This is a genomic window from Leifsonia sp. EB34, from assembly GCF_041260585.1.
In the GTDB taxonomy this organism is placed as follows: Bacteria; Actinomycetota; Actinomycetes; order Actinomycetales; family Microbacteriaceae; genus Leifsonia.
In genome coordinates this window covers 1-220,768 of the sequence record NZ_JBGCCV010000002.1, presented here as the reverse complement: position 1 = coordinate 220,768, position 220,768 = coordinate 1, and the positions used below count along the sequence as shown (strand labels likewise).

Here is a 220,768-nt window from a genome sequence, read left to right as displayed (position 1 = left end):
GTGCTGCCGATCGCCGCCAGCCTGATCCTGCCCCTCTTCGTGACGACCTACGCGCAGGGCTGGATCACGATCCTGACCATGAGCGTGGTCGTGGTCGCCTCGGCGTGGCTGGCCCGCGCGGGCGCGATCGCAGTCGATTCATGGCAAGCTGTCAGAACTCTCAGAAACCAACCCGATAGATTGGGCGGACCGAGACCGTAAGCGGTCCCCGACAAAGCGAGGAACCCATGGCAACCTCCAACCCCGCCTTCTCCCAGAGCCCGGCGTTCCAAAACGCCGCGACGGGCTCCGCGAGCGCGCAGCAACTGGAAGAGCTCTTCAACGCCCCATCCGCCACGTCGGTGGACACCGACCGCATGACGGTCGAGGACACCATCCGCAAGACTGCGGTCAGCTTCGGCGTCCTGCTCGTCGGCGCCGTGCTCGGCTGGTGGGTGCCCGGCTTGTGGGTAGTCGGAGCGCTCGCCGGCCTCGTCCTGGCCTTCGTCAACATCTTCCACAACCGCAAGAAGCTCCCCTCCCCCGCGCTCACACTGGCCTATGCCGGCGCCCAGGGGCTCTTCATCGGCGGCATCTCCAAGTTCTACGAGGACCTCTGGAGCGGCGTCGTCATCCAGGCGGTCATCGGCACCATCGTGGTCGTGGGCGTCACACTCGCCCTTTTCGCCAGCGGCAAGATCCGCGCCTCGGCGAAGGCGACGAAGATCTTCCTGATCGCGATGGTGGGCTACCTGGTGTTCTCCCTTGTGAACATCGTTCTGGTCTGGACCGGCGCGGTGAACGACCCGTGGGGCCTCCGCGGCACGGTCCACATCTTCGGCATCCCGCTCGGGCTGGTGATCGGCGTCCTCGTCGTCATCATGTGCGCATATTCGCTGGTGCTCGACTTCGACGCCATCCAGCAGGGCGTCAAGAACCGGGCGCCGCGCGCGTTCGGCTGGGCCGGAGCCTTCGGCATCATGGTCACCGTCGTCTGGCTGTACCTGGAGCTCCTGCGCATCTTCGCGATCTCGCGCAACTAGGCGCACACGCAGAAGGGCCGGGATGCATCAGCATCCCGGCCCTTCTCACGTCTACGGGAGACTCACTCCCACTCGATGGTCCCCGGCGGCTTCGACGTGACGTCGAGAACCACGCGGTTGACCCCGTCCACCTCGTTGGTGATCCGGTTGGAGATCGTGGCCAGCAGGTCGTACGGCAGCCGCGTCCAGTCGGCGGTCATCGCGTCCTCGCTGGAGACCGGGCGCAGCACGATGGGGTGGCCGTAGGTGCGGCCGTCGCCCATCACGCCGACCGAGCGGACGTCCGCCAGCAGCACCACCGGGCACTGCCAGATCTCGGCGTCGAGGCCCGCCGCGGTCAGCTCGGCGCGGACGATCGCGTCCGCGTCGCGGAGCAGGTCGAGACGCTCCTGCGTCACCTCGCCGACGATGCGGATGCCGAGGCCGGGGCCGGGGAACGGCTGGCGGCCGACGATAACCTCCGGCAGCCCCAGCTCGCGGCCGATCGCGCGCACCTCGTCCTTGAACAGGGTGCGCAGCGGCTCCACGAGCTCGAACTGGAGGTCCTCCGGCAGGCCGCCGACGTTGTGGTGGCTCTTGATGTTGGCTGTTCCCGTGCCGCCGCCCGACTCCACCACGTCCGGGTAGAGCGTGCCCTGCACCAGGAAGCGGATCGGGTCGCCGTCGTGCTCTGCCTCGGCGATCAGGTCGGCCTGGGCCTTCTCGAACACCCGGATGAACTCGCGGCCGATGATCTTGCGCTTGGTCTCTGGGTCGGAGACGCCCGCGAGCGCGGACAGGAACTGCTCCTGCGCGTTCACGGTGACGAGCCGGACGCCCGTCGCGGCGACGTAGTCCTCCTCGACCTGGCGGGCCTCGTCCTTGCGGAGCAGGCCGTGGTCCACGAACACGCAGACGAGCTGGTCGCCGACCGCCTTGTGCACGAGCGCGGCCGCGACAGCGGAGTCGACGCCGCCGGACAGCGCGCACAGCACGCGGCCGCTGCCCACCTGGGCGCGGATCGCGGCGACCTGGTCGGCGATGACGTTGCCGCTGTTCCAGTCGGCGGGGATGCCGGCGGCGCGGTGCAGGAAGTTCTCCAGCACGGCCTGCCCGTACTGCGAGTGCTTGACCTCGGGGTGCCACTGCACGCCGTACAGCCGACGCTCCTCGTTCGCGAACGCCGCGACCGGGGTGTCCTCGGTCGAGGCGAGCACCTCGAAGCCCTCGGGGGCCTTGGAGACCGAGTCGCCGTGGCTCATCCACGCGGTCTGCTCGGCGGGCTGGCCGTCGAGGAGGCTGCCCGAGCCGTCCGAAGCGGCGCCGGTGACGCGCACGGCGGTGGAGCCGTACTCGCGGCGGCCGGTCCGCGCGACCTCGCCGCCGAGAGCGGTGGCCATGACCTGGAAGCCGTAGCAGATGCCGAGCACGGGGACGCCGAGCTCGAAGATCGCCTCGTCGAGGTGCGGTGCGCCCTCCTCGTACACGCTGGAGGGACCGCCCGAGAGCACGATGCCGGCGGGACGCTTGGCCGCGACCTCCGACGCCGTCACGGTGTGCGGCACGATCTCGGAGTAGACGTTCGCCTCGCGCACGCGGCGAGCGATCAGCTGCGCGTACTGGGCGCCGAAGTCGACCACCAGGACGGGACCGGCCGGCGCAGCCGAGTCGGCTCCTCCGAGGATGTCCGAGAACACTGCGTCGGTGCTAATTTGCTGCCTCCACGTACGTCGCTGCCTCGGCCTCGCGGCCGGCCAGATAGCTCTTGACCTGCTTGCTGATCCTGGCCTCCACGAAGAAGGACAGGAAGGGGATGACGCCACCGAGGGCGATGGTGATGAACTTCGAGAACGGCCAGCGCATCAGGCTCCACAGCCGGAAGTCCGAGAACAGGTAGATCACATACAGCCAGCCGTGGGCGATGAGGATGCCCGTGCTCAGGTCGAGCCCGGTCGGGGCGACCGCGGTCTTGACGGGCACGAGGGTGAGGGCGCCGTAGTTGCTGAAGGCGAAGAGCTGGTAGCCGAGGCCGTACTTCACGATCATCTCCACGCAGAGCAGCAGGAGCATGATTCCGGTGATGTACGCGAACACCGCGTAGAACTTGAGCGCCCCGCGGATCTTCGGGAAGTCTTCGGGTTTGGGAGCGAGGGGCATGGGGCTATTCTACGTTCCCGGCATGAGCCCTCGCGCCGCCGTCCGCTGCTGCTGCGGCCTCCTCCGCCGCCAGTTCGCGCTCCTCGTCCTCCCGCTGCTTCGCGTCGCGTACCAGCCGGTACCAGAGGAAGATCGCGAACCCGGCGAAGATGATCCACTCGGCCGCATAGAAGACGTTGAGCCAGTTGAGCTCGGTCTGCTGGATGGGCGGGGGCGAGTCGATCTTGTCGAGCCCGGCGGGCGGTGTGCGGTCGACCACGTACGCGTTGTAGACGTCCATGCCGTCCACGCCGGTCCACAGGTTGTAGAGCTGGCCGACGCCGAGGGTCTTCATCGCGGTCGGGTTCTTCTTGTCGTCCGGCACCTGCGGCTGCTCGTCGGGGAGGATCCGCCCGACGATCTTCTGCGGCGTCTCGGGCTGCTCGGCGAGCCGGGCCACGACCGACTTCGCCGCCGCCTCGTCCGGCGCCCAGCCGCGGGCCACGGCGAGCGCGATCCGGTGGCCGTCGCCGGCGTCCACGTCCACATGGGAGACGACCCACCAGCCGGTCTTGCCGAAATTGATCCGGTCGTACAGGAGCTGGTCGTCGCCGGCGACGAACGTGCCGGTGAACTCCACCAGCTGCCCCACCGACGTGTCGGTCATCGGGCCGTTCGGCTTCGCGACCTTCGCGAGCGGCAGCACCGTCTCGGTCGGCGCCACGACGGCCTTGCCGGACTCGATCGCGCGCTCGAGCTGCCACTGGCCCAGCCCGGCGAAGCCGGCGGCGAGCGCGAGCGCGAACACCAGCGCGCCGATCCAGCGCGGGCGGAGCATCATCTGCAGCATGGTGCTGCCGCCCGCCTGCGCCTGCGCGCCGGCCGGGCTGCCGGGGGTGGTGTCGATGGCTCAGTCCCGCTTTCGTTCGACGGTCGTGTCCTGCTGCTGCATGGCCTGCTCGACGATCCGGTCCACAGCCGGGCGCGTGTGGTCCGCGCCCCTGTCGTCGCGGCGCGTGTCGGAGTCGAGGTCGGCGGTGGCCGCCTCCACGAGGGCGATCTCCTCGTCGAGCATGGGATCGCGCTGCTTCCGCCGGTCGCGCCGCTTGGACGATCCGGTCCGGAGAATCATCGCACCGATCTTCTCGGAGTTCGCTGCGAGGACCGGCCCGAGCACGGACATGATGAGCACGTAGAGGCCGGCGAACGGCGCGATCCGGGGGTCGAGTCCGGCGCTGAGCGACAGCGTCGCCAGGATGAGCGCGAACTCGCCGCGGTTCTGCAGGATGACGGCGGTGTTGATCCCGGCCTGCGGGCCGAAGCCGTTCAGCCACGCGACGAACTGCCCGGCCAGGATGTTCAGCACGATCGTCATCCCGACCGCGATGAGCACCGGTCCGAGCACCGCCGGGAACTTCGCCGGGTCGAGCGCGAGCCCGAAGTTGAGGAAGAAGAACGCCGCGAACACGTCGCGCAGCGGGAGGGCGATGTGCTCGATCTTGTTGCGGTACTTCGTCGCTCCCAGCACGAGCCCGATCAGGAACGCCCCGATCGCGTCGGTGACGCCGAGGAGCTCGCCGATCCCCGCGAACAGCACCGCCAGCCCGAAGAACAGGATGGTGAAGAGCTCGTCGTCCTTCGTGCGGAACAGCCGGGAGACGTACCTCCCGCCGAACCGGGCGAGCGTGAACATCACGACCAGGAAGAGGAACGCCACGGTCAGCTTGCCGACCACCGGCCAGACCGCGGTCTCGCCGCTCAGCACGACCGACACGATCGCGAGGTAGATCGCGATGAAGATGTCCTCCACGACCGTCACGCCGAGGATCATCGGCGTCTCGGCGTTCGGGAGGCGGCGCAGCTCGATCAGCAGCTTCGTCACGATCGCGGACGACGACGTGGCCGTCATCCCGGCGATGATGAGCGCCTCCCGGGTGCCCCAGCCCACCCAGAAGCCGAACGCGAGGCCGACACCCATGTTGATCAGGATGTAGGAGCCGCCGGAGACGACCAGTTTGCCGAAGTTGCCGAAGAACTCGTCCTGGTCGAACTCCAGCCCCAGGTTGAACAGCAGCAGGATGAGCCCGAAGATCGCGATGAGCTCGATGTAGTTGCTCTCGAAGTCGAGCGGGAACCAACCGGTGTGCGGGCTCGCCAGCAGGCCGACGAGCATATAGATGGGGATCGCGGGGAGCCCCACCAGCTTGCCGAGCCGTCCGAGCACGTACGCGACGAGCAGCAGGATGCCGAGGATGATGAGGTCTTCTCCGAGATGCATGGATCAGCCTCCCGGCGGAGCGTCGGACGTGGCCCGCGCGGTCTGACCGGTGCGGAAGAACGCGAAGGCCTTCGCGACCTTCTCGGGGGTGCCCGCGACGACGAGGGTGTCGCCGGGGAAGACCTTGAAGTCGGGAGCGGGCGCCGGATTCGCGGAGTCCCCGCGCACGACGGCGACGACGGTGAGCCCGACGAAGCCGCGGTCGCCGGGCGCCCCGAGCTGCTGGCCGGCGATGTAGTCCTCGTAGTCGACGGAGAACCAGTCGATGCTGAGCCCGGGGATCTGGTCGAGCGCGGTCAAAGACTCGGTGATCTGCGTGCCGCCCAGGAGTTCGGCGAGCGTGTGCGCTTCGTCCTCGTTGAGCCGCAGCGAGACCTTGGTCACGTCCGAGCCGTCTTCGTGGTCGGAGAAGGTGATCAGGTCGCTGTGCCCGGAACGGTGCGCGATGACGCCGACCTTGCCCCCGTCGTCCGTCACGAAGGTGTGCAACACCCCGACGCCGGGCAGTTTGACCCGTCGAACGTCAACCATTTATCCGTCTCCATCCGTCGCGGGCACTGGAGTCCAGTTTATGGGACGGAGGTTTCGGGCTCTTTTCGCCGGAGGCGGCTCACTCCTCCTTCGGGGGCGCGTCCGCTTCGGCCACCGGGGTCGCCGCCGTCGTGTTCGCAGCCGCCGGGGCAGCCTCCCCCGCGCCCGCTTTCGCCGCCGCGGCCTTCCCCGCCGACGCCTTCGCCGTGCGCGTGACCGAGCCCGCCTTCGCGGCGGCCGCGTCCACGTCCACGATGTCCGGCGCCTCCAGCCGCACGCGATCCGCCGACTCGTCGTCCGGCTGCTGCTGGCTGGCCCGCTCCGCCGCGACGCGCTTGAGATACGTCTGCACCTCGCGCTCCTCGCGGCCGGTGTCCCAGCCCAGCACGCCCGCCATCAGCGACGCCGCCACCGGCGCCGCCGAGACGCCGCGGTCCCAGGCCTCGATCGAGATGCGGGTGCGGCGGGCAAGCACGTCCTCCAGGTGGAGGGCGCCCTCATGGCTGGCCGCGTAGACCACCTCCGCGCCGATGTAATCGTCCGCACCGGGCAGCGGGTGGGCGAGCGACGGGTCCTCGCGGATCAGCGCGAGGATGTCCTCCGCCATCGTTCCGTAGCGGTTCAGCAGGTGCTCGACCCGAGCCGGGTGGAGGCCGGACTCGCTCGCGATGCGGCTGCGGCGGTTCCACGCGGCCTGGTAGCCCTCGGCTCCGATGAGCGGGATCTCCATCGTGGTGCTCGCCGGGATCTTGCCGTCCAGCGCGTCCACCGCGGCGTCGATCGCGTCCTTCGCCATCACCCGGTACGTCGTCCACTTGCCGCCGGCGATCACGACCAGACCGGGCACCGAGTGCGCGACCAGGTGCTCGCGCGACAGCTTGGAGGTCTCCTCCGACTCGCCCGCGAGCAGCGGGCGGAGGCCCGCGTAGACGCCCTCCACGTCCTCCCGGGTGAGCGGGACGTTCAGCACCTGGTTGACGTGCGCGAGCAGGTAGTCGATGTCGGCCGCCGTCGCCGCCGGGTGCGCCTTGTCGAGATGCCAGTCGGTGTCGGTCGTGCCGATCAGCCAGTGCCGTCCCCACGGGATGACGAAGAGCACGCTCTTCTCGGTGCGGAGGATGAGGCCCATCTTGGACTGGAAGCGGTCGCGTGGCACCACGAGGTGGATGCCCTTGGAGGCGCGCACCTTGAATTGGCCGCGCTCGCCCACCATCGACTGGGTGTCGTCCGTCCAGACGCCGGTCGCGTTGACGACCTGCTTGGCACGGATCTCGAAGCGCTCACCGCTCTCCAGGTCGTGCGCCTGCACGCCGACCACGCGCTCGCCGACCTTGAGGAAGCCCTCCACCCTGACCCGCGTGGCCATGTGCGCGCCGTAGTGCGCCGCCGTGCGCGCGAGGGTGGCGGTGTACCGGGCGTCGTCGACTTGCGCGTCGTAGTACGTGATCCCGCCGACGAGGGCGTTCGGTGCCATGCTCGGGATCGCCCGCAGCACCTGCCGCTTGCTGAGGTGGCGGTGGTGCGGCACCCCCGGCGGGCGCAGGCCGCTGTAGGAGAAGATGTCGTACAGCATCATGCCGGCGCCGATGTAGAAGCGCTCCCACACCCGCTTGTGCAGCGGGTAGAGGAAGCGGACCGGCTTGACCAGGTGCGGGGCGATGCGCTGCAGCAGCAGGCCGCGCTCGATCAGCGCCTCCCGCACGAGCCCGAAGTCGAGCTGCTCCAGGTAGCGGATGCCGCCGTGGACCAGCTTGGACGACCGGCTGGAGGTGCCGGAGGCGAAGTCGCGGGCCTCCACCAGGCCGACGCTCAGCCCGCGGGTGACCGCGTCGACCGCGCTGCCCACGCCGACGATGCCGCCGCCGACCACGAGGATGTCGAGCTCGGTGCTCTTCAGCGCCTCGATCGCGGCGGCGCGCTCGGCCGGGCCGAGGCGTGAAGGGTAGGCCACCGCCGTTGACCGCGCGGTGGTGCCGGACGGGGATGTTGTCGCCATCGTTTCCTCCTCCCCGGCCGCCTTCGGCCAGGACCTAGTGCGATTGGTAGGGCGCCACCACGACTTCTACGCGCTGGAACTCCTTCAGGTCCGAGTATCCCGTCGTTGCCATGCTCCTGCGCAAGGCCCCCACCAGATTCGCAGTTCCCTCGGCGACCGGCGCCGGCCCGTACAGGATCTCCTCCAGTGGCGCGACCTGGCCCACGGCGACCCGGTTGCCGCGCGGGAGCTGCGCGTGGTGCGCCTCCGCGCCCCAGTGCCAGCCGCCGCCCGGCGCGTCGGTCGCGCGGGCGAGCGTCGTGCCCAGCATGACCGCGTCGGCGCCGCAGGCGATGGCCTTGACGATGTCGCCCGAGCTGCCGAGGCCGCCGTCGGCGATGACGTGCACGTAGCGGCCGCCCGACTCGTCCATGTAGTCGCGGCGGGCGCCGGCGACGTCCGCGACGGCGGTGGCCATCGGGGCGTGGATGCCGAGCGTGGAGCGGGTGGTCGAGGCCGCGCCGCCGCCGAAGCCGACGAGCACGCCGGCCGCGCCCGTGCGCATGAGGTGCAGCGCCGCCGTGTACGTCGCGGCGCCGCCGACGATCACGGGGACGTCGAGCTCGTAGATGAACTTCTTGAGGTTGAGCGGCTCGACGCTCTTGGAGACGTGCTCGGCCGAGACGGTAGTGCCGCGGATGACGAAGAGGTCGACCCCGGCCTCCACGACGGTCTGGTAGAGCTCCTGGGTGCGCTGCGGCGAGAGCGCGCCGGCGACGGTGACCCCGCCCTCCCGGATCTCGGCGAGACGCCGGGTGACCAGCTCGGGCTTGATCGGCGCGGAGTAGATCTCCTGCATGCGCCGGGTCGCCGTCTCGGCGGGAAGCTCGCGGATCTCGGCGAGCATCGGCTCCGGGTCCTCGTAGCGGGTCCAGACGCCCTCCAGGTCGAGCACGCCCAGGCCGCCGAGCTGGCCCATCATGATCGCGGTGGTCGGCGAGACCACGGAGTCCATCGGCGCCGCCAGGAACGGGACGTCGAACTGGTAGGCGTCGATGGTCCAGGAGACCGAGACGTCCTCGGGGTCGCGGGTGCGCCGGCTGGGCACCACCGCGACGTCATCGAAGGCGTACACGCGGCGGGCACGCTTGGCCCGCCCGATCTCAATCTCCATACTCACAGGTTCAGTCTATGGCGCGGCACTGGCAGAGTAGGCAGGTGACCGTCGACGCCGAGCCCCTCGCCCGCCTCCGCCAGCGCACGAGCGAGAAGTGGTCGCTGTATCCGGACGACGTGCTCCCGCTGTTCGTGGCCGAGACGGACTACCCGCTGGCCCCGCCGATCGCCGCCGCGCTGCACGCCGCGATCGATCGGAACGACACCGGCTACATCGGCGAGGACGACCGCGCGAAGACCGCCTTCGCCCGCTTCGCGCACGACACCTGGGGCTGGGAGGTCGACCCGGGGTCCGTCCTGACGACGACCGATGTCAGCGTCGTCATCGTGGAGGCGCTGCGCATGCTGATCGCGCCCGGCGACCGGGTGGTCATCACCCCGCCCGTCTACCCGCCGTTCTACGAGTTCATCCCGGAGGCGGGCGGCGTGGTCGAGGAGGTCCCGCTGCTGGACGACGGCACGAGCTGGTCCCTCGACCTGGACGGCCTGGAGCGCGCCTTCGCCGGCGGCGCCCGCGCGTTCCTGCTCTGCCACCCCCACAACCCGCTCGGCCTCGTGCACCCGCGGCCCGTGCTGGAGGCGGTGGCCGTGCTGGCCGCCCGCTACGACGTCGCCGTGGTGAGCGACGAGATCCACGCGCCGCTGACCCACTCGGACGAGACCTTCACGCCGTTCCTCTCGGTGTCTTCCTCGGCGCGTCAGGTCGGCGTGGCCGCCCACTCAGCGAGTAAGGCGTGGAACCTGGCCGGAGTGAAGTGCGCGCTGATGGTCGCCGCGTCGCCGGTGCGCTCCGCTCAGCTCCACGCCCTCCCGGTGGAAGTGGAGGTGCGGACGAGCCTGCTCGGCCGGATCGCGACGGAGGCGGCGTTCGACGACAGCAGGGAATGGTTGGCGGGGACGCTGGAATCGATCGAGGCGAACCGGGTCTTGTTCGGGCAGCTGCTGGCCACCCACCTTCCCGAAGCGGGCTATCGCGAGCCGCACGCCGGCTACCTCGCCTGGGTCGACTTCCGCGGCCTCGGCTGGGGCGATGAGCCGGCGGCGCGCATCCTCTCGGAGGCGCGGGTGGCGCTGGTGCGCGGGCTCGACTTCGGGCGGGAGGGGGCCGGGTTCGCGCGGGTGAACCTGGCGTGCTCGCCGGAGGTGCTGACGGAGGCGGTGGAGCGGATCGCGCGGCTGCGCTGACGGTCAGACCTCGACGGTGTACCCCAGGGCGAGGTCGGCGCCGTTGACGCCGCGGATGCCCCAGTTGACCTTGGGAGTCTCGAAGAAGGTGACCTCGACGCTGTGCGGGGCGATGCCGGTGGCCGCCTCGATCCGGCCGAACAGCTCTGCGATCAGCGCGCGCTTGGAATCCACCGTCCGCCCTTCGAACAGGGACACCTCGACGATCGTGTAGTCGTCGCCACGGTCGGGCGGATAGACGAAGTCGGCGGGGTCCAGACCGATGAAGCGGTGGAACCGCTTCTCGGGCGGATAGGCGAGCGCCGCCATCACCGCCCCGTGGATCGCGTCGGACAGCGCCTCTCGGTGCCGGTCGATCGTGGCGCGACAGGCGAAGACGGTTACTTGGGCCATGTGTTCCTCACTCCCGACTCCCTGCCTCGCAGTACTTGGTCATCTTCCGGGACAAATCGCACTCGTCAGCGGTGATCAGCGCTCCCACGGCGCGTACTCTGCGCGGAACTCACCCCTGAACTCGCTCACCGCACGCGCCCCACGGTCGCCCCAACCTCATCCACGTAGACAAAGTCACCCAGCTTAGGGGAAACCCACCGCCCACCCAACGCTGCCGCCGTCGAGCCGCCAACGGAGGACATCCAAGCCGCACGCACCCCGAAAAGCAGACAACGGAGGAGATCCGGACCCGCAGGGGGGTGGATCTCGTCCGTTGTCGGAAGAGGGGTGCGTCAGCGGCGGTAGTTGGGCGCCTCGACGACCATCTGGATGTCGTGCGGGTGCGACTCCTTGAGGCCGGCCGCGGTGATCCGGACGAACCGGCCGCGCTCCTTCAGCTCCGGGATGGTGCGCGCACCGACGTAGAACATCGACTGGCGGAGGCCGCCGACGAGCTGGTAGGCCACCGCGGACAGCGGGCCGCGGTACGGCACCTGGCCCTCGATGCCTTCGGCGATGAGCTGCTCGTCGCTGGGGACGTCCGCCTGGAAGTAGCGGTCCCGCGAGTACGAGGTCTTCTTGCCGCGGGTCTGCAGGGCGCCGAGGGAGCCCATGCCGCGGTAGTTCTTGAACTGCTTGCCGTTGACGAACACGAGGTCGCCGGGCGACTCGGCCGTGCCGGCCAGGAGCGAGCCGAGCATCACGCTCTCCGCTCCCGCGACCAGCGCCTTGGCGATGTCACCGGAGTACTGGAGGCCGCCGTCCGCGATGAGCGGGACGTCCGCCGCGCGGGCGGCGAGCGAGGCCTCGTACACCGCGGTCACCTGCGGCACGCCGACGCCGGCGACGACGCGGGTGGTGCAGATGGAGCCCGGGCCGACGCCGACCTTGATGGCGTCGGCGCCCGCGTCGATGAGCGCCTGCGCGCCGGAGCGGGTCGCGACGTTGCCGCCGATGACGTCGACGTGCGAGGCGCGCGGCTCGTGCTTGAGGCGGTGGATGATGTCGAGCACGCCGGCGGAGTCGCCGTTGGCGGTGTCCACCACGATGACGTCCACCCCGGCGTCGACCAGGGTCATCGCGCGGTCCCAGGCGTCGCCGAAGAAGCCGATCGCGGCGCCGACGCGCAGGCGGCCCTCGTCGTCCTTGGTGGCGTTCGGGTACTTCTCGCTCTTGTCGAAGTCCTTGACGGTGATGAGCCCGCGCAGGCGCCCGTCCGCGTCCACGAGCGGGAGCTTCTCGATCTTGTGCTCGGCGAAGATCGCGACCGCGGAGTCGGGGTCGATGCCGACCGGGGCGGTGATGAGCGGCATGCGGGTCATGACGTCGCGCACCAGGGTGGTGGAGCGCTCGAACGGGGAGACGAAGCGCATGTCGCGGTTGGTGATGATGCCGACGAGCTTGCCGTCGCCCTCCACGACCGGAAGGCCGGAGACGCGGAACTGCCCGCAGAGGAGGTCGACCTCCTCGACGGTGGCGTCCGGCGTGGTGGTCACCGGGTTGGTGATCATGCCCGACTCGGACCGCTTCACCTTGTCGACGTTGGTCGCCTGGTCCTCGATGGAGAGGTTGCGGTGGATGATGCCGATACCGCCGTGACGGGCCATGGCGACGGCCATGCGCGACTCGGTCACGGTGTCCATGGCGCTGGACAGGAGCGGGGTCGCCATGCTGATCCGCTTGGTCAGGCGAGTCGAGGTGTCCGCCTCACTCGGGATGACGTCGGTGTGCCCGGGAAGGAGCATGACGTCGTCGTAGGTCAAACCGATGAATCCGAACGGATCCGCCTGGTCCATTTCACCCCTATCAAGGTCGCGCGAGTGGTTGATGTCCAATGCTAACGGCTCAACCTGGGCGGATATTCCGGCCCCCTTACTCCACCGTTGCGAGATCCAGCTCCGCCTGCTTCTTTCCCTGTCGGGCCGCCACGATCATGTCGACGCTGAGGATGGCGAGCGCCAGCCAGACGATCGCGAAGCCGACCCAGCGCTCCGGCGGCATCGCCTCGTGCAGCAGCGCGACGCCGACCAGGAACTGGATGAACGGAGCGAAGTACTGGATGAAGCCCATGTAGACCAGGGGCAAGCGGCGGGAGGCCGCGGCGAAGAACAGCAGGGGCACCGCCGTGATGACGCCCGCGCCGATCATGGCGACGGTGTGCCAGGGGCTCACCGTGCCGATCGTGAGGCCGACGGTGAGGCTCACGACGACGAGCTGCACGGTCGCGACCGGGGTCAGCCACATCGTCTCCAGGGTCAGCCCCGAGACGGCGTCGACCCGACCGCCGACGCGCTTCTTGATGAGGCCGTAGAAGCCGAACGAGAACGCGAGGATGAGCGCGATCCACGGGACCTGCCCGTAGCCGATCGCGAGCACGACGACGGCGACGATGCTGACGCCGACCGCGACCCACTGGGCGATGCGGAGGCGCTCGCGCTGGACGAGGACGCCGAGGAAGACGGTCACGATCGGGTTGATGAAGTAGCCGAGGGCGGCCTCCACCACGTGGCCGCTGACCGTGGCCAGCACGTAGGTCTGCCAGTTGACGTAGATCAGCGCGCCGGCGAGGCCCATCGTGAACAGGACCCTGCGGTCTTTCAGCAGGGCGCCGAACGTGCGCCACGCACGCGTGACGGTGAGCGCGATCGCGCAGAACACCAGCGAGAACAGCACGCGCCAGGCGACGATCTCCCAGGCGCTGGCCGGCGCGAGCGCCAGGAAGTAGATGGGGAGGATGCCCCAGAGGACGTAGGCGCTGACCGCGTAGGTGAGACCGGACCTGCGGTGTTCGGAGAGGGGCTGCGGCACTCCCACGACACTACTCCGAACCGGCGACACGGACGGACGCGGAGGCGAGCGCGACGGCGGCCGCGCTCGCCGGCCCGCAGGGACGACGAAGGCCCGGGCGCAGCAGCGCCCGGGCCCCGGTCGAAAGAAGGTGCGTCAGCGGACGACGACCGCGAGGACGTCGCGAGCCGAGAGGACCAGGTAGTCCTCGCCGCCGAACTTGACCTCGGTGCCGCCGTACTTGGAGTAGATCACCTTGTCGCCGACGGCGACGTCGAGCGGCACGCGGTTGCCGTTGTCGTCGATGCGGCCCGGTCCGACGGCGACGACCTCGCCCTCCTGGGGCTTCTCCTTGGCGGTGTCGGGGATGACCAGACCGGAAGCAGTGGTCTGCTCAGCCTCGACCTGCTTGATGACGATGCGATCTTCGAGCGGCTTGATGGAGACCGACACGGTTGACCTCTTTCTTTGGTGAACTCAGTCTTTGCGAACTCAATGCGTCTGCGCGGCTTGCGTTAGCAAACTCGCACGGAGAGTGCTAACACGAGTCTAGGGGGTGCGTTAGCAGTCCCGCAACGTGAGTGCCAGAAGGTACCGTGGTGCACATGGACCGGTCCGAACTCGTCGAGCTGCTGAGCCCCGAAGGGCTGCGCCTGCTCGACTCGCTGCCCCCGTACCGGTCCGAGAAGGACGTGCTCGCGATGGTCACGGACCTCCGCAAGCAGGGCCACTCGCCCGGGCTGGTCGCGGCGGTCCTGACGCAGGCGAAGCTGCGCAAGAAGGCGGTCGGCAAGTTCGGCGAGTTCGCCTCCCGGATGCTGTTCACCGAGGCGGGACTGGAGCAGGCGACGCGGCTGTCGGTGGCGGCGCGGCATGCTGCCCGGTTCCGGGCGGCGGGGCTCACCCGCATCGCGGACCTCGGCTGCGGCATCGGCGGCGACGCGCTCGCCCTCGCGGCCCTCGACCTGGAGGTCACGGCGGTGGACGCCGATGAGGTCACTGCTGCCATCGCCGCCTTCAACCTCGCGCCGTTCCCCTCCGCGACCGTCGAGCACCGCCGTGCGGAGGACGTGAGCCTGCGCGCCATCGACGGCGTCTTCCTCGACCCGGCCCGGCGCACGGCCGGGCACACGGACACCGACCGGCTGACCGATCCCGACGACTACACGCCGTCGCTCGGCTTCGCCTACGAGCTGGCGACCGGCCGCTCGGTGGGGCTGAAGCTCGGTCCCGGCTTCGATCGGGACCTCATCCCGTCGACCGCGGAAGCCCAGTGGGTGTCCGCGGACGGGCAGGTCGTCGAGCTCGGGCTGTGGTTCGGCGCGCTCGCCCGGTCGGGCATCCGGCGCGCCGCCCTGGTGCTGCGCGGCGACGAGGCGAACGAACTCACCTCCGAGACGGACAGCGAGGACGCCGAGACCGGCGAGCTCGGCGAGTACCTCTACGAGCCGGACGGCGCTGTCATCCGAGCGCGCCTGATCGGGGACCTCGCCCGGCGGCTCGACGGGCGGATGCTCGGCGACGGGATCGCCTACATCACCGCGGACCAGCCGGTGTCGACGCCGTTCGCCGCAGGCTTCCGCATCCTCGAGACCTTGCCGTTCGCAGAGAAGGACCTCAAGAAGGCGTTGCGGGCGCGCGGGATTGGCACGCTGGAGATCAAGAAGCGCGGCGTGGACGTCGACCCCGCCGCACTCCGGACACGCCTCAAGCTCTCGGGCGACCGGCCGGCGACACTGATCCTCACCCGGGTCGCGGGGCGTCACACCGCCTTGCTCGCCGAGCGCGTCTGACCGGCTCGGATCGTCTGGGCGCCGCGGATCGTCCGACCGCTCCGGCTCAGTGCCCGGCGCCGGTCAGTACCGGTAGGTGTTCGACAGGTTGGCCAGGATGATGCCCCACACGATCCAGAAGACGATCGCGATGACGATCGCGACGAATCCCAGGATGATGCCGGTGAGCCAGAAGCCCCTGGCCTGCGGCTCCTTGGTGCGGCCGATGAAGCCGAGGACGATCGCGGCCACGGCGAACAGCGCGCCGATCCCGAACGCGAAGTTCAGGATGATGCCGGCGATGCCGCCGACGAGCGACAGGATGCTGAGGATGGGCGATTTGGTGGCGGGACCCGTGGCGTAGGGCTGGGCATAGCCGGGCGCGGGCTGACCGTACGCCGGCTGACCGTAACCGGGTTGACCGGGCTGCTGGCCGTAGGGCTGCTGGCCGTACGGCTGCTGCGGCTGCCCGTACGGCTGCTGCGGCTGACCATACGGCTGCTGCGGCTGCCCGTACGGCTGCTGCGGCTGGCCATACGGCTGCTGCGGCTGCCCGTACGGCTGCTGCGGCGCGCCGTACCCGGGGGCGGCCGGCTGCGCGGGAGGGGCGACCGGGGGCGTCGGCGGGACGCCGTCGGGCGCCGTCGCGGGCGGGATGTCGGAGGACGGAGGAACCGGCTGGCCCGGCGTGCTGCCGTCCATCCCTTCGGGCTCCGGTGCGCCGGATGGGGTGGTCGGATCGGACATGCTGCCCCTCTCCCTCTCTGGTGAATTCCTGAGAATTGTCCGTACTGAATCCATGGTCTCAGCGGGGGATCGGCGTGTCAACGCATGCATTTCTCCGCCGGATCAGGCCTCCGCGACCTGGATGTCCGTGACCGGCAGCGTGGAGTCCGCACCGAAGTCCAGCCGGCTCGGCGCGTGGCCGGCCAGGATGAGCTGCGCGCCGAGCGCCGCGATCATCGCCCCGTTGTCCGTGCAGAGCGAGAGCGCCGGGATGCGCAGGGCCACGCCGGCCTCCGCCGCGCGCTGCACGGCGAGCTGGCGCACACGCGCGTTCGCGACCACGCCGCCGCCGAGCAGCAGGCGCGGCACGTCGTGGTCGAGGCACGCGGCGATCGCCTTGGTGATCAGCACGTCCGCCACGGCCTCCCGGAAGGAGGCGGCGACGTCCGCGATCGGCACCTCCTCGCCGGCGTCCTGGCGCTGCTCCACCCAGCGCGCGACCGCGGTCTTCAGCCCAGAGAAGGAGAAGTCGTAGCGGTGCCGCTCCAGGTCTTTCGGCTTGGTCAGCCCGCGCGGGAACCGGATGGCGCGCGGGTCGCCGTCCGCGCCGACGCGGTCGATCTGCGGGCCGCCCGGGTACGGGAGGCCGAGAACGCGGGCCACCTTGTCGAACGCCTCGCCCGCGGCGTCGTCGATCGTCTCGCCCAGCAGCTCCACGTCGGAGACCAGGTCGCGCACGAGCAGCAGCGAGGTGTGGCCGCCGGACACCAGCAGCGCGACGGTCGGCACCTCGACGGGATGACCGGGGCCTCCGGCCGCGTCCAGGACGTCCGCGCCGACGTGCCCGACCAGGTGGTTGACGGCGTACAGCGGCTTGCCGAGCGAGAGCGCGAGCGCCTTCGCGGCGCCCACACCGACCATGAGCGCGCCCGACAGGCCGGGACCGCTCGTCACCGCGATGGCGTCGATGTCCGCGAGCTCGATCCCCGCGTCCGCGACGGCGGTGCGGAGGGTCGGGGTGAGCGCCTCCAGGTGGGCGCGCGCCGCGACCTCCGGGACGACGCCGCCGTACCGGGCGTGCTCCTCCATCGAGGAGGCGATCGTGTTGGAGAGCAGGGTCGTGCCGCGCACGATGCCGACGCCGGTCTCGTCGCAGGAGGTCTCGATGCCGAGCACGAGCGGCCCGTCGCCGTGCGATCCGTGCTGAGCGTCGTTCATGCGATCGTGGTCTCCGGGGTCGGGACGGTCAGACGCATGACGATCGCATCCACCCCGTCGGGCTGGTAGTAGCGCGGGCGCACGCCGATCTCCTCGAAGCCGAGCGTGCGGTACAGGGTCTGGGCGCCGGGGTTGTCGGCGCGCACCTCGAGGAACACCTCGCGGGCGCCGCGGTTGCGCGCCTCGCCGATCAGGGCGAGCATGAGCACGCGCCCGAGACCGTGGCGGCGGGCGCGTGGCGCGACGGCGATGGTCTGGATGTCGCCCTCGCCCGCGCCGCGCGGGGCGAGCAGGCCGGCGTACCCGTCGATGCGGTCCGGGTCGTCGAGACCGACGGCGACCAGGTAGTACCCGTGCGCTCCGGTCACCTCGGAGCGCATCGACTGCTCCGACCAGGCGTCCGTGACGAACGTCGCGCGCTCCAGCAGCATGATCGCGTCGACGTCCGCCTCGGTGGCGCGACGGAGCTGCCACGACGGAGCGGCGGTCGGCTCGCTCACGCGCTCACCCGCTTCGGGCCGGCGGAGAGCGTGACATCCGGCGAGCGCAGGTACAGCGGCTCGTCACGGTCGAAGGGGAGGCCGGCGGCGAAGCGCAGCTCGGCGATCATCCCGAGCAGTCCCGCGGAGACGGTCGCGGCCTCCTCGCGCGGCAGGTCGGGGTGCGGCAGCGCGTCCGGCTTGTCGAGGCCCGGGCCGTCGAGACGGACGGGGAGGCCGTGCTCGTCCACACCCGAGTACGCCGTCCAGTAGCGCTCGCGGCGGCGCGCGTCCGTTACTACCAAAAGCGGCCCGGTGTGCCCGGCCAGGTAGCGTTCGTACGCCACCGCGTCATGGCTGACGACGGGGACGAGCGGGCGCCCGGCGCCGAACGCGAAGGCGGTCGCGGCGGCGATACCGACCCGCAGCCCGGTGAAGGGGCCCGGGCCCATCCCGGCGACGACGCCCGAGAGCTCGCCGACGAGTGTGCCGGAGGCGTCGAGCGCCGTGGCGATGAGGTCGCCGATCACCTCCGCGTGCCGCATGGTGTCCGGCTCCGTCACTTCGGCGAGGATTCCGCCGTCACGGTCGACCACGGCGACACTCGTGCCCGCGGAGGTGTCGATGGCGAGGAGCATGCCTCCAGCCTAGGCGGGATGCGCGCCCGCTGCGGAGTCGGCCGGCCTCCCGTGTGCGAAGCTGTCGGCATGGCGTCCTCCCCGTCCGGCTCCCTCGCCTCGGTCGACGTGCGCCGCCACAACCTGGCGCTTGTCGCGCACCGGCTCGCGCAGCAGGGGCCGCTGTCGCGCAGCCAGCTCGCGGAGGCCACGGGGCTCGCCCGCGGCTCGGTGACGGCGCTCGTCGCCGCCCTGGTGGAGGCCGGGGTCGTCCGCGAGTCACAGGAGCCCGAGACCGCGCCGCGCGGGTCGGCCTCCCGTGGCCGGCCGCTCACGCTGCTGCGGCTGGCGGCCGACGACGTCGCCCTCCTCGTCCTCCAGCTCGACGCCGACCAGGCGACGGCTGTGCTCACGGCGCTGGACGGCCACGTGTTGTTCCGGGTCGCCGAGCACCACGGCCGGCCGATGGGCGACCCCGGGCGCGTGCTCGACGTGCTCGCCCGCGTGCTGTCCCGCACCCTCGACGCCGCCGCAGGACTCGGCAGGCGTGTGGTCGACCTGACCGTCGTGGTGTTCGCGCCGATCGGCGGCACGCCTCCCGTGGTCGTGGCCGACACCGACTTCGAGTGGGGCGTGGTGGATGTGCTCGGCGAACTCCGGAAGCGTGTCCAGGGGCTGCCTCCCGCCACGCTGGCGAGCGACGGCACCGTCGCCGCGCTGGCCGAGCTCGCGGAGTTGGAGGCCGTCGGCGCGGGCGTTCGCGACATGGTCTACGCCAAGAGCAACTCGGGCATCGGCGGCGCGGTGGTCGTGGACGGCGCCGTCGTCGCGGGCGCGCACGGCTTCGCGGGCGCGTTCGGCCACATCTCGGTGGACCCGCACGGTGCGCGCTGCCTGTGCGGCCAGCGCGGCTGCCTGGTCACGGTCGCCGGCCCGGACATCGTGCTGGCCGAGGCCGGCCTGGCGACGGAGGTCGCCGAGCGCGGGTTGACGGAGGCGCTGCGCGAGCTGGTCGCCCGCATCCGGGCGGGCGAGACTCGCGCGAGCGCCGCGTGGCAGGCCGCGTTGCCGTGGATCGCGCACGCCCTCCGCATCGTGACGATGACCGTCGACCCGGAGGTGGTCGTGCTGGGCGGGTACTGGGCCGAGCTGGCGGAGCCGATCGCGGACGCGTTCGCTCAGAACGGCCCCGCGGTGGCCGCGACCGCGACACCGGTCGCCGTGGTCCCGGGGCGACTGGGCGACGATGCCGCCCTGGTCGGCGCTGCGCGGGTCGCCCGCGACGCCCTCCTCGACGACCCGCTCGCAGTGAAGACAACCGGGCAGCCTGCCCCCGTCATTTGATTCGAGGCTTGAATTAATGGGCGGAATGCGCAATGCTTACGCGGGTAACCATTCTCTCGCCTTCCCCACGGCACCCGTCCGCTGACAAGGAGAACCCCGTGACAGACAGCACCATCGACCGACCCGAGGTCGCCACGACGGCAGGTCGTGTGCGCGGCCGGTGGCGCGACGACTCGGCCGCCTTCCTCGGCATCCCGTTCGCCGAGCCGCCCGTCGGCGCCCTCCGCTTCGCCGCGCCCGCCCCGCACCGCCCGTGGGAGGGCGTGCTCGACGCGGGCGAGCACGGCGCGACCCCGCAGCGCAAGGCGCTCGCGGAGATCACGCTCATCCCCGAGCCGTCGTACCCGGGCGAGTCGACGCTCAATGTCGACGTCTTCACCCCGCGACCCGGCGACACCGACGCGAAGCTGCCCGTGCTGGTCTACATCCACGGCGGCGGCTATGTCGCCGGCTCGCCGGCCAGCCCGTGGTACGACGGCGCCCCCTTCAACCGCGCCGGGATCGTGACGGTCAACGTCTCGTACCGCCTCGGCTTCGACGGCTTCGGCTGGATCGAGGACGCCCCGGCGAACCGCGCCGTGCTCGACTGGATCCTGGCGCTGGAGTGGGTGCGCGACAACATCGCGGCGTTCGGCGGCGACCCGGCACAGGTCACGATCGCGGGCCAGTCGGCCGGCGGCGGCGCGGTGCTCACCCTCCTGACAGTTCCGCGCGCGGCGAGCCTGTTCCAGCGCGTCTACTCCATTTCGGGCACCACGGGGAGCGTGACTCTGGCGGACGCCGAGCGTTACGGTCGCGCTCTGGCCGCCGCAGCGGGAGTCGAGCCGACGCGCGCCGGACTGTCCACGCTGACCGAGGAGCGCATCCTGGCGCTGCAGGGCGAGCACGACGCGGTCACCTCCCCCGAGGCGCCGGCGGACCCGCTGGCCCCGCTGCGCGCGCTGGCCTCCGGGTCGGCACTGCGCTGGGCCCCGGTCGTGGACGGCGACCTCGTGCCCGCGCCCATCGGCGAGGCTGTCGCGGACGGCGTCGGAGCCGACAAGGCGCTGGTGCTCGGCGCGACCGACAACGAGTTCAACATGGCCGTGGCCGACCTCCGCGAGACGCTGGCGCACGCCGACGCGGCCGGGCTGCTGAGAGCGGTCGGCGTCCCGGAGGAGGTCGCAGACGCCTACGCCGCCGCCCACGCCGACCTCGACACCGCCGGGACGCTCGGGCAGTTCGTCACGGACGCGATGTTCCGCGCGCCCGCGCGGGCGATCGCGGAATCCCGTGCCGCAGCCGACGCCCCCGCCTGGCTCTACCGGTTCGCGTGGACCTCGCCTACGTTCGGCGCGGCCGTCCACTGCCTCGACGTGCCGTTCTTCTTCGACTGCCTCGACAGTGAGCGGGTGGGCTACATCGCGGGCGAGCAGCCGCCGGCCTCCCTCGCCGCCGACGTGCACGCCGCCGCGGTGCGGTTCGTCCTGACCGGCGACCCGGGCTGGCCCGCGTACGCGCTGCCCGAGCGCGACGTGCAGGTGTTCGACCTCCCGACCCGCGTCGTGGCCGACGGCGTGGCCGACGTCGGCGCGCTCCAGCACACGCGCTGACCGCCGCCGCAGAGGGGTCGCAACACGCCGTTATCCAGCAGCGGTAGCGGCGTGTCGCGACCCCGCTTCCGGGTGGAGGAGGGTCAGGCGGCCCAGCGCGGGCCGAAGCCGGTCACGGTGAGGGTGCGGGGCTCGTCGGCGTCCAGGTCCGCATCTCCCGGGTCGACCCCGCCGAGGTCGCCGTCCGCGGCATCGGCGGCGCCGGTAGGCCGCACGATGTCGACCTCCAGCCAGGACTCCGCGACGCCGTCGAGCATCCCGCTGCCCCACTCGACGACGACGACCGAGCGGGCGAAGTCGATGTCGAGGTCGTCCAGCTCCACCGCGCTGCCGAGCCGGTAGGCGTCCACGTGCACGAGGGGCGCGCCGTCCACGAGGCTCGGGTGCGTGCGCGCCAGCACGAAGGTCGGGCTCGTGACCGGACCGCGCACGCCGAGGCCCTCGCCGATCCCGCGGGTGAGGGTCGTCTTGCCTGCGCCGAGCGGTCCGGTCAGCACCACGAGGTCGCCGGCGACCAGCATCCCGGCCAGTTCCCGGCCGAGCGCATGCATATCGTCGGCGGTGCCGACCGTGCGCTCGCTGAGGACGCGGCCGCTCACGCCGCTCCCCCGCGGTAGGTGCGCCGCAGCCGGCCGCCGAGTCGTGTGACGATCTCGTAGTTGATCGTGTCCGCGGCCTCCGCCCAGTCGTCCGCGCCCGGCACACCGGTGGCGGGATCGCCGAACAGGACGACCTCGTCGCCGACCGCGACCTCGGCGTCGCCCACGTCCACCACGAACTGGTCCATCGCGACCCGGCCGGAGACCCGGTACCGCTTGCCGGCGATGGACACCGGGCCTCGGCCTGACGCGTGCCGCGGGATGCCCTCCGCGTACCCGAGCGGGACGAGCGCGAGCGTGGTCTCGGCCTCCGTGCGATACGTGTAGTCGTAGGAGACGCCCGTGCCCGCGGCCACGCGCCGCACCGCCGCGACCCGGCCGCGCAGCGTCATCGCCGGGCGGAGTCCCAGCTCTGCCGCCGACGCGGCGCCGAACGGGCTGAGCCCGTAGACGGCCAGCCCGAACCGCACCAGGTTGAACCGCGACTCGGGGAGGCTGAGCGCGGCAGCGCTGGCGGCGATGTGCCGCAGCTCGGGACGCAGGCCCGCGGCCTCCGCCCGCTCGACACCCCAGGCGAACCGGGCGATCGCCGCCCGGTCGTCCTCGGCCGACGCGTTCGACAGGTGGCTGAACAGGCCGCGCACCACGAGCACGCCCGACCGCTCGAGCTCGGACGCCCGCGCGACGACGGCCTCCCACTCAGAGGCGGGGATGCCGTTGCGGCTGAGCCCGGTCTCCAGCTTGAGCTGCACGAACGCGGGGCGGTCGGCCGTGCCTGCGGCGGCCGCGGCCTCGAGTTGCGCGCGCGACGAGATGCCGACGTCGAGCCCGGCCGCGACGGCGGCAGCGAAGTCCTCGTCCGGGTCGTGCAGCCAGGCGAGCACCGGGGCGTCGATCCCCGCCTCCCGCAGCGCGAGCCCCTCCGAGACGTCCGCGACGCCGAGCCAGTCCGCCCCGCCGGCGAGCGCCGCGCGGGCGCACTCGATCGCGCCGTGCCCGTACGCGTTCGCCTTCACCACGGCCATCACGTGCTCGGTGCCGACGACCTCGCGCAGCCGTGCGACGTTCGCGCTCACCGCGTCCAGGTCGACGACGGCCTCACGGAAGCCGCTCACGCGTCGCGCTCCAGCACCACGAACGCCGAGGCGATCCCGGCGTCGTGCGACATCGACACGTGGATGTGCGCGATGCCGCGCTCGGCGACCTGACGTCCGACCACGTTGTGCAGCACGAAACCCGGGTTCCTCTCTTCGTCGGGCACGATCTCCATGTCGTGCCAGCGCACGCCCTCCGAACCGCCCAGCGCTTTGATCAGCGCCTCCTTGGCGGCGAAGCGTGCGGCGAGGGAGTGCACCCCCAGCCCACGTTCGGCCTCCGTGAAGAGGCGCTCGCGCAGCTTCGGGGTGCGCTCCAGCGATCGAGCGAAGCGCGCCAGATCGACGACGTCGATCCCGATGCCGGCGATCACGGCGACCTACTCCACGGTGACGGACTTGGCCAGGTTGCGCGGCTGGTCCACGTCCAGGCCCTTGGCCGCGGACAGCTCCATGGCGAAGATCTGCAGCGGCACCACCGACAGCAGCGGCTCGAACAGCGGCGCGGCCAGCGGGATGCGGATGACCTCGTCGGCGAACGGCAGCACGGCGGCGTCCCCGGCCTCGGCGATCGCGATCACGCGGGCGCCGCGGGCGCGGATCTCCTGGATGTTGGAGACGACCTTCTTGTGCAGCTCGTCCGACCAGCGAGGGCTGGGCACCACGACGAACACGGGCTGGCCGGGCTCGATGAGCGCGATCGGGCCGTGCTTGAGCTCGCCGGCGGCGAAGCCCTCGGCGTGGATGTACGCGAGCTCCTTGAGCTTGAGCGCACCCTCCAGCGCGATCGGGTAGCCGACGTGACGGCCGAGGAAGAGCACCGAGCGGGTGTCCGACATCCAGTGCGCGAGCTGGGCGATCGAGTCGTGCGCCTCGAGCACGGTGGCGATCTTCTCCGGCACGGCCAGGAGTTCGGCGACGGCGTCGCGCTGCTGCGCGGCGGACAGCGTGCCGCGCACCCGGCCGAGGTGCAGGCCGAAGAGATAGAGCGCGGTGATCTGGGCGACGAACGCCTTGGTCGACGCGACGGCGACCTCCGGGCCGGCGTGCGTGTACAGCGCGGCGTCCGACTCGCGGGGGATGGTGGCGCCCTGGGTGTTGCAGACCGAGATGGCCTTCGCTCCGGCCTCGCGGGCGTACTTGACCGCCATTAGCGTGTCCATCGTCTCGCCGGACTGGCTGATCGAGATGACCAGCGTGCCGTCGGTGATGACCGGCTCGCGGTAGCGGAACTCGTGGCTGAGCTCGACCGTGACCGGGACGCGCGCCCACTTCTCGATGGCGTAGCTGCCGACCAGGCCGGCGTACGCGGCGGTGCCGCAGGCGACGATGGTGATGCGGTCGATGCCCTCCAGGAAGGCGTCGCCCACCGCGTCCAGCTCGGGGATGTGCACGGCGTCGTCGACGATGCGGCCGCGCACCGTGTTCGCGACGGCGTCCGGCTCCTCGGAGATCTCCTTGGCCATGAACGACGACCAGCCGCCCTTCTCGGCGGCGGAGGCGTCCCAGGCGACCTCGAACGGCTCCACCTCGACCGGCGCGCCGGCGAAGTCGGTGACGGTGACGGAGTCGGGGGTGATCGTGACGATCTGGTCCTGGCCGATCGCGAGCGCACGACGGGTGTGCTCGACGAATGCGGCGACATCGGAGCCGAGGAAGTTCTCGCCCTCGCCGAGGCCGATCACCAGCGGGGAGTTGCGGCGGGCGCCGACGACGACGTGCGGCTGGTCCTGGTGCAGGGCGAGCAGCGTGAACGCGCCCTCCAGGCGGGAGACGACGCGCTGGAACGCCTCGCTCAGGTCGCCGGTGGCGCGGTACTCGCGGCCGAGCAGCACGGCAGCGACCTCGGTGTCGGTCTCGGACTCGAAGGCGAAACCGTCGGCGAGCAGCTCGTCCTTGAGGGTCGCGAAGTTCTCGATGATGCCGTTGTGGATGACGGCGAGGCGGCCGTCGTCGCCCAGGTGCGGGTGCGCGTTGCGATCGGTCGGGCCGCCGTGCGTCGCCCAGCGCGTGTGGCCGATGCCGGTGCCGCCGTTGGGAATCGGGTTGGCCTTCAGGTCGCCGGCGAGCACGGACAGCTTGCCCGCCTTCTTGGCCGTCCCGAGGCGGCCATCAGCGTCGATGACAGCGACGCCGGCCGAGTCGTAGCCGCGATACTCGAGGCGCTTCAGGCCGCCGAGCAGCACCTCCAGGCTCTTGTCGGCACCGACGTACCCCACGATTCCACACATGCACCCGAGTCTATCCTGGGCGCACCTTAGACTTGTCGCCTATGGCTGAGAACGGCGCCGCTCGCGGCGGATCCACGGCGAACGGTGAGTCCAGCACCCCCTTCGTGGAGCTGAGCCGTTCGGACTGGGCCGAGCTGGCGCAGAACACTCCGCTGCCGCTGAAGGAGACCGAGGTGGTCCAACTGCGCGGCCTCGGCGACCCGCTGGACCTGCGGGAGGTCGAGGAGGTCTACCTCCCGCTCAGCCGGCTGCTCAACCTGTACGTCGGCGGCACCAAGCAGCTCCACCGGGTCACCAGCGACTTCCTCGGCGAGCGCGCCCAGCCGACCCCGTTCGTGATCGGCGTCGCGGGCTCCGTGGCCGTCGGCAAGTCGAGCATCGCGCGCCTGCTGCGCGAACTGCTCTCCCGCTGGGACGACACTCCGCGCGTCGAGCTGGTGACCACCGACGGCTTCCTGCTGCCGAACGCCGAGCTGGAGCGGCGCGGCCTGATGGAGCGCAAGGGCTTCCCCGAGTCGTACGACCGCCGTGCGCTGCTGCGCTTCGTCACGGCGGTCAAGAGCGGCGCGCCCGAGGTGCGTGCGCCGTTCTACTCGCACCTCAGCTACGACATCGTGCCGGACGCGGAGATCGTGGTGCGCCGGCCGGACGTGCTCATCGTGGAGGGGCTGAACGTGCTGCAGCCCGCGGGAGGCGGCAACCGGCTCGCGGTGAGCGACCTCTTCGACTTCAGCGTCTACGTGGACGCCCGCACGCGCGACATCGCGCACTGGTACGAGGAGCGTTTCCTCAAACTTCAGCGCGGGGCGTTCGCCAACCCCAAGTCGTACTTCCACCGCTACTCCCAGCTCACCGAGGAGCAGGCCAGGGCGCGCGCCGCGTCGATCTGGACGGCGATCAACGAGCCCAACCTCATCCAGAACATCCGGCCGACCCGGTCGCGGGCGAAGCTCGTGCTGCGCAAGGAGGCCGACCACACGGTCAGCTCGGTGCTGCTCCGCAAGCTCTGAGCGGGGTCCGGACGCATCACGCCCCCAGGAGGCGAGCACAGACGACGCGTGCTCGAAGACTCTGGCCCGCCCCTCCGGCATCCCGTAGGCATGAGGCATGGCTTCACCTCGATCGCACGCCGCCCTCCTCTTCGGCCAGCGGGTGCGCCTGGCCCGGACGGCGCTGGGCGTCAGTCAGGAGGAGATCGCCCAGCTCGCGGACATGCACGTGACCAACTACGGGCGCGTGGAGCGGGGTGAGGCCAACTCGGAGCTCCACACCATCGTCCGCCTCGCGACGGCGCTCGGCGTCGATCCCGGGGAGCTGCTGGCGGGGCTCTCCGGCGACGGGATGCTCCCCGATCGCGAGCACGCCTATACCGTCGCCGACTTCATCGCGGCGAAGCGTGGGCAGGAAGCGACCTGATTGAGGTATATATGCACTATGGATAAGTGCGTATAGCGTTCATCCTCTGGGAAAAGACCACGCAGGAAAACAGAGTAGACGCATGCCGTCCCCGCGCTTTGAAGCAGCCCGTATCCTTGGCGGCCGTCTTCGGAAGCGCCGCATGGAGCTGGGCCTCTCCCAGTACGAGGTGGCCAACCTCAGCCAGGTCGACGTCGCCAACTACGGCAAAGTCGAGCGCGGCGCCGGCAACCCGACGCTGTTGACACTGTTGCAGCTCGCCGTCACGCTCGAGACCGAGCCCGGCGCACTGCTCGAGGGCCTCGCGGAGGTCACCCTCCTGCCGGAGCGCACGCGGCCGTTCTCGGTGTCCGACTTCGTCCGCGAGCAGAACGCGCGCCTCGACCGCGAAGCCGCCGAGGACTGACCCGCGGGAGGCTCAGGCCTCCCGCGGCAGCCGGACGTTCAGACGCCCCGAGGCTCAGACGCCCCGAAGCTCAGACGCCCCGAGGCTCAGACACTCAGCCGCTCCCGCACGACATCGGCCAGCTCGTTGGCGAGCCGCTCGGCCGTGTGCTGGTCGGCGGCCTCCACCATGACGCGCACCAGCGGCTCGGTCCCGGACGGGCGCAGCAGCACCCGGCCGGTGTCGCCCAGCGCCGCCTCGGCGGTCTGGACGGCGAGCTTGAGCGGCTCGTCGGTGTGGACGGCATGGTGGTCCACGCCCTTCACGTTGATCATCACCTGCGGGTAGACGGTCATCACCTTGGCCAGCTCGGACAACGGCTTGCGCTGGCGCGCCATCTCGCTGAGCAGGTGCAGGCCGGTGAGGATGCCGTCGCCGGTGGTCGCGAACTCGCGCATGATGACGTGACCCGACTGCTCGCCGCCGAGGGCGTAGTCGTTCTGGTTCATCTCTTCGAGCACGTAGCGGTCACCGACCGCTGTCTCCACGATCCGGATGCCGTGCTCGCGCATGGCGATCTTGAGGCCGAGGTTGCTCATCACGGTGGCGACGAGCGTGTCGTCGGTGAGCTTGCCGCGCTCCTTCATGCCGACCGCGAGGATCGCCATGATCTGGTCGCCGTCGACGACGTTGCCGTCGGCGTCGATCGCGAGGCAGCGGTCGGCGTCGCCGTCGTGGGCGATGCCCACGTCAGCGCCGGCCGCCAGGACGGCCTTCGCCAGGTTGTCGAGGTGCGTCGATCCCACGCCGTCGTTGATGTTCATGCCGTCGGGCGCGTCGCCGATGACGGTGACGCGGGCTCCCGCGTCGGTGAACACCTCGGGTGAGATGCCGGCCGCCGCGCCGTGGGCGCAGTCGAGCACCACGTGGATGCCGTCGAGCCGGTGCGGCAGGCTCGCCAGCAGGTGGACCACATAGCGGTCCTCCGCGTCCGCGAACCGGCGGATGCGGCCGACGTCCGCGCCGGTCGGAGTCAGCTTCTCCATGTCGAGGTGCTGCTCGATGCGGTCCTCGACGATGTCGGGGAGCTTGGTGCCGCCGCGGGCGAAGATCTTGATCCCGTTGTCGGGGGCGGGGTTGTGCGACGCCGAGACCATCACGCCGAAGTCGGCGTCGAAGTCGGCGATCAGGAAGGCCGCAGCCGGCGTCGGGATGACACCGGCGTCGTACACGTCGACACCGGAGCTGGCGAGCCCGGCGGCCACGGCCGCTGAAATGAATTCGCCGGAGACGCGGGGGTCACGGGCGACGATCGCCTTCGGGCGCTTGCCCGCGGCACGCCGCGCCTCCGCGCTGCGGCCTTGCGTCAGGACAGCAGCAGCTGCCTGAGCAAGGCCGAGCGCGAGGTCGGCGGTGAGACTACCGTTCGCGAGTCCGCGAACTCCGTCGGTTCCGAAGAGGCGTGGCATGGACCGAAGCCTAAGCGCTCTCGACGCTTAGCGCTTGGAGAACTGCGAAGCCTTACGGGCCTTCTTGAGACCGGCCTTCTTGCGCTCGGTGACGCGGGCGTCGCGGGTGAGGAAGCCGGCCTTCTTGAGCGTCGGACGGTTGTTCTCGCGGTCGATCTCGTTCAGCGCGCGGGCGATGGCGAGGCGCAGGGCGCCGGCCTGACCCGACGGGCCGCCGCCGGTGATGCGGGCGACGACGTCGTACGAGCCGAGGAGGTCGAGGACCTTGAACGGGTCGGTGATGAGCTGCTGGTGCAGCTTGTTCGGGAAGTAGTCCGCGAATTCACGCCCGTTGACCGTGATGGTGCCGGAGCCGGGGACCAGGCGCGCACGCGCGATGGCCTCCTTGCGGCGGCCGACGGCTGCGCCGGGCACGGAGAGGACGGGACGGGGCGCGGCCGGGGCCGCGCTCTCGGGGGTCTCGGTCGAGTAGGACTCGACGTTCTCGGCCTGGGCCGAGTCGATGCTGTCTGCGATCTTCGCCACGGTGGTGATAATCCTTTGTCTTTAAGTCAGTCGTGAAGGTCTGGATCGCTTACTGGGCGACCTGGCCGAGCGTGTACTGCTTCGGCTGCTGGGCGGCGTGCGGGTGCTCGCTTCCGGTGTAGACCTTCAGCTTGCGGAGCTGGGCGCGGCCCAGGGAGGTCTTCGGCAGCATGCCGCGGACGGCCTTCTCGACGGCGCGGACCGGGTTCTTCTCGAGGAGTTCCGAGTAGGTGGTGGCCTTGAGGCCGCCCGGGTAACCGGAGTGGCGGTAGGCCTTCTTCTGCGCCGCCTTCTGGCCGGTGAGGGCCACCTTGTCGGCGTTCACGATGATGACGAAGTCGCCCAGGTCCATGTGGGGGGCGAAGGTCGCCTTGTGCTTGCCGCGCAGGAGCGCGGCGGTGTGGCTGGCGAGACGGCCGAGCACGACGTCGGTCGCGTCGATGACGACCCAGTCGCGCTGGATCTCGTCTGCCTTCGGGGAGTAAGTGCGCGTCACAGTAGTGGCTGCTTTCTGTATCGAACGGAGGAGTTCGTGAATCCCACTCCGATGGGGGTTGCCGTCTCGATGAGACGGGAACCGAAGCCGGTGGAGGGCTCACGTTCGTGTGTCGCACCGCAGTGAGGCGCGGACACCAAGGTTCAATACTACGCGACACGCCCGGAGGGGGTCAAACCGAGGCGTGGAGGCTGCCCGCCGGCCTCCGACGGGCAGCCCGAGCGCTACCTCTACTTGAGGAGCGCGATGGAGTTGATCGGGGTCAAGTTGATGTCGGCGTAGTGGCCGGCGCCGACGCCCGTCGACGGCGTAACCCCGTTGTAGCCCAAGTAGAGGCGAAGCATCGCCCCGCCCGTCTGGTTGTTGAACACGCGGTGCATGCCGAGCTGGTTCGAGAGGTTGTACGTGCCGTACTTGTAGTACGTGTGCGAGGGCTTGTCCCCGTTCCAGCCCGCGCCGGGGTAGATGCAGACGTAGCCGGACGCACAGCCGTGGCTGGTGGCGGCACTGGCGGGGGTGGCGATACCGAGGGCCCCCACCACCGCAGCGGTGACGGACAGCGCGGCCAGGGCGAACTTTCTCTTCATGATCATTCCTTTCGGCCCGGGCGCCGATGCTCGGACCCTTTCAGGAATATCAGTCTGGCATGTAATCCGCAAGACCTCAGAGCGATCGCATCCCGCGCGTCTGCTCGGCCCGCAGCGCGAGCTCCGCGTCGTCCGGGTAGCCGACCTCCATCAGCGTCAGCCCGCGCGCCGGCATCACCTTGAAGGCGCTGGTGCGGACCCGCTCGTCGCGGAGCTCCACGAGGTCTCCCGGCGTCAGCGAGCCCTCCCCCACCTCCACGCACGCGCCCACCAGCGCGCGGACCATGCTGTGGCAGAACGCGTCGGCGACGACCTCCCCCACCAGCACGCCGTCGTCGTCGCGCCGCCAGGAGAAGTCGAGCAGCGTGCGGATGGTGGTGGCGCCGTCGCGCGCCTTGCAGTAGCTGGCGAAGTCGTGGAGGCCGAGCAATCCGTGTGCGCCGAGGTCCATCGCGTCGGCGTCGAGGTCCGCCGAGACCCAGGCCGTGCGGTGCCGCTGCAGGGGGTCGCGCAGCGCCAGGCGATCGGCCACCCGGTACTCATAGCGCCGCCAGACCGCGGAGAATCGTGCATCGAAGCCGGGCGGCGCCTCGCTCGCGCGCAGCACGACCACGTCGGCGACCGGGCCGAGCACGCCGTTCAGCCGCCGGGCCAGCGCCTCGTCCGCCGACAGCGCCGGCCGCTTGCCGTGCGGCTTCCGCAGCACCGCGACCTGCTCGGGCGAGAGGTCGACGTGCGCGACCTGCCCGCGCGCGTGGACGCCGGCGTCGGTGCGTCCGGCCACGGTCAGCAGCGGCGGGTCGCCCGCGCGCCGGAAAATCGTGGCGAGCGCACCCTCCAGCTCGCCCTGGACGGTCCGGAGGTCGGGCTGGCGCCCCCAGCCGCTGAAGTCGGTGCCCTGGTAGGCGATGTCGAGCCGGAATCGCGTCGCCTGGTCGGTCATCCCTCGATTCTAGAGAAAGGTGTCAGTACTCCCGGACGAGCGCGGTCTCGCCGAACGTCGTGACGAAACCCATCCCCGTGTAGAGGGTGTCGGCGCCGGTCGGACTCGCGGCGTCCACATCGAGGACGGCCTTCTGCCAGCCGCGACGCCGGCTCTCGGCGAGCACCGCGCCCAGCAGTGCGGGCGCGATCCGGCGTCCCCGGTGCGCGCGGGTGACCGCGACGGTCGAGATGTACGGCCCGGTGAAGCCCTGGCCGGCCCAGTCGTCCTCGTTCACGTCGCAGAGGACGACGCCGGCGACCCCATCGGCCGCCAGCGCGACGAACGACACGTCGGGAGCGAAGGTGCCCCCGATCAGGGACTCCCATTGCTCGTCGCTCAGCGGCTGGCTGCCCCAGTGGTCGGCGAAGGCCTCGTCGCGCGCCGCGTGCACCGCGTCGGCGAGGTCGCTCGTGTACGGCACGATCCGCACGTCCTCCGTCGGTGTCACCTCGGGGATCGGTTGCGCCAGGTCGCGCTCCATCGTGTGGAACCAGCGGACCGCGGCGAAGCCCGCCGAGGTCAGCAGTCGCTCGCGATCCGGCGCGCGGCGGTCGGCGTAGCCCACCAGCCAGCCCGGCAGCGTCGTGTCGAGCGCGGCCAGTTTCTGCTCGCCGCGCGCCCGCTGCCAGGCGAGCAGCTCGCGGCCGATGCCCTTCCCGCGATGCGCCGGGTGCACGGTGCCATTCATGAACTCGCGCACCAGGCTGACCTGCCGCGGCGGCTCCAGGACCGAGCCGACCGCCAGGACCGCGCCGTCGTGACCGACCGCGAGGAGCGTGTCGCGCTCCCGGTCGAGGAAGGTGAAGGCGAGCTCGTGCTCCAGCTCCTCCCGCGTGGTCAGGTAGTTCGGGTGGTCGGCGGCGTCGCTCGCCCGCAGCACCGCGAGCACCGCGTCGGTGTCGGCCTCCGCGATCGGACGCCACTCGGCGACGAGGGGATGCCGCGGCACGTACGTCGGCGGCGCCTCCACACGCTCGCTCAGCGGTCGGAGGTCCTCGTCGATCGTCTCTGTCCCCGGCATCCCGCCAGCCTAGCGACGACGCAGCCTCACGACGACGCGCCCCTAGCGGCGGCCCAGGTCGGCCGTCGGGGTCTTCGCGGTCTCCCGCGCCGTCAGCGCCGCCAACGTCACGACCACCGCGATCACCGCAGTGAACACGGAGATGACGATCCAGCCGTCCGGCCCGGTGCCGCCCATCGCCGTGACGATGGTGGGCGCGAAGCCGGCCATCAGGAAGCCGAGCTGCGTGCCGATCGCGACGCCGGAGAAGCGCACCTCGCGGGGGAACATCTCGTTGTAGAAGGACGGCCACACCGCGTTCGCCGCGGCGTACCCGCAGGAGAACACCGCCACCGCGAGCAGGAACGTCACCCACACCTCCGAGCCCGACATCGACCGCAGGTAGAACGGCATCAGCACCGCGCTGGCGAGGGCGCCGTAGACGAACACGGGCTTGCGGCCGATCCGGTCGGCCAGCATCCCGAACAGCGGCTGGGTGACGAGCGCCACGAGGTTCGCGACGACCACCAGCCAGAGCGTCACCGACGCTTCGAGTCCGGCGTCCGTCCCGTAGGCGATGGCGAGGTTGCCGAACACGGTGGAGACCGCGGCGATCATCGCGAGCACCACCACGCGCAGCACGTCGCGCCAGTGCGAGCGCAGCAGGCCGACCAGCGGCAGCTTCTCGATCTCGCCGCCCTCCGCCGCGCTGACGAACTCCGGCGACTCCGCCAGCGACCGGCGCACGACGAACGCGACGACGACCACGACGGCCGACAGCCAGAACGGGATGCGCCAGCCGACGGAGTACAGCACGTCCTCCGGCAGCTGCATGATCGGGATGAACGCGATGGCCGCCAGCACCTGACCGCCCTGCGTACCGGTCAGCGTCCACGAGGTGAAGAAGGCGCGGCGCCGCTCTGGCGCGTGCTCCAGCGTCATGGAGCTCGCGCCGGCCTGCTCGCCCGCGGCGGACAGCCCCTGCAGCAGCCGGCAGAACACCAGCAGCACAGGAGCGAGCCAGCCGACCGTCGAGAACGTCGGCAGGCAGCCGATCGCGAAGGTGGAGAAGCCCATCAGCGCGAGCGTGAACACCAGCACCTTCCTGCGACCGATCCGGTCGCCGAAATGCCCGAGGATCACCGCGCCGACCGGGCGCGCCACGTAGGCGAAGCCGAACGTCGCGAACGACATCACCCGCGCGGTGGTGTCGGCGTCCGGGAAGAAGACGTGCGGGAAGATCAGCGCGGCGGCCGACCCGAAGATGAAGAAGTCGTAGTACTCGACGGCCGAGCCGAGGAATCCGGCGAAGGCCGCACGCACCGGGGTGCGCGTGGGCGTGGGGGAAGGAGCGACGGTGGTCATCGTCGACACTCGTTTCTTTCGTAGCTATTCGATCCGCCGGGGAGCACCCCGGCACGATCAACGGTCCGCGGTCAGGAGCGCGACGATCATGTCGCCGAGCATCCGCCGGTAATGCGGGGCACGCGCCTGGTTCAGCAGATCGCGGCCGAAGAGGTACCCGAACGTGTGGCGGTTGGCCACCGGGAAGACGCAGAAGGAGCTGATCGCCAGGTGCACGTCCGTGGCGTCGAGGTCGTCGCGGAACAGGCCGGCGGCCCGGCCGCGGCGCAGCACCTCGTCGATCAGCTCAAGGGCCGGGAGCGCGAGGCTCTCCGGCTCCCCCACCTCGCGCAGGAAAGCGGCGCGGTGGATGTTCTCGATCGCCACGAGCCGGACGAAGTCCTGCCGGCTGGTGTGGTGGTCGAAGGTGCGCTCGGCGATGGCGCGGATGGCCTCCACCGGCTCGAGACCGGAGACGTCGAGCTGCTGCTCGTAGCCGCGCATCTCGGCGTAGGCGGCCTCCAGCACGCTCACGTAGAGCTGCTCCTTGCCGCCGAAGTAGTAGTAGATCATCCGCTTGGTGGTGCTCATCCGGCGCGCGATCTCGTCCACGCGGGCGCCGGAGTAGCCACGGTCGGCGAACTCTCGGGTCGCGACGGCGAGGATCTCGGCCCGCGTACGCTCCGCGTCGCGAATCCGCTCGTGATCCAGCCGGGCCATCCCGCCTCCTCGCTAATGAACTATCTGGTACGTTAAGAAACCTCGTGGCGCTTGTCAAGCGGCGCGATTCCGCACGGTGGTCGAGGAGGACGCATGAGCGTGGTCGGAGAGTCGTACCTGGTCGGGCTGCTGGGCGAAGGCGTCCTGCCCTCCCTGACTCCTCCCCTGCACGAGCGGGAGGCCGACGAGCAGGGGCTGCGCTATCTCTACCGGCCCATCGATCTGCTCGGAATCGATCACGCCGACGACCTCGACGCGACCATCGCCCGGGTCCTGGACGCCGCCGCGCTGCTCGGATTCGACGCCCTCAATATCACCCACCCCTGCAAGCAGCGCGTCCTCGCCCACCTCGACGAGGTGACGGCCTCAGCGACGGCGATCGGCTCGGTCAACACCGTGCTGCTCGCGGACGGCCAGCGCGTCGGCCACAACACCGACGTCACCGGTTTCGCCTCCGCGCTCCGCGACGGCCTCCCCGGCGCCGACCTCGGCCACGTCGTCGTCATCGGCGCAGGCGGGGCCGGGGCCGCCGTCTGCGCCGCGCTGCTGGAGGCCGGGGCCGCCCGGCTGACCGTCGCGGACCTCGACGCCGCGCGGGCCGGGGCGCTGGCCGCGTCCCTCGCACCGCGGTTCCCGGCCGCGTCGGCCTCCGGCGTCTCCCCGGACGCCCTGCCCGAGCTGCTGGCCGAGGGGGCGAGCGCCGTGAGCGGCCTGGTCAACGCCAGCTTCGTCGGCATGCACACCCATCCCGGCATCCCGCTCGACGCCGGGCTGCTGCGACCGGACCTCTGGGTGGCGGACGTCGTCTACCGGCCGGTCGAGACCGAGCTGCTCCGCGCGGCACGCGAGGCCGGCTGCCGCACACTCGACGGCGGCGGCATGGCCGTCGGGCAGGCGGCCGACGCCTTCCGGCTCATCACCGGAGCCGAGCCCGACCGGGAGCGGATGCGCGCGCACTTCGCTGCGATGATCCGGGAGGGCCGCTGATGCGCACCTCGATCGCGATTGTCTGCCTCTCCGGAACGCTCGTCGACAAGCTGCACGCCATCGCCGACGCCGGATTCGACGCCGTCGAGGTCTTCGAGCCCGACCTGATCGCCGCGCCCCAGTCGCCGGAGGAGGTGCGCGCGCTCTGCGACCGGCTCGGCCTGGAGATCGCGCTCTACCAGCCGTTCCGCGACGCGGAGGGCGTCACCGAGACCGAGTTCGCGCAGGTGCTGCGCCGGGCGGAGGCGAAGTTCGTGCTCATGGACCGGCTCGGCGTCGACACGGTCCTGGTGTGCAGTAACGTCGCCACCGCCTCGGTCGACGATGATGCGGTCTCGGCCGAGCAGCTCGGCCGCCTCGCCGACCGCGCCGACGCGCACGGCAAGCGTCTCGCCTTCGAGGCCCTGGCCTGGGGGCGGTACATCGACGACTACCGGCGGGCCTGGCGCATCGTGGAACGCGCGGACCATCCGGCCCTCGGCGTGTGCCTGGACAGCTTCCACATCCTCTCCCGCGGCCACGACCCCGCCGACATCGAGCGGATCCCGGGCGAGAAGATCTTCTTCGTCCAGCTCGCGGACGCCCCGCTGCTGTCGATGGACGTGCTCTCCTTGAGCCGGCACCACCGGCTGTTCCCAGGCGAGGGCGGCTTCGACCTCCCGGCGTTCGTCGGCCACACCCTCCGTGCCGGTTACACGGGTCCGCTCTCGCTGGAGGTCTTCAACGACGTCTTCCGGCAGACCGATCCGGCCCGGACCGCCCGGCACGCCCTCCGGTCGCTGACGGTCCTGGAGGACGCCCTCGAGACCGGCACCGCCCGTCCGGCCGCCGAGCCCCGCGGACTCGACCAGGTGGAGGTCAAGGCGCAGGACACCGATCCCATCGCGGCCGTGCTGGAGCGGATCGGCTTCGCGCCGCGCGGTCGCCACGTCACGAAACCGGCCTGGCTCTACGCCGCCGGCGAGGCCCGGATCGTCCTCAACGAGCACAACGCCGCGGGCGCGAGCCCGCACGTCGCCGGCTTCGGCATCCGCACCGACCGCCCTGAGGAGGCCGCCGCCCGGACCGAGCGCCTCGGGGCGAAGCGCGCGCACCGCCGCGTGCTGTCCGGGGAGGCCGACCTCCCGGCCGTGCTCGCGCCCGACGGCACGGAGATCTTGATCAGCGGCCCGGAGAGCGGCTCGGCGTGGCCTGGCGAGTTCGCCGGCGGCCGGGGCACGCCCGATCCGGCGATCCGCGGCATCGACCACGTGAACCTCACCGAGCCGGCCGCCGACATCGAGGAGGCGGTGCTGTTCTACGGCACGGCCCTCGGTCTCACGCGCGAGTCGTCGGCGGAGCTGGCCGGCCCGGCCGGCCTCGTGCGCAGCCAGGTGCTCCGCTCGCGCGACGGTGCCGTGCGGCTCGCGCTGAACGTCGTCCCGCCGCTCGCAGAGCGCGCGACGACCGCGGCGCAGCGGCACGCCCAGCACGTGGCGATCGCGTGCGACGACCTCCACGGACTGGTCGAGCGTGCACGAGCCCGGGGGCTCCGGACGGTCCCGGTCTCGGCGAACTACTACGACGACCTCGCCGCCCGATTCGAGCTGGCGCCGGGCGAGCTGGAGCGGCTCAAGGACTCCGGCCTGCTCTACGACCGCGACGCCTCGGGCGAGTACCTGCACTGCTACACCGAGACGGTGGGCGCCGTGTTCTTCGAGCTGGTGGAGCGGCGCGGCCGCTACGACGGCTTCGGCGCCGCAAACACGCCGGTGCGGCTCACCGCGCAGCACAGCGCCGCCTGACCAGCTGTTAACGGCGAAACGCCCCGCATCCGAACGGATGCGGGGCGTTTCGACGGGATGCGGAAGGCTCAGGCCTTCTCGGCCTCCGCCTCGGCGGTGGTCTCCTCGGCGGCCTCGGCGTCGCCGGTGGCCTCCTCGACGACCTCGGCCTCAGCGGCGGCGGTCTCCTCGGACGTGGTGTCCTCGGCGGTCTCGTCCTCGACGACCGGCTCCTCGACCGGAGCGGCCTTCGGGGCGGCGGCCTTCTTGGTCGACTTCACCTTCGGGGCGACGGGCTCGAGCACGAGCTCGATCTGCGCCATCGGCGCGTTGTCACCCTTGCGGTAGCCGAGCTTGGTGATGCGGGTGTAGCCGCCCTCACGCTCGGCGACCAGCGGCGCGATCTCGGTGAAGAGCTCGTGCACGACGGACTTGTCGCCGATGAGCGCGAGCACGCGACGGCGGGCGTGCAGGTCGCCGCGCTTCGCGAACGTGATCAGACGCTCGGCGTAGGGACGCAGGCGCTTGGCCTTGGTCTCCGTGGTCTTGATGCTCTTGTGCGTGAACAGCGCGGCGGCCAGGTTGGCGAGCATGAGGCGCTCGTGCGCGGGACCGCCTCCGAGGCGGGGGCCCTTCGTGGGCTTAGGCATGATCGGTTATCTCCAGATAGTGAAAAGTCGAAGGCTTCGCTGACGCGGCCTCAGATGGTGGTCTCGTCTTCTTCGTACCCGCTGTAGAAGTGGGCGCCGTCGAATCCGGGGACCGAGTCCTTGAGCGAGAGCCCCATCTCGGTCAGCTTGTCCTTGACCTCGTCCACCGACTTCTGACCGAAGTTGCGGATGTTCATGAGCTGCGTCTCCGACAGCGAGACGAGCTCGCTGACGGTGTTGATGCCCTCACGCTTGAGGCAGTTGTACGAACGGACCGACAGGTCGAGGTCCTCGATCGGCATCGACAGCTCGGAGCTGAGCACCTGGTCGACCGGCGCGGGGCCGATCTCGATGCCCTCGGCCGCGCTGTTGAGCTCGCGGGCCAGACCGAACAGCTCGGTGAGCGTGCGGCCGGCGGACGCGATGGCGTCGCGCGGGCTGATCGCCGGCTTGGTCTCGACGTCGACCACGAGGCGGTCGAAGTCGGTGCGCTCGCCGGCACGGGTGGCCTCGACGCGGTAGGTGACCTTGAGGACCGGGGAGTAGATCGAGTCGATCGGGATCTGGCCCGCCTCGGAGTACTCGTTGCGGTTCTGCTGGGCCGAGACGTAGCCGCGGCCGCGCTCGATGGTCAGCTCGACCTCGAACTTCGCCTTGTCGTTCAGGGTGGCGATGACGAGCTCGGGGTTGTGGATCTCCACGCCCGCCGGGGCCGAGATGTCGGCCGCGGTGACCTGGCCGGAGCCGGTCTTGCGGAGGTAGGCGGTGATCGGCTCGTCGTGCTCGCTGGAGACGACGAGGCCCTTGATGTTCAGGATGATCTCGGTGACATCCTCCTTGACACCGGGAACCGTGCTGAACTCGTGCAGCACGCCGTCGATGCGGATGCTGGTGACCGCTGCGCCCGGGATGGAGGAGAGCAGGGTGCGACGCAGGGAGTTGCCGAGGGTGTAGCCGAAGCCCGGCTCGAGCGGCTCGATGACGAACCGCGAGCGGAACTCGGAGATGTTCTCTTCGGTGAGCGTAGGACGCTGTGCAATGAGCACTATTGATTCCTTTCGGCTGAGTGTCCGCTATATGACACTCGCGTGAGTGAGGTGGGGTTCGTCACGCCGTCAGGCGGCGGCCCGGGTGGACCGCCGCCTGGGCGGACGTGGAAGAGAACTAGACGCGGCGACGCTTCGGCGGGCGGCAGCCGTTGTGCGCCTGCGGGGTGACGTCGTTGATCGAGCCCACCTCGAGGCCGGCGGCCTGCAGCGAGCGGATCGCGGTCTCGCGGCCCGAGCCCGGGCCCTTGACGAAGACGTCGACCTTCTTCATCCCGTGCTCCTGCGCCTGGCGGGCGGCCGACTCGGCTGCGAGCTGGGCGGCGAACGGGGTGGACTTGCGCGAGCCCTTGAAGCCAACTCCACCGGAGGACGCCCACGAGATGACCGCACCGGTGGTGTCGGTGATCGAGACGATGGTGTTGTTGAAGGTGCTCTTGATGTGGGCCTGGCCCACAGCGATGTTCTTCTTTTCCTTCTTGCGCGGCTTGCGAGCGGCCGACTTGGGTGCTGCCATTGTGTTTCTCCTTCAGTCCTGTTGTCGGCCTAGCGAGCCTTCTTCTTACCGGCGACGGTCCGCTTCGGACCCTTGCGGGTACGCGCGTTCGTCTTGGTTCGCTGGCCGCGGACCGGGAGGCCCTTGCGGTGGCGGATGCCCTCGTAGCTGCCGATCTCGACCTTGCGGCGGATGTCGGCGGCGACCTCGCGGCGGAGGTCGCCCTCGACTTTGAAGTTGCCTTCGATGAAGTCGCGCAGTGCGACGAGCTGGTCGTCGGTCAGGTCCTTGACGCGGATGTCGCCGGAGATCCCGGTCTCGCGAAGGGTCTGCAGCGCACGCGTGCGCCCGACGCCGTAGATGTAGGTGAGTGCGACCTCCACGCGCTTCTCGCGCGGGATGTCGACGCCTGCTAGACGTGCCATGGTGTGGCTTCTCCTGTGATGAGTGGAGGTCTTCAGCGATCCCGGTGCCCCGGCCTCCTCCGAGGGTGTCCCCCGCATCCGCGCTAGACGGATGCGGGTTCTGGGATCGCTTCGCTATTCAATTGATGTGTACTGCCAGTCGAGTGGTGCTGCGATCAGCCCTGGCGCTGCTTGTGGCGCGGGTTCTCGCAGATGACCATGACCCGTCCGTTGCGGCGGATGACCTTGCACTTGTCGCAGATCTTCTTGACGGAAGGCTTGACCTTCATAGTGTTGTTACCTTTGTTCGCTGTCCTCGTACCTCGCCAGGGGCTACCCGGTGGCGTGGCCGTTACTTACAGCAGCCCATTACTTGTAGCGATAGACGATCCGGCCGCGGGTCAGATCGTAGGGGCTCAGCTCCACGATCACGCGGTCCTCGGGGAGGATGCGGATGTAGTGCTGGCGCATCTTGCCGGAGATGTGGGCAAGAACCTTGTGACCGTTGGTGAGCTCGACGCGGAACATCGCGTTGGGGAGCGCCTCGATCACAGATCCTTCGATCTCGATGACACCGTCTTTTTTGGCCATAGCCTCACTGTCGCTAGTCGTAGTGGTTTGCTGGTCGTGCGTTGACTGGTGCCGGACGCGCAGAAAGCGCGCCTAAGACACCAAGGATCAATCTTATGGGATACCGGCCCATTTCGCCAATTCTGGTCTATCAACTGCGCCCGCTGTGAGCGAACAGGACCCGGAAGGCGTCCTCACGGGATGGGCGTCGGGGTGATCCCGAACGGCGCGAGCCCCGCGGCACCGCCGTCGAGCGCCGTCAGCACCCAGATGCCGTCGGCGTGCACCGCCACACTGTGCTCCCAGTGCGCCGCGGCCGAGCCGTCCTCGGTGGCGACGGTCCAGCCGTCGTCCTTCACGTAGGTGTCCTGGTCGCCCAGCACCACCATCGGCTCGATCGCGACCACGAGCCCGGGCCGGACCTCCGGCCCCTTGGAGCGCACCCGGTAGTTGAACACCGGCGGCTCCTCGTGCATGCGGCGACCGATCCCGTGGCCGATGTAGTCGGTGAGGATGCCGTAGTCGCCCTGCGACATGATGTGGTCCTCGATCGCCTCGCCCACCTCGTTGAGGTGACGGGCGCGCGCCAGGCGGGCGATGCCATGCCACAGCGACTGCTCGGTGACGTCGGAGAGCTTCTGCCGCTCGGCGACGCGCTCCGGGTGCGCCGGATCGGGCAGCACGAACGTGCGCGCGGCGTCGCCGTTCCAGCCCTCCTGGATGGCGCCGCTGTCGATGGACAGGATGTCACCCGGCTGCAGGATCCGCGGGCCGGGGATGCCGTGCACGACCTCGTCGTTGACCGACGCGCAGATCGTGTGGTGGTAGCCGGCCTCCAGCTTGAAGTTCGATTTGCCGCCGGCCGCCTCGATCGCGGACTCGGCGATCCGGTCGAGCTCGAGCGTCGAGACGCCAGCCGCTACCGCCGCCGCGACCGCGTCCAACGACGCAGCCGTCGCCCGTCCCGGCGCGACCATCAGGCGGAGCTGGGCGGGCGACTTGTAGAACGACCGTCGAAAAGCCATGGAGCGCTTCAGGCGACCGGCTCGCCGGCGCCCTCCAGCGGGAGGATGCCGCGCTCGGCGAGAGCCGAGCGGATGCGCGCAGCGACGTCGTCCATATCGCCCAGGCCGTCCACCGGCACGAGCAGACCGCGGTCGCGGTACACGTCGATCAGCGGCGACGTTTCGCGGACGTACACATCCTGGCGGTGCCGGATGGCCTCCTCGGAGTCGTCGGCGCGACCCTGCTCCTGCGCGCGCTTGGTGAGGCGCGAGACGATCTCGTCCTGGTCGGCGACGAGCTGGATCACCGCCGCGAGCTCCTGGCCCTTGGAGGCCAGCAGGTCGTCGAGGTACTTGACCTGCTCGAGCGTGCGCGGGTAGCCGTCGAGGAGGAAGCCGTCCTTCGCGTCGTCCTCCGCCAGCCGGTCGGTGACGAGCTGGTTGGTGAGGCTGTCCGGAACGTAGTCGCCCGCGTCGACGATCGCCTTGACCTGCTGGCCGAGCGGGGTCTCGTTCTTGATGTTGGCCCGGAAGATGTCGCCCGTGGAGATGTCGGGGATCCCGTACGTGGAGGTGATGCGGGAGGCCTGAGTGCCCTTGCCCGCTCCGGGAGGTCCGACGATCAGCATACGGGTCAACGCAGAAGCCCTTCGTAGTGCCGCTGCTGGAGCTGGGAGTCGATCTGCTTGACCGTCTCGAGTCCCACACCGACGATGATGAGGATGGACGTGCCGCCGAACATGAAGTTCTGGCTGGCGCCGAGCAATGCGAACGCTATCAGCGGGATCAGGGCGATGATGCCGAGGTAGATCGAGCCGGGCAGCGTCACGCGCGTCAGCACGTAGTCGAGGTACTCGGCGGTCGGGCGGCCCGCGCGGATCCCGGGGATGAAGCCGCCGTACTTCTTCATGTTGTCGGCGACCTCCTCCGGGTTGAACGTGATGGCCACGTAGAAGTACGTGAAGCCCACGATCAGCAGGAAGTAGAGCAGCATGTAGAGCGGGTGGTCGCCCTTGGTCAGGTAGTTCGTGATCCAGGTCACCCAGGGCGCCGGGGCCTTGCCCGCCGCGGGCTGGTTGAACTGCGCGATCAGGGCCGGCAGGTAGAGCAGCGACGACGCGAAGATGACCGGCACGACACCCGCCATGTTCACCTTGATCGGGATGTACGTGTTGTTGCCGCCGTAGGTGCGGCGGCCGACCATCCGCTTGGCGTACTGCACCGGGATGCGACGCTGCGACTGCTCGACGAACACGACGGCGGCGACGATCAGCAGACCGATCGCGATCACCACCAACATCACCTCGATGCTCTGCGACTGGCCGATCGCCCAGAGGGAGCTCGGGAACTGCGCGGCGATGGAGGTGAAGATCAGGAGGGACATGCCGTTGCCGATGCCGCGCTCGGTGACGAGCTCGCCCATCCACATGATGAGGCCGGTGCCGGCGGTCATCGTGATGACCATCAGCATGATGGCGTACCAGGAGTCGTCCGTGATGAGCTGCGTGCACTGCGAGACGGCTGTGGTGCCGAAGAGGGCGCCCGAACGGGCGACGGTGATGAGGGTCGTCGACTGGAGGACGCCCAGCGCGATCGTGAGATAGCGCGTGTACTGCGTGAGCTTCGCCTGGCCGGCCTGGCCCTCCTTGTAGAGGGTCTCGAAGCGCGGGATGACCACGCGGAGGAGCTGCACGATGATCGACGCGGTGATGTACGGCATAATGCCGAGCGCGAAGATCGAGAGTTTGAGGAGAGCGCCACCGGAGAACAGGTTGACCAGGGAGTAGAGCCCCGACGTGTCCTGGTTGGCGTTCAGACAGGTCTGCACATTCGGGAAGTCGACGAACGGCGCAGGGATGAAGGAGCCCAGCCGGAACAGGGCGATGATCCCCAGCGTGAAGAAGATCTTCCGGCGGAGGTCCGGGGTGCGGAAGATCCGCGCGACGGCGCTAAACAAAAGTGCGTCCTGCTTTCCTGTAAGAGTCAGTCGGGTGACCGGGAGTCCCGGCCACCCGACTGCGCTGCTTTACGGGCGGCTACTTGACGGAGCCACCAGCGGCGACGATCTTCTGCTCGGCGGAGCCGGAGACCTTGTCGACCGCAACGTTCAGCTTAACCGCAATGTCCCCGTTACCGAGAACCTTGACCTTCTCGTTCTTGCGAACGGCTCCCTTGGAGACGAGGTCGGCGATGGTGACATCGCCGCCGGCCGGGTACAGCTCGGCCAGCTTCTCGAGGTTGACCACCTGGTACTCGACGCGGAACGGGTTCTTGAACCCGCGCAGCTTCGGCGAACGCATGTGGAACGGGAGCTGACCGCCCTGGAAGCCCGGGCGGACCTGGTAGCGGGCCTTGGTGCCCTTCGTGCCACGGCCCGCGGTCTTGCCCTTGGAACCCTCACCGCGTCCGACGCGGGTCTTGTCCTTCTTGGCGCCCGCGGCGGGACGGAGGTGGTGCACCTTGAGGACCTGCTCGCGGGGCTCCGCGACGTCCTTCTTGGCCGGGGCCTTCTTCGCCGGGGCGGAGACGGTCTCGCCCGTGCTGGAGGCGGCGGCCTTGTCGGCAGCGGCCTTCGCCGGAGCCTTCTTGGCCGGAGCCTTCTTCGCGGCAGCCGGCTTGTCGGCGGCGGCCTTGGTGGTGGTGCTCTTCTTGGCGGCCGGCTTCTCGGCAGCGGCCTCAGTGGTCGGCTTGTCGTCAGCCATTAGTCGATCTCCTCAACCTTCACCAGGTGAGCGACGGTGTTGACGTACCCGCGGTTCTGCGGGGTGTCCTCGCGGACGGTGACGTCACCGATTCGCTTCAGTCCCAGACTGCGCAGCGTGTCGCGCTGGTACTGCTTCTCGCTCACTTTCGACTTGATCTGCGTGATCTTCAGGCGCGCGGCCATCAGGCACCTACCTTCTCTGCCTTCTTGGCGGCAGCAGCGGCCTCGGCCGCCTCCGCCTCGGCACGCAGCAGGCGCGCGGGCGCGACCTGGTCGTAGTCGAGACCACGGCGAGCTGCGACGGCACGGGGCTCCTCGAGCTGCTGCAGCGCCTCGACGGTCGCGTGCACGATGTTGATCGTGTTGGACGAGCCGAGCGACTTGCTCAGTACGTCGTGGATTCCGGCGCACTCCAGGACGGCGCGCACCGGGCCACCGGCGATAACACCGGTACCGGCGGCGGCCGGACGCAGGAGGACGACGCCGGCGGCGGCCTCACCCTGCACCGGGTGCGGGATGGTGTTGCCGACGCGCGGGACGCGGAAGAAGTTCTTCTTCGCCTCCTCGACGCCCTTCGAGATCGCCAGCGGCACCTCGCGGGCCTTGCCGTAGCCGACGCCCACCAGACCGTTGCCGTCGCCGACGACCACGAGAGCGGTGAAGCTGAAGCGACGACCGCCCTTCACGACCTTGGAGACGCGGTTGATGGTGACGACGCGCTCCAGGAACTGGCTCTTGTCGGCGTCCCGGCTGCCGCGGTCGCGGTTGGGGTTGCGCTCCCGGCCACCGCGGCGCGGCTCGCGCTCGCGGTTGTTGTCGGTCGACGCAGCGGTCTCGACCGGCTGTGCGGTCTCCGTTACCTCAGCGGCCACGGTCTGCTCCTTGTTAGTCTCGTCGCTCACAGGTTCAGCCCACCTTCACGAGCGCCTTCGGCGACGGCCGCAACGCGACCGGCGTACTTGCTGCCGCCACGGTCGAAGACCACGGCCTCGACACCGGCGCTCTTCGCGCGCTCGGCGACGAGCTCGCCCACCTTGCGGGCCTTGGCGGTCTTGTCACCGTCGAAGCCGCGCAGGTCGGTCTCCATGGTCGACGCGGAGGCCAGCGTGTGGCCCTTGGCGTCGTCGACGATCTGGACGAAGACGTGACGGGCCGAACGGGTCACGACCAGGCGAGGACGGACCTCGGTGCCCACGACCTTCTTGCGGAGGCGGGTGTGACGACGGTCGCGAGCGGCCGCCTTGCTCTTTCCTCTGGTACCCAGAGCCATGATTACTTACCAGCCTTTCCGGCCTTGCGACGGACGACCTCGCCGGCGTAACGCACGCCCTTGCCCTTGTACGGCTCGGGCTTGCGGATCTTGCGGATGTTCGCGGCGACCTCGCCTACAGCCTGCTTGTCGATCCCGCTCACGGTGAGCTTGTTGTTGCCCTCCACCGTGAAGGTGATGCCGGCCGGCGGCTCGACGTTGACCGGGTGCGAGAAGCCGAGCGCGAACTCGACGCCCGCGCCCTTCTGCGCCACGCGGTATCCGGTGCCGACGATCTCCAGGCCCTTGGAGTAGCCCTGGGTGACGCCGATGATGTTGTTGTTGATGAGCGTGCGGGTGAGGCCGTGGAGCGAGCGCGACGCGCGCTCGTCGTCCGGACGGGTGACCAGGACCTGGCCCTCCTCCAGCTTCGCCTCGATCGGGCTCGCGACGGTGAGCGTGAGCTCGCCCTTCGGGCCCTTGACAGTGACGGTCTGGCCGTCGATCTTCACATCGACCCCAGCGGGGACGTCGATGGGCAGTCTTCCAATACGCGACATGGCAGGGTCACCACACGTAGGCGAGGACTTCCCCACCCACGCCCTTCTTCTCAGCCTGGCGGTCCGTGAGGAGCCCCGAGGAGGTGGACAGGATGGCGACACCGAGGCCGCCGAGGACCTTGGGGAGCTCCGTGGACTTCGCGTATACGCGGAGGCCGGGCTTGGAGACGCGCTTGATGCCGGCGATGGAGCGCTCACGGTTCGGACCGAACTTGAGGTTGAGCGTCAGGGTCTGGCCGACACGGGCGTCCGAGACCTCCCAGCCGGAGATGTAGCCCTCGTTGGTGAGGATCTCCGCGATGTGGGCCTTGAGCTTGGAGTGCGGCATCGACACGGTGTCGTGGTGCGCCGAGTTCGCGTTGCGCAGTCTGGTCAGCATGTCTGCGACCGGATCTGTCATCGTCATTGCGGTTTTCCTTCGTTCACCAGGTTTCGTACAGCCGTTACACGACTGACGACCTGTGGTGGAAGTGGGCCGGCCGGGCGGCCGGCCCACAAAGAGACAAGACTACTAGAGTCAGTTGCTCGTCTCGTTCGAGCGGAACGGGAACCCGAGCTGCTTGAGCAGCGCGCGGCCCTCGTCGTCGTTCTTGGCGGTGGTGACGACCGTGATGTCCATACCGCGGACACGGTCGATCCGGTCCTGGTTGATCTCGTGGAACATCGACTGCTCCGTAAGACCGAACGTGTAGTTGCCGTTGCCGTCGAACTGCTTGTCGCTCAGGCCGCGGAAGTCCCGGATACGGGGCAGCGCGAGCGAGAGCAGCCGGTCGAGGAACTCCCACATGCGGTCGCCGCGCAGCGTGACGTGCGCGCCGATCGGCTGGCCCTCGCGCAGCTTGAACTGCGCGATGGACTTGCGGGCCTTCGTGACCTGCGGCTTCTGGCCGGTGATCAGGGTGAGGTCGTTGATCGCACCGTCGATCACCTTGCCGTCACGAGCAGCCTCGCCGACGCCCATGTTGACGACGATCTTCACGAGACCGGGCACCTGGTGCACGTTCGTGAAACCGAAGTCGCCCTTGAGCTGAGCGGAGATCTCGTTCTTGTACTTCTGCTTCAGGCGAGGCTGGATTTTGCCAGCACTCGTTGCAGTGTCCGTCATTACAGGTCCTTACCAGACTTCTTGGCGTAACGAACGCGGACCGTCTTGGCGACGCCGTCCTTCGTAACGGTCTCGGTGCGGAAGCCGACGCGGGTCGGCTTCTTGGTCTCGGGGTCGACGAGCGCCACGTTGGACACGTGGATCGGAGCCTCGTGGGTCTCGATGCCGCCGGTCTTCGTGCCACGCTGCGTCTGACCGACGCGCACGTGCTTGGTCACGAAGTTGACGCCCTCGACGATCACGCGGTTCTTCTCCACGAGGACCTCGATGACACGACCCTGCTTGCCACGGTCGCCACCGCGGGCCTGCGAGCGGCCCGAGATGACCTGGACCAGGTCGCCCTTCTTGATGTTCGCCATGGTTACAGCACCTCCGGGGCCAGCGAGATGATCTTCATGAACTTCTTGTCGCGAAGCTCACGGCCGACCGGGCCGAAGATGCGGGTGCCACGGGGGTCACCGTCGTTCTTCAGGATCACGGCGGCGTTCTCGTCGAACTTGATGTAGGAGCCGTCCGGGCGGCGGGTGTTCTTCCGCACGCGGACGACGACTGCCTTGACGACATCGCCCTTCTTGACGTTGCCGCCGGGGATGGCGTCCTTGACCGTGGCGACGATGACGTCACCCAGGCCGGCGTAGCGACGGCTGGAGCCGCCGAGGACGCGGATGGTGAGAAGCTCCTTGGCGCCGGTGTTGTCGGCGACCTTGAGTCGGGATTCCTGCTGAATCACTTGGCCTTCTCCAGAATCTCAACCAGGCGCCACCGCTTGGAGGCGCTCAGCGGACGGGTCTCGTTGATGAGAACGAGGTCGCCGATGCCGGCGGTGTTGTTCTCGTCGTGCGCCTTCACCTTGGAGGTGCGGCGGAGGACCTTGCCGTACAGGGGGTGCTTCACGCGGTCCTCGACCTCGACGACGATGGTCTTGTCCATCTTGTCGCTGACGACGTACCCGCGACGGGCCTTGCGGTAACCGCGGACGATGGCCTCGTCGGCCGCCGACTCCGCGGCCGCAGCCTTGGTGGTCTCAGCCATTACTTGGCCTCCTCAGTCTCGGTCTCGGCGACCTCGGCGGCCGCGGGGGCCGACTCCTTCGCCTTGCTCTTCGCTGCGTTCTTAGCAGTCTTGGCCTTAGCCGGCGCGACCTCGGCCGGAGCCGGGGTCGCCCGGATCCCGAGCTCGCGCTCGCGGATCACGGTGTAGATACGAGCGATGTCGCGCTTGACCGCACGCAGGCGGCCGTGGCTCTCGAGCTGACCGGTGGCCGACTGGAAGCGCAGGTTGAACAGCTCTTCCTTGGCCTTCTTCAGCTCGTCGATCAGACGCTCGTCTTCAAAGGTGTCGAGCTCGCTGGGAGCGAGCTCCTTGGTGCCGATCGCCATTACGCGTCGCCCTCCTCGCGCTTGATGATGCGTGCCTTGAGGGGCAGCTTGTGGATTGCACGGGTCATGGCCTCACGAGCGAGTTCCTCGGAGACGCCGGAGACCTCGAAGAGGACCCGACCCGGCTTGACGTTCGCGACCCACCACTCGGGGGAACCCTTACCGGAACCCATGCGGGTTTCGGCCGGCTTCTTCGTGAGCGGACGGTCCGGGTAGATGTTGATCCACACCTTGCCGCCACGCTTGATGTGACGCGTCATGGCGATACGAGCGGACTCGATCTGACGGTTGGTCACGTAAGCGGGGGTCAGGGCCTGGATGCCGAACTCGCCGAAGGAGACCTTCGTGCCACCGGTCGCCTGGCCGCTACGGCCGGGGTGGTGCTGCTTGCGGTGCTTGACTCTGCGTGGGATCAACATGGTTATGCCTCAACTCCTGCTGCGGCGGGCGCGGCCTCGGCGGCGGGAGCGTTGCTCCGGCCACCGCCGCGACGCGGACGGTCGCGGTCGTTGCGCTCGCGCGACGGCTTCTGGTTGGCCTGCTCGCGGGCAAGCTCCTTGTTCGTGATGTCGCCCTTGTAGATCCACACCTTGACACCGATGCGACCGAAGGTGGTCTTGGCCTCGTAGAAGCCGTAGTCGATGTTGGCGCGGAGCGTGTGCAGGGGCACACGACCCTCGCGGTAGAACTCCGAGCGGCTCATCTCGGCGCCGCCGAGACGGCCCGACACCTGGATGCGGACACCCTTGGCGCCGGCGCGCTGCGCGCCCTGCAGGCCCTTGCGCATCGCGCGGCGGAAGGCCACGCGGGCGGCGAGCTGCTCGGCGATGCCCTGAGCGACGAGCTGGGCGTCGGCCTCGGGGTTCTTGACCTCGAGGATGTTGAGCTGGATCTGCTTGCCCGAGAGCTTCTCGAGGTCGGAGCGGATGCGCTCGGCCTCGGCGCCACGACGACCGATCACGATGCCCGGACGGGCGGTGTGGATGTCGACGCGGACGCGGTCGCGGGTGCGCTCGATCTCGATGCGGGACACGCCCGCGCGGTCGAGCGACGTCTTCAGCAGGGTGCGGATCTTGACGTCCTCAGCGAGGTAGTCGCTGTAACGCTGACCCTTCTTCGTGCTGTCCGAGAACCAGCGCGACACGTGGTCGGTGGTGATGCCCAGACGGAAGCCGTACGGGTTGACTTTCTGACCCATTAGTTGCTCGCCTTCTTCGTAGCCGTGGCGTCCTGAACCTCATCGGGCGTCGCGAGGACGATCGTGATGTGGCTGGTGCGCTTGTTGATCCGGAAGGCGCGACCCTGTGCACGGGGCTGGAACCGCTTGAGGGTCGTGCCCTCGTCCACGAAGGCGCGGCTCACGTACAGGTCCTGCTCGTCCAGGTAGGTGTTGCTCTGGTCGGCCTTGACGCGCGCGTTGGCGATCGCCGACGCGACGAGCTTGTAGACCGGCTCGCTCGCGCTCTGCGGGGCGAACTTCAGGATGGCCAGGGCCTCCTGGGCCTGCTTGCCGCGGATCAGGTTGACGACGCGGCGGGCCTTCATGGGGGTGACGCGGATGTGACGCACGCGTGCGATCGACTCCACCATTTCTCTCCTCCTTACGCCACCGCGTTAGCGGCGGCGACCCTTCTTGTCGTCCTTCACGTGACCACGGAAGGTGCGGGTCGGCGCGAACTCGCCGAGCTTGTGACCGACCATGGTCTCGGTGACGAACACCGGGATGTGCTTGCGACCGTCGTGCACCGCGATGGTGTGACCCAGCATGGCCGGGACGATCATCGAGCGGCGCGACCAGGTCTTGATCACGTTCTTGCTGTTGGCCTCGTTCGCGGCGACCACCTTGCGAAACAGGTGCTCGTCGACGAAGGGGCCCTTCTTGAGACTGCGTGGCATCTTCTCGAACTCCTACTTACGCTTCTTGCCGGCGTTACGGCGGCGGACGATGAGCTTGTCGCTTTCCTTGTTGGGGTGGCGCGTGCGGCCTTCCTTCTGACCCCACGGGCTGACCGGGTGGCGACCACCGGAGGTCTTGCCCTCACCACCACCGTGCGGGTGGTCGATCGGGTTCATCGCGACACCGCGGACGGTCGGGCGGACGCCCTTCCAGCGCATACGGCCGGCCTTGCCCCAGTTGATGTTCGACTGCTCGGCGTTGCCGACCTCGCCGATCGTGGCGCGGCAGCGCACGTCGACGTTGCGGACCTCGCCCGAGGGGAGGCGCAGCTGGGCGTAGGGGCCGTCCTTCGCGACGAGACGCACCGAGGCGCCGGCGGAGCGGGCCATCTTGGCGCCACCGCCCGGCTTCAGCTCGATCGCGTGCACGACGGTACCGGTCGGGATGTTGCGCAGCGGCAGGTTGTTGCCCGGCTTGATGTCGGAGCCTGCGCCCGACTCGACCACGTCGCCCTGCTTCAGCCCGGCCGGAGCCAGGATGTAGCGCTTGGTGCCGTCCACGAAGTGGAGCAGCGCGATGCGGGCGGTGCGGTTGGGGTCGTACTCGATGTGCGCGACCTTGGCGTTGACGCCGTCCTTGTCGTTGCGACGGAAGTCGATCACGCGGTACTGGCGCTTGTGGCCACCACCGATGTGACGGGTCGTGATGCGGCCCTGGTTGTTGCGGCCACCGGTCTTCGACAGCGGACGGAGAAGGGACTTCTCCGGCGTCGAGCGGGTGATCTCGGCGAAGTCGGCGACCGAGGAGCCGCGACGACCGGGGGTCGTGGGCTTGTAGTTACGAATAGCCATGTCTGTCTTCCTCTAGTCTCAGCCGACGGCCGTGAAGATGTCGATGGATCCGGACTTCAGCGTGACGATGGCACGCTTGGTGTCCTTGCGCTTGCCGAGGCCGAACTTGGTGCGGCGGGTCTTGCCCTGACGGTTCAGGGTGTTCACCGACGCGACCTCGACCTTGAAGATCGACTCGATGGCGAGCTTGATCTCGGTCTTGTTGGAACGCGTGTCGACGAGGAAGGTGTACTTGCCCTCGTCGATCAGGCCGTAGCTCTTCTCGGAGACGACCGGAGCGATGATGATGTCGCGCGGGTCCTTGTTGACGGCGGCCATTACGCGTTCACCTCTTCCTTCTTGGTCTTGGACGCGATGAAGCCCTCGAGCGCGGCCTGCGAGAAGACGATGTCGTCGCTCACCAGGACGTCGTAGGCGTTCAGCTGGTCGTAGGTCAGCACGTGCACGGACGGGACGTTGCGCACGCTCTTGAAAGCGAGCTCGTCGTCGCGCTCCAGCACCACGAGGACGTGGCGGGAGGTCGCGACGCCGTTGAGCAGCTCCACGACGGCCTTGGTCGAGGGAGCCTCGCCGACCGTGAACGCCTGCACGGCGTGGATGCGGCTGCCGCGGGCGCGGTCCGAGAGGGCGCCGAGCAGAGCAGCGGCGATCATCTTCTTCGGGGTGCGCTGCGAGTAGTCGCGCGGGTTCGGTCCGTGGACCACGCCACCGCCGGTCATCTGAGGAGCGCGGATCGAGCCCTGACGAGCGCGACCGGTGCCCTTCTGCTTGAACGGCTTGCGGCCGGCGCCGGAGACCTCGCCACGACCCTTGGTCTTGTGCGTGCCCTGGCGCGCTGCGGCGAGCTGGGCGGTCACGACCTGGTGGATCAGCGGGATGTTGGTCTGAACGTCGAACAGGGAGTCCGGAAGCTCGATGGAGCCGGCCTTCTTGCCCTTGAGGTCGACGACGTCAATCGAGGTAGCCATTTACTCAGGCCCCCTTCACTGCGTTGCGGACGAAAACGATGCGGCCACGAGCGCCGGGAACGGCGCCCTTGACGAGCAGCAGGCCCTTCTCGGCGTCGACGGCCTGGACCTTGAGGTTCAGGACGGTCACGCGCTCGCCACCCATGCGACCGGCCATGCGCATGCCCTTGAAGACACGGCTTGGGGTCGAGGAGGCGCCGATGGAACCCGGCTTGCGGTGGTTGCGGTGCGCACCGTGCGAAGCGGAGACACCCTTGAAGTTGTGGCGCTTCATGACACCGGCGAAGCCCTTGCCCTTGGAGGTGCCGACGACGTCGACGAGCTGGCCCGCCTCGAACGTGGCGTCCACGGTGAGCTCCTGGCCGGCCGAGTACTCGGCGGCGTCGGCGGTGCGGACCTCGGTGAGGTGACGGCGCGGCGTGACGCCCGCCTTGTCGAAGTGGCCACCGGCCGGCTTGTTGACCTTGCGCGGGTCGATCTGGCCGTAGGCGATCTGGACGGCGTTGTAGCCGTCGACCTCGGGGGTGCGGACCTGGGTCACGACGTTCGGCGTGATCTCGATGACCGTGACGGGGATGAGCTTGTTGTTCTCGTCCCAGACCTGGGTCATGCCGAGCTTCTTGCCGAGGAGGCCACGCGAAGTCTTGGTCTCGTTGTTGGACATAGCGGCACTCCCCCTTAGAGCTTGATCTCGATGTTGACGTCCGCCGGCAGGTCGAGACGCATGAGCGAGTCGACGGCCTTCGGGGTCGGGTCGATGATGTCGATCAGCCGCTTGTGCGTGCGCATCTCGAAGTGCTCGCGGCTGTCCTTGTACTTGTGGGGCGAGCGGATGACGCACACCACGTTCTTCTCGGTGGGAAGCGGCACCGGGCCGACGACGGTCGCGCCTGCACGGGTCACCGTGTCGACGATCTTGCGCGCCGAGGTGTCGATGACCTCGTGGTCATACGACTTAAGCCGAATGCGGATCTTCTGTCCCGCCATGTCTGACTCTCTCTCTTGTTATGGCGTCGTACGAGACGGCTCTTACGAACCGCGCTCGCATTGGACGCAGTGCGACGTACGCGTGGGAAACGCCACTATTCTTCTGTCAACTCGCACGCACGCCTCGAGGCACAGAGAAATCCCTGCTTTTCGAAGGTGTCGATGTGAGCGTGTCCTGCTACCTGCGGCCTAACCCTCGACCACGGGCCCGAAGGCTCCCGCGGTGGGCTATGCACTGCCTGGCAGTGATCCGTTCGGAGCGCACATGAGCGCACTCGTTCCGAAATGTTGAACCAGACAAGTTTGCCAGATTCAGGGCGATGCTGCAACCCGGGCGTGTCGCGTCGGCGCGTCGCTCGATGGGAAGGTCTCCACAGGCGCGTTTCGCGCCAGGGTTATCCCCAGATTTCCAGCGATCCGCCCGCGGCCTTGCCCGTCTCGGCAGGCTGGACGGCATGACAGCGATCCACGACTCCTCCCCGCCCCAGCTGCTCCATCGACTGCACCTGCGCGCCGTCGAGCCGGCCCGCCATGCGACCCTGCAACAGATCGGACGACAGCGCTCTGCGCGTCAGCAGAGAGAGCGGCTGCGGTTGTTCGCGATGACGCGGGCGAGGCCGCCCGTGTTCGCGTACTGGTCGGCGGCGCTCATCCATGGGCTGCCACTGCTCAACGCGCCCCCGGCGACCATCCATGTCCTCGCCGCAGCAGCGACCGAGGGCGCCGCCCACGGCGTCGTAGCCCACCGTCGGACGCCGGGGACCGCACCCGTGCGCAGGCGCGACCTCCTGGCGACCACGGCCGGGGAGACCGTGGCAGCCCTCGCCGGACGGACATCGTTCCTGGAAGGCGTCGTCCTTGCCGATCACGCCTTGCACACGGGAGCATTCGGCGAGCGGGAACCGCTCACTACGCGAGCGGAGCTCGTCGGCGCAGCCGAGCTGCTGGCCGACCCGGCGGAACGGCGGCGGGCGCTCGCGGTCGCGCGGTTCGCAGACGGGCGAGCCGAGTCGCCGCTCGAATCGGTGAGCCGGGCGACGATGGCCCTCGCGGGGGCTCCGCCGCCCGAATTGCAACTCCAGGTGTGCGACCTGTTCGGCGTCGTCGCCCGGCTCGACTTCTGCTGGCCGGGGCTCGCGATCGCCGGCGAGGCGGACGGGGCGCAGAAGCTGCAGCATCCGGCGTTCCGGCGGTTCCCGGAGGTGCGGCAGGAGCTCGCCGCGCGGGCGGAGCGAGACCGACGGATCGAGCAGACCGGGCTGCGGGTCGTCCGCTGGCGCTGGGCCACCGGGCGCCGCCTCGATCTCATGCGGGAGTTTCTGCTGCGCGAGGGCGTGCCGCTCGATCCACGGACGCGGCTCGAGGAACTCGGGCTGACCCCGTGAGACCGGAAGCCCGTGAAACGGAAAGCGGGACCGGCGTTCGCCGGTCCCGCTCCGAGCGGCGCCTCGCGCCGCCGCTCTCGTGGTTCCAAGGCCGCCTAGGCGGTATCCGAACTCTTCGTCCGTGCTCCGGTCAGCGGCTTGGTCTGGTTTGCGAGGTCCTTGCTCACCATAGGCACTCTCCCTTCGTCGACGGACCCGTTCGGTTGAAACGGTGCACCAATTCTGCGCCCCACCCGGCGAGAGGTAAACCCCTGGTGACGAACCGTCAGAAAACAGCCCCAGGAACGCCGAAGAGGGCCGGGCCCGAAGGCCCGACCCTCTCACAAGGAAGTCGCGGGGACTTACTTGTTGATCTTGGTCACCGTACCGGCGCCCACGGTGCGGCCACCCTCACGGATGGCGAAGCCGAGGCCCTCCTCCATGGCGATCGGCTGGATCAGCTCGACCGACATGTCGGTGGTGTCGCCGGGCATGACCATCTCGGTGCCCTCGGGCAGCGAGATGACGCCGGTGACGTCGGTGGTACGGAAGTAGAACTGCGGGCGGTAGTTCGTGTAGAAGGGGTTGTGACGGCCACCCTCCTCCTTCGAGAGGATGTAGGCAGTGCCCTCGAAGTTGGTGTGCGGCGTGACCGAACCCGGCTTCACGACGACCTGGCCGCGCTCCACGTCCTCGCGCTTGGTGCCGCGGAGGAGCAGACCACAGTTCTCGCCGGCCCAGGCCTCGTCGAGCTGCTTGTGGAACATCTCGATACCCGTGACCGTGGTCTTCTGCGTCGGGCGGATGCCGACGATCTCGACCTCGGAGTTGATGGCGAGGGTGCCACGCTCGGCGCGACCGGTGACGACGGTGCCACGACCGGTGATCGTGAAGACGTCCTCGATCGGCATCAGGAACGGCTTGTCCTTGTCGCGCACCGGGTCCGGGATGGACTCGTCGACGGCGTCCATGAGGTCGAGGACCGACTGGACCCACTTCTCGTCGCCCTCGAGAGCCTTGAGGCCCGAGACGCGCACGACCGGGGCGTTGTCGCCGTCGAAGTCCTGGCTGGAGAGCAGCTCGCGGACCTCGAGCTCGACGAGCTCCAGGATCTCCTCGTCGTCGACCATGTCGGACTTGTTCAGCGCGACGAGCAGGTACGGAACGCCGACCTGCTTGGCCAGCAGCACGTGCTCGCGGGTCTGAGCCATCGGACCGTCGGTGGCGGCGACCACGAGGATCGCGCCGTCCATCTGAGCGGCACCGGTGATCATGTTCTTGATGTAGTCGGCGTGACCCGGGGCGTCGACGTGCGCGTAGTGGCGCTTCGGGGTCTCGTACTCGACGTGGGAGATGTTGATCGTGATACCACGCTGACGCTCTTCCGGAGCCGAGTCGATCGACGCGAAGTCGCGCTGCACGTTGGTCGCCGACGGGTACTTGTCAGCAAGCACCTTGGAGATCGCCGCGGTGAGCGTCGTCTTGCCGTGGTCGACGTGACCGATGGTTCCGATGTTCACGTGCGGCTTAGTCCGCTCGAACTTGGCCTTAGCCACTGTGGTCCTCCTCAGGACTCTCGTGCAGACACCCCGGTCGATGGATTTCGACCGGGAGGCCTACGGGATTGGTTTCTTATGTTACGGGATGTTGCCTGGGAGCAGCGACCGAGGTCACTCGCCCTTGCTCTTCTGGACGATCTCGTCGGCAACAGCCTTCGGGACCTCCGCGTAGCTGTCGAACTGCATCGAGTACACCGCGCGGCCCGAGGTCTTGGACCGCAGGTCACCGATGTAGCCGAACATCTCGGACAGCGGGACGTTGGCACGAACGACCTTGACGCCGCTCGCGTCCTCCATGGACTGGATCTGTCCACGGCGGGAGTTGAGGTCGCCGATGACGTCGCCCATGTACTCCTCCGGCGTACGCACCTCGACCGCCATGAGCGGCTCGAGGAGCACCGGGTTCGCCTTGCGCGCAGCCTCCTTGTAGGCCATCGAGCCGGCGATCTTGAACGCCATCTCCGAGGAGTCGACGTCGTGCGACGCACCGTCGACGAGGATCGCCTTGACACCCACCGTCGGGAAGCCGGCGAGCACGCCGACCTGCATCGCGTCCTGGATGCCCGCGTCGACCGAGGGGATGTACTCGCGCGGGACGCGACCGCCGGTGACGGCGTTCACGAACTCGTACGAGGTCTCCGGGGTCACCTCGAGCGGCTCCAGGGTGATCTGCACCTTAGCGAACTGACCGGAACCACCGGTCTGCTTCTTGTGGGTGTAGTCGTACTTCTCCACCGTGCGGCGGAGGGTCTCGCGGTAGGCCACCTGCGGCTTGCCGACGTTGGCCTCGACGTTGAACTCGCGCTTCATGCGGTCGACGAGGATGTCGAGGTGCAGCTCGCCCATGCCCTTGATGACCGTCTGACCGGTCTCCTGGTTCTGCTCGGTGCGGAACGTCGGGTCTTCCTCGGCCAGCTTCTGGATGGCCGTGCCGAGCTTCTCCTGGTCGGCCTTGGTCTTCGGCTCGATGGCGACCTCGATCACGGGCTCCGGGAAGGTCATCGACTCGAGCACGACCTGGTGGTCCGGGTCGCTCAGGGTGTCACCGGTGGTGGTGTCCTTGAGGCCGATCACCGCGTAGATGTTGCCGGCGGTGACGTAGTCGACCGGGTTCTCCTTGTTGGCGTGCATCTGGAAGATCTTGCCGATGCGCTCCTTCTTGCCCTTGGTCGAGTTCACGACCGCGGCGCCCGAGTCGACACGACCCGAGTAGACGCGGACGTAGGTGAGGCGACCGAAGAACGGGTGGACCGCGACCTTGAACGCGAGGGCCGAGAACGGCTCGGTGGCGTCGGCGTGGCGCAGGATGACCTGCTCCTCGTCGCGCGGGTTGTGCGCCTCGATGGCGGGCACGTCGAGCGGCGACGGGAGGTAGTCGATCACGGCGTCGAGCATCGGCTGGACACCGCGGTTCTTGAACGCCGAGCCGCAGAGGACCGGGTAGATCTCGTTGTTCACGGTGAGCTTGCGGATGGCGGCCTTGATCTCCGGGATGGTGATCTCCTCGCCACCGAAGAACTTCTCCAGCAGAGCGTCGTCGGTCTCGGCGACGGTCTCGAGGAGACGGTTGCGGTACTCCTCGGCCTTCTCCTGCAGATCGGCGGGGATCTCCTGGACCTCGTACTTGGCGCCCATGGTCACATCGCCCTTGGCGTCGCCCGGCCAGACCAGCGCACGCATCTCGACCAGGTCGACGACGCCGACGAAGTCGGACTCGGCGCCGATCGGGAGCTGCATCACCAGCGGCTTGGCGCCGAGGCGGGAGACGATGGTGTCGACGGTGAAGTAGAAGTCGGCGCCCAGCTTGTCCATCTTGTTGACGAAGCAGATGCGCGGGACCACGTACTTGTCGGCCTGACGCCAGACGGTCTCCGACTGGGGCTCGACGCCCTCCTTCGCGTCGAAGACGGCGACGGCACCGTCGAGGACGCGGAGCGAGCGCTCCACCTCGACCGTGAAGTCGACGTGACCCGGGGTGTCGATGATGTTGATCTGGTTCTTGTTCCAGAAGCAGGTGACCGCGGCGGACGTGATGGTGATGCCGCGCTCCTTCTCCTGCTCCATCCAGTCGGTGGTCGAGGCGCCGTCGTGCGTCTCACCGATCTTGTGGTTGACGCCCGTGTAGAACAGGATGCGCTCGGTCGTGGTGGTCTTGCCGGCATCGATGTGGGCCATGATGCCGATGTTGCGGACCTTATGCAGGTCGGTGAGCACGTCCTGTGCCACAGGGTTCCTCCGAAAAGTAGAGAGTGGAAGGGGTGCCGCCCGGGCGCAGCACTCCTCAGGAGTGCAACGCCCGGACAGCGAAAAGTGTTACCAGCGGTAGTGCGCGAAGGCCTTGTTCGACTCGGCCATCTTGTGCGTGTCCTCGCGGCGCTTGACCGCGGCGCCCAGACCGTTCGACGCGTCGAGGATCTCGTTGGTGAGACGCTCGGTCATCGTCTTCTCGCGACGGCCCTTGGCGTAGCTGGTGAGCCAGCGCAGCGCGAGGGTGTTCGCGCGGTGCGGCTTGACCTCGACCGGCACCTGGTAGGTCGAGCCACCGACGCGGCGGCTGCGGACCTCGAGGGTCGGGCGGATGTTGTCGAGCGCCTTCTTGAGCGTGGCGACCGCGTCCTGGCCGGACTTGGTGGAGACGCCCTCGAGCGCGTCGTAGACGATGCGCTCGGCGAGGCCCTTCTTGCCGTCGAGGAGGATCTTGTTGACGAGCTGGCTGACGACCGGCGAGCCGTAGACCGGGTCGGCGACGACGGGGCGCTTCGGAGCGGGACCCTTGCGAGGCATTACTTCTTCTCCATCTTCGCGCCGTAGCGGCTGCGAGCCTGCTTGCGGTTCTTGACGGCCTGGGTGTCCAGGGCGCCGCGGACGATCTTGTAACGAACGCCGGGCAGGTCCTTCACACGGCCGCCGCGGACGAGCACCATCGAGTGCTCCTGCAGGTTGTGGCCCTCACCGGGGATGTACGCGGTGACCTCGGTCCCGTTCGAGAGCTTGACGCGCGCGACCTTGCGGAGCGCGGAGTTCGGCTTCTTGGGGGTGGTGGTGTAGACACGGGTGCACACGCCGCGCTGCTGGGGGTTGGACTTCAGGGCGGGGGCCTTGGTCTTGGTGACCTTCGGCGTCCGGCCCTTCCGAACCAACTGCTGAATGGTTGGCACTGAACTTCTCCTTTTATGGACTGCACGGTGACAGTTGTTGCTTTTTCCCCGCACCCCGAGCGACCCGCTTCGCGGGCGATCAGGAGTTGGGGAGTATCGGACCGATGGCCGATATGCCGTGGGGGCGGTGATTCCGTGCGGTCTCTCCGCCCATCGGATGAGTACGTGCCAGCCCGCTCGGTGTCGGCTCTCGCGAGCACACAACAAGCGCGCGACAGAGCGCACACCCGATAAATACTATCGTCCGCGCGGTGGGCGGTCAAATGAACGAGGGCGTGCTAGCGGGCTGTCCGCGCACAGCGAAAGGGTGGGCTGGTGAAGTCCGGGGTGATCGCCGCCCGAAGCTCGGGCGGCGGGCTCTGCCATGCGCGCGCAGTGGTGTCTGGCATCCACTATACATATGCCACTCTGTCGTGGTGCAGACCTTCGAACGCGCCGTCCTGGGCGGCCTCCAGCTCGACCGGGCCGACCTCGACGAGTCCAGCCGGCACGTCATCGACCTCGCCCGCGGGGCCGGCGGGATCGTCGTCACCTCGAACGTCTCGATCTCGCGCCACCTGCGCACTGTCGGCCTTCCCGAGCTCGAGGAGCAGACCTCCTTCTGGACCGTCGACGGCGTCCCGCTCACCTGGCTGCTGCGGATCGCGGGCAAGGGCCGCTTCCCCCGCGTCACCGGCACGGACCTGATGAACGCCGTCATCGAGCACCCGACCGCGACCGGGCTGCGCGTCGGCATCGTCGGTGCGGCCGCGGCCGAGGCGGAGACGTTCTACCGTTCGCGCGGACATGCGCACGTCCACGGGGCCGCCCTCCCGTTCGCCGAGCCGGGAAGCCCGGCACTGATCGACGCCGCGAGCGCGTTCATCGAGCGCGTCCGGCCGGACGTCCTGTTCGTCTGCCTGGGCTTCCCGAAACAGGAGCGCGTGATCCTCGAGCTGCGGAAACGGCACTCCGACGGCATCGTCTACATCGGGGCCGGGGCCGCCGCGCAGATGAACACCGGGCACTTCGCGCGCGCGCCGCACCTGATGCGCCGGCTCGGGCTGGAGTGGGTGTGGCGGATGGGGCAGGACCCGTCCCGGTTGGTCAAGCGCTACCTGCTGCAGGACCTGCCGTGGCTCGTCGGGATGATCCCGGTGGCCCTGATCGAACGGGTGCGGAGCCGCAGCGGCCGTCCGGCCACGGTGCCCCGCTCGCTCGCCGAGGCCTCCGGAGCGGCCGGGAGTCCCGCGGCCGAGCGCGCCGACGAGGCCGCGTAACCGGCGACTGCCTCACGCCCCCGCCTGCGCTGCCGGCCCGTCGCCCGCGATCAGCGGCGTGAAGAGCGGCCCGCGGCCGTCGAAGGTCAGGATGCCGCGGAAGTCGAAGCTCCACGGGTCGGTGTAGCCCTCGCCGGTCCCGCCGTCGGACGTGCGGGTCAGCGTGGCCTGCGCCGAGATGCTGCCCGTCGTGCTCTCCACGACCCAACCGCCCGTCGTCCACACCGGGTCGATCGTCACGTCCGGCCGGGTGTGAAGCTGCCAGCGGACGTTGCTGACCACATCGGAGGCATTGTCCGGGAAGGTGCCGAACGGACAGTGGGCCGGCACGGCGTCGTGCGACGCGACGCAGCCGTCCAGCCAAGTGTCGATCGCGGTCCGCGCCGCCGCCTGGCCGGCGTCGGTGAGCCGGGCGGTGAACACGGTGGGCGAGGCGGCGGCGCCGGCCGGGGTGGTGGCGACGGCGCTCACGGGGACGTCGAAGTTCGCGCTCGTCGAGACGAGCTCGACCGGGTACGTGCCGGGGAGGGCGCGGAGGATGACGTCCGTGGCGAGCGGCATGTTCTGCGGCTTCACCCCGGCGACCGTGTACTGGATGCCCGCCGGGCCCTGGACCATGAGGTCGACCGTGTCGGGCTCGATGCGGCCGAGGCGCCAGAACGGCAGCCAGGGGAGGCCTCCCGCCTGCTCCACGACGAACGAGCGATCATACGTGCGTTCACCCTGCGTGATCCGCGCTTGAACGGTCGTGGTGTCGCCGCGGGTGACCGGCGACTGCACGGTGAAGGAGCTGATGCGGTCGGTGATCTTCCCGTAGGCGGCGTCGTTGAGCAGCACGTCCCCGCTGTTCGCGCGGATCCCGGCCAGCTTCATCGCCGCCTCCGCCCGGCCGTGCTGGAGCTCGCCCAGGTACTGGGCGACCAGCGTGCGCGGAAGGTTCTGCAGCGCGACGACAGCCGACACCGAGACGGTCACGCCCGCGGCGGTGACCAGAAGGGTGACGGCCGCGACCAGGGCGAGGATCCAGCGGCGCGCGTGCGAGCGCGGCGGCCCAGCGGGAGGAGGAGCGTCGGTCGACAGGCCGGCGTCGGTCGAGGGGTCGGCGTCATCCGGCAGGGCGCGGACTGGAGCGTCGGACATCGGAACCTCTCGATCGGGTTCCCGCAGTGTATCGGCCGGGGTGGACCGCCGCGTCCACCCGTTCGGGTCACCAGGAGGTCACTCGTCGTCCGGCTGCTCCCACGGCCAGCGCGGCCTCCCGCGCTGCCGGAAGCGGCCGACCAGGACGAGCTGGTAGAGCAGCGTGACCAGGACGGCCGCGGCGCCGACGGCGATGGCATACAGACTGGCGAGCTGCCCGGCGGCGAACAGCACGAAGCGGAGGACGTCGCCGGTCGCGAGCGAGCCGGCCACTCCCCCGGCCAGGCAGTAGGCGACGTAGCACGCGACACCGGTGCCGAGGGCGCTCAGCGGTGCGATGCGCTGCTGGTCGCCCGGCACGCGGATCCCGGTGCGGATCAGGAGGACCAGGAGCACCGCGACCGCGACGCCCGTCATGATCGGCCCGACCAGCGGCCCGGCGGACGGGTCGGGGATCACCTCGGTGTCCGTCGCCAGCGAGATCAGGCCGAACGCGGCGACCAGCACGGCCAGGTAGAGGCCAGCGGCGAAGCAGGCGACGACGATGGCGTAGGAACGCTCCTCACGCATGGGAGCCCCCTCGGAAGCGGTGCGGTCGGTCAGTACCCCTGAGCGTACGCGTTGGCTGCCTGGTTCTGGGCGTCGGCGAGCTGCTGCTCGTAGTCGGCCTGGGCCTCCGCGTTGCGGGCCTTCAGCTTGCGGCCGCGCGCGGCGAGCCAGGCTCCCGTCCACACGGACATCTCGCGTGCGATGACGCCGGCGAGGACCGCGAACGGGTTGACCCAGACGCGGCTGAGGATGAGTGCCTGCTCCTCGGCGTTGCGCGACAGGTAGTGCGCGTCCGAGAGCTCGGCGCCGACGTAGACGAGGTAGACGAAGACCGCGACGAACAGGCCGCCGAGGATGTACGCCCACCAGCGCGCCCGGTTGATGATCTGGATGAGCACGACCATCCCGACGAAGAACGCCACGATCGGCGCCCAGCCCGAGAGCTGCGTGGTGAAGTACTGCGTGAGCACGGGCAGGAACTCGCTGCTCGGCGTCAGCATCGCACCGACGACCACCACGGCGACGGCCCAGAGCACGGCGAACGCGACGGTGCCGACGAGGGCGATGAGGATGCCGACGCCGCGGTTGCTCTTGCGCTTCGGCGGCTCGGGACGCTGCAGGAAGATCGGCGCGACCGGCTGCGGGAGGTACGGCGGCGGGGTCTGCGCCACCGGCGCGGCGGCGGTGGCCTCGCCCTGCGGGGCGACCGGCGGCTGCTGGGCCTGCTGCTGCGGGGTCTCCGGGTGGGCGGTCGCCTGCCGGGCGGCCTCACCCGCGATGATGACCGGCGCGGCAGACTGCGCCGGAGACGCGGTGTCCACGGTCGCGTCACCCGCGGCGGTGGCGCCGGGCTCGGTGGAGGAGCGCGCGACGGCCGCGGCGACGTCGTCGGGCGACGAGGTCACGGGCTCAGGCTCGATCGCGGCGGCGGGCGGCGTGGCGGCCGGGGCGGCGGGGACCTCGGCGGCTGCCTCGTCGGCCGGACGGTTGAGGTGACCGCGAGCGGACACCGGCGCCGACGGCGGCACGCTCATCTCCTGGTCCGTGTCGTGCGGCTCGTCCGCGGGAGCCGGGGCCGGCTCGGCCGAGGCGGGCTCGGCGTGCGGCGCGGGCTCTGCGGCGGGCTCGACGACCGGGGCCGGCTCGGCGGCGGCCGACTCGGCCGGTGCGGTGGCAGGCGGGGTGGCAGGTTCGACCGACCCCGCTTCATCCCGCTTGTCGGCGGGTTCCGGTGTCGTGTCGCTCATGCTGGCACTCCTCGCTGCGCCCCGGGTGGGCGCCTCTCGCTGTGCTGCCCACTGTAGCAACGGGGGGCGGCGGGACGAGGGAGGGCGGGCCGGGATGGCCGCACCGCGCCTTGGCTCTGCCTACTTCGAGCCTGTGGCGGCCGCGTGCGTCGCCGCCAGGACGTACACATATCCGGAGATCACGTAGGTGTCCGCCGCCACGGCGCCCTTCGCCGCACCGGCGGCGCCGCCGCTCGCGCCGCCCGAGATTCCGTTCACGACGAACAGACGAGGGCCGTTCTGGAGGGCATGGACGAAACCGATCGTCGCCGGCAGAGGGCCCGCTACGCCCACCTTCACCGAGACGGCGAGAAAGTTCGCCGCCGTGATCGCGGGGTCGGTGTGCGGCACGGGAGCCTGGGCGGCGCCCCCGGTCGCGGGGGCGGTCGCCGCCGTGGCCGACGGCGAGGGAGTCGGGGTCGGCGACGGGGTCGCTGTGGACGAGGAGGCCGAGCCGCTCGCCGCCGCAGACGTTGCTCCCTGGGGCGCGTAGGCCACCTCGTCGCCCGGCGTCACGCTCTGGACGATGAGACCTTGGGCCGCGGCCGCCTCGCGGACCGTGTCGACGAACTGACTGAGGTTCTCCTGCGACGGGATCGACTGACGCAGCGTGCCGACCTCGTCGGTGAGTTCGCCGATCTTCTTGTTCTGCTGGGCAAGGCTGTTCAGGAGGACCTGATTGGCCTGGTTGGAGGCCGCCGCCTGCTCGCGCGCCTGCTCGGCCGCCGCTGCGGTCTCCAACGAAGGACGCACGCCGAGCAGGAAGCCCCCCGCCAGCACCGCCGCCATGGCGACGCCCAGCAGGAGCATGAAGAGCCGGTTCTTGTCCATCATTTGCCTCCCGTCGTCGGCAGGAACTTGCCATCCCATGCCTTGACTCCGTAGTGGATCGTCGCGATCGCCTGGTATCCCGTGGCCTGCACGGTGATCGTGCCCGCCGACGAGTCGACGACGTTCGGCAGGCTCCCGACCGTCGAGAGCCATTGCGTCACCGCGTTGAGGTCCGGGGCGTTGATCGTCACCGTCGCGGTCGCCACCCTGATCGGGGTGCCGGGCACGAGTGACTGCTGGTAGGGCGCCAGCGGCGAGGCTGCGTCGATCGACACGTTCGTGATCGTCGCCCCGGCGGGCAGCGATTTCAGCAGCGCGTCGCCGAGCGCGGACCAGTCGATGTCGGTGGCGCCGCCGACCGCCTGGGCGGCCTTGACGAGAGCGGCCTCGGACTGCGCCGCACGCAGCGGCGCGTACTGAGCCTGCTGCTTGAGCAGCGAGTCGCTGCGGGCCTGCTCAGCGGTGGCGGCGACGCCCGCCGTCAGGGCGTACGCGGCGGCTCCGAGGACGGCGGCGACCACGACGGCGACTGTGACGACGAGCCCCACGACCATGCGGCGGACGATTCTCTCGTGCTTGCGTGCGGTCCTGATCTCGGCCGGGAGCAGATCGACCCGGGGCTCGACGCCCACCCGGATGTCGACCGCCGGCCCACTCTGGCGTGGCGTCTTCTCCGGCTTCGCGGTCTTCTCCTTTGTGACGGTCTCCGCGGCCGCCTTCCGCCCGGTAGAGCGGGTCGACGCGATCGCATCCGATGCTGCGCTCATGCTGCAACACTCCCCATCGCCAGTCCGAGCGCGACCGTGATCTCGCGCTGATCGATTCGAAGGTTCTCCGCTCGCAGCCCCCGCGCGATCGCGATGGTGCTGAACGGGTCGCCGTCCTCCACGGGCAACCGGGTGAACTCCGCGAGAGCCGATCCGAAGCCGGGAAGCTGCGCGGCCCCACCGGCGAGCACGATGCGCTGCACGGGCGTGGCCTCCCGCGTGTTGGAGAAGTACGCGATCGTGTTGCGGAGGCTCCCGAGCAACTCGTTGACCACCTCGTAGATCACCGTGGCCTGGGAGTGCTCCTCCGCGGTGGACACGTTCGGCGCTAGTCCGAGCGTGCGCTTGACCGACTCGGCCTGCGGGGAGCTGAGGGAGAGCCGCGTCGACAGCGCCGTGGTCAGGTCGTCTCCACCGGTCGGGATGATGCGCACGAACTCGGGCACCCCGTTGATCGCGACGATCACGGTCGTCGTGTTCGCCCCGACGTCGATCAGAGCGACGGTCCCCGGCACGCGCGGCCGCGTGACCAGCGCTCGCTGCAGGGCGAACGGGACGAGGTCGACCTCGACCGGGGTGAGGCCGGCCGCCTGCACGGCCTTGACGTTCGCCAGGATGGCATCCTTCACCGCCGCGATGAGCAGCCCGTTCACGGTCGGTCCGTGCTCGCCCATTCCCTCGCTCGTCGGGTAGAAGTCGAGAATGGTCTCGGAGACCGGCAGCGGCAGCATCTCCTGGACGAGGAACGGCAGCGACTCGCGGATCCGCGGCAGCGGCGCTCTCGGTACGGTGAGGTCCCGGGCGAAGACCCGCTGGTTGCCCATGCCGAGCACCACCCGCTTGGTTTTGAACCCGCTGTTCGACCAGAGGCGCCTCAGCAGCCCTGTGACCGTGTCGGCTTCGATCACCTCGCCACGCTTGACCGCACCCGCCGGCACCTCGATCCGGCCGTAGCGGACCAGCGTCGGCTTGGGCTTCTCGGCGTCGGCCAGCTCGACGGCGCGGATGCTCGCGCTGCCGATGTCGATTCCCACCACGGTGTTCGCCATGTCATTTCCTTCTCTCGCGGCCGATCAGGCCAGGCCGACCAATCGCAGATACGCGTTCCAGATGGTGTGGCCGGCCACCAGTCCGAGCCAGGCGCCGGCGAGCATGGACGGGCCGAACGGGAGGCCGCCGCGCCGGGTCACCCGGCGGGCTGCGAGCAGGATCACCGCGACGATCCCGCCGACCACGAAGCCGCCGAAGACTCCGACGGCGAGGGCACTCCACCCGGCCCAGCCGAGGTACAGCCCGAGCAGGCCGGCGAGCTTGATGTCGCCGAAACCCATCGCGCCCGGCTTGGTGAGGCCGAGCAGCAGGTACAGCAGGTAGGCGGCCGCGCCCCCGATCACCATGCGCAGCACGGACCAGCCGTCACCTTCCAGCGCTCCGGCCAGGGCGAGCAGACCGCCGCCGACCGCGTAGGCCGGAAGCACGATTATGTCGGGCAGGCGGTGGGTGTCCAGGTCGATCAGGGCGAGCGCGACGGAGACCGCCATGAGGTACAGGTAGGCGACGAGTTCGAGTGCCGCCGCGGCGATCCGCGTCCCGGAACCGCTCGCTACGGCGTCCAGGAGTGACGGCAGCCGCCACAGCGTCACGCCGGCGAACCCGAGCGCCGTGCCCAGCTCGACCGCCGGGTAGCGGATCGAGATGGCGGCCCCGCAATCGCGGCAGCGCCCACGCAGGACGAGCCAGGACACGACCGGGATGTTGTCCACTGCGCGGATCCGTGCTCCACAGGACGGGCACGCACTCGGCGGCGCGACGATCGACCGGCCGGCCGGGACCCGGAAGACGACGACGTTGAGGAACGAGCCGATCATCGACCCGAAGACTCCTGCGAGCGCGGCGAACACGATCACGACCCGGTGTAGTTGCGGTTGGAGACGACGGAGCGCGTCGTGGACGAGGAACCGCTGCCGCTGCTGGAGCCCGTCGACAGGTCGACGCCCGGGAGGCCGATGGCGACATAGCCGATCGAGGCGCCACCGTTGATCGTGGCGGAGCCCGCGAACACCTGGCCCTGGAAGTTGACACCCGTGCTGACGTTGATGTCGCACGGGGAGTACATCATCACCGCGTCCTGGATCGTCCCCGCCGTGTTCTTGAAGACCGGCGCCCCCGAGACGGAGAAGCTTTCACCGGAGGCGCAGGTGGGGACGCCGTCCGCGGTGGCGTCGGGGTTGATGAGCCACACCCGCGCCGGCGCGGACGGCACGATCCCGCCGCTGTTGCCGATCGTGATGGTGTTGGCGAAGATCGCGATGTCGTTGGAGATGGTGAGTTGGTCGCTTCCGGTGAGGGTCAGGCCGTTCGTGCACTTGCGGGCGTCGATCAGGCCCTTGCCTCCCGCGATGGTCGTCACGGCGGCGCGCAGCGTGGTGATCGAGCAGCTCCCGGCGGGGAGCACGACGGGGGTGAAGCCTGTCCACGCCGTCGGGTCGTAGTTGTAGTCCACCCAGTTCGGCACGCCCGGCGTGGCCGGCTGAGCGTACGGCGATGGCCCGGGGCCGGCCGCGATCTGCGTGTACGACCCGAGCGTGCTCGGCCGGTTGGTGTACAGGAGGGACTGACCGGTCGCGTTCCCGATCACCTTCGAACCCCAATCGAACGTGACGGTGCCGTAGTTCCAGACGTTGCCGCCGATCACGCCTCCCGAGTTGAAGGTCGTCGTCGTGGAGGTGAGGTTCCCGTTGATGTTGCTCGAACCGCCGGAGAGGCTCGTCGTCGAGGCCGACCAGGCGCTGCCCTTGATGGTGCCGCTCGAGATCGAGATCGAGTTCGCGACGGCGTTACCGCCGACGGAGACGCCGCCGCTCAGCGTCAGGGAGCCGCTCGCCCAGACGTTTCCCGTAGCGCTGCAGGACCCGGACATGTTCAGATTGCCGTTCTTGACCACCAGGTCGGAGGCACCGCTCGATGCTCCGCTGCAGTTGACGTCGCCTGTGCTGATCATCACCTTGGGGCTCGAGCCGTTGACGGAGACGAGTGTTCCGGAGCCGCCGAAGTTGCTGGACGAGTAGGCGTAGACAGCCGGCCCGGTGGCGCTGATCTGGGTGGGCTGCGTCGACGGGCCGAGGATGCTCTCGACGGTCTTCGAGTCGTTGCCTCGTTGTCCTCCATCGCCCCCGTTCGCCGCAGTGCCGTTGGACACGATGCGGACGTTCGTGTTGCCTGCGGCCGGACAGCCCTGCACCCATCCCGCGCCGCCGGGGACGTAGACGACGGCACGGTAGACGGGGGTCTGACCCGCTGCGCTCTGATAGACGCCGCCGACTGCCGAGCACGTGCCGTTCTCCAATCCCACGGTGGCGACCGCGATTCCCGCCTGCGCGGCGCCCTGTGCCTGCACTCCGGCACGCGTTGCGGTGCTGAAGCTCACGGCGTAGATCACCGAACTGCTCATCAATGCGATCAGCAGGATGGACACGGCCATCAGCGCGACGACCGCAGCCATCGCGAAGCCGTCGTCGCCGGCGGAGAGGGTGGCGCGCATCCTGGCGCGCAGTCTGATCAGTAGCATGTGCCGCTCGCCGCCACTCCGGTCTGCTGAAGGATGTTGGTCTTCATCGTCACCGATTGGCCCGCGGCCACCGACGACACGAAGTCGACCTGGAGGTTCTGCCCGGCCGCTTGGAAGATCGGCACGGCTCCGTCCGTCGCGACACCACCGGCGAGGTACGTCCAGGTGGCGAGCTGTGCAGCCGTCGGCAGGAGGATCTTGGTGCCGTCCGCCGTCGTGGTGGTCCGGAACGTGCTCGTCGACGCCTGGTAGTACCAGGCGCGGCAATTCCACGTGAGAGTCGTGCCCGATCCGGCCGTGCGCGCTACGAGCATCAGATCGGAACCGCTCGTCTGGATGCTGAACTCGGACGCGTTCTCGATCCCCTGGGTCAGGCTCCGCATCGTCAACTGGGCGCTCGTGGAGGCCGCTGTCCGGCTGGAGATGGTGTTCTGGGATTTGGCCGCCGAGGCGAACAGCCCCACGGCGATCCCCATGACGAGGATCGACAGCGCGGCGGCGATGCTGAGCTCGATGAGGGTTATTCCGGCATCGTCGCGGTGCCCCCGCAGCGGCCGGTTCACGACGCGCTCCGGACGATCACGAGGGTGGAGCCGGTGGCTACGGCCTGCAGGCTGTTGCTGCTCATGACGGTCACGCTTACCTTGACGGTTCCCGGATAGGTCGCGGGGCACGGGCCGACGCTCCGGGTCGTGGAGAAAGTGACGCCGCGGTTGTCCGTCAGGGGGCCGATGATGGCGGAGCCGAAGTTCTGGATGCCCGTACACGTGGTGCCGGCCGTCTGCGCTTGGACGAGATTGTTGTTCACGAACTGCGTGGCGGTCGCGACGCTGACGTTGCGGACGGAGGTCTTGAGGATGCCGATGAGGGACGGCAGGAGGGCGAGCGAGAGGATCGCGAGAAGCAGCATGGCGATGAGGACCTCGATGAGGGTGAAGCCCTCGTCCTCCGATCGCTGTTCCGTTCGGATCATGTCTCACTCCCTGGTGCTAGGTCGGGTGGGGAGTAGTGGCCGGCGTTCGGTCGCCGGTGGTTCGTACCGCGAAAACGGCTGTGGTGGGAGGACCGGGCGAGTACCGGTCCTCCCACCGAGCGGGGCCTACGGGCAGACGCCGCTGGCGACGCCGGTCGAGTCGCTGATGTGGAAGGTCTTGCCGGTGTCGGGGCTGGTGGCCGCGATGCAGAAGGTCGTCCACGTGCTGTTCGCCTTGAGGGTCGGGCCGGCGCCGGCGGCGTAGTTCGTGACGCTGGCGGTCGCCCCGAGAGCACCGAAGGTCGTGGTGCCGACGGTGGTCGACGGGGTGATGGCGCCGCTCGGTACCGTAACGGTGGAGTCGCTGCCGAACTGCGTGTACGCAGCCACGTAAGCGGTCTTGGCGTTCGTCAGGTCCGACTTGACGGCGCTCTCCTTGGCGCCGTTCTGGACACCGATGAAGATCGGGATCGCGATCGCGGCGAGGATGCCGATGATGATCACGACGACGAGGAGCTCGATGAGGGTGAAGCCCTTCTCGGACTGCTCGGTGAGCGAGTTGCGGCGAGCATTCAGCTTGCCCATGAGGCGGAAGTACATTGCGGTGTCCATTCGGTCGGGCGGTCGGGAGTCGATCTGAATGGAGCCCGTTGGGTCCATCCGATGGCCGATGCTATTTGCCAAGGAATTCTCAGCAGAATCCCGCGATCGGGGGGTTTAAGGCGGAATTCCGGCCCCAGTGCGGGGGCCGCGCCCGTCAATGAATAAGAGATGTGATCTGGAAGATGGGCAGATAGAGGCACACGATCATGCCTCCCACGACCACACCGAGGAACGCGATCAGGAGCGGCTCGATGAGCGACGTCAGCGCCTCCGTCGTCGCTTCGACATCGTCGTCGTAGAAAGACGCGACCTTTTCGAGCATGACCTCCATCGAGCCGGCGTCCTCGCCGACGGCGATCATCTGCGTGACCATCGCGGGGAAGAACGGTTCGGCCAGCAACGGCTTGGCAATGGACTCGCCTCTGCGCACCGACTCGGCGACGCGCGAAAGCGCATCCTCCAGCACCCAGTTGCCGGAGGTCTCGCCCACGATGCGCAAAGCATGCAGGATCGGTACGCCTGCGCCGATCATGCTCGAGAAGTTGCGGGCGAAGCGCGCGATGGCGATCTTCTTGAAGAGCGGGCCGAACACCGGCAGCCGGAGCTTCAGCCGGTCGACCTGCTTCCTGACCCTCTCGGTGTTCTTGTTGTTGCGCCACCAGAGCCAGAACAGGATGCCGGCGACGAGCAGGAGCGGGCCCAGCCAGACCATCGACTGCGAGACGACGACGAGGATCTGCGTCGGCAGCGGGAGCTGCCCGCCGAAGCCCTCGAACATCTTCTTGAAGATCGGGACGATGAACACCAGCATGACCACGACCGCGACCAGCGACATGATCAGAACGACGACCGGGTAGGTCATCGCCGACTTGATCGTCGAGCGGAGCTTGACCTCCTTCTCGAAGTTCGTCGCCACCGATTCGAGCGCATGGTCGAGGAAGCCGCCCGCCTCGCCCGCCCGGATCATGTTGATCATCAGTGGAGGGAAGTCCTCGGAGTGCTGCGCCATCGCAGTCGACAGCGCTGTGCCCTCCTCGACGTCCTCGCGGACCTTGTTCATGATCTCCGGCAGTCGCTTGCCTTCCGCCTGGTCGGCGAGGATCGTGAGCGTCCGAAGGATCGAGATGCCCGAACCGATCATCGTGGCCATCTGCCGGCTGAGGATCGCGAGCTCCTTGAGCTTCACCCGGTGCTTGAAACCGGGGATGGTGATCTCCCGCTGGAGACCCGTCCCCGTTCCTGCCTCGTTGATCGCGACGGGCGAGAGCCCCATCGACTGCAGGCGGGACACCACGGCCCCCTCGCTCGGCGCGTCGAGGCGGCCCTTGATCAGCTTCCCGGCCGAGTTGCGGCCGGTGTACGCGTACGCGGTCACGCCGGCCATCAGCGCACTGTCCCCGAGTACGAGTCGCCGAAGTCGATGTCGGATGCGGCGATGGCGCGTGCGGAGGCCTCGGTGGGCGACTCGACGCGCTGGACGAGCCGGCCGAAGCCGGACGGGTCGTGCGCCTTCTCCAGGCCGGTGCGGTGGGAGATGACGCCGCGGTTGACCAGGTCGGCGAGCTGCTGGTCCATCGTGTGCATGCCGAGGTCGCGGCCGGCCTGCATCATCGACGCGATCTGGTAGGTCTTGCCCTCGCGGATGAGGTTCGCGATGGCGGGCGTCATCTTCAGCACCTCCGTGGCGACAGCACGACCCTTGCCGTTGGAGCGCTTGACCAGCGTCTGGCAGACGACGCCCTGGAGCGTCGCGGCAAGCTGTGCGCGCACCTGATCCTGCTGGTGGGGCGGGAAGACATCGATGACACGGTCGATGGTCTGCGGAGCGTCCTGCGTGTGCAGCGTCGCGAAGACGAGGTGGCCCGTCTCGGCAGCCGTGAGCGCGACCGAGATGGTCTCCAGGTCGCGGAGCTCGCCGATCAGGATGACGTCGGGGTCCTGACGGAGGACGTGCTTCAGCGCGTTGCCGAAGCTGTGGGTGTCGTGGCCGACCTCCCGCTGGTTCACAATCGAGTTCTTGTGCGAGTGCATGAACTCGATCGGGTCCTCCACCGTCACGATGTGGTCGCTGCGCGTGGCGTTCACGAGGTCGATGAGCGCGGCGAGCGTCGTCGACTTGCCGGAGCCCGTCGGGCCGGTGACGAGGACGAGTCCGCGCGGGAGCCCGGCGAAATCGCCGACCTGCGTGGGGATCCCCAGCTCGGCGAGCTGTTTGATCTCCGTGGGGATGAGACGGAATGCCGCACCGTATGCTCCGCGCTGCTGGTAGAGGTTCACGCGGAAGCGGGCGTTCGCTGAGATGGTGAAGGCGAAGTCCAGTTCCAGCTCGCGCCGGAAGACCTCGGCCTGATGCTCGGTCAGGAGGCTGAACAGCGCGCGCTCGACGCGTGGACGGTCCCACGCCGCGCCCTCGCCGACCGGGCGCAGGCCGCCATCGACGCGGATCGTGGGGGGCGCCCCGACGGTGACGTGAAGGTCGGAGCCGCGCTGCTCGATGATCTGGCGCAATGCGGCGATCAGGTCGGGGTCGGCCTTCGCGAGCGCTTCGCGCTCAGCCTCGGTCAGCGTCTCGACGACCGCCGGCGCCGGGACCTCATGCACCACCGGCACGGTCGCAGGGACCGGGACGGCCGGGATCGCCGCGGCCGGGGTCGCCGTGCCCGGGTTCGACGGGATCGGGTAGGGCGTGTATGACGGTGGCGCGGGCGGCTCAGGCGGCAGCGTCGCGAACCAATCGCGCGTCGCCCCGTAGTCCGACACCACCGGGATCTCGTAGATCGGCTTGTCCACTCCCTGCTCCCATTCGTTCATGCGACCACCCGGAGAATCTCCTCGATCGAGGTGACACCGAGTTTGACCTTCTCCCAGCCGTCTTCGCGCAGCGTCAGCATCCCCTGCGCACGGGCGACGCGCTCGATCTCGGCGCTGGATGCCCGGCTGACGGCGAGCCGCTCGATCTCCTCGGTCACCGTCATCACCTCGTGCAGCGCCAGGCGTCCGCGGAAGCCGGTGTTCGAGCAGAAAGTGCAGCCGACCGGCTGGAAGACGGTGGGGACCTGGTCGACGCCGTCCGGCTGCACGTTGAGCCGGAGGAGGTCCTCCTCCGACAGCTCCTTGCGGGCCTTGCAGCGCTCGCAGAGCCGCCGCGCCAGACGTTGCGCGACGACGCAGTCCAGGGCGGACCCGACGAGGAACGGCTCGATGTCCATCTCCACGAGCCGCGTGACGGCGCTCGGTGCGTCGTTCGTGTGCAGGGTCGAGAGCACCAGGTGGCCGGTCAGCGCCGCCTCGATGGCGATCTGTGCGGTCTCGTGGTCACGGATCTCGCCGAGCAGCACCACGTCGGGGTCGCTGCGCAGGATGCTGCGCAGCGCGCTCGCGAAGGTGAGGCCGGCCTTGGGGTTCACCTGCACCTGGTTGATCCCCGGCATCCGGTACTCGACGGGGTCCTCGACGGTGATGACGTTGATTTCCGGCCGGGAGACGGCGTTGAGCGTGGTGTAGAGCGTGGTCGACTTGCCCGAACCGGTCGGTCCGGTCACCAGGATCATCCCGTACGGCTTGGAGTACGCGGTCTCGAAGGCCTTGGCGTTGCGCTCAAGCAGGTTGAGGTCGCGGAGCGTCATGCTCGTGTTGCTGTTGTCCAGGATCCGCATGACGACTTTCTCGCCCCACACGGTCGGGAGGGTCGCCACCCGCAGGTCGATCTGCCGGCCCCCGTGGACGACCGACATGCGGCCGTCCTGCGGCTTCCGGCGTTCGGCGATGTCGATATCGCTCATGATCTTGAGCCGGCTCGTGACGCCGTTCTGAATGCTCTTGGGAGCACTCTGCATTTCGTGCAGGACGCCGTCGATCCGGTAGCGGACCCGGAGCTCGTGCTCCCCCGGCTCGATGTGGATGTCGGAGGCGTGATCCTGGATCGCCTGGCTCACGAGCAGGTTGACGAACCGCACGATGGGCGCGTCCTCCTCGCCTGCGTCCGAGAGCGCGAGCGTGGCCTGCTGCTCGGCCGCGTTCTCCTCCTCCAGGGTGTTCGAGAGGTCGTTGAGCTCATCGTCGGCGCGCAGGTAGCGATCGATCGCGCCGGCGAGGTCGCTCGCCTCGGCCACGAACAGCCGAACGGGCGTGTGGGCGGCGGCCCGGAGGTCGTCGATGGCGATCACGTCGCCGGGGTCGCTGGTCGCGACGAGGAGGGTGTCGCCGTCCCAGCCGATGGGCAGCACCATGTGCCGACGGCAGATGGCGGCCGCGACCACGGCGATGGCGGAGCGGTCGACCGGGTAGTCGACGAGCTCGACGAAGGGGACGCCCGACATCGCGGCGCGTGCCTGTGCGAGCTGCACAGCGTTGATGGCGCCGCGCGCGAGCAGTTCGCGTGCGATCGCCTCGTCGGCGGCGGGGTCGCTGGAGACGCGGTCGAGGTACTCGATCGGTAGCAGGCCGTGCAGGATGAGGATCTCGGTCATGGACGCCACGGGGACCTCCTCGGATAGGGGTCCTGCCGGCCTCGGGTAGACGGCAGAGCGTCGCCGTCCCCCGGGCGAGCCTCCGGGCGGGGCGAAGCCCTGTCACACTAACTTCCGCCGAGGCCCGCTCGACAGTCCCGCTTGCGGGTGCCCCATTAAAGGGGGCCAGCCGCACGGAGGGGCGTCGTCAGTCGGCGAAACGCTCCACGCCGGCGAGATAGCCGTCCGGGACGCCGTTGTCCATCCACAGGGTCTGGACCAGAATCGTGCGGCCGACGACGACCGACGAATGTTCGCTGCGTTCGCGCAGAGCGGCCGCCAGGGCTTCGCGCGACGCCCGCTCCGTCGGATCGAAGCGCGCGAAAGTCGTGATGACCCCGCCATCGCTCGGTCCACGCGGGCTGACCCACGCGCACACCAGCGTCGCTTCGACGTCGGCCAGGAGCGCGTCGTCTCTGGAGTAGTCCCTCCACGCGGGGTTGAGCTCGAAACTGGACTCGAGTTCCGCGCGACTGGCGGGGTCGACCGTCTCGGAGCAGTCGCCCGGCAGAGCGGCGACGGCCTCCGGCGTCGCCTCGGGCGTCGTCGGGGCGTCGGCTGCCGGAGTGCGGGTGGCGGACGGCGGCGACGGCTCTACGGCGGTGCAGCCCGTGAGAGCGAAGGCGCCCGCCAGTGCGAGCGCGACGATACCGTGTGATTTCTTGATGGTGTCCCCCGGATGTGAAATGTTGCACCTAGCCTAGCGCAACATCCAGGTTCACCGCCGCCGGAGGTCGCCCCGCCGGCTCGCGAGGTAGACGAGGACGCCGGCCAGCACGGCGCAACCCATCGTCGTCGCCCAGAACGGGAGGGTGCTCGCGGCGTGCCCGGAGACGGACTGCACGATGCCGACGACGAAGCTCACCACGGCGACGACGAGCGCCACGGCCGCGAAGCCGACCATCGAGCGGCCGACGGTGTCGGTGTACTCCAGAAGCTGTCTCCACACCCCTCCATTGTCCCGTACCCGAGCGCTGGGGAACGACGAAGGCCCCCGGCAAGCGCCGGGGGCCTTCGCCAATCCCTGAAGGGACAGCCGGGCTACCTGCTTAGTTGTAGGTGCCCGGGGTGTAGTCGTCCGAGCTGAAGCTGTCGAAGTCGACGAAGCTCAGGTCGTTCTCGCTGAACGCGGAGTCGTCGGTGAAGATGCGGTTGGGGTACCGCTCCGCCTTCGCCTCCTCCGTCGCCTCCACCGAGACGTTCCGGTAGCGGGACAGGCCCGTGCCGGCCGGGATGAGCTTACCGATGATGACGTTCTCCTTGAGACCGATCAGCGGGTCGGACTTGCCCTCCATGGCCGCCTGCGTCAGGACGCGGGTGGTCTCCTGGAAGGACGCGGCCGACAGCCACGACTCGGTCGCCAGCGAGGCCTTGGTGATACCCATGACCTCCTGACGGGCGGACGCCGTCTTCTTGCCCTCGGTCAGCGCAGCGCGGTTGATCTCGTTGTACCGCGAACGGTCGACGAGCTCACCCGGCAGCAGGTCGGTGTCGCCGTGGTCGACGACGGTGACCTTGCGGAGCATCTGACGGACGATGACCTCGATGTGCTTGTCGTGGATCGGCACGCCCTGCGAGCGGTAGACGCCCTGGACGCCGCCCACCAGGTGCTTCTGCACCTCGCGGACGCCCTTGACCCGGAGGACTTCCTTCGGGTCGACGGTGCCGACGATCAGCTGCTGGCCGAGCTCGACGCGCTGGCCGTCCTCGACGAGCAGGGTCGAACGCTTGAGCACCGGGTAGACGTGCGGCTCGTCGCCGTTGTCCGGGGTCAGGATGACCTTGCGGGACTTGTCCGTCTCCTCGATGACGATGCGGCCGGCGGCCTCGGCGATCGGGGACGCACCCTTGGGGGTACGCGCCTCGAACAGCTCCTGCACGCGCGGCAGACCCTGGGTGATGTCGTCCGCGGAGGCCGAACCACCGGTGTGGAAGGTACGCATCGTGAGCTGCGTTCCGGGCTCACCGATCGACTGGGCGGCGATGATGCCGACCGCCTCGCCGATGTCCACCAGCTTGCCGGTCGCGAGCGAACGGCCGTAGCAGGCGGCGCAGACGCCGACCGCCGACTCGCAGGTGAGCACCGAGCGGACCTTGATGTCGGTCACGCCGGCGGCCACCAGCTTGTCGATGAGCACGTCGCCCACGTCCTCGCCGGCCTTCGCCACGACGTCGCCGTTCGAGCCGACCGCGTCGGCCGCGAGGGTGCGGGCGAACACGGAGTTCTCGACGTTCGGGTCGCGGGTGAGGACGCCGTCGGCGCCCACGGTCGCGATCGGGAGGTCGAGGCCCTTGGTCGTGCCGCAGTCGTCCTCGCGGATGATGACATCCTGCGAGACGTCCACCAGACGACGGGTCAGGTAGCCCGAGTCGGCCGTACGGAGGGCCGTGTCGGCCAGACCCTTACGGGCACCGTGCGTCGCGATGAAGTACTCCGCCACCGACAGCCCCTCGCGGTACGAGGAGATGATCGGACGAGGGATGATCTCACCCTTCGGGTTGTTCACCAGACCACGCATACCGGCGATGTTGCGCACCTGCAGCCAGTTACCACGGGCACCGGAGGTGACCATGCGGTTGATGGTGTTGTCGACCGGGAAGTTGGCGCGCATGGCCTCGGCCACCTCGTTGGTCGCCTCGGTCCAGATCTTCACCAGCTCCTGGCGACGCTCGAGGTCGGTCGTGAGACCCTTCTCGAACTCCGCCGTGATCTTCGCGGCCTTCTTCTCGTAGCCGGCCACGATCTGCGCCTTGTTCGGCGGGGTCAGGATGTCGCTCAGCGACACCGTGACGCCCGAGCGGGTGCCCCAGTAGAAGCCGGCGTCCTTGATCCGGTCGAGCGCCGCGGCGACCTCCACCTTGGGGTAGCGCTCGGCGAGGGCGTTGACGATCGACGAGATCTGGCCCTTGTCGGCGACCTCCTCCACGTACGGGTAGTCCGCCGGCAGCGCCTCGTTGAAGAGGGCGCGGCCGAGGGTGGTCTCCACGATCGCGGTGGTGGGCTGGGTGCCGGTGTCGGCCGCGTCGGACGGCACGTAGTCGTTCAGACGGATCTTCACCTTGGCGTTGAGGTGCAGCGTGCCCTGGTCCTTCGCGAGGATCGCCTCGGAGACCGAGGAGAACGCGCGACCCTCGCCCACGGCGCCCTCGCGGACGGTGGTGAGGTGGTGCAGACCGATGATCATGTCCTGCGAGGGCAGGGTGACCGGGCGGCCGTCGGACGGCTTCAGGATGTTGTTCGAGGCGAGCATTAGGATGCGGGCCTCGGCCTGGGCCTCCACCGACAGGGGAAGGTGCACGGCCATCTGGTCGCCGTCGAAGTCCGCGTTGAAGGCGGCGCACACCAGCGGGTGGAGCTGGATGGCCTTGCCCTCGACGAGCTGCGGCTCGAAGGCCTGGATGCCGAGACGGTGCAGGGTGGGCGCGCGGTTCAGGAGGACAGGGCGCTCGCGGATGATCTCCTCGAGCACGTCCCAGACCTGCGGGCGCGAACGCTCCACCATGCGCTTGGCGGCCTTGATGTTCTGAGCGTGGCTCAGGTCGATCAGGCGCTTGATCACGAACGGCTTGAACAGCTCCAGCGCCATCTGCTTGGGCAGACCGCACTGGTGCAGCTTGAGCTGCGGACCCACGATGATGACCGAACGGCCCGAGTAGTCCACGCGCTTGCCGAGCAGGTTCTGGCGGAACCGGCCCTGCTTGCCCTTCAGCATGTCGCTGAGGGACTTGAGCGCGCGGTTGCCGGTGCCCGTGACCGGGCGGCCGCGGCGACCGTTGTCGAACAGCGCGTCGACGGCCTCCTGAAGCATGCGCTTCTCGTTGTTCACGATGATCTCGGGGGCACCGAGGTCGAGCAGGCGGCGGAGACGGTTGTTGCGGTTGATCACACGGCGGTACAGGTCGTTCAGGTCGGAGGTCGCGAAGCGGCCACCGTCGAGCTGGACCATCGGGCGCAGCTCCGGCGGGATGACCGGGACGACGTCCAGGACCATCGCGGCCGGCGAGTTGCCGGTCGCCAGGAACGACGACACCACGCGCAGGCGCTTGATGGCGCGGATCTTCTTCTGGCCCTTGCCGTTGGCGATCTGCTCGCGGAGCAGCTCGGCCTCGGCGGCCAGGTCGAAGGCCAGCAGGCGACGCTTGATCGCCTCGGCGCCCATGAACGCCTCGAAGTACAGGCCGTAGCGGTCGACGAGCTCGTTGAAGTCCGCGTCCTCCGGCTTGAGGTCGCCGACCTTGAGGGTGCGGAACGACTCCCACACGCGCTCCAGGCGGGCGATGTCCTCGTCGTAGGACTTGCGGATCTGGCCCATCTCCTTCTCGGAGGTGTCCTTGACGCGACGCTTCTGGTCGGCCTTGGCACCTTCCTCCTCGAGGGCGGCGAGATCGGTCTCCAGGCGCTGCAGACGCTCGGCGACGCGGGCGTCGCGCTGGTCGGCCAGGGTCTTGATCTCCAGGCGCAGCTCGTTCTCCAGGCCGGGGAGGTCGGCGTGACGGCCGTCCTCATCCACCTGGATCACCATGTAGGCGGCGAAGTAGATGACCTTCTCGAGGTCCTTCGGCGCCATGTCGAGCAGGTAGCCGAGACGGCTGGGCACACCCTTGAAGTACCAGATGTGCGTGACCGGCGCGGCGAGCTCGATGTGGCCCATGCGCTCGCGGCGGACGGAGGACTTGGTGACCTCCACGCCGCAGCGCTCGCACACGATGCCCTTGAAGCGGACGCGCTTGTACTTGCCGCACGAGCACTCCCAGTCGCGGGACGGGCCGAAGATCTGCTCTCCGAAGAGGCCGTCCTTCTCGGGCTTCAGCGTGCGGTAGTTGATGGTCTCCGGCTTCTTGACCTCACCGTAGCTCCAGCGACGGATGTCGTCAGCGGTGGCCAGGCCGATACGCAGCTCATCGAAAGTTGTTGCGTCGAGCAATGTTCACTCTCTCCTAATGGAAATTCGTCAGTTGGGTCTGGCTACCGGGTCAGATCTCGTCGATCGACGAGGACTCGAACCGGGAGGAGATGTTGATGCCGAGTTCCTCCGCAGCGCGGAAGGCCTCGTCGTCGGCGTCGCGCAGACTGACCGTCTGCCCGTCGGCCGAGAGGACCTCCACGTTCAGGCAGAGGGACTGCATCTCCTTGATGAGGACCTTGAAGGACTCGGGGATGCCCGGCTCCTGGATGTTCTCACCCTTGACGATGGCCTCGTAGACCTTGACGCGGCCGAGGATGTCGTCCGACTTGATGGTCAGGAGCTCCTGGAGCGCGTACGCGGCTCCATAGGCCTCGAGGGCCCACACCTCCATCTCACCGAAGCGCTGGCCACCGAACTGCGCCTTACCACCGAGCGGCTGCTGGGTGATCATCGAGTACGGGCCGGTCGAACGCGCGTGGATCTTGTCGTCGACCAGGTGGTGCAGCTTCAGGATGTACATGTAGCCGACCGACACCGGGTCCGGGTAGGGCTCGCCGGAACGGCCGTCGAAGAGCTGCGTCTTGCCGGAGGAACCGATCAGGCGGTCGCCGTCGCGGGTCGGGAGGGTGGCGTCGAGCAGGCCGGCGATCTCCTCCTCCTTCGCACCGTCGAACACCGGGGTCGCGACCTTGGTGCCGGGGGCGGCGCTGAACGCGGCCTCGGGGAGCTCGGCGGCCCACTTGGGCTTGCCCTTGATCTCCCAGCCGTTCTTGGCGATCCAGCCGAGGTGGATCTCCAGGACCTGACCGAAGTTCATTCGTCCGGGGACACCCAGCGGGTTGAGGATGACGTCGACCGGCGTCCCGTCCGCGAGGAACGGCATGTCCTCGACCGGAAGGATCTTGGAGATGACGCCCTTGTTGCCGTGACGGCCGGCGAGCTTGTCGCCCGCGGTGATCTTGCGCTTCTGGGCGATGTAGACCACCACGCGCTGGTTGACGCCGGAGCCGAGCTCGTCGTCGCCGTCCTGCGCGTCGAAGACCTTGACACCGATGATCGTGCCCTCTTCACCGTGGGGAACCTTGAGCGAGGTGTCGCGCACCTCGCGGCTCTTCTCGTTGAAGATCGCGCGGAGCAGACGCTCCTCGGCCGACAGCTCGGTCTCGCCCTTCGGCGTGACCTTGCCGACCAGGATGTCGCCGGGGCGCACCTCGGCGCCGATGCGGATGATGCCGCGCTCGTCGAGGTCGGCCAGGAGGTCCGGGCTGACGTTCGGGAGGTCGCGGGTGATCTCCTCCTTGCCGAGCTTGGTGTCGCGGGCGTCGACCTCGTACTCCTCGATGTGGATCGAGGAGAGGGTGTCGTCCTTCACCAGGTTCTGGCTGAGGATGATCGCGTCCTCGAAGTTGTGACCCTCCCACGGCATGAACGCCACGAGCAGGTTCTTGCCGAGCGCGAGCTCGCCGTTCTCGGTCGCGGGGCCGTCTGCGACGACCTCCCCGGCCTCGATGCGGTCGCCCTCGTCCACGACCACGCGGTGGTTGTAGGACGTGCCCTGGTTGGAGCGGTCGAACTTGCGCAGGTAGTAGGACTTGACCGTGCCGTCGTCCGCCTGGACGGTGACAGCGTCGGCCGAGACCTCGGTGACCACGCCGGACTTCTCGGCGGTGACCACGTCACCGGCGTCGATGGCCGCGTAGCCCTCCATACCGGTTCCGACGACCGGGCTCTCCGAGCGGAGCAGCGGCACCGCCTGGCGCTGCATGTTCGCACCCATGAGGGCTCGGTTGGCGTCGTCGTGCTCGAGGAACGGGATGAGCGAGGTGCCCACCGAGACCATCTGGCGCGGGGAGACGTCCATGTAGCCGATCTCGTCGGCGGGGATCAGGTCGACCTCGCCGCCCTTCTGACGGGCGAGGACGCGCTCCTCGGTGAAGTGGCCGCTCGGGTCGAGCGGGGCGTTGGCCTGCGCGATGACGAAGTCGTCCTCTTCGGAGGCGGTCAGATAGTCGATCTTGTCGGTGACCCGGCCCTCGACGACCTTGCGGTACGGCGTCTCGATGAAGCCGAACGAGTTGATCCGGGCGAACGACGCGAGCGAGCCGATCAGACCGATGTTCGGGCCTTCCGGGGTCTCGATCGGGCACATGCGGCCATAGTGCGAGGGGTGCACGTCGCGGACCTCGACGCCCGCGCGCTCACGGCTCAGACCACCCGGGCCCAGCGCCGACAGGCGGCGCTTGTGGGTCAGACCCGCGAGCGGGTTGTTCTGGTCCATGAACTGCGAGAGCTGCGAGGTGCCGAAGAACTCCTTGATCGCGGCGACGACGGGTCGCACGTTGATCAGGGTCTGCGGGGTGATCGCCTCGATGTCCTGCGTGGTCATGCGCTCGCGGACGACGCGCTCCATGCGGGAGAGACCGGTGCGGACCTGGTTCTGGATGAGCTCGCCGACGGCGCGGATGCGACGGTTGCCGAAGTGGTCGATGTCGTCCGTGTCGAGACGGATGTCGGTCTCGACGCCGCCCCGCAGGCCCTTGAACGTGGTCTGGCCGTCGTGCAGGGAGACCAGGTACTTGATCGTTGCGATGATGTCCTGGACGGTCAGCACCGAGTCCGACAGCGGGGCCTCGAGGCCGAGCTTGCGGTTGATCTTGTAACGGCCGACCTTGGCGAGGTCGTAGCGCTTCGGGTTGAAGTAGAAGTTGTCCAGCAGCGCACGCGCGGCCTCGGCGGCGACCTGCTCGCCCGGACGCAGCTTGCGGTAGATGTCCTTCAGCGCCTCCTCCTTGGTGAGGATGGCGTCCTTCTCGAGGGTCAGCTCGATCGACTGGAAGCCGGCGAACTCGGCGAGGATCTCCTCGCTGGTGAGCCCGAGGGCCTTCAGGAACACGGTGACCGACTGCTTGCGCTTGCGGTCGATGCGGACACCGACCTGGTCGCGCTTGTCGATCTCGAACTCGAGCCACGCACCGCGGCTCGGGATGATGCGCGCCGAGTAGATGTCCTTGTCGGAGGTCTTGTCGGCGGCGGCCTCGAAGTAGACGCCCGGCGAGCGGACGAGCTGGGAGACGACGACACGCTCGGTGCCGTTGATGATGAAGGTGCCCTTCTCGGTCATGAGCGGGAAGTCGCCCATGAAGACCGTCTGGGTCTTGATCTCACCGGTGAGGTGGTTCATGAACTCGGCCTCGACGTAGAGCGGGGCGGAGTAGGTCTTGCCCTTCTCCTTGCACTCGTCGATCGAGTACTTCTTCTCCTCCAGGAACGGGTTCGTGAAGGAGAGCTGCATGGTCTCGCCGAGGTCCTCGATGGGAGAGATCTCCTCGAAGATCTCCTCGAGGCCCGTGTTGGCGGGCAGATCCTGACGACCCTGTGCCTCGGCTTCGGCGACGCGTGCATTCCACGCGTCGTTTCCGACCAGCCAGTCGAAGCTCTCCGTCTGCAGTGCGAGCAGATCGGGGACGGTGAGGGTGTCCGTGATCTTGGCGAACGAAAGACGAGATGCGGCTCGTCCGTTCTTGGGTGTCTTGTCAGTGTTGGTTGCGTTGCGCGCAGCAGCCAAGGAAATAACCTCCGTGTGCCCCGTCGGGCCAGTTACTGTCGGTCGAGATGTGGTGTTGTGAGGGACGAGGGCTCCCAGACACGTCTCGCGACGCCGTATTTGACCCGGATAACCGGGCCCAGACGCGCGCGGGGGAAGTCAGAGCCGACCGCAATATGAAGGCAAGAGTGTGCGTGGGAGCGCAAAGAACCACTATATGTCAAACAGACGCGCCGTGTCCAGTCTTTTCTTGACCGGAGGCGCAGTCTCGGTGTATAACCACGCGGCCGGCCAGGTATTCCCGGCTATTTCAGCCGCGGCGGGAGGGAGTCCACCGTCGCGATGACGGCCTCCTCGCGGGACCGCGGCCGCCAGCCGAGCAGGGTCCGCGCCTTCGCGGACGACCCGTTGCGGTAGACGCCGATGTCGGGCAGCGACCCGCGCACCCGCCGGCTGAACGGGGCCGCCGCCTTGAGCACCCACGAGGGCATGACCCGGGTGCTCACCCGGTCGCCCGCCGGCGAGCCGAGGTGGCCGCGGATGATGAGCGCCAGCTCCGGTGCGCCGAGGGCGTCGCCCGCGGTGGCGAGGAAGCGCTCGCCCGCGGCCTCCGGCTTGGTCATGGCGAGCAGGTGCAGGCCGGCGACGTCGCGCACGTCCACGACGCCGAAGTACACGTCGGGCAAGCGCGGGAGGCGGCCCTCCTTCACGAGCTTCACCAGCTCGACCGAGCTGGAGTAGTCGGGGCCGAGGACCGGGCCGAGGACGCCGACCGGGTTGACGGTGGCGAGCTGGAGGGAGCCGCCCTCCTTGGCGATGAAATCCCAGGCGGCGTGCTCGGCGAGGGTCTTGGAGCGGACGTACGCGCTGATCGGGCGGCCGCTGTCCAGCTCGGTCCAGTCCGCCTCGGTGAACGGCTGCCGGGTCGGCGCGTGGCCGTAGCCGATCGCAGCGAAGGAGGAGGTGAGAACGACGCGCTCCACGCCGGCGTCGCGCGCCGCGCGCAGCACGCGCAGGGCGCCCTCCCGGGCCGGGCGCACCAGCTCGTCGGGGTCCTTGGGCTCGGTCATCGGGAACGGGGAGGCCACGTGCAGGACGAAGCGGCAGCCTTCGACGGCCTCGGCCCAGCCGGCGTCGTCGAGGAGGTCGGCGACGGCGAACTCCAGCCGGTCCCCGGCGTCCTCACTGTTCCCATCGCCCAGGTTGGCTCCCGCCGCCAACTGCGACCGCACGTCGGCGGCGCGCTGCGGCGAGCGAATGGTCGTCCGCACGTCGTACCCCGCGTTCAGCAGGGCGAGCACGCAATGCGCACCCACGAATCCGGAACCGCCCGTGACGAGTACGCGATCGCTCATGCGCCCCATCCTCCCCCACCGGAGTCGATGACGCGACCGGCGGTCACCGGCGCACCAGAGCGATGGCCTGGGCGCGGGAGGAGACGCCGAGCTTGGCGAAGATCGCGTTGATGTGGGTCTTCACCGTCGAGCCGCCGACGAAGAGGGCGGAGGCGATCTCGCCGTTGCTGAGGCCGTCGGCGACGAGTGCGAGCACCTCCGCCTCCCGGCGGGTGAGCGTGGGGAACCGCTCGACCAGCGCGCCGGCGGGGTCGACCGGCCGGGCGGGCGCGGCGGAGGTGAGCGAGCCGATGATGCGGGCGCCGACCTCCGGGGCGAAGGTCGCCTGGCCGCGGGCGACGGCCCGCACGGCGGAGGCCAGCTCGGCGCGCCCGGCGTCCTTGGTGAGGTAGCCGCGGGCGCCGGCGCGCAGTGCGGTCAGGATCGAGTCATCGTCGGCGAAGGTCGTCAGCACGAGCACGGCGGACTCCGGCGCTTCGCGAACGATCCGCTCGGTGGCGCCGACGCCGTCGAGGACGGGCATCCGGAGGTCCATCAGCACGACGTCGGGATGCTCGGCCACGGCGAGCGCCACCGCCTCGGCGCCGTCGGCCGCGGAGCCGACGACCTCCACGTCGGGCAGCAGCCCGAGGACGGTGACCAGGCCGTCGCGGATGATCGCCTGATCGTCGGCGACGACGACGCGGATGCGGTCACCGGAGGTCGGGTCGGGGGTCACGTCCGCGCTCATGCCAGCCTCGCCTCGGCCGTCACGGTGAAGCGGCCGCCGTCCGTGGTCGCCGCCACGGAGCCGCCGAGCGGGAGGGCGGAGAAGCGTTCGCGCATCCCCTCCAGGCCGTGCCCGCCTCCCGAGGTCGCGAGCCCGGCGGCGCGCGCCGAGGCGGCCGGGGACGGGATCAGCGGGGAGGAGACGGTGAGGAGCACGCGTTCATCCTGCCAGTCGAGCGCGGCGTCGACGGGAGCGCCCGGTGCGTGCTTGCGCGCGTTGCTCAGCGCCTCCTGGAGGGCGCGCTGCAGGGCGGTCGCCTGGGCTGCGTCGAGCGTGCGAGGCGCTCCCGACTCGTGCAGGGCGGCGATGCCGCCGAGGGTGCGGTGCGCGGCGACCAGGTCGTCGAGCGTCGCGCGGAAGTCGGCGGCGGTCACGGTCGTCTTCGCGGCCCCGTCCGGGTCGCGCAGGGCGGCGACCGCGCGCCGCGCCTCGGCGAGACCGGCCGCCGCGAGCCCGCGCGCCGCCACGACGCGCTCCCGGGCGGATCCGGCGTCGCCGGCCTCCAGCAGCGCGTCCACGGCGTCGAGCTGGATGACCAGGCCGCCGAGGCTGTGCGCGAGCACGTCGTGGAGGTCGCGGGCGATCGCGACGCGGGCGGCCTCCTCGCGCATGGCGAGGTCGCGCTCGCGCAGCAGCGTCGCCTGCTGTTCGGTGAGCCGGAACTGCCGCCGGCTGAGCCCCGCGAAGCCGGCGAGCACGATCCCGGCCATCTCGCCGAGCACCGCCGCGACGGGCGAACCGAACGGGAGGGCGCCCACCGCGATCAGCGCAGCCGAGACCGCGGCGACGGCACCGCCGAGCGGCAGCGGCCACTCCGGATCCCCGACGAGATAGAGGACGGCCACAGCCGCGGGCACGATCGCGATGCCGTCGGTGGCCGGCGCGACGAACGCTCCGGTCGCCGCAGACAGCAGGCACAGCACGAGAGCCGTGCGCCGCCACCCGGCGAAGGTGAGGATCGACCGCACCAGCCATGCCGCGACCGAGAACAGCGCGAGCGCGAGCACCCACGCCGGACGGTCCGAGCCGTGGGCGCGCACCAGCGACCAGCCCACGGCGCCCGCACCGAGGATGTTCAGTGCGAGCGCCAGCAGGCCCGGTCTCCTCCAGAAGTCCACGAGACCATCATGCGGCGAGCGCGGCGTGCCGATCGAGACGCGCCGCGAAGACGGCCGTCCGGGCGGCGCGGTTGGCGGCGAAGACCAGGAAGATGACGCCGGTCGCGGTGGCCAGGTGCGCTCCGGCCATCGACGCAAGCACATCCACGCCGATGCGGACGCCGATCACGAGCACCCACAGCACGATCCCGAGCACGCCGGTGCGCGACTCGTACGTCGCGATGTAGCGGGCGTCCCTGCCGACCCGGATGGGCGACTCCAGCGGGCGGAAGTGCGCGATCCCGCCCATCCACGCGCCGACCGCGAGGGACAGCACGAGCTCGCCGGCCACCACGGCCAGGTCGAGCGGGGTGAGCGACGACGGCTTCACCTGCTGCCCGATCAGCACGAGCCCGACCACCGACATGATCGCCGGGAAGCGCCACATCTGGGCGATGGACACCGGGCGCCACACCATCTGGCGGTAGCCCACCCAGCCGATCAGCACCAGGATGAGGATCGCGTTGGTCAGCGTCTGCATGTTCATGGGTCCGAGTCCTTCCGGCCGGGGCGTCCGGCACCCCTCAAGCGTCGCGTCAGGGCTGCTGTGGCGGGACCGCCCGGCGGCGGAGACCGGGTGGAGATCGGGTGGAGAACACGGTGGAGATCGGGTGGAGGCCGCGGACTACGCTGGACGCCGTGCCCCAGAACCCGCCGCTCCCCTCGGTCGTCCTTTCCGAGAGCGGCTACCTCGCCACCATCGAGCCGGACCGGTTCGTGCCGGGCGCGTACCAGCTCGTCGTGGACGGCACGCCGCAGTCGCACGTCGACCTGGACGATCCCAGCCGGCTGTTCTTCGAGTACATCCAGCGGATGGGCAACGTCATCGACCTCATCGGCGAGCCCGGGCAGCCGATCACGGCCGTGCACCTCGGCGCCGGCGCGCTGACCCTGCCGCGCTACGTCGCGCACACGCGGCCGGGCTCGCGGCAGCAGGTGGTGGAGTTGGAGAGCCGGCTCGTGGACCTGGTGCGCGAGAACCTGCCGCTCCCCCGCTACGCGCAGATCCGCATCCGGCACGGCGACGCCCGGGAGGTCGTCGGCAAGCTGCCCGCCGGCCTGCGCGGCGAGGTCGACCTGCTGGTGATCGACATCTTCAGCGGCTCGCGGACGCCGGCGCACGTGACGAGCGTGGAGTTCTACCGCGCGGCGACGTCGCTGCTGAAGCCGGACGGCATCGTGCTCGTGAACGTGGCCGACGGGCCGCCGCTGACGTTCGCGCGCAGCCAGGTGTCGACGCTCGGCGCGGTCGTGGAGAACGTGGCGGCGCTGGCGGAGACGCAGGTGCTGAAGGGGCGCCGGTTCGGCAACGTCGTGCTGGTCGGGTCGAACTCGCCGCTGCCGTTGGAGTGGCTGCCCCGGCTGCTCGCGAGCGGGCCCCATCCCGCCAAGGCCGTGGCCGGGGAGGAGCTGCGCATGTTCGCCGCGAACGCACCCATCGTGACGGACGCGACGAGCGTGCCGTCTCCCCCGCCGGCGCGCAGCATCTTCCAGAGCGGCACGCGCCGCGACTGACCGCCGAGGGCCTCGCGGCGGGCTGGCTCTGCGGGTCAGGCGTGGCGGAAGTGGAGGGGCTGGCCGGGGCGGAGCTGCGCGAAGGCGTCGAGGGAGCGGGCGGCGACCACGGCGATCACCGGGTAGCCCCCGGTCACCGGATGGTCGGCCAGCAGCACGGTGGGGCGGGCGTCCGGGGAGACCTGCACCGCGCCCACGACCATCGGCTCGCTCGGGAGTTCGTCGTGCACGGCGCGTTCGAGCAGCAGCGGCGGCGCCGGGTCCACGCCGCGCGCGTGCGCCGGGACACGCGGAGGGTCGAGCCGCACGCCCACGCGGTCGCCCTCGGCGCTCGCCCGCCACTCGACGGAGAAGAAGGCGTCGACGGCGGCGGGCGTGAACCAGTCGGCGCGCGGCCCGCGGTGGGCGCGGACCTCCACCGTGCCGTCGCCGAGGTCGGCGACCGGGACGAAGTCCACGGCGGGAACCGGGCGGGAGGGCTCGGCGCCGAACAGCAGGAGGTCGCCCTCGGCGAGCGGCGCCGGCCCGAGACCGGACAGGGTGTCGCGCGAGCGGGAGCCGAGCACGGCCTCCACGGCGAAGCCACCGCGCACCGCGAGGTAGCTGCGGACTCCGGCGACCGGGGGCGCGATCCGGAGCTCGGCGCCGGCGGCCGCGTGCACCACCGTGTCCGGGTCGATCGGGTGACCGTCGAGCGTGATGCGGGTGGCGGCGCCCGTCACGGCGAACCACGCCGCCGACTCGAACCGCGCGGCGAAGCCGCCGAGCAGCAGTTCCAGCCCGGCGGCGTCCACGGCGTTGCCGACGAGCCGGTTGGCGAGGCCGAGCGCGCCACGGTCGAGCGCGCCGGACGGGCTCACGCCGACCGCGGCGAGACCCGGCCGGCCGAGGTCCTCGACCAGGGCGAGCGGGCCGGGGCGGAGGATGCGGAGGCCGGTCACGCGGTCACCGCCGTGAACCGCACCACGACGCCCGTCCGCAGCAGCGCGGGCGGGTCGGCCGCCGCGTCCCAGAGCGTCGCGTCGGTGCGGCCGATGAGCTGCCAGCCGCCCGGGCTGGACCGCGGGTAGACCCCGCTGAACTCCCCGGCGAGGCCGACCGAGCCGGCGGGCACCGCGGTGCGCGGGGTCGCCCGGCGCGGGACCACGAGGCCGTCGTGGTCGGTGACGAGGTACGCGAAGCCCGGGGCGAAGCCGCCGAACGCGACGCGCCAGCGCGAAGCGGTGTGCCGCTTCACGACCTCGGCAGGATCGACGCCGAGGAGGGCGGCCACCTCGGCGAGGTCGTCGCCGTCGTAGCGGACGGGGAGCTCCACGACCTCCTCGTCCGCGGCCTCGGCCGGCTCCGGGGCGGTGCGCTCGATCCAGCCGCGGGCGGAGGCGGGGCTCAGCACGTGCGGGTCGAGCAGGACCGCGATGGTGCGGGCGGCGGGCACCAGGTCGAGCACGCCCGCCGGGCGCGTGCGCTGGAGGGCCGGGAGCATCCCGAGCACCTCGTCCAGCGAGCCGAACTCCACGAGCAGGGCGCTGTCGCCGTACGGGATCACGTGGCCGGTCACACGAACGGCCTGACCGCGATGCCGGCCTCGTCCAGGCCCCGGCGCACAGCCTCCGCCATCCGCACCGCGCCCGGGGTGTCGCCGTGCACGCAGAGCGAGTCGGCGGCGACGGCCACCGGTGTGCCGTCGGCGGCCTCCACCACGCCGTCGCGCGCCATCCGCACCGCGCGGGCGGCGATGGCCGACACCTCGGAGAGCACTGCGCCGGGCTCGGTGCGCGGCACGAGGGCGCCGTCCGCCCGGTAGGCCCGGTCGACGAAGGCCTCGCGGACGAACCGCAGGCCGCGCGCACCGGCCGCGCGCTCGACGGCCGAGCCCGGGAGGCCGAGCAGCGGCAGCGTCGGGTCGAACGCGGCCACAGCCTCCACCACCGCCGCGGCCTGCGCCTCGTCGTGGACGATCCGGTTGTAGAGCGCGCCGTGCGGCTTGACGTAGCGAACGGAGGTCCCGGCGACGCGCGCCATCCCGGCGAGGGCGCCGAGCTGGTAGAGCACTTCGTCGCGCAACTCGGCGGCGGGGACGTCCATGCTGCGCCGGCCGAAGCCGGCGAGGTCGCGGTAGGAGACGTGCGCGCCGACGGCGACGTCGTTCTCGGCGGCCAGGCGGCAGGTGGCGAGCATCGTGGACGGGTCGCCGCCGTGGAAACCGCATGCGACGTTGGCGCTGGTCACCAGCCGCAGCATCGCGACGTCGTCGCCCATGCTCCAGGCGCCGAAGGACTCGCCGAGGTCGCTGTTGAGGTCGACGCTGACGCGCGGGGCGACGGTCGGATCGGCGCTGGGCTCCATCCGCCTATTCTGCCCGTCTATTCTGCGATCTCGGCGGCGCCTGCACGCCTGCCGGCCGCGCGTGCCCGGTGCGCCCGGACCTTCGCGCGGTTGCCGCAGCGCTGCATCGAGCACCAGCGCCGGTTGCCGCTGCGTGAGGTGTCCAGGTAGACCAGCCCGCAGTCGTCGGCGGAGCACTCGCGGATGCGGCCGTCGGCGTCCGGGCCGAACAGTCGCACCGCGTCGCGCGCGACCGTGCCGAGCGCCTGATGCGGGCGCGCGAGGGTGCGTCCGGCCTGGCGGCCTCCACCGGAGAGCACCGGGGGGATGTCGGGAGTCGCGGCGAACAGGTTCACCACGTCCACGTCCGCCGGGCCGAGGGTCTCGCCGCGGCTGGCCTGGCGTGCGAGGCGGCCGATCGCCGCGCGCAGCATCTCGGCGTCGCGGAACTCGCGGTCGCCTGTCGTCGCGGCCACCTCGGGGAAGCGGGACTGCAGCCACGCGCCGAGCTGCTCGGCGTCGTCCACCGAGCGCCACTGCGTGCCGTGGTCCGCCGTGTCGCCGTCCGCCGTGTCGTGGTCCGCGCCGTCGTGGTCCGTCCCCTCGACGCCGCCCAGGACCTCCGCCCCGCCGGTGTAGGCGAAGTCGAGAGCGAGCGCGCCGGAGTCGAACCACCAGCGCAGGCCGTCCGCGTCCTCCATCCACTGCCCGGTCTCGCGGGGCAGGAGGGCGTCGGTAGGCACCGAACCAACTTAGTGGGTTTCCCGGGACCGCTCGAATCGGGCCGATGCGATGCCGATGGGATACTGGGCGGGTGACTGCGACCCGCCCCGACCCCCGTGCCGTGCTCGAGGGCACGGTGGTCCGTCTGCGGGCGCTCACCCACGACGACCTGCCCGACCTGCACGACGCCATCGGGCACCCCGAGGTGTTCGCGGGCGGCTGGGGTGGCGGCCTCGCCGCCTACCGCGACACCTACGAGGAGTGGCGGGAGTTCATCCTCGGCTACCTCGCCTGGGACACCGCCAACGTCACCGCGGTCTGCCTGCGCGACGGCGACCGTATCGTCGGGACGACGACGCTCGGCGACTTCGACCTCCCGAACGGCTCGGCGCACATCGGCTGGACCGCCTACGCGCCGGAGGTCTGGGGCACCCGCGTCAACGCCGAGACCAAGCGCCTCCTGCTGGGCACGGCGTTCGACCACGGTTTCGAGCGCGTGAAGCTGCAGGCCGACGTGCTCAACGAGCGCTCGCGGGCCGCGATCCTGCGGCTCGGGGCGACCTTCGAGGGCGTCCTGCGGCACACCCAGCTTCGCGCGGACGGTACCTGGCGCGACACCGCGGTCTACTCGGTGCTCCGCGAGGAGTGGCCCGCCGTCCGCGACGGCCTCGACGCCCGGCTCGCGGTCGAGACGGCGTAGCGCGCTCCGCAGAGGGCGCGGCTCAGTGGGGGTCGACGGCCTCGGTGGCGGCGGCTGCGGCCATCCGGCGTTGCGCCGCCGACACCTCCCGGTGCACCCAGGAGATGAGGTTGGCCGAGTCGAACCGCCGGCTGCACGCACCGCACGCGAGCGCGCGGGCCGGCTTGCGATAACGGTAATGGGTGTGGCCTTGCGGGCAGGTGCCCACCCACGGCGCGAGGTCGTCCGCGATCGCGCCGCCGTGCAGCCGCTTGCCCTCGTAGCCGAGGTCGAGCGCGATCGCCCGCCAGCGCGGGCCGTGACCGGCGCGGGAGCCCGCGAGCGCGTGCGCGACCTCGTGCAGCAGGATCTGGTGGATGTCGTCGTCCTCGTAGCGGGCCGCCAGATACCGGGAGACGGTGATGCGCTTGGCGGTGTAGTTGCAGAGGCCCGCCCGCGTCTTGGCGTTGTCGAAGTCGAAGCTCCACACGGCCGGGTCGAGATGGAGGGCGATGAGGGCGTCCGCCCAGCGGCGCACGCGATCGAGGTCCGCCATCAGCGTTGGCTCCCTGGTCCGCTCATGCCAGGAATCCTACGCCGGAGCGCCGGCGCCGTCCCCGCCGGCGTCGGATGCGCCGGAGCCTGCAGCCGCTCGTTGCGCCTCCAGGAACCGCTGCACCACGGCCACGGCCGTGAGGGCGCCCTCGATCTCCGCCGGGGAGGCGCCGAGCTTCTCGCGCAGGAACACCGCGGCCGTCATGTCGGACAGCGCGCTCTCGTACTCCGCGAGGTCGAAGTGCACCTTGCCGCGGTTCTGCACCGCGAAGGCCTCCAGGGCCGTCCACTCGCGCCCGCGCGCCTCGTCGACGCAGCCGTTGAGCTCCACGATCGCCTCGTCGAACTTGCCCTGGTACTGGAGGACCTGGGCGCGTCGGATGCGCGCGCCGAGGAGCTGCTCGCGGTCGCCGGTGAAGCGCGCCTGCCGCACCGCCTCGTTGGCGACGATGTAGGCCTCGTCGAGCCGGCCGAGCAGCCGGAGCAGCACGGTCTTCTCGTTGAGCGCGCTCAAGCTGCGCAGGCTGCCGAGCTCTTCCAGCCGCTCGTCGGCGGCACGGAGGTCGACACGCTCGCGCAGGGTGGACGGATCGTATCCGAGGATGATGCTCAGGGTCGGCTCCCAGGTCGTGCGGTTCACGTCCAGCGTAGTCGGCGAACCTGCGCACCCACGATATGACAGGACATGCCGTTCGCGCGGGGGCGCGCACGGCATGTCCTGTCAGGTGATGCGTCAGTCGACGACGCGCACGTCCTTCCAGAACGCGACGTAGTTGCTGTAGTCCTTGCCGACGCGGTCGAACGAGCTCGGGTACGGCGTGGGATAGCTCCACGCGCGGTCCTGGAGCAGGGTGTCGCCGTCCTTCACCGAGAAGTACTGGCACTCGCCCTTCCACGGACACGTGTACGGAGTCGCCGACTCCACCAGGTGCTCGGAGTTGACGCTCTGCGGCGGGAAGTACCAGTTGCCCTCGATGTGGATGAGGTCCTCGGTCGGGGCCTCCGCGATGACGGTGTCGTTCAGCAGTGCTTTCATGTATGCAAACCTCCTGATCGCACTGAACACCCGGTTCCACCGGATCATTCCGGCGCCTGGGACTTCATACCGACCGCTCAGGCGGCTCGCAGCACCCGCACCTCGGAGACCGTGCCGAGCTTTCCCGAGGCGGCGAGCGCCGCAGCGTCCGCGCCCGCGGCGATGCGCTCCTGGCCCGAGGCCGACGCCGTGAGCAGATGCGCGACCGCGCCGCGGAGGCCCGTGAAGGCGGCGCACGCGGCAGCGGCCTCCGGCGAGCTGTAGTCGATCCCGAGCGCGGCGAGGGCGTCCACCACCGCGCCGGCGGCGAGGAGGTCCTCCACGGCGAAGCGCGTGTCCCCGGAGGGCGTGGAGCCGCCCGCAGCGACGAGCGCCACCATCGCACGGCGGCCGAGGCGGACCTGCTCGGCGAGGATCCACTGCGCGACCGCGGCGGCGTCGGCCAGGCCGGCGGCGACGACCGCACCCGTCCCGGGGAGCGCGGCGGCGGCCTCCTGGGCCGGCCGGTCTTCGATGGCGTCCACCCAGACGACCACGTCGGCGTCGCCCGCGACGGCGGCCGCTCCTTCTGCCGCCCAGTCGAAACGCACCTGGTACTTGGCCTGGCGGTGGGCGGCGGGAACGGTGGAGGGGTCGGTCTGCGAGCTCACCGCCTCAGCGTAGCCCGGCCGTGAAAGCGGTCATCCCGTGTTGCGCACGGTGACGCGACCCGTCGGCGCGGCGCGCGGTGGAGGGCCGCTGCTCGCCCGGCGTGTGCCGCAACTGGTGGCGGATCAGGTCGAAGTCGTGCCGGGTCAACTCGATCAGGCCGGCGCGGAGCTGGTAGCCCCAGTCGCGGTTGTCCCGCGTGAAGTCGAGGGAGGGCAGCAGCGGCCGGATCGGCGTCGCGACCGCGTCGTGGTCCCAGTCGACACGGCGCCGCCAGGGCAGGAAGTCACCGTTCGGACCGCGCATCTGCGCGCCCTGGGTGGCCTGGAACACGTCGGCGTCGGCCAGCCTCCCGACCGCCGTGAACTGCTTGAGCGGCTCGCCCTCGAAGGACTCCCGCGGCGAGTAGAAGACGAACCCGTCCGACGGCCCCATCCGTTCCAGGGGCGCGCGGGCACCGTGGTTGACCTGCGCGAAGCCGCCGGCCACACCGCGGAGCACATGGTCGTGGTGCACCACGCCCAGCCAGTAGCGGATCGCCATGCTCCCGTTCTAGCGCACACCACGGACATCGCGGGCGGCGACGGGCTGCGGCGTCGAATCCTGGGTCCCCGGCGCGACGTCTCTACGAGTGCTCCGCCACTCCCGACGGAAGGACCACCGATGCGCTACCTCCTCCTGCTCACCACGGACGCCTCGGCGCCGGCCGAAATGCTCCAGCGCTACACTGTCGAGCTGATCCGCGCCGGCGTGCTGCTCGCGGGCGAACTCCTCGCCTCCGACGACGGAGCGCACATCCAGCTCGCGCTGAACGGCCCGCGCACGGACGCCGACCTGCAACCGGTCTCCCCCGTCCGCCCCGTCGCGCTGTGGATCGTGCAGACCGCCGATCGCGCGGAAGCCGTCGAATGGGCGAGACGGGTCCCCCTCGGTCGTGGCAGAGTCGAGGTGCGCCGCATCCTGACCGGCGCGGGGGCGACGTGAGCGCGGGAGGAGCGGCGGTGGCGGAGACGGAGCGCACGGCCGCCGACGCCGTGGAGGCCGTGTGGCGCATCGAGTCCGGCAAGCTGGTCGCGGGGCTCGCCCGCTGGACCGGCGACGTCGGCCTGGCCGAGGAGCTCGCCCAGGACGCCCTGGTCGCCGCGCTCGAACAGTGGCCGGAGGCCGGCATCCCGCGCAACCCCGGCGCGTGGCTGACCACCGTCGCCAAGCGCCGCGCGATCGACGGCTGGCGCCGCCGCGAACGCCTCGACGAGCGCTACGCCGCCCTCGCCCGCGACCTGGAGCAGCAGGAGGACGACGACCCCGCCGCCGTCGTGGAGGAGATCCAGGACGACCTGCTGCGACTCGTGTTCGTCGCCTGCCACCCGGTGCTCGCCCCGCCCGCGCGGGTCGCCCTCACGCTCAAGCTGCTCGGCGGCCTCACCACGGAGGAGATCGCGCGCGCCTTCCTCGTCCCCGTCCCGACCATCGCCCAGCGCATCGTGCGGGCCAAGCGCACGCTGAGCGCCGCGCACGTCCCGTTCGAGGTGCCCGACCGCGCCGAGTACCCCGAGCGGCTGGCCTCGGTGCTCGAGGTCGTCTACCTGATCTTCAACGAGGGCTACTCGGCGACGGCGGGCGACGACTGGATGCGCCCCGACCTCTGCCAGGAGGCGCTGCGCCTCGGCCGGGTGCTCGCCGAGCTCACCCCGCGCGAGCCGGAGGTGCACGGCCTCGTCGCGCTGATGGAGTTCCAGGCCTCCCGCCTCCCCGCGCGCGCCACGGCCGACGGCGAGCCGATCCTGCTGCGGGACCAGGACCGCACCCGCTGGGACCGCATCCTGATCGGCCGCGGGGTCGCCGCCCTCGCGCGCGCCGACCGGCTGGTGGGCTCCCGCGGTCGCGGCCCCTACACGCTGCAGGCCGCCATCGCCGCCTGCCACGCGACCGCCCCGGCGCCGGAGGACACCGACTGGGAGGAGATCGTCGCGCTCTACGGCGCGCTCGCCGCCCTCCAGCCGTCGGCGGTCGTGGAGCTCAACCGCGCGGTCGCCCTGTCGATGGCGCACGGACCGGAGGCGGGCCTCGACGTGGTGGACCGGCTCGTGCTGGACGGCGCGCTGGAGTCGTACCACCTGCTCCCCTCCGTGCGGGCGGACCTCCTGCTGAAGGTCGGCCGGACCGCGGAGGCGGAGGAGGAGTTCCGTCGGGCGGCCGCGATGACCGGCAACGAACGGGAGCGGGCGCTGCTGCTGGCGCGGGCGGAGGAGGCGGCAGGCCCTTAGCGGTCGGGACGTGCCGTCCGGGAGTGCGCCGAGAATGACTCCCCCCGGTGCGGAGGATGCGTGACACTGGGGGACGTGAAGGTGCTCCTGAAGCTCATCCTGGACTGCGACCCGGACGCCGCCTGGCGCGCCCTGCAGAGCCCCACCGCGTTCCGCGAGGTGGCGCTGCCGTGGGTGGACTTCCGGTCGGACGAGCCCGCCGGGTTCCCGACCGTGTGGGACGGCGCGGAGCACCGGGTGAGCGTGCGCGCCCTCGGCGCCGTCACCGTCGGAAGGCAGGCCATCCGGCTGGACACCCTCCGCTCGACGGACCCGCGCGAGCAGGGGACCCGCATCCTGCGCGACAGCGGCGGCGGCGTCGGGGGCGTCCTGTCGGCGATCCCGCACCTCGACCACCGGATGGCGATCGCCCCGGACCCCGCAGGACCGGGTCCGGACGGCCGGCTCCGCACCCTGTACCGCGACCGACTGGTGGTGCGGGCCGGCGTCGTGACGCCGCTCGCCTGGTACGGACTGTGGGCGTTCTGGCAGTGGCGCGGCGTGCGCCTGCGTCGCCTCGCGCCCACCTGGGCATACGATCCCCCCAAGCCCGGACCGGACACGGCCGAGCCAGACGCGGCCGAGCACGACACACCCCCAGCGACGGAGGCAGCAGCATGAGCACCATCACCCCCGAGCCCTCCCCGGAGGTCGCCCCCGGCCGCAGCCGGGCCGCCTCCGCCGTGCAGACCGCGGACTGGCGCCGCAGCGTGTTCGCCCTGTACGCGTCGGTGCGCCGGATCGCCGCCTCCGACCCGGCCGCCGCCCACGCGCACTGGATCTCCTGCCGCAACGACCTGTTCTCGTCGCACCCGGCCTCCCCGCTCCTGGACGAGGACCGCGACCGCTTCACCGGCCTCCCGGTGTCGCCGTACGACCCCGAGTGGCGCTTCGAGCTGCCGATCCACCCGGCCGCGGAGGCCGTGCGGATGGACGTGGAGACCGGCACCGACGGCGTCGTCCCGTTCGAACTCCTGGGCGCCGTCCGCGTCCCGTTCGCCGGAACCCTCGACGTCTGGCGTCTCGCTTCCTACGGCGGCGGCCTGTTCGTGCCCGTGAAGGACGCCCTCGCCGGCCGGCGCGGGGGCACCTACGGCGGCGGCCGCTACCTGATCGACACGATCAAGGGCGCCGACCTCGGGATGACAGCCGACACCGACGAGACGACGATCGTCCTCGACTTCAACTTCGCCTACAACCCGTCCTGCGCCTACGACCCGGCGTGGGCGTGCCCGCTCGCGCAGGCCGGCAACACGCTGGGCGTGGAGGTGCCGGTCGGCGAGCGCTACGGCGGGGAGTGAGGGGTCAGGCCTCCACCAGCGTCAGCCGCTGCGTCGGCCGCGTCATCGCCACATACAGCGATGCGGCCCCGCGCGCCGACTCCGCGGCGAGCGCCGCCGGGTCGGCCAGCACCACCGCGTCGAACTCCAGTCCCTTGGCCTCGTAGCCGGTCAGCACCGAGATGGGCCGGGTGAGTCCGGCGGCCCCGCGCGCCGCCGACTCGCCGAACCGCGAGCGGACCGCCGCAGTCACGGCCTCCACCTCGGCGGCCGTCGCGATGACGGCCAGCGTCCCCTCGGCGTCGAGGGACCGGTCGTGCGCCACCGCCTCCACGACGGCGTCCGCCAGTCCGGCGGCCTCGGCCGTGACCCGGCGGATCGGCCAGTCGCCCTCCCGCACCGCGCGCGTCGGGGTGATCGGCAGTCCCGCCTCGGCCGCGATGCGCTCCGCCTCGCGGGTGATCTGGGCGGGGGTGCGGTAGTTGACCGTCAGCTCCTCCAGGCGCCAGGCGTCCTTGAACACCGGGCCGAGGGCCTCGTCCCAGCTGGTCGCGCCGGCGGCCGAGGCCACCTGGGCGATGTCGCCGACGATCGTGAACGACTTCATCGGGCAGCGGCGCACCAGCACGCGCCACTGCATCGCGGACAGCTCCTGCGCCTCGTCCACCACGACGTGTCCGTACGTCCACGACCGGTCGGCCAGGGCACGCTCGGCGGTGGTGCCGCGGGCCTCCTGCTCGGCGAAACCGTCGGCGAGCTGCTCGGCGCTCACCAGGCCCTGCACACCCATGTTGCGGATCGCCGCTCGCGCGTTCTCGAGGTCGCGCTTGCGCTGCCGGTCCCGCTCGCGGGAGGCCAGGTCGGCACGCCCGGGGAAGTCGCCGAGCAGTTCGGCGGCCTCGTCCAGGAGCGGGACGTCGGAGACCGTGAAGGGCGCGGTCCGCTCGCGCAGCAGGGCCTCCCGCTGCGCCGGCGTCCAGCGCGGCGTCAGCTCGGCGAGCCACGACGGGCGTGCGTACAAGTCCTGCAGCAGCTTCTGCGGGGTGAGCGGCAGCCAGGCGGTGTTGAGCAGCACGCGGACGTCGTACGAGGTGCGCAGGTCCTCCCGCAGCACCCGCAGGTCCGCGTCGTCGATGGTGGACCCGCCGGCCCGGAGCTGGGCGGCGAGCTGGTCGGTGAGCTCGCCGAGCGCCTGCTTCACGAACGTGACCCGGGCGACGTTGTGCGGCTTGCCGGTGCGCTGCGCCTTCGCCAGCGCGCGCCGGACGAGGTCGGGCTGGACGACGAGGCGCTCGTTGTCGACGACGATCGTCTGCGGCTCGGTCGGCGCCTTCTGCCGTGACCGCACCGCGCGGGAGAGCAGCCGCGCCATCTGGAGGGAGCCCTTGAGGCGCGCGGCCTCCGGCTCGTCGTCGGTCGTGGCCTCCACGCCGGGGAACAGCTCGCCCAGCGTCTGCATGACGACGCCGGTCTCGCCGAGCGACGGGAGGACGGCCTCGATGTAGCGGAGGAACGCCGACGACGGTCCGACGACCAGCACGCCGGAGGTGCTCAGCCGCTGCCGGTTCGCGTACAGGAGGTAGGCCGCGCGGTGCAGCGCGACCGCCGTCTTGCCGGTGCCGGGGCCGCCCTGTACGACGAGCGCGCCGCGGAGGTCGGAGCGGATGATGCGGTCCTGCTCGGCCTGGATGGTCGCGACGATGTCGTGCATGCGGCCGGTGCGCTGCGCGGTGAGCGCCGCCAGCAGCGCGCCCTCGCCCTGCACCTTCTCGCCGGACGTGTCGCCGTCGAGCAGCGCCTCGTCGAACACCTCGTCGTCGATCCGGACCACCTGGCGGCCGTTCATCGTGAGGTGCCGCCGGGCCCGCACGCCCATCCGCTCGTTCGCGGTCGCCTGGTAGAAGGCGCTCGCCTGCTGGGCGCGCCAGTCCACCAGCAGCGAGCGCTGGTCCTCGTCGCGGAGACCCACCCGGCCGATGTAGCGGCGGTCGGTGCCGTCCACCGGCTCCTCCAGCAGCAGCCTGCCGAACACGAGGCGGGCGTCCACATCACGGAGTTGCACGAGCTGGTCCTCGTACAGGCGCGCGAAGGCATCGCGTTCGCTGCGCGCCTGGTGGTTGCTCCCGACGCTCTCGCGACGCACCCGGGTCAGCCGCTCCTCCGTCTCCGCCCGGAGCGTGTCGAGACGCTCGTACAGGCCGGAGACGACGGTCCGCTCACGATCGAGCTCGGATTCCTGCACGCGCGGACCACCTTCCGGGATTACGGGCCGAAAGTCTACGACCTCCGGCTATGAATGCGCTCCCAGCAAGCGTGCGGCCCGCACCGGCTAGACTCGACGGACCAGCACGACTGGCCTGCCGGCATCGCCGGCGTGCGCGAGCGCCGGGCGGGGCCCCCGCCGCGCACCATCCCTCTTCTTTCCGGCGAAGACGTCGCCTTCCGCGACGCCGCCGGACCAGCCCGCACGGGCTGACTCTGCCAGAAAGGCACCAGTGACCAATCAGACTTTCGCCGACTTCGGCGTGCCCGCTCCCCTCGTCGCCGTCCTCACGGCCGACGGCAAGTCGGAGCCCTTCCCCATCCAGGCCGACACCCTGCCCGACACGCTCGCCGGACGCGACGTGCTCGGCCGCGGCAAGACCGGCTCCGGCAAGACGATCGCGTTCTCGATCCCGCTGGCCGCGCGGCTCGCCGCGGCGGACTCCGCGTCCAGCGGCCGCCCGTCCCGCGGCCGCCGACCGCGCGGCCTCGTGCTCGCTCCGACCCGCGAGCTCGCCACCCAGATCGACGCCACCCTCAAGCCGCTCGCGGCCGCGCTCGGGCTGACCACGACCACCATCTTCGGCGGGGTCTCGCAGAGCCGGCAGGTGACCGCGCTGCAGGCCGGCGTCGACATCATCGTGGCGTGCCCCGGCCGCCTCGAAGACCTCATGAAGCAGGGCATCGTCCACCTCGACCAGGTGCAGGTCACCGTGCTGGACGAGGCCGACCACATGGCCGACCTCGGCTTCCTGCCCACGGTCACGCGCATCCTGAACGCGACCCCGGCCCGCGGCCAGCGTCTGCTCTTCTCGGCGACGCTGGACAACGGCGTGGACAAGCTGGTGAAGAAGTTCCTCACCAACGAGGTGCTGCACTCGGTGGACGAGGCCACCAGCCACGTCGAGGCCATGACCCACCACGTCTTCGAGGTGGCCGACCAGGACGCCAAGAAGGACCTCATCCACGCGCTCGCCTCCGGCCGCGGCCGCCGCATCCTCTTCATGCGCACCAAGCACCAGGCCAAGCGCCTCGCCAAGCAGCTCACCTCGGCCGGTATCCCGGCTGTTGACCTGCACGGAAACCTCAGCCAGGGCGCCCGCGACCGCAACCTCGCGGCCTTCGGCAGCGGCGACGTGCGCGTGCTCGTGGCCACGGACGTGGCCGCCCGCGGCGTCCACGTCGACGAGGTGGAGCTGGTCGTGCACGTCGACCCGCCCGCGGAGCACAAGGCGTACCTGCACCGCTCGGGCCGCACGGCACGCGCGGGAAGCGCGGGCGACGTCGCGACCGTGATGCTGCCGGAGCAGGTGGGCGACGTGAAGTCGCTGCTGCGCGCGGCCGCGATCACGGCGACGCCGCAGCGGGTGACGGCGGAGTCCGCCGCGGTGACCGCACTGGTGGGCGAGCGCGCGGAGCGCGTCGCGCCGGCGCCGGTCGCGAACGTCGGCGGGAACGGCGGCGGCGGGAACGGCGGCGGCGGTGCGAACCGCGGCGGTCGCGGTGACGCCGGCGCGGGTACCGGGGCCGGCGGTGGCCGCAGGCGGCGTCGGGGGGCCGGGCAGAACGGGGCCGCGGGTGACGCGGGCCAGATCTCTGGCCGCGAGACCGGAGGCCGCAACGGTGGCGGCCGGAATGCCGGAGGCCGCGATGCTGCAAACGAGAGCGGCGCGAATCGCACTGGTGGTGGCCGGAATGGTGGAGGCCGTGGCGCCGGTCGTGGCGGCGCCGAGCAGAGCCGGAACGGCGGAGGCCAGACCGACAGCTCCCCGCGCGGCAACGGCCGCAGCCGCCGCGCCTCCAGCGGAGACGCCGCGACGCACACCACCGGCTCCGGCCACAAGGGCGGCTCGAACCACGGCTCGAACGCTTCGCGCTCGGGCATGCGCGTCGGCGACCTGGTGAACGCGGGCACCACCCGCGGCCGCGGCACCCGCCGCGCCCGCGGCTGACCCCACCCTGCGACAACCGCGTCGCCAACTCCGGAGACTCGGGACGACACGCCTAGCAGGTGTCCGTAGCTCCGGAGAATCGGGGTGGGGAGGGGCGGAACTCCGGTTGAACGGTGCCCGAGGCGGCGGCGCTAGCGGGTCGCGGGGGCGGCCAGGGTGGCGATGCCGGCCTCGATGCCGTCGATGAGGAGGCGGAAGCTGCGGTCGAGGTCGTCGGGGAGGCCGAAGCCGCCGCCGAGTTCGAGGGTGACGAAGCCGTGCAGGGCGCTGCGCAGCATCCGGATGGCGTCGACCGTCGCGTCGTCGGGGAGCCCGAAGCCGCGCAGCGCCGCGGCCAGGACGGCGATCGTCTCGGCGGCCCGCGCCGCGAGCTCGGCGTCGGCCTCCGAAGCCAGGTCGGGCGCGACCTGCGTCGCGGCGTAGCGTCCCGGATGGCGGTGCGCGTAGGCGCGGACGGCATCCGCGGCCGAGTGGAGGGCGTCCGGACCGGAGCGCCCGATGGTCGCCTCGGCCAGGACGCCAGTCAGCTCGGCGACGCACTCGGTCGCGACGACGCGGCGCAGGTCGTCGAGCGACGCGACGTGCTTGTAGAGGCTCGGCACTGCCACTCCGGCGCGGGAGGCCACGGCCGCGAGGGTCAGCCGGTCCAGGCCGTTCACGCCGCCGTCGTCCACGACGTCGAGGGCGACGGCGGCGACGGCCGCGCGCGTCAGCCCGGCCCTAGGCACGCTTCTCACCCCACCCGCTCGCGCGCCGCTCTGCCAGGAAGCGCAGCGTCGCGGGAACGATCAGGTCCGGCCGCTGGGCCTGCGGGTAGTGGCCGGACTCGGGGACGCGGACGACCTCCGCGCCGAGCGACTCGATCCAGTCGGCCTCGGCGGCAGGGTCCGGGTAGTCGGGGTCGAGGGTTCCGACGAAGGCGAGGATGGGGGCCTTCACCTCCGGGAGCCGGGGCTCGACGACCGAGTGGGTGAGCTGGAGGGTGAGGTGGCGGAAGGAGCGCAGCCGGCCGGGCTCCCGCATGTTGCGCTTGAGGTCGGCGGTGTGCTCGGCGAGCCAGGGCGCCTTCCGGCCCTTGTTGATCGAGCGGTAGTAGCCCGCCCAGAAGCCGGGACCCCACGGGCCGGTGAAGAGCACCCGGTACATCCCATGGATGGCGGCGACGGTGAGGCGGCTCATGGCCGGGTCCCGCAGCAGCGGGCCGTAGAGCACGAGGCCGGCGATCGCGTCGGGACGTTCGGCGGCGGCCCACGCGGCGGCCGCCGCGCCCATCGAGTTGCCGAGCACGACGGCGTTTCCGCCCAGCTCGTCGATCAGCGCGATCAGGTCGCGGGCGGTCGCGATGTCGCCGAACTCGCGGAAGGTCGTGTCCGACTCGCCGTGAGCCCGCAGGTCGGTGACGGCGACGCGGTAGCCGGCCTCCCGCAGCGGACCGGTCAGCTCGCGGTAGGTGGAACGCAGATCGCCCATCCCGGGGACGGCGACGACGAGCGGGCCGGAGCCCTCGACGGTGTAGCTGATGCGTCCCTCGGGGCGCTGCAGGTACCGGACCTGCGAAGCGATGGAAGTGTTCATAGCCGCAAAGCTAATATCATTAGCCAACGAGCGCAAGCAGAATTTTGAAACCCGGTCAGACGATCTTGCCGACCGACGCCATCGCCGCTTTCACGAGCACTCCACGACCGCCCTCGAGCTCTTCGCACACCGTGTGGGAGACCGCCTCCTCCGGCGTCATCCAGGTGATCTCCAGCGCGTCCTGCCGGGGCTCGCAGGTGCCGGTGACGGGCACGACGTAGGCGAGCGAGACCGCGTGCTGCCGCTCGTCGGTGAACGCCGTCACCCCGGGCATCGGGAAGTACTCCGCGACCTGGAACGGCACCGGGCTCGCCGGCAGCAGCGGGAAAGCCATCGGCCCGAGGTCCTTCTCGAGGTGCCGGAACAGCGCCTCCCGCAGCGTCTCGCCGTACATGACCCGGCCCGAGACGAGGGTGCGGGTGATCTCGCCCACCGCGTTGGCCCGCAGCAGCACACCGACCTCGGTGACCTGGCCGAGGCCGTCCACCCGCACCGGCACGGCCTCCACGTACAGCAGCGGCAGCCGCCGGCGGATCTGCTCCAGCTCGATGTCGCTCAGCCAGGCGGGGCCGGGCTGGACGCCGTCGCCGTCGAGCGGATCGGGGGTCGGGTCCGGGTCGGGAGTGCGCACGCTCATGCACTGATCCTACGGATGACGCCCCGTGGCGCCAGCGCTACAGACCGATCTGTGGACTGCGCCGCGATCTGGGGGGATGTGGAGGACGCGCTCTCATGCGCAGAATGGACCATGCCCTTCCCCGCCCCCGAGCTCCACCTCGACAGCGAGGCCGTGCTCTGGTCCGCCGGCGAGACCGACCGCGTCGGCCGCCCCCGGCTGGTCCTCCTGCACGGCTACGCGTCGGACGAGGCGGACCTGTTCGGGATCTCGGCGTACCTGCCGCTGGAGCCGGTGATCGCCTCGCTCCGGGCGCCGATCCCGGAGGGGCCGGGCTTCGCGTGGTTCTCGCGCTTCACCAATGTCTCGGGCGACCCGCTCGCCGCCAACGCCGACGCGGCCGCCCGCGCCGTCCTCGACTGGCTGGACGCCCAGCCCGATGTGCCGACCGGCCTGCTCGGCTTCTCGCAGGGCGGCGCGCTCGCCATCCAGCTCCTCCGCCTGGCGCCGGAGCGCTTCGACTTCGTGGTGGCACTGTCCGCGTTCGTGGTGCAGGGCGCGCAGGACGGCGACGCGGAGCTCGCCGAGCGTCTGCCTCCGGTGTTCTGGGGCCGCGGCACCCACGACGACACCATCCCGGCTGCTGGCGTGGCGCGCGCAGCCGAGTGGCTGGGCGCCCACACCGCGCTCGACGCGCGGATCTACGAGGGCCTCGGGCACGGCATCTCGCCGCTCGAACTCGGCGACATCTCCTCCTTCATCCGGGCGAACCTGCCGCGCTGACCGCTCTCGCCGCGCCCGGGAGGGCGGCCTCCCCTTGGCGGTGTCTGCTGACCGGCGAGACCGGGGCCGGCCGGTGCCCCCTTGGCGGTGTCGGTGGCGGGGAGCAGGATGGAGGCGATGAGCGACGTGCTCGACCGGTTCTCCCCCGCCACCCGTGAATGGTTCCGCGGGGCCTTCGCCGCGCCCACGGACGCGCAGACCGGCGCGTGGGAGGCCATCTCGCATGGCCGGCACGCGCTCGTCATCGCCCCGACCGGCTCGGGCAAGACGCTGGCGTCGTTCCTCTGGGCGATCGACCGGCTGGCGAGCGAGCAGCGGCCGCCCGACGCGCGCCCCGGCACGCGCGTCCTCTACATCTCGCCGCTGAAGGCGCTCGGCGTGGACGTGGAGCGCAACCTCCGCGCCCCGCTGGTCGGCGTCACGCAGACGGCTCGGCGGCTCGGGGCCGAGCCTCCGCATGTCAGCGTCGGCGTGCGCTCGGGCGACACGTCCTCGGCCGACCGCCGCGCGCTCGTCTCGTCGCCGCCGGACATCCTGATCACCACGCCCGAGTCGCTCTTCCTCATGCTCACGTCGCAGGCGCGCGAGACGCTCAGGAGCGTGGAGACCGTGATCGTCGACGAGGTGCACGCCGTCGCGGCCACCAAGCGCGGCGCGCACCTGGCGCTCTCCCTCGAACGGCTCGACGCCCTGCTGGAGAAGCCCGCCCAGCGGATCGGCCTGTCCGCCACGGTGCGGCCGCCCGAGGAGGTCGCGCGGTTCCTCGGCGGCAGCTCCCCCGTGGAGATCGTGGCTCCGGCCTCGGGCAAGCGCTTCGACCTCCGGGTCGTCGTGCCGGTCGAGGACATGAGCGAGCTCGGCACCTCCACGTACACGAGCGACAACGATGACGGCTCCGCGCCGCAGTCCGGCTCGATCTGGCCGCACGTGGAGGAGGCGATCGTCGACCGCGTGCTGGAGCACCGCTCCTCGATCGTGTTCGCGAACTCGCGGCGGCTGGCCGAGCGGCTCACCGCTCGGTTCAACGAGCTGTACGAGGAGCGGGTGCTCGGCGGGGAGGCCGGAGGCGACGCGACCTCCCGGCCCCCGGCGGAGCTGATGGGCGGCTCGGGCCAGACCAAGGGCTCGGCCGCCGTCGCCGACGCGGAGTCGCTGATCCTCGCCCGCGCCCACCACGGGTCGGTCAGCAAGGAGCAGCGCGCCCTCATCGAGGACGACCTCAAGTCCGGGAGGCTGCGCTGCGTGGTCGCGACGTCCAGCCTGGAGCTCGGCATCGACATGGGCGCCGTGGACCTCGTCGTGCAGGTGGAGGCGCCGCCCTCGGTCGCCAGCGGGCTCCAGCGCGTCGGCCGTGCCGGCCACCAGGTCGGCGAGGTGTCGCGCGGGGTCGTGTTCCCGAAGCACCGCGCCGACCTCATCCACTCGGCCGTGGCCACGGAGCGGATGGTCGCCGGCCTGATCGAGACGATGCGGATCCCGACGAACCCGCTCGACATCCTCGCCCAGCAGACCGTGGCCGCGACGGCGCTGGAGCCGCTCGACGCCGACGACTGGTTCGACACCGTGCGTCGAAGCGCGCCGTTCGCGACGCTGCCGCGCAGCGCCTACGACGCGACCCTGGACCTGCTCGCGGGCCGGTACCCGTCCGACGAATTCGCCGAGCTGCGGCCGCGCATCGTCTGGGACCGCGATGCGGGAACGCTCACCGGCCGCCCCGGCGCCCAGAGGCTGGCCGTCACGAGCGGCGGCACCATCCCCGACCGCGGGATGTTCGCCGTCTACATGGTCGGCGAGCGCGCCAGCCGGGTGGGCGAGCTGGATGAGGAGATGGTCTACGAGTCGCGCGTGGGCGACGTGTTCGCGCTCGGCTCCACGAGCTGGCGCATCCAGGAGATCACCCACGACCGGGTGCTGGTCTCCCCCGCGTTCGGCGAGCCGGGGCGGCTGCCGTTCTGGAAGGGCGACGGCATCGGCCGGCCGGCCGAGCTGGGCGCGGCGGTCGGGGCGTTCGTGCGCGAGCTGAGCGCGGCCTCCCCGGCCGACGCCGAGCTGCGCTGCGTGGAGGCCGGGCTGGACGCGTTCGCGACGGCCAACCTGCTGGCGTTCCTGCGCGACCAGAAGGAGGCCACCGGGCACGTTCCGACCGACCGCACGCTCGTGGTCGAGCGGTTCCGCGACGAGCTCGGCGACTGGCGGGTGGTGCTGCATTCGCCGTACGGCATGCAGGTGCACTCCCCGTGGGCGCTGGCCGTGCAGGCGCGCGTGCGCGAGCGCTACGGCATCGACGCCGGCGCCATGGCGGCCGACGACGGCATCATCGTGCGTATTCCCGACACGGAATCCACACCGCCCGGCGGCGAGCTGTTCGTGTTCGAGCCGGCGGAGCTGGACGAGTTGGTCACCCTGGAGGTCGGCGGCTCTGCGCTGTTCGCCTCCCGGTTCCGGGAGTGTGCGGCGCGGGCGCTGCTGCTGCCGAAGTACAACCCGGGCAAGCGCTCGCCGCTCTGGCAGCAACGGCAGAAGGCGTCGCAACTCCTGGACGTCGCCCGCAAGTACCCGAGCTTCCCGATCATCCTCGAGACCGTGCGGGAGTGCCTGCAGGACGTCTACGACCTCCCGGCGCTGGACGAGGTGGCGAAGAGCATCGCCCAGCGCAGGATCACCCTGGTGGAGGCCGCGACCGAGACGGCCTCGCCGTTCGCCCGCTCGCTGCTGTTCGGCTACGTCGCCGCGTTCATGTACGAGGGCGACAGCCCGCTCGCCGAACGCCGCGCGGCCGCGCTGTCGCTCGACGCGGGGCTGCTCGCCGAGCTGCTCGGCCGGGCGGAGCTGCGCGAGCTGCTCGACCCGCTGGTGATCGAGCGGGTGGAATTGCAGTTGCAGCGTCTCGACCCGGAGCGACGGGTGCGCGGCGAGGAAGGCGTGGCCGATCTGCTGCGGCTGCTCGGGCCGCTGACGGTCGCGGAGGTCGCGGAGCGGTCGCAGGGCGAGAGCCCGGCTGAGAACGCTGACGCGGCTGAGAGCGAGGAGGCCGCGCCGCCTCCGCACGCCACCCTCGACACCGCCCGCGCCCACCTCGCCGCGCTGGTCGACGCCAAGCGCGCCCTCCTGGTCACCATCGCCGGCGAAGAGCGTTACGCCGCCATCGAGGACGCCAGCCGCCTCCGCGACGCGCTCGGCGTCCCGCTCCCGATCGGCGTGCCCGTCGCGTTCATCGAGCCGGTGGACGACCCGCTCGGCGACCTGGTCAGCCGCTACGCGCGCACGCACGGGCCGTTCGAGGTGGCGGAGGTGGCCTCCCGGTTCGGCCTCGGCCCCGCGATCGTGCACGACGCGCTGCGCCGGCTCTCCCGCGACGGCCGGGCGGTGGAGGGCGAGTTCCGCCCGCACGCCACCGGCTCCGAGTGGTGCGACGCCGAAGTGCTCCGCCGGCTACGGCGGATGTCGCTCGCCGCGCTCCGCCAGGAGGTCGAGCCGGTGGAGACCACGACGTTCGCGCGGTTCCTCGGCGACTGGCAGCACATCGGCTCCACCCTGCGCGGGGTGGACGCCGTCGCGTCGGTCATCGAGCAGCTCGCAGGGGCGCGCATCCCGGCCTCCGCGTGGGAGTCGCTCGTGCTGCCGAGCCGGGTCGCGGACTACAGCCCGGCCATGCTGGACGAGCTCACCGCCACCGGCGAGGTGATCTGGGCGGGCGACGGCTCGCTGCCGGGCAACGACGGCTGGATCAGCCTCAACCTGGCGGACTCCGCCCCGCTCACGCTGGCGCCCCCGACCGATCACGATCCCGACGAGCTGCAGCGCGGCGTGCTGGCGGCGCTCGCCCGCGGCGGTGGGTACTTCTTCCGGCAGCTCTCCGACACCCTCGGCGCCGAGCGCGGCGAGGCCATCGAGGACGCCGTCCTGGTGACCGCTCTGTGGGACCTGGTCTGGGCAGGCCTGGTCACGAACGACACGCTCGCACCGCTACGCACCCTCACCGGCGGAGGCGGCGGCGCGCACAAGCGGCCCCGGCAGCCCACCCGCTCCCGAATGTACCGCGGCAGAGTGGGCGCCCCGCGCACCTCCGCGATGGTCACCCGGATGGGACCGCCGACGGTCGCCGGCCGCTGGTCGCTGCTCCCGGAGCGCGACCTGGACTCCACGGTCCGCGCGCACGGCCAGGCCGAGACGCTGCTCGACCGCTACGGCGTCGTCACCCGCGGGTCTGTGATGAACGAGGGGACGCCGGGAGGCTTCGCGCTCGCCTACAAGGTGCTCAGCGGCTTCGAAGACAGCGGGCGCGCGCGCCGCGGCTACTTCGTGGAGACGCTCGGCGCCGCACAGTTCGCGAGCGGACCGACCGTCGACCGGCTGCGCACCTTCGTCCGCGACCACACCCAGCCGCGGCCGTTCGACGCGGTCGCGCTGGCGGCGACCGACCCCGCGAACGCGTACGGCGCGGCGCTGCCGTGGCCGGCCGTCCCGCCCACGGCCGCAGGGGTGGAGGGCGGTACCGGCCACCGGCCCGGGCGCAAGGCCGGGGCGCTGGTCGCCCTGGTGGACGGCGAGCTGACGATCTACGTGGAGCGCGGCGGCAAGAGCCTGCTCTGCTTCGTGGACCAGGAGGACGAAGCCGTGCGCCCCGCGCTGGCGGCGGCCTCCCGGGCGCTCGCCGGCCTGGTGACCTCGCGCCGCGTGGACAAGCTCGCCATCGAGACGGTCAACGGGGCGAACGTGCTCGGCAGCCCGCTCGGCGCGGCCCTCGCGGAGGCGGGATTCCTGCCGACCCCGCGCGGCCTCCGGCTGCGACGGTGACGGCGGATGCCCGAGGGTGACACCGTCTACCAGACCGCCGCGCGCCTGCGCCGAGCGCTGGAGGGGCGGCTGCTGACCGAGACCGACTTCCGGGTGCCGCAGTACGCGACCGTCGACCTCAGCGGCCGGCACGTGGACGAGGTGCTCAGCCGCGGCAAGCACCTACTGATCCGGGTCGGCGACCAGACTATCCACAGCCACCTCAAGATGGAGGGCTCGTGGGAGGTCTACCCGCCGGGCGGCCGCTGGCGGCATCCCGGCTTCCAGGCGCGCGTGGTGCTGCAGACCGCCGAGTCGCAGGCGGTCGGCTTCCAGCTCGGGATCCTGGAGGTGGTGCCACGGGCGCGCGAAGACGAGGTGGTCGGCCACCTCGGTCCCGACCTGCTCGGGCCGGACTGGGACGCCGAGGAGGCCGTCCGCCGGCTCGCCGCGCACCCGGACACCCCGATCGCCGTCGCCCTGGTCGACCAGCGGAACCTCGCCGGCATCGGCAACGTCTACGCCAACGAGCTGTGCTTCGTGCGCGGGATGCTGCCGACCCGCCCCGTGCGGGAGGCCGACCTGCCGGCCACGGTGGACCTCGCCCGTCGCATGCTGGTCGCCAACCGCGACCGCACGGTGCGGGTGACGACGGGCGACACCCGCCGCGGCCGCAACACCTGGGTGTATGGCCGCGACGGGCGGCCCTGCCGGCGCTGCGGGACGCTCATCCGCCGCTCGGAGCTCGGGCGCACCGAGCTGGAGGAGCGGGTGACCTACTTCTGCCCGGTCTGCCAGACCTGAGGCGTGCAAGGGCAGGTGGCCCTATGCTCGACGCATGTCAGACCGGCGTGCTCCCGACGACGCGCACCTGCCCGCCGACGCCACCGACGAGGAGCGCAGGGAGGCCGGCGACCGGCTCCGCGAGCGCATCTACGTGACCTTCACTGCGCTCGCGATCCTGATGGCGCTGAACGCCCACGGCGAGCAGCTCGACTCACCCACGGTGCTGTGGACGCTCGTCATCTCGGTCGTCGGCGTGCTGCTCGCGGGCCTCGCCTCCGACCTGGTGTCGCACATGATCGTGCACAACACCCTGCCGACCGCCCGCGAGTTCCGGCACCTGCTGGCCGTCGCGTCCCGGGCGCTGACCGTCCTCGTCATCCCGGTCCTCGTGCTCGCCGCGGCGATGCTCGGCTGGATGGATGCGCGGACGGCCGTCGCTCTCGCCATCACCGCCCTCATCGCGTCGCTGGCGGTGATCGCGCGGATCGCGGTGTCGCGCACCGGGCTCGCGTCGTGGAAGCAGCTCATCGTGCTCGTCGGCATCGTCGCGCTCGGTGTGCTCGTGGTGTTCCTCGAGCAGCTCGCGCACTGAGCCGGGGTGCCGCTGCCGCGGTGTCCCTGACGCGGACGCCGACGCCTGCACGGATGACGCGCGTGCAAGGATGACGTATGGCGACCGCGCGCACCCGACCCGATCCGCGCAAGCTGAGCGCTGCCGAAGCGGAGCTCTTCCACGCGTTCTACCTGATGCGGCGCGGTTTCGATCGCACCCTCGACGCCCAGCTCCAGCGGGACGACGGCATCTCCATCTCCGAGCTCGAAGTGCTCATGGCGCTCGTGCGCTCCCCCGGGCGGCGGCTGCGCGTGCGCGACCTGGTCGAGCTGACCGGCTGGGAGAAGAGCCGGGTCTCGCACCAGGTCACCCGCATGGAGGGCCGCGGCCTGGTGGAGCGCGAGGACTGCGCCGAGGACCGCCGCGCGAGCTGGATCCGGCTCAGCCGCGACGGGCGCCGCGTCGTCGTGCGGGCGCTCCCCAAACACACCGCGACGATCCGCCGCATCCTCTTCGACGCGCTCACGCCGGAACAGCAGGAGGAGCTGCTCGCGATCTCCACCCGGATGACCGGCGCGATGGCCTCCGGGGACGAGCCCGCCGCGGCGGATGAGTGAGGGTTCTCGCAGCCGCGGCGGCCTCGTTGCCGTGAGCATGCTGAGAAGTCCTCGCTGATCTGCTGGTCATTCCGCCGGAACACCGCGGAAAACCAGGCTGTTCGCAGCCCGTACCCCCTAGCGTCGTTGTGTGCGACGCCCGAACTATCCCACAGGTGACTCCGGCGCCGGCCGGGACGACCGACCCGAGCCGCCGACCGAGATCTTCGGACGCGTTCCCGCAGCCGACCCGCGCCGGCCGGTGCGGGCGACGCGGCCGGCGTCCGGCGTGCCCTCGGGGCGCGGAGCCGCGGGAGCGGGCGCCTCGGCGGGCGCTGCAGCGGCGGGCACCCCGGGTCCGCGCGGAGCCGGTGCGGGAGCCTCCGGGGCGCCCTTCGACCTCTTCGGACTGTCCGGCTCGCCCGACCCCAGCCGCGCGGACGGCGGCTTCGGTGACGGTGGTTTCGGCGACGGCGGCGACGGCTCTGGAGGCAACGGTTCCGGCGGCGGCAAGCGGCCGAAGAAGCACCGCCGTACCAAGCGCATCGTCGCCTGGACCGCGGCCGGTCTGGCCGTGCTCCTGGTCGTGCTCGGCGGCTACGCCGCGTACAGCTACTTCCGCTTCGTCGGCGGCGTGAACCACGTCGACGTCATCAGCAAGACCGGCACCCACGCGGACCAGAACATCCTGCTCGTCGGCGACGACCACCGCCCCGACAACGCCACGCAGGCGGAGCTGAACCAGCTCAGCACCACGCAGGACGGCGGCGGCACCAACACCGACACGATGATGATCCTGCACATCCCGGCCAACGGGCAGTCGGCGACCCTCGTCTCGCTCCCTCGCGACTCCTGGGTGGACGTGCCAGGCCACGGGATGAACAAACTCAACTCGGCGTTCTCGCTCGGTGGCGGCGGCAGCGACCCGACCAACGGCGCGAAACTGCTCATCCAGACCGTGCAGAACCTCACCGGGCTCACGATCGACCACTACGTGCGGGTCTCGCTGCTCGGCTTCTACACGATCGCGAAGGCCCTCGGGCCGGTGCAGGTGTGCCTCAACAACGCGGTGAACGACCCGTACTCCGGTGCGAACTTCCCCGCGGGCGTCTCGACGCTCAACGCCTCGCAGGCGCTGTCGTTCGTGCGTCAGCGGCACGGCCTCCCGCGCGGCGACCTCGACCGCGTGGTGCGACAGCAGTACTTCCTCTCGGTGGAAGCGCACAAGTTCCTGTCCGCGGGGACCCTGCTGAACCCGGGCAAGCTGACCAGCGCGCTCGACGCCATCAGCGGATCGCTGGAGACCGACCCCGGGCTGAACTTCCTCCAGCTCGCCGGACAGCTCCAGGGCCTCACCGGCGGCAAGCTCCAGTCGGCCACCATCCCGATCTCGGGCACCCCGACCATCACGGTCGACGGTTCGGATCTGTCGATCGTGCAGGTTGACACGGCCGCGATGCCGGCCTTCATCAAGAGCCTGACCGGCACGCCGTCCGCCTACGACAGCGCGAAGGCGGCCAAGCCGTCCGACACGAAAGTGACCGTGCTGAACGGCGGCAGCATGAACGGCGCGGCGGCCACGGGGACGCAGACGTTCAAGGCCGCGGGTTTCACGACCGGCACGCCCGGCGACGCGAGTTCGCAGCAGACCACGACCATCCAGTACCCGTCGGGGCAGGAGTCGCAGGCGAAGGCCGTCGCGGCTCTGCTCCCGGGCGCGGCGGTGCAGGAGACCAGCAGCGTGAAGGGCGTCACCGTCGTCCTCGGCGAGGACGGCCTGATGCCGACCGCCCCCGGCGCCGCGCCCGCCGCCCCCGCCGCCCCGGCCGCCCCTGCGCCTGCGCCGGCCCCCACGCACTCCGGCCCCACCACCAACTACTCCAGCACCGTCTGCATCAACTGACCCACACCGCCGAGTACGCAGATTCTCTGCGTACTCGGCGGTTTTGGGCTGACTTTTCGCGTACTCGACGGTTGGGCGGGTGCGGGAGGGGGAGACGGTCAGTCGAAGAGGCGGCGGAAGACGTTCGTGTCGGCGAGGTCGATGAGTTCGTCGCCGCGACCGGACATGATGGTGCGGATCGCGTAGAGGGTGAAGCCCTTCACCTGCTCGGCGGTGATCGCGGGCGGGATGCTGAGCTCCTGGCGCGCGGTGACGACATCCACGAGGGCCGGGCCGTCGTGCGCGAACGCGGTGCGCAGCGCGCTCTCCAGCTCGTCCGGCTTCTCGACCCGCTGGCCGTGGATGCCGATGGCATGCGCGACGCGGGAGAAGTCCGGGTTCTCCAGCCCCGTGCCGTAGTTGACGAAGCCCGCGGCCTTCATCTCCACCTCCACGAAGTTCAGGGAGGAGTTGTTGAAGACCACGATCTTGACCGGCAGCTTCCTCTGCACGAGCGTCAGCAGCTCGCCCATCAGCATCGCCAGGCCGCCGTCGCCCGCGAGCGCCACCACTTGCCGCCCCGGGAACGCCGCCTGGGCGCCGATCGACTGCGACAGGGCGTTCGCCATGCTGCCGTGGTTGAACGAGCCGATCAGCCGGCGCGAGCCGTTCATCCGCAGGTAGCGCGCCGCCCAGACCACCGGCGAGCCGACGTCCGGGATGAACACCGCGTCCTCGCTGGACAGCTCACTGATCAGCCGGGCGACGTACTGCGGGTGAATGGGCGTGCGATTGCGGTCGTTGACGGCCAGCTCGTCGAGGCTCTTGCGCGCCTTCAGATAGTGCGAGCGGGACGCGTCGAGGTGCTTGGTGTCGTTCCGGTCGGCGAGCAGCGGGAGGAGCGCCTCCACGGTGTCCTTGACGCTGCCGACCAGGCCGAGGTCGATCGGCGTGCGCCGGCCGAGGTTCTCGCCGCGGAGGTCGACCTGGATGATCTTCGCCTTCGACGGATAGAACTGCTGATACGGGAAGTCGGTGCCCAGCATGAGCAGCGCGTCGCAGGCCTCCATCGCCCGGTACCCGGAGGAGAAGCCGAGCAGGCCGGTCATGCCGACGTCGTACGGGTTGTCGTACTCGACGAACTCCTTGCCGCGCATGGCGTGCACGACCGGGGCCCGCAGCGCGCTCGCGATGTCGATGAGCTGCGGGTGCGCGCCCTCGACGCCGGCTCCGGCGAGGATGGTGACCTTCTTCGCGGCGTTCAGGATGTCGGCGGCGGCCTTCAGCTCGCCGTCGGCCGGCCGCGTGACGCGCGGCGAGTAGACGATCGGGGCGGACGGCGTGCGGCCGACGCTCTCCGCCAGGAGGATCTCGCCCGGGATGACCACGACCGCGACGCCGCGACGCTCGATGGCCGTGCGCATCGCGATCTCCAGCACGCGCGGCATCTGCTCGGGGAGGCTGACGAGCTCGGTGTAGACCGCGGCCTCCCGGAACAGGTCCTGCGGGTGGGTCTCCTGGAAGTAGGTGCTGCCGATCTCGGGCCCCGGGATCTGAGCGGCGATGGCAAGCACCGGCACGCGGCTGCGGTTGGCGTCGAAGAGGCCGTTGATGAGGTGGAGGTTGCCCGGGCCGCAGCTTCCGGCGCACACGGCCAGCTCGCCGGTGAGGGCAGCCTCCGCCCCCGCCGCGAACGCCGCGGCCTCCTCGTGCCGGACATGCTCCCAGGTCACGTCGCCGGCGCGGCGGAGGGCGTCGGTGAAGCCGTTGAGCGAGTCGCCGGGGATGCCGTACACGCGCTTCACGCCCGCCTCACGGATGATCTGGACGATGGTGTCTGCGACGGTGGTCATGCGGCGTCCTCCTCGGTCGGCGTGGCTGCGACGGGTGATCCGGCTAACAGGCTCACGCTACTCCGCGGGGGCCGCCGCGTCTGGTCCCGTTCCCTGTCGAACGGCGTCCCGACCGAATCCATGCATCACGCACAGAGGCGGTCGGCACTACTGTGTTCAGGTCATGGTCACGCAGAATCGCGCCATCGCCACCCGCGACGCCATCCTCCGGGGTGCGGCCGAAGTGTTCGGCGCGCGCGGCTACGGGCTGGCCTCCATCTCGGACATCGCGAAGACGTCCGGGCTCACGAAGGGCGCGCTGTACTTCCACTTCGCGTCGAAGGACGAGCTCGCACTCGCGGTCATCGCCGAGCAGCACCGCCGCACGATGGAGGCGTCCGCCGCGATCCTGGCGGAGGGCCGGCCGGCGCTGGAGTCGCTCGTGCTGCTCTGCCGGAGTCTCGGGCGGCAGCTCCAGGAGGACCCGGTGGTCCAGGCCGGCATCCGGCTGACCACCGACGTCGGGACGGCCGACCAGGCGATCGTGGAGCCGTACGAGGACTGGTTCCGGTCGATCGAGGACCTGATCCGGCGGGCGACCGAGGAGGGCGACGTCTCCGAGCGCGTCGACCCGGTGATGTTCGCGCACATGCTGTCGCCGGCGTTCACGGGGGTGCAACTCGTGTCGAGCACGCTGACGGGGCGCGCTGACCTGCTGCAGCGCATCCGGGAGCTGTGGATCGTGCTGCTGCCGGGGATCGTCGCGGAGGGGCGGCTCGACGCGCTGCGGACCCTGCCGGACCTCGTCGTGGAGTGATCCCGGCTCCTTCGCGGAACCGCCCGACCGACATCCCCCCAGTGGTCGCTCTGCGACGTGCACGTCGGTCGGGCGTATCGCCCCCGCACGCTCATAATACATGCATAACCGGTCGATCGGTTTGTTTCGACGCCCTCGCCGTTTCCGACGCCGCGTCGGCGTGTCGGATAGACTCGCCCGATGGGGGAGCCGCGTGAGCGGTTCGAGAACGCACCACCGGGGAGGCTGTCGATGTCGGCACGGACCAAGCAGAAGAAGCGCGCGACGATGCGCCTCGTCTACATCGACTTCTGGTCCGCCCTGAAGATGTCGTTCCTGATCAGCATCGTGCTCGCGGGCCTGACCGTCGTGCTCGCACTGCTCGGCTGGTCCGTGCTCGACAAGGTCGGGGTGGTCGGCTCGATGACGACGTTCCTGGAGAGCATCGCCGGCGCGCAGGGCGCCGCCCTGGTCGCCGGGCTGACCTTCGGCAACGTGATGATGTTCACGCTGGTGGTCTCGCTGCTGGAGGTCATCGTGGTGTCGGCGCTCGGCGCGATCTTCGCGGCGCTGTTCAACCTGGCGACCACCGTCGTCGGCGGGTGGAAGGTCACGTTCGGGAGCGACTGATGCTCTCGGCTGTTGCCCCCTCGGCTGCGGAAGTTTCGGCGGCGCTGCCGTCGCGCAGCCGCTGAAGGCCGCCCACGAGGAGGTCGACCCCGAAGGCGAAGGCCGCGGCGGACTCGCCCTGGTCGAGCGGGTCGGTCGCCTCCCCCGTCGCGACGACGCCGATGCTGTCGAACTGCATCCGCTGCTGCTCGTGGGAGACGTGCCCGAGCACGAAGTGCAGGAGCGCGGTGGCGGCCCGGTCGGCCGTCTCGGCGTCGAAGCCTCCCGACCGGACCGCCGCCTCCAGGCGCTGCTGCGCGGGGGCTGCGCCCAGGCCGAGCGCGGCGGTGCTCGCCACGACCTCCGCGCCGTCGCGGTAGGCGAGAAGGGCGTCGCGGAGGGCGGCCGACTCGGTGCGCACCCGGCCGGGCCAAGGCGCGTCTGCCGGCGTGACGGCGGCGCGACCGACGATGCGGTCGGCGAGCTCGGCCAGGAGGGTCTGCTTGTTCGGGAAGTGCCAGTAGAGCGCGCTGGGCTGCACATCGAGCGCGGCCGCGAGACGGCGCATGGTCAGATCGGGGAGGCCGTAGTCGTCGAGGATGCGCAGGGCCGTCTCGGCGACGTCGTCGCGGCTGTGTCTGCGTGCGCTTTCGTTTCCCGTCACGGTTTCACTATAGTGAACGCTGTTCAGGTGAACAGCGTTCAGGTGAAGGAACCCCCGATGACCGACTCCCCCCGCACGACCCCGGCCGCGCCGACGAGCGCGGAGAACCCAGCCGCCCGGCCCGCGGCCTCCCGCCCCGCGGCACCCCGCCCGGCCCGTCGCGGCATCGACGCGACCGACATCGCGCGCGTCGCCGTCATGGCGGCGATCGTCGCCGTCCTCGGCCTCCCCGGCGGCTTCACCGTGTTCGGCGCGGTGCCGATCACCGCCCAGACGCTCGGCGTCATGCTCGCGGGCGCGCTGCTCGGTCCGTGGCTCGGGGCGCTGTCGATGACCGTGCTGCTCGCCCTCGTCGCCGCGGGCCTCCCCCTCCTGGCGGGCGGGCGCGGCGGCATCGGCGTGTTCGTCGGGCCTTCGGCCGGCTACCTGTTCGGCTGGATCGCCGGCGCCGCGGTGATCGGCCTCATCGTCCACGCCGGCAACCGGAAGCCGGTCGTCTGGCGCACGCTCGTCGGCGTCGTGGTGGGCGGCATCGGTGTCGTCTACGCGTTCGGCATCCCCGTGCAGAGCCTGGTCACCCGCCTCCCCCTCGGCGAGACCGCGCTGACCAGCCTCGTGTTCGTGCCGGGTGACCTCGTCAAGGCGGTGCTCGCGACCGCGATCGTGGCGACGCTGGTCCGTGCGTACCCGCGGGGGTTCCGGCGCACCTGGGCTCCCGCTCCTCGCCGGGACACCGCTGCGGCCGCATGAGTCCGATCGTCCCGCTGCGCGACGACGACCCCGACCTCCTGGACCGGCTCCGGGAGGCGCGGGCGGCCGGCGACGTCCCGCTCGTGGTCGACGGCCGGCGTCCGGCCTCGCACCTGGCCGCGGCGGTGGAGGTTGCGACGCAGGCCGATCTAGGGGGCGCAGACGGGTCCGGCCCGATCGGGTGGGCGACGCTGACCTCCGGCAGCAGCGGTCCACCGCGGATCGTCCTGCGTACGCACGAGTCGTGGGCATCGTCGTTCGCGGCCGTGGCCGAGCTGCTGGGCGGTGGCCGGGCGGTTGCACTTCCGGCCCCGGCCTCCTCGTCGCTGACGCTGTTCTCGCTCGCGCACGCGCTCGACGGCGGCCCGCGGGCGGTGCGGGACGGCGCTGCGGCGGACTGCTTCCACGGCACCCCCGAGTCGCTGCGCCGGCTGCTGGAGTCGGGCGCCGCGTCCGGCATCCGCTCCGCGCTGGTCGGCGGCTCGCACCTCGACGCGACGCTGCGGGCGCGGGCCGAGTCCGAGGAGATGCGCGTGACCGCCTACTACGGCGCGGCGGAGCTGTCCTTCGTCGCCGTCGACCACGGCGACGGGCTGGTGCCGTTCCCGGGTGTCGAGCTGCGCGTGCGCGACGGCGAGCTGTGGGTGCGCTCGCCCTACGTCGCCCGCGGCTACGCCGGTGCGGCCGGCCCGCTGCGGCGCGACGGCGCCTGGGCGACCGTGGGCGACCGGGCCGAGCTCGTGCGCGCGGCGGACGGCGGCGAGCGCGTCCGCCTGCTCGGCCGGGCTGACGGCGCGATCCTGAGCGCCTCCGCCACCATCGTGCCGGACGAGGTGGAGGCCGCGCTGCGGTCGGTTCCCGGCGTCCGCGACGCCGTCGTCTTCGGGCTCCCCACCGGCCGCGTCGGCGCGCTCGTGGCCGCTTTCGTGGAGCCGGACGGCAGCCTCCCGCCACTGGCGTCGCTGCGCGCTGCCGCCGCCGAACGCCTCGCTCCGGCCCACCGTCCGCGCCGCTGGTACGCGGCCGAGCTGCCGCGGACCGCCGCGGGCAAGCCGGCGCGCGCGGAGGCGGTGCGGCGGGTGCTGGACGGGGAGGTGCGGCCGTATGAGAGCTGAGACTCCCGTCGTCATCGCCGCCCGCCGCACCCCGATCGGGACCCGCGGCCGCGCCCTCGCGCACCTGCGCGTGGAGGAGCTGGCCGCCCCCGTCCTCCGCGCCGCCCTGGACGACGCCGCCGCAGCGACGGGCGCGCCGGTCGCCGTCGCGGACGTCGTGCTCGGCAACTGCATGGGCCCCGGGGGCAATCCGGCGCGCGTGGCGGCGCTGGCCGCCGGGCTGGACCCCGCGATCCCGGGTGGCACCGTCGACCGGCAGTGCGGGAGCGGGCTCGCGGCGATCCTGGACGCGGCGGCCGCGATCCGGGGGGGCGACCGGAGGCCGCGGCTCGCCGGGGGTGCGGAGAGCGCCTCCACCGCCCCCGTCCGGTCGGTGGACGGGGTCGCTTACGACCGCGCGCCGTTCGCACCGGAGGGCTTCCCCGACCCGGACATGGTCCGCGCGGCGCAGGACCTGGCCGCGCACGACGGCATCCCCCGGTCGCGCCTCGACGCCCACGCCGCCCGCAGTCACGCGCGCGCCCGCGCCGCGCTGGCGGCCGGACGGTTCGAGGGCGAGTTGGTGCCGCTGGCGGGCCTCGGCCGGGACGACGCGATCGGCGGCGCCGAGCGGCTGCTCACCCGGCTGCCTGCCCTCTTCCCCGGAGGCGCGCTCACCGCGGGCACCTCCACCCGGATCGGCGACGGGGCCGCTGCCGTCGTCGTGGCTCCGGCAGGCGTCGCACCCGGGCTCGCCGTGCGTGCGGGTGCCGTCGTCGGCTGCGACCCCGCGCTGCCCGGGATCGGCGCTGCGCCCGCGATCCTCTCCGCGCTGTCGCGCACCGGCGTCGCCGAGCGCGAGGTGGCGGCATTCGAGCTGGTGGAGGCGTTCGCCTCCCAGAGCATCGCGGTCCTGGAGCGCCTCGGCGTCGCGGAGGACGACCCGCGGGTGTGCGCCGACGGCGGTGCGCTGGCGCTCGGGCACCCATGGGGCGCGAGCGGAGCGGTGGCCGTGGTGCGGCTGTTCAGCAGGCTCGTGCGCGGTGGCGCGCCGGCGGGGACGCTCGGCGTCGCGGCGGCCTCGGTCGGCGGCGGGCTGGGCGTTGCGGCGGTCTTCGAGGTGGTGCGATGAGCGCCCTCCACCTCGACGGCGTCGCCGTCCGCCTCGGCGAGGTCGACGCGCTCCGCGACGTCACCCTCGACCTCGACGGCCGCACGATCGCGGTGATCGGGGAGAACGGGTCGGGCAAGTCCACCTTCGCGCGCCTCCTCGGCGGCCTGGTGCCGGCCTCCGGCGGCGAACTGCGGGTCCTCGGGCTCGATCCCGACCGCCACGCCGCCGAGCTGCGACGGCGGATCGCGATCGTCTTCAGCAACCCGGACGCGCAGATCATCATGCCGACCGTCGCCGAGGACGTCGCCTTCTCGCTCCGGGCCGACCGGCTCGGGCGGGAGGCCACGGCCGCGCGGGTCGACGAGGCCCTCGACCGCTTCGGGCTCACCGACCTGGCCGACCGGCCCTCCCACGACCTCTCGGGCGGCCAGAAGCAGCTCCTCGCGCTGTGCGGCGCATTCGTGCGGCGGCCCGAGCTCGTCATCGCGGACGAGCCCACCGCCTACCTGGACGCCCGCAACGCCCGGCGCGTCTCCGACCACCTGCTGGAGGACGCCGGGCACCGGCTGGTCCTGGTCACCCACGACCTGGCGCTGGCCGCCCGCTGCGACACGGTGGTGCTCTTCGCGGGCGGCACCGCGGTCGCGGTCGGGGAGCCCGGCGACGTCGTGGCGGCGTACGAGCACCTGCTCGCCGAGGGGAGCCTCCCGTGCTGACGCTGTACCGCCCGGGCACGGGGCCGCTGCACCGGATGCCGGCCGGCCCCAAGCTGCTGCTCGTCCTCGCGGCGGTGCTCGCCGTGTCGCTGCTGCCCTCCACCTGGGTCGCCGCCGCGGTCGCCGCGGCACTGCCGGTGGCCGCGTACGCGCTCGCGGGCCTCGGCGACGGCATGCTCGGGATGCGCGAGCTCGCCCGTCAGGTGCTCGCCGTACGCTGGGTGGTCGTGATCACCCTCGCCGGTCAGCTGCTCTTCCTCGGTCCGGAGCCCGCGGTCGCGAACACCGCGCGCGTGGCCTCCGCCGTCGTGCTCGCGGCGCTACTCGTCCTCACAACACGGGTCTCCGACCTCCTGGACGCCGTCGAGCGCGGCCTGCGACCCCTCGGGGCGCTGCGGATCGACCCGGCGCGCGTGGCGCTGCTGCTGACCGTGACGCTCAGCACGGTGCCGGTGCTCGCCGGGCTGGCACGGGACGTCCGCGACGCCCAGCGTGCGCGCGGCGCCCGGGCGGGCCTCCGGGCGTTCGCGGTCCCGTTCCTGGTGCTGGCGTTCAAGCACGCGGACGAGCTGGGCGACGCGTTGACGGCCAGAGGGGTGCGATGAGCGGCGCCTGGGGTGCGATGAGCGGCGCCTGGGGTGCGATGAGCGGCGCCTGGGGTGCGATGAGCGGCGGCTGGGGTGCGATGAGCGGCGGCTGGGGTGCGATGAGCGGCGCCTGGGGTGCGATGAGCGGCGGCGCGGCCGGACCGCGCGTGCTCGGCCCCACTGTGGATGACCAGACCCGCTGCGTCCACTACCGGACCCCGCTCGACGTGATCGCGATCCGGTTCGCCTGCTGCGGCGAGTTCTACCCGTGCCACGCCTGCCACGCGGAGACGGCGGACCATCCGGCGCAGCAGTGGCCGGTCGACCGGCGCGGCGAGCGCGCGGTGCTGTGCGGTGTGTGCACGACGACGCTGGCCATCGCGGACTACCTCGAAGCCGACTCGTGCCCGGAGTGCGGGGCGGCGTTCAACCCGGGGTGCAAGCTGCACACGGAGCTGTACTTCCAGGTGTGATGCGCCCGGTGTGTGCGGGCAGCGGTCCGGCCTGGGCCATGATGGTGTGCATGCGGATCGACGAGATCGCCCACTTCCGGGCGCTGGCGGCGGAGGGCCATCTGGCGCTCGCGGCCGAGACGCTCGGGGTCTCGCAGTCGACCCTCTCGCGCTCCCTCGCCCGGCTGGAGGCGGAGGCCGGCGTCGAGCTGTTCGACCGCCGGCGCGGGCATCTGGAGCTCAACCAGTACGGCGAGATCCTGCTGGCCCACGCCTCACGGGCCGAGGCGGAGCTCGAGACAGCCCGCGCCCGCATCGACGCCCTCCGCGACCCCGCCGCCGGGATCGTCTCCCTCGCCTACGTCTCGTCGTTCGGGAGCTGGCTGCTGCCGCGCGTGGTCAGCGAGTACCGCGGTCTGTTCCCCGACATCCGCTTCGCCCTGCGCGGCGGGACCGCCGACACGGTGCTCGACGCGCTGCGCGAGGGCTCGGCCGACCTGGCGTTCCTCAGCCCCGACCCCCGGGACCCCGACATCGAGTGGGTGCCGCTGACCGCGGAGCGGCTCGTGCTCGGTGTGCCGGAGGGGCACCCGCTCGCCGCGCGCACCGAGGCGTCCTTCGCCGATCTGACGGAGGCCGAGCTGGTCGCGCTGCGCCCGGGGTCGGGCCTGCGGACGATCGCGGACGCCTACTTCGCCGCGCACGGCGAGGTGCTGTCGCCGGTGATCGAGGTGACCGAGCTGTCGACCCTGCGCGCGCTCGTGCGCGACGGAGTCGGCGTGGCGCTCATCCCGGACACGCCGGCGGAGCCCGGGATCGTGCCCGTGCCGCTCGCCGACGAGGCGCAGCGGGTGATCGGGATCGCGCGCAACCGCACCCGCTCGCAGCCGGCGGCGGCGGAACAGTTCGCGCGTTTCGTGCGCGAGGAGCTCACGGCGCTCTGAGCCGCCTCCCCGCCCACCGAGGAGTGTGCGCCGGGTGACGTGGCTACGCGCCGGCGCACTCCGTGCCGACCGCCGTCGACGCGGTCGAGAGGGCCTTGAGCTTGGTGGTGAACACGTTCGTGTCGAGAGTGGACGGGGCGGCCTCCACCTTCTTGATGTAGTCCGCGTAGTCCGAGAAGGCCGCGGCGGCGGCGGACGTCTTGGCCTTCACCTGCGCGTTGGTCACGCCCGCGTCCATGCTCGCGAACGACGACGACATCTCGTCGAGGATCGCCTTGGCCTTCGTCGGGTCGGACATCGCCGACGCCGCCTCGCCCTGCTTCGACGCGAGGTCCCGCATCGTCTTCATGACGACGGCGCATGCCTGAGCGTGGGTCTGGTCCGCGGCGGAGGTGGCGGCGGCCGACGCGGTCGGCGTGGCGGTCCGGTCCGGCCCGGTGGACGCGGAGCACCCGCTGAGCGCGGCGACGAGCGCGATCGAGGCAGTGGCGACGACAGTGATCTTCTTCATTGGTTTCCCCCCAAGTGACGCGGAATGTCCGCAAGCAGGAACGTACCGCACCCGGCGCGTGGCGCCGCACGACATGCTGTCGTGACGGCGGAGAACCTCAGTCGCCCTACGCGACGAGCGCGCCCAGCGCCCTCCACAGCCGATCGATATCGGCTGGGAGCTCGTCGAAGCGCCCGCGCTCCGCCGCGATCAGGTAGGCGCCGAAGGCGCCCTGCACCGCCACAACGGCGACGTCGCGCGGCGTGAGCTCCGGCGGGAGCGCGTCCTCCTGCGCCAGGTAGCCCGCGACGACGCCCACCCAGTGGTCGTAGGGGTCGGCGTCCGGCCCCGGCTGGAGGATGGTCCGCGAGAGCGCCATCGCCGCGCGCACCCGGACGTCCGACGCGAAGATGGCGCCGACCCTCCTGGTCAGCTCGGCGGCCGCCGCCACACCGCGGAGGCCGCGGGCGTCGACATCGGAGACGATCGCCGGCCACTTGTCGTACTTCTCGGCGACGAGGGCCTTCGCGAGGTCGAGCTTCGACCGGAAGTGGAAGTAGACCGCGCCTTTGGTCAGCCCGGTGCGCTCGACGATCCGCTCGAGCCGGGCACCGGCGTAGCCGTGCTGGTCGAATTCGGCGGCGGCGGCGTCGAGGATGGTGGCACGGCTGCGCTCGGCGCGCTCCTGACGTGGCATGGCGGGGGTCTCGATCCGTTCGATGCGGCGGTTCCCCCAGCGGCCAACTCTAACCCGGACCGGCCTCGAGAGGCGGCACGGCACTCGCTCGAGTCGAGACGCGCGTCGGCGAACCGTGCCGAGCGCTCAGCAGGAGTCCGCGAACAGCCGCCGCGGCCGCTCCGGGTCGGCGTCGTCGAACAGCACCGACGCGACCTCGCGCGGGGCGCCCAGCGGGTCCTTGCGTCCGGTGGCGACGAACGACCAGTCGGCGTCGCGCTCCGGGTCGTGCTCGATCCAGACCGAGAAGTTCCAGAAACCGCGCAGCGTCTCGCCGAGCAGGCCGGGGCCGTCGACGACGAGGACGCCCTCCGGCGACGCGGCGCGGAACGGCGTCACCACCTTCGCGCGGAAGTCGTCGGGAGTGACGTGCGCTGTCGCGTGAGTGCGCTCGACGTCCTCGCCGGCCGCGCGCAGGGCCGCGGCGAGCGCATCCGCCGCCGCGGGGAGGTCGGCGCCGGCGACACCGGTGACCGCGATGAATCGCGGGCCGCGCCGGTAGTGCTGGAGGAACTCGGCCGCCAGCCCGTCGAAGAAGGATGCGCGGTCGGTGGTGGTGCTGCCCATGACGCGAGTATCCCACCGGGGTGCGGAGGCTGCCAGGATGCCGGGACCTTACCGTTCACGCAGGTGCGCGGCCTACCCTGGAGGCGTTGCGGTCCTGGTGGGAGGAGAACGACGTGGAAGCGAGCCCTGGAGACGACCTGCAGCCGCCCGAGGCGGTGCCGGAGCTCCCCGACGAGCGCGCGATGGGCATGCTGAGCGTCTCGCTGCAGCGCGAGGCCGAGTTGGACGCCCGCGCCCGCGAGTGGATCCGCGACCTGGCCGCCGCGGAGCCGGGCAGCGAGGCCTTCCGCCGCAAGATCACCGGCTTCTCCCGGCTCGGCGACGCGGAGATGCGTGAGTCGAGCGAGGCCTCCCGGCAACTGTTGAGCCGCCCGGCGACGGCGCTTGCGGCGGCGCGCGGCAAGGCGGTGCGCACGGACCCGCAGTACGGCGTCCTCCGCACCCTCCAGGCGCTGCGGGCGACGGTGAGCGACTTCGACCCCCAGCACACCAGCAGGAGCTACCGGATGCTGGCGCGGATGCCCGGCGGCCGGCGCCTCCGCAAGTACGTGGAGCGGTTCGAGTCGGCGCAGAAGCAGCTCGACCAGATCGTGGTCTCGCTCGACCACGGCGAGGAGTGGCTGCGCCGCGACAACGAGGAGATCGAGAACGAGCGCACGGCGCTCTGGAAGACGACCGAGCGGCTCCACGAGTACGTCACCCTGGCCGCCGCACTCGACCGGGCGACGGTGGAGCGCGCCGACGACCTCCGCCTCACCGACCCGGTGCGGGCCGCGACGCTGGAGAAGGAGGCGCTCTTCCCGATCCGCCAGCGCCGCCAGGACCTCACCACCCAGATCGCGGTGTCCGTGCAGGCCTACCTGGCCCTCGACGTGATCAAGAAGAACAACGTCGAGCTGATCAAGGGCGTCGAACGGGCCAAGACCACCACGGTGTCCGCACTCCGGACCGCCGTCGTGGTCGCGCAGGCCCTGGAGAACCAGCGCCTCGTGATCGACCAGCTCGGCGCCCTCCACCAGAGCACGAACGCCCTGATCGGCCGGACCGGCGAGGTGCTGCGCGACCAGACCGAGCAGATCCAGAAGGAGCAGACCACCTCCGCCGTCGACGCGCAGGTGCTGCAGCGCGCGTTCGACGACGTGTTCGCGACGATGGACGGGATCGACGTGTACCGCGGGCAGGCGATCACGAGCATGTCGCAGACCGTGGACGCGCTGGAGCACCAGGTGGCCCGGTCGCGGAGTTACCTGAAGCGGGCGCGGCCGGACCGGGATCAGGCGGGCCCGGTCAACTGAAGATCGCCCACTCCGTGCGGTCGAGCCGGGTGTTCGCACCGCGCACCCGGAGGTACCAGTAGCGTTCGTCGCGGCGCAGGTAGTGGCCGAGGATCGTGGTGTAGCGCCACTCCCCGTCGACCAGCGTCCAGTGGATCAACGAGATGAACTGATCGTGCCGCAGGTACGGGACGGCCGCGAAGTCGTCCCGCGTGAAGGGCGACGACGGGTGCGCGTCCTCCGTGTTCGCGGTGCTCATACGGCAACGATGACGTGCGGGCGCATGAGCCGATAGGGACCAAAGTCATGTGGCGCGCAGCCACGCGAACCCGTAGGGGGCGAGCGTGCCCCCGTGCGTGCCAGTGGCCCAGCCATCGGCCAGGAGGGCGGCGTGCTCGCCCCCGGCATCGACCGTCGCCTCCCGGCCCGACAGGTTGTGCAGGGTCAGGAGTCCGTCGCGGCGCAAGGCCAGCACGGCGGGATCGCCGACGTCCACGGTCGTCCAGCCCGCGGCCGCCGCGTGCGCCTCGCGCCGCACCCGCGCGAGGTCGCGGGCGAGCGACAGCAGCGAGCCGGGGTCGTCCTCCTGCGCCCGGGCGTTGACCGTGCGGAAGCCGAACGGGCCGTCCACCTGGGTGCCCAGCGTGAGCGGCGACTCGGCGGCCGTCGTGAAGCCGCCCCACGTCGAGTCGTCCCACTGCATCGTCGTGCGCGCGGCGCCGCGCCCCTCCACCGAGAGGTCGTCGCCCGGGCCCAGCTCGTGCCCGGCCAGCAGCAACGGCACGCCGGGGAGCGCGTGCAGGAGGCTCAGCGACATCCGCACCCGCTCGGCGGGCTGGAGCATCGGCGCCCAGCCGCGCCGGATGCCGCGACCGTAGATAATCGCGTCCTCGCTGCCCGCGAACGCCGCGAACACCTCCTGGCGCTCGTCGTCGCTCAGCAGCGACAGGTCGGCCTCGTCGGCGTTGCGCATGAAGTTGAGCCGGGAGTCGGCCGGGATGTTCTGGTCGAGCCGGGCGAGCGCGTCCACGATCGGCTGCGCCAGCCCGCGCGCGAGAGCAAGGAAGGTCGCGTTGCTCAGGCTGAAGTCGATGACCGCGTCGAAGCGGTCGTTCTCGATCAGCGCCGCCATCGCCTCCGGCGGCTCGGAGGCCTCCGCGACGAGGGCCACGTCGGGCCGGACCTCACGCAGCCGCGCCCGCAGCCGGTCGAAGAACACGCCGTCGTCCACGTCGGTGTCCGGCCGGCCCTTGCCCTGGACGAGCAGGAGCGCGGCGTCGATGCGGAAGCCGTCGACGCCGACGCCGAGCCAGAAGGTCAGCAGCCGGACGATCTCCTCGAAGACGTCGGGATCGGTGGCGTTGATGTCCGGCTGGAACGAATAGAACTGGTGGTGGTAGTACCGCCCGGCGCGCTCGTCGAAAGCCCAGACGCTCTCCTCCTCGCCGGGGAACATCGGATGGTCCCCCGGCTCGGTCGAGTCGTCGTCGCTCCAGACGAAGAACTTCCCGTCCCGCCCGCCGGTGTCCTCCCGCGCCGCGAGGAACCAGGGGTGCCGGTCGGAGGTGTGGTGCGGCACCGCGTCGATCAGCACCCGAATCCCGAGGTCGTGCGCCCGGGCGAGGAACGCGCGGAGGTCGTCCAGGTCGCCGAACCGCGGGTCGACGGCCAGGTGGTCGTCCACGTCGTAGCCGTTGTCCCGCCGCAGGCTCGGGTAGAACGGCAGCAGCCAGATCCAGGTGACGCCGAGCGACGCGACATACTCGAGACGCGCCATCGCGCCCGGGAGGTCGCCGAACCCGTCGCCGTCGCTGTCGGCGAAGCGCGACAGGTCGAGGCCGTAGACGAGCGCGCCGGGGTCGGCGGCCCAGCCTGCGGGGTTGTCGGGGGTGCGTTCTCGGGTGGGAGGCATGATCCACTGATACCCCTGTTTCCTCCATCCAGGGGCGTTTAGGTGCCCTTCGGCGTCAGGAGGCCACCGGCTCCAGCCGCACGATGACGGCCTTGGAGACCGGCGTGTTGCTCCCCGTCGCCGCACTCTGCAGCGGCACCAGCACGTTCGCCTCCGGGTAGTACGCCGCCGCGCACCCCCGCGCGGTCGGGTACGACACCACCCGGTAGTTCGGGAGGACGCGGTCGACCCCGTCGGACCACTCGCTGTGGATGTCGACCCGCTGGCCGTCGGTCAGTCCCAGCTCGACCAGGTCGTCCGGGTTCACGAAGACCACGTTGCGGCCGTTCTTGATGCCGCGGTAGCGGTCGTTGAGGCTGTAGATCGTCGTGTTGAACTGGTCGTGCGAGCGCAGCGTCTGCAGGATGAGCCGGCCCTCCGGGCGTTCCAGCGGCTCCAGCTCGTTGACGGTGATCATCGCCTTGCCGGTGGCGGTGTCGAAGCGGCGCTCGTCGCGCGGGCCGTTCGGGAGGACGAAGCCGCCCTTGCGGCGGACGTCCGCGTTGAACGTCGCGAACCCGGGGACGACCCGGCTGATGTGGTCGCGGATGACGTCGTATTCGGCCTCGAAGCCGGCCCAGTCGATCCCGTGCCTGTCGCCCAGCGTCGCCTGCGCGAGGCGGCAGACGATCGCCACCTCGGACAGCAGCCCGGGCGCGACGGGCGGGATCTTGCCGTGGGTCGCGTGCACCGCGCACACGCTGTCCTCCACCGACAGGAACTGCGGGCCGCCGGCCTGGAGGTCCACCTCGGTGCGGCCGAGGGTCGGCAGGATCAGCGCCTCCTCGCCGGTGACCACGTGCGAGCGGTTCAGCTTGGTCGAGACCTGCACGGTCAGTCCGGCGCCGCGCATCGCGGCCTCCGCTGCCGCGGTGTCCGAGATCGCAGCGACGAAGTTGCCGCCCATCGCGAAGAACACGTCGATGTCGCCGCGCTGGAGGCCTTCGAGGGTCTGCAGGGCGTCGAAGCCGTGCGCGCGCGGCGGGTCGAAGCCGAACTCGGCCTGGAGGGCGTCGAGGAACGTCGACGGCATCTGCTCCCAGATGCCCATCGTCCGGTCGCCCTGCACGTTGCTGTGGCCGCGGATCGGGGACGCGCCGGCGCCGGGCTTGCCGATGTTGCCGCGCAGCAGCAGGAGGGTGATGAGCTCCTTGAGCGTCGCGACCGCGTTCTTCTGCTGGGTGAGGCCCATCGCCCAGGTGATGATGACCCGGTCGGAGCGGATGTAGAGGTCGGCGAGGAGGTCGATCTCCTCCAGGGTCAGCCCGGTCGCCTCCAGCACGGTGAAGTCGTCGAGGGTCGCGATGTTCTCGCGGAACGCCTCCAGCCCGAGGGTGTGCGCGACGAGGAACTCATGGTCGAGCACGGTCCCGGGCGCGGCGTCCTCGGCCTCCAGCACCCGCTGCGAGACGGCCTGCAGCAGCGCCATGTCGCCGCCGGACCGGATCTGCAGGAAGTGGTCGGCGATCTGCGTGCCCTTGCCGATGATGCCGCGCGGCTTCTGCGGGTTCTTGTAGCGGATCAGCCCGGCCTCCGGCAGCGGGTTGACGGCGACGATGGTGGCGCCGTTGCGCTTGGCCTCCTCCAGCGCGGTCAGCATGCGCGGGTGGTTGGTGCCGGGGTTCTGGCCCATCACGATGATGAGGTCGGCCTTGCCGAAGTCGTCGTAGGCGATCGTGGACTTGCCGATGCCGATGGTCTCGCTGAGCGCGGTGCCGGTCGACTCGTGGCACATGTTCGAGCAGTCCGGGAGGTTGTTGGTGCCGAACGCGCGGGCGAAGAGCTGGTACACGAACGCCGTCTCGTTCGCCGTGCGGCCGCTGGTGTAGAACGCGGCCCGGTCGGGCGAGGCCAGGCCGTTCAGGCGGTCGGCGATCAGCGCGAAGGCCTCGTCCCAGCCGATCGGCTCGTAGTGATCGGCGCCGGCCGGCTTGTGGACGGGCTCCACCAGGCGGCCCTGCATCCCGAGCCAGTACTCCGACTTGTCGAGCAGGCTGGTCAGCGAGTTCTCGGCCCAGAAGCTGGTCGGGACCGTGATCGGGGTGGCCTCCCAGGTGACCGCCTTCGCGCCGTTCTCGCAGAACTCCAGGATGTTGCGGTCGCCCGGGTCGGGCCACGCGCAGCTCATGCAGTCGAAGCCGTTCTTCTGGTTGATCGCCGTCATCAGCTTGGCGGTCCGGGCCGGGCCCATGTCACGGATGGCGGGCTCCATCGAGTGCAGGATGGCGGGGACGCCGACGGCCCACTTCTTGTTGTGGCCGACCTCCAGGTCGGGGTACTCGTTGCCGGGGTTGACGTCGGTGTCGTGCATTCAGGCCATCGCTTTCTGTTCCGCGTCCGCCGACGCTGCGGCTTCCGTCACCACGATCCGCTCGACGCCCGAGTAGACCACCATCGAGGAGCCGCGCAGGAACCCGACCACGGTGAGCCCGAGCTCCCGGCCGAGGTCGACCGCGAGCGACGACGGCGCCGAGACCGCCGCCAGGATCGGGATGCCGGCCATCGACGCCTTCTGGACCAGCTCGAAGCTCGCGCGGCCCGACACCATCAGCACGGTGCCGCTCAAGGGGAGGCGGTCCTCCTTGAGGGCCCAGCCGACGACCTTGTCGACCGCGTTGTGCCGGCCGACGTCCTCCCGCAGGACGAGCAGCGCTCCGGTGGCGGCGTCGAACAGGGCCGCCGCGTGGAGGCCGCCGGTCTTCTCGAACATCGCCTGCCCCTCGCGCAGCAGGTCGGGCAAGGTGGTCAGCAGCTCGTCGCTCACCGTCACCCGGTCGGTGTCGACCGGGTACGCGGAGCGGGTGCGCACGGCGTCGATGCTCGCCTTGCCGCACAGGCCGCAGGAGCTGGTCATGTAGAAGTTGCGGTCGAGGCTCACGTCCGGCCGCGGCACGCCAGGAGCCAGCGTCACGTCGAGGACGTTGTAGGTGTTCTCGCCGTCGACCGTGTCTGACGCGCAGAAACGAATGGCGCTGAGCTGGTCGCCGCGCGAGATCACGCCCTCGGAGACGAGGAAGCCGGCGGCGAGGTCGAAGTCGCTCCCGGGCGTGCGCATGGTGATCGACAGCGGCGTGCCCGCCACCCGGATCTCCAGCGGCTCCTCGACGGCGAGCACGTCCTCCCGCCGGCTGCGTGACTCGCCGACGACGATGCGCGTGATCTGTTTTCGCGATGTCGTGCGACTCATGGTCCAGGCTTATCACGGCGTAGCGTGAGATCGGAACGGAATGCCCGCAGTGGGTCATTCGAATACTGCGGGAAGAGGATCGCGAATGGGCATGGCGCGATGACCGGGGCCGGCACGGTGACCGGGAATGGCGGACGGCCGTCCTGGCACGAGGCGCGTGCCATCGCCGCGGCGGCGGGGACGGCGCTGCCGCCCGAGAGCGTGCCGCTGCACGCCGCGACCGGGCGGCGGCTGGCGGCCGACCTCGTGACGCCGATCGACCTCCCGCACTTCGCGTCCGCGGCGATGGACGGCTGGATGGTCGCCGGCGACGGGCCGTGGACCCTGGTGGAGGGCCCGCCGAGCCGCGGTGAGGCGAGCCCGATCGTCACCGGCGCGCTGGTGCCGGCCGACGCGTTCGCGGTGCTGCGCAGCGAGAGCGGGGAGGTCGCGGGAGGGATGCTGCGCTCGACCGTCGCGGGCGAGCCGCGGCCGGGCCACCACATCCGCCGCCCCGGCACGGAGGCGCTGCGCGGGGAGCGGCTGATCGCCGCGGGGTCGCTGCTCAACCCGGCGCACGTCGCGCTCGGGGCTGCGACGGGCGCCGACGAGGTGCTCGTGGCGGCGGTCCCTCCGGTGGCCCTGGTGTTCACGGGCGACGAGGTCGTGACCTCCGGGGTGCCCGGGCCGGGGCGGGTGCGTGACAGTTTCGCCGTGCAGCTCCCCGCCCTGATCGGGATGCTGGGCGGCCGGGTGACCGGCTCGGCGCGCGTGCCCGACCGGCTCGAGGACACCGTAGCCGCACTGCGCGACGCCGACGCGGCGCTGATCGTGACGACCGGCGGCACCGGGACCTCGTCAGCCGACCACCTCCGCGACGCCCTCCGCGCATCGGGCGCGCGGCTGCTGGTCGACGGGGTGGCGATGCGGCCGGGCGGCCCGACGCGGATCGCGGAGCTGCCGGACGGCCGGCTCGTCGCCGCGCTCCCGGGCAATCCGCTCGCGGCGATGGTCGCGGCGATCACGCTCGTGGAACCGCTGCTCGCCGGGCTCGCTGGGCGCCCTCCGGAGCCGCTGCGGACGGTGCGCGGCGCGGCCGTGGACGGGCGCGCCGGGTCGACGGTGCTCGTGCCCTACGCCGAGGTCGACGGGCGCGCGGAGGTCGCCGCCTGGCGCGGCGCGGCCATGATGCGCGGGCTCGCCGGAGCCACGGGGATCCTCGTGGTCCCGCCGCGGGGCGTGCGGGACGGCGAGGACGCGCAGACCGTCCGCCTGCCGTGGCCCACCATGAGCTGACACCTCCCGCAGAGGGGTCGCAACACGCCGTCATCGGGTGGGCGTAGCGGCATGTTGCGACCCCTCTCAGGAGACGGATCGTGTGAGCACGTCATCTGTTCCCCAAGCTGGGATACGGTGGCAGTCGCCGGAAGGAGAGCAGATGGACGAGCCGATCGGGACCGCCCGCACGGACAGCACCGAGCCCGACACCACCGAACTCGAAGCCGGGGGTATCGAAGCCGACGGTTTCGAAGCCGACGGTCTCGAAACCGGGGAGCCGGAATCCCCCGAGACGGGGATCACCTACGACGAACAGCTCTACCCGGCCCGGCCGCGCCGGCTGCGGCCCCGCGCGAACCTGCGCGGCGGCTCGATCCGCCGCACCGTCTCCGACCCGCGCGCCGCGAACGGGCTGAACCCCGCCTACGTGCAGTGGCTGGTGCGCCAGTCGATGCTGAAGGACGCCGACGTGCTCAGCCGTCAGCTCTCCGGGTCGCCCAGTATGTGGCGCAACCCGTACGCGCGGCCGGACGCCCGCCGCGCGGTGTCGACCTCCGACGTCTGGTTCACCGCGTACCCGATCTCGCTCATCACCCGCAGGGACCAGAGCTTCCTCGCCGCGCTGGCCGACCCCGAGCTGTGGAGCGTGTTCGAGCAGATCGGCATCAACGGCGTGCACACCGGCCCGGTGAAGCGCGCCGGCGGCCTCCGCGGCTGGCAGGAGACCCCGAGCGTCGACGGTCACTTCGACCGGATCGGCACCCAGATCGACCCGATCTTCGGCGACGAGGAGACCTTCCAGCGGATGACCGACGTCGCCGAGGAGCACGGCGGCGTCGTCATCGACGACATCGTGCCGGGCCACACCGGCAAGGGCGCCGACTTCCGCCTCGCCGAGATGGCCTACAAGGACTACCCCGGCATCTACCACATGGTCGAGATCCCGCCGGAGGAGTGGCACCTGCTTCCGGAGGTGCCCGAGCACCGCGACTCGGTGAACCTCGACCTCGCGACGGAGGCCGCCCTCGCCGAGCGCGGCTACATCATCGGGGAGCTGCAGCGCGTCATCTTCTACGCGCCCGGCGTCAAGGAGACCAACTGGAGCGTCACCGCGCCGGTCGTCGGCGTCGACGGCGTCACCCGCCGCTGGGTCTACCTGCACTACTTCAAGGAGGGCCAGCCGTCGGTCAACTGGCTCGACCCGACGTTCTCCGGGATGCGGCTGGTCATCGGCGACGCCCTCCACTCGCTCGGCGACCTCGGCACGAGCGCGCTGCGACTGGACGCCAACGGCTTCCTCGGCGTCGAGAAGAGCGCGGAGGGCCTGCCGGCCTGGTCGGAGGGCCACCCGCTCTCGCACGCGGCCAACCACGTCATCGCCGGCATGGTCCGCAAGGTCGGCGGCTTCACGTTCCAGGAGCTCAACCTGACGGTCGAGGACATCCGCGACACCGGCGCGGTCGGCGCGGACCTGTCCTACGACTTCATCAACCGGCCCGCCTACCACCACGCCCTCGCGACCGGTGACACCGAGTTCCTGCGGCTGACGCTGCGCACCTCCCTGGAGCTCGGGGTCGAGCCCGCGAGCCTGGTGCACGGCCTCCAGAACCACGACGAGCTGACCTACGAGCTGGTGCACTGGGCGACGCTCCACAAGAACGACCTGTACCCGTTCCGGTACGAGGAGGTGCCCGGCGGCGAGCTGGCCGAGCTGATCCGGTCGGAGCTGGTGGAGAAGCTCACCGCGCCGACCGCCGACTACAACCTGGTGTTCACCACGAACGGGATCGCCTGCACCACGGCCTCCCTCATCGCCGCGACGCAGGGGCACGCGACGCTCGACTCCATCACCGAGGCCGACATCCCGGCGATCCGCGACGCGCACCTGCTGCTCGCCGCGTTCAACGCCTGGCAGCCGGGTGTCTTCGCACTGTCGGGCTGGGACCTGCTCGGCGCGCTCACGCTCCCCCGCGAGCAGGTCGCCGACCTGATCGCCGACGGCGACACCCGCTGGATCGAGCGCGGCGCCCACGACCTGCTGGGCGTGGCGCCCGAGGAGGAGCGTTCGGCGTCCGGGATGCCGCGGGCGCGCTCGCTGTACGGCACGCTGCCGGAGCAGCTCGCCCGCCCCGACTCGTTCGCCAGCGGGCTGCGCGACCTGCTGCGCATCCGCTCCCGCTACGGGATCGCGACCGCGCGGCAGGTGGACGTGCCGGACGTCGCGCACCCGGGGATGCTGGTGCTGGTGCACGAGCTGGAGACGCTGGACGAGCAGGGCCTCCCGATCGTGCAGCTCTCGGTGCTGAACATGAGCGCCGAGGCGGTCGACGGCACCGTCCGCTCGGACGCGCTGCCGCTCGGCGCGACAGTCATCGACGCGGGCGACGACACCGAGCTCACGACGGTCGACAACCTCAGCAGCTTCCCGCTGAGCATCGGGCCGTACGGGGTGCGGTTCCTGGTGCTGCGACGGGCGGAGGCCTGACCCGCCTCGCGCGGTGTGCTTTAATCTGCGTATGCATGCAGATAAGCCGATATGCGGACGGCTCCCCGACAGCCAGTTCGTCGAGCTCGCGGTCGAGGTGTTCGGGATGCTCGCCGACGCCACCCGGGTACGGATCGTCCTCGCCCTTCGCGACGCCGGCGAGCTGTCGGTGAACCACCTCGCGGACATCCTCGACAAGCAGCCGGCGGCGGTCTCCCAGCACCTCGCGAAGCTGCGGCTCGCCCGGATCGTCTCGACCCGGCAGGACGGCCAGCGGGTGTTCTACCGGCTGGAGAACGAGCACGCGAGCCGGCTCGTCACCGACGCGATCTTCCAGGCGGAGCACTCCCTCGGCGGCACGCCGCGCCACCACCACACGGAGGCGTCCGCCACGGACGCGTCGACCGAGGAGGCGTCGGCATGAGCAGCGGGACGCAGGCGGGGCACGGGCACCCGCACGAGCACGAGCACGAGCACGAGCACCCGCACGAGCACGAGCACGAGCACGAGCACGACCACGGCCACTCGCACGAGCACGACCATGGGCACGACCACTCGCACGGGCATGACCACGACCACGAGCACCACCACCCGACCGGCTTCAAGGGCTTCCTTTACGGCCTCTTCGTCCCGCACTCGCACGACGCCGCCGACTCCATCGACGACGCGCTGGAGGCCAGCACCGAGGGCGTCCGCGCCCTGAAGATCAGCCTGTTCGTGCTGCTCGGCACCACGCTGCTGCAGGCGATCATCGTCGCGCTCAGCGGATCGGTCGCGCTGCTCGCCGACACCGTCCACAACTTCTCCGACGCGCTCACGGCCGTGCCGCTCTGGGTGGCGTTCGTGCTCGGCCGGCGCGTCGCCTCCCGCCGCTACACGTACGGCTACGGCCGCGCGGAGGACCTCGCCGGTCTGTTCATCATCGCCGTCGTCGCCCTGTCCGCGGTCGTGGCGGCCTGGCAGTCCATCGACCGGTTCTTCCACCCGCACCCGCTGCAGAACCTCGGCTGGGTCGTCGTCGCCGGCCTGATCGGCTTCGCCGGCAACGAGGCGGTCGCGATCTACCGCATCCGCGTCGGCCAGCGGATCGGGTCCGCGGCGCTCGTCGCCGACGGCGTTCACGCGCGCATCGACGGTTTCACCTCGCTCGCCGTGGTGATCGGCGCCGTCGGCGTCATGCTCGGCTTCCCGCTCGCCGACCCGATCGTCGGCCTCCTCATCTCCGCCGCCATCATCGTGCTGCTCTGGGGCACGGTCCGCAGCATCGGCCGCCGCCTCCTCGACGGCATCGAGCCGGAGCTCGTCGGCCGCCTGGAGCACGCGCTCGAAGACACGCCGGGCGTGACCGCGGTGCCGCGGGTGCAGCTCCGCTGGGTCGGCCACCGGCTGCACGGCAGCGCCCGGCTGACCGTCGACGCCGCGACGCTGGCCGACGCCCAGCGGATCACCGAGGCGGCCAGGGCCCACGCGATTGCGCACCTCCGCAACCTGGACGACCTGAGCCTCGAGCTCGTCCCCGCCGCAGAGCCCGCACGATGACGGACGCCCGGCTCGACACCGCGACCCGCCGCGGCCTGACCCGCTTCGGCATCGGACTGGAGGCCGTCACCCTCGGCTGGAACGTCGTCGGCGTGATCGTGCTCGCCGTCCTCGCCTACACGAGCGCGTCGGTCGCCCTGCTCGGCTTCGGCCTGGACAGCCTGATCGAGATCTTCGCCAGCATCGTGGTGATCTGGGAACTGACCGGCGTCGGCGAGCGCCGCCAGCGGTTGGCGCTGCGGCTGATCGGCGTCGCGTTCATCCTCCTGGCCGCCTACCTCCTCGTCCAGGCGGTCGTCGCGCTGCTCGCCGGCCACCGCGCCGCCCCCACGCCCGGAGGGGCGGCCTGGACGGCCGTGACCGCGCTCGTGATGTTCGCCCTCGCCTTCGGCAAGGCCCGCACCGGCCGGCGCCTCGGCAACCCCGTGCTCATCACGGAGGGCAGGGTGACCCTGGTGGACGGCATCCTCGCGACCGCCGTCCTGGTCGGCATCGTGCTCGACGGACTGTTCGGCTGGTGGTGGGCGGACCCGGTGGCCGGGCTGGTGATCGTCGCGTACGCGGTGCGCGAGGCGGTGGAGATCTTCCGGGGCGGGGAGGACGCGGAGTGAGCTGAGGGCCTTTCGACCCTCCTCCCCGACGGCGCGACGAGCGAGGCTCGACGGGTAAGCATCGGAGGAACCATGCCCCGTTGGACCCGCATCACCCTGACCGTCCTCACCGCCCTGGTCGGACTCACCGCGGTCGCCGGCGGCGCCGCACTGATCTTCGGAGCGGTCGCCTCGTCGACTCTCGGCGGGGCCGTCCCCGACCGTTCCTTCCTCGACGGGAGCCCGTTCACCTCCTACCTGGCTCCTGGCCTGGTGCTGGCGGTGGTCGTCGGCGGAACCCAGCTCCTGGCCGCCGTGCTCGTCGGGCGCGACTCCCGGTCCGGACCTGTCGCCGCGGCCGTCGCCGGTTTCGGGCTCCTGATCTGGATCTTCGTGCAGATGATGTTCATCCCGTTCAGCCTGCTCCAGCTCGCGTACTTCGCCGCCGGGCTCGCGGAGCTCGGGCTGGTGCTGCTCAGTCTGGGGCTCCTCCGCCGGGACCGGGCCGTGGCGCCGTGAAGTCCTGACCACGACCCTCCGGTTGCCCGGCGGGGCCGACACCTCGGGAAGGGGGCTGCGGGACGCCCTCAGGCCGTCGCTCGCGGGGAGCGGGTGGTGAACCGCGCGGCCCGCCGCGCCACCCGGTGCGGGTACGCGCGGCGGCGCACCGCCGGAGCCCGCGGGACGCTCAGCCGCGCGTAGTACCAGACCTTCGTCAGCTCCACCAGGATCAGGTACACCAGCACCAGCCCGACCAGCGCGAGGAAGAACAGCGCGGGCAGCGGCGTGAAGCCGAGCAGGCCCGCCAGCGGCGAGTAGGGCAGCCACGCTCCCACTGCCACCACCGCGAGCACCGAGACGGCGAGCGGGAGGGAGGCGCGGCTGCGCAGGAACGGCACCCGTCGCGTCCGGATGACGAACACGATCAGCGTCTGCGTCGCGATCGACTCGATGAACCAGCCGGAGCGGAACTCGGGCGCGGCCGCAGTGAACGCGAAGATCATCAGTCCGAACGTGGCGAAGTCGAACAGCGAGCTGATCGGGCCGAACAGCAGCATGAAGCGGCGGATCGCGCCGATGTCCCAGTGCGACGGCACCCGGAGCTGCTCCGCGTCCACGTTGTCGCTCGGGATGGCGAGTTGGCTGGAGTCGTAGAGGAGGTTGTTGAGCAGGATCTGGCCCGGCAGCATCGGCAGGAACGGCAGGATCACCGAAGCGATCGAGGCGCTGAACATGTTGCCGAAGTTGCTGGAGGTCCCCATCAGGACGTACTTGATCGTGTTCGCGAAGATCCGGCGGCCCTCCGTCACGCCGTCGGCGAGCACGTCGAGGTCCTTGTCCAACAGCAGCACGTCGGCGGCGTCCTTCGCCACGTCCACGGCCGAGTCCACCGAGATGCCGATGTCGGCGCTGTGCAGGGCCAGGGCGTCGTTGACGCCGTCGCCGAGGAAGCCGACCGCGCGTCCCTTCTCGCGCAGCGCGCGGATGATGCGCGCCTTCTGCTCGGGCGAGACGCGGGCGAAGATCGTGGCGGCGCGGGCGGACTCCGCGAGCTGCGCGTCGTCGAGGGCGTCGACCGCGTCGCCGGTCAACGTGCCCGCGGCGGGCATCCCGAGCTCGGCGCAGACGCGCTCCGCCACGGCCGCGCTGTCGCCGGTGGCGATCTTCACCCCGACGCCGAGGTCCGTGAGCCGTTGCAGGGACGCGCGAGCGTCCGGCTTCACACCGTCCACGAACGCCAGGAAGCCGCGCAGGGTCAGGCCGGTCTCGTCGCGGAGGGTCGGCTCGGTCAGGTCACCGGCCGCCCTCGTGGCAACGGCGATGACGCGCGAGCCCGCCGCGTAGAGCCGCGACAGCGTCTCGGCCGCCGCCGGGTCCACCTCCGCGCAGAGGGGGAGGACGGATTCCGGCGCGCCCTTCACCACGACGATCGGCTCGGAGCCGGTCGCGGCGACCAGGGCACCGGCCATGCGCCGCTCGTGGTCGAACGGGACGGCGTCCAGCCTCCGGTACGCCGAGACCGGCGCGGCTGCCGCCTCGGCGCTCTCCCAGAGAGCCGCGTCCAGCGCGTTCAGACCGACCGTCTGGGGTGCGGCCGGGTCGGTGTCGGTGGAGAGGAGGCCGAGCAGCAGAACCTCGTCGGCCTCCACATGGTCCAGAGGCACCGGGCGGTCGAAGACGATCCGGCCGGTGGTGAGCGTGCCCGTCTTGTCCGTGACCAGGAGGTCGAGGTCGCCCAGGTCCTCGATGCAGACCATCCGCTTCACCAGCACACGCCGTCGCGCGAGCGCGCGCGAGCCGGCGGCGAGGCTGGTGCTGACCACGGCGGGCAGCAACTGGGGGGTGATACCCACCGCGATGGCCAGCGAGAACAGCAGGGACTCGATGAGCGGCCGGCCGAGCAGCAGAGCCGCCACGAAGATCAGCGTCGTCAGGATGATCGCGACCAGCAGCAGGAAGGTGGAGAACTGGCCGAGGCCGCGTTGGAACTCAGTCTGCGGCTGCTGCGCGCCGAGGCCCACGGCGATCCGGCCGAACTCGGTCGTCCCGCCGGTCGCGACCACGACGCCGACACCGCCTCCGGCGTGGACGACCGTGCCCATGAGTGCGCAGCAGGAGAGGTCGCCGACACCGGCGCCCTCCGGCACCGGGTCGACCGACTTGGCCGCCGCGTGCGCCTCGCCCGTCACGATGCTCTCGTCGCACTCCAAGCCGTTCGCCTCGATGAGCCGCAGGTCGGCGGGGACGACGGTGCCCACGGAGAGCATCACGACGTCACCGGGGACGAGCTCCGTGACGTCGACGCTCCGGCGCGTGCCGCCGCGCAGCACGATCGAGGTGTGCCGCAGCCGGTCGTGGAGGGCGTCGGCCGCCTGCTCGGCGCGGAACTCGTTCACGAAGCCGAGCCCGACGCTGACGACGAGGATGACGGCGATGATGACGGCCTCCGTCCCCTGGCCGACGAACGCGGAGACGATGGCGGTGGCGAACAGCAGGATGAGGATCGGGCTGCGCACCTGACGGCCGAGGACGCGCCACGGGCGCGCGCGGTGCCCGCGGACCGCGTTCGGGCCGACGCGCGCGAGCCGTGCGGCGGCCTCGGCGTCGCTCAGCCCGGCCATCGAGGTCGCCTGGCCCGCAAGCGCGGTCGCCGCGTCCCGGGACGCGGCGACTCTGACCGGGCTCAGCGGAGCGGCAGCGACGACCGCGGCCCTGCCTGGCACCCCGCTCATTCGCCCTCGCGGTGCGCTCGCACGATCACGACGGGCACGCGCACGTTCAGCAGCACATCGTGGCCGACCGAGCCGAGCATGACGCGTTTGGCGCCGTGGCGGTCGCGGGTTCCCACGACCAGCATCCTGTGGCCGTCCGCCGCCTCGACCAGGCCTCGGGCGGGTGGCGCCTCGATCGCGTCGGCGCGGACGTCGACGTCGGGGCGGAGTTCCCTCGCGCGGCGCCCGGCCTCGTCGAGGACGCGCCGCCTCCGGTCGTCGAGGGTCACTTCGGGCACGAACCCCGCGAGCAGCGGGTTGGCGGTGTACCCGACGCAGACGATGCGCAGCGGGTCGCCGGCGGCCGCGGCCTCCCCCGCCGCGAACACGACCGCCGCCTCCGACGGCCGCTTGCCGTCCACCCCGACCACGACCCCGGTTCCGGAGCCGGTCCAGCCGTGCGGGACCACGGCCACGGAGCAGGCCGCGGTCGACGCCACGCGGAGGTGCAGCGAGCCGGCGAAGCCGTGGTCGCGCTCCGAGCGCGAGCGGGCGCCCAGCACAAGGAGGTCGGCGTCGCGGGAGGCCGACGTCAGCTCGGCGCCGACGTGGCCGTACAGGTACCGCGTCCCCACCTCAAGGCCGGGACGCCGCAGCGGCGCGGGCTCGGGACCGGTCAGCGCGGGCACCCGCGTGGAGGCCGCCTCGGCTATGCGGAGCGCGGCCTCCCGTTCCGTCGCCAGCAGGGACTTCGCCGCGAGGACGAGCAGGTCGCCCGGGCCGTCCGCGTCGTCGCCCCAGGAGTGCTCCAGCACGAAGACCAACTCCAACCGGGAGCCGTCGCGGACCGCCCGTCGCACCGCCCACTCCAGCGGGGCCCGGTGCTCGGCATGCCCGTCGACCCCCACCATGATCGTCTCGGTCATCGCATCCTCCCGCCCGATCGGAACGGGTCGAGTCTCGCAACCCGGGCTGCGTCCGCCCAGTGCCGAAAGTCCCACGTGACCTTCGGCCTTGCACGACGCACACGACCGGCGCGAAGGTGACGGGATGAACGACACCGCACCGGCCGCCCGCGCGGCCATCGTCTACGAGTCCATGTTCGGCAGCACCCGCCGGGTCGCCGAGGCCATCGCGGAGGGGTTGCAACCCTTCGCGTCGGTGATCGTCGTCAAAGTGAAGGACGCGCCGGAGGCCTTCCCGGACGTCGACCTCCTGCTCGTCGGCGCGCCCACGCACGTGCACTCCCTGAGCCGGGCGTCCACCCGGGTGGAGGCGGCGAAGTGGGGCGACGACCCCGAGCGCCGGCTCACCCTCGAGCCCGACGCCGAGGGCATCGGCGTGCGCGAATGGCTGGAGACGTGCGGCGACCTGCCTGAGCGGTTCGCCGCGTTCGACACGCGCGCCGACATGACGGAGCTCTTCAGCGGCTCGGCGGCCGTCGCGATCGACAAGCGGCTGTGCAGGCTCGGGTCCCATCGCCTAGTCGAGAAGCACAGCTTCCTCGTCGACAAGGACAGCGCGCTGGAGGCCGGGCAGCTCGACGACGCCCGCGAGTGGGGCCGGACGATCGGCGCGGCGCTGCGGACGACGGCCGCCGTCTGACGGCGCGGTCCGAGGGCTCGTTTCCGCTCACGACCCGTGGATCACGAGCACCGGGCAGTCCGCGTGCTCGACCACCGACCGCGACACCGAGCCCAGCAGCAGACCGGTGAACCCGCCGAGCCCGCGGCTGCCCACTATCAGCATCTCGGCGTCCTCCGCCTCCGCGATCAGTTGGCGCGCGGCCGACCCGGAGCGGATGACGGAGGAGTACCAGGACGGCACCGCGTCGCCGAAGACCTCGCGCGCCGCGTCGTCGGCGATGGTGTGCGCGTCCCGTTCCGGGTCCCAGCCGCCCATCACGTAGCCGGGCCACGACGGCGGATACTCCCACACCGTCACGCCGACCAGTCCGCACCCCAGCCGCTCGGCCATCCGGGCGCCCCGGCGCAGCGCGGACAGCGACTCCGCCGAGCCGTCGACGCCGACGACGATGCGGCCGCCGGGGTGGATGCGATCCCCCGACTCTTCGGGGAGAGGCGCGTCGCTCATGATGCTTCCTTCCGTGCGCAGGTCACCAGCGCTCGGGCTCCGGCTCGCGCCGGAACCGCCGGCCGGACATCGAATCGATGTCGATGTGGATGTAGCGGTACTTGAGGGTCGGGATCCAGGGCCGGAGCGGAGCCTTCTCGGCCTCGTCGATCTCCGCCTGGTGTTCGAGCTGCCGGGCACGGCCGTGGACGACGACGCTCCAGGCCTCGTCGTCGGTCCAGCCGTCGGTCTCGAACGCCACCGTGTCGTGCACGGTCAGCTCCAGCAGCTTGGTGCCGGGCGCGGTCCTGATCAGGATGCTCGACCCGTCGGAGTAGAAGTTGACCGGGTAGATGTCGGGCTCGCCGCCCACGGCCGTCGCCAGCCTCCCGACGGTCGCGCCCTTCAGCAGCTCCCGGCACCCGTCGCGGTCCAGCACCTGGACCGGGTCATCCGATGACATGGCTCTCTCCTTCCGCCTTCGGCTGCTCCGCCCGCGCTCCCGCGGTCGGGGCATGCACCACGATCGTCGGCGAGGACAGGTTGAGCAGCACGTCGTACGCGACAGCGCCGAGGCTGCCGAGCTGCGCGTGCGCCCGGCGCGAGTCCCCGATCACGAGGAGCTCCGCGCTGCGGGCCAGTTCGTTGAGGGCGGCACCGGCAGGCCGGCGCACCACTCGGCTGCGGATGACGATGCCGGGCTGCCGCGCCCGCGCCCGCGCGACGGCCGACGCGAGGTAGCCGCGCGCCTCGTCGTCGCGCCGGAGCTGCCAGTCGCGCCGCTCGTCGGGATCGTCCGGGTCGAAGGGGATGTGCGCCTCCGACGAGCGGACGGTCATCAGCTCGCAGTGGTGGTCGCAGGCCAGATCCGCCGCCAGGTCGACCGCCGCCTCCCCCGCCGGCGTGTCGTCGACGCCGACGATCACGCCGCGCCGCATCCGCGAGGCCGCCTCCGGGATGATCGCGACCGGCCCCGTGGCGAGGTTCGCGAGCTGGAGGCTGCGCGAGCCGAACGCGCGCCCGTAGTGGAAGCCGGTCTTGTGGGTGCCGACGACGATCATCGTCCCCTCGTCGCTGAACGAGGCGAGCTCCGCCATCGGGCTGCCGGTCCGGACCTCGCCGTGGATCGGCACGTCCGCACCGAGGGACCGCGCGTAGGCGACCTCCTCCGCCAGCCGCTTCTCCGCATCCTGGTCGACCTCGTCGATGAGGAGCGCCCCGACGGCGCCCCACTCGTCGTCGGCGACGTGGACGAGGGTCACTCGGACTCCGCGCTCCCGCGCACCCGCGACGGCCCAGCGGATGGCGGCACGGGCCGGCACGGATCCGTCGACGCCGACGATGTACCTGCGGATCTCCATGGGACACCTCCGAGTGCAGTCTGGTCATGCGGCCCGGTGACCCGAAGGGCCTTAGGTCCCGTGGGACCTTCGGCCCGCCCGGCACGCGCCCGCGGCGCTTGACTCGGCGCAGGGACGGAGGCGGGAGATGCCGGTCATGCGAGCGTGGCGCACCACGGGGACGAGCGGCGGCCTCGACGCGGTAGAGGTCATGGTGCCCGAGCCGGCGGCGGACGAGGTGCTGGTCGAGGTGGAGGTGTGCGGGATCTGCCGCACCGACCTCCACGTGATCGACCACGAGATCCCGGTCCACCGCCCGCGGGTGACGCCGGGGCACCAGGCGATCGGCACGGTGGTCGGCGTCGGCGACGAGGTGACGTCGCTGGAGCCGGGGGCCCGCGTCGGCGTGGCCTGGCTGCGGCGCACCTGCGGCGAGTGCGCCTTCTGCCGGCGGGGTGCGGAGAACCTCTGCCCGCGCTCGGAGTACACCGGCTGGGACGCCGACGGCGGTTTCGCCGAGTATCTGGTGGCCCCCGCCGCGTATGTCTACCTGATCGCGGCGGACGCCGACGCTCTGGAGACCGCACCGCTGCTGTGCGCCGGGATCATCGGCTACCGGGCGCTCCGGCGGGCGCAGCTCCCGCCGGGCGGGAACCTCGGCATCTACGGCTTCGGGTCGAGCGCGCACGTGACTGCGCAGCTCGCCATGGCGGGCGGCGCACGGGTGTTCGCGATGACCCGCGGCGTGCAGAACCGCGACCTGGCCCGTGAGCTCGGCGCCGCCTTCGTCGGCGAGGAGGACGAGGAGCCGCCCGAGCCGCTGGACTCCGCGATCGTGTTCGCTCCGGCGGGCGGTCTCGTCCCGGTTGCGCTGCGGGCCACCGCCAGCGGCGGGACCGTGGTGCTCGCGGGCATCGAGATGTCCGACCTGCCGCCGCTGTCGTACACCGAGTCGCTGTTCCGCGAGCGCGACCTCCGCACCGTCACCGCGAACACCCGGGAGGACGGGGCGCGCTTCCTTGCGCTCGCGCGCAACCTGCGGCTGCGGCCGACGGTGACGGCGGTGCCGTTCGGCGGGCTGGCGGGCGCGATCGACGATCTGCGACGCGGCAGGGTCAGCGGCTCGCTGGTGCTGCGCGTGGCCTCCTAGAAGGGTGAGGACGATGACCGAACGGACGGTGGTCTGCTGGAACGGCTCCGCGGCAGCGGAGGCGGCGCTCGCCTGGGCGCTCCGCCGCGCGCGCGTCGAGGGCTCGGCGATCGAGCTCGTCGACGTGGTCGACACGGGCCTCTACCTGGGTGACGACGCCGCACTCGACCGGGCGACCGAGCAGGAGCAGGATCGGCTCGACACCCGGGTGGAGGAGCTCGCGGCCTCCCGTCCGGGCCTCGTGTCCGGGGCGCACCTGCTGGTCGGGGACCCGCTCGACCTGCTGAGCGGCCAGGCCAGGGCCGACACGCTCGTCGTGGTCGGCACCCGGCACCGCGTCGGGCCGCGCGTGCGCTACGGCTGGTCGCTGGGAGCGCGGCTCGCCACGGCGGCCGCGGGCCCGGTGGCCGTGGTCCCCGTCGAGGAGCCGGAGGCCGCGGAGGCGCGGACGGGCGTCGTGGTGGGGGTGGACGGCTCGGAGGTGGGCCGACTCGCACTGCGGTTCGCTGCCCGCGAGGCCGAGGACCTGCGCCAGCCGCTGACGATCGTGCACTGCTGGGTGGCGCCGCTGTCCGAGCAGCCGCTGATCGTCCCCGACGACGAGTTCGTCACCTCGCAGCAGAGCGAACGGCAGGACCTGCTGGACGACCACGTGCGCTCGGTGAGCCAGGAGCATCCCGACGTCGCCGTGCACTCCGTCCTGCTCCGCCAGAACCCGATCTCGGGTCTCCGGGTGGAGTCCGAGCACGCTGTGATGCTCGTCGTCGGCAGCAGACGGCTGACCGGCTGGAAGCGCACCTGGCTGGGCTCGGTCTCCCACGGGCTGGTCCTCGACCTCGCCGCTCCCACCGTCGTGGTCGGCCAGGACACACAGGTGTACGCGACGCCGCCGGCCGCTACACTCGGCGCGTGAGGGCACCCGCCGCTCCCGGCCAGCGGCCCGTTGTGCGCCGCGCGCTGCCGAGCCGCCCGCTGCCGAGCTGCACGCTGCGGAGAGGAGGCCGCCATCCCGAGCGATGAGCCGATCACCTTCCCCGACGCGCCTCGGGCGGAACTCGACCGCGCCCTCGGCGAGCTGGTGGAGCAAGCGCGCAAGGTGCTGGACACCCAGGGCAGGCTGCGCGCGCTCGTGCGCGCCAACCGCGCGGTCGTGTCCCACTTGGAGCTGCCGGTGGTGCTGCGGACGATCATCGAGTCGGCCGTCGAGCTGGTCGGAGCGCGGTACGGCGCGCTCGGGGTGATCGCCGAGGGCGGCGGACTGGAGCAGTTCATCCACGTGGGGATGTCGGACGACGTGGTGACGCGGATCGGCCACCTGCCGGAGGGCCACGGACTCCTCGGCGCCCTCATCGACGACCCCCGCCCGATCCGGATCGACTCGATCGCCGACGACCCGCGGTCCTCCGGCTTCCCGGAGGGGCACCCGCCGATGACGGCGTTCCTCGGCGTCCCGATCGCCGTGCGCGACTCCGTGTACGGCAACCTCTACCTGACTGACCCGGTCGGCGGCGGGTTCACCGAGGACGACGAGCAGCTCGTCAAGGCGCTGGCCGCCAACGCCGGCTTCGCGATCGACAACGCCCGGCTGTACGCCGAGACCGTCGCCCGGCAGGCCTGGAGCGCCGCTGCCGGTGAGCTGACGGCCAGCATCCTGGGGAGCGAGTCGGCGCAGGCGCACGAGGAGCTCGCGGCCCGCGCGGCGGCGCTGGTCGGCGCCCGCGCCGTGTTCGTCATCGGCGTCGACCCGCACGGCGACGCGTTCCACGTGCTCGCAGCCGGCGGCGCTCCCGGCGACCTCGACGCGACGACGGCGGCGAACAGCCGGATCCGCAGCGCGATCGAAGGCGCGCAGCCCACCCGCCTCGACGAGCTGAGCGGCATCCGGCTCGCGGACGGCCGCGGATCGGGACCCGCGCTGGTCATCCCGTTCGACGGCAAGACCGGCGACCCCGAGGTGCTGATCGCCGTGCGCGCGACCGGCGACCCCGCCTTCTCGGCGTTCGAGCTGGAGCGCGCCGTGACCTTCGCCCGGCAGGGCGCCATCGCGATGGAGCTGGCCGCCGCCCGCGCCGACCGCGAGCGCGTGGTGCTCCTGGAGGATCGGGCGCGCATCGCCCGCGACCTGCACGACCACGTCATCCAGCAGCTCTTCGGCGCGGGGCTGGAACTGCAGAGCGTCCAGTCGGCGCTCGGCCCCGGCCGGCTGGCCGACCGGATCGACGGCACCGTGAAGTCGCTCGACGACGCCATCGCGCAGATCCGCACGGCGATCTTCTCCCTGTCGCGGCAGCAGGGACCGGCCGAGAGCCTCCGGCACCGGCTGCTCGACATCGTGCAGGAGGTCGGCGAGGCGCTCCCGCGGCCGGCAACGGTTTCCTTCTCCGGCCCCGTGGACCTGGTGGCCGACGCCGAGCTCGCCGACGACGTCGCGGCGTTCGTGCGGGAGGGCCTGACCAACGTGATCCGGCACGCGTCAGCCGCCACCGCGACGGTCGAGGTCGTGGCGACCGCGGACGAGATCACGGTCGACGTGGCGGACGACGGCCGCGGGATCGGGGAGACGAGCAGGCGCAGCGGGCTGGCCAACCTCTCCGAACGCGCGGAGCGCCGCGCCGGCGCACTCGAGGTCGAGTCGACCCCGCGGGGCACGCGACTGCGGCTCCGGCTGCCGGTGCCGGCGCCCGTCGAGGACGTCCGATGAGCGCGCCGCCGATCCGCGTCTTCCTCGCGGACGACCACGAGATCGTCCGCCGCGGCGTGGCCGCCCTGATCGACGGGCAAGAGGACATGGAGGTCGTCGGCGAGGCTGCGACGGCCGCGCAGGCGCGGGCCAGGATCCTCGCCGTCCGACCCGACGTCGCCGTGCTCGACGTGCGGCTCCCCGACGGCAGCGGCATCGACGTCTGCCGCGCGGTCAAGCAGGCGGAACCGGGCATCCACTGTCTGATGCTCACCGCGTACGACGACGAGGACGCCCTGCGCAGCGCGATCATCGCGGGCGCCGACGGCTACGTGGTCAAAGACATCCGCGCGAGCACGCTGCTGGACGACGTCCGCGCAGCGCACCGCGGCAAGCGGCTCATCGACCCGCGCGTCGCCGACCGCGTCTCGGCGACGCTGCGCGAGCCGGCCGACGACCCGCGGTTCGCCTCCCTCGGCCTCCGCGAGCGGCAGGTGCTGGCGCTCATCGCCGACGGGCGCACCAACCGTCAGATCGCGGAGCGGCTCGGCCTCGCCGAGAAGACGGTGAAGAACTACGTGAGCTCGCTGCTGGCGAAGCTCGGCCTGGAGCGGCGCACGCAGGCCGCGGTGCTCCATCTCGAGCACCGCGGCCGCGCGTGACCGGATCCGGGCGTCCGGCCAACCCCCTCTTCCGCTCCCCCGATCCTCAGTACCGTAGGCCCGCCCGCCGGCGCGGCGCTGGGCCGAAGGTCCCACGCGTCCCGGCGGGACCTTGGACTCATCCGCGCCGCCCCCGGCGCGCCGACGCTGGGAACATGAGCATCAGCAGCGCACCCGAATCGGCGACGTCGAGCACGCCGGCACGCACCTTCAGCGATCTCACGGTCCGCCGTGCGGTCGAGTCGGAGCTCGCCTGGACGCCGGACGTGACCGCGCCGGCCATCGGCGTCGCCGTCGACGGCGGCGTCGTCACGCTCACCGGGGAGGTGGACAGCCTCCACGAGCGCATCGCGGTGGTGGAGGCCGCCCAGCGGGTCGCCGGGGTCCGCACCGTCGCCGACGAGCTCCGGCTGCCCGAGCCCGGCGACGACCCGCACGGACGCACGCTCGCCGCCGCGGTCGACGGAATCCTCGCCTGGACGGCGGGGGTCCCGCGCACGGGCATCCACGCCGACGTGCAGGGCCACCGCGTGGTCCTGACCGGCGAGGTCGAGTGGGATTCCGAGCGCGTCGCCGCCAAGCGGGCCGTCGAACGCCTGCACGGCGTCCACGCGGTCGAGAGCCGCATCGAGCTCACCCGCAGACCGCAGGCCGACGATGTCGCCGAGGAGATCCGCAACGCGCTCGTGCGCAACGCGATCCTCGACGCCGGCCGCATCGCCGTCACCGTCGACGGTGACGAGATCACCCTGACCGGCGCCGTCGGCTCCTGGACCGAGCACCAGCAGGCGCTACGGACCGCCTGGTCGTCGCCGCACGTGCGGCAGGTGCACGACCGGCTGCGGGTGGAGCCGCGGGAGGTCTGAAGCGCGCCGGCACACCGCAAGCCGGGCGCGTCCTGCCGATCGAGCCCGGCCGTTACGGAATCACGACGCTCTTGCCCCGGGTGTGCGCCGTGGCGACGTACTCGTGAGCGCGAGCGATGTCGGCGAGGGGATACCTCCGGTCGATGACGGGGCGGAGCCCTCCGCTCTCGACCGCGGAAGCGATCCAGGCCAGGTCATCCGGAACGACCTTCACCGGCAGGAATGAGACGCGTCTCCGTGAGAGCGAAGACCCCAGGACCGTCGGGAGGCCGCCCGGTGCGATCGTGGCCATCCGACCGCCCGGTGCGAGGTACCGGCGGTACCGCCCGATATCGACGCCTGTGCAATCGAAGATCGCGTCGAACGCCGTGACCGCCCTCGGATCCGGAAGCGCCTCGTACGAGTAGGCCTGCGCCACTCCGAGTGCTCGGCAGAGCTCGCGATTGTCGCTGCCGGAGACCGAGGACACCTCGGCCCCGAGCAGCTGAGCGATCTGGACGGCCGACGAGCCCACCCCTCCGCTCGCCCCGACGACGAGGACACGCTCGTCGGTCCTGACTGTGAGCCGGTTGCGGAGTGCTTGGAGCGCCGTCATGCCGACCAGCGGCAGCGCGGCCGCCGCCGGCAGGTCGTCCACCCGGGGCGCACGGCTCACCGAACCCTCGTCGATGGTCGCGTACTGAGCAGCGGTGCCCGTCGTCCCCATCGTCGCCATGCCGACGTATCCCCAGACCACGTCACCGACTTCGTGGCGCGAACAGTCGCCGCCGCGCGCGACCACCTCGCCGACGACATCCACGCCGGTGCCCTTCGGAAACCGCGGCCCGTTGGTCAGCCTGGTCCCACCGCTGCGCGCGATGGCGTCGGCGCGGTTGACACTGCACGCGATCACCCGGAGAAGCAACTCCTTCGGCCGAGGCTCCGGCACGGGGACTTCGTTGACCTGAAGGACCTCGGGTGGCCCGTAGCGGAAGTACTGGGCGCCGAGCATCGTCTGTGGTCGGTTCATGTCATCCCCGGCCTTTCGTTTGAGATAACACATCTTACCTTTAATCGGCCGGGACCTTGTGCCCTATGGCTGGCGGCCCGATCGCCCGATCCTGATGCGGTGGCGCACGATGCGCTGCCGAGGGGGATCTCCGACATGAACATTCGAACCACGCACTTTCTCCGGCTCGCCGCTGCGGCGGCGCTGGCCGGCTTCCTCGCCGTCACGCTGAGCGCTTCGGCGGCCGCACCGCCGGCGCAGACCCCGGGCGGCGCCGGGCCGCACTTCTACAGCGGCGTCGCCGTCGACGTGTCCGGGCCGGTCAACGGCGACGTGTACGCCGCCGGGCAGAGCGTCACCGTGAGCGGCGACGTCACCGGGGACGTGATCGCCGCGGCGCAGACCATCACGATCAGCGGCCGCGTCGACGGCAACGTCCGGCTCGCCGGGCAGGACGTCACGATCACCGGCCACGTCGCGCGCAGCGGCACGATCTTCGCGTCCGACCTCCTGGTCGACGCCCGCGGGTCCGTGCAGAACGACGTCGTCGCGACCGCGTCGACGATCCGCGTCGCGGGCGACGTGGGCAGGGATCTGCTGGTCAGCGTCACCGACCTCCGGATCGACGGGACCGTCGGGGGCGACGTGACCTACGCCAGCACGACGACGGCGCACATCGCGGACGGCGCGGTCGCCGGGACCGTGCAGCACGTCCAGACGCAGCAGGCCTCCGCGCCGCAGATCTCGCCGTGGGCCGCGGTGCTGGGCTGGTTCGTGGGGCTGATGTACGCGCTGGTCGCGCTCAGCCTCCTCACCGTCGCCGCCGGGCTGCTCGTCCCCCGCATGCTCGTCCGCGTCACCGACCGGCTGCTGCCGTCGCCGTGGCGCGCGCTGCTGGTGGGCTTCGTCGCCGCGATCGTCGTGCCCATCGGGCTGCTGTTCCTGCTCGTGACGATCGTGGGCGCACCGCTCGCGCTCGCCGGCCTGCTGATCTTGATCGTGCTGACGCTGGCGACGTTCCTGGTCGGCGCGCACTACCTCGGGAGGGTGGTGCTCCGCAGCTCCCCGCATCCGGTCCTGCAGTCGTTCGTGGGCGGACTGATCCTGATCGTGGGGCTGCAGATCCCGGTGCTCAACATCCTGGTGTGGCTGGCGATGGTCTTCTTCGGGCTCGGCGCCGAACTGCTGGAGCTGTACCGGCAGCGGCCCTGGCGGGTCGGCGGCCCCAGGAGCCCGGCGGCGCCGCCCGAGACGACGGCCCCGCAGGATGCTCAGCCGCTCCTGGCGGGCGAGCCGCCCCGGCAGTAGCGAGCGCGGGAACTGCAGAAGAGAAGAGAGAGATCATGAACAATCGACAGCGGAGAGCCCTGCGGCTCTCGGCGACGGCGATCGGCGTACTCGCGGTCGCGACCTGCGCGATCACGGCCTTCGGCGCCGCTCCCGCTGGGGCCGCTCCGGCGACCGCCCGCAGTGCTGCGGTCACGGCGACCGGCCGCCCGCCCTTCGACCTCGGGACCCTCCCGGGTGGGACCATGAGCGAGGCTCGCGACATCAACGCCTTCGACGTGAGCGTCGGCGTCTCGACCGCGAACCAGCAGCCGCAGTTCTTCCGGGCGGCGCGCTGGAGTCCGTCCGGCCGCGTGACCGATCTGGGAACCTTGCCGGGCGGTAACGCCAGCACCGCCCGATCCATCGACGCCGTCGGATTCGTCGCGGGCGACTCGAACGCTGGTACCACGACGGGGACGACGCCGTCGCGTGCCGTGTTCTGGGACCCGTTCGGCAGGATCCACCGGCTCCCCGTACCCGCAGGCACAACCTCCAGCAGCGCAACGCAGGTCAGCGAGACCGCGCTGTTCATCGGGCGCGCCGACTCCGCCACCCGTACGGTCGGCCTCCGCTGGAACGCGCTGGGCGGCGCGACCAGGCTGGCCGACCTCCCGGGAACGGCGGGCAGCGTTCCCGTCGCACTGAACGACGTCGGCGTCGTCGTCGGCAGCTCGGTCGTCGGGTCGTCCAAAACGACAGGAGTGGCGCTGCGCTGGGATATCTTCGGCCGGGCCCTCCGCCTCGACGCGATCCCGGGAAGCGTCAGCAGCGTGGCCGACGCGATCAACCGGCCCGGGGTCGCGGTCGGCACTGCCACGATCGGCGGCGGCCTGACGCGCGCCGTCCGGTGGGACGCCCACGGGCACGTGCGGAGCCTCGGGACGCTGCCCGGGGGCGACCGGAGCTCGGCGGTCGGCGTCAATGACGCCGGGACGATCATCGGTGCCTCGAACGTCGTCGCCGGCGGTCCGCTCCACGCGGTGATGTGGGACCGGTTCGGCGGCATCCACGCGCTGGGCGCACTCGGAGCGGGGACGACGGTCGTCGACATCAACGACCGCGGTTACATGGCCGGGTACGTTCAACCCGCCGACGCCGTGCTCCCCGTGGCCGCGCGGTGGTCGCCCACCGGCGCGCTCACTCGGCTCGGCGTCTTCCTCGGAGGCGATGAGGACGGGATCGGCACCGCGATCGCGCCGGACAACACCGTCACCGGTTTCGCCTCCAACCCGAACGAGGACAACCACGCCGTCCTCTGGAAGCCTGCAGCCTGCAACGGCTGAGGTCATCGACCGCCGGGCGCGCGTCGCCCGGCGGTCTCACGTCACCACTCGTCCGTCACCACTCGTCCGTCACCACTCGTCGCCGTCGTCCGGCCCGTGGGGCACGACGAAGGAGAACTCCTTCGGCGTGACCAGCACCGGGCACGGCAGGTTCAGCAGCACGTCGTGGCTCACCGAGCCGAGGAGGGAGGACGCGAACCGGCCGCGGCCGCGCGTCCCGACCACGATGGCGACGGCTCCCACGCCGCGCTCGATGAGCGCCTCCGCCGGATTCGCGCGCACCACGACGTCGGCGATCGACGCCGCCCGGGCGATCGGGACGTCGGCGACCGCCGCCGGGATCACCGCCTGCTCGCGCTTCAGAAAGGCGGGGTCGGCGTGCTCGCCGGAGTCGAGGGCGGCGTGCAGGGCCTCCGGAACGTCCCAGGCGTGCACCGCCTCGACCTGCGCCCCCGACCAGCTCGCCTCGGTCACGGCGAGCGCCAGCGCGGAGCGCGCGAAGGCGGAGCGGTCGACGCCGACCACCACCACGTTCCGTTCGGGACGCGGTGACGCGGGGATCACGGCGACGACGCAGTCGGCCTTCGCCGCGAGCTTCAGCGGGAGGGTGCCGATCCGCGCCCCGGCCTGCAGCGGACCCTTGTCGGTCCCCACCACGAGGAGGGCGGCGCCTGCGGCCTCCCTGAGCAGCGCGCTCGCCGGCGGCCCCTCCACCCAGCGGACCTCGATGTTGATGCGCGGGGCGAGGGCGCGGACATGGTTCCGCGCTTGCTGGAGCCCGAGCTCTACGGTGGTCTCCAGGTCGAACCGCGGACCGAAGACCGCGCCGCCCACGCGCGTGTCGATCGCGTGCACCACCTCCAGCGCGCCCCCGCGCTCGGCGACCCGGTCGGTCGCCCAGTCGAGCGCCCGCCACGCCGAGGGCGACGCGTCGAAGCCCACCACCGTGCGCCCGTCCATCGCCATCGTCACCACTCCCCTCGAGTGTGCCTGAGGTCGAGCCTGCCGCGCCCGCGCGCCGCCGGCCAGGACCTTCGACCCTTGCCGTTCCGCGGTCGCCCGCGGTCTGATGACCCCATGAGAAACCACTACGAAGCATCCCGGATGGGGATGCACGATGTGCCGCCCGCGGGCCGCGTCCTCGTCGTCGCGGTCATCGCCTGGGGCCTCGCCTGGAAGGGCGCCTCGCTCTGGCGCGCCGCCCGGAACGGCAGCAAGCCGTGGTTCGTGACGCTGCTGCTCACCAACACGCTCGGTGTCCTGGACGCGGTCTACCTGTTCGGCGTCGACCGCCGGCACGGCCCGGAGGAGCTCGAGGAGGTCGCGATCCTGGAGGTCACCGGCGAGCCCGAGCAGGAGGGTCACACACAGGAGACCTGAGCGTCGGCACGACGCCGCAGCCGCGGGACCTTCGGCCCGCCCGGCGCTCCACACGAGGATCACGCTGGTCTCGACCGAAGGAGGCACCGTGGACATCGTCGCAAGCGCGCCGGGCATCTACCTCGGCTGGGGGTCGTTCACCATCCAGCTCGGAAATCTCATCGTCATCGTGGTCATGCTCGTGCTGTTCGCGCTGGCGCTGCTGCTGCCGTTCCCGAAGGCGAGGCGGCGGCGATGAGCACGCAGGAGCGACCGCCCGCCCAGGCTGCCGGGCCGGCCGCCGAGCCACCGACCAGCGGCCAGGACGAGGAGATCTACACCTGGACCGGCCGCATCCGCCGCTGGCTCCTGAAGCGGCTCCCTCCGCAGAAGCTGCTGCCGCAGGATCAGCCGAGCTACGTCTCCTCCTGGATCTACGTGTTCGGGATGGCGTCCCTCGCCGCCCTCGCCGTGGTGATCCTCTCCGGCCTCGTGCTCAGCCTCAACGGGCCCGCCTGGTACCACGTCTCCCGCCTCGGCCACTTCACGAACAGCGTCCACCTGTGGAGCGTCGAGCTGTTCTTCCTGCTGATGGTCGTGCACCTGTGGGGCAAGTACTGGATGGCCGCGTGGCGCGGCGGCCGGGTGCTCACCTGGATCACGGGCGTGATCGCCTTCGCCGTGTCGATCGCGGCGGCGTTCACCGGCTACCTGCTGCAGACGAACTTCGACTCGCAGTGGATCGCCTTCGAGGGCAAGGACGCCCTCAACGCCGTCGGGATCGGCGCCTGGTTCGACGTCGCCGACCTCGGTCAGATGCTCACCTGGCACATCGTGCTGCTGCCGATCGGCGTGGGGGCGATCGTGGTGCTGCACGTCCTCCTGGTGCGGGTGCACGGCGTCGTGCCGCCGATCGACGCGACCGAGACGGACGACCAGGTCGTGCACCCCTACAACGAATCGGTCGGCAACGAATCGGCCGGCAACGAATCGGCCGGCAACGAATCGGCCGTCAACGAATCGGCCGGCAACGAATCGGAGGGGCCGCGATGAAGCGCACACCGAGCATGACCTGGCGACGCCACGACGACGTCGCCGGCCGGCCCTGGCACGGGCGCGTCCGCGACTACGACCTCGTCAAGGAGGTCACCATCGGCTTCGTCGTCGTCGGAGCCGTGACTCTCGTGCTCGCCGCGGTGTTCGGGTCCCCGGACGAACCGGGTGTCACCTTCGCCTCCTGGTCGGCGGCCGACCCCGTCGACTTCGCGTCGACCGCCACGGCCGAGCTCGGCGGGACGAGCGACACCGCCCAGTACGGGCCGCCCTACAACGACACGCAGGGCGCGACGCAGACCCTCGGGCCGCTCGACCTGCAGAGCCTGTCGGGCGTGCGCCTCCCGATCGACACGGCGAAGGCCTTCGTGATCGGGCCGCTGCGCACGCTGCCGTCCGTGCCCTCGGCGGTGGCGCGCTGGACGAGCGCCACGCCCGCGCAGCAGGCCAAGTGGACGGCCGCCTACGAGAAGGCGCTGGCCGCCGACAAGGGCACCACGCTGCCGAAGCCCTCCTCCGACTACGGCCCGGTGCCCGCGATCATCTCATCGCTCAGCGGGATGGCGCGCAGCGGCGCGCTCGACGGCGCGCTGACGAGCCAGGGCGGCTTCTACCCGCTGAACCACACGCGGGCGATCCTGTTCCTCGGCGACGGCCAGTACTTCCAGAACCTCGCGGCGGCGCAGCACCTCACCGGGGACCAGTGGGGGATGATGAACGAGACCGGCAACACCCCGGGCCAGGCCTGGCTGTGGCTGTTCTCGCTCTTCTACCAGGTCCCGCCGTTCGCGTCGCTCGCCAACGCCGATCTGGTCATCGTGGGGATCATGGGCGTTCTGACGCTGCTGCTCGCCCTGCTGCCGTTCATCCCGGGGCTGCGCACGATCCCGCGCTGGATCCCGCTGCAACGGGTCATCTGGCGGGACTACTACCGGGCGACCCGCGTGAGCGCGAGCACCGGGCAGAGCGCCAGGGCGTCGTCCGCGGCGTCGAGCTCGTCCGCCCGTAGCGGCACATCGGACCGGAAGCCCTCTTCACCGCGCAGCGAGACCGGGTAGCCCCAGTCGTCCCGCGTGAGGGCACGGTCGAGGATCTCGGTGCAGAGACCTCGGCCGTCGCACTTCGTCCAGTCGATGTGGAGGGCGTGGGAGGTCATCGTGCCCTCCGGACGCACCGGCCGTGGGCGTGCGAGCGCACGTCGTGGTCGAAGACCGTGAGCGCGCTGCGCACGAGGCGCGCCGTTCCGTCGGGGTGGTGGCACGAGCCGCGGCCGACGACCAGGCCGGCGAGCCGGGCGAGGTCGGCCGCGTTCTCGGCGACGGCCTGGCCGGAGGCGACGGCCGCGAACCGGTCGGCCATCGTCGGCAGGCCGAACATGCACGGACCGCACTGGCCGGCCGACTGCCCGGCGAGGTACTTCACGATCCCGGCGGTGACGTCGAGCGCGCAGCGGTGATCGCCGAGCACGTGGATGATTCCCGCGCCCGGCGACGCGTCGAACGGCGCGAGGTCGAGGGCGGTCAGCGGGAGGTCGAACGCGTGCGCCGGCACCCAGGCCCCGTGATAGCCGCCGACCAGCGCCGCGGAAACCGTCCCGAAGTCGAGCCCCAGCGCCGCTAGGGTCTCGCGCACCGTGGCGTCGGTGCGGATCTCGTAGACGCCCTGCTTCGGCACGTCGCCGGTGACCGTCACGAGCCGGGTGCCGGGGTCGACCGGATCGCCCACCGAACGGAACCAGCGTGCGCCGTGGCGGGCGATCAGGGCGAGGTGCGCGAGGGTCTCGACGTTCTGCACGACGGTCGGCCGCCCGCGGAGGCCCGCGGTCGTCAGGCGCTTCGTGCGGTCCACGGGGCGCGCGTCGTCGTTCTCGATGAGGTTGACCAGCGCGCTGGCCTCACCGGAGACGAAGCCGCCCGCGCCCTCCACGACCTCGATGCCACGGGCGTCCTGTCGCTCGCCGATCGCGCGCTCGATGGCCCGGAGGGCGTCGCCCTCGGCCACGATGAGCACGTTGCGCGCGCCGATCGTCTTCGCGGCGGTGATCATGCCGTCGATCACGAGGTGGGGGGCGTTGCGCAGCAGCACGGCGTCCTTGGAGCTCAGCGGCTCGCCCTCCGTGCCGTTCGCGATGAGGATCGGCGCCCGGCCGCGGCGACGTCCACCCGTCTCGAGGGCGGCGGACAGCTTGCGCCAGACCGGGAAGGCCGCTCCCCCGCGCCCGGTGAGCCCGGAGGCTTCCAGCTCGGCGAGCATCGCGTCGGGGTTCCGCTTGGGCAGCTCGCCGTGGGCACGGAGGTGCGCGTCGAGGGTCGCCCTGTGCCCGGCGGCGAAGAGCCGGCCGGCGTCCACCGCGCGCATCGTGCCTCCCGGCGTGGTCGGTTCCATCGTCATCGTCATGCGTCGTCCCGCTTTCGTGAGGAGGGGAGCCCGGCGGCGAGGCGCCGCGTGTGGGAATGCTCCACGAACCGGGCAGACAGCCGCCAGATCACGGCCACGGCGACGAGGAGGGTGCAGCCGGCGGTGATCAGCAGGAACCATCCGCTGGTGCCGTTCGTGCCGTTGCCGATGCCGTGCAGCACGGCGATCGGCCACATCGCGTAGGTGAACCAGTGCACGAAGCGGAAGGCGCGCTGACCGATCCGCCGGCGGAGCAGGCCGGTGATGGTGATCGCCACGACCAGGTCGAAGGCGACCGTCCCGAGGCCCTGCCAGAACGGCTTGAACGACCCCGCGAACGGCACCACGATGTCGAGCAGCGAGAGCTTGGCGTACGAGTCGAACAGCAGCGTCCCGACGTGCAGCACGAGGAAGACGCAGGCGAGCAGCGACACGTTGCGGTGGATCAGCGACACCGAGAACCGCGGCATCCCGGGCAGCGGACGCCCGGAGCGCGTGACGATGCCGAGCACCAGCGTCAGCGTGAACAGCAGCAGCGCGATGAGGCCGGACGCCCGGCCGAAGGCCCACAGCAGCTCACTCATCGTCGCTCCCCTCGGTCGGCCTGCGCATCAGGAGCCTGACGAGGTGCCGCTGGAGGAGCCGCCCTGGCTCGGCTGGACCGGGGCCGGGGCGGGGGCCGGAGGAGCGGGCGCGGGGGCCGGTGCGGCGGGGGCCGGAGCGGGTGCGGCCGGGGCCGGAGCGGGAGCCGGAGCGGCCGGAGCGGCCGGGGCCGCGGTCGGCGTCGGCGTGGCGGTCGGGGTGGGCGTCGCGGTCGGCGTGGCCGCCGGGGTGTGCACCGCTTGCGCAGCAGCAGCCGCGTGCCGGGTGTGCGTGGAGTCGAACAGCACCACGCCCACGGCTCCGGCTGCGCCGACGCTCGTCACACCGATCACGCCGGTGAGCACACCGACGATCCGCTTGCCTCGTGTCCAAGTCGCCATGCCTCCACCATCCCGGCGAATTCTTGACGGATTCTTACGTCACATGGGCAGAACCTGACGATCGGCTATCGGTTGCCCTAGGCCGCGACCGTCTCCCGCTCCCGCGTCGCCGCGCCCGCGACCCAGGTCCGGTAGCCGCCGTCGAGGTTGACGACGTCGAAGCCGTGCTGGGCGAGGATGCGGGCTGCTGTGTGGCCGCGCTGCCCCACCTGGCAGTGCACGACGACGGGCCCGGAGGGCAGTTCGGCGAGCCGGTCGCGGAGGTCGTCGACGGGGATGTTGACCGCACCGGGGATCGCGCCGGCCGCGTGCTCGCCCGCGGTGCGGACGTCCACGAGGGTCGCGTCCGCCTCGATCGCGGCGTCCAGCTCGTGCCACTGGATCGCGCGGGTCGCGCCGGTGCGCAGGTTGTCCGCCACGTAGCCGAGCTGGTTCACCGGGTCCTTCGCCGAGCCGAACTGCGGCGCGTACGCCAGCTCGAGGCGCGCGAGCCCGGAGGCGGTGATGCCGCCCGCCATGGCCACGGCGATGACGTCGATCCGCTTGTCCACGCCCTCCCCGCCGACGATCTGCGCACCGAGGATCGCGTCGGTGGCCGGGTCGACCAGCAGCTTCATCGACATCGGCTGCGCGCCAGGGTAGTACGTCGCGTGCGAGGCCGGGTGGGTGTGGATGACGCGGTGCTCGCGCCCGGCGGACACGAGCTGCCGCTCGCTCCAGCCGACCTTCGCGGCGACCGTGTCGAACACCTTCACGATGGCGGTGCCGAGCGCGGGGGTGTTGCTCTCGTCGTGGCCGGCGATCACGTCGGCGACCGAGCGGCCGTGCCGGTTGGCCAGCCCGGCCATCGTGACCAGCACGTCCTCGCCGGACACCGCGTCGACCTTCTCGACGCCGTCGCCGACGGCGTAGATGTGCGGGTCGCTGGTGCGGTTGCGGGCGTCGACGGCGATCCCGCCGGTCGGGCCGAGGGCCAGCCCGGCGGTGCGCGCCAGGTCCACGCTCGGCACCACGCCGGACGCGTCGACGATGAAGTCGGGACGCAGGGCGCTGCCGTCGCCGAGGACGACGACGGCGCCCTCCACGCGGTCGATGGTGACCGCGGTGCGCACGTCCACGCCGTGGCTGCGGAGCTGGGCCTCCAGCGGCGCCACCATCTCCGGGTCGAGCGGGCTCAGGAGGTGCGGGCCGCGCTGGACGAGCGTGACGTGGATGCCGCGCCGCACCAGGTTCTCCACGGCCTCCAGCCCGATGAAGCCGCCGCCGACCACCAGCGCGGACGGGTTGTCGGCCGCGGCGTCCACCAGCCGGCCGATCGCGTCCACGTCCTCCACCGTGCGCAGGGTGTGCGTCGGGATGCCGGGGTGTCCCGCCGCCTCCCGCGCGGAGGCGCCGACCGCGAGGATCAGCTCGTCGTAGCTCTCCACCGAGGTCTCGCCGCTCGCGAGGTCGAGCACGGTGACGGTGCGCAGGGCCGCGTCGACGCCGAGCACCTCGTGACCGGTGCGGACATCCAGCCGGAATCGGGACGCCAGCGACTGCGGGGTCTGCAGCAGCAGCGCCGACCGGTCGCGGATCACGCCGCCGACGTAGTACGGGAGGCCACAGTTCGCGTACGAGACGTACGGGCCGCGCTCGAAGACGACGATGTCTCGCGACTCGTCCAGCCGGCGCAGCCGGGTCGCGGCCGACATGCCTCCGGCGACGCCGCCGACGATGATCGTTCTCACTGGATGGTCCTTCTTCCGTGCTTCCGTGCGGGTGCGGGGGCCGATTGCGTATACCCCCGCCGGTATCGTACTATACCTCCAGGGGTATCCCGAATCCCCCCAAGAGCGAATGCACAGTAAGGACCCCTATGTGTTATCCCGTCACCTGCTCGACCTGCGGCAAGACCACCTGGAACGGCTGCGGCCAGCACGTCGCCGACGTGCGCCGTAACGTCCCGGCCGCGCAGTGGTGCGACGGCCACGCCGAGCAGTCCACGGCCGCGACCGGCGCCGGCTTCCTCGGCCGCCTCTTCGGACGGAGCTGACCGTGGAGCGCACCCCCGCCGACATCAAGCCCGTGCTGAACCGCCTGCGTCGCGCGCAGGGTCAGTTGAACGCGGTGATCGCCGCCGTCGAGAACGGCGAGAAGTGCCGCGACGTCGTCATCCAGCTCGCCGCAGTCTCCAGCGCGCTCGACAAGGCCGGCTTCCAGATCATCGCCACCGCGATGGAGAAGTGCCTGAACGACCCCGACGACACCACCGACCCGATGACCGTCGCCGAGCTCGAGAAGCTCTTCATGACGCTGGCGTAGCCCGCACCGCGCCTCCCGCCCGCCGCGCGACCGCGGCCACCGACACCGCCGAGGTCGCCAGGCTGATGAGCGCGCCGAGCAGGATCGCCCCTCCCTCTCCCGGAGCCAGCGTGTGCGTCTGGAGGCCGAGCGTGACGGCCGCGACCGGCACCCCGAGCTGGCCGGCCGAGGCGACCGCCTGCGCCCAGGGCAGCCCGGCGAGCCGCGAGGCCAGGTGCGCCAGCACCGCCCCCAGGCCGAGCGCGACGCCGAGCAGGATCATCGCCGGGTGCGCGACGAGCTCCCGCAGATCCAGGGAGGCGCCCAGCCACACGAAGAAGAGCGGACCGAAGAAGCCCTCCGTCATCCCGAAGAGCTGCCGCGCGAGCCGGTGCGGCTCGCCGACGGCCGACAGCACGAGCCCGAGCGCGAACCCGGCGATCATGATCGAGAGCTGCGCGAACTGGGCGATGGCGCCGAACACGAACAGCACCAGCAGGCTCAGCCGCAGTTCGAGTGCGAACCGGCGGCGCTCCGAGTAGGCGTGCAGAGCTTGGCGGTGGTCGGAGCGGACCCAGCGGGTCAGCGCGACCCAGAGCCCGACGGCGAGCGCGGCGATGACCAGCGCCCCGAGCCCGGCGGTCAACGCCCTCCCCGGCTGGACCACCAGCGGCAGGAGGACGACGCAGACGATGTCGGCGACGGCGATCTGCGCGACGAGCTGCGCCGCCGACCGCTTGTCCACGTTCACGGACTGCAGCATCGGCAGCACCAGCGCCGCCGACGACGAGGCCAGCAGCACGCCGTAGAGCAGGCCGTTGCCGGAGTGCGCCACCGCGGCGAGCAGTGCCGCCAGCACGGCCGAGGCCGCCCCGACCAGGCCGGCGCCGAGCGCGCCGCGGGCGAGCGCCGCCCGGACGACCGGATCGCGCACCGGCACGTGCGAGCCGACGACCACCATCGTCAGCCCGAAGCCGATGGAGGCGAGAAGCTGGAAGTCGTCGTTCGTCGGGTCGACCAGGTGGAACCCCGAGACGCCGATCAGGAGGCCGCCCACCAGCTCGCCCACCACGACCGGCACACGCCAGATCGAACGCGCGGCCGCGAGCGGGCCGAGCAGTCCGACGGCCACCACGAGCGCGAGCACGGCGAAGCTCATGCGGAAACCGTAGCCGCATCCTGCGCTTCGGCGGCGTGCGTCCTCCGCCGCGGCGCGCCGCCCACTCCATAGCCGATCCCTAGCCCGTTCTCAGCCGACGTAAGAATCCACAAAGATTCGTCCAGCATCGTTGGCGGTATGACAGAGTCCTGGGCCGCGACGACGGCACCCCCGCGCCGCCCCCGGGCGCGCCGCGGCGCCGCGACCCGGCACCGGCGCGGTGCGCTGACCGTGCGCATCCTGCTCGGCGCCAGCGTCATCGCCGTGCTCGGGATGTGGTGGTTCAGCGTCCCCGCGAACTTCGCCTCCACACCCGCCAACGCGCTCACTTCGATCGGCGAGTTGAGCGGCCTGGTCGGCGCGCTGCTGGTCTGCTACCAGGTGCTGCTGATCGCCCGGGTGCCCTGGTTCGAGAACGCGGTTGGGCTCGACAAGCTGGTGTCCTGGCACCGGTCGCTCGGCGCCTCGGTGATCTTCCTCGTCGTCACGCACGTGGTCTTCATCGTGCTGGGCAGCGAGGTGATCGACAAGAGCACGCCGTGGGACGAGTTCTGGACCGTGTACCGCTCGTACCCGGACATGCTCCCCGCGCTCATCGGGACCATCGCCTTCCTCGCGGTCGGTCTCTCCAGCGCGCGGCTCATCCGGACCAAGCTGTCCTACGAGGTCTGGTACTGGCTGCACCTCACCACCTATGCGGCGATCTTCCTGACGTTCCTCCACCAGCTCAGCGCCGGCCTCCACTTCGTCGGCTACCCGGTGAACCGGGTGCTCTGGATCCTGCTCTACCTCGGGACGGCCTCGGCTGTGCTGACCTGGCGCTTCATCCTCCCGACCATGGACGCCTGGAAGGGCCGGATGCGCGTCGTCGCGGTGGTTCCGGAAGGCCACGGCCTCAACAGCGTCTGGCTCGAAGGGCCGAACGTCGACAAGCTGGGCGTCCGCGCGGGCAATTTCCTGCTGTTCCGCTTCTTCGCCTGGGGCCACCTCGGCACGGCGCACCCGTACTCGGTGTCGGCGGTGCCGGCAAACGGGCGGCTGCGCATCACCGTCGGGACCCTCGGCGACCACTCCAGCCGGCTGACCGCGCTGAAGCCCGGGACGATGGTGTTCGCCGAGGGGCCGTTCGGGCACTTCACCGCCGACCGCGCGAGCCGCGGCAAGCTGCTCCTGATCGCGGGCGGCGCGGGCATCGGGCCGATCCGGGCCCTCGCGGAGGAGCTGGTCTATCGCGGCGGCCGTCCGGTCGTCCTCTACCGGGTCAGCGCGCCGGAGCAGCTCGCGCTGCTCGGCGAGCTGCAGGCGATGGAGGGCGTCACGGTCATCCCCCTCGTCGGCCGGCGCGCGGAGCTCGGCTACGACCCGCTCGGCCCGGGCTCGCTCGTCCGCATCATCCCCGACCTCCACAACTGGGAGGCGTTCATCTGCGGGCCGGAGGGCATGGCCGAGCAGGTGGTGTCCTCGCTGCGCGAGCTGCGGATGCCCAAGCGTTTCATCCACCGAGAAGAACTGAGCATGTCGTGAACGGACGGACATCATGAACACCAAGTCGTGGCGCGGGACCGTCCTCTTCACCATCATCCTCGTGGTGATGGGCGCGACCGTCGGCCTCAAGCTGTACGGCGTGGGCGAGCAGACCAGCGCGCTGTCGTCGGCGCACGCCACCACCACGCCGCCGGCCGCCGCGCCGACCCCGACCGCCAGCGCCCCAGCCGCAACGCCGTCCGCCTCGGCCCCCGCGGCGGCCGCACCCGCTCCCGCCACGAAGACCGTCACCGGCACCGCCGTCGACACCCGCTACGGGCCGGTGCAGGTGAAGGTCACCTTCGAGGGCACCAAGATCACCGCCGTCGACGCCATCCAGTACCCGACCGAGAGCGGCCGCGACCAGGAGATCAACTCGCAGGCCATCCCGATGCTGCAGCAGGAGGCGATGGCCTCCCAGTCGGCGAAGATCGACACCATCTCGGGCGCGACCTACACCTCGGAGGGCTACATCCAGTCGCTGCAGTCGGCCATCGACCAGCGATGAGGTTCCTCGAGACCGTCATGGGCATCCCGATGTCCATCGACATCCGGGAGGCCGCCGAGACCGTCGCGGCAGCGGCGGCCGAGCGCGCCTTCCGGGTGCTGCGGGACGCCGACGCGCGGTTCTCCGCCTACCGGCCGGACAGCGAGCTCAGCCGGGTGAACGCCCGCGGCGGCGACGCGTCCGGGGCGAGCGAGGACTTCGCGGAGGTCGTCGGGCTCGGCTCGGCGATGGCGGAAGCCTCCGGCGGCGCGTTCCGTATCCGGCGGCCGGACGGAACCTGGGACCTCGACGGCGTGGTCAAGGGCTGGGCGGCCGACCGCGCGGCGCGCTCGCTCACCGCGAGCGGTCTGCGGGACTTCTGCCTCAACGCCGGCGGGGACGTCGCCGTCTCCGGCAGCCCCGGCGAGGGCCGGCCGTGGAACGTGGGCGTCCGGTCCCCCGACAGCCCGACGGAGATGCTCGCCGTGCTGGAGGTGCGGGGCGGTGGCGTGGCGACCTCCGGCGCCTACGAGAGGGGCGCGCACATCGTCGACGGCCGAACGGACGGCGCCGCGACCGGGCTGCGGAGCGCGACCGTCGTCGCCGCCGACCTGACCACCGCCGACCTCCTGGCGACGGCGGTGTTCGCGCTCGGGGAGGACGGGATCCGCTGGGCCCTCGGCAACGGCGCACGCGGCGTGCTCGCGGTCGACGCGGCCGGCCGGCTGCTCGGGCTGGGCGAACTGGCCTTCGCGGGAGCGGGGCAGCCGCGATGAGCGGCGAGGGGCTCTCGGGCGCCGACTCCTATACTGCCGACATGACTGAGCGCCGCCGGGTCCTGGTCGCCGAGGACGACAGCCGTCTCGCCGGGATGCTGGAGACGCTGCTCGTCTCCGACGGCTACGACGTCGAGCTCGCCCGCGACGGCCAGCGTGCGCTGCACCGGGGACTCACCGAGCAGTTCGACGCCATGGTGCTCGACCGCGGCCTCCCCGCGGTCGACGGTCTCGGCGTGCTGCGCGGGCTCCGGAGCAACGGCGTGACGACGCCCATCCTCATCCTCTCGGCCCTCGGCACCGCCCCCGACCGGGTCGACGGCCTGAACGCGGGCGCGGAGGACTACTTGGCCAAGCCGTTCGACATCGACGAACTGCTCGCCCGGGTGCGCGCCCTGATCCGCCGGGCGTCGTCGGAGGTGCCGACCGTGCGCTTTCCCGGCGGCCAGCTCGACGTCGGCAGCCGGACGGTCACGCTCGGCAACGGCGAGCGCACCGTGCTCTCCGACCGGGAGGCCGGTCTCCTCGAACTGCTGGCGCGCCGTCCGGAGCAGGTGTTCTCGCGGGCCGTGCTGCTGGACGAGGTGTTCGCCGACGCGGACGACCCCGGCGTGGTCGACACCTACGTGCACCACCTCCGCAAGAAGTTCGGCCGCACGCTCATCGAGACCGTGCGCGGCGTCGGCTACCGGCTGGGCGGGGTCGGATGAGGGCCGACCTCCGCGAGCTGCGCACGGCGTCGGCGCGGCTCGCCCTGCAGTTCGCCGGGATCATCCTCGCCCTCTTCATCGTGCTCGCCGGCGTCGTGTACGTCGTGGTGTCCACCGGCCAGACGGAGGCCGCCAAGCGGGCGCTCGCGGACGCGTCGCAGGTCGACTCCGTGCACGACGCGCCGCACGACCTCCTGGTCACCGTCGTCCTCCCGCAGGGCAGGGACGTCTCCCCGAACATGCCGGACGGCCTCCCCGACGAGCGGGCGCTGCAGGACGTCGCCCGGAACGGCGGAACGATCACCGAGACCGTCGTGGCGGCGGACGGCAAGAGCTACCTCACCCAGACCGACGTGCGGCGCGGCAAGGTGGTGCAGATCTCCTACGGCCTGGCCGAGCAGCAGGAGGAGATGGGCCGCCTGCTGACGGCGCTCATCATCTCGGGCGTCATCGCGACGGTGGCGGCGGCGCTGGTCGGGCTGCTGCTGGCGCGCCGGTCGATGCGCCCCATGTCGGAGGCCCTCGCGCTGCAGCGGCGGTTCGTCGCGGACGCGGGCCACGAGCTCCGCACGCCGCTGACGCTGCTGAGCACGCGCGCCCAGCTCCTGCGGCGCCGGCTCTCCCGCGGCGGCGGCGACGCTTCCGCCGACGACGACGTGCGCTCGGGGCTGGACGAGATCGTGGACGACAGCCGGGCGCTGACCGAGATCGTCGAAGACCTCCTCACCGCGGCGGACCCGCGCCAGAACGCGGAGCCGGAGCGCGTCGACATCGGCGAGCTCGCCGCGGTCGTCGCCCGTTCGGCCGAGGGGCGCGCGCACGAGCGCGACATCGAGCTGACCTCCCATGCCACACCCGGAGCCGTGATCACCGGCGCACCGGTGTCGCTGCGCCGGATGATCGTCGCCCTCGTCGACAACGCCCTCGACCACGCGGCCTCGCGGGTCCAGGTCGACGTCGCGACCGACCGCGACGATGTCGTGCTCACCGTCTCCGATGACGGCCCCGGCTTCGGCGACGACCTCCAGGACCGCGCCTTCGACCGCTTCGCCACGGCGCGGGCGGAGGGCGGCGCGGCGGGACGCGAGCGGCACTACGGGCTCGGGCTGGCACTGGTCGCGGCGGTCGTGGACCGGCATCGCGGGCGCGTGAACGCGACCGATCGGGAGGGCGGGGGCGCGGAGGTCATCGTGCGGCTGCCGAAGGGCGCCGCCGCGCGAAGCTGACCCGCTGCGATTCGAGCCGAATAGCGCGGGCGATTACGCGTCGGTGAGCTCGGTGGGCTCGACGACGGCGTCGACGAGGGCGCCGTTCCGCCACACGGTCAGCTCCAGGCGACGCCCGATGGTGCTGGCGATCATCAGCCGCTGGAGGTCGGCGACCGCGTGGATGCGCATGCGGTCGAGTGAGATGAGCACGTCGCCCGCTCGGACGCCGGCGAGGTCGGCCGGGCTGTCCGGCACGACCGACATCACCTGGATGCCCGTGCGCGCGCCGGCCTTGCGGGCGATCTCCGGGCTGAGTGTGATCTCCGCCCCCGCGATGCCCAGCCAGCCGCGGCGGACGCGGCCCTCGCGCATCAGCGTGTCCATGATCTGCCGGCTGGTGGCGTTGATCGGGACAGCCAGGCCCAGGCCGGTCCCGGCGACGGCGGTGTTCACGCCGATCATGCGGGCGTTGCCGTCCGCGAGCGCTCCGCCGCTGTTGCCCGGGTTGAGCGCCGCGTCGGTCTGGATGACCTCGTCCACCACCCGGCCGGACCGGGTCGGCAGCGACCTCCCGAGCGCGGAGACGATGCCGGCCGTCACGCTGCCGGCGAGGCCCAGCGGGTTGCCGACGGCGACGACGAGCTGGCCCACCTGGAGCTTGGCGGCGTCGCCCAGCTCGACCGGCGCGGGGACGGGCGCATCCGCGAGCAGCATCGCGAGGTCCGAGAGCGGGTCGCGGCCGATGACGCGGGCGCGGACCCGGGTGCCGTCCTCGAACGCGAGGTCGACGCTCCCCGCCCCCTCCACGACGTGCGCGCTGGTCAGGAGGTGGCCCTCGGCGGAGATGACGGTGGCGCTGCCGAGGCCCACGCCGCGGGCGGTCCGCGCGGTGACGGCGGCGACGGCCGGCCCGACGACGCGCGCGACGTGCACCACCGCCGTCGAGTAGGCGTCCAGCGCGTCCGCATCCGTCATGAGACGAGTGTGCGCCCCGCGCGGGGAGGCGGGGCCTCCCGTTCGCCGACGGCTGACGGGTCAGCGACGCGCGATCGCCTCGAACGCGGTGGCCATCGCGTCCGCCACGAGCCGCGCCGGCGCGACGTGCTCGGCGTCGGTCTGCACGCTGACGCGGAAGCGACCGGCGTACGAGGCCCCCACAGCGCCGACCCGCACGTTCGCCGAGAGCAGCGACAACGGCCAGGCGCTCACCAGCTCCGAGCCGTCGAGCCGCAGCGTGCGCGACGGGCCGGGGAACTCGGAGGCGATGGCCGCGACCGCGCGCTGCGTCCGCGCGAAACGCATCAGCAGCGCGGCGGACCGGGGGCTCGCCATCCACGCGAAGGTGCCCGCCGCGCGGGCGCGGGCCTTCTCCGATCGCGTCTCCGCAGCCACGCGCGCGACTCCGGCGGCCGCGTCGGCATCGGCCACGGGGACGTGCACGAGCATGACTCCGGTCGCGTTCCCCTCGCCCGCGCGCCGCGGGAGACGCACCGGCGAGGACACCGGCAGCGTCTCGGGAAGCGTCTCGTGCGCGGCCTCCAGCACAGCGCGCAGGCCCTGACCGAACGCGGTGAGGAATGCGTCCCCGACCGTGCCGCCCGCATGCTTCGCGCCGTCGTGCAGGTCGGCGAGACCGACGTCCAGGAACGCAACGTCGCGCGTCGGGCCGAGAGGCCCCAGGAGCACGCGGGAGCGCACGGTGCGGCGGAACACCGCGACGGTCTGCGCGCCCGCCTCGCGGAGCCGCGCGAGCGCGGACCTGCGGTCGGCCGGCGGAGCGGGCGCGAGCCGGCGCGCGTCGGCGGTCTCGCTGCCGAAGCCGCCGGCCTCGGGCTCGCCATCGCCATCGCACAGCGCGGCGACCAGCGCCTCCGCCTCCAGTCCATCCGCGAGAGCATGGTGCAGCCGGAACAGGACCCCGCACGGCATCCCCACCGCACCGGGCACCAGAAGCAGCTCCCACAACGGCCGGTCCAGCGGAAGCGGGGTCATCAGCGTCCGCGCGCAGACCTGCTCGAACGGCGGAGGGGCGGAACCGGCGTCCGGGCGCTCCGCGTCAGCCTGCCAAAGGCGGACGTGCCGGCCCAACTCCGGAAGCGCAGGCTCCCAGCGCCACGTCGAGCCGGCCGGGACCGGTCGCCGGCACAGCGCGGGCGCCGCCCGTACCCGATCGGCGAGCACCCGCCGGAGCCGCTCGACGTCCGGCACGCCGCGTTCGTCGACGAATCCCCCCGGAGCCAGCAGCCCCGCCAGCGCGACCACGTTGGGCTGCGCGCCCTCGAGGGCGAAGTTGGCCGCGTCCACCGCAGCGATGGACCCGCCCGGAGCGTCAGGCCCCTCCATGTCGACAGGGTAGCGGTGGCACCGAGGGTCGCGCACTGAAGATTCGGACCGAAGAAGACCTCCCGGACGGCCGGAATCAGCAGCCGTAACCAATTCTTGCTGCGGAAACCGTAGTCCCGCCAACATCTGATCGCATATGATTGCGACGCCCCACCGTCGAAGGAGACTGGATGTGAGCGAGCAGCCCGCCATCAGGCTGACCGGACTGACCAAACGATTCGGGACGGTCGCCGCCGTCGACGGCCTCGACCTGGAGATCGCCGCCGGCGAGTTCTTCTCGATGCTCGGCCCCTCCGGTTCCGGCAAGACAACCGTGCTGCGCTGCATCGCCGGCTTCGAGCAGCCGACCTCCGGCACGATCGAGCTGTTCGGCCAGGACGTGACCGGCAAGCCCGCGGCCGCCCGCGAGGTCAACACCGTCTTCCAGGACTACGCGCTCTTCCCGCACATGAACGTGCTCGACAATGTCGCCTACGGGCTCCGGGTGCGCGGCGTCGGCCGGACCGAGCGACGCAGACGGGCGATGGAGGCGCTCGACTCCGTGCAGCTGACCGGCTTCGCCGACCGCAAGCCCGCTCAGCTCTCCGGCGGTCAGCGGCAGCGCGTGGCGCTGGCCCGCGCGACGGTGGTGCAGCCGAAGGCGCTGCTGCTCGACGAGCCGCTCGGAGCCCTCGACCTCAAGCTGCGCCAGCAGATGCAGGTGGAGCTCAAGCAGCTCCAGCACGAGCTGGGGATCGCGTTCGTCTTCGTCACCCACGACCAGGACGAGGCCCTCACCCTCTCCGACCGGATCGCCGTCTTCAACAACGGTCGGATCGAGCAGCTCGGGACGCCACGGGAGCTCTACGAGCACCCGAACTCGCGGTTCGTCGCGGACTTCGTCGGCACCTCGAACCTGTTCGACCGGGAGCGCGCCCGCAGCATCCTCGGCCTCGACGGCGAGTACTCCATCCGGCCGGAAAAGCTCGAACTGCACACACTCCCGGACGGCTCCGGCACGCCGTCCGCGGCCGGGACGCTGGTCGAGTCGGTCTACGCGGGCAACAGCATCCGCCGCGTGGTGGACCTCGACGCGGGCCTCCGGATCTCGGTGCTGGAGAGCAACGACCGCACGCACCGCGCCGAGCTCGACCGCGGCTCGCGCGTGCACGTGACCTGGAACGACGACGATCTCCGGAGACTCGGCGGCGGCGCGCAGGATGAGGCGCACGACGAGGCGCCCGACGACCGGCTCCCGGCAGCAGATGTACCTCGCAGCAGAGGTGTAGAAGAGAGGCAGGACTCATGATCCGTGCAACGAAGCGCGTGGCGCGCTCGGCGGCCGCAGCAGCGGCCGTCTCCGCCGCCCTCCTGGTGCTCGCCGCCTGTTCCGGCGGCGGCTCCACCGGCGGCTCGGCCGGCTCGGTGCCGAACGTCCCGATGGCGAAGAAGCTCGGGGCCAACGAGAACCAGCTCAACCTCATCGTCTGGGCCGGCTACGCCGAGGACGGCACCAACGACCCGAAGGTCAACTGGGTGACGCCGTTCCAGCAGAACACCGGCTGCCAGGTCAACGCCAAGGTCGCGGGCACGTCCGACGAGATGGTGCAGCTCATGCGCACCGGCGACTACGACGGCGTCTCGGCCTCCGGCGACGCCACCCTCCGCCTGGTCTACGGCGGCCAGGTCGCGCCGGTCAACACCAAGCTGGTGCCGAACTACACGACCATCTCCAGCTTCCTCAAGAACAAGGCCTGGAACTCGGTCGACGGCCAGATGTACGGCATCCCGCACGGCTGGGGCGCCAACGTGCTGATGTACAACAAGGCCGCCGTCACCCCGGCGCCGGACTCCTGGTCGGCCGTCTTCGACGACGCCTCCAAGTACGCCGGCAAGGTCACCGCCTACGACTCCCCGATCTACATCGCGGACGCCGCGCTCTACCTGAAGGCGCACGACCCGTCGCTCGGGATCAAGGACCCGTACTCGCTCACCGAGAAGCAGCTCGACGCGGCGGTCTCGCTGCTGAAGAAGCAGAAGACCTCCATCGGCGAGTACTGGTCGGACTACACCAAGTCCGTCCAGTCGTTCGAGTCCGGCAGCAGCGTGGTCGGCACGTCGTGGCAGGTCATCGCGAACCTCATCCAGAGCGACGGCAAGGTGCAGGTCGGCACGACGGTCCCGAGCGAGGGTTCCACCGGCTGGTCCGACACCTGGATGATCTCGTCCAAGGCGAAGCACCCGAACTGCATGTACCAGTGGATGAACTGGATCACCTCCCCGACGGTGAACGCACAGGTCGCCGAGTGGTTCGGCGAGGCGCCGGCGCAGACCAAGGCCTGCGAGAAGACCCAGGACCCGACGTTCTGCACGCAGTACCACGCGCTCGACGCGGGCTACGCGTCCAAGATCCACTACTGGACCACGCCGCAGACGAAGTGCGTCGACGGCAGCGGCACGAACTGCACCGCCTACAGCGAGTGGGTGACCAAGTGGCAGCAGATCAAGGGCTGACGGGAGTGCGGGGATGAGGGCGCGCCTGAGCCTGCTGCTCGGGCCTCCCCTGCTCTGGCTCGTCGTCATCTACCTGGGCTCGATCGCCGTCCTCCTGGTCTCCTCCTTCTGGACGGTGAACGGGTTCACGGGCGCGGTCGTCCCCACCTTCACGCTCGACAACTACGCGACGCTGTTCACCGACCCGCTCTACGGGACGGTGGCGCTGCGGACCCTGCTCGTGGCGCTGGGGGTGACGCTCATCGACGCCGTGGTCGCCTTCCCGATCGCCCTGTACATCGCGAAGGTGGCCCGGCCGAGCCGGCGTGCGGCGTACCTCGTGGCGGTGACGACGCCGCTGTGGGCCAGTTACCTCGTCAAGGCGTACGCCTGGCGCATCCTGGTCGAGCCGGGCGGGCCGATCGCGGTCGCGACCGGCGGCTGGACGCCCGGCTTCGGCCTCCCCGCGACGATCATGACGCTGGCGTACCTGTGGCTGCCGTACATGATCATCCCCGTCTATGCCGGGTTCGACCGCGTGCCCGACTCGCTGTTCGAGGCCAGCTACGACCTGGGAGCGTCGACCTGGCGCACGATCAGGACGGTGGCGTTCCCGCTGGTCTTCCCCGCGATCGTGGCGGGGTCGATCTTCACGTTCGCGCTGAGCTTCGGCGACTACATCGCGGTGGGCATCGTGGGCGGGAAGACGCAGCTGCTCGCGAACCTGATCTACGGGCAGCTGGTGACGGCGAACAACCAGCCGCTGGCGGCGGCGCTGTCGGTGATCCCGCTCGTCGCGGTCGTGCTCTATCTGCTCGCGGTCCGCCGCACCGGCGCATTGGAGAACGTGTGAAACTGCTCTCGACCCCCGCGCGGATCGTCGTCGGCGTCTGCATGCTGCTCGGCCTGGTGATCCTGTACGTGCCTCTGCTGCTGATCGTGCTGAACTCGTTCAACAGCTCGCGGACGTTCTCGTTCCCGCCGCCCGGCTTCACGCTGCAGTGGTGGGTGGACGCGTTCCAGTCACGTGGCGCGGCCGACGCGCTGGCGACCTCCGTCATCGCCGGGCTCTGCGCCTCGGCGATCGCGCTGGTGCTCGGGACGATGGCGGCGTTCGCGGTGCAGCGGTTCCGGTTCTTCGGCCGGCAGAGCATCAACTTCCTCGTCGTGCTGCCGATCACCCTCCCGGGCATCGTCACCGGTATCGCGCTCGCGTCGACGTTCACGACCGTGCTCGGCCCGGTCGGCGTGACGCTCGGGATGGCGACGGTGATCATCGGCCACGCCACGTTCTGCATCGTCATCGTCTACAACAACGTGCAGGCGCGGCTGCGGCGGATGGGGACGTCGCTGGAGGAGGCCTCGGGCGACCTCGGCGCGCGCGGCTGGCAGACGTTCCTCTGGGTGACGCTGCCGCAGGTCCGCGGTGCGCTCGCGGCCGGCGTGCTGCTGGCGTTCGCGCTCAGCTTCGACGAGATCGTCGTGACGACGTTCACCGCGGGGCCGGCGGTGCAGACGCTGCCGATCTGGATCTTCCAGAACCTGTTCCGGCCGAATCAGGCCCCCGTCGTGAACGTGGTGGCGGCAGTGCTGACGATCCTCGCCATCATCCCGGTGTGGGTGTCGCAGCGGCTGGCTGGGGACTCGGTCACCAGCCGAGTCTGAGCGTCCCGCAGGAGATTCCGGCCGAATCTCCTGCCGGACGGCGTTCGGAAGGAGATCGCGGGCGTGTCGACCCGCGATCTCCTGCCGGCGGGGCCGGGGGTAGGGCTCAGGCCTCGCGCTGCTTCGGCGAGCGCGTGGCCGTGTGCGACGCGTCGCGCTCGATGGCGCCGCCGAGCACCTCGTCGATGCGGCCGAGCAGCTCGGCCGGGATGGTGACGCCGGAGGCCTTCACGTTCTCGACGACCTGCTCCGGGCGGGAGGCGCCGATGATCGCGGTGGCGACGTTGTCGTTCTGCAGCACCCACGCGACCGCGAGCTGCGCGGGCGTGAGGCCGAGCTCCTGCGCGATCGGGGTGAGCTGCTGCACGCGGGTGAGGACGTCGTCGGTCAGCCAGCGCTTGACCGCGCCCGCGCCGCCCTTCTCGTCGGTCGCCCGGCTGCCCTCGGGCAGCGGAGCGCCCGGCTTGTACTTGCCGCTGAGCACGCCCTGCGCCACCGGCGACCAGACGATCTGCGAGATGCCGAGCTCCTTGGAGGTCGGCACGACCTCCGCCTCGATGACCCGCCACAGCGCCGAGTACTCGGGCTGGTTGGAGATGAGCTGGAAGCCGAGGTCCTTCGCCAGCGCGTGGCCGGCGCGGAGCTGGTCGGCCGTCCACTCGCTGACACCGATGTAGAGGGCCTTGCCCTGCCGCACGATGTCGGCGAAGGCCTGCATGGTCTCCTCCAGCGGCGTGAAGAAGTCGAAGCGGTGCGCTTGGTACAGGTCGACGTAGTCGGTCTGCAGGCGGCTCAGCGATCCGTCGATGGACTCCAGGATGTGCTTGCGCGAGAGCCCGACGTCGTTGTGACCCTTGGGACCGGTCGGCCCGAACACCTTCGTGAAGATCTCCAGCGACTGGCGGCGCTCGCCCTTCAGCGTCTCGCCGAGGACGGTCTCCGCCGCCGTGTTGGCGTAGACGTCGGCGGTGTCGAAGGTGGTGATCCCGGCGTCGAGGGCGGCGCGGACGCACGCGGCGGCCGTGTCGTTCTCGATCTGCGAGCCGTGGGTGAGCCAGTTTCCGTACGTGATCTCGGAGATCTTGAAGCCGGAGTTGCCGAGGTGCCTGAACTGCACAGTCGTTCCTTTCGAGAGGAGGTCGTTTTCGATCGTAGGCAGGAGGCATTCAGCGAAGCCAACAGTGGTTGCTTCTGGGATTCAGTCGCCCTGCCGATGAATGGCCCGCGCGCTGAGAAGGGTCTGGCGCACGGAAGGCCCCGGCCGCATGCGACCGGGGCCTTCGTCAGCACCGTGGTTCAGCGGCGGATCAGAGCGCGCCGAGCAGGTGGTTCAGCAGGTTGGTGAGCCCGCTCAGTCCGGTGCCGTTGTCGAGCAGTCCCGCCACACTGCAGAGCAGGTTGCCGAGGAGGTTACCGGCGCCCGGCACTGCCGTGATGTTGAGGTTCACCTGGTTGAGGTCGACCACGAGGCCGAGGACGTCCAGGTGCAGCGGGCCGAGCGTGAGACTCAGCACGTTGCAGGCCAGCGGAGTCGCGGCCGCGCCTGCGCTGTTCGCGGCGTTGGTCACGACGCTGCTGCTCGCGACGTTGGTGAGCGGGGTGACGGCGCCGGTCGCGGACGTGAGCGTTCCATTGAAGACACCCTGCGCGACGAGCTGGCCGCCCTGGTCGACGAAACGGGTGAGCGTGAAGGTACCGGCCAGGGTGCTCCCATTGGGCAGGACCTGGTTGATCGTCACGGGCGCTGCGGTCGCCCGCGCCGCGTGCGAGGCTGCTGCGGCGTGCGTGGGCGCGGGCGCCGCCTGGGCCGCGCTCACCCCGCCGACGACGAACGCTCCCGAAAGCGCGGCGGTCAAGGCGATGGATGCCAGCTTGCTTGTGCTTTTCATGGTTCTTCGTTGCTTCCTGTGAGATGTCGGGCGCGAGCGCATCCCGATACCGCTGCAGTGCGCTTCGTCCCCGTGCCCCCTGGTGGAGGACTTCGGTCGCAGACGCTACGCCGCCGGCTGAGCGGGTTAAGGGGATTGCCGTGCGGCCGAGGGGCGGGTAGCCACCGTTATTGTCAGTTCGCGCGGAGGGCGTCGATCCCCTCCCGCACCACCTCAGCGACCGCTTCCGGCTTTCCGCCCTCCTTGGCGTTCTGCGTCGCCGAGTGCCCCACGCCCGGGATCGTCCCCACCCGCGCCCCGGGCAGCAGCTCCCCCAGCCGCGCGACCGCGTGCCGCAGGTACGCCGGCGACTTCTCGGCCGTGATCAGCAGCACGGGGCCGCGGATCGCCGCATAGTCGGCGATCCGGTCGGCGCGCTGCGCCACGATCCTCATGTCGTACGGCACCGCCGCCGCCAGCTCGCCCATCGTGGCGCCGCCGACCGGGAGCGCTCTGGCGCCCTTCGCGATCATCTTGCGGGTGCTGGACTCCAGCATCCGCCGCGGGAAGAAGCGGAGGAAACCGGGGCCCATCTGGGTGCCGAGGAGCGCTGTGACCATGTACGCCGGCACATCGCCGCGGGCCGCCTCCGGCTCGAAGCGGCGCAGGAACGCGTCGAGGTCGAGCGAGCCGTCGGCGACCAGCGCGGGCTCGAACAGGATCACGGCCAGCTCGGGGGCCGCGAGCGCGACCTCGGCGGCGATGATGCCGCCGGAGCTGATGCCCATCACGGCCGTGGAGCCGGTCGCCGCCACGACGGCGGCCACGTCGGCGACGTCGAGCGCGAGGTCGTAGCGGTCCAGCACGGGGTACGCGCCGCTGCGGCCGCGGCCGCGGCGGTTGACGAGGTGGACTGTGAACGTCGCGGCGAGGGCCGCGGCGAGCTCGCTCTGGCTGGCGGCCGACTGCATCGTCCCGTGGACGATCACGAGGCCGGGCCCCGTGCCGGTGCTGAAGTACTCGATCGGCGTGCCATCCTCGGAAGACACCACGTGCGAGGTGAGCGGATCGGTGGATGATGCGGTGCTGACGGTGCGGGACATCGTAAGGCCCTTCCTTCCTGGTTTCGCCGGCCTCGCGGCCTGGCGGTAGATTTGCCTTAGTGGCTAAGATAACTTAGTCACTAAGATAATGAGCGGCTGAGAGGATTGCAAGAGTGGATTCGAGTGAGCCCGCACGCACCGAGCTGATCGCCCGGCTGACCGACCTGGGCGCACAGTCCGCGAGCCTGACCGGCCTGTTCCAGCAGCGCGCCGCCGCGAGCTACGGCCTCGGGGTGAGCGACCTGAAGGCGCTCGACGTGCTGCTGCGCAACGGCCCGCAGACCGCCGGGCAGCTCGGCGCCGCCCTCAACCTGACCTCCGGGGCCGTCACCGGGATCGCCGACCGGCTCATCAAGCGCGGCTTCGCGCAGCGCGAGCACGACCCCGCCGACCGGCGGCGCGTGCTGATCAGTGCCGACCTCGCCGCCCTCCAGGCCGGCCCGAACGTGTACCAGTCGATCGGGGAGGCCTTCCAGCGCCTCCACGAGTCGCTCAGCACCGAACAGCTCGCCTTCCTCGCGCGCTACCAGGAGGAGTCGATCGCGCTGACCCAGCAGGCACTCGACGCGCTCGCGGGCGACGTGGGCTAGCGGGCGACGCGGGCTGGAGAATGACTGCATGACCCCGATGAACCCGGACGCGGCCCCCGACGACGCCGAGCGCGAGCGCGTCGCCCACGCGGACGACGGCACGGCCGGCTGGCGCGACTGGGGACCGTACGTCGCCGAGCGCGCCTGGGGCACGGTCCGCGAGGACTACAGCGCCGACGGCGACGCCTGGGACTTCTTCCCGCACGACCACGCCCGCAGCCGCGCCTACCGCTGGAACGAGGACGGCATGGCCGCGTTCTCCGACCTCAAGCAGAACTGGTGCCTCGGCCTGTCGCTCTGGAACGGCGAGGACGCCATCCTCAAGGAGCGGATGTTCGGCCTGAGCGGCCCGCAGGGCAACCACGGTGAGGACGTCAAGGAGTACTGGTGGTACCTCGACGGCACCCCGACGCACTCCTGGAACACCTGGCGCTACCACTACCCGCAGGCCGCGTACCCGTACGAGGACGTCATCGAGACCAACGCGCGCCGCAGCAAGCTGGAGCCCGAGTACGAACTGGTGGACACCGGGATCTTCGACGCCGGCCGGTACTGGGTGGTCACGGTCGACTACGCCAAGGAGGGGCCGCACGACCTCCTGATGCGCGTCACGATCGAGAACGCCGGGCCGGAGGCGGCGACGCTGCACGTGCTGCCGACGCTCTGGTACCGCAACACCTGGTCGTGGGGGTACGAGGTCGAGAAGCCGGAGTTGCGGTTCGACGGCGGCCGCGTCCTCGGGTCGGGGCCGTCCGGTGCGCTGGCCCTCAGCGGGGAGGGCGACCCGGAGGCGCTGTTCTGCGACAACGAGACCAACACGGCGCGGCTGTTCGGCGCCTCGGACTCGCCCGCGTATCCGAAGGACGGGATCGAGGACCACCTCCTCCACGGCGCCGCGACGGTCAACCCGCAGCAGGTCGGGACGAAGGCCGCCCTCCACTACGCGATGACGCTCGGGCCGGGCGAGACACGGGTCCTCCGGCTGCGGCTGACGGGCGGCGCGGGCGACCCGGCCGCCCTCGCGTCGCAGGAGCTCGGGGCCGCCTTCGATGAGGTCGTCGCCCGGCGCCGGGCGGAAGCGGACGCCTTCTACGCCGGACTGGACAACGCCCCGGCCGACCCCGACGAGGCGCGCGTGCTGCGCCAGGCGTTCGCCGGCCTGCTCTGGTCGAAGCAGTACTTCCACTTCAACGTCGACAAATGGCTGGACGGCGACCCCGCCGGTCCCCCGCCGCCCGCGGGCCGCGCCGCCGTGCGCAACGGGCAGTGGCGGCACTTCGACGCCGACGATGTCATCCTGATGCCCGATCCGTGGGAGTACCCGTGGTTCGCGGCGTGGGACCTCGCCTTCCACTGCGTGACGATGGCGCACATCGACCCCGCGTTCGCGAAGGCGCAGCTCGTCCTGCTGCTGCGGGAGTGGTACATGCACCCGAACGGCCAGCTCCCGGCGTACGAGTGGAACTTCTCCGACGTGAACCCGCCGACGCACGCGTGGGCGGCCATCCAGGTGTTCCTCATCGACGGCGGCACGGACTTCGGCTTCCTCGCCCGCATCCTGCACAAGCTGCTGATCAACTACACCTGGTGGACGAACAGCAAGGACTCCGACGAGGACAGCCTGTTCGAGGGCGGATTCATGGGCCTCGACAACATCGCGCCGCTGAACCGGTCGACGCTGCCTCCGGAGGTCGGGACCATCGAGCAGGCCGACTCGACCGGCTGGATGGCGACCTACGCGCTCGACCTGCTGGAGATCGCGCTGCGGCTGGCCCGCGAGGACGACGTGTACGAGGACGTCGCGGTGAAGTTCGGCGAGCAGTTCCTCCGCATCGCCGGCTCGGCCAACAGCTCGGGGATGTGGGACGACGAGGACGCCTACTTCTACGACGTGCTGCACCTCGCCGACGGCCGGGATGTCCCGCTCAAGGTGCGCTCACTCGTCGGCCTCGTGCCGGTGGTCGCGTCGCTGGCGTACGACGAGCCGGGCGTGCGGACGCTGCCCGAGTTCCGGCGCATCCTCAACCACTACCTGGCGAAGCACCCCGAGCTCGGCGCGGCCTTCCACCGGCGCGTCATCGGCACGGAGCAGGTCTACCTGCTCGCGTTGGTCTCGCCCGAGCGGCTGACCCGCATCCTGCACCAGGTCTTCAACCCGGCCGGCCTGCTCAGCGACCACGGCATCCGCGGCGTCTCGGCCTACCACCGCGAGCACCCCTTCACGGTGGAGGTCGGCGGCGTGGAGGCCTCCGTCGACTACGAGCCCGCCGAGTCGACGACCGGGCTGTTCGGCGGCAACTCGAACTGGCGCGGCCCGGTCTGGTTCCCGCTCAACGCGCTCCTGGTCGCGGCGCTGCAGCACTACGAGTCGCACGGCGAGACGGGCGTGCGCATCGAGGACCCGCTCGGCTCCGGCAACTCCCTCACCCCGGGTGAAGCAGCGGACGATCTCGCCCGGCGGCTGATCTCGCTGTTCCTCCCAGGCCCGAACGGACGACGGCCGTCTGACGCGCGCTACCCGCTGCTGTCGACGGATCCGCGCTGGAAGGACAACCTATTCTTCTACGAGTACTTCGACGGCGACACCGGGCAGGGCCTCGGCGCGTCCCACCAGACCGGCTGGACCGCCATGGTGGCGCACCTGATCCTCACGCGCGGGCGCTCGCGCTGACATCCGTCAGGAATGGCACCGCACGACACGCCGTCGCCCACGCACCTCACAGGCCTCGTGGATGCGCTTGACTGGCGCCGCTCCATCTCGACGCTTGCCACGACCATGCTCGAAAGGATCCGCCATGACCACACCGCAGACCCCCGCCTCCGCGCCCCTCGATCAGCCGCTGTACGGCGCCTCGTTCGGCGAGGCCATCCGCCGGTTCTTCAAGAAGTACTCCGACTTCACCGGGCGGGCGAGCCGCAGCGAGTTCTGGTGGTGGTACCTGTTCGCCGTGGTCATCGCGATCGTCTTCTCGATCCTCATCGCAACACTGGGCACCGTCGGCAACGGCGGCAGAGGGTACGGCCCGATCGGGTGGATCCTGATCGTCGCCTACATCGTGTGGGTGGTCGCGATCCTGGTGCCGAGCATCGCGCTCATCTGGCGGCGCTTGCACGACGCGAACCTGCCCGGCCCGTTCTTCTTCCTCGGCTTCATCCCGTTCGTCGGCGGCATCATCCTGCTCGTCCTCTACCTGCTCCCGTCGAAGCCCGAGGGCGCCCGGTTCGACCGCCGCTGACGCTCAGGCGCCGGCGGCCGCTCCCGGCCGGATCCCCACGGCCGGGAGCAGCACCCCGTCGATCAGCGACAGCAGGTACGCGCGGTCGACGGGCTGCTGCAGGATGAGCACCCGGTAGGCCGTCATCGACGGCATGATCATCGCCAGCGTCTCGATATCGGTGTCCGCGGAGATCTCGCCGCGGTCGATCGCCCGCTGCATGAACAGGCGGTTGAGGGACGCGCGCGGCTCGACGATCGCGGCCGTCACGGCGTCCACCAGGTCGGGGTCGCGGGCGAGCATCGAGGTGAGCCCGGCCATGATCTGGAGCTTGCGCTCGCCGTCCTCGATCGTGTGCGGCTTGATCACGGCGACCAGGTCTCCGCGCAGCGTGCCGGTGTCGGGCAGGTGCTCGAAGTCGATCGCGTTCTTCTTCATGCACGCGATGGCCTCCACGACGAGCTCGCCTTTGGAGGCCCAGCGCCGGTAGACCGTCGCCTTGCCCGCCTTGGCGCGCGCGGCGACCATGTCCATCGTCATGCGGTCGTAGCCGGTCTCGGCGAGGACCTCCAGCGCGGCTTCGAGGATGTCGGCGTCGCGGGTGTGATCGCGTTTCCGGCCGAGCTTGGGCGCGGAGCCGGTGGCGTCGAGCTGCGTCATTGCGGCCTTCCCCCTGGGTGTGTCGGCGACGGGTGCGTCGGGGCTGGTGATGTCTTCCGAACCATTCTAAGGTTAATTTTAGAACTCACTAGATCCGAAACTGCTGAGTTTCGTATATGCTGTCCCGCATGACCCAGACTTCCCCTTCCCCCTCGGTCGCGCCCGCGGCGTCGGACGGCTCGGTCCCGCACTCGCGGCGCTGGTGGACGCTCGTCACCGTGGCGATGGCCCAGCTCATGGTCGTGCTCGACTCGACCGTCGTCAACATCGCCCTCCCGTCGGCGCAGCACGACCTCGGCTTCTCCAACGCCGACCGGCAGTGGATCGTCACCGCCTACTCGCTCGCCTTCGGCAGCCTCCTGCTCCTCGGCGGCCGCATCTCGGACCTGATCGGCCGCAAACGCGCTTTCATCATCGGCCTGATCGGTTTCGCCGGGGCCTCCGCACTCGGCGGCGCGGCCGGCACGTTCGGGATGCTGGTCGGCGCCCGCGCGCTGCAGGGCGCGTTCGGCGCGCTCCTCGCCCCGACGGCCCTCGCCGTGCTCACCACGACCTTCACCGTGCCGAAGGAGCGCGCCCGCGCGTTCGGCATCTTCGGCGCGATCGCCGGGGCGGGCGGTGCGGTCGGCCTGCTGCTCGGCGGCGTGCTCACCGAGCAGTTCAACTGGCGCTGGAACCTCTACATCAACGTCTTCATCGCCATCGCCGCGATCATCCTCGCGACGTTCTTCGTCACCGCGGGCCATCGCTCCGGCCCGCGCCCGAGGCTCGACATCCCCGGCACGATCCTCGTCTCCGGCGCGCTGTTCTCGCTGGTCTACGGCTTCTCGAACGCCGAGAGCGACGGCTGGGACTCGCCGTCGACCTGGGGCTTCCTCGCCGCCTCCGGCGTGCTCCTGATCGCGTTCGTGCTGTGGCAGCGGAGGGCGAAGCACCCGCTCCTCCCGCTGCACATCGTGCTCGACCGCAACCGCGGCGCCTCCTACAGCTCGATCCTCATCGCGGGCTCCGGGATGTTCGGCATCTTCCTCTTCGTCACCTACTACCTCGAGACGACGCTGAGGTTCACGCCCATCCAGACCGGCCTCGCCTTCCTGCCGATGATCGTCATGCTGGTCATCGCCGCGCAGTTCTCGACCAACCTGTTCGTGCCGAAGTTCGGCCCGAAGGTCATGGTCCCGATCGGCATGGTGATCGCCGGCTCCGGCATGCTGCTGCTCACCCGGCTCGGCGTGAGCGCGAACTACGGCACCGAGATCCTCCCTGCGCTGATGGTCATGGGCGTCGGCATGGGCTCGATCATGCCCGCGGCCATCCAGACGGCGACCCTCGGCGTCGACCGGCACTTCGCGGGGGTCGCCTCGGCGCTGGTGAACACGAGCCAGCAGGTCGGCGGCTCGATCGGCACCGCGCTGCTGAACACGCTGGCCGCGACCGCGCTGACCGACTACCTGGCCGCCCACCTGCCGCCGACCCCGCACGTCATCCAGGAGGCCGCGGTGCACAGCTACTCCACCGCGTACTGGTGGAGCGCCGGCTTCTTCGCCTTCGGCGCCGTGCTGTCCGCCCTGCTGTACCGGCGGCGCCGGCCGGCGGTCGCGGCGGACGCCGGGGCTCCCGCGGCGGACGCCGAGCCGGTCGTGGCGCACTGACCGCGGCCTCCCGGCACGGTCAGGCGGACGTGCGAGAGCCGCCTGACCATCGCCTGGCAGTCCGCTGAGGACGGGTGTACCAGCGGGGCCGACCGGTCTACTGTCCATCTTCGGTCTGCCGTGCTCTCGCTGCGGACCGCGGAAGGAGTCCCGTGGCCCTCAACCTGCCCCTGTCCCCGCACCTCAGCGTGCGCCTCGACCCCGACGCGACCGGCGAACTCCTGGTCGACGGGGCGCCCGAGTGGTTCTCCGAGCCGAGCACCGAGCAGCTCCGGGAGGCCGTGCTCACCCGCGTCGGCCAGATCGCCGCGGACGCCGGGCACCCGGTGCAGCTCACGGTCTCCGACGAGGAGGGCGACTGGCTGCTGGTCGTCCACCCGGACGGCTCCATCGGCGACGAGGAGGAGCTGGCCGCCCAGAGCATGGCCGAGCCCGTGTCGTTCTCCGACGCTCGGGAGGCCGCGCGGCGTCCCCAGCCCACGTCGTTCAACGACCTGGCCGGTTCGGCCGGGCGCGACCCGAAGCCGGCGGCGCCGTTCAACGACCTGCTCGGAACGCCGAGCACCACCACGCCCGTTCCGCTGCCGGTGGCCGAGCCGGAGGCTCCGTCCCGGCGGCCCCTCCCGGTGAACCCGTCGCCGGTCACTCCCCCGGAGCCCGTCGAGCTGGTGCCGCGCGCGCCGGAACGGACGTCGTTCCTGCACGTGGAGAAGCCGCGCCCCGACCTGGCGCGCTCCGGTTTCCGCGGCGCGCTCTCCCGCGCGGGCATCCCGATGTCGCCGTCGGCGGCGGAGCTGAGGGAGCGCGAGGAGCTGGAGTCCGTGAGCCGGCACTGGGCCGGCCCGCGCACCATCGCGATCGTGAACGGCAAGGGCGGCGCCAACAAGACGCCGACCACCGCCCTGCTGTCGGCCGTGTTCGCCCGCAACGGCGGCTCCGGCGTGCTCGCGTGGGACAACAACGAGACCCGCGGCACGCTCGGCTGGCGCACGGAGCAGGACGACCATGACGCGACACTCCAGTCGCTGTTGCCCGCCGCCGACCAGCTCCTCTCGGCCGGCGCCCGCAGCGCCGACATCGGCCACTTCGTCCACCACCAGAACGCCGACAAGTACGACGTGCTGCGCTCCAACCCGACGATGCTCGCGAACCAGCAGCGCATCTCGAGCGCCGACTTCGACCGCCTCCACGAGGTGGCGACGAAGTTCTACCGCCTCGTGATCATCGACAGCGGAAACGACGAGTCGGCCGAGCGCTGGCTGCGGATGATCGACCACACCGACCAGCTCGTCATCGCCACGACGGCCCTCGGCGAGCACGCCGAGGCCGGCGCGCTGCTGCTGGAGGCCCTGATGCAGCGCGACGCGCAGTCGGCCCGGCTGGCGCGCGACGCGGTCGTGATCGTCTCCCAGTCGGAGCGCACGGGCCCCGAGTCCAACGTGACCGCCGTCGCCAAGGGCTTCGAGCCGCTGGCGCGCCGCGCGGTCACCATCCCGTTCGACCCGGAGATGCACGGCGGCCGGCTGGCCTTCGACACGCTGGCGCCGCGGACGCGGCGCGCGTGGCTGCACGCGGCGGCGGCTGTGGCGGAAGGGTTGTAGGGAGCGGTACTCGGCTTCCCTAGTCAGCCGGAAGCGTGAACTCCGCGCCGGCCGCGATGCAGAACGCGCGCACGTCTGTCACCGCACGATTTGCCGCGTCACCCTCTTCGACGCTCACCTGCTCACCGCTCGGCCCGTTGACGCGCTCCCCGACTTCGCGGATGCGCTCCATGTCCTCGGCGATGGCCTCCCACCGATTGTCCTGCCGTGCCGCGACCTGGGCGAGTTCGACGGCCTTCCGCCGGCTGAGGAACTTCTCTTTCACCTCTTGATCGAAAGAGGCCGCGAAGAGCGTGCAGGCCGTTCTGATCTGGGCGGTCGGGTCGCCCTCAGGGCGAGTGCCGTCCTCGACGGGGGCCGTCGACGACGGATCCGCCGATGGAGCCCCCGTTCCTGCCACGCCGGCGTTCGGGATCGCACTCCGACTGGCCGTGCCGCTGTGGCGGGGCGCCGCCTCCACGCTGCACCCGGAGAGCACGAGACAACACCCCACTACCATGGTGGTCACCATCGAAGATGTTTTATCGATATTCTTCACCTGTGAATGCTACAGAAGTTCCTTTACGACCACACAGAAAACGACGCTTCGCGGCCAAACTCATCGGAACGCTCGGAATCGCGATCCTGGTAGTCGGGGGCGTCACGATGCCCGTCGCGGCGTCCGCTGACTGCGACATCGCGTGCGCGACGCGTGACCTCCCTGCGACACCTCAGGGTGCGGCGAGCGCCCTGATGGGCTACGCCGACTCCGGAAAGCTGACGGAGGCGACCATCGTCCGCGGCTCGATCATCCAGAACGAGATCAAGCCTCTGGCCAACGGCACGCTCAACGAGACCTGTCGCGTCGACAAGCGGACCCTGCAGACGCTGATCGCCGTCATCAGGCACACCGGAAGCGCGCGCGTGACCGATCTGAATCGCCACTGCGCCGACGACGGCAAGAACACCTGCCCCTCGCCGTCACCGCACTGCACTCTCACCTGGGACAGCGACGGCTTCCGTTCGTCGACCGCGATGGACATCGACGCCACGGGAGACGGGAAGGTCAACGGCGAGAACGCGGCGACGTTCAGACTACGCGCCATCATCAAGGCGATGGTCCCGCACGTGGCGGCGACCTCGTACAACTCCGCGGGGGCCGACCTGGGACAGTCCAACTGCAGCGCCACCAATCTCGACTCGCCCTACTTCTGGACGTTCACGGATGACTGCAGCCACCAGCACGTCGACTACCGCGGCAACTCGTGGGGACTGTCCCTCGCGACCATGCCCCCGGCGCCCCCGCTCGACTCTGACGGGGACGGCGTGCCCGACTCCATCGACACGTGTCCCGCAGACCCCGGATTCGCCCTGTACGACGGCTGCCCGATCCCTCGCTCGGCGAACACCACCGACTTCAACGGCGACGGCGCGGCCGACGTGTTCTTCGCGAACCCGAACGGCAAATGGCAGGTATCCGACAATGGGACCGGTTCCTGGCGCACTCTAGCGACGGGCGGCGTCCCGCTCGATCTCCTGCAGTTCGCGGACTTCGACGGCGACGGCGTGGCGGATGTGTTCTGGCCGAACCCCAGCACGGGCGACTGGCTGGTCTCGTACTCCGGCACGTCCCCGTGGACCAAGCTCGCCAACGGTTCCGGAGTTCCGGGTTCGGAGCTCCAGCTCGGAGACTTCGACGGCGACGGCAAGGCCGACGTGTTCTGGGCCAACCCGAACAAGGCGGAGTGGTGGGTCTCCTACGGCGGCACGTCCGAGTGGGTCGCGCTCCCCGTCCGCGGTGTGCCCAGCACGAACCTTCGTATCGGGGACTTCAACGGCGACGGCAAGGCCGACGTGTTCTACGCCCACCCGAACGGCCAGTGGTGGATCTCCGACGGCGGATCGAGCCCGTGGCGCCAGACGGTGAGCGCGAACGTCCCGGTGGGCGAGCTGAAGTTCGGCGATGTCGACGGCGACGGCAAGACGGATGTGCTGTGGCCGAGCTCCATCGATGGTCGCTGGTGGGTCTCCTCCGCGGCGGCGGCGTCCTGGGACAAGGGCGTGCTGGCTGACGTACCCGCCGCACAGCTTCAACTCGCCGACCTCGACGGCGACGGCAAGGCGGACGTCCTGTGGCCGAACCCCTCCACCGGGAGCTGGCAGATCTCCAAGGGGGCGCGCAGTTCGTGGTCATTCGGCGCGACCGGGCACGTGCCCTACTCGATGCTCGTGGCTCGCTGAGAGCGATCGGCAGAGCACGGGACGCAACACGCCGCTAACGCGACCCGCTAGCGGCGTGTTGCGTCGCCTCTGCGGGGAGGGCACCAGCCGCGCCCTACCTTCCTCCGACCCGCTCCGCGGCCTCCGGCGTGACCGGCGTGAAGAAGTTGACGACCGTCCCGTCCGGGTCGCGGAACAGCATCGAGCGGTTGCCCCAGGGCAGGGTGGTGGGCTCCATGCGTTCGATCGCGGGGCGACCGACGCGGCGGCGAAGCGGTCGGTGAGGGCGGTGGCGCCGGCACAGCTCTCCGCGCTCGCGCAACTCGACATCGAGCATCCCCGCACCTTGACGGGCGCCCAGCTCGCCGACCGCTCGGGAGTGACGACGCAGTCGATGTCCGCCGCGATCGCGCGCCTCCTCGAGCGCGGGCTGGTCTCCCGAACCCAGAGCGCCGTTCACGGGAGGCGCCTCGACGTCTCCCTCACCCCGTCCGGCGCCGAGCTCCTCCGGACGATCCAGCACGAGACGCTGGACGCCGAGGCGGCGGTCGACTTCGGGCTGGACGACGATGAGCTCCAACACCTCACGGGGACGCTGCGGCGCGTCGCCCGCGCACTCGGGGTCTTCCTGCCCGCCGAGCACGCCGGCTGACGTCGACGGCCTGGCAGGCCTCAGCGGTAGTCGTACACCCGCTTGTACTTGCCTTCGCTGCGCGGCAACTCCCCCGGCTCGGCGAGCACCACATCCACCGTCGTGCCGATGTGCACCTTGATCTTCTGCCGGAGCACCTGCGTCGCCGCCTCGCAGACCTCGCGGTCGAGGTCGGGGTGGCGCTCGATCCGCACGGTCAGCGCGTCCATCCGGCCGTCCTTGCGCAGCTCGAGGACGAAGTGCGGGGTCAGCGTCTCGATGCCGAGCACGAGCTCCTCGATCTGGGTCGGGAACAGGTTGACGCCGCGCAGGATGATCATGTCGTCGTCGCGGCCGGTGATCTTCTCGATGCGGCGGAACGCCGGGTAGGCGCTGCCCGGCAGCAGCCGGGTCAGGTCGCGCGTGCGGTAGCGGATGACCGGGAAAGCCTCCTTGGTCAGCGAGGTGAAGACCAGCTCGCCGGTCGTCCCGTCGGCCACCGACAGGCCGGTCTCGTGGTCGATGACCTCGGGGAGGAAGTGGTCCTCCCAGACGTGCGGGCCGTCCTTCGTGACGACCGACTCGCTCGCCACCCCCGGCCCCATCACCTCGCTGAGCCCATAGATGTCCACCGCGTCGAGGCCGAGACGGCGCTCGATCTCGTGGCGCAGCTCGTTCGTCCACGGCTCGGCGCCGAGGATCGCGACCTTCAGCGATGTGCCGCGCGGGTCGAGCCCCGCGGCCTCGATGGCGTCGGCGATGGTCAGCAGGTAGCTCGGCGTGCACATGATGGCGTCCGGCTCGAAGTCGTGGATGAGCTGCACCTGCCGCGCGGTCTGGCCGCCCGACATCGGGATGACCGTCGCCCCAAGCCGTTCGATACCGGCGTGCGCGCCGAGCCCGCCCGTGAACAGGCCGTAGCCGTAGGCGTTGTGGACCTTCCAGCCGGCGGCGACCCCCGCAGCCTGCAGCGAGCGCGCGATCAGGCCGGCCCAGCGGTCGAGGTCGCCCTGCGTGTAGCCGACGACGGTGGGGCGCCCGGTCGTCCCGGACGAGGCGTGGATGCGGCGGACCTCGTCCATCGGCACCGCGAACATCCCGAACGGGTAGGTCGAGCGCAGGTCCTCCTTGGTCGTGAAGGGGAGGCGCGCGACGTCCTCGAGCGAACGGATGTCGTCCGGGCCGACCCCCGCGGCGTCGAACTTCGCCCGGTAGAGAGGGACGTTCTCGTAGGCGTGCCGCACCGTCCACTGCAGCCGTCTGAGCTGAAGGGCGCGGAGCTCGTCGCGCGTGATCGTCTCGGGGTCGGTCTCGGAGAGGTCGGGGGCGGCGGGGGCCGGTGTCGTCGTCGACATGGTGTCCTTACGGGGTCATTCGGTGGTGCTGCCGTGCTCGACGGCCGACCGGTTGGTGGTGAGCGACCGGCCGCGGAACTCCGCGACAACGTCGCCGGTCTCGTCGGTCACGGTGACGTCGTAGACGCCGGTGCGGCCGACCACCGTGCGGCGCACGGCGCGCGCGGTGAGGGTCTGCCCGGCCCGGGTGGACTTCAGGAAGGTGATGTCGGCGCCGGCGGCGACGGTCACCCGTTCGTCCTCGTTGCAGGAGATCGCGAAGGCGGTGTCGGCGAGGGCGAACACCAGGCCGCCGTGCGTGATGGCGAACCCGTTGGTCATGTCCTCGCGGACCGCCATGCTGACGATCGCCTCGCCCGGCTCGTCCTTCTCGACCACCATGCCCAGCGCCGCGGAGGCGCGGTCTCTGAGCATCATGGGACGGAGCGACTCTGAGCTCATGTGCGCACCACCCGCGGAACCTCCTCGTTCCTTACCGATCGTTCAGTAAATAGTGGCATCGAGGGTGCCGCGGCGCAACAGCGGGCGGGTGATTTCACCCGCCCGCCGGATCAGGAGGTCGGGATCACAGCCCGTTCTGCCGCGCGATCGAGCCCAGCCGGCCGAGCGACGGCTTGGGCGTGCGCTCGAAGGTCTCCAGGTCCACCCCGATGAGTCCGAACGTCGGCCGGTACCCGCTGGCCCACTCGTAGTTGTCCAGAGCGCTCCAGTGCAGGTAGCCGCGCACGTCCACCCCCTCGGCGATGGTCTCGTGGATGGCGCGCAGCGACGACTCGGTGTAGTCGATCCGGCGGCTGTCGTCCGAGGTGGCGATCCCGTTCTCGGTGACCATGATCGGGGTGTGCCCGCTCTTCTCCCACGCCGAGCGGATGCCGTCGGCTGCCGCCTGCGGGAAGTACTCCCAGCCAGTCAGCGTCGTCTCGGCGTCCTCCGCGACGGGACGCGGCCCCTCCGGCCCGATGAACGTGCGGGTGTAGGCCTGCACGCCCAGGAAGTCGTCGCCGGCGGACTCCTCCAGGTACCAGTCGTCGCGCGGGTAGCCGTACTCGTGCAGCATCTCGGCGGCGCCCGGCTCATCGGTCGGGATGAAGTCCTGCGTGGCGATGGTCCAGCCGCTCTGCAGCCCGGACACCGACGACAGCACCTCACGCGAGCGCCGGTGCGAGGCCAGCAGCGCGTCGGCGACCTGGAGGTCGGGGTTCGGGAGGCCGTAAGCGACCAGGTTCTCCGCCTTCTCGCCGCCCGCGAGCATCGCCGCGATGTTCGGCTCGTTGATCGTGCACACGTAGCGCACGCCGTCCTCCAGGATCGGCAGCACCGTCTCGGTGTAGCGCGCGAACAGGTCGGGGGCCTCGGGGTTGCGCCAGAAGCCGGCCTGGTCCATCCAGCGCGGCACGGTGAAGTGCATGAGGGTGACGACCGGCTCGAGGCCGACGTCGAGGCAGGCGTCGATCATCCGCCGGTAGTGGTCGAGGTTCGCCCGCGAGACGAAGCCGCGCTCCGGCTCGATGCGCGCCCACTCCACCGAGAAGCGGTAGCTGTTCAGGCCGGCGTCGGCGAGGAGGCGCAGGTCCTCCGGGTAGCGGTTGTAGTGGTCGGCGGCGTCGCCGCTCGGCTCCACGATCGACGTGCCCGGCGTGTGCTCCATGACCCACCAGTTGCTGTTGACGTTGTTGCCCTCGACCTGGTGAGCGGCGGTCGCGGCGCCCCAGAGGAAGCCGTCGGGGAAGCTGCGGAAGCCGTCGGGGAAGGTGAGCACAGAGTTCTCCTAATGGTGCGGTCGGAGTCGGTCGGGTGAGGAGGTCGGTCAGCCCCGCGACGGCGTCGGCACGGCGTCGAGCAGCCGCACCGTGTAGTCGTCCTGGGGGCGCTGCAGCACCTCCGCGGTGTCGCCGCGCTCGACCACGACGCCCTTGTCGAGCACCATGATCCGGTCGGTGACGAGGCGCGCGCTGAGCAGGTCGTGGGTGATGTAGAGCATGCTCACCCCGCGGGTGCGGCGCAGCTCCTCCAGCAGGGCGAGGACGCCGGCGCGCAGCGACATGTCCAACATCGACACCGGCTCGTCGGCGATGATCACCTGCGGGTCGCTGGCGAGCGCCCGAGCGATGACCACGCGCTGGCGCTGGCCGCCGGAGAGCTGGTGGGGCAGCCGGCTGGCGTACTTCTCGACCGGCGTGAGCCCGACCGTCTCGAGGAGCTCGAGCACACGGGCGCGCGCCGCGCTCCCGCGCAGGCCGGTGAAGTTCTCCACCGGCCGGGTCAGGATGTACTCCACGGTGTGCAGCGGGTTGAGCGCCGCGTACGGGTCCTGGAACACCATCTGCACCTGGGAGTGGAGCTGCTTGAGCGCGCGCCGGCCGCGGAGGGTGTCGATGCGCACGTCGCCGAACGCGATGGTGCCGGAGGTGGGCCGCTCGACGCCGGTGATCATCTTCGCGATGGTCGACTTGCCGCTGCCGCTGGCGCCGACGAGCGCCATCGACATCCCGGGCTCCAGGGTGAAGGAAACGTTGTCGACGGCGCGCGTGGCGGTGCCGCGCCGCCCCTTCGGGTAGACCTTCACGAGGTCGGAGACGACGATGGGCTCGCGGGCGCCGATGCGCTGCCGCGCGGCGTTGCCGGTGGTTCGCGCGCCCGAGACCGCGGCGGTGACCGGTGCCGGCCGAGCGGCGCCCTCCTGCCGCCGCTCCAGCCCGGGCACGGTCACCTCGGCGGCGCGCGGGTCGCCGTAGTGGCTCAGCAGCATCTGCGTGTACGGGTGCTCCGGCGCGTTCAGGATGCGGGCGCTCGGGGCGTCCTCCACGATCACGCCGTCGTGCATGACGAGCACGCGCTGCGTCGCCTCCAGCACCACGCCGAGGTCGTGGCTGATCAGGATCGCGGTGAAGTTCTCCGACGCCTGGAGCTGGCGGATCGTGTTCATCACGGCGTGCTGCACGAGCACGTCGAGGGCCGTGGTCGGCTCGTCGAACACCATCAGCCGCGGCTCGAGGGCGAGGGCCAGCGCGATGGAGACGCGCTGGCGCATGCCGCCGGAGAGCTCGCCGGGATACCGGGAGAGCGTGGACTCCGGAAGCTCGACCTTCGCGATCAGCTCCTCGGCGCGGGCGGCCCGCGCCCGCGGCGGCACGTGGCCGTGCGCGGCGAAGATGTCCAGGAAGTGGTTGCGGATGGTGCGCACCGGGTTGAGCGCGTTCATGCCCGACTGCAGCACCATCGCGAAGCCGCCCTGGCGCTGCGTGCGCACCTCCTCGATGGAGAGCGCGGCGATGTCGGTGCCGTCGAACAGGATGCGGCCGCCCGCGATCCGCGCCGGCGGCTTCGACAGCCGGGTGAGCGCGTAGCCGAGTGTGGACTTGCCCGATCCGGACTCGCCGACCAGGCCGACGAACTCGCCCTGGGCGAGCTCGAAGCCGACGTGCTTGACCGCCTCGAACGAGCGGCCCTTGTCCTCGTCGTAGACGACGGACAGATCTTCGACCTTCAGCAGGCTCATCGTCCGGCCTTCCTCTCGCGCAGACGCGGGTTGCTGAGCCCGTCGACTCCGAAGTTGATGAATGTCATGGAGACGGCGAACAGCGCGATCATGAAGCCGGGCGCGAAGAGCTGCACCCACTGGCCGGTGAGCAGCACGTTGCTGTTCTGCGCCCAGAAGAGCATCGTTCCCCAGCTCACCGTGTTCGGGTCGCCGAGGCCCAGGAACTCCAGGCCGGCCTCCGCGAGGATCGCCGCGGTCGCCGCGCCGAAGAAGCTCGCCACGATCAGCGACGTCATGTTGGGCAGGATCTCCCGGAACACGATCCGGCTCGGGCTCTCGCCGCTGAACTTCGCCGCGGTGACGAAGTCGCGGGAGCGGAGGGTCTGCGTCTGCGAGCGCAGCACGCGGGCGCCCCACGCCCATCCCGTCACCACGACGACGAACACGATCACGGCGATGCCGCCGTTGTGCAGGTACGCGGCGATGACGATCATCAGCGGGAGCGACGGGATGACCAGGAAGAGATTGACGACGAAGCCGACCCCCTCGCCCCAGAACGCCCGGACGTAGCCCCAGCTCAGCCCGACCAGGATCGCGACGATGGTGCTCAGGAGGCCCGCGATCAGGGCGACGGTGACGGACACCCGGGCGCCCCAGATGAGCTGGGAGAGCACGTCCTGGCCCACCCCGGTGGTGCCGAGCAGGTGCGCGGCGCTGCCGTCCTGGTTGTGCGGGAACGACGTGTCGTGCGGGTCGTAGGGCGCGATCAGCGGCGCGAAGATCGCCATCAGGATGAAGAGCAGCAGGAGGACGACGCCGAAGCGCGCCTTCGGCTCGGACCAGATGGTGCCGACCGCGCGTCCGAGGACGCGGAACGGGTTCCAGCGTTTCTCCTCGCTCGCCGCGGCGGCTGCGACCTCCGTCGCGCGGACCGAGGTCGTGCTCGGTGGCTGGGTGAGCTGGTCTTCGTGGGTCATCGTCTTGTCCTCGGGTCGAGCACGCCGTACAGGATGTCCACGAGGAAGTTCGCGATCAGGACGCTGACCGTGATGATGAGGAACAGCGCCTGCATCAGCGGGTAGTCCTGGTTGGTCACCGCGTGGAAGAGGAGGAGGCCGACGCCCGGGTAGGCGAACACCGTCTCCACCAGGAGGGAGCCGCCGACCACGCCGCCGAGCACCATGCCGAACGACGTGAACTGCGGCAGCAGCGCGTTGCGGGCGGCGTAGCGCAGCGCGACGGTGCGCGTGCGCAGGCCGTTGGCCTCCGCGAAGGTCACGTAGTCCTCGCCGAGCGTGTTCACCATCGTGTTGCGCATCCCGATGATCCAGCCGCCGAACGCCGTCAGCAGGATCGTCAGGCCCGGCAGGATGCCGTGGTACAGCGCGTCGGTGAAGAACTCCCAGCTCCAGTTCGGCGTCGCCGTCTGCGAGTAGGCGCCGCTGGTGGGGAACCAGCCGGCCACGTAGCCGAAGAAGAAGAGCAGGAGCAGCGCGATCCAGAAGTACGGGAACGCGGAGAGGAACTGGCCGCCCACCGTCGGGATGGTGTCGAGCGCCGTGCCGCGCTTCCACGCGGCCAGCACCCCGAGCAGCGTGCCGAGCACGAACGCGAGGACCGTGACGGTGCCGACCAGGACGAGCGTCCAGGGCAGCGCCGCGCCGATCAGGCTCGACACCGACTGCGGGAAGTAGCTGAACGACGGCCCGAAGTCGAAGTGGACGATCTGGTTCAGGTACGTCACGTACTGGTCCCAGAGGCTGCCGGTGGGCACGCCGAGCTGGGCCTCGATCGACGCGCGCATCGCGGGCGAGACCGGGCCGTTCTGGCTGAGCTTGGCGATCGCCGCGTCGGCGGGCGAGCCGGGCATCAGTCGCGGCAGGATGAAGTTGACCGTGACGGCGGCCCACAGGGTGAGGACGAAGAGTCCCAGCTTCCCCAGCAGATAGCGCACGACGACCTCCTTTCGGTGTTCGGATCAGGCGGGATCGGGCCGGTCGCGGACAGCGCCCGCGACCGGCCCCTGGATCACTTCGCCTTCGTGAGGTGGGTGAGGATCAGCAGCGAGTTCTCGGTCCAGGTGGCCGGGGTCGCGTACGGGTCGCTCGAGCTCGGCCAGCCGGTGAAGCTCTTGTCGCTGAACAGGCCCCACAGTCCGCCGTAGAACATGCTGATGACGGGCATCTTGTTGTACATGACCTCCTGGAGCTGGTCGATGTACTTCTTCTGGTCGCTCGTCGAGGTGGCCGACCGGAGCTGCTGCAGGAGGGAGTCCGCCTGCGGGTCGCTGAACCGCTCGAAGTTGCCGGAGGCCGACGTGCCGACCGGCTTGACGAACTCGCTGCTCATCAGGGTGTTGAAGTCCTGGTAGACGCTGCCGGCGCCGCCGAAGGCGCCCATCAGGAGCTGGAAGTCGCCGTTGTTCTGCGCCTGCGTGTAGGCGGCCGGCTGCGGCTGGTCGATCGTGACCTGGATCCCGATCGACTGGAGCTGCGTCTGGACGGCCTGCACGCCGCGCAGCCAGTCCGTGTAGCCGTTCGGCGTCGTGATCGTGAGCTGGAGCTGCTGGCCCGCGGAGTTGACGAGCTTGCCGCCCTGCTGGGTGTACCCGGCCTTGGCGAACGAGGCCAGCGCCTTCTGGGTGTCCTGCGAGATCATGCCCTGGTTCGGCAGCGACGAGTTGAGCCACTGCTGCGCGTTCGGCAGGAGCAGTCCGTTCTGGCCGGCGGCCTTCACGTAGCCCTCCTCGGCGTCCTTCGCGATCTTGTCGCGGTCCAGGGCGTAGCTGAGGCCCATCCGGAAGTCCACGTTGTTGAACGGAGCCTTGGTCAGGTTCGGGATCAGCGAGATGGTGCCGCCGGGCGGGAACCAGTACTTGTTGTGCTGCTTGTTCGCGCCGACCCAGGTCTTGTCCACGTTGTCGATGAACGAGTAGGCCCAGTCGTAGCCGCCCTTGACGAGCTGCAGGCCGGTGTTGGAGGCCGGCAGCACCAGCTTCTCCGCCGCGACCTTGTCGGCCTGCCAGTACTTGGTGTTCTTCACCATCGTGTACTGGTTCGGCGCGAAGCTGCCGACCGTGTACGGGCCGGTGGCGACCGGCTTGTCGTTGGTCCAGGTCACCGGGTCCTTCACGGACTTCCAGATGTGCTCCGGCACGATGATCTGCTGGTCGATGATGCTTGCGGCCGGGACGTTCGGGGCCTTGAGGTGGAACGTCACCGTGTCGCCCGAGGAGCTGATCGTGTCGATGTTCTGCCACTGGCCGAGCAGGTCGAGCGCCGAGGTCTTCTTGATGAGGTCGAAGGTGTAGACGACGTCCGCCGGGGTGAACGGCGTGCCGTCCGACCAGTTGACGCCCTTGCGGATCGTGTACTGGATGGTCTTCGGGTCGACGACCTTGTCGCCCGTGGCGAGGAACGGCGTGGCCTTGCCGTCGATGGAGTTCACGACCTGCAGGGGCTCGTACATGTAGTGCGCACCCGTGCGGGTGTTCGGGGAGAACGGGTTGAAGTTGCGGACGAACGTCGGGTTGCCGCCGTCGGCCCCGAAGAGGAGGGAGCCGCTGGCGCCCCCCGAGTTGCCGCCCGACCCGGAGGTCTGGAGGCTGCAAGCGCTCATAGCCAGCAGCGAGGCTGCTGCGGCGACGGCGACGAGTGAACGCCGGAGGCGCGTTCTGGACTTGTTCATCGCGATGTGGTCCCTTCAGTCGACAATGACTTGGTGCTCCGCCACTGTAAGCGCATACGAAAGGTTCTTCAACCCCACCTGAAACAAGTTTCCGTGTGCCAGAATGAGATTCTGACAACGGATTCACAGATGACTTCGGGGGAAACGTGGCGAGAAAACCGACGGTGTACGATGTCGCCGCGCATGCGGGAGTGTCCATCGCGACGGTCTCGCGCGTCCTCACCCGGCCCTCCGATGTACGCGCTTCCACCCAGGAGCGGGTCCTCGCCGCCGTCCGTGAGCTCAGCTACGTGCCGAGCGGCAGCGCCCGCGGTCTCGCGGCCCGCCGCACCGGCGTGCTCGGCCTGTTCCTGCCCGGCGTCGACGCGGTCGAGGACCTGAGCGACCCGGAGGTCAGCGACACCGGCACGGTGGAGGTCCGGCGCGATCCGGCCCGACCCGACCACGGCACGACAGCGAACCTGTATTTCGAGGAGGTGCTGCGCGGCTGCGAGCTGGAGGCGTGGCGCCAGGGCTTCTCACTGATGATCTGCGTCGGGCGCGGCCGTTCCCCGGAGAGCGTCGAACTCACCCTGAACGATCTCGCAGGCAAGGTCGACGGCCTCGCCGTCATCGCGCAGAGCGCCCCGCACGACGTGCTGAAGCGCATCGGGGAGACCATCCCCGTCGTCTATCTCGCCGGCCAGCGCCGCGGAGACCACTTCGACCACCTCACGGTGCGCAACCGGGAGGGAATGCGCGCCCTCACCGAGCACCTCATCGACGACCACGGCATCCGCGACCCTGTGTATCTCACCGGCCCGTTCGACTCCCCCGACGACGCCGAGCGCTACGCCGGCTTCGCGGACGCCCTGGAGGGCCGCGGCATCAACCCGACGGCGCTCCCGGTGCTGCACGGCGAGTTCTCCCGCGAGCGCGCCCGCGCGGTGGCGGAGGACCTGATCGCCCGCGGGAGCCTCCCCCGCGCCCTGGTCTGCGCCAACGACCAGATGGCCCTCGGCGTCCTGGACGCGCTGCGCCCCGCCGGCGTGCGCGTTCCGGAGGACGTCATCGTCACCGGCTTCGACGGCATCGACGAGGCGGCCCGCTCGGAGCCGCGGCTGACGACGGTGATGCAGCCGATGCTGGAGCTCGGGCGCGCCGCGGTCCGCGCGATGGTCGCCCGGGTCACTGACCCGGATCTGGAGCCGGTGAGCACGGAGCTGCCGGTGACGGTCCTGCTGCGGGAGAGCTGCGAGGGACCGTTGGGCTGAAGGGCGCACGGGAACGAGCCCGGCGCACCTCCCCGCCAGGGCCGTTCGGAAGAGTCGCGACGATAACATGCTTCCGTACCATTTGTGGTGAACGAGGGAGCTTCTATGCCTGGACGTTTTGACCTCAAGACGACGACAGTCGGTCAACTCCTAGACGACCTTGAGGCCCGCAAGGTGATCGACGATGCCGTTCCTGAGATCGCAAACCATCCGATGATCGGCTTAGCGCGCGGATTGACGTTTGACTTCCTCGCTGGCATGGCCGGATCACAGGTACCCGCGTCAACCATCAGCGACTTGCGCGAACGGCTGAGCGCATTGTGAAGTCGTCCGTCAGTTAACGACGACGCAAAAGAACGACAGCCCGTACTGAGTGCGTTGCGTCAGGTCCCTTTCGAGTCCTGCAGGGTTGACGACACGACGTTCCGGGTCGTACACGAGCGCGACGATGGCGTCGCAGTCGGGGTGCTTGGGGTATCTCCCTGCGTCGATGAGCAACTCCTCGACAAGCCTTTTCGAGTCGAGCCCGGGCCGGGTCATCTTGGTCTCGATAACAACCCCGACTTCTGGCAGCACGAAATCGACGCGCGAGTTCCTTCCTGCGCGGGATGGAACGTAGTCCTCCGGCCGCACGTCGTCGAAAAGTGTGCGCAACAGCGCTTCCACGACTGCTTGCAGGTCATGTTCGTCAGCGATGCGCTCGATCAGCTTCCAATCCGGCCTTTGGCGGTTCAGAGTTTCCAGCAGCCGGGGCAACCTCCGGAGCACTTGCGCGAGGTCCGTCGCCACAAGCTCCGCCGGCGTGGCCGATGGTGCAGCATCGAACAACAAGGCACGAGCCTTCTCCATCCGCTCCCGCACGATCGTGAACGGGTACAGCCAAGGGCTTCCGAGCTGCGGCACGCCTTGTGATGGCTCGGTGTAGAACGGCGAGCGTGTGCGCGGTTCGAGGAGGTATGCCTGGATTCCTTTGAGGAAGGTCCCCCCGTCACGAAGCTCGTCGAGCTTGCGCTGCGACTCCGGGCTGAGTAGGCGCCGGGCAGAGGAGTGCCATTTCCGGTATTGCTCGATTACTTCGTGCGCGGCCCGATCGGTGGTTTCCTCGTCTTCTTGGAGTGAACGCATTGTGGCTTCCAGCAGCTGAGACTCATCGATCAAGGTGTCAAATTCTGACTTGCGATTCGCTGGAATGGAGGTCACCGCGCCATCGTAGGCGATGGCCACGACACCGGACGGCAGTTCGTCGACGTGGCCTAGCCGAGACGTACACAGACTCGTCAGCCGTGTCGTCAGAATCGCACTGTGAACACGACCGGGGTGCCCTCCGTCAGCGTGCACGCCTACCCGACACCTCAACGAGCAGTTCCATGCGATGAACTCCGTCGGGCGGGTTCTTCAAGAACAAGAATCGACAACGAGAAGAATCGCGGCAAGAGAACGCCGGGAACAGAAACGAGAAGAACGACTTTTCTGCTATCTAGAAGTAGCAATTTATGACAATATTGCTATCTGTAGATAGCAGCTTGGAGGCTTCTGATGGTGCAGCGTCGATCAGTGCAACAGGAGCGGATGCTTCGAGAATTCGGCGCACACATCCGAAGATGGAGAAGCGTCAACGGACTTTCCGCAACCGCGCTTGCCGAACGTGCTTTCATCACCCGGGCGACGCTCGCCAGCATCGAAAAAGGCACCGGCAGCGCCCAACTCGACTCCGTCTTCGCTGTTCTCTCCGCTCTGGGAATCCTCGAATCCGTCGTAGCCTCCGCAGACCCGTACAGGAGCGAAGCGGCACGACCACGAATTGACGCCATCATCCAGAGCGGCGGAACCATATGACCGACATCGTCAGCGCCGCCGAGGTGTATCTCGACGAAAACGGCGCCGGCCCGACCCGAGTGGGCCTCTTGCGGCCTAGTTTCATCGGAGGGCGAACGCTCGCCGCGTCGTCGTTCGAATACGACCCCGCGTATCTGGGGAAGATCGGCGCCTACGAACTGTCCCCCGATCTCCCCCTCACCCCCGGACGCACCTACACACCCGAGAACGCGGTGCTGTTCGGTGCCTTCGCTGACGCCGCCCCAGACGAATGGGGGCAGAAGATCGTCTAAGCAAACCACGCGATCAGATTGAAGGAGGACCCAAGCCTCCCCCGTCGCGTCGGCGACTTCGACTATCTCCTCGGTGTCTCCGACTTCTCTCGCATGGGCGCTCTCCGATTCAAAGCGGAGAACAGCCCTCAATGGCTGTCCGAAGACACCGGCGTTGCAAACATCCACGACTTGAGGAAGATCCTCGGCGTTGCCCGCAGGTACGAAGACCATGAGGCGACCGAAGAAGACGTCGAATACCTAGCAGGGATCGCAACCTCGCCCGGCGGTGCACGACCAAAAGCGAACGTCCTTCTTCCCGACGGATCGCTTGCGTTGGCGAAACTTCCGCATTCCAAGGACGCGGACCTCGACGCGGAGGCATGGGAAGCAGTCGCGCTGACGATCGCGCGACGAATCGGCACGCCGACACCCGAGTTCACGGTGCAACCCGCCGGTGAAGGCCGGTCCGTCCTCATTGTCAAACGGTTCGACCGCGACGGCGGAAACGTGCGACGCGGTTACATGTCGGCTGCCACCGCCTTCCAGATCGGGAAACACGATACGGGGTTGCGGCTCACCTACGAAGAGTTCGCCGACGTTCTCGCAACTACCAGCGCAAACCCGGAAGCAGACCTTCACGACATGTTCGGGCGGATCGCGCTTACCGTCTTCATCAATAACGTCGACGACCACTGGGGCAACCACGGATTCCTACGCCAAGATAGCGGTTGGCGGCTCTCACCGATCTTCGACATCAACCCGCACCGGCACGGCGGCATCATCGCATCCCGCCCGATCAGCGACAACGACGACCCGCGCGACCGCGACATCCGTAACCTCATCGACATCGCCGACACTTTCAACCTCACCAGGTTCGAAGCGATCGACATCGCCATGCGAATATCCGAACACGTGGCCTTGTGGCCGCAGATCGCAGACCTTCACGGGATCCCGAAAACGCAGCAGCAGGCGATGGCATCCGCGTTCGACGACACGCAACGGGAACGGATCGAAGAGCTCGCCGCCACAATCGAACAGAACTCGCTTGTGCGCGCGAACCTCGAAACTGCTCCCCTCCATGACGGGATGGAGTGGGTGCCGCCGTCCCTCCGCGAAGGAAAACCTGTAACCGGGTACTGGCGAAAAGCCCGGAAACGGTAGAGCCCGGTCATACGGTGGCCCATCCAATCGCTGCGGCTTCGCGGACGCCCTGGAGGGCCGCGGCATAAACCCGACGTCACTGCCGGTGAGCACGGGGCCGGCCTGGGCGCCGTCCCGATCGGGCGGCCCGCCGCGTCGGCGGTCGGCGTACGGTGCTGCCATGAACGGGAGGGCCGTGGCCGCGGCGAGCGCCGCCGCGCTGGCGCTCGTCCTCGCCGGGTGCGCACCGGGTGCTGCGCCCACGCCGACGAGGGCGCCCGCGACCGCGCCGTCCACGGCCGCGCCATCCGCCGCGCGCCCGGCGCCCTCCTCGCCACCGACGCCGACCGCCACAGCCATCCAGCACATCGTCGTCATCGTGGACGAGAACAAGCCGGCCGGTTCGGTCATCGGGGACCCGCAGGCCCCGTACCTGACCTCGCTCGCGCACACCGGCGCGCTCGCCACCGCCTACTCGGCCATCACCCACCCGAGCCTGCCCAACTACCTGGCGCTCACCAGCGGCACGACCGCAGGGATCACGACCGACTGCAACCCACCGGGCGGCTCGTGCCTGGTCACCGGCCCCAACCTCGCCGAAGAGCTCGACCGCGCCGGACGGTCCTGGCGGATGTACGCCGAGAGCATGCCCGCCCCGTGCACGACGGCGAACACGACCCTGTACGCCGTCAAGCACAACCCGTTCCTGTACTTCCCGAGCGTGACCTCGTCGACCGCGTACTGCGCCGCCCACGACGTCCCGTACTCGCGCTTCGCCGGCGACCTCGCGACGGCCTCGACGCTGCCGGCGTTCTCCTTCATCAGCCCGAACCTCTGCGACGACATGCACGACTGCTCGGTCGCGGACGGCGACGCGTGGCTGAAGGCGAACATCCCGGCGATCCTGGCGTCGCCGGCGTTCACGACGCAGCGGTCGCTGCTGGTGGTGACGTTCGACGAAGGGGACTCCGGGGACAATGTGGTCGCGTGCGTGTTCGCCGGGCCGGCGGCGCGGGCGCACACCGTGGTGGCTACGCCGTTCACGCACTACTCCTTGCTGCGGACGATCGAGGAGGTGTGGGGGCTGGCGCCGTTGACGGGGGCCGATGCAGGGGCGGTGGCGATGACGGGGATGGTGGGGTGAGACGGTTGCGGTGACCGGGGCATAAGCCCGAAACCAGGGCGGCCATCCCACGCCCCCTCTAGCGCGCCACCCCCTCCCGTGCTTGCGTAGTCCCCATGGCAGCCGTGAAGCGCGTGATCGTCTTCATCCAGGAGAACAAGACAACCGACTTCTACTTCCCCTCCCTCGCGGAGTGGGGCGCCGAGGTCGCCAACCACGGGAGCCTGCGCACCAGCGCTCCCGACTTCGATCAGCCCCACGACCGGAACGCGTGGGTGCACTACGCGATGGGTGACTATCCGGCCGAGCCCATGCAGCTCGACAACGATCAGGTCATCCCGTATTACAGCTGGCTCGCCAAGAGTTTCGTGTTCAGCGACCATCATTTCGGGTCGGGGTCGAACTCCACGCCCGGGCACATGCTCGCGGTGGGCGGCCAGATGCCGACGCTCAAGAATCCGCCGTTCGTCGGGGCGCACCCGGTGTGGGACCTGCCCTCGATCTTCAGCGTCGCACAGAAGGCCGGGGTGAGCTGGGGCGCGTTCCCCGACCAGGACGGCTACCCGGTCAAGTTCTACAAGACGACGTCGACGGCGCCGGGGTCGAGCGAGGTGTTCCCGCCGTCGCAGTTCATCCCGATGGCGAAGGGCGGGACGCTGCCGGACGTCTGCTACGTCTGGTCGCCGGCGGGCTACGACGAGCACCCGCCCGCAGTACCCACGCCCGACTACGTGACCAAGGGGCAGGGGCTGGTCTGGCAGCGCGTCCAGGCGGTGATCGACGGCGGCGGCTGGGACGAGACGGTCTTCATCCTGACCTGGGACGACTGGGGCGGCTACGCGGACTCGGTGCCCACGCCCTCCATCGAGACGGTGCCGGACGCGCTGCACCCGGACGGGTTCCAGGTCATCGGGGGCTCGCGCATCCCGCTGCTCATGTTCGGCGGCGCGGTGACCCAGGCGATCGACCCCGAGTGGCACTCGCACGCGTCCATCCCGAAGACGATCTGCGACCTGCTCGGGCTCGGCACGTTCGGGGTGCCGCGCGTGGACGACGCGCCCTCGCTCGCGCACCTGGTGCAGCCGGGGCTCGGGAGGCCGGTGCCGCCGGCGCCCGGGAGCACAATCACGCAGCCGACCCCGCCGAGCCCGCGGCCGACGCCGGTGCCGCCGAAGCCGTGGCCGGGGCCGCTCGGGCAGCCGCTTCCGCCGTTGGTCACGCTCGACGGCAGCACGGTGCCCGCGCCGATCGACGGGAAGGTGAACCCGAAGCCCCCGAAGGCGCCCGTCGCGCCGCCCGCGTAGCGGGACGGTGGCGACGGATTCAGGTCACGAATCGTGCGAATGCAGGAGCGTTTCGCGCGATTCGGCACGAGTGTGCGACGCGACGCGGCAGACCAGGATGCGCATCTGCTTCCGTCGGGTGAATCCGAGCCGCTCGTAGACCGCGATCGCCCGCTCGTTCACCGTCTCGACGTGCAGGAACGGCCGTTCGCCGCGGTCGAGGATGCCGCGCATGACCGCGAGCATGACCTGGACCGCGAAGCCGCGGCCCCGCCACTCCGGGTCGGAGCAGACCGCGCTGACCTCGCACCAGCCGTCGGGGCGCATCCGCTGGCCGGCCATCGCGGCGAGGCGGTCCCCGACGCGCACGCCGTGGTAGCCGCCGAAGTCGATCGTGCGCGGGAAGAACGGGCCCGGCCGGGTGCGCTCGACCAGGTCGAGCGCGTCGGCCACATCGGCCTCCGCCAGCGGGACCAGGCGTGCGTCGTCGCCGAGCGCGGGCGCGGCCGGCAGGTGAGCGCCCTCGAACACGTACTGGTAGCAGTCGTAGCCGGCGACGGCCTCCCAGCCCTCCGGCGCCGCGTCGGCGAACACACCCAGCGTCTCACCCGGGCCGACGAGTGAAGCCAGCCGACTCCAGTCGGCGTCGCTGCCGTGGTCGGCGACGGACGCGAACGGCGACATGTCCGGCGGGTAGCGGCGCGCCCGGTCGTCGCCGAGGGCGAAGGCGGCGTGCGGGCCGGTGAGGGCGTTCCAGGCGGGGTCGTCGAGCACGTGCATCCCCTCAGCCTCGCACACGCCGGCCCGAGCAGGCGTACTGTCTGGGTCAGCGTCGCGCCGCCCGAGCGCCGACGCCCGAAAGGGAGACGGATGAGCAGGGCCGCGATCGTGGTCAACCCGGTGAAAACCGACCCGGAACGGTTGCGAGCGTCCCTCGCCGCCGCCGAGCGCCGCCACGGCTGGGAGGAGACGCTGTGGCTGGAGACCACGGCGGACGACCCGGGCACCGGTCAGACCCGCGAGGCACTGGAACAGGGCGTGGACGTGGTGATCGCGGCCGGCGGCGACGGCACGGTGCGCACGGTGGCGGAGGAGCTGCGCGGCAAGGACACCCCGCTGGCGCTGCTGCCCTCCGGCACCGGCAACCTCCTCGCCCGCAACCTCTCGCTGACGCTGGACGACGCCGAGCACGCGCTCGACACGGCGTTCGGCGGCACGGACCGCGCCATCGACGTCGGCCTCGCCGAGCTGCGCGACGGCCGGGACGGCACCGAGCGCCGCGCATTCCTGGTCATGGCCGGGCTCGGGATCGACGCCAAGATGATCGCGGCGACCGACGACGACCTGAAGGCCAAGGCCGGCTGGGTCGCGTACGTGCAGGCGATCGGCAAGGTGCTGCGCGACAAGAACGAGCTGCGGCTGCGCTACCAGCTCGACGGCGGCCGGGTCCATACGCTGCACGCCCACACCGTGATGATCGGCAACTGCGGGTCGCTGCAGGCCGACATCATGCTGCTGCCGGACGCCGCGGTGGACGACGGCATCCTCGACATCGTCGTGCTGCGCCCGGAGGACGTGCTGGGCTGGCTGCGGATCGCCGTAAAGATCTTCTGGGAGAACGGCGTGCTCCGCCGCACCACGGTCGGCCGCCGGTTCCTGCGGGAGGACCACGAGGTGCACGCGATGAACTACCTCAAGGGCAAGGAGATCGTCCTGACCTCCAACCGTCCGGAGCAGGTCGAGCTCGACGGCGACCTCTTCGGGGAAGTGAGCTCGATGCGGGTCCGGATCGACCCCGGCGCGCTGCGGGTCCGGGTGCCGCGGGAGTGACCCGCGACCCCGGTGACGCCCGGCGGGGACGGACGTATGCTGGGGGTTCCCCGTAGCTACGGGTATGGGGAAAACACGCCAGAGCCCGGCCGAGCGATCGGTCGGGCTCTGGTGCGCGCGGCTCCGCGAAACCCGCTGTTGCCAAGCGCGGATTTCCGATGCATCATGCACCCGAAGGCAGGTGTTTCCCGCCTGACCGGCGTTCGCGCGCGGCTGCCGGATTCCCGCTGTTACGGGGGTTTCCGCGGACGCACCGGGGCTGCGCGCGAGCCTCGGGCGACGCCTGCGGCGCGCCCCGGTGTCAGACCGCGCCGGTGTCAGACTCGGGCCGGCAGCGCGAGGCCGTGACCGATCGGGAACAGCGCGTCTGCCGATCCGCCCGGCTGGTCGGGCGCGTGCGCCTCGACGGCGGCCATCGACGACGGCAGCTCGAACGGCAGCCGTCCCAGCGGCGGGATGCGGCCGCTGAGCGCATCGACGACGGCGTCGTCGCTGCACCCGAACACGCCCGCGATGGCGACGACGCCGGGCATTCCCACGAACGGGGTGAGGATGGCCGCACGGTCCAGGTTCACGACGAGCACCACAGGCGTCGCGGAGGCGATCGCCGCGATGCGCTCCACCTCGGCCGGCGGGAACTCGAGCGAGCCCTGGTGGAACCAGGCCTCGAGGAAGAGGTCGTCGCGGTGCTCCCACGGAGCGTCGATCCGCAGGATGGCCAGGGAGGCGGCGTCCGGCGAGGTGGCGACGTCGCCGAGCCGCCCCGCCGCGGCGACGCTCATCCCCTCGACGTACACGCTCTGCTCGGCGCCGAGCGGGAGCACCCCGTCCTCGGCCTGCAGCAGCGTGAGCGACTGCGCCTGCGCGCGGTGGCCGGCCTCCTGGAACTCCGGCTGCCCCACGATGGCGGCCGCAGCCTCCTCGTCGACGTACGGGTCATCGAACAGGCCGAGCTCGAACTTCACCCGGAGCAGGCGCCGCGCCGACTCGTCGATGCGGCTCTCCGCCACCCGGCCCGCGCGAACCAGACCGATGAGCAGGTCGACGCACTCTTCGCCGCCGAACTGGTCGGCTCCCGCGTCGAGGATGCGCAGCATCCGCTCCTCCGGGCCGAGCTCCTCGACGCCCCAGGCCCGGGCCGGGAGCACCTGGTCGCCGACGTGGTTGTCGTTGACCAGCTCCCAGTCGGTGACGACGACCCCGTCGAAGCCCAGCTTGCCCCGGAGCAGCCCGGACACGATCTGCTTGTTGTAGCCGAAGCCGACGGGTTCGATCGGCTCGCCGTCGACGACGAGGTCGACCGGCATCCCGTAGTAGGGCATGATCGCGCTGGTCTTCCGGGCGATCGCCGCGTGGAACGGGTGGAGGTGGTCCTCGAATCGTCCCGCCGTGTACGTCTGCTCACGGCCGTAGGGGAAGTGCGCGTCCTCCCCGTCCTTCTGCGGGCCGCCGCCGGGGAAGTGCTTGGTCGTGCAGGCGACCGAGTCCGGGCCGAGCTCCGGCCCCTGGAGGCCGTCGATGTAGGCGGCGGCGAGGCGGGCCACGAGCTCCGGGTCGGCGCCAAGCGTGCCGGGGAGGCGGGCCCAGCGCGGCTCGGTCGCGAGGTCGACCGTCGGGTGGAGGGCCGCCCGGATGCCGATGGCGACGTACTCCCGGCGGACGATGTCGGCGAACGCGCGAACAGTGTCCTCATCGCCGATCGCGCCCAGCCCGATCGGCTCCGGCCATTGCGACAAGTGGCCGGCCGCGAACGAGACGCCGGAGTTCTCGACGAACGCGTGCCGCGGGTCGGTGGAGACCGTGACCGGGATGCCGTGCGGGGTCTGCTCGGCGAGCTTCTGCAGCGCGTTGCTCCAGCGGGCGGAAAGGCGCGCGTCCGGCAGCTGGTGGACGTTGAAGTGGTTCATGAGCTTGCCGAGGACGACGGCGCTGGTGGCGGACTTCGAGATCGCTCCGGCGGCCTCGATCAGGGTGCCGTCCTGTCCGGCCTCGATGACGGTCTGGAACATCAGGCCCGCCTTCTCTTCGAGGCTGAGCCGGGGCAGGAGGTCGGCGACGCGCTCCTCGACGCTCAGGCGCGGGTCCTCGAAGGGGTCCATCCTGCCGTTGCCGTTGAGGTCGCGGTACTGCACGCCGTCGTCGGAGGTGCGGAATTCGGGAGTCATGTGTTCGTGCCTTTCGTCGGTGCTGGTCACGCGGCGGTGACCGGGAAGTCGATGATGCGGTGACCGCGAGCGGGAAGGGTGACCGGCTCCGCGACCAGCTCGGCGCCGTCGAACACGGGCGCGAAGCTGACGGGGTGCGGAGCGACGTTGATGGCGACGAGCGCCGACTCGTCCGCGCCGGAGACGGGGACGGCCACGATCCCGGGACCGTCGCTGCGCAGGTCCAGCCGCGGCGTGGCGCCGGCCTCCGCGATCAGCGCGCGCCAGAAGCCGGAGTGGACGGCGTAATCGACGCCGAGCAGCACGGCGACGCCGCCGCCGGGGACCTCGACCTTGACCGCGGCCGGGAGCCCGGTCCCGCGCTCGATGAGGAGCGGCTCGGCCTCGCCCGCGAAGAGCTGCGCGAACCAGACCCGGACGTCCCGGGGCGCATGCGCGGCGAGCGGACCGGCCCCGAGCACGGTGGGGTGGTATTCGCTCTCCGCGTCGAGGTACTCCCGCGTGATGCCCGCGCTCGTCACCCCGAGCGCCTCGGCGAGGATCGTGCACGGCGAGCCGTCGGCGTCCACCTCGGGCAGCAGTCCCGCCAGCAGCAGCCTGCCGCCCGTCCGGACGTGGCGGGCGAGGAACTCCTGGACGCCGCGCCCGAGCTCGCGCCCGGTCGCGAGCACGATCAGTTCGCGTTCGCGGCCCTCGCGCTCGTCCGTGGGCGCCCCCGCGCTCCAGCCCGCGTCACTGCCCGCGGCGGCCTGCAGGTCGAGGGCGCGGAAGCTCCAGCCGCCGTAGACGAGGGCGCGCGCCAGCGTCTGCCGGGCTCCGAGCCCGCGATGGATCTCCCGCTCGCCGACCTGCTCCTTGCGCCGCTGCGCGTCGGGGTGGGTGTACTCCGTCAGGTAGTGGTCGGCGACGAAACCGAGCACCAGGTCGTCGGTGAGCTGGATGCCCGCGGCGAACAGGCCGGCGTGCGCGCCGATCGCCGACGCGGCCTCCACGACGCCGCCGAGGGCCTTCGAACGCGCACCCTCCGGGCCGATGGGCGCCGCGAAGCCGTGTCGCTCCCCGGTGAAGGCGATCCGGTCGTCGCCGTCGCCGACGGGGGCGTCGAGCAGCGGATTGAGCCCGCCTGCGAACAGGTAGTAGTTGACGATGCGCGCCCCCTGAGCCGCGTCGAGGAGCGTCTTGAGCACGGTCGCCTCCGGCGACGTGAGGACGCCGAGGTCTTCGCCGTAGTCGCCCGTGCCTGCGTCGAACTCGAGTGAGCCGAGCGGCTGGTCCGGTCCGTGCACGGCGGCGGTGAAGGCATTGCCCACGTAGAGGTCGGCGGCGTTGTTCACCGTCAGCTCGCCGAGGTACATGTCGGTGCCGGCGGTGACGCCGGGCCGCCCCCGGTAGGCGGGCGCGAGCTGGCTGACCCCGATCGGGTAGGTGAGTCCGCGGCCGCCGCCGCTGCCGTGGATGTTCAGCAGCAGCGGAGCGGTGATGCCGCGCTCGCGCGCCCAGCCTTCGAGCGTCTGCGAGTAGCGGGCGAACCGGTCGCGCGTGAACCGGCCGAGGTCGTGGTGCAGCCGGAGCTCTGCGTCGGTGCCGGCCGCACCGCCGCGCGGGTCGGTGTCGTCGCCCGACCACTCCGCGAGCTCGCGCACCGCGCCGTCGGTCAGCGTCGGGGTGTTGGTGACCCAGTCGAGCATGCCGATCTCGTTGTCGAGCTGCACCGCGATCACCGGTCCGCCGAACTCGCGCTGGCGGGCCGCAATGGGCGGGAGGACGGCGTCGTACCAGCGCTCGGACTCGGCGAGGAAGGCGGGCGCGAGGTAGTCGACGGTCCGCGAGGCGGCGGGGGCGCCGTTCCAGCCGAGCGGGTGAATCTCCGGGTGATCGCGGCGCAGCCGGTGCGGCAGGCCCTCGTTCTTGAGCTCCGCCATCTGGAACGGGCCCGGCCGCGCGATGAACCGCAGCCCGTACGCGGCGCACAGGTCGATGAACGCGCCCAGATCGCGCTCGGGCCGGGTCTCCCCTGTGACGTCGATCGTGCCGTCCGGCAGCTCGTGCCAGATCCAGGGGATGTAGCTGGCCACGGTGTTGAGCCCGGCGTCGACGGCGGCCTGCAGGCGGTCCTCCCAGTCGGCACGGGCGAGCCGGAAGTAGTGGATCTCCCCGGCGAGCACGACCTGCGGCTCGTCGTCGATGAGGATGCGGGAGCGCTCGAGGCGGGTGGGAACGGGCATCGTCGGCCTTCCTGAGGGGGTTCGTCCACTGACCCGCAGCCGGGGGTTGCGCTGATCCGGCTGGGGGGCTTAGGGTCACGGTAATCGGTTACAGCAATCGATTACTGCGGAGCCTATCAAAGTGATCGCAGACGACAAGCCCAGACGACAAACCCCGACGAAGGAGTTGACGTGGCGAAGCCCCAGCGCGACGGAGAGCGCCTCAACGTGCGCCAGATCGCCGAGCTGGCCGGTGTGTCGACGGCGACCGTGTCGCGCGTCTACCGGGGCGTCGGCCAGGTCTCGCCGGAGATGCGCAAGCGCGTCTCCGAGGCCATCGAGCAGTACGGCTACCGCCCCAGCCACTTCGGCTCCGCACTGCGTCAGCGCCGCAACAGCACCCTCGGAATCGTCTTCCCCGGTCTGACCGGCCCGTACTTCGGCGAGCTCATCGAAGGCTTCGACCGCGCGGCGATCCAGGCCGGGGTGAGCGTCAACATCTTCAGCACGCACGCGCTGCGCGACTCGGCCGCCGACCTCGAAGCGATGACGGAGCGCGTCGACGGCCTCGCCGTGCACGCCGGCGTGGTCGAGGAGCAGGTGCTCGACCGCCTGGCCGAACTGGTGCCCATCGTGGTGATCGGCGGCAATCCGGCCGGCACCGACATCCCCGCCGACGCCCTCCAGGTGCGCAGCGACCACACGCAGATGCACGAGCTCGTCACGCACCTCATCCGCGACCACGGGCGCACCCGGCTCGCCTTCCTGGGGCGCCCGAGCGACTCGCCCGACATCCAGTCGCGCTACGACCAGTACGCGGCGGCGCTGCGCGACGCCGGACTGGAGCCGCGCGAGCCCATCCCCGCGTGGCTCGCCCAGGCCGACGGCGTGCTGGCAGCGCCGGGCATCATCGCGTCGCTGCGCGCGGGCGAGCTCGACGGCGTCGTCTGCGCGAACGACGAGCTCGCGCTCGGCCTGATGTTCGCCGCCCTCGGCGAGGGCGTCGCCATCGGCGACGAGCTGGCGATCACCGGAGTGGACGATGTGCCGATGGCGGGCCTGGTGACCCCCGGCCTCACCACGCTCGCGCGTCCGCTGCAGGACCTCGCCGGCACCGCCGCCGAACTGCTGCTCGACCTCATCGCCGAGCGGCGCGCCGAGAGCGTCGTCGTCCCCTCGCACGTCGTACGGCGCGGCAGCTGCGGCTGCCCGGCCGGCACCCGCTGAGACTTTTTCCCACTCGTACCGACCAACAACAATCGCCCTGACACAAGGAGGTGTCCACTATGGACCGACGACGCATGACGAAGAAGACCGGTAGGAGGATGGCGGCCGTTCTCGCCGGAGCCACGGTCGCCGCCCTCGCGATGAGCGGCTGCAGCGGCGCGGGCGGAACCGGGGCAACGGGCTCCGACGGCCGCATCCCGCTGCTCAACTTCGGCGGTTTCGGCGGGGGCTCGAACCCCAAGGCCAACTACAACCCCTACCTGGCGACGGCGCTCAGCGTGGGCAACTACATCTACGAGCCGCTGATGATGCAGAACCAGTTCTCCTGCACATACCAGCCGTGGCTCGCGACCGAGATGAAGTGGAGCGATCCGTCCACTCTCGTCTTCACGCTCCGCGACGGCGTGAAGTTCTCCGACGGCACGCCGTTCACGGCCGACGACGTCGTGTTCACGTTCGACATGATCAAGAAGTACCCGGCACTCGACACCAACGGCGCGTGGGCCCACCTCGCGTCCGTCGAGAAGACCGGGACCGGCTCCGTCACCTTCCACTTCGACGGCCCGGGCGCCAGCAGCCTGACCGCCATCAACAAGGTGCTCATCGTGCCGAAGCACATCTGGTCGAAGGTCGCCGATCCGACCACGTACACGAACACCAAGCCGGTCGGCACCGGATCGATGCTGACCGACTCGTTCAACCCGACGACGCTCGTGCTCAAGCGCAACCCCGACTACTGGCAGGCGGACAAGATCCGCGTGGACAAGATCCAGTTCAACAACTCGGACCAGGGCCAGGTCGACCAGCTCAAGCTCGCCCGCGGCGACTACGACATGAACGCCATGTACATCCCGGACATCGAGAAGTCCTACGTGGCCAAGGACCCGAAGCACAACAAGTACTGGTTCCCGGCCGGTTCGCCGATCAGCCTGTACATGAACCTCGACAAGAAGCCGTTCGACGACCAGTCGTTCCGCGACGCGATCTCGAAGGCGATGGACAAGAAGACCATCGTGAACGAGGCCGAGCAGGGCTATGTCGCGCAGGCGAGCCAGACCAGCCTCGTCCTCCCGAACGCCAAGGACTGGCTGCCCTCGTCGATCCCAAACGGCGGCTACGTCTCCTACGACGTCGACACGGCGAAGGCCGACCTCGACAAGGCCGGCTACAAGCTCGGCTCCAACGGCGCGCGCCTCGGCAAGGACGGCAAGCCGCTCAGCTTCTCGATCCAGATCCCGGGCGGCTGGAACGACTGGATCCAGGCCGGCAAGATCATCCAGTCGGACTTCAAGGCGCTCGGCATCACCGTCGACATGCAGAACCCGACGCCCGACGTCCAGAACCAGAACCGCCTCACCGGCGAGTACGACCTGACCTTCGGCGTCCGCGGCGGCTCCTGCGACATCTACCGCAACTTCCTCGAGCCGCTCGCGAGCTCGGAGACGGCTCCGATCGGCCAGGCGGCGAAGACGAACGAGGTCCGCTGGCGCGACGCCACGACCGACTCCCTGATCGCGCAGCTCGGTCAGGAGTCCGACGTGGCCGCCCAGAAGAAGACCGTGGGCAAGCTGGCGAGCATCATGTACGACCAGAAGCCGTACATCCCGCTCTGGTACGGCGCGAGCTGGTTCGAGTACTCGACGAAGCGCGCGGTCGGCTGGCCCAGCGCGAGCGACCCGTACGCGAAGCCGGGCGACATGCCGATCATCCTGACGCACCTGAAGCCGGCGCAGTAGGAACGACCGATGCGCTACTTCCTCCGGCGAGGAGGGTTCTTCGTCGCCACGCTCTGGGCGGCGATCACCCTCAACTTCCTGATCCCCCGGCTCCAGCCGGGGGATCCGGCGGAGGCCATCGTCCGCAAGCTCGTCGGACGGAACGCCTCCATCGATCCCGCCCAGCTCCACGCCGTCCGGCTGATGCTGGGGGTGAGCGACAAGAACCTGTTCCAGCAGTACCTCGACTACCTCGGCGCCATCGCCCGCGGCGACTTCGGAGTGTCGTTCACCTACTTCCCGTACAAGGTCACCGACGTGATCTCGCAGGCGATGCCGTGGACGATCGCGCTGGTCGGGATCACCACCATCGTTTCGTTCGTGGTCGGCACCCTGCTCGGGTCGTGGGCGGCCTACCGCCGCGGCTCCCGGGTCGACTCCGTCCTGACGCTGGGCTCGACGTTCCTCGGCACGCTGCCGTTCTTCTGGATCGCCCTGATGCTGATCTTCGTGTTCTGCTTCATCTGGCAGGTCTTCCCGGCGTCGGGCGGCTACAGCTCGACCGACCCCGGCTGGAATCTGCCCTTCGTCGGGGATGTGGTGTCGCACGCGGCGCTGCCCATGCTGGCCCTCCTCATCACCGGCCCGCTCGGCTGGATCCTGGCGATGCGCAACAACATGGTGCAGACCCTGGGCGAGGACTACTCGCGCCTCGCGAAGGCGAAAGGGCTGTCGGAGCGGACCATCGCGCTGAGCTACGGGGCCCGCATCGCCATCCTGCCGTCGGTCACCGGGTTCGCCCTGGCGCTCGGCGGCCTCCTCGGCGGCACCATCCTCGTCGAGACGATCTTCAACTACCCGGGTCTGGGACGGCTGCTGTTCGAGGCGGTCGGCAACAGCGACTACCCGCTGCTGCAGGCGATCTTCCTGCTGACGACCGTCGGCGTGCTGGTGGCCAACCTCGCGGCCGACATCCTGTACGGCGTCCTGGACCCCCGAGTGCGAAAGGCGGCGACGGCATGAGCGTAGCAACGGCCCTCCCCGCGGCCACCACCCCCACCACGAGCGAACCGGGACGCGGCCGCGGCCCCCGCTGGTACGTGCTGCTGTGGCGCGACCCCAAGTGCCGGATCGGGCTCATCATGCTCGCGGTGTTCATCCTCGCCGCGGTGCTCGCCCCCTGGCTCGCCCCGTACGATCCGCGCGCCTCCGGGCCCGACCAGAGCGCCGGCCCGAGCGCCGCGCACTGGCTCGGGACGACCGACAGCGGCGAGGACGTGCTCAGCCAGCTCATCTGGGGCGCGCGCACGTCGCTGATCGTCGGCCTCATCGCCGGCGCCATCTCGACGGTGATCGGCCTCGTGATCGGGCTGACCGCCGGCTACAGCCTCGGGATCGTGGACGAGATCCTGTCGTTCTTCACGAACCTGGCGCTCGTGGTCCCCACCCTGCCGCTGATCGTCACCCTGGCGTCCTACTCACCGGTGCGCGGGCTCGGACTGATCATCTTCGTCATCAGCATCACCGGGTGGGCGTACGGCGCCCGCATCAAACGGTCCCAGGTCATCTCGCTGCGCACCCGCGACTACGTCGCGGCCGCCAAGCTCGCCGGCGACCGCACCAGCCGGATCATCTTCCGCGAGATCATGCCCAACATGACCTCCCTCATCGTCGTCGGCTTCATGGGCGCCTCGCTCGGGGCCATCGGCGGCGAGGCCGGACTGTCGTTCCTCGGCCTCGGCGACCCGCAGACGGTGAGCTGGGGCGCGATGCTCAACCAGGCCAACATCGGCGGGGCGCTGCTGACCGGGCAATTCGCGTGGCTGATCGCGCCAGGGCTCGCGCTGGCCCTCCTGATCACGAGCTTCACGCTCATCAACTTCGGCATCGACACGCTGAGCAACCCGCACCTGAGGGAGGGATGACCGTGGCTCTTCTGCAGGTCACCGATCTGTCCGTCGTCTACCGCCCGCGCGACCACGCGCCCCACCACGCGGTGAAGGGCGCCACCTTCGACATCGGCGAGGGCGAGTTCGTCGGCCTGGTCGGCGAGTCCGGCTGCGGCAAGTCCACTCTCGGCAACGCCGTGCTGGGGCTGCTGAGCAAGCCGGCCCGTCAGGAGGGCGGCAGCGTCGAGTTCGACGGCCGGCGCATCGACGGTCTGTCGGACGACGAGCTGCGCGGCATCCGCTGGGTGTCGCTCTCGACCGTCTTCCAGTCGTCGATGAACTCGCTGAACCCGGTGCTGACGGTCGGCGCGCAGTTCCAGGACACCTTCAAGGCCCACCGCGTCCCCGCCTCCCGGGAGCGCGCGGCGGAGCTGCTGCGGATGGTGGACCTGGACGAGACCGTCCTCGCCTCCTACCCGCACGAGCTGTCGGGCGGGATGAAGCAGCGGGTCGCTCTGGCGCTGGCCCTCGCGCTCGGCCCGAAGCTGGTCGTCCTCGACGAGCCGACGACCGGCCTCGACGTGCTCGTGCAGCGGCGCATCCTGGATCGCCTCCGCGACCTCCAGGCGCAGCTCGGCTTCGCGGTGCTGTTCGTCAGTCACGACATCGGGACGGTCCTCGAGCTGAGCGACCGGGTCATGGTCATGCTCGACGGCGTCATCGTCGAGCAGTCGACACCCGCCGAGCTGCTCGCCCAGCCGTCGCACCCGTACGCCGGGCAGTTGCTCGACGCCTACCGCGTCAGCTCCGGCAGCTCTGCGAAGAGCGCCGACGGCTCCGCACAGCCGGCGATCCTCACGATGACGGCCGTCGGCAAGACCTATCGCGTCGGCCGGGGGCGCACCCGCCGAGCGGTGACGGCGCTCGACAGCGTCTCCCTGACCCTCCGCGAGCGGACCGTCACCGCCCTCGTCGGGCAGTCCGGCTCCGGCAAGTCCACCATCGCCCGGCTGCTGCTCGGCATGGAGCGGCCCGACACCGGGACCGTCACCCTGACGGTCGGGGAGCGGGCGGCCGTCTCGGTCGGGACGCTGCGCGGGCGGCCCCTGCACGACTACCGGGCCACGACGCAGCTGGTCTTCCAGGACCCGTTCTCGTCGCTCAATCCGGCGAACACGGTCGAGTACATCCTGTCCCGGCCCCTGCAGAACTACGGCGGTGCGACCCGGTCGACCGTGCGCGACCGGGCGCTGACGCTGCTCGAGCAGGTCGGGCTCACGCCCGCCGCCCGGTTCATCGACAAGCTTCCGCACGAGCTCTCGGGAGGGCAGCGCCAGCGCGTGGTGATCGCGCGGGCGCTCGCCGCCGACCCGGCCGTCCTGATCGCCGACGAGCCGGTCTCGATGCTCGACGTCTCGATCCGTGCGGAGATCCTCGACCTGCTGAGAAGGCTGGTCTCCGAGCGCGGCATCGCGATGCTCTACATCACCCACGACCTGCTGTCCGCGCGGGCGCTCGCCGACGAGGTCACCGTCCTCGAGGGCGGCCGGGTGATGGAGCAGGGCCCCGCCGCGCAGGTCATCGACGGTGCGACGCACCCCTACACGAAGGAGCTGCTGGCGGCGATCCCCGATCCGTTCACGCGCGTAGCCTGAACGCGGCCGCGCGCGACAGCGGGTGGGTACCATGCGACGCATGCCCATCACACTCGACAATGTCGGCATCGCGGTCCGCGACCTGGAGGCGGCGATCGCCTTCTTCACCGACCTCGGCCTGGAGGTCGTCGGCCGCGACACGGTCAGCGGCGAATGGACGGACACCGCGGTCGGCCTGGACGGCAACCACGCGAACATCGCGCTGCTCCAGACGCCGCGCGGCCAGGGCCGGCTGGAGCTGTTCGAATACCTCCATCCCGAGGCCATCGAGACCGAGCCGACCCTCCCGAACGAGATCGGCATGCACCGCGTCGCGTTCCAGGTGGACGACATCGAGGCGGCGCTGGAGATCGCCGCGCGGCACGGGTGCCGTCCGCTCCGCGGCGTGGCGAACTACCGGGACGTCTACAAACTGACCTACCTGCGCGGGCCGAGCGGCATCCTGGTGATGCTGGCGCAGGACCTGACGAAGGGCTGAGGCCGGTCAGTCCTCCCGTGCCGCCGCCTGCAGCTCGACGATCTGCGCACGTGCGGCCAGCACCAGCTCCTCGTTGGTGTTGGCGTGGCCGCCCAGACCCCAGCCGCCCTCGACCGCCTCGGTGAGGAGCACCCAGGTGCGGCCGGCCAGCGACGGGTCCCCGGCGGCCTCGGCGACGATGGCCGTGAACCGCTCGACGACCGCGAGCTGCTTGAGCCGGTCGAGCGCTCCGGCGTTCGTGAGCACCTGCACGCGCACGTAGTCCGAGTCGCCGTCGACGTTCGAGAGCGCGCCATCGGCGAGCTCGTGGACGAAGGCAGCGGTGTTCTTGCGGAACAACGGGATGTCGGGCACCTGCTCGATGGTCTTGAGGGTGTCGGCGAGGGTCGCGGCGAGCGCGTGCGGGTCGGCGAAGGTGCCGGCGGTCGCATAGACGTCGATCATGGGCATGGGACTCATCTCCTCGGTTCCGGGGTTGCGGGTCCAGTGTGAATTATGATGGTCGTCATAGTCAAGGGTTTCCGGTGAGGAAGGATGCGGATGGTCTCGGACGCGAAGGCGCGCATGATCGAGGGGGCGGCCCGGCTGCTCGCGGAGAAGGGCCTCCAGGAGACCTCGTTCGCCGAGGTCGTCGCCCTCACCGGAGCGCCGCGCGGCTCGATCTACCACCACTTCCCCGGCGGCAAGGCGAGCCTGGTCGCGCAGGCGCTCGACCTGCAGCGCGCGCGGTCCGTCGCCGTCATCGAGTCGGCGCGCGGCCTGCCTGCAGCGGAGGTCGCCGCGACGTTCCTGGACGCCTGGCGGCGGCTCCTACTGGCGTCGCAGTTCCGGATCGGCTGCTCGGCGGTCGCCGTCGCGGTGGCCGCGGACTCCGCCGACCTGCTCCAGGAGTCCGGTGCGGTGTTCCGCGGCTGGACCGACCTCCTCGCGGAGCTGCTGACCCTGGGCGGCGTGCCGGCCGACGCCGCCGGCGGCGCGGCCGTGCTGCTCGTGGCCGGGAGTGAGGGGGGTGTCATCCTCAGCAGGGCCCAGTCGAGCATCGAGCCGTTCGAGGCGGTGGCGGGGCAGTTGATTGCCCACGTGCAGGGGCTCAGCCGCCCGGGGGCCGACTGAGTCCCGTCAGCCGCCGACAACGCGGCTAACGCGCGCCTCCAGCCCGCCGTCGCCGACGCTGAACTCCTCCGCCCGCTCCAGCCCCAGCCGGCCGAGGTAGTGATCGACGTACGCGGTGAGCGACTCGACGTCGTCGTTGTTCCCGCGTTCGCCCGTCGGGGCCTCGTGCGCAACAGGGTCCCGGCGTCCGATCGAATACAGGAAGACGTCCCACGAGACGTCCTGGCCGCCGACGGGAACGCGGACCGCGACCACTCGGACGACGGCGCCGCGCTCCTGCTCGGTCAGCTCGAGGAAGGGCTTGGGCACGACGCCGCCCCGATCAGAAGGTGATCGACGCGGTCGGGTTGCCGGACGTGCAGTAGCCCCACGAGGTCAGCACGCTGCCCGACGCCATCGCGGTCAACTTCTCGCCCGGTGCCGCGTGGCCCTTCACGCCAGCCGTCGCAGCCCAGGATTGCGAACCCCACGACGGGATGCCCGACATCATCTGGTACGTGAGATCGATCCTGGACGAGTACATGATCTGCCAGTTGTGACTGACGGGCAGGCCGAACGACGGATTGATCCGGTAGGACGTGGTGATGGTCGACTTCGACAGGAAATCGACGGTCGCGTATCCGCAGTTCCCGGAGACAGTTCCACGAGACTTGATGATCGAGTCTGCTGCGCTCACGCGGACCTCCCTCTCATGGCTCCCGTCGGGAGCGCCGATCGGCACCCCGTAGAGCGTCCCGTCAGGATTCGTGCGGACTTCGTACCCGGCGGCTGCGGCGTTCTCCCTTGTCATGGGCACGAAGGTCATCGGCGCCTCTGCGGCGAGGTCGGCTCCTTCATTTGCCTGTGCGGGCATCGCCACCGCCGAACAAGCACCGGCGATGACGGCGGCAATCGCGAAGGCTGCATAGGCCCTTTTCTTGTTCATCATCGAACACTCCTGCCTCTGCAATGTCAGTTGTGAGCACTAACGTACAGAGTGCTCGCGACTGACGCAATAGCCTGTTCTGGCGCTTCCGACACCCGTCACGCCCGCACGCGGCCGCGCAACCAAACCCCCAGCCCAACCACTCCTAACGCTGCCCCAACCGACAGCGGCGCTCGTTCCGTAGCGCGCGCGGCGGCGTCGCCGCATCCTGGTTCCAGAACGATCCACGACAACGACGCCGGAAGTGTTCCCGTCCCGTCCCCGCATCGCCGCGGTGGCCGGGCGCCGCATCGGACACCGTCCCGGTCGATTGTCTCCACAGCCTCCAGGAACGGGTTCGACATGCTGGAATCAGATCACCGCGACGGGGTCGCAATCGCCTTGCGATCGGTCGTGAAACGCTACGGGGAGCACACCGTCATCGACGACGTGTCGCTCTCGGTGCGCGAGGGCGAGGTCGTCGCGATCATCGGCCCGAGCGGCGCGGGCAAGAGCACCCTGCTGCGCTGCGTCAACCTGCTGGAGGTGCCGGACAGCGGCTGCGTCACCGTCGAGGGCGTCCAGGTGGACGCCGGCGCGGAGATCAAGCGGAAGCAGCTCCAGGCGTTGCGACGCAACGTCGGCATGGTGTTCCAGTCCTTCAACCTTTTCCCGCACATGACGGTGCTCCGCAACATCAGCCTGGCGCAGGAGCGGGTGCTCGGCCGCAGCCGGGCGGAGGCGGACGCGCGGTCGACGGCGCTGCTGGAGCGGGTGGGCCTCGCTGACAAGGCCGACCAGTTCCCCGGGCGCTGTTCGGGCGGCCAGCAGCAGCGCATCGCGATCGCCCGGGCGCTCGCCCTCGACCCGCACGTGATGCTGTTCGACGAGCCGACCTCCGCGCTCGACCCGGAGGTCGGTCTCGAAGTCCTGGCCGTCATGCGGGAGCTCGCGAAGTCCGGGATGACCATGGTCGTCGTCACGCACGAGATGCAGTTCGCGCGCGACGTCTCCGACCGGGTGGTCGTGATGGCGAAGGGCGCCATCCTCGAAGAAGGCGAGCCGGAGCAGGTGTTCACCGCGCCCGGCACCGAGCGGACCCGCCAGTTCCTGCGCGCGGTCCTGGAGCGCTGAGATGGACCACCTCGCCGTCGTCGCCCAGGGCGTCCAGATGACGCTGCTGGTGACCGTGTGCTCCTTCGCCATCGGGGCCGTCGGCGGCGTCCCGCTCGTCCTCGCCCGCCGCTCGCGGTTCGCGTAGCTGCGCTTCGCCGCCCGCGCCGTCATCGAGATCGTCCGCGGCATCCCACCGCTGGTGTGGCTGTTCATCCTCTACTTCGGGATCGGCAGCGGCGCCGTCAAACTCGACCCGTTCACCGCCGCGATCATCGCCTTCGGCGTCGTCACGTCCGCGTATCTGGCGGAGATCTACCGCGGCGGCCTCACCGCGATCAGCGACGGGCAGTGGGAGGCCAGCGACGCCCTCGGGATGTCCCGCTCGGCCACGCTCGCCACCGTGATCGGGCCGCAGGTGCTGCGGGTGTCCATCCCCGCCGCCGCGACGTACGCGATCGGGCTGCTCAAGGACTCCTCGATCGCGTCGGTGATCGGCGTGCAGGACATCGTCTTCTTCGCCGGCCAGGATGCCAGCCAGACCGCGAACGGCATCGTCCCGTTCCTCTGGGCGGCCGCCCTCTACATCGCCATGACCATCCCGTGCGCCTGGCTGACCCGGCGCCTCGACACCACGCTCCGGAAGAGGGTCGCCCGATGAATCTCGTACAGGACTGGACCGAGTTCTGGCCCCAGCTCCTCGGCGGCCTCGGGGTGAGCCTGCGCCTCACCGGCGCCATCCTGGCCGTGGGGCTGCCGGCCGGCCTCCTGCTCGCGCTCGGCGCGAGCGTCCGCAGCAAGGCGCTGCGGGTGACGACCATCGTCATCGTGGAGATCGGCCGCGGCACCCCCGCGCTGGTCGTGCTGCAGCTCGTCTACTTCGGGCTGCCGACGGTGGGGATCACCTTCGGCTCGTTCGCCGCCTCCGTCATCGCCCTCGGCCTGACCACCGCGGCCTACACCAGCGAGATCATCCGGGGCGGCCTCCAGGCGGTGCCGGAGTCGGAGGTGGAGGCCGCCGACGCGCTCGGGCTCAGCCGTCGGGACGCGCTGCGGTACATCGTGATCCCGCAGGGCCTCCGCATCGCGATCCCGCCGCTCGTCGGGTTCTCGATCATGATCTTCCAGGCCACCTCGCTCGCCTACACGATCGCGGTGCCCGAGCTGATGTCGCAGGCCTACTCGATCGGCTCCACCACCTTCCGCTACCTGAGCATCCTCACCCTGGCAGGGCTCCTCTACGCGGCCATCACGATCCCGGCGAGCTGGTTGAGCGCGCGTGTCGAGAAAGCACTGGCGCCGCACCGAGCGCCGGTCCCCACCCCCTGAAGGAGCAGCACCATGCCACAGCGCACCATCCCGAATCGCATCGGCACAGCAGCCGCAGCCGTCGTCGTCCTCGCCACCGCGCTCACCGGATGCTCGTCGTCCGGGAGCACCGGCGTCGCGGCCGGCTGCAAGCCCAAGGACACGTTCAGCACGATCTCCAAGGGGACGCTGACCGTCACCCTCTCCGCCCTGCCGCCGTTCATCACCTCGCAGGGGACGTCCCTCGGCGGGATCGACGGCGACATCCTCAACGCGTTCGCCAAGGAGGAGTGCGTCACCGTCACCGCGACCCCGGTCGCGACCGCGGCGGTCATCCCCGCCGTGCAGACCGGACGCTCCGACGTCGCCGCCGGTTCCTGGTGGCGGTCGGCCTCCCGCGCCAAGATCGTCGGGCTGACCGAGCCGGTGTACCTCGACCAGATGGCGTTCGTGTCGAAGGAGGGCTACGACACCGTGTCGTCGCTGAAGGGCAAGACCGTCGGCACGGTCGACGGCGACCTGTGGGTCGGCGAGGCGAAGGCCTACTACGGCGACAACCTCAGGATCTACAAGTCCACGACGGACATGTACCAGGACCTCAAGGCCGGCCGTCTCCAGGTCGCGATGGACAGCTTCGGCTCCGGGTCGTTCAACGCCCCGAACCTGAAGGTGAAGGTCGCCAAGCCCGACTCGGTGATCGGCGCCTCCCTGCAGCCGCCGCAGACGACGTTCCCGATCTCCTTCGACAACCCGGCGCTGCTGAAGGCCCTCGACGGCTTCATCACCACGATCAAGGCGAACGGGCAGCTCGCGAAGATCCTCCAGTCGCACGGGCTCCCCGGCTCGGCCGCGAACACCGGGGCGCCGCGGCTGATCAGCTGACGCCCCTCCCCTCCCACCCCAGACTGCGGCGGGCGATGCGCCCTCGACACCGTCGCCCGCCGCCCTCCATTCCCGCCATCGCCACGAAAGGGATCCCGATGAACACCGAGCTCGACTACGCCGCCACTGCGGCGCCGAACCGTGACCGCCTGCGCGCGAACCCCGACTGGCTCACCCTGAAGCAAGCCGCCATCGACCTCCAGCAACTCCAGGTGAAGGACGGCTCGCTCGACGAGCTGGCCAGCCGCACCTGGGCGGTGGAGCTGGTGCGCTCCATCCGCGCGTCCGTCGCGGCGCTCGCACCCCTGTTCCCGCACGATGCGGGTTATCTGGCCGCGCTCGACCGGGACTTCGCTCGCTGGGCCGATGAGGGCTTCGGGGTGCCGGACTTCCGGGAGTCCCTCGTCGCCTTCCGGCCCGAGCTTCACCGGGAGGACGGGCTCGCGCACCTGGTGGTGTTCCCGATGTACACGCAGAACGGCAGCACGAACCGGTTCGTGGAGGCCGTGCTGGTGGAGGTCATCTGGCCCGACTTCATCGGCGAGCTGGAGCAGCAGTACACGAACGCCTTGTTCGTGTCCCTGTCGTTCATCGACTTCACCCCCGGCTACGACACGAACTCCGCGGTCCTGTTCCCGGAGAGCGTGTCCGTGGCGGAGATCCCGTCGTTCACGTGGGGGGCGATCTTCCAGGACCGGGAGGCCGCCCGCTACCGCCGGGTCGTGCGCGCCGCGGCGTCGATCACCAAGCTCGACCTTCCGGCCGATGCCGCGCTCATGTTGGAGGACCAGCGGCTGACGGAGGAGACGTTCGTGATGTGGGACATCATCCACGACCGCTCCCACATGCGCGG

231 protein-coding genes (1 of these 231 cut by a window edge) are annotated in these 220,768 nt (G+C 70.8%); 92 read left to right on the top strand and 139 right to left on the bottom strand.

The window, feature by feature from the left end; genetic code table 11:
* On the top strand, window positions 1-201 hold the final stretch of the coding sequence (locus ABIA36_RS10530) for a hypothetical protein (protein WP_369962312.1). It extends 411 nt beyond the left edge of the window; the window shows 201 of its 612 coding nt (coding positions 412-612); the start codon falls outside the window, past its left edge; the stop codon is at window positions 199-201.
* Window positions 202-227: 26 nt separating this feature from the next.
* Window positions 228-1,022, top strand: coding sequence for a Bax inhibitor-1/YccA family protein (locus ABIA36_RS10525; RefSeq protein WP_369962311.1), 795 nt, complete (start codon window positions 228-230; stop codon window positions 1,020-1,022).
* A gap of 62 nt (window positions 1,023-1,084) precedes the next feature.
* Here the strand turns inward: ABIA36_RS10525 and guaA are convergent, their stop codons facing one another.
* From guaA to ABIA36_RS10490, 7 genes are all read right to left on the bottom strand, one after another.
* Window positions 1,085-2,698, bottom strand: coding sequence for a glutamine-hydrolyzing GMP synthase (gene guaA / locus ABIA36_RS10520; RefSeq protein ID WP_369962310.1), 1,614 nt, complete (start codon window positions 2,696-2,698; stop codon window positions 1,085-1,087).
* A gap of 10 nt (window positions 2,699-2,708) precedes the next feature.
* On the bottom strand, window positions 2,709-3,158 hold the full coding sequence (locus tag ABIA36_RS10515; protein ID WP_369962309.1) for a DUF3817 domain-containing protein: 450 nt from the start codon (window positions 3,156-3,158) through the stop codon (window positions 2,709-2,711).
* A gap of 4 nt (window positions 3,159-3,162) precedes the next feature.
* Window positions 3,163-3,978 (bottom strand): SURF1 family cytochrome oxidase biogenesis protein, encoded by an 816-nt coding sequence (locus ABIA36_RS10510; RefSeq protein ID WP_369962308.1) that lies wholly within the window; start codon window positions 3,976-3,978, stop codon window positions 3,163-3,165.
* Between the two features lie 69 nt (window positions 3,979-4,047).
* The gene (locus ABIA36_RS10505; RefSeq protein ID WP_369962307.1) at window positions 4,048-5,415 is read right to left on the bottom strand and encodes a cation:proton antiporter; all 1,368 of its coding nucleotides are present in this window, start codon (window positions 5,413-5,415) and stop codon (window positions 4,048-4,050) included.
* 3 nt (window positions 5,416-5,418) lie between these two features.
* On the bottom strand, window positions 5,419-5,946 hold the full coding sequence (locus ABIA36_RS10500) for a cation:proton antiporter regulatory subunit (RefSeq protein ID WP_369962306.1): 528 nt from the start codon (window positions 5,944-5,946) through the stop codon (window positions 5,419-5,421).
* A gap of 79 nt (window positions 5,947-6,025) precedes the next feature.
* A complete protein-coding gene (locus ABIA36_RS10495; RefSeq protein WP_369962305.1) occupies window positions 6,026-7,942 on the bottom strand; it encodes a glycerol-3-phosphate dehydrogenase/oxidase in 1,917 nt (638 codons plus the stop codon).
* A gap of 34 nt (window positions 7,943-7,976) precedes the next feature.
* The gene (locus ABIA36_RS10490; protein ID WP_369963735.1) at window positions 7,977-9,095 is read right to left on the bottom strand and encodes a GuaB3 family IMP dehydrogenase-related protein; all 1,119 of its coding nucleotides are present in this window, start codon (window positions 9,093-9,095) and stop codon (window positions 7,977-7,979) included.
* 44 nt (window positions 9,096-9,139) lie between these two features.
* On the opposite strand from ABIA36_RS10490, the gene ABIA36_RS10485 reads away from it, so the two are divergent.
* A complete protein-coding gene (locus tag ABIA36_RS10485; RefSeq protein WP_369962304.1) occupies window positions 9,140-10,282 on the top strand; it encodes a MalY/PatB family protein in 1,143 nt (380 codons plus the stop codon).
* Between the two features lie 3 nt (window positions 10,283-10,285).
* Here the strand turns inward: ABIA36_RS10485 and ABIA36_RS10480 are convergent, their stop codons facing one another.
* The 4 genes from ABIA36_RS10480 to groES all read right to left on the bottom strand — a co-directional run bounded on the left by ABIA36_RS10480 (window position 10,286) and on the right by groES (window position 13,954).
* Window positions 10,286-10,675, bottom strand: coding sequence for a tautomerase family protein (locus ABIA36_RS10480; RefSeq protein ID WP_369962303.1), 390 nt, complete (start codon window positions 10,673-10,675; stop codon window positions 10,286-10,288).
* 332 nt (window positions 10,676-11,007) lie between these two features.
* A complete protein-coding gene (gene guaB, locus ABIA36_RS10475; RefSeq protein ID WP_369962302.1) occupies window positions 11,008-12,510 on the bottom strand; it encodes an IMP dehydrogenase in 1,503 nt (500 codons plus the stop codon).
* Between the two features lie 76 nt (window positions 12,511-12,586).
* The gene (gene rarD, locus ABIA36_RS10470) at window positions 12,587-13,522 is read right to left on the bottom strand and encodes an EamA family transporter RarD (RefSeq protein ID WP_369962301.1); all 936 of its coding nucleotides are present in this window, start codon (window positions 13,520-13,522) and stop codon (window positions 12,587-12,589) included.
* Window positions 13,523-13,657: 135 nt separating this feature from the next.
* Entirely contained in the window at window positions 13,658-13,954 is a 297-nt protein-coding gene (gene groES / locus ABIA36_RS10465; protein WP_055894868.1) for a co-chaperone GroES, read from the bottom strand.
* Between the two features lie 152 nt (window positions 13,955-14,106).
* On the opposite strand from groES, the gene ABIA36_RS10460 reads away from it, so the two are divergent.
* On the top strand, window positions 14,107-15,294 hold the full coding sequence (locus ABIA36_RS10460; protein WP_369962300.1) for an SAM-dependent methyltransferase: 1,188 nt from the start codon (window positions 14,107-14,109) through the stop codon (window positions 15,292-15,294).
* 63 nt (window positions 15,295-15,357) lie between these two features.
* On the opposite strand, the gene ABIA36_RS10455 is transcribed toward ABIA36_RS10460, so the two are convergent.
* The 4 genes from ABIA36_RS10455 to tsaB all read right to left on the bottom strand — a co-directional run bounded on the left by ABIA36_RS10455 (window position 15,358) and on the right by tsaB (window position 18,334).
* A complete protein-coding gene (locus ABIA36_RS10455) occupies window positions 15,358-16,020 on the bottom strand; it encodes a DUF4190 domain-containing protein (RefSeq protein WP_369962299.1) in 663 nt (220 codons plus the stop codon).
* Window positions 16,021-16,122: 102 nt separating this feature from the next.
* Window positions 16,123-17,217 carry a tRNA (adenosine(37)-N6)-threonylcarbamoyltransferase complex transferase subunit TsaD gene (gene tsaD / locus ABIA36_RS10450; RefSeq protein ID WP_369962298.1) on the bottom strand — a complete coding sequence of 365 codons (1,095 nt, stop codon included), beginning with the start codon at window positions 17,215-17,217 and terminating at the stop codon, window positions 16,123-16,125.
* Window positions 17,214-17,648: a ribosomal protein S18-alanine N-acetyltransferase gene (rimI, locus tag ABIA36_RS10445; RefSeq protein WP_369963734.1), complete on the bottom strand. Its 435-nt coding sequence runs from the start codon at window positions 17,646-17,648 to the stop codon at window positions 17,214-17,216. Before rimI ends, tsaD begins: the two co-directional genes overlap by 4 nt.
* Before the next feature lie 65 nt (window positions 17,649-17,713).
* A complete protein-coding gene (gene tsaB, locus ABIA36_RS10440; RefSeq protein ID WP_369962297.1) occupies window positions 17,714-18,334 on the bottom strand; it encodes a tRNA (adenosine(37)-N6)-threonylcarbamoyltransferase complex dimerization subunit type 1 TsaB in 621 nt (206 codons plus the stop codon).
* Between the two features lie 69 nt (window positions 18,335-18,403).
* On the opposite strand from tsaB, the gene ABIA36_RS10435 reads away from it, so the two are divergent.
* Together ABIA36_RS10435 and ABIA36_RS10430 are read left to right on the top strand one after the other, a co-directional pair.
* On the top strand, window positions 18,404-19,657 hold the full coding sequence (locus tag ABIA36_RS10435; RefSeq protein WP_369962296.1) for an ROK family protein: 1,254 nt from the start codon (window positions 18,404-18,406) through the stop codon (window positions 19,655-19,657).
* A gap of 98 nt (window positions 19,658-19,755) precedes the next feature.
* On the top strand, window positions 19,756-21,249 hold the full coding sequence (locus tag ABIA36_RS10430) for a carboxylesterase/lipase family protein (RefSeq protein WP_369962295.1): 1,494 nt from the start codon (window positions 19,756-19,758) through the stop codon (window positions 21,247-21,249).
* Between the two features lie 83 nt (window positions 21,250-21,332).
* Here ABIA36_RS10430 and tsaE read toward each other — a convergent pair whose 3' ends face one another.
* From tsaE to glmS, 4 genes are read right to left on the bottom strand one after another with little or no spacing between them, the layout of a single operon-like run.
* Window positions 21,333-21,800: a tRNA (adenosine(37)-N6)-threonylcarbamoyltransferase complex ATPase subunit type 1 TsaE gene (gene tsaE / locus ABIA36_RS10425; RefSeq protein WP_369963733.1), complete on the bottom strand. Its 468-nt coding sequence runs from the start codon at window positions 21,798-21,800 to the stop codon at window positions 21,333-21,335.
* A gap of 44 nt (window positions 21,801-21,844) precedes the next feature.
* Window positions 21,845-22,963, bottom strand: coding sequence for an alanine racemase (gene alr / locus ABIA36_RS10420; protein ID WP_369962294.1), 1,119 nt, complete (start codon window positions 22,961-22,963; stop codon window positions 21,845-21,847).
* Complete coding sequence (locus ABIA36_RS10415) at window positions 22,960-23,316, bottom strand: holo-ACP synthase (RefSeq protein WP_369962293.1); 357 nt, start codon at window positions 23,314-23,316, stop codon at window positions 22,960-22,962. Before ABIA36_RS10415 ends, alr begins: the two co-directional genes overlap by 4 nt.
* 6 nt (window positions 23,317-23,322) lie before the next feature.
* On the bottom strand, window positions 23,323-25,173 hold the full coding sequence (gene glmS / locus ABIA36_RS10410; protein WP_369962292.1) for a glutamine--fructose-6-phosphate transaminase (isomerizing): 1,851 nt from the start codon (window positions 25,171-25,173) through the stop codon (window positions 23,323-23,325).
* 41 nt (window positions 25,174-25,214) lie between these two features.
* Between glmS and coaA the strand changes: the two genes are divergently transcribed.
* The 3 genes from coaA to ABIA36_RS10395 all read left to right on the top strand — a co-directional run bounded on the left by coaA (window position 25,215) and on the right by ABIA36_RS10395 (window position 26,995).
* Window positions 25,215-26,183, top strand: a complete 969-nt coding sequence (gene coaA / locus ABIA36_RS10405; protein ID WP_369962291.1) for a type I pantothenate kinase — start codon at window positions 25,215-25,217, stop codon at window positions 26,181-26,183.
* A 97-nt stretch (window positions 26,184-26,280) separates the two neighbouring features.
* Window positions 26,281-26,589, top strand: a complete 309-nt coding sequence (locus ABIA36_RS10400) for a helix-turn-helix domain-containing protein (protein ID WP_369962290.1) — start codon at window positions 26,281-26,283, stop codon at window positions 26,587-26,589.
* 82 nt (window positions 26,590-26,671) lie between these two features.
* Window positions 26,672-26,995: a helix-turn-helix domain-containing protein gene (locus ABIA36_RS10395; protein ID WP_369962289.1), complete on the top strand. Its 324-nt coding sequence runs from the start codon at window positions 26,672-26,674 to the stop codon at window positions 26,993-26,995.
* Window positions 26,996-27,081: 86 nt separating this feature from the next.
* Here ABIA36_RS10395 and glmM read toward each other — a convergent pair whose 3' ends face one another.
* From glmM to ABIA36_RS10355, 8 genes are all read right to left on the bottom strand, one after another.
* Complete coding sequence (gene glmM / locus ABIA36_RS10390) at window positions 27,082-28,443, bottom strand: phosphoglucosamine mutase (RefSeq protein WP_369962288.1); 1,362 nt, start codon at window positions 28,441-28,443, stop codon at window positions 27,082-27,084.
* A gap of 27 nt (window positions 28,444-28,470) precedes the next feature.
* Window positions 28,471-28,968 carry a 30S ribosomal protein S9 gene (gene rpsI, locus ABIA36_RS10385; RefSeq protein ID WP_369962287.1) on the bottom strand — a complete coding sequence of 166 codons (498 nt, stop codon included), beginning with the start codon at window positions 28,966-28,968 and terminating at the stop codon, window positions 28,471-28,473.
* Between the two features lie 49 nt (window positions 28,969-29,017).
* Window positions 29,018-29,464: a 50S ribosomal protein L13 gene (gene rplM, locus ABIA36_RS10380; RefSeq protein WP_369962286.1), complete on the bottom strand. Its 447-nt coding sequence runs from the start codon at window positions 29,462-29,464 to the stop codon at window positions 29,018-29,020.
* Between the two features lie 230 nt (window positions 29,465-29,694).
* Window positions 29,695-30,051, bottom strand: a complete 357-nt coding sequence (locus tag ABIA36_RS10375) for a hypothetical protein (protein WP_369962285.1) — start codon at window positions 30,049-30,051, stop codon at window positions 29,695-29,697.
* Window positions 30,052-30,127: 76 nt separating this feature from the next.
* Window positions 30,128-30,994: a tRNA pseudouridine(38-40) synthase TruA gene (locus ABIA36_RS10370; protein WP_369962284.1), complete on the bottom strand. Its 867-nt coding sequence runs from the start codon at window positions 30,992-30,994 to the stop codon at window positions 30,128-30,130.
* 22 nt (window positions 30,995-31,016) lie between these two features.
* A complete protein-coding gene (locus ABIA36_RS10365; protein ID WP_369962283.1) occupies window positions 31,017-32,057 on the bottom strand; it encodes a GNAT family N-acetyltransferase in 1,041 nt (346 codons plus the stop codon).
* Window positions 32,058-32,099: 42 nt separating this feature from the next.
* Window positions 32,100-33,401, bottom strand: a complete 1,302-nt coding sequence (locus ABIA36_RS10360) for an MFS transporter (RefSeq protein ID WP_369962282.1) — start codon at window positions 33,399-33,401, stop codon at window positions 32,100-32,102.
* Window positions 33,402-33,458: 57 nt separating this feature from the next.
* Window positions 33,459-34,100, bottom strand: a complete 642-nt coding sequence (locus ABIA36_RS10355; RefSeq protein WP_369962281.1) for a TetR/AcrR family transcriptional regulator — start codon at window positions 34,098-34,100, stop codon at window positions 33,459-33,461.
* Window positions 34,101-34,193: 93 nt separating this feature from the next.
* Between ABIA36_RS10355 and ABIA36_RS10350 the strand changes: the two genes are divergently transcribed.
* Both ABIA36_RS10350 and ABIA36_RS10345 read left to right on the top strand, forming a co-directional pair.
* Window positions 34,194-35,087 (top strand): shikimate dehydrogenase, encoded by an 894-nt coding sequence (locus ABIA36_RS10350; protein WP_369962280.1) that lies wholly within the window; start codon window positions 34,194-34,196, stop codon window positions 35,085-35,087.
* On the top strand, window positions 35,087-36,871 hold the full coding sequence (locus ABIA36_RS10345; RefSeq protein ID WP_369962279.1) for a bifunctional sugar phosphate isomerase/epimerase/4-hydroxyphenylpyruvate dioxygenase family protein: 1,785 nt from the start codon (window positions 35,087-35,089) through the stop codon (window positions 36,869-36,871). Before ABIA36_RS10350 ends, ABIA36_RS10345 begins: the two co-directional genes overlap by 1 nt.
* Window positions 36,872-36,939: 68 nt before the next feature.
* On the opposite strand, the gene rplQ is transcribed toward ABIA36_RS10345, so the two are convergent.
* From rplQ to rpsJ, 29 genes are all read right to left on the bottom strand, one after another.
* Entirely contained in the window at window positions 36,940-37,500 is a 561-nt protein-coding gene (gene rplQ / locus ABIA36_RS10340) for a 50S ribosomal protein L17 (protein ID WP_369962278.1), read from the bottom strand.
* A gap of 50 nt (window positions 37,501-37,550) precedes the next feature.
* Window positions 37,551-38,546, bottom strand: a complete 996-nt coding sequence (locus ABIA36_RS10335) for a DNA-directed RNA polymerase subunit alpha (RefSeq protein ID WP_369962277.1) — start codon at window positions 38,544-38,546, stop codon at window positions 37,551-37,553.
* 118 nt (window positions 38,547-38,664) lie between these two features.
* Window positions 38,665-39,063, bottom strand: coding sequence for a 30S ribosomal protein S11 (gene rpsK, locus ABIA36_RS10330; protein WP_018191944.1), 399 nt, complete (start codon window positions 39,061-39,063; stop codon window positions 38,665-38,667).
* A 29-nt stretch (window positions 39,064-39,092) separates the two neighbouring features.
* A complete protein-coding gene (rpsM, locus tag ABIA36_RS10325; RefSeq protein WP_179605016.1) occupies window positions 39,093-39,467 on the bottom strand; it encodes a 30S ribosomal protein S13 in 375 nt (124 codons plus the stop codon).
* A 155-nt stretch (window positions 39,468-39,622) separates the two neighbouring features.
* Complete coding sequence (gene rpmJ / locus ABIA36_RS10320; protein ID WP_021759549.1) at window positions 39,623-39,736, bottom strand: 50S ribosomal protein L36; 114 nt, start codon at window positions 39,734-39,736, stop codon at window positions 39,623-39,625.
* Between the two features lie 79 nt (window positions 39,737-39,815).
* A complete protein-coding gene (infA, locus tag ABIA36_RS10315; protein ID WP_011186713.1) occupies window positions 39,816-40,037 on the bottom strand; it encodes a translation initiation factor IF-1 in 222 nt (73 codons plus the stop codon).
* 173 nt (window positions 40,038-40,210) lie between these two features.
* Window positions 40,211-41,041 carry a type I methionyl aminopeptidase gene (gene map / locus ABIA36_RS10310; protein WP_369962276.1) on the bottom strand — a complete coding sequence of 277 codons (831 nt, stop codon included), beginning with the start codon at window positions 41,039-41,041 and terminating at the stop codon, window positions 40,211-40,213.
* Window positions 41,042-41,049: 8 nt separating this feature from the next.
* The gene (locus ABIA36_RS10305; RefSeq protein WP_369962275.1) at window positions 41,050-41,658 is read right to left on the bottom strand and encodes an adenylate kinase; all 609 of its coding nucleotides are present in this window, start codon (window positions 41,656-41,658) and stop codon (window positions 41,050-41,052) included.
* Window positions 41,655-42,977, bottom strand: coding sequence for a preprotein translocase subunit SecY (gene secY, locus ABIA36_RS10300; RefSeq protein WP_369962274.1), 1,323 nt, complete (start codon window positions 42,975-42,977; stop codon window positions 41,655-41,657). Before secY ends, ABIA36_RS10305 begins: the two co-directional genes overlap by 4 nt.
* A 79-nt stretch (window positions 42,978-43,056) precedes the next feature.
* On the bottom strand, window positions 43,057-43,722 hold the full coding sequence (gene rplO / locus ABIA36_RS10295) for a 50S ribosomal protein L15 (RefSeq protein WP_369962273.1): 666 nt from the start codon (window positions 43,720-43,722) through the stop codon (window positions 43,057-43,059).
* Window positions 43,722-43,907 (bottom strand): 50S ribosomal protein L30, encoded by a 186-nt coding sequence (gene rpmD / locus ABIA36_RS10290; RefSeq protein WP_185276507.1) that lies wholly within the window; start codon window positions 43,905-43,907, stop codon window positions 43,722-43,724. The genes rplO and rpmD overlap by 1 nt, the downstream gene beginning before the upstream one ends.
* Window positions 43,907-44,626: a 30S ribosomal protein S5 gene (rpsE, locus tag ABIA36_RS10285; RefSeq protein WP_369962272.1), complete on the bottom strand. Its 720-nt coding sequence runs from the start codon at window positions 44,624-44,626 to the stop codon at window positions 43,907-43,909. The genes rpmD and rpsE overlap by 1 nt, the downstream gene beginning before the upstream one ends.
* Window positions 44,623-44,994 (bottom strand): 50S ribosomal protein L18, encoded by a 372-nt coding sequence (gene rplR / locus ABIA36_RS10280; RefSeq protein WP_369962271.1) that lies wholly within the window; start codon window positions 44,992-44,994, stop codon window positions 44,623-44,625. Before rplR ends, rpsE begins: the two co-directional genes overlap by 4 nt.
* Window positions 44,995-44,996: 2 nt before the next feature.
* The gene (gene rplF, locus ABIA36_RS10275) at window positions 44,997-45,533 is read right to left on the bottom strand and encodes a 50S ribosomal protein L6 (RefSeq protein ID WP_369962270.1); all 537 of its coding nucleotides are present in this window, start codon (window positions 45,531-45,533) and stop codon (window positions 44,997-44,999) included.
* 7 nt (window positions 45,534-45,540) lie between these two features.
* A complete protein-coding gene (gene rpsH, locus ABIA36_RS10270; protein WP_179605006.1) occupies window positions 45,541-45,939 on the bottom strand; it encodes a 30S ribosomal protein S8 in 399 nt (132 codons plus the stop codon).
* A gap of 111 nt (window positions 45,940-46,050) precedes the next feature.
* Window positions 46,051-46,638 (bottom strand): 50S ribosomal protein L5, encoded by a 588-nt coding sequence (gene rplE, locus ABIA36_RS10265; RefSeq protein ID WP_185276503.1) that lies wholly within the window; start codon window positions 46,636-46,638, stop codon window positions 46,051-46,053.
* On the bottom strand, window positions 46,638-46,997 hold the full coding sequence (rplX, locus tag ABIA36_RS10260) for a 50S ribosomal protein L24 (RefSeq protein WP_369962269.1): 360 nt from the start codon (window positions 46,995-46,997) through the stop codon (window positions 46,638-46,640). The genes rplE and rplX overlap by 1 nt, the downstream gene beginning before the upstream one ends.
* Window positions 46,998-46,999: 2 nt before the next feature.
* A complete protein-coding gene (gene rplN, locus ABIA36_RS10255) occupies window positions 47,000-47,368 on the bottom strand; it encodes a 50S ribosomal protein L14 (protein ID WP_021759574.1) in 369 nt (122 codons plus the stop codon).
* Entirely contained in the window at window positions 47,365-47,670 is a 306-nt protein-coding gene (gene rpsQ / locus ABIA36_RS10250; RefSeq protein WP_055913973.1) for a 30S ribosomal protein S17, read from the bottom strand. Before rpsQ ends, rplN begins: the two co-directional genes overlap by 4 nt.
* Window positions 47,670-48,017 (bottom strand): 50S ribosomal protein L29, encoded by a 348-nt coding sequence (rpmC, locus tag ABIA36_RS10245; RefSeq protein ID WP_369962268.1) that lies wholly within the window; start codon window positions 48,015-48,017, stop codon window positions 47,670-47,672. The genes rpsQ and rpmC overlap by 1 nt, the downstream gene beginning before the upstream one ends.
* Entirely contained in the window at window positions 48,017-48,436 is a 420-nt protein-coding gene (gene rplP / locus ABIA36_RS10240; RefSeq protein ID WP_055894786.1) for a 50S ribosomal protein L16, read from the bottom strand. The genes rpmC and rplP overlap by 1 nt, the downstream gene beginning before the upstream one ends.
* A gap of 2 nt (window positions 48,437-48,438) precedes the next feature.
* Window positions 48,439-49,215, bottom strand: coding sequence for a 30S ribosomal protein S3 (rpsC, locus tag ABIA36_RS10235; RefSeq protein WP_369962267.1), 777 nt, complete (start codon window positions 49,213-49,215; stop codon window positions 48,439-48,441).
* A complete protein-coding gene (gene rplV / locus ABIA36_RS10230; RefSeq protein ID WP_369962266.1) occupies window positions 49,215-49,607 on the bottom strand; it encodes a 50S ribosomal protein L22 in 393 nt (130 codons plus the stop codon). The genes rpsC and rplV overlap by 1 nt, the downstream gene beginning before the upstream one ends.
* Before the next feature lie 24 nt (window positions 49,608-49,631).
* Window positions 49,632-49,913: a 30S ribosomal protein S19 gene (rpsS, locus tag ABIA36_RS10225; protein ID WP_018191964.1), complete on the bottom strand. Its 282-nt coding sequence runs from the start codon at window positions 49,911-49,913 to the stop codon at window positions 49,632-49,634.
* 12 nt (window positions 49,914-49,925) lie between these two features.
* A complete protein-coding gene (rplB, locus tag ABIA36_RS10220) occupies window positions 49,926-50,765 on the bottom strand; it encodes a 50S ribosomal protein L2 (RefSeq protein ID WP_345834048.1) in 840 nt (279 codons plus the stop codon).
* A gap of 18 nt (window positions 50,766-50,783) precedes the next feature.
* On the bottom strand, window positions 50,784-51,083 hold the full coding sequence (gene rplW, locus ABIA36_RS10215) for a 50S ribosomal protein L23 (RefSeq protein WP_369962265.1): 300 nt from the start codon (window positions 51,081-51,083) through the stop codon (window positions 50,784-50,786).
* Entirely contained in the window at window positions 51,083-51,733 is a 651-nt protein-coding gene (gene rplD, locus ABIA36_RS10210) for a 50S ribosomal protein L4 (RefSeq protein WP_369962264.1), read from the bottom strand. Before rplD ends, rplW begins: the two co-directional genes overlap by 1 nt.
* 4 nt (window positions 51,734-51,737) lie before the next feature.
* A complete protein-coding gene (rplC, locus tag ABIA36_RS10205; protein WP_369962263.1) occupies window positions 51,738-52,397 on the bottom strand; it encodes a 50S ribosomal protein L3 in 660 nt (219 codons plus the stop codon).
* A gap of 14 nt (window positions 52,398-52,411) precedes the next feature.
* Window positions 52,412-52,720, bottom strand: a complete 309-nt coding sequence (gene rpsJ, locus ABIA36_RS10200; RefSeq protein ID WP_005050520.1) for a 30S ribosomal protein S10 — start codon at window positions 52,718-52,720, stop codon at window positions 52,412-52,414.
* A 455-nt stretch (window positions 52,721-53,175) separates the two neighbouring features.
* Here rpsJ and ABIA36_RS10195 point away from each other — a divergent pair, with 455 nt between their 5' ends.
* Window positions 53,176-54,105, top strand: a complete 930-nt coding sequence (locus tag ABIA36_RS10195) for a hypothetical protein (RefSeq protein WP_369962262.1) — start codon at window positions 53,176-53,178, stop codon at window positions 54,103-54,105.
* A gap of 341 nt (window positions 54,106-54,446) precedes the next feature.
* Here ABIA36_RS10195 and tuf read toward each other — a convergent pair whose 3' ends face one another.
* The 4 genes from tuf to rpsL form a co-directional block, all read right to left on the bottom strand.
* Complete coding sequence (gene tuf / locus ABIA36_RS10190; protein ID WP_055913937.1) at window positions 54,447-55,640, bottom strand: elongation factor Tu; 1,194 nt, start codon at window positions 55,638-55,640, stop codon at window positions 54,447-54,449.
* 114 nt (window positions 55,641-55,754) lie between these two features.
* Window positions 55,755-57,869: an elongation factor G gene (gene fusA, locus ABIA36_RS10185; RefSeq protein WP_369962261.1), complete on the bottom strand. Its 2,115-nt coding sequence runs from the start codon at window positions 57,867-57,869 to the stop codon at window positions 55,755-55,757.
* Window positions 57,870-57,956: 87 nt separating this feature from the next.
* Window positions 57,957-58,427 carry a 30S ribosomal protein S7 gene (gene rpsG / locus ABIA36_RS10180; RefSeq protein ID WP_179604991.1) on the bottom strand — a complete coding sequence of 157 codons (471 nt, stop codon included), beginning with the start codon at window positions 58,425-58,427 and terminating at the stop codon, window positions 57,957-57,959.
* Window positions 58,427-58,801, bottom strand: a complete 375-nt coding sequence (gene rpsL / locus ABIA36_RS10175) for a 30S ribosomal protein S12 (protein ID WP_055913929.1) — start codon at window positions 58,799-58,801, stop codon at window positions 58,427-58,429. The genes rpsG and rpsL overlap by 1 nt, the downstream gene beginning before the upstream one ends.
* Window positions 58,802-59,217: 416 nt before the next feature.
* Here rpsL and ABIA36_RS10170 point away from each other — a divergent pair, with 416 nt between their 5' ends.
* A complete protein-coding gene (locus ABIA36_RS10170) occupies window positions 59,218-60,060 on the top strand; it encodes a WecB/TagA/CpsF family glycosyltransferase (RefSeq protein WP_369962260.1) in 843 nt (280 codons plus the stop codon).
* Between the two features lie 12 nt (window positions 60,061-60,072).
* Here the strand turns inward: ABIA36_RS10170 and ABIA36_RS10165 are convergent, their stop codons facing one another.
* The 22 genes from ABIA36_RS10165 to ABIA36_RS10060 all read right to left on the bottom strand — a co-directional run bounded on the left by ABIA36_RS10165 (window position 60,073) and on the right by ABIA36_RS10060 (window position 86,504).
* Window positions 60,073-61,200 (bottom strand): hypothetical protein, encoded by a 1,128-nt coding sequence (locus ABIA36_RS10165; protein WP_369962259.1) that lies wholly within the window; start codon window positions 61,198-61,200, stop codon window positions 60,073-60,075.
* A 78-nt stretch (window positions 61,201-61,278) separates the two neighbouring features.
* The gene (locus ABIA36_RS10160; protein ID WP_369962258.1) at window positions 61,279-61,770 is read right to left on the bottom strand and encodes a DUF6121 family protein; all 492 of its coding nucleotides are present in this window, start codon (window positions 61,768-61,770) and stop codon (window positions 61,279-61,281) included.
* 29 nt (window positions 61,771-61,799) lie between these two features.
* Entirely contained in the window at window positions 61,800-62,996 is a 1,197-nt protein-coding gene (locus ABIA36_RS10155; protein ID WP_369962257.1) for a hypothetical protein, read from the bottom strand.
* Between the two features lie 120 nt (window positions 62,997-63,116).
* On the bottom strand, window positions 63,117-63,869 hold the full coding sequence (gene pilO / locus ABIA36_RS10150) for a type 4a pilus biogenesis protein PilO (protein ID WP_369962256.1): 753 nt from the start codon (window positions 63,867-63,869) through the stop codon (window positions 63,117-63,119).
* The gene (locus ABIA36_RS10145) at window positions 63,866-64,633 is read right to left on the bottom strand and encodes a hypothetical protein (RefSeq protein WP_369962255.1); all 768 of its coding nucleotides are present in this window, start codon (window positions 64,631-64,633) and stop codon (window positions 63,866-63,868) included. The genes pilO and ABIA36_RS10145 overlap by 4 nt, the downstream gene beginning before the upstream one ends.
* Window positions 64,630-65,682: a type IV pilus assembly protein PilM gene (gene pilM, locus ABIA36_RS10140; protein ID WP_369962254.1), complete on the bottom strand. Its 1,053-nt coding sequence runs from the start codon at window positions 65,680-65,682 to the stop codon at window positions 64,630-64,632. Before pilM ends, ABIA36_RS10145 begins: the two co-directional genes overlap by 4 nt.
* A gap of 24 nt (window positions 65,683-65,706) precedes the next feature.
* Window positions 65,707-66,540, bottom strand: a complete 834-nt coding sequence (locus tag ABIA36_RS10135; protein WP_369962253.1) for an A24 family peptidase — start codon at window positions 66,538-66,540, stop codon at window positions 65,707-65,709.
* Window positions 66,537-68,201 (bottom strand): hypothetical protein, encoded by a 1,665-nt coding sequence (locus ABIA36_RS10130; protein WP_369962252.1) that lies wholly within the window; start codon window positions 68,199-68,201, stop codon window positions 66,537-66,539. The genes ABIA36_RS10135 and ABIA36_RS10130 overlap by 4 nt, the downstream gene beginning before the upstream one ends.
* Window positions 68,192-68,764 carry a hypothetical protein gene (locus tag ABIA36_RS10125; RefSeq protein ID WP_369962251.1) on the bottom strand — a complete coding sequence of 191 codons (573 nt, stop codon included), beginning with the start codon at window positions 68,762-68,764 and terminating at the stop codon, window positions 68,192-68,194. Before ABIA36_RS10125 ends, ABIA36_RS10130 begins: the two co-directional genes overlap by 10 nt.
* A complete protein-coding gene (locus ABIA36_RS10120) occupies window positions 68,761-69,174 on the bottom strand; it encodes a prepilin-type N-terminal cleavage/methylation domain-containing protein (protein WP_369962250.1) in 414 nt (137 codons plus the stop codon). The genes ABIA36_RS10125 and ABIA36_RS10120 overlap by 4 nt, the downstream gene beginning before the upstream one ends.
* A 126-nt stretch (window positions 69,175-69,300) precedes the next feature.
* Window positions 69,301-69,774: a type II secretion system protein gene (locus ABIA36_RS10115; RefSeq protein ID WP_369962249.1), complete on the bottom strand. Its 474-nt coding sequence runs from the start codon at window positions 69,772-69,774 to the stop codon at window positions 69,301-69,303.
* A 157-nt stretch (window positions 69,775-69,931) separates the two neighbouring features.
* Window positions 69,932-71,161, bottom strand: coding sequence for a type II secretion system F family protein (locus ABIA36_RS10110; protein ID WP_369962248.1), 1,230 nt, complete (start codon window positions 71,159-71,161; stop codon window positions 69,932-69,934).
* Window positions 71,161-72,588 carry a type IV pilus twitching motility protein PilT gene (locus ABIA36_RS10105; protein WP_369962247.1) on the bottom strand — a complete coding sequence of 476 codons (1,428 nt, stop codon included), beginning with the start codon at window positions 72,586-72,588 and terminating at the stop codon, window positions 71,161-71,163. Before ABIA36_RS10105 ends, ABIA36_RS10110 begins: the two co-directional genes overlap by 1 nt.
* On the bottom strand, window positions 72,585-74,255 hold the full coding sequence (locus ABIA36_RS10100; protein ID WP_369962246.1) for a GspE/PulE family protein: 1,671 nt from the start codon (window positions 74,253-74,255) through the stop codon (window positions 72,585-72,587). The genes ABIA36_RS10105 and ABIA36_RS10100 overlap by 4 nt, the downstream gene beginning before the upstream one ends.
* Before the next feature lie 178 nt (window positions 74,256-74,433).
* Entirely contained in the window at window positions 74,434-74,664 is a 231-nt protein-coding gene (locus tag ABIA36_RS10095) for a hypothetical protein (protein ID WP_369962245.1), read from the bottom strand.
* Window positions 74,665-75,003: 339 nt separating this feature from the next.
* Complete coding sequence (locus ABIA36_RS10090) at window positions 75,004-75,234, bottom strand: hypothetical protein (protein WP_369962244.1); 231 nt, start codon at window positions 75,232-75,234, stop codon at window positions 75,004-75,006.
* Window positions 75,235-75,334: 100 nt separating this feature from the next.
* Window positions 75,335-79,210: a DNA-directed RNA polymerase subunit beta' gene (gene rpoC, locus ABIA36_RS10085; RefSeq protein WP_369962243.1), complete on the bottom strand. Its 3,876-nt coding sequence runs from the start codon at window positions 79,208-79,210 to the stop codon at window positions 75,335-75,337.
* Window positions 79,211-79,259: 49 nt separating this feature from the next.
* On the bottom strand, window positions 79,260-82,757 hold the full coding sequence (gene rpoB, locus ABIA36_RS10080; RefSeq protein ID WP_369962242.1) for a DNA-directed RNA polymerase subunit beta: 3,498 nt from the start codon (window positions 82,755-82,757) through the stop codon (window positions 79,260-79,262).
* A gap of 284 nt (window positions 82,758-83,041) precedes the next feature.
* A complete protein-coding gene (locus ABIA36_RS10075; protein ID WP_369962241.1) occupies window positions 83,042-84,091 on the bottom strand; it encodes an SDR family oxidoreductase in 1,050 nt (349 codons plus the stop codon).
* 43 nt (window positions 84,092-84,134) lie between these two features.
* Complete coding sequence (locus ABIA36_RS10070) at window positions 84,135-84,821, bottom strand: response regulator (RefSeq protein ID WP_369962240.1); 687 nt, start codon at window positions 84,819-84,821, stop codon at window positions 84,135-84,137.
* Window positions 84,818-85,978 (bottom strand): sensor histidine kinase, encoded by a 1,161-nt coding sequence (locus tag ABIA36_RS10065; protein ID WP_369962239.1) that lies wholly within the window; start codon window positions 85,976-85,978, stop codon window positions 84,818-84,820. The genes ABIA36_RS10070 and ABIA36_RS10065 overlap by 4 nt, the downstream gene beginning before the upstream one ends.
* A 7-nt stretch (window positions 85,979-85,985) precedes the next feature.
* Entirely contained in the window at window positions 85,986-86,504 is a 519-nt protein-coding gene (locus tag ABIA36_RS10060) for a hypothetical protein (RefSeq protein WP_369962238.1), read from the bottom strand.
* A gap of 152 nt (window positions 86,505-86,656) precedes the next feature.
* Between ABIA36_RS10060 and ABIA36_RS10055 the strand changes: the two genes are divergently transcribed.
* Complete coding sequence (locus ABIA36_RS10055) at window positions 86,657-87,532, top strand: spermidine synthase (RefSeq protein ID WP_369962237.1); 876 nt, start codon at window positions 86,657-86,659, stop codon at window positions 87,530-87,532.
* Between the two features lie 35 nt (window positions 87,533-87,567).
* Here ABIA36_RS10055 and ABIA36_RS10050 read toward each other — a convergent pair whose 3' ends face one another.
* Genes ABIA36_RS10050 through ABIA36_RS10035 form a run of 4 tightly spaced genes read right to left on the bottom strand, consistent with a single transcriptional unit; the run spans window position 87,568 to window position 90,600 of the window.
* Complete coding sequence (locus tag ABIA36_RS10050) at window positions 87,568-88,473, bottom strand: biotin-dependent carboxyltransferase family protein (protein WP_369962236.1); 906 nt, start codon at window positions 88,471-88,473, stop codon at window positions 87,568-87,570.
* Window positions 88,470-89,090 carry an allophanate hydrolase subunit 1 gene (locus tag ABIA36_RS10045; RefSeq protein ID WP_369962235.1) on the bottom strand — a complete coding sequence of 207 codons (621 nt, stop codon included), beginning with the start codon at window positions 89,088-89,090 and terminating at the stop codon, window positions 88,470-88,472. Before ABIA36_RS10045 ends, ABIA36_RS10050 begins: the two co-directional genes overlap by 4 nt.
* Window positions 89,087-89,878 carry a LamB/YcsF family protein gene (locus ABIA36_RS10040; RefSeq protein ID WP_369962234.1) on the bottom strand — a complete coding sequence of 264 codons (792 nt, stop codon included), beginning with the start codon at window positions 89,876-89,878 and terminating at the stop codon, window positions 89,087-89,089. The genes ABIA36_RS10045 and ABIA36_RS10040 overlap by 4 nt, the downstream gene beginning before the upstream one ends.
* A 17-nt stretch (window positions 89,879-89,895) precedes the next feature.
* The gene (locus tag ABIA36_RS10035) at window positions 89,896-90,600 is read right to left on the bottom strand and encodes a CGNR zinc finger domain-containing protein (RefSeq protein WP_369962233.1); all 705 of its coding nucleotides are present in this window, start codon (window positions 90,598-90,600) and stop codon (window positions 89,896-89,898) included.
* A gap of 71 nt (window positions 90,601-90,671) precedes the next feature.
* Here ABIA36_RS10035 and ABIA36_RS10030 point away from each other — a divergent pair, with 71 nt between their 5' ends.
* The gene (locus ABIA36_RS10030; RefSeq protein ID WP_369962232.1) at window positions 90,672-91,280 is read left to right on the top strand and encodes a GNAT family N-acetyltransferase; all 609 of its coding nucleotides are present in this window, start codon (window positions 90,672-90,674) and stop codon (window positions 91,278-91,280) included.
* 22 nt (window positions 91,281-91,302) lie between these two features.
* Here the strand turns inward: ABIA36_RS10030 and ABIA36_RS10025 are convergent, their stop codons facing one another.
* The 5 genes from ABIA36_RS10025 to ABIA36_RS10005 all read right to left on the bottom strand — a co-directional run bounded on the left by ABIA36_RS10025 (window position 91,303) and on the right by ABIA36_RS10005 (window position 94,041).
* On the bottom strand, window positions 91,303-91,815 hold the full coding sequence (locus tag ABIA36_RS10025; protein WP_369962231.1) for a SprT-like domain-containing protein: 513 nt from the start codon (window positions 91,813-91,815) through the stop codon (window positions 91,303-91,305).
* A 36-nt stretch (window positions 91,816-91,851) separates the two neighbouring features.
* Entirely contained in the window at window positions 91,852-92,454 is a 603-nt protein-coding gene (locus ABIA36_RS10020) for a hypothetical protein (protein WP_369962230.1), read from the bottom strand.
* Window positions 92,455-92,547: 93 nt separating this feature from the next.
* Window positions 92,548-92,850, bottom strand: a complete 303-nt coding sequence (locus ABIA36_RS10015) for a DUF427 domain-containing protein (protein ID WP_369962229.1) — start codon at window positions 92,848-92,850, stop codon at window positions 92,548-92,550.
* A gap of 77 nt (window positions 92,851-92,927) precedes the next feature.
* Entirely contained in the window at window positions 92,928-93,500 is a 573-nt protein-coding gene (locus ABIA36_RS10010; protein ID WP_369962228.1) for a hypothetical protein, read from the bottom strand.
* A gap of 4 nt (window positions 93,501-93,504) precedes the next feature.
* Window positions 93,505-94,041 carry an EVE domain-containing protein gene (locus ABIA36_RS10005; RefSeq protein WP_369962227.1) on the bottom strand — a complete coding sequence of 179 codons (537 nt, stop codon included), beginning with the start codon at window positions 94,039-94,041 and terminating at the stop codon, window positions 93,505-93,507.
* Between the two features lie 120 nt (window positions 94,042-94,161).
* On the opposite strand from ABIA36_RS10005, the gene ABIA36_RS10000 reads away from it, so the two are divergent.
* The 4 genes from ABIA36_RS10000 to ABIA36_RS09985 all read left to right on the top strand — a co-directional run bounded on the left by ABIA36_RS10000 (window position 94,162) and on the right by ABIA36_RS09985 (window position 97,105).
* The gene (locus ABIA36_RS10000; RefSeq protein WP_369962226.1) at window positions 94,162-94,482 is read left to right on the top strand and encodes a YciI family protein; all 321 of its coding nucleotides are present in this window, start codon (window positions 94,162-94,164) and stop codon (window positions 94,480-94,482) included.
* 17 nt (window positions 94,483-94,499) lie between these two features.
* Complete coding sequence (locus ABIA36_RS09995) at window positions 94,500-95,765, top strand: RNA polymerase sigma factor (protein WP_369962225.1); 1,266 nt, start codon at window positions 94,500-94,502, stop codon at window positions 95,763-95,765.
* Between the two features lie 75 nt (window positions 95,766-95,840).
* A complete protein-coding gene (locus ABIA36_RS09990; RefSeq protein ID WP_369962224.1) occupies window positions 95,841-96,425 on the top strand; it encodes a hypothetical protein in 585 nt (194 codons plus the stop codon).
* A complete protein-coding gene (locus tag ABIA36_RS09985; RefSeq protein ID WP_369962223.1) occupies window positions 96,422-97,105 on the top strand; it encodes a DUF1684 domain-containing protein in 684 nt (227 codons plus the stop codon). The genes ABIA36_RS09990 and ABIA36_RS09985 overlap by 4 nt, the downstream gene beginning before the upstream one ends.
* A gap of 4 nt (window positions 97,106-97,109) precedes the next feature.
* On the opposite strand, the gene ABIA36_RS09980 is transcribed toward ABIA36_RS09985, so the two are convergent.
* A complete protein-coding gene (locus ABIA36_RS09980; RefSeq protein ID WP_369962222.1) occupies window positions 97,110-99,326 on the bottom strand; it encodes an AAA family ATPase in 2,217 nt (738 codons plus the stop codon).
* 253 nt (window positions 99,327-99,579) lie between these two features.
* Here ABIA36_RS09980 and ABIA36_RS09975 point away from each other — a divergent pair, with 253 nt between their 5' ends.
* Window positions 99,580-101,298: a DEAD/DEAH box helicase gene (locus ABIA36_RS09975; RefSeq protein WP_369962221.1), complete on the top strand. Its 1,719-nt coding sequence runs from the start codon at window positions 99,580-99,582 to the stop codon at window positions 101,296-101,298.
* 131 nt (window positions 101,299-101,429) lie between these two features.
* Here the strand turns inward: ABIA36_RS09975 and ABIA36_RS09970 are convergent, their stop codons facing one another.
* The 3 genes from ABIA36_RS09970 to ABIA36_RS09960 are packed head-to-tail and all read right to left on the bottom strand — an operon-like array spanning window position 101,430 to window position 103,510.
* Entirely contained in the window at window positions 101,430-102,026 is a 597-nt protein-coding gene (locus ABIA36_RS09970) for a TetR-like C-terminal domain-containing protein (protein WP_369962220.1), read from the bottom strand.
* Window positions 102,019-102,873 (bottom strand): alpha/beta fold hydrolase, encoded by an 855-nt coding sequence (locus ABIA36_RS09965; RefSeq protein ID WP_369962219.1) that lies wholly within the window; start codon window positions 102,871-102,873, stop codon window positions 102,019-102,021. Before ABIA36_RS09965 ends, ABIA36_RS09970 begins: the two co-directional genes overlap by 8 nt.
* 55 nt (window positions 102,874-102,928) lie before the next feature.
* The gene (locus ABIA36_RS09960) at window positions 102,929-103,510 is read right to left on the bottom strand and encodes an NUDIX hydrolase family protein (protein WP_369962218.1); all 582 of its coding nucleotides are present in this window, start codon (window positions 103,508-103,510) and stop codon (window positions 102,929-102,931) included.
* Between the two features lie 111 nt (window positions 103,511-103,621).
* Between ABIA36_RS09960 and ABIA36_RS09955 the strand changes: the two genes are divergently transcribed.
* The 6 genes from ABIA36_RS09955 to ABIA36_RS09930 all read left to right on the top strand — a co-directional run bounded on the left by ABIA36_RS09955 (window position 103,622) and on the right by ABIA36_RS09930 (window position 112,886).
* Window positions 103,622-104,272 carry an alpha/beta hydrolase gene (locus ABIA36_RS09955; RefSeq protein ID WP_369962217.1) on the top strand — a complete coding sequence of 217 codons (651 nt, stop codon included), beginning with the start codon at window positions 103,622-103,624 and terminating at the stop codon, window positions 104,270-104,272.
* A 117-nt stretch (window positions 104,273-104,389) separates the two neighbouring features.
* On the top strand, window positions 104,390-109,069 hold the full coding sequence (locus ABIA36_RS09950; RefSeq protein ID WP_369962216.1) for an ATP-dependent helicase: 4,680 nt from the start codon (window positions 104,390-104,392) through the stop codon (window positions 109,067-109,069).
* Window positions 109,070-109,075: 6 nt separating this feature from the next.
* Window positions 109,076-109,852, top strand: coding sequence for a DNA-formamidopyrimidine glycosylase family protein (locus ABIA36_RS09945; protein ID WP_369962215.1), 777 nt, complete (start codon window positions 109,076-109,078; stop codon window positions 109,850-109,852).
* Window positions 109,853-109,886: 34 nt separating this feature from the next.
* A complete protein-coding gene (locus ABIA36_RS09940) occupies window positions 109,887-110,426 on the top strand; it encodes a hypothetical protein (protein ID WP_369962214.1) in 540 nt (179 codons plus the stop codon).
* Between the two features lie 77 nt (window positions 110,427-110,503).
* A complete protein-coding gene (locus ABIA36_RS09935) occupies window positions 110,504-111,004 on the top strand; it encodes a MarR family winged helix-turn-helix transcriptional regulator (RefSeq protein ID WP_369962213.1) in 501 nt (166 codons plus the stop codon).
* Between the two features lie 130 nt (window positions 111,005-111,134).
* Window positions 111,135-112,886, top strand: coding sequence for an LCP family protein (locus ABIA36_RS09930; RefSeq protein ID WP_369962212.1), 1,752 nt, complete (start codon window positions 111,135-111,137; stop codon window positions 112,884-112,886).
* Window positions 112,887-112,984: 98 nt separating this feature from the next.
* Here the strand turns inward: ABIA36_RS09930 and poxB are convergent, their stop codons facing one another.
* Window positions 112,985-114,718: a ubiquinone-dependent pyruvate dehydrogenase gene (gene poxB / locus ABIA36_RS09925; RefSeq protein WP_369962211.1), complete on the bottom strand. Its 1,734-nt coding sequence runs from the start codon at window positions 114,716-114,718 to the stop codon at window positions 112,985-112,987.
* 163 nt (window positions 114,719-114,881) lie between these two features.
* Here poxB and ABIA36_RS09920 point away from each other — a divergent pair, with 163 nt between their 5' ends.
* Both ABIA36_RS09920 and ABIA36_RS09915 read left to right on the top strand, forming a co-directional pair.
* Complete coding sequence (locus ABIA36_RS09920; protein WP_369962210.1) at window positions 114,882-115,514, top strand: ScbR family autoregulator-binding transcription factor; 633 nt, start codon at window positions 114,882-114,884, stop codon at window positions 115,512-115,514.
* Between the two features lie 180 nt (window positions 115,515-115,694).
* Entirely contained in the window at window positions 115,695-116,123 is a 429-nt protein-coding gene (locus tag ABIA36_RS09915; RefSeq protein ID WP_369962209.1) for a DUF3566 domain-containing protein, read from the top strand.
* On the opposite strand, the gene ABIA36_RS09910 is transcribed toward ABIA36_RS09915, so the two are convergent.
* Complete coding sequence (locus ABIA36_RS09910; protein ID WP_369962208.1) at window positions 116,104-116,766, bottom strand: TetR/AcrR family transcriptional regulator C-terminal domain-containing protein; 663 nt, start codon at window positions 116,764-116,766, stop codon at window positions 116,104-116,106. The genes ABIA36_RS09915 and ABIA36_RS09910 overlap by 20 nt on opposite strands.
* Before the next feature lie 198 nt (window positions 116,767-116,964).
* Here ABIA36_RS09910 and ABIA36_RS09905 point away from each other — a divergent pair, with 198 nt between their 5' ends.
* The 7 genes from ABIA36_RS09905 to ABIA36_RS09875 are packed head-to-tail and all read left to right on the top strand — an operon-like array spanning window position 116,965 to window position 122,423.
* Entirely contained in the window at window positions 116,965-117,516 is a 552-nt protein-coding gene (locus tag ABIA36_RS09905) for a biotin transporter BioY (protein ID WP_369963732.1), read from the top strand.
* Window positions 117,513-118,631 (top strand): AMP-binding protein, encoded by a 1,119-nt coding sequence (locus tag ABIA36_RS09900; RefSeq protein WP_369962207.1) that lies wholly within the window; start codon window positions 117,513-117,515, stop codon window positions 118,629-118,631. The genes ABIA36_RS09905 and ABIA36_RS09900 overlap by 4 nt, the downstream gene beginning before the upstream one ends.
* Window positions 118,621-119,742 carry an acetyl-CoA C-acyltransferase gene (locus ABIA36_RS09895; protein WP_369962206.1) on the top strand — a complete coding sequence of 374 codons (1,122 nt, stop codon included), beginning with the start codon at window positions 118,621-118,623 and terminating at the stop codon, window positions 119,740-119,742. Before ABIA36_RS09900 ends, ABIA36_RS09895 begins: the two co-directional genes overlap by 11 nt.
* Window positions 119,739-120,440 (top strand): energy-coupling factor ABC transporter ATP-binding protein, encoded by a 702-nt coding sequence (locus tag ABIA36_RS09890; protein ID WP_369962205.1) that lies wholly within the window; start codon window positions 119,739-119,741, stop codon window positions 120,438-120,440. Before ABIA36_RS09895 ends, ABIA36_RS09890 begins: the two co-directional genes overlap by 4 nt.
* Window positions 120,434-121,045, top strand: coding sequence for an energy-coupling factor transporter transmembrane component T (locus ABIA36_RS09885; RefSeq protein WP_369962204.1), 612 nt, complete (start codon window positions 120,434-120,436; stop codon window positions 121,043-121,045). Before ABIA36_RS09890 ends, ABIA36_RS09885 begins: the two co-directional genes overlap by 7 nt.
* Window positions 121,042-121,500, top strand: a complete 459-nt coding sequence (locus ABIA36_RS09880) for a CHY zinc finger protein (RefSeq protein WP_369962203.1) — start codon at window positions 121,042-121,044, stop codon at window positions 121,498-121,500. The genes ABIA36_RS09885 and ABIA36_RS09880 overlap by 4 nt, the downstream gene beginning before the upstream one ends.
* Window positions 121,501-121,550: 50 nt before the next feature.
* On the top strand, window positions 121,551-122,423 hold the full coding sequence (locus tag ABIA36_RS09875; RefSeq protein WP_369962202.1) for a LysR family transcriptional regulator: 873 nt from the start codon (window positions 121,551-121,553) through the stop codon (window positions 122,421-122,423).
* A 43-nt stretch (window positions 122,424-122,466) separates the two neighbouring features.
* On the opposite strand, the gene ABIA36_RS09870 is transcribed toward ABIA36_RS09875, so the two are convergent.
* The 3 genes from ABIA36_RS09870 to ABIA36_RS09860 all read right to left on the bottom strand — a co-directional run bounded on the left by ABIA36_RS09870 (window position 122,467) and on the right by ABIA36_RS09860 (window position 124,216).
* Entirely contained in the window at window positions 122,467-122,934 is a 468-nt protein-coding gene (locus tag ABIA36_RS09870) for a hypothetical protein (protein ID WP_369962201.1), read from the bottom strand.
* Between the two features lie 106 nt (window positions 122,935-123,040).
* Window positions 123,041-123,610: a TetR family transcriptional regulator gene (locus ABIA36_RS09865; protein ID WP_369962200.1), complete on the bottom strand. Its 570-nt coding sequence runs from the start codon at window positions 123,608-123,610 to the stop codon at window positions 123,041-123,043.
* A gap of 126 nt (window positions 123,611-123,736) precedes the next feature.
* Window positions 123,737-124,216 (bottom strand): hypothetical protein, encoded by a 480-nt coding sequence (locus ABIA36_RS09860; RefSeq protein ID WP_369962199.1) that lies wholly within the window; start codon window positions 124,214-124,216, stop codon window positions 123,737-123,739.
* 113 nt (window positions 124,217-124,329) lie between these two features.
* On the opposite strand from ABIA36_RS09860, the gene ABIA36_RS09855 reads away from it, so the two are divergent.
* Entirely contained in the window at window positions 124,330-125,511 is a 1,182-nt protein-coding gene (locus tag ABIA36_RS09855; RefSeq protein WP_369962198.1) for a toxic anion resistance protein, read from the top strand.
* On the opposite strand, the gene ABIA36_RS09850 is transcribed toward ABIA36_RS09855, so the two are convergent.
* From ABIA36_RS09850 to fdhD, 4 genes are read right to left on the bottom strand one after another with little or no spacing between them, the layout of a single operon-like run.
* Window positions 125,504-125,749 carry a hypothetical protein gene (locus tag ABIA36_RS09850; protein WP_369962197.1) on the bottom strand — a complete coding sequence of 82 codons (246 nt, stop codon included), beginning with the start codon at window positions 125,747-125,749 and terminating at the stop codon, window positions 125,504-125,506. The two genes, ABIA36_RS09855 and ABIA36_RS09850, sit on opposite strands and share 8 nt — an antisense overlap.
* A gap of 45 nt (window positions 125,750-125,794) precedes the next feature.
* Complete coding sequence (locus ABIA36_RS09845) at window positions 125,795-127,402, bottom strand: alpha-amylase family glycosyl hydrolase (RefSeq protein WP_369962196.1); 1,608 nt, start codon at window positions 127,400-127,402, stop codon at window positions 125,795-125,797.
* A 55-nt stretch (window positions 127,403-127,457) separates the two neighbouring features.
* Complete coding sequence (locus tag ABIA36_RS09840; RefSeq protein ID WP_369962195.1) at window positions 127,458-129,752, bottom strand: FdhF/YdeP family oxidoreductase; 2,295 nt, start codon at window positions 129,750-129,752, stop codon at window positions 127,458-127,460.
* Window positions 129,753-130,628: a formate dehydrogenase accessory sulfurtransferase FdhD gene (gene fdhD, locus ABIA36_RS09835; protein WP_369962194.1), complete on the bottom strand. Its 876-nt coding sequence runs from the start codon at window positions 130,626-130,628 to the stop codon at window positions 129,753-129,755.
* Between the two features lie 99 nt (window positions 130,629-130,727).
* Between fdhD and ABIA36_RS09830 the strand changes: the two genes are divergently transcribed.
* The 6 genes from ABIA36_RS09830 to ABIA36_RS09805 all read left to right on the top strand — a co-directional run bounded on the left by ABIA36_RS09830 (window position 130,728) and on the right by ABIA36_RS09805 (window position 137,018).
* Window positions 130,728-131,903: a molybdopterin molybdotransferase MoeA gene (locus ABIA36_RS09830; RefSeq protein WP_369962193.1), complete on the top strand. Its 1,176-nt coding sequence runs from the start codon at window positions 130,728-130,730 to the stop codon at window positions 131,901-131,903.
* A gap of 142 nt (window positions 131,904-132,045) precedes the next feature.
* On the top strand, window positions 132,046-134,370 hold the full coding sequence (gene treS / locus ABIA36_RS09825; RefSeq protein WP_369962192.1) for a maltose alpha-D-glucosyltransferase: 2,325 nt from the start codon (window positions 132,046-132,048) through the stop codon (window positions 134,368-134,370).
* 31 nt (window positions 134,371-134,401) lie between these two features.
* Window positions 134,402-134,794, top strand: coding sequence for an ArsR/SmtB family transcription factor (locus tag ABIA36_RS09820; RefSeq protein WP_369962191.1), 393 nt, complete (start codon window positions 134,402-134,404; stop codon window positions 134,792-134,794).
* Window positions 134,791-135,909, top strand: coding sequence for a cation diffusion facilitator family transporter (locus ABIA36_RS09815; protein WP_369962190.1), 1,119 nt, complete (start codon window positions 134,791-134,793; stop codon window positions 135,907-135,909). Before ABIA36_RS09820 ends, ABIA36_RS09815 begins: the two co-directional genes overlap by 4 nt.
* On the top strand, window positions 135,906-136,520 hold the full coding sequence (locus tag ABIA36_RS09810) for a cation transporter (protein ID WP_369962189.1): 615 nt from the start codon (window positions 135,906-135,908) through the stop codon (window positions 136,518-136,520). The genes ABIA36_RS09815 and ABIA36_RS09810 overlap by 4 nt, the downstream gene beginning before the upstream one ends.
* 72 nt (window positions 136,521-136,592) lie before the next feature.
* The gene (locus ABIA36_RS09805) at window positions 136,593-137,018 is read left to right on the top strand and encodes a hypothetical protein (protein ID WP_369962188.1); all 426 of its coding nucleotides are present in this window, start codon (window positions 136,593-136,595) and stop codon (window positions 137,016-137,018) included.
* Between the two features lie 68 nt (window positions 137,019-137,086).
* Here ABIA36_RS09805 and mgtA read toward each other — a convergent pair whose 3' ends face one another.
* Both mgtA and ABIA36_RS09795 read right to left on the bottom strand, forming a co-directional pair.
* On the bottom strand, window positions 137,087-139,723 hold the full coding sequence (gene mgtA, locus ABIA36_RS09800; RefSeq protein WP_369962187.1) for a magnesium-translocating P-type ATPase: 2,637 nt from the start codon (window positions 139,721-139,723) through the stop codon (window positions 137,087-137,089).
* Window positions 139,724-139,728: 5 nt separating this feature from the next.
* Complete coding sequence (locus ABIA36_RS09795; protein WP_369962186.1) at window positions 139,729-140,637, bottom strand: universal stress protein; 909 nt, start codon at window positions 140,635-140,637, stop codon at window positions 139,729-139,731.
* A gap of 124 nt (window positions 140,638-140,761) precedes the next feature.
* Here ABIA36_RS09795 and ABIA36_RS09790 point away from each other — a divergent pair, with 124 nt between their 5' ends.
* Window positions 140,762-141,316, top strand: a complete 555-nt coding sequence (locus tag ABIA36_RS09790) for a flavodoxin family protein (RefSeq protein WP_369962185.1) — start codon at window positions 140,762-140,764, stop codon at window positions 141,314-141,316.
* Between the two features lie 27 nt (window positions 141,317-141,343).
* Here the strand turns inward: ABIA36_RS09790 and ABIA36_RS09785 are convergent, their stop codons facing one another.
* The 3 genes from ABIA36_RS09785 to ABIA36_RS09775 are packed head-to-tail and all read right to left on the bottom strand — an operon-like array spanning window position 141,344 to window position 143,145.
* Window positions 141,344-141,805, bottom strand: coding sequence for a universal stress protein (locus tag ABIA36_RS09785; protein WP_369962184.1), 462 nt, complete (start codon window positions 141,803-141,805; stop codon window positions 141,344-141,346).
* A gap of 22 nt (window positions 141,806-141,827) precedes the next feature.
* Window positions 141,828-142,247 carry a pyridoxamine 5'-phosphate oxidase family protein gene (locus tag ABIA36_RS09780; protein ID WP_369962183.1) on the bottom strand — a complete coding sequence of 140 codons (420 nt, stop codon included), beginning with the start codon at window positions 142,245-142,247 and terminating at the stop codon, window positions 141,828-141,830.
* Window positions 142,234-143,145 (bottom strand): universal stress protein, encoded by a 912-nt coding sequence (locus ABIA36_RS09775; protein WP_369962182.1) that lies wholly within the window; start codon window positions 143,143-143,145, stop codon window positions 142,234-142,236. Before ABIA36_RS09775 ends, ABIA36_RS09780 begins: the two co-directional genes overlap by 14 nt.
* A gap of 127 nt (window positions 143,146-143,272) precedes the next feature.
* Between ABIA36_RS09775 and ABIA36_RS09770 the strand changes: the two genes are divergently transcribed.
* The 5 genes from ABIA36_RS09770 to ABIA36_RS09750 all read left to right on the top strand — a co-directional run bounded on the left by ABIA36_RS09770 (window position 143,273) and on the right by ABIA36_RS09750 (window position 148,482).
* Window positions 143,273-144,274: a zinc-binding alcohol dehydrogenase family protein gene (locus tag ABIA36_RS09770; protein ID WP_369962181.1), complete on the top strand. Its 1,002-nt coding sequence runs from the start codon at window positions 143,273-143,275 to the stop codon at window positions 144,272-144,274.
* 13 nt (window positions 144,275-144,287) lie between these two features.
* A complete protein-coding gene (locus tag ABIA36_RS09765) occupies window positions 144,288-145,187 on the top strand; it encodes a universal stress protein (RefSeq protein ID WP_369962180.1) in 900 nt (299 codons plus the stop codon).
* 165 nt (window positions 145,188-145,352) lie between these two features.
* Window positions 145,353-146,975: a GAF domain-containing protein gene (locus tag ABIA36_RS09760; RefSeq protein ID WP_369962179.1), complete on the top strand. Its 1,623-nt coding sequence runs from the start codon at window positions 145,353-145,355 to the stop codon at window positions 146,973-146,975.
* Entirely contained in the window at window positions 146,972-147,616 is a 645-nt protein-coding gene (locus ABIA36_RS09755) for a response regulator (RefSeq protein ID WP_369962178.1), read from the top strand. Before ABIA36_RS09760 ends, ABIA36_RS09755 begins: the two co-directional genes overlap by 4 nt.
* Before the next feature lie 155 nt (window positions 147,617-147,771).
* On the top strand, window positions 147,772-148,482 hold the full coding sequence (locus ABIA36_RS09750) for a BON domain-containing protein (RefSeq protein ID WP_369962177.1): 711 nt from the start codon (window positions 147,772-147,774) through the stop codon (window positions 148,480-148,482).
* 52 nt (window positions 148,483-148,534) lie between these two features.
* Here ABIA36_RS09750 and ABIA36_RS09745 read toward each other — a convergent pair whose 3' ends face one another.
* Window positions 148,535-149,491, bottom strand: a complete 957-nt coding sequence (locus ABIA36_RS09745; RefSeq protein WP_369962176.1) for an NAD(P)-dependent alcohol dehydrogenase — start codon at window positions 149,489-149,491, stop codon at window positions 148,535-148,537.
* Between the two features lie 135 nt (window positions 149,492-149,626).
* Here ABIA36_RS09745 and ABIA36_RS09740 point away from each other — a divergent pair, with 135 nt between their 5' ends.
* Window positions 149,627-150,778, top strand: a complete 1,152-nt coding sequence (locus tag ABIA36_RS09740) for a hypothetical protein (protein ID WP_369962175.1) — start codon at window positions 149,627-149,629, stop codon at window positions 150,776-150,778.
* A 35-nt stretch (window positions 150,779-150,813) separates the two neighbouring features.
* Window positions 150,814-152,082, top strand: a complete 1,269-nt coding sequence (locus ABIA36_RS09735) for a hypothetical protein (protein ID WP_369962174.1) — start codon at window positions 150,814-150,816, stop codon at window positions 152,080-152,082.
* Between the two features lie 69 nt (window positions 152,083-152,151).
* Here the strand turns inward: ABIA36_RS09735 and ABIA36_RS09730 are convergent, their stop codons facing one another.
* Window positions 152,152-153,042 carry a universal stress protein gene (locus ABIA36_RS09730; RefSeq protein WP_369962173.1) on the bottom strand — a complete coding sequence of 297 codons (891 nt, stop codon included), beginning with the start codon at window positions 153,040-153,042 and terminating at the stop codon, window positions 152,152-152,154.
* Window positions 153,043-153,159: 117 nt separating this feature from the next.
* Between ABIA36_RS09730 and ABIA36_RS09725 the strand changes: the two genes are divergently transcribed.
* From ABIA36_RS09725 to ABIA36_RS09715, 3 genes are all read left to right on the top strand, one after another.
* Window positions 153,160-153,462, top strand: a complete 303-nt coding sequence (locus ABIA36_RS09725) for a DUF5652 family protein (protein ID WP_369962172.1) — start codon at window positions 153,160-153,162, stop codon at window positions 153,460-153,462.
* An 88-nt stretch (window positions 153,463-153,550) separates the two neighbouring features.
* Complete coding sequence (locus ABIA36_RS09720) at window positions 153,551-153,700, top strand: hypothetical protein (protein ID WP_369962171.1); 150 nt, start codon at window positions 153,551-153,553, stop codon at window positions 153,698-153,700.
* Window positions 153,697-154,494: a cytochrome b N-terminal domain-containing protein gene (locus tag ABIA36_RS09715; protein ID WP_369962170.1), complete on the top strand. Its 798-nt coding sequence runs from the start codon at window positions 153,697-153,699 to the stop codon at window positions 154,492-154,494. The genes ABIA36_RS09720 and ABIA36_RS09715 overlap by 4 nt, the downstream gene beginning before the upstream one ends.
* Window positions 154,495-155,422: 928 nt before the next feature.
* On the opposite strand, the gene ABIA36_RS09710 is transcribed toward ABIA36_RS09715, so the two are convergent.
* The 5 genes from ABIA36_RS09710 to ABIA36_RS09690 all read right to left on the bottom strand — a co-directional run bounded on the left by ABIA36_RS09710 (window position 155,423) and on the right by ABIA36_RS09690 (window position 159,604).
* A complete protein-coding gene (locus ABIA36_RS09710; RefSeq protein WP_369962169.1) occupies window positions 155,423-155,650 on the bottom strand; it encodes a ferredoxin in 228 nt (75 codons plus the stop codon).
* Window positions 155,647-156,879 (bottom strand): NADH-ubiquinone oxidoreductase-F iron-sulfur binding region domain-containing protein, encoded by a 1,233-nt coding sequence (locus tag ABIA36_RS09705; protein WP_369962168.1) that lies wholly within the window; start codon window positions 156,877-156,879, stop codon window positions 155,647-155,649. The genes ABIA36_RS09710 and ABIA36_RS09705 overlap by 4 nt, the downstream gene beginning before the upstream one ends.
* A gap of 8 nt (window positions 156,880-156,887) precedes the next feature.
* Complete coding sequence (locus tag ABIA36_RS09700; protein ID WP_369962167.1) at window positions 156,888-157,475, bottom strand: ferric reductase-like transmembrane domain-containing protein; 588 nt, start codon at window positions 157,473-157,475, stop codon at window positions 156,888-156,890.
* A gap of 27 nt (window positions 157,476-157,502) precedes the next feature.
* On the bottom strand, window positions 157,503-157,874 hold the full coding sequence (locus ABIA36_RS09695) for a hypothetical protein (RefSeq protein WP_369962166.1): 372 nt from the start codon (window positions 157,872-157,874) through the stop codon (window positions 157,503-157,505).
* A gap of 77 nt (window positions 157,875-157,951) precedes the next feature.
* A complete protein-coding gene (locus ABIA36_RS09690) occupies window positions 157,952-159,604 on the bottom strand; it encodes an FAD-dependent oxidoreductase (RefSeq protein ID WP_369962165.1) in 1,653 nt (550 codons plus the stop codon).
* 128 nt (window positions 159,605-159,732) lie between these two features.
* On the opposite strand from ABIA36_RS09690, the gene ABIA36_RS09685 reads away from it, so the two are divergent.
* Complete coding sequence (locus ABIA36_RS09685) at window positions 159,733-159,909, top strand: hypothetical protein (protein WP_369962164.1); 177 nt, start codon at window positions 159,733-159,735, stop codon at window positions 159,907-159,909.
* 2 nt (window positions 159,910-159,911) lie between these two features.
* Complete coding sequence (locus ABIA36_RS09680; protein WP_369962163.1) at window positions 159,912-160,178, top strand: metal-sensitive transcriptional regulator; 267 nt, start codon at window positions 159,912-159,914, stop codon at window positions 160,176-160,178.
* On the opposite strand, the gene ABIA36_RS09675 is transcribed toward ABIA36_RS09680, so the two are convergent.
* Window positions 160,162-161,316, bottom strand: coding sequence for a cation:proton antiporter (locus ABIA36_RS09675; RefSeq protein WP_369962162.1), 1,155 nt, complete (start codon window positions 161,314-161,316; stop codon window positions 160,162-160,164). The two genes, ABIA36_RS09680 and ABIA36_RS09675, sit on opposite strands and share 17 nt — an antisense overlap.
* Window positions 161,317-161,454: 138 nt before the next feature.
* On the opposite strand from ABIA36_RS09675, the gene ABIA36_RS09670 reads away from it, so the two are divergent.
* The 5 genes from ABIA36_RS09670 to ABIA36_RS09650 are packed head-to-tail and all read left to right on the top strand — an operon-like array spanning window position 161,455 to window position 166,039.
* Window positions 161,455-162,840, top strand: a complete 1,386-nt coding sequence (locus ABIA36_RS09670) for a ferric reductase-like transmembrane domain-containing protein (protein WP_369962161.1) — start codon at window positions 161,455-161,457, stop codon at window positions 162,838-162,840.
* A 13-nt stretch (window positions 162,841-162,853) separates the two neighbouring features.
* Window positions 162,854-163,348: an FMN-binding protein gene (locus ABIA36_RS09665; protein ID WP_369962160.1), complete on the top strand. Its 495-nt coding sequence runs from the start codon at window positions 162,854-162,856 to the stop codon at window positions 163,346-163,348.
* On the top strand, window positions 163,345-164,103 hold the full coding sequence (locus ABIA36_RS09660; RefSeq protein ID WP_369962159.1) for an FAD:protein FMN transferase: 759 nt from the start codon (window positions 163,345-163,347) through the stop codon (window positions 164,101-164,103). Before ABIA36_RS09665 ends, ABIA36_RS09660 begins: the two co-directional genes overlap by 4 nt.
* 41 nt (window positions 164,104-164,144) lie before the next feature.
* Entirely contained in the window at window positions 164,145-164,813 is a 669-nt protein-coding gene (locus ABIA36_RS09655) for a response regulator transcription factor (protein ID WP_369962158.1), read from the top strand.
* Window positions 164,810-166,039, top strand: a complete 1,230-nt coding sequence (locus tag ABIA36_RS09650) for a sensor histidine kinase (RefSeq protein ID WP_369962157.1) — start codon at window positions 164,810-164,812, stop codon at window positions 166,037-166,039. The genes ABIA36_RS09655 and ABIA36_RS09650 overlap by 4 nt, the downstream gene beginning before the upstream one ends.
* A 33-nt stretch (window positions 166,040-166,072) precedes the next feature.
* Here the strand turns inward: ABIA36_RS09650 and ABIA36_RS09645 are convergent, their stop codons facing one another.
* Both ABIA36_RS09645 and ABIA36_RS09640 read right to left on the bottom strand, forming a co-directional pair.
* Window positions 166,073-166,996: a S1C family serine protease gene (locus ABIA36_RS09645; RefSeq protein ID WP_369962156.1), complete on the bottom strand. Its 924-nt coding sequence runs from the start codon at window positions 166,994-166,996 to the stop codon at window positions 166,073-166,075.
* A gap of 60 nt (window positions 166,997-167,056) precedes the next feature.
* Window positions 167,057-168,364 carry a wax ester/triacylglycerol synthase domain-containing protein gene (locus ABIA36_RS09640; protein WP_369962155.1) on the bottom strand — a complete coding sequence of 436 codons (1,308 nt, stop codon included), beginning with the start codon at window positions 168,362-168,364 and terminating at the stop codon, window positions 167,057-167,059.
* A 136-nt stretch (window positions 168,365-168,500) separates the two neighbouring features.
* Here ABIA36_RS09640 and ABIA36_RS09635 point away from each other — a divergent pair, with 136 nt between their 5' ends.
* Genes ABIA36_RS09635 through ABIA36_RS09620 form a run of 4 tightly spaced genes read left to right on the top strand, consistent with a single transcriptional unit; the run spans window position 168,501 to window position 172,501 of the window.
* Window positions 168,501-169,652 (top strand): ABC transporter ATP-binding protein, encoded by a 1,152-nt coding sequence (locus ABIA36_RS09635; protein ID WP_369962154.1) that lies wholly within the window; start codon window positions 168,501-168,503, stop codon window positions 169,650-169,652.
* The gene (locus ABIA36_RS09630; RefSeq protein ID WP_369962153.1) at window positions 169,649-170,857 is read left to right on the top strand and encodes an ABC transporter substrate-binding protein; all 1,209 of its coding nucleotides are present in this window, start codon (window positions 169,649-169,651) and stop codon (window positions 170,855-170,857) included. Before ABIA36_RS09635 ends, ABIA36_RS09630 begins: the two co-directional genes overlap by 4 nt.
* 13 nt (window positions 170,858-170,870) lie before the next feature.
* Complete coding sequence (locus ABIA36_RS09625; RefSeq protein WP_369962152.1) at window positions 170,871-171,689, top strand: ABC transporter permease; 819 nt, start codon at window positions 170,871-170,873, stop codon at window positions 171,687-171,689.
* Complete coding sequence (locus tag ABIA36_RS09620; protein WP_369962151.1) at window positions 171,686-172,501, top strand: ABC transporter permease; 816 nt, start codon at window positions 171,686-171,688, stop codon at window positions 172,499-172,501. Before ABIA36_RS09625 ends, ABIA36_RS09620 begins: the two co-directional genes overlap by 4 nt.
* 106 nt (window positions 172,502-172,607) lie before the next feature.
* Here ABIA36_RS09620 and ABIA36_RS09615 read toward each other — a convergent pair whose 3' ends face one another.
* The 3 genes from ABIA36_RS09615 to ABIA36_RS09605 form a co-directional block, all read right to left on the bottom strand.
* Entirely contained in the window at window positions 172,608-173,618 is a 1,011-nt protein-coding gene (locus ABIA36_RS09615) for an aldo/keto reductase family protein (RefSeq protein ID WP_369962150.1), read from the bottom strand.
* A 190-nt stretch (window positions 173,619-173,808) separates the two neighbouring features.
* Window positions 173,809-174,390, bottom strand: a complete 582-nt coding sequence (locus ABIA36_RS09610; RefSeq protein WP_369962149.1) for an ABC transporter substrate-binding protein — start codon at window positions 174,388-174,390, stop codon at window positions 173,809-173,811.
* Window positions 174,391-174,563: 173 nt separating this feature from the next.
* Window positions 174,564-175,472: an alpha/beta fold hydrolase gene (locus tag ABIA36_RS09605; protein WP_369962148.1), complete on the bottom strand. Its 909-nt coding sequence runs from the start codon at window positions 175,470-175,472 to the stop codon at window positions 174,564-174,566.
* Window positions 175,473-175,585: 113 nt separating this feature from the next.
* On the opposite strand from ABIA36_RS09605, the gene ABIA36_RS09600 reads away from it, so the two are divergent.
* The 3 genes from ABIA36_RS09600 to ABIA36_RS09590 all read left to right on the top strand — a co-directional run bounded on the left by ABIA36_RS09600 (window position 175,586) and on the right by ABIA36_RS09590 (window position 179,298).
* Window positions 175,586-176,062 (top strand): MarR family winged helix-turn-helix transcriptional regulator, encoded by a 477-nt coding sequence (locus tag ABIA36_RS09600; protein WP_369962147.1) that lies wholly within the window; start codon window positions 175,586-175,588, stop codon window positions 176,060-176,062.
* A 28-nt stretch (window positions 176,063-176,090) separates the two neighbouring features.
* A complete protein-coding gene (locus ABIA36_RS09595) occupies window positions 176,091-178,733 on the top strand; it encodes a glucosidase (RefSeq protein ID WP_369962146.1) in 2,643 nt (880 codons plus the stop codon).
* Window positions 178,734-178,857: 124 nt separating this feature from the next.
* Window positions 178,858-179,298: a DUF805 domain-containing protein gene (locus tag ABIA36_RS09590; protein WP_369962145.1), complete on the top strand. Its 441-nt coding sequence runs from the start codon at window positions 178,858-178,860 to the stop codon at window positions 179,296-179,298.
* Between the two features lie 3 nt (window positions 179,299-179,301).
* Here ABIA36_RS09590 and ABIA36_RS09585 read toward each other — a convergent pair whose 3' ends face one another.
* Window positions 179,302-179,937, bottom strand: a complete 636-nt coding sequence (locus ABIA36_RS09585) for a TetR/AcrR family transcriptional regulator (protein ID WP_369962144.1) — start codon at window positions 179,935-179,937, stop codon at window positions 179,302-179,304.
* Between the two features lie 128 nt (window positions 179,938-180,065).
* Here ABIA36_RS09585 and ABIA36_RS09580 point away from each other — a divergent pair, with 128 nt between their 5' ends.
* The gene (locus ABIA36_RS09580) at window positions 180,066-181,589 is read left to right on the top strand and encodes an MFS transporter (RefSeq protein ID WP_369962143.1); all 1,524 of its coding nucleotides are present in this window, start codon (window positions 180,066-180,068) and stop codon (window positions 181,587-181,589) included.
* Window positions 181,590-181,741: 152 nt separating this feature from the next.
* Window positions 181,742-183,190 (top strand): AAA family ATPase, encoded by a 1,449-nt coding sequence (locus ABIA36_RS09575; protein ID WP_369962142.1) that lies wholly within the window; start codon window positions 181,742-181,744, stop codon window positions 183,188-183,190.
* A 19-nt stretch (window positions 183,191-183,209) separates the two neighbouring features.
* Here the strand turns inward: ABIA36_RS09575 and ABIA36_RS09570 are convergent, their stop codons facing one another.
* Window positions 183,210-183,728: a hypothetical protein gene (locus tag ABIA36_RS09570; protein ID WP_369962141.1), complete on the bottom strand. Its 519-nt coding sequence runs from the start codon at window positions 183,726-183,728 to the stop codon at window positions 183,210-183,212.
* Window positions 183,729-183,922: 194 nt separating this feature from the next.
* Here ABIA36_RS09570 and ABIA36_RS09565 point away from each other — a divergent pair, with 194 nt between their 5' ends.
* A complete protein-coding gene (locus ABIA36_RS09565; RefSeq protein WP_369962140.1) occupies window positions 183,923-185,410 on the top strand; it encodes an FG-GAP repeat domain-containing protein in 1,488 nt (495 codons plus the stop codon).
* A gap of 94 nt (window positions 185,411-185,504) precedes the next feature.
* On the opposite strand, the gene ABIA36_RS09560 is transcribed toward ABIA36_RS09565, so the two are convergent.
* Window positions 185,505-185,627: a hypothetical protein gene (locus ABIA36_RS09560; protein ID WP_369962139.1), complete on the bottom strand. Its 123-nt coding sequence runs from the start codon at window positions 185,625-185,627 to the stop codon at window positions 185,505-185,507.
* A gap of 51 nt (window positions 185,628-185,678) precedes the next feature.
* On the opposite strand from ABIA36_RS09560, the gene ABIA36_RS09555 reads away from it, so the two are divergent.
* Complete coding sequence (locus tag ABIA36_RS09555; RefSeq protein WP_369962138.1) at window positions 185,679-186,041, top strand: MarR family winged helix-turn-helix transcriptional regulator; 363 nt, start codon at window positions 185,679-185,681, stop codon at window positions 186,039-186,041.
* 20 nt (window positions 186,042-186,061) lie between these two features.
* Here the strand turns inward: ABIA36_RS09555 and paaK are convergent, their stop codons facing one another.
* The 7 genes from paaK to ABIA36_RS09520 form a co-directional block, all read right to left on the bottom strand.
* On the bottom strand, window positions 186,062-187,375 hold the full coding sequence (gene paaK / locus ABIA36_RS09550; RefSeq protein ID WP_369962137.1) for a phenylacetate--CoA ligase PaaK: 1,314 nt from the start codon (window positions 187,373-187,375) through the stop codon (window positions 186,062-186,064).
* Window positions 187,376-187,390: 15 nt separating this feature from the next.
* Window positions 187,391-187,792, bottom strand: coding sequence for a hydroxyphenylacetyl-CoA thioesterase PaaI (paaI, locus tag ABIA36_RS09545; protein ID WP_369962136.1), 402 nt, complete (start codon window positions 187,790-187,792; stop codon window positions 187,391-187,393).
* Window positions 187,793-187,940: 148 nt separating this feature from the next.
* Window positions 187,941-189,134, bottom strand: a complete 1,194-nt coding sequence (locus tag ABIA36_RS09540; protein WP_369962135.1) for a glycoside hydrolase family 1 protein — start codon at window positions 189,132-189,134, stop codon at window positions 187,941-187,943.
* A gap of 48 nt (window positions 189,135-189,182) precedes the next feature.
* On the bottom strand, window positions 189,183-190,874 hold the full coding sequence (locus tag ABIA36_RS09535) for an ABC transporter ATP-binding protein (RefSeq protein WP_369962134.1): 1,692 nt from the start codon (window positions 190,872-190,874) through the stop codon (window positions 189,183-189,185).
* Window positions 190,871-191,833 carry an ABC transporter permease gene (locus ABIA36_RS09530; RefSeq protein ID WP_369962133.1) on the bottom strand — a complete coding sequence of 321 codons (963 nt, stop codon included), beginning with the start codon at window positions 191,831-191,833 and terminating at the stop codon, window positions 190,871-190,873. The genes ABIA36_RS09535 and ABIA36_RS09530 overlap by 4 nt, the downstream gene beginning before the upstream one ends.
* A complete protein-coding gene (locus tag ABIA36_RS09525; RefSeq protein ID WP_369962132.1) occupies window positions 191,830-192,810 on the bottom strand; it encodes an ABC transporter permease in 981 nt (326 codons plus the stop codon). Before ABIA36_RS09525 ends, ABIA36_RS09530 begins: the two co-directional genes overlap by 4 nt.
* A gap of 74 nt (window positions 192,811-192,884) precedes the next feature.
* Window positions 192,885-194,543: an ABC transporter substrate-binding protein gene (locus ABIA36_RS09520; RefSeq protein ID WP_369962131.1), complete on the bottom strand. Its 1,659-nt coding sequence runs from the start codon at window positions 194,541-194,543 to the stop codon at window positions 192,885-192,887.
* Window positions 194,544-194,689: 146 nt separating this feature from the next.
* On the opposite strand from ABIA36_RS09520, the gene ABIA36_RS09515 reads away from it, so the two are divergent.
* Window positions 194,690-195,796, top strand: a complete 1,107-nt coding sequence (locus ABIA36_RS09515) for a LacI family DNA-binding transcriptional regulator (protein ID WP_369962130.1) — start codon at window positions 194,690-194,692, stop codon at window positions 195,794-195,796.
* 105 nt (window positions 195,797-195,901) lie between these two features.
* On the top strand, window positions 195,902-196,120 hold the full coding sequence (locus tag ABIA36_RS09510) for a hypothetical protein (RefSeq protein ID WP_369962129.1): 219 nt from the start codon (window positions 195,902-195,904) through the stop codon (window positions 196,118-196,120).
* Between the two features lie 9 nt (window positions 196,121-196,129).
* Here the strand turns inward: ABIA36_RS09510 and ABIA36_RS09505 are convergent, their stop codons facing one another.
* A complete protein-coding gene (locus tag ABIA36_RS09505) occupies window positions 196,130-197,020 on the bottom strand; it encodes a hypothetical protein (protein WP_369962128.1) in 891 nt (296 codons plus the stop codon).
* A gap of 330 nt (window positions 197,021-197,350) precedes the next feature.
* Here ABIA36_RS09505 and ABIA36_RS09500 point away from each other — a divergent pair, with 330 nt between their 5' ends.
* From ABIA36_RS09500 to ABIA36_RS09480, 5 genes are all read left to right on the top strand, one after another.
* On the top strand, window positions 197,351-197,632 hold the full coding sequence (locus tag ABIA36_RS09500; protein WP_369962127.1) for a helix-turn-helix domain-containing protein: 282 nt from the start codon (window positions 197,351-197,353) through the stop codon (window positions 197,630-197,632).
* Window positions 197,629-197,904 carry a HipA N-terminal domain-containing protein gene (locus ABIA36_RS09495; protein ID WP_369962126.1) on the top strand — a complete coding sequence of 92 codons (276 nt, stop codon included), beginning with the start codon at window positions 197,629-197,631 and terminating at the stop codon, window positions 197,902-197,904. The genes ABIA36_RS09500 and ABIA36_RS09495 overlap by 4 nt, the downstream gene beginning before the upstream one ends.
* Before the next feature lie 18 nt (window positions 197,905-197,922).
* Window positions 197,923-199,047: a type II toxin-antitoxin system HipA family toxin gene (locus ABIA36_RS09490; RefSeq protein ID WP_369962125.1), complete on the top strand. Its 1,125-nt coding sequence runs from the start codon at window positions 197,923-197,925 to the stop codon at window positions 199,045-199,047.
* A gap of 160 nt (window positions 199,048-199,207) precedes the next feature.
* The gene (locus tag ABIA36_RS09485) at window positions 199,208-200,170 is read left to right on the top strand and encodes an alkaline phosphatase family protein (RefSeq protein ID WP_369962124.1); all 963 of its coding nucleotides are present in this window, start codon (window positions 199,208-199,210) and stop codon (window positions 200,168-200,170) included.
* Between the two features lie 95 nt (window positions 200,171-200,265).
* Window positions 200,266-201,453 carry an alkaline phosphatase family protein gene (locus tag ABIA36_RS09480; RefSeq protein WP_369962123.1) on the top strand — a complete coding sequence of 396 codons (1,188 nt, stop codon included), beginning with the start codon at window positions 200,266-200,268 and terminating at the stop codon, window positions 201,451-201,453.
* Window positions 201,454-201,477: 24 nt separating this feature from the next.
* Here ABIA36_RS09480 and ABIA36_RS09475 read toward each other — a convergent pair whose 3' ends face one another.
* Window positions 201,478-202,212 (bottom strand): GNAT family N-acetyltransferase, encoded by a 735-nt coding sequence (locus ABIA36_RS09475; protein WP_369962122.1) that lies wholly within the window; start codon window positions 202,210-202,212, stop codon window positions 201,478-201,480.
* Window positions 202,213-202,302: 90 nt separating this feature from the next.
* Between ABIA36_RS09475 and ABIA36_RS09470 the strand changes: the two genes are divergently transcribed.
* Entirely contained in the window at window positions 202,303-203,262 is a 960-nt protein-coding gene (locus ABIA36_RS09470) for a diacylglycerol kinase family protein (protein WP_369962121.1), read from the top strand.
* Between the two features lie 317 nt (window positions 203,263-203,579).
* On the opposite strand, the gene ABIA36_RS09465 is transcribed toward ABIA36_RS09470, so the two are convergent.
* Both ABIA36_RS09465 and ABIA36_RS09460 read right to left on the bottom strand, forming a co-directional pair.
* Window positions 203,580-205,427, bottom strand: a complete 1,848-nt coding sequence (locus ABIA36_RS09465; protein ID WP_369962120.1) for a glycoside hydrolase family 3 N-terminal domain-containing protein — start codon at window positions 205,425-205,427, stop codon at window positions 203,580-203,582.
* 26 nt (window positions 205,428-205,453) lie between these two features.
* Complete coding sequence (locus ABIA36_RS09460) at window positions 205,454-207,652, bottom strand: beta-galactosidase (protein WP_369962119.1); 2,199 nt, start codon at window positions 207,650-207,652, stop codon at window positions 205,454-205,456.
* Between the two features lie 171 nt (window positions 207,653-207,823).
* On the opposite strand from ABIA36_RS09460, the gene ABIA36_RS09455 reads away from it, so the two are divergent.
* From ABIA36_RS09455 to ABIA36_RS09430, 6 genes are read left to right on the top strand one after another with little or no spacing between them, the layout of a single operon-like run.
* A complete protein-coding gene (locus ABIA36_RS09455; protein WP_369962118.1) occupies window positions 207,824-208,858 on the top strand; it encodes a LacI family DNA-binding transcriptional regulator in 1,035 nt (344 codons plus the stop codon).
* A 59-nt stretch (window positions 208,859-208,917) separates the two neighbouring features.
* Window positions 208,918-210,594: an ABC transporter substrate-binding protein gene (locus tag ABIA36_RS09450; protein ID WP_369962117.1), complete on the top strand. Its 1,677-nt coding sequence runs from the start codon at window positions 208,918-208,920 to the stop codon at window positions 210,592-210,594.
* Window positions 210,595-210,603: 9 nt separating this feature from the next.
* A complete protein-coding gene (locus ABIA36_RS09445; RefSeq protein ID WP_369962116.1) occupies window positions 210,604-211,596 on the top strand; it encodes an ABC transporter permease in 993 nt (330 codons plus the stop codon).
* On the top strand, window positions 211,593-212,498 hold the full coding sequence (locus tag ABIA36_RS09440; protein ID WP_369962115.1) for an ABC transporter permease: 906 nt from the start codon (window positions 211,593-211,595) through the stop codon (window positions 212,496-212,498). Before ABIA36_RS09445 ends, ABIA36_RS09440 begins: the two co-directional genes overlap by 4 nt.
* Entirely contained in the window at window positions 212,495-214,117 is a 1,623-nt protein-coding gene (locus tag ABIA36_RS09435; RefSeq protein WP_369962114.1) for an ABC transporter ATP-binding protein, read from the top strand. Before ABIA36_RS09440 ends, ABIA36_RS09435 begins: the two co-directional genes overlap by 4 nt.
* A gap of 40 nt (window positions 214,118-214,157) precedes the next feature.
* Entirely contained in the window at window positions 214,158-214,595 is a 438-nt protein-coding gene (locus ABIA36_RS09430) for a VOC family protein (RefSeq protein ID WP_369962113.1), read from the top strand.
* 6 nt (window positions 214,596-214,601) lie between these two features.
* On the opposite strand, the gene ABIA36_RS09425 is transcribed toward ABIA36_RS09430, so the two are convergent.
* Window positions 214,602-215,045, bottom strand: coding sequence for a 4-oxalocrotonate tautomerase family protein (locus tag ABIA36_RS09425; RefSeq protein ID WP_369962112.1), 444 nt, complete (start codon window positions 215,043-215,045; stop codon window positions 214,602-214,604).
* A gap of 90 nt (window positions 215,046-215,135) precedes the next feature.
* Here ABIA36_RS09425 and ABIA36_RS09420 point away from each other — a divergent pair, with 90 nt between their 5' ends.
* Entirely contained in the window at window positions 215,136-215,708 is a 573-nt protein-coding gene (locus ABIA36_RS09420) for a TetR/AcrR family transcriptional regulator (protein ID WP_369962111.1), read from the top strand.
* A 6-nt stretch (window positions 215,709-215,714) separates the two neighbouring features.
* Here ABIA36_RS09420 and ABIA36_RS09415 read toward each other — a convergent pair whose 3' ends face one another.
* Together ABIA36_RS09415 and ABIA36_RS09410 are read right to left on the bottom strand one after the other, a co-directional pair.
* The gene (locus ABIA36_RS09415; RefSeq protein WP_369962110.1) at window positions 215,715-216,017 is read right to left on the bottom strand and encodes a hypothetical protein; all 303 of its coding nucleotides are present in this window, start codon (window positions 216,015-216,017) and stop codon (window positions 215,715-215,717) included.
* 13 nt (window positions 216,018-216,030) lie between these two features.
* Complete coding sequence (locus tag ABIA36_RS09410; protein ID WP_369962109.1) at window positions 216,031-216,636, bottom strand: hypothetical protein; 606 nt, start codon at window positions 216,634-216,636, stop codon at window positions 216,031-216,033.
* A 339-nt stretch (window positions 216,637-216,975) separates the two neighbouring features.
* On the opposite strand from ABIA36_RS09410, the gene ABIA36_RS09405 reads away from it, so the two are divergent.
* The 6 genes from ABIA36_RS09405 to ABIA36_RS09380 form a co-directional block, all read left to right on the top strand.
* A complete protein-coding gene (locus ABIA36_RS09405) occupies window positions 216,976-217,746 on the top strand; it encodes an amino acid ABC transporter ATP-binding protein (protein WP_369962108.1) in 771 nt (256 codons plus the stop codon).
* A 1-nt stretch (window position 217,747) separates the two neighbouring features.
* Window positions 217,748-217,873 carry a hypothetical protein gene (locus tag ABIA36_RS09400; RefSeq protein WP_369962107.1) on the top strand — a complete coding sequence of 42 codons (126 nt, stop codon included), beginning with the start codon at window positions 217,748-217,750 and terminating at the stop codon, window positions 217,871-217,873.
* Complete coding sequence (locus tag ABIA36_RS09395; protein WP_369963731.1) at window positions 217,874-218,386, top strand: amino acid ABC transporter permease; 513 nt, start codon at window positions 217,874-217,876, stop codon at window positions 218,384-218,386. It abuts the gene before it with no gap.
* The gene (locus ABIA36_RS09390) at window positions 218,383-219,054 is read left to right on the top strand and encodes an amino acid ABC transporter permease (protein ID WP_369962106.1); all 672 of its coding nucleotides are present in this window, start codon (window positions 218,383-218,385) and stop codon (window positions 219,052-219,054) included. The genes ABIA36_RS09395 and ABIA36_RS09390 overlap by 4 nt, the downstream gene beginning before the upstream one ends.
* Before the next feature lie 12 nt (window positions 219,055-219,066).
* Window positions 219,067-219,915: a substrate-binding periplasmic protein gene (locus ABIA36_RS09385; protein ID WP_369962105.1), complete on the top strand. Its 849-nt coding sequence runs from the start codon at window positions 219,067-219,069 to the stop codon at window positions 219,913-219,915.
* Between the two features lie 98 nt (window positions 219,916-220,013).
* A partial coding sequence (locus ABIA36_RS09380) for a DUF6421 family protein (protein ID WP_369962104.1) occupies window positions 220,014-220,768 on the top strand: 755 nt, incomplete at its 3' end.

Excerpts from the sequence above, each read along its gene's own strand:
- ABIA36_RS09630 (WP_369962153.1), top strand. The coding sequence starts at position 169,649 with ATGATCCGTGCAACGAAGCGCGTGGCGCGCTCGGCGGCCGCAGCAGCG.
- ABIA36_RS10365 (WP_369962283.1), bottom strand. The coding sequence starts at position 32,057 with ATGCCGGGGACAGAGACGATCGACGAGGACCTCCGACCGCTGAGCGAG.
- ABIA36_RS09940 (WP_369962214.1), top strand. The coding sequence starts at position 109,887 with ATGTCAGACCGGCGTGCTCCCGACGACGCGCACCTGCCCGCCGACGCC.
- ABIA36_RS09430 (WP_369962113.1), top strand. The coding sequence starts at position 214,158 with ATGCCCATCACACTCGACAATGTCGGCATCGCGGTCCGCGACCTGGAG.
- ABIA36_RS10360 (WP_369962282.1), bottom strand. The coding sequence starts at position 33,401 with ATGACCACCGTCGCTCCTTCCCCCACGCCCACGCGCACCCCGGTGCGT.
- coaA (WP_369962291.1), top strand. The coding sequence starts at position 25,215 with ATGGCTGAGAACGGCGCCGCTCGCGGCGGATCCACGGCGAACGGTGAG.
- treS (WP_369962192.1), top strand. The coding sequence starts at position 132,046 with ATGGACGAGCCGATCGGGACCGCCCGCACGGACAGCACCGAGCCCGAC.
- ABIA36_RS09610 (WP_369962149.1), bottom strand. The coding sequence starts at position 174,390 with ATGAAAAGCACAAGCAAGCTGGCATCCATCGCCTTGACCGCCGCGCTT.
- ABIA36_RS10510 (WP_369962308.1), bottom strand. The coding sequence starts at position 3,978 with ATGATGCTCCGCCCGCGCTGGATCGGCGCGCTGGTGTTCGCGCTCGCG.
- ABIA36_RS09410 (WP_369962109.1), bottom strand. The coding sequence starts at position 216,636 with ATGATGAACAAGAAAAGGGCCTATGCAGCCTTCGCGATTGCCGCCGTC.
- ABIA36_RS09955 (WP_369962217.1), top strand. The coding sequence starts at position 103,622 with ATGCCCTTCCCCGCCCCCGAGCTCCACCTCGACAGCGAGGCCGTGCTC.
- ABIA36_RS10160 (WP_369962258.1), bottom strand. The coding sequence starts at position 61,770 with ATGCGTGAGGAGCGTTCCTACGCCATCGTCGTCGCCTGCTTCGCCGCT.
- ABIA36_RS09705 (WP_369962168.1), bottom strand. The coding sequence starts at position 156,879 with ATGGAACCGACCACGCCGGGAGGCACGATGCGCGCGGTGGACGCCGGC.
- ABIA36_RS10015 (WP_369962229.1), bottom strand. The coding sequence starts at position 92,850 with ATGAAAGCACTGCTGAACGACACCGTCATCGCGGAGGCCCCGACCGAG.
- ABIA36_RS09635 (WP_369962154.1), top strand. The coding sequence starts at position 168,501 with ATGATTGCGACGCCCCACCGTCGAAGGAGACTGGATGTGAGCGAGCAG.
- ABIA36_RS09390 (WP_369962106.1), top strand. The coding sequence starts at position 218,383 with ATGAATCTCGTACAGGACTGGACCGAGTTCTGGCCCCAGCTCCTCGGC.
- ABIA36_RS09795 (WP_369962186.1), bottom strand. The coding sequence starts at position 140,637 with ATGACCGAGACGATCATGGTGGGGGTCGACGGGCATGCCGAGCACCGG.
- rplV (WP_369962266.1), bottom strand. The coding sequence starts at position 49,607 with ATGGTGGAGTCGATCGCACGCGTGCGTCACATCCGCGTCACCCCCATG.
- ABIA36_RS09640 (WP_369962155.1), bottom strand. The coding sequence starts at position 168,364 with ATGGAGGGGCCTGACGCTCCGGGCGGGTCCATCGCTGCGGTGGACGCG.
- ABIA36_RS10025 (WP_369962231.1), bottom strand. The coding sequence starts at position 91,815 with ATGGCGGACCTCGATCGCGTGCGCCGCTGGGCGGACGCCCTCATCGCC.
- ABIA36_RS09715 (WP_369962170.1), top strand. The coding sequence starts at position 153,697 with ATGAGCACGCAGGAGCGACCGCCCGCCCAGGCTGCCGGGCCGGCCGCC.
- rpsS (WP_018191964.1), bottom strand. The coding sequence starts at position 49,913 with ATGCCACGCAGTCTCAAGAAGGGCCCCTTCGTCGACGAGCACCTGTTT.
- rpsM (WP_179605016.1), bottom strand. The coding sequence starts at position 39,467 with ATGGCACGTCTAGCAGGCGTCGACATCCCGCGCGAGAAGCGCGTGGAG.
- guaB (WP_369962302.1), bottom strand. The coding sequence starts at position 12,510 with ATGGACCAGGCGGATCCGTTCGGATTCATCGGTTTGACCTACGACGAC.
- ABIA36_RS10515 (WP_369962309.1), bottom strand. The coding sequence starts at position 3,158 with ATGCCCCTCGCTCCCAAACCCGAAGACTTCCCGAAGATCCGCGGGGCG.
- ABIA36_RS10145 (WP_369962255.1), bottom strand. The coding sequence starts at position 64,633 with ATGAGCGCAGCATCGGATGCGATCGCGTCGACCCGCTCTACCGGGCGG.
- ABIA36_RS09890 (WP_369962205.1), top strand. The coding sequence starts at position 119,739 with ATGAGCGCCCTCCACCTCGACGGCGTCGCCGTCCGCCTCGGCGAGGTC.
- ABIA36_RS09595 (WP_369962146.1), top strand. The coding sequence starts at position 176,091 with ATGACCCCGATGAACCCGGACGCGGCCCCCGACGACGCCGAGCGCGAG.
- glmS (WP_369962292.1), bottom strand. The coding sequence starts at position 25,173 with ATGTGTGGAATCGTGGGGTACGTCGGTGCCGACAAGAGCCTGGAGGTG.
- ABIA36_RS09810 (WP_369962189.1), top strand. The coding sequence starts at position 135,906 with ATGACGGACGCCCGGCTCGACACCGCGACCCGCCGCGGCCTGACCCGC.
- ABIA36_RS09745 (WP_369962176.1), bottom strand. The coding sequence starts at position 149,491 with ATGAACCGACCACAGACGATGCTCGGCGCCCAGTACTTCCGCTACGGG.
- ABIA36_RS10395 (WP_369962289.1), top strand. The coding sequence starts at position 26,672 with ATGCCGTCCCCGCGCTTTGAAGCAGCCCGTATCCTTGGCGGCCGTCTT.
- rpsC (WP_369962267.1), bottom strand. The coding sequence starts at position 49,215 with ATGGGTCAGAAAGTCAACCCGTACGGCTTCCGTCTGGGCATCACCACC.
- paaK (WP_369962137.1), bottom strand. The coding sequence starts at position 187,375 with ATGTCGACGACGACACCGGCCCCCGCCGCCCCCGACCTCTCCGAGACC.
- rimI (WP_369963734.1), bottom strand. The coding sequence starts at position 17,648 with ATGCTGCTGGAGCGCGCGACGTTCGTCACGGACGCCTGGTCGGAGCAG.
- ABIA36_RS09965 (WP_369962219.1), bottom strand. The coding sequence starts at position 102,873 with ATGAACACTTCCATCGCTTCGCAGGTCCGGTACCTGCAGCGCCCCGAG.
- ABIA36_RS09585 (WP_369962144.1), bottom strand. The coding sequence starts at position 179,937 with ATGACGCAGCTCGACGCCACCGGCTCCGCGCCCAAGCTCGGCCGGAAA.
- rplQ (WP_369962278.1), bottom strand. The coding sequence starts at position 37,500 with ATGCCTAAGCCCACGAAGGGCCCCCGCCTCGGAGGCGGTCCCGCGCAC.
- ABIA36_RS09700 (WP_369962167.1), bottom strand. The coding sequence starts at position 157,475 with ATGAGTGAGCTGCTGTGGGCCTTCGGCCGGGCGTCCGGCCTCATCGCG.
- ABIA36_RS09790 (WP_369962185.1), top strand. The coding sequence starts at position 140,762 with ATGAACGACACCGCACCGGCCGCCCGCGCGGCCATCGTCTACGAGTCC.
- ABIA36_RS10370 (WP_369962284.1), bottom strand. The coding sequence starts at position 30,994 with ATGACCGACCAGGCGACGCGATTCCGGCTCGACATCGCCTACCAGGGC.
- ABIA36_RS10110 (WP_369962248.1), bottom strand. The coding sequence starts at position 71,161 with ATGGCCGGCGTGACCGCGTACGCGTACACCGGCCGCAACTCGGCCGGG.
- ABIA36_RS10505 (WP_369962307.1), bottom strand. The coding sequence starts at position 5,415 with ATGCATCTCGGAGAAGACCTCATCATCCTCGGCATCCTGCTGCTCGTC.
- rplR (WP_369962271.1), bottom strand. The coding sequence starts at position 44,994 with ATGGCTCTGGGTACCAGAGGAAAGAGCAAGGCGGCCGCTCGCGACCGT.
- ABIA36_RS09985 (WP_369962223.1), top strand. The coding sequence starts at position 96,422 with ATGAGCACCATCACCCCCGAGCCCTCCCCGGAGGTCGCCCCCGGCCGC.
- ABIA36_RS09470 (WP_369962121.1), top strand. The coding sequence starts at position 202,303 with ATGAGCAGGGCCGCGATCGTGGTCAACCCGGTGAAAACCGACCCGGAA.
- rpsG (WP_179604991.1), bottom strand. The coding sequence starts at position 58,427 with ATGCCTCGCAAGGGTCCCGCTCCGAAGCGCCCCGTCGTCGCCGACCCG.
- ABIA36_RS09495 (WP_369962126.1), top strand. The coding sequence starts at position 197,629 with ATGACCGACATCGTCAGCGCCGCCGAGGTGTATCTCGACGAAAACGGC.
- ABIA36_RS09655 (WP_369962158.1), top strand. The coding sequence starts at position 164,145 with ATGACTGAGCGCCGCCGGGTCCTGGTCGCCGAGGACGACAGCCGTCTC.
- ABIA36_RS09845 (WP_369962196.1), bottom strand. The coding sequence starts at position 127,402 with ATGCCTCCCACCCGAGAACGCACCCCCGACAACCCCGCAGGCTGGGCC.
- ABIA36_RS10480 (WP_369962303.1), bottom strand. The coding sequence starts at position 10,675 with ATGGCCCAAGTAACCGTCTTCGCCTGTCGCGCCACGATCGACCGGCAC.
- ABIA36_RS09740 (WP_369962175.1), top strand. The coding sequence starts at position 149,627 with ATGAACATTCGAACCACGCACTTTCTCCGGCTCGCCGCTGCGGCGGCG.
- ABIA36_RS09450 (WP_369962117.1), top strand. The coding sequence starts at position 208,918 with ATGGACCGACGACGCATGACGAAGAAGACCGGTAGGAGGATGGCGGCC.
- pilM (WP_369962254.1), bottom strand. The coding sequence starts at position 65,682 with ATGGCGAACACCGTGGTGGGAATCGACATCGGCAGCGCGAGCATCCGC.
- ABIA36_RS09580 (WP_369962143.1), top strand. The coding sequence starts at position 180,066 with ATGACCCAGACTTCCCCTTCCCCCTCGGTCGCGCCCGCGGCGTCGGAC.
- ABIA36_RS09805 (WP_369962188.1), top strand. The coding sequence starts at position 136,593 with ATGCCCCGTTGGACCCGCATCACCCTGACCGTCCTCACCGCCCTGGTC.
- ABIA36_RS09935 (WP_369962213.1), top strand. The coding sequence starts at position 110,504 with ATGGCGACCGCGCGCACCCGACCCGATCCGCGCAAGCTGAGCGCTGCC.
- ABIA36_RS10345 (WP_369962279.1), top strand. The coding sequence starts at position 35,087 with ATGCGCACCTCGATCGCGATTGTCTGCCTCTCCGGAACGCTCGTCGAC.
- ABIA36_RS10525 (WP_369962311.1), top strand. The coding sequence starts at position 228 with ATGGCAACCTCCAACCCCGCCTTCTCCCAGAGCCCGGCGTTCCAAAAC.
- ABIA36_RS10070 (WP_369962240.1), bottom strand. The coding sequence starts at position 84,821 with ATGAGCGCGGACGTGACCCCCGACCCGACCTCCGGTGACCGCATCCGC.
- ABIA36_RS09590 (WP_369962145.1), top strand. The coding sequence starts at position 178,858 with ATGACCACACCGCAGACCCCCGCCTCCGCGCCCCTCGATCAGCCGCTG.
- ABIA36_RS09535 (WP_369962134.1), bottom strand. The coding sequence starts at position 190,874 with ATGAGCCTGCTGAAGGTCGAAGATCTGTCCGTCGTCTACGACGAGGAC.
- ABIA36_RS10500 (WP_369962306.1), bottom strand. The coding sequence starts at position 5,946 with ATGGTTGACGTTCGACGGGTCAAACTGCCCGGCGTCGGGGTGTTGCAC.
- ABIA36_RS10355 (WP_369962281.1), bottom strand. The coding sequence starts at position 34,100 with ATGGCCCGGCTGGATCACGAGCGGATTCGCGACGCGGAGCGTACGCGG.
- ABIA36_RS09775 (WP_369962182.1), bottom strand. The coding sequence starts at position 143,145 with ATGGAGATCCGCAGGTACATCGTCGGCGTCGACGGATCCGTGCCGGCC.
- rpsH (WP_179605006.1), bottom strand. The coding sequence starts at position 45,939 with ATGACGATGACAGATCCGGTCGCAGACATGCTGACCAGACTGCGCAAC.
- infA (WP_011186713.1), bottom strand. The coding sequence starts at position 40,037 with ATGGCCAAAAAAGACGGTGTCATCGAGATCGAAGGATCTGTGATCGAG.
- ABIA36_RS09405 (WP_369962108.1), top strand. The coding sequence starts at position 216,976 with ATGCTGGAATCAGATCACCGCGACGGGGTCGCAATCGCCTTGCGATCG.
- ABIA36_RS09820 (WP_369962191.1), top strand. The coding sequence starts at position 134,402 with ATGCATGCAGATAAGCCGATATGCGGACGGCTCCCCGACAGCCAGTTC.
- ABIA36_RS09735 (WP_369962174.1), top strand. The coding sequence starts at position 150,814 with ATGAACAATCGACAGCGGAGAGCCCTGCGGCTCTCGGCGACGGCGATC.
- ABIA36_RS09945 (WP_369962215.1), top strand. The coding sequence starts at position 109,076 with ATGCCCGAGGGTGACACCGTCTACCAGACCGCCGCGCGCCTGCGCCGA.
- ABIA36_RS10005 (WP_369962227.1), bottom strand. The coding sequence starts at position 94,041 with ATGGCGATCCGCTACTGGCTGGGCGTGGTGCACCACGACCATGTGCTC.
- ABIA36_RS09685 (WP_369962164.1), top strand. The coding sequence starts at position 159,733 with ATGTGTTATCCCGTCACCTGCTCGACCTGCGGCAAGACCACCTGGAAC.
- ABIA36_RS09780 (WP_369962183.1), bottom strand. The coding sequence starts at position 142,247 with ATGTCATCGGATGACCCGGTCCAGGTGCTGGACCGCGACGGGTGCCGG.
- rplE (WP_185276503.1), bottom strand. The coding sequence starts at position 46,638 with ATGACGGACACTGCAACGAGTGCTGGCAAAATCCAGCCTCGCCTGAAG.
- ABIA36_RS09770 (WP_369962181.1), top strand. The coding sequence starts at position 143,273 with ATGCCGGTCATGCGAGCGTGGCGCACCACGGGGACGAGCGGCGGCCTC.
- ABIA36_RS09565 (WP_369962140.1), top strand. The coding sequence starts at position 183,923 with ATGGGCTACGCCGACTCCGGAAAGCTGACGGAGGCGACCATCGTCCGC.
- ABIA36_RS09750 (WP_369962177.1), top strand. The coding sequence starts at position 147,772 with ATGAGCATCAGCAGCGCACCCGAATCGGCGACGTCGAGCACGCCGGCA.
- ABIA36_RS09950 (WP_369962216.1), top strand. The coding sequence starts at position 104,390 with ATGAGCGACGTGCTCGACCGGTTCTCCCCCGCCACCCGTGAATGGTTC.
- map (WP_369962276.1), bottom strand. The coding sequence starts at position 41,041 with ATGGCTTTTCGACGGTCGTTCTACAAGTCGCCCGCCCAGCTCCGCCTG.
- ABIA36_RS09755 (WP_369962178.1), top strand. The coding sequence starts at position 146,972 with ATGAGCGCGCCGCCGATCCGCGTCTTCCTCGCGGACGACCACGAGATC.
- ABIA36_RS10165 (WP_369962259.1), bottom strand. The coding sequence starts at position 61,200 with ATGTCCGACGCTCCAGTCCGCGCCCTGCCGGATGACGCCGACCCCTCG.
- ABIA36_RS09865 (WP_369962200.1), bottom strand. The coding sequence starts at position 123,610 with ATGCCACGTCAGGAGCGCGCCGAGCGCAGCCGTGCCACCATCCTCGAC.
- ABIA36_RS09420 (WP_369962111.1), top strand. The coding sequence starts at position 215,136 with ATGGTCTCGGACGCGAAGGCGCGCATGATCGAGGGGGCGGCCCGGCTG.
- ABIA36_RS10120 (WP_369962250.1), bottom strand. The coding sequence starts at position 69,174 with ATGATCCGAACGGAACAGCGATCGGAGGACGAGGGCTTCACCCTCATC.
- ABIA36_RS09960 (WP_369962218.1), bottom strand. The coding sequence starts at position 103,510 with ATGAGCGTGCGCACTCCCGACCCGGACCCGACCCCCGATCCGCTCGAC.
- ABIA36_RS09425 (WP_369962112.1), bottom strand. The coding sequence starts at position 215,045 with ATGCCCATGATCGACGTCTATGCGACCGCCGGCACCTTCGCCGACCCG.
- rpmD (WP_185276507.1), bottom strand. The coding sequence starts at position 43,907 with ATGGCCGCGCGCCTGAAGATCACGCAGATCAAGTCGAAAGTGAGCGAG.
- rplD (WP_369962264.1), bottom strand. The coding sequence starts at position 51,733 with ATGGCTACCTCGATTGACGTCGTCGACCTCAAGGGCAAGAAGGCCGGC.
- ABIA36_RS10075 (WP_369962241.1), bottom strand. The coding sequence starts at position 84,091 with ATGAGCGATCGCGTACTCGTCACGGGCGGTTCCGGATTCGTGGGTGCG.
- ABIA36_RS09605 (WP_369962148.1), bottom strand. The coding sequence starts at position 175,472 with ATGTCCCGCACCGTCAGCACCGCATCATCCACCGATCCGCTCACCTCG.
- ABIA36_RS09895 (WP_369962206.1), top strand. The coding sequence starts at position 118,621 with ATGAGAGCTGAGACTCCCGTCGTCATCGCCGCCCGCCGCACCCCGATC.
- ABIA36_RS09815 (WP_369962190.1), top strand. The coding sequence starts at position 134,791 with ATGAGCAGCGGGACGCAGGCGGGGCACGGGCACCCGCACGAGCACGAG.
- rpmJ (WP_021759549.1), bottom strand. The coding sequence starts at position 39,736 with ATGAAGGTCAAGCCTTCCGTCAAGAAGATCTGCGACAAGTGCAAGGTC.
- ABIA36_RS10195 (WP_369962262.1), top strand. The coding sequence starts at position 53,176 with ATGACAGCGATCCACGACTCCTCCCCGCCCCAGCTGCTCCATCGACTG.
- ABIA36_RS09860 (WP_369962199.1), bottom strand. The coding sequence starts at position 124,216 with ATGGGCAGCACCACCACCGACCGCGCATCCTTCTTCGACGGGCTGGCG.
- ABIA36_RS09785 (WP_369962184.1), bottom strand. The coding sequence starts at position 141,805 with ATGAGCGACGCGCCTCTCCCCGAAGAGTCGGGGGATCGCATCCACCCC.
- tsaB (WP_369962297.1), bottom strand. The coding sequence starts at position 18,334 with ATGCTCCTCGCCATCGACACCTCCGCGGGCACGAGTGTCGCCGTGGTC.
- ABIA36_RS09710 (WP_369962169.1), bottom strand. The coding sequence starts at position 155,650 with ATGACCTCCCACGCCCTCCACATCGACTGGACGAAGTGCGACGGCCGA.
- ABIA36_RS09725 (WP_369962172.1), top strand. The coding sequence starts at position 153,160 with ATGAGAAACCACTACGAAGCATCCCGGATGGGGATGCACGATGTGCCG.
- ABIA36_RS10490 (WP_369963735.1), bottom strand. The coding sequence starts at position 9,095 with ATGGAGATTGAGATCGGGCGGGCCAAGCGTGCCCGCCGCGTGTACGCC.
- ABIA36_RS09625 (WP_369962152.1), top strand. The coding sequence starts at position 170,871 with ATGAGGGCGCGCCTGAGCCTGCTGCTCGGGCCTCCCCTGCTCTGGCTC.
- rplF (WP_369962270.1), bottom strand. The coding sequence starts at position 45,533 with ATGTCGCGTATTGGAAGACTGCCCATCGACGTCCCCGCTGGGGTCGAT.
- glmM (WP_369962288.1), bottom strand. The coding sequence starts at position 28,443 with ATGCCACGCCTCTTCGGAACCGACGGAGTTCGCGGACTCGCGAACGGT.
- ABIA36_RS09915 (WP_369962209.1), top strand. The coding sequence starts at position 115,695 with ATGGGGGAGCCGCGTGAGCGGTTCGAGAACGCACCACCGGGGAGGCTG.
- ABIA36_RS09920 (WP_369962210.1), top strand. The coding sequence starts at position 114,882 with ATGGTCACGCAGAATCGCGCCATCGCCACCCGCGACGCCATCCTCCGG.
- ABIA36_RS09660 (WP_369962159.1), top strand. The coding sequence starts at position 163,345 with ATGAGGTTCCTCGAGACCGTCATGGGCATCCCGATGTCCATCGACATC.
- ABIA36_RS09485 (WP_369962124.1), top strand. The coding sequence starts at position 199,208 with ATGAACGGGAGGGCCGTGGCCGCGGCGAGCGCCGCCGCGCTGGCGCTC.
- ABIA36_RS10350 (WP_369962280.1), top strand. The coding sequence starts at position 34,194 with ATGAGCGTGGTCGGAGAGTCGTACCTGGTCGGGCTGCTGGGCGAAGGC.
- ABIA36_RS09435 (WP_369962114.1), top strand. The coding sequence starts at position 212,495 with ATGACCGTGGCTCTTCTGCAGGTCACCGATCTGTCCGTCGTCTACCGC.
- ABIA36_RS09400 (WP_369962107.1), top strand. The coding sequence starts at position 217,748 with ATGGACCACCTCGCCGTCGTCGCCCAGGGCGTCCAGATGACGCTGCTG.
- rplP (WP_055894786.1), bottom strand. The coding sequence starts at position 48,436 with ATGTTGATCCCACGCAGAGTCAAGCACCGCAAGCAGCACCACCCCGGC.
- rpsK (WP_018191944.1), bottom strand. The coding sequence starts at position 39,063 with ATGGCAGCACCCAAGTCGGCCGCTCGCAAGCCGCGCAAGAAGGAAAAG.
- ABIA36_RS09830 (WP_369962193.1), top strand. The coding sequence starts at position 130,728 with ATGACCGGGGCCGGCACGGTGACCGGGAATGGCGGACGGCCGTCCTGG.
- ABIA36_RS09385 (WP_369962105.1), top strand. The coding sequence starts at position 219,067 with ATGCCACAGCGCACCATCCCGAATCGCATCGGCACAGCAGCCGCAGCC.
- fdhD (WP_369962194.1), bottom strand. The coding sequence starts at position 130,628 with ATGAGTCGCACGACATCGCGAAAACAGATCACGCGCATCGTCGTCGGC.
- ABIA36_RS09900 (WP_369962207.1), top strand. The coding sequence starts at position 117,513 with ATGAGTCCGATCGTCCCGCTGCGCGACGACGACCCCGACCTCCTGGAC.
- ABIA36_RS09850 (WP_369962197.1), bottom strand. The coding sequence starts at position 125,749 with ATGAGCACCGCGAACACGGAGGACGCGCACCCGTCGTCGCCCTTCACG.
- ABIA36_RS09645 (WP_369962156.1), bottom strand. The coding sequence starts at position 166,996 with ATGACGGATGCGGACGCGCTGGACGCCTACTCGACGGCGGTGGTGCAC.
- tsaD (WP_369962298.1), bottom strand. The coding sequence starts at position 17,217 with ATGAACGACGCTCAGCACGGATCGCACGGCGACGGGCCGCTCGTGCTC.
- ABIA36_RS09695 (WP_369962166.1), bottom strand. The coding sequence starts at position 157,874 with ATGGCGACTTGGACACGAGGCAAGCGGATCGTCGGTGTGCTCACCGGC.
- ABIA36_RS10155 (WP_369962257.1), bottom strand. The coding sequence starts at position 62,996 with ATGAGCGACACGACACCGGAACCCGCCGACAAGCGGGATGAAGCGGGG.
- ABIA36_RS09840 (WP_369962195.1), bottom strand. The coding sequence starts at position 129,752 with ATGCACGACACCGACGTCAACCCCGGCAACGAGTACCCCGACCTGGAG.
- rplO (WP_369962273.1), bottom strand. The coding sequence starts at position 43,722 with ATGGCTGACGACAAGCCGACCACTGAGGCCGCTGCCGAGAAGCCGGCC.
- ABIA36_RS09520 (WP_369962131.1), bottom strand. The coding sequence starts at position 194,543 with ATGAACAAGTCCAGAACGCGCCTCCGGCGTTCACTCGTCGCCGTCGCC.
- ABIA36_RS09530 (WP_369962133.1), bottom strand. The coding sequence starts at position 191,833 with ATGACCCACGAAGACCAGCTCACCCAGCCACCGAGCACGACCTCGGTC.
- ABIA36_RS09870 (WP_369962201.1), bottom strand. The coding sequence starts at position 122,934 with ATGAAGAAGATCACTGTCGTCGCCACTGCCTCGATCGCGCTCGTCGCC.
- ABIA36_RS09905 (WP_369963732.1), top strand. The coding sequence starts at position 116,965 with ATGGCGGCGATCGTCGCCGTCCTCGGCCTCCCCGGCGGCTTCACCGTG.
- tsaE (WP_369963733.1), bottom strand. The coding sequence starts at position 21,800 with ATGCATGCGCTCGGCCGGGAACTGGCCGGGATGCTGGTCGCCGGCGAC.
- ABIA36_RS10495 (WP_369962305.1), bottom strand. The coding sequence starts at position 7,942 with ATGGCGACAACATCCCCGTCCGGCACCACCGCGCGGTCAACGGCGGTG.
- ABIA36_RS10455 (WP_369962299.1), bottom strand. The coding sequence starts at position 16,020 with ATGTCCGATCCGACCACCCCATCCGGCGCACCGGAGCCCGAAGGGATG.
- ABIA36_RS10060 (WP_369962238.1), bottom strand. The coding sequence starts at position 86,504 with ATGAACATGCAGACGCTGACCAACGCGATCCTCATCCTGGTGCTGATC.
- poxB (WP_369962211.1), bottom strand. The coding sequence starts at position 114,718 with ATGACCACCGTCGCAGACACCATCGTCCAGATCATCCGTGAGGCGGGC.
- ABIA36_RS10400 (WP_369962290.1), top strand. The coding sequence starts at position 26,281 with ATGGCTTCACCTCGATCGCACGCCGCCCTCCTCTTCGGCCAGCGGGTG.
- ABIA36_RS09675 (WP_369962162.1), bottom strand. The coding sequence starts at position 161,316 with ATGAGCTTCGCCGTGCTCGCGCTCGTGGTGGCCGTCGGACTGCTCGGC.
- ABIA36_RS09560 (WP_369962139.1), bottom strand. The coding sequence starts at position 185,627 with ATGGAGCCCACCACCCTGCCCTGGGGCAACCGCTCGATGCTGTTCCGC.
- ABIA36_RS10460 (WP_369962300.1), top strand. The coding sequence starts at position 14,107 with ATGGACCGGTCCGAACTCGTCGAGCTGCTGAGCCCCGAAGGGCTGCGC.
- ABIA36_RS10105 (WP_369962247.1), bottom strand. The coding sequence starts at position 72,588 with ATGAACGAATGGGAGCAGGGAGTGGACAAGCCGATCTACGAGATCCCG.
- ABIA36_RS10040 (WP_369962234.1), bottom strand. The coding sequence starts at position 89,878 with ATGGAGCCCAGCGCCGATCCGACCGTCGCCCCGCGCGTCAGCGTCGAC.
- ABIA36_RS10375 (WP_369962285.1), bottom strand. The coding sequence starts at position 30,051 with ATGAAGAGAAAGTTCGCCCTGGCCGCGCTGTCCGTCACCGCTGCGGTG.
- ABIA36_RS09510 (WP_369962129.1), top strand. The coding sequence starts at position 195,902 with ATGCCTGGACGTTTTGACCTCAAGACGACGACAGTCGGTCAACTCCTA.
- ABIA36_RS09445 (WP_369962116.1), top strand. The coding sequence starts at position 210,604 with ATGCGCTACTTCCTCCGGCGAGGAGGGTTCTTCGTCGCCACGCTCTGG.
- ABIA36_RS09875 (WP_369962202.1), top strand. The coding sequence starts at position 121,551 with ATGCGGATCGACGAGATCGCCCACTTCCGGGCGCTGGCGGCGGAGGGC.
- ABIA36_RS09765 (WP_369962180.1), top strand. The coding sequence starts at position 144,288 with ATGACCGAACGGACGGTGGTCTGCTGGAACGGCTCCGCGGCAGCGGAG.
- rplX (WP_369962269.1), bottom strand. The coding sequence starts at position 46,997 with ATGGCGAACATCAAGAAGGGCGACCTGGTCCAGGTCATCTCGGGCCGC.
- rpsJ (WP_005050520.1), bottom strand. The coding sequence starts at position 52,720 with ATGGCGGGACAGAAGATCCGCATTCGGCTTAAGTCGTATGACCACGAG.
- ABIA36_RS09670 (WP_369962161.1), top strand. The coding sequence starts at position 161,455 with ATGACAGAGTCCTGGGCCGCGACGACGGCACCCCCGCGCCGCCCCCGG.
- ABIA36_RS10000 (WP_369962226.1), top strand. The coding sequence starts at position 94,162 with ATGCGCTACCTCCTCCTGCTCACCACGGACGCCTCGGCGCCGGCCGAA.
- ABIA36_RS09880 (WP_369962203.1), top strand. The coding sequence starts at position 121,042 with ATGAGCGGCGCCTGGGGTGCGATGAGCGGCGCCTGGGGTGCGATGAGC.
- rplB (WP_345834048.1), bottom strand. The coding sequence starts at position 50,765 with ATGGCTATTCGTAACTACAAGCCCACGACCCCCGGTCGTCGCGGCTCC.
- ABIA36_RS09440 (WP_369962115.1), top strand. The coding sequence starts at position 211,593 with ATGAGCGTAGCAACGGCCCTCCCCGCGGCCACCACCCCCACCACGAGC.
- ABIA36_RS09465 (WP_369962120.1), bottom strand. The coding sequence starts at position 205,427 with ATGACTCCCGAATTCCGCACCTCCGACGACGGCGTGCAGTACCGCGAC.
- rplW (WP_369962265.1), bottom strand. The coding sequence starts at position 51,083 with ATGGCCGCCGTCAACAAGGACCCGCGCGACATCATCATCGCTCCGGTC.
- pilO (WP_369962256.1), bottom strand. The coding sequence starts at position 63,869 with ATGATGGACAAGAACCGGCTCTTCATGCTCCTGCTGGGCGTCGCCATG.
- ABIA36_RS09480 (WP_369962123.1), top strand. The coding sequence starts at position 200,266 with ATGGCAGCCGTGAAGCGCGTGATCGTCTTCATCCAGGAGAACAAGACA.
- rpsQ (WP_055913973.1), bottom strand. The coding sequence starts at position 47,670 with ATGGCTGAGACCACCAAGGCTGCGGCCGCGGAGTCGGCGGCCGACGAG.
- paaI (WP_369962136.1), bottom strand. The coding sequence starts at position 187,792 with ATGATGCTCAGAGACCGCGCCTCCGCGGCGCTGGGCATGGTGGTCGAG.
- rpmC (WP_369962268.1), bottom strand. The coding sequence starts at position 48,017 with ATGGCGATCGGCACCAAGGAGCTCGCTCCCAGCGAGCTCGACACCTTT.
- ABIA36_RS09460 (WP_369962119.1), bottom strand. The coding sequence starts at position 207,652 with ATGCCCGTTCCCACCCGCCTCGAGCGCTCCCGCATCCTCATCGACGAC.
- rplC (WP_369962263.1), bottom strand. The coding sequence starts at position 52,397 with ATGTCCAACAACGAGACCAAGACTTCGCGTGGCCTCCTCGGCAAGAAG.
- ABIA36_RS09650 (WP_369962157.1), top strand. The coding sequence starts at position 164,810 with ATGAGGGCCGACCTCCGCGAGCTGCGCACGGCGTCGGCGCGGCTCGCC.
- ABIA36_RS10435 (WP_369962296.1), top strand. The coding sequence starts at position 18,404 with ATGGCGTCCTCCCCGTCCGGCTCCCTCGCCTCGGTCGACGTGCGCCGC.
- ABIA36_RS09475 (WP_369962122.1), bottom strand. The coding sequence starts at position 202,212 with ATGCACGTGCTCGACGACCCCGCCTGGAACGCCCTCACCGGCCCGCAC.
- ABIA36_RS10115 (WP_369962249.1), bottom strand. The coding sequence starts at position 69,774 with ATGTACTTCCGCCTCATGGGCAAGCTGAATGCTCGCCGCAACTCGCTC.
- ABIA36_RS09665 (WP_369962160.1), top strand. The coding sequence starts at position 162,854 with ATGAACACCAAGTCGTGGCGCGGGACCGTCCTCTTCACCATCATCCTC.
- ABIA36_RS09730 (WP_369962173.1), bottom strand. The coding sequence starts at position 153,042 with ATGGACGGGCGCACGGTGGTGGGCTTCGACGCGTCGCCCTCGGCGTGG.
- ABIA36_RS10130 (WP_369962252.1), bottom strand. The coding sequence starts at position 68,201 with ATGCTACTGATCAGACTGCGCGCCAGGATGCGCGCCACCCTCTCCGCC.